The following is a 222,686-nucleotide window of genomic DNA, read 5'->3' on the forward strand; positions in this document are numbered from 1 at the left end:
GTGTCAATGTCCTCGTCGTCATCGGTGCCGCCATCGACCTTGCCATCGCGCCCGGCGATGAAGGTGTCGTTGCCGGCGCCGCCGAAGAGCTTGTCATCGCCGCCCTTGCCGTCGATCCGGTCGTCACCGGCACCGCCAAAGATCGCGTCATCGCCCGTGCCGCCAAAGAGGGTGTCGTCACCCGGCGTTCCGTCGATTCGATTGCCCGCCATCCGTCGTCTCCTCAATCGCGGGCGAACGGCCCGCCTCTCAACCGACTGCCTGCCCGATCCCGCATTGCGTGGGTGGCGGCGCCCTTCGGCGCCGGCTCCGGCAGGGAGCCTTGCAAAATGCTGCTGTTGTCCCCCCAGGGCCACCGGCAGACGCTCATGGTCCGGTCGTCTCGTCCGAACCGCCCTCTTCGGGCTCGCCTCATAATTATCCCGGCGAGGACGGCTGACAAAGAAAAAAGTGTCCTAATGATGGTGGGATACGGGCCATCAGCGGGAAAGACGCCGCCCGATTGCGGCAAATGTGGCAAGGATTGTCAGGAATGCGGAAACGCCGGATCGGGAAACGCCCCGTAAATGACGTAAAACGCCCTATTTGACGGGATAACGCCGGACATTGCCCACGAAAGGAAGACAATACCGCCCATTACGGGCGGCAGGAACGGGGCACGACGATGCCCCATTCATGCCGCAATCTCCGTTGACGGGGCGCGATCAGTCGCGCCGATCCGGCCCGATTGTGCTGCGGGGCGCGCCTTTCAGAGAAGATCAGCCACCGAAGCCGCGCGCACCGCTGCCGGTGCGGGCGGCGCCGAAGCCGCCGGTGCGCGCCACGCTCGAGCGGGTCATCGGTGCCGCGGTCCGGGTCGAGGGTCCGGCGCTGAAGGCGTTGGGCGACAGCGTGGTGCTGCCGCGCGCGCGGTTGAGAAAGGTGCCGCCGGGCGTGGCGAAGCCGCCACCGGAGCGCCCGTAGAAGGGCTGCGCCCGCGTGCCCCGCCCGCCGAGCATGTTGCCCAAGAGATAGCCCGCCATCAGCGGCAGGAAGACCGAGCCGCCGCCGCCGGGGCGCTCCTCGACCATGCATTCGCCGCCATGCTCGGCCTCGCACAGCGCCTCGTCGTCATAGCGCGGCGCGGTCTCGACATGCGCCTCCAGCGCCTCGCCGAAGCCCTGCTCGCAGCTCTCCTCGGTGACCCATGTTCCCGGCCCGGCGGCGGCTTCGAGGCAGGCGTCGAGCGTCGGAAAGGCGGCCGAGGGCACCTCCTCGTCGCGGCAGGCGGCGAGGCTGAAGGCGGCGGCGCCCAGAAGCGCCAGGCGCACATGGCGCGAACGCTTGCGGGGGGCGGATGCGTGCGGGGTGGCGATGGTCATGTCGGTCTCCTCCTCGCGCGGTCAGGCGCGGATGAAATGCGGCTTGAAGCGGCTCAGGTCCCGGGTGATGAGGCCCTCATCCTCGCGCAGCCCCATGGCCACGCAGGCCTCGCCCACGATCCAGGCCCCGACCACCGGGCGCCTGCCCTCGAACACCGGCAGCGGGTGATAGGCCTGCACGATCGCGGGGTGGCCGTCATAGCCGCGATCGGCCGAAGCCTCGCGGTGCTCGGGCGTGGTGATGTCGATGCTCGCGCCCTCGCGCGAGAAGAGCGGCTTGCGCACCCGGCCCGCGGCCAGCACGGCGCGGGCGGCGGCGCTGTCGGCCTCCTCCTCGAAAAAGGCGGGCAGCAGGTTGGGATGGCCCTCATTGAGCCGCCACAATACCGGCAGGATGCCCTTGTTGGACAGGATCGCCTTCCATGGCGGCTCGAGGAAATGGCAGCGCGCGTTCGGCAGGGCCTCGGCGAAATCGTCGCGCAGCATGTCCTCCCAGGGGTAGAGCTTGAACATCGCGCCGATCACGCGGCCCTCGCCATCCGCGAACTGGCCGGTATCCGTCAGCCCGATCTCGGGGATCGGCACGAAATGCGCCCCGAGCCCCGCCTCGCGCGCGACCCAGGCCATGTATTCGGTGGTGGCGTAATCCTCCGGGTCGTCGGGAAAGCAGGCGAAATGCAGGTCGGTGTCGGGCGCGAAGATCTCCGTGAGCCGCGCCACCAGCGCCTCGTGCAGCCCGTTGAACTGGTCGCTCCCCTCTGGCAGCCGGCCCGCGGCCACCATGTCCTCGAGCCATTGCCACTGGAAGGCGGCGCTCTCGTAGAGCGCGGTGGGCGTGTCGGCGTTGTATTCAAGAAGCTTGGCCGGCCCCTCGCCGTCATGGGCAAGGTCGAACCGCCCGTAAAGCTCGGGCTCGCCCGCCTCCCATGAGGCCGCGATCATGGCGCGCGCCTCCTTCGGGATGGCGAGGCGGTCCATCAGATCCTCGGAGCGCAGCACGTGATCCACCGCCGCGCGGCACATCGCGTGCAGCTCGGTCGCGGGGTCCTCGATCATCCCCTCGACCTCGTCGAGATCGAAGGCGTAGACCGTCTCCTCGTCCCAATAGGGCTCGCCATGCATGTGGTGAAAGGTGAAGCCGGCCTCGCGGGCCTTGTCCTCGAGATCCGGGCGGGCGCCCGTGGCGATGCGCTGCATGGTCTGTCCTCCTGCGCGCGAAGCGGCGCGCGGGTTGGACCTAGCGCGCGCGGCCCGCGCGGGCCAGCCCCGATGCGCGGCGCTCGGGCGATCGTGAGGAAAGCTGGTGCCGGTGGGGGGACTCGAACCCCCACGCCTTGTGGGCGGCGGATTTTGAATCCGCTGCGTCTACCGTTCCGCCACACCGGCCAGCGCCAACCGCATAGACCGCGGCCGCTGTCTCGTCAACGCGCCTCAGATGCGATCCGCGGCAAAGGTGTCGCAGGCGGCGATGCTGGCCTCCCGGTAGCCGGTGGCGAACCAGCGCTGGCGCTGTTCGGAGGTGCCGTGGGTGAAGCTGTCGGGCCGCACGGTGCGCCCCGCCTCGCGCTGCAGCGTGTCGTCGCCGATCCGGGCGGCGGCGTTCATCGCCTCCTCGATGTCGCCGGGCTCGAGCGAGCCGAACATCGCCTCGGCGCTGCGCGCCCAGATGCCCGAGAAGCAGTCGGCCTGAAGCTCGATGCGCACCGACAGCGCGTTCGAGGTCGCTTCGTCGCTTTGCCGGCGCACGGCGTTGATCTCGCCCAGCACGCCCAGCTCGTTCTGGACGTGATGCGCGACCTCGTGGGCCACGACATAGGCGGCGGCGAAATCGCCGCGCGCGCCGAGCTGCCGCTCCAGCGTGGTGAAGAAGCCGGTGTCGAGGAAGATGCGCTCCTCGGGCGGGCAGTAGAACGGCCCCGTCGCCGCCGAAGCGCCGCCGCAGGCCGATTGCGTGGCCCCCTTGAACAGCACAAGCTCGGCGGGGTCGTAGCTTTGGCCCAGCTCGTTTGCGAAGATGTCGGCCCAGATCTCTTCCGTGTCGGCAAGGGTGACGGAGACGAACTGCGCCGCCTCCTCGTCGGCGGCGGTGATCTCGCCGCCCCCGCCGCCGGCCTGCATTTGCCCGTCATCGAGCAGCGGCGTCAGGTCGACGCCGAGAAAATAGCCGACGACCACGATGGCGAGAAGCCCGAAGCCGCCCGCGCCGCCCACCGCGACGCCGCGGCCCCGGCCGCGTCCGCCCGCGCGCCGCCTGTCGATGATATTGCCGCTGCCACGGCGTCCGCGCCACTTCATCCCCGCCGTTCTCCCCTTCACGCGAATGCCCGGTTGACCCCGCGACGGGGTCGTGTTCCTGAACAGGTGACGTTTCACAGGTGATGCGGGTTCCATGCTGCGCCGTTTCTACGACATGACGATCTCCCTCGCGGCGCACCGCCACGCGGTCCCCGCGCTCGGTGCGGTGAGCTTTGCCGAATCCTCGGTCTTCCCGATTCCGCCCGACGCGCTGATGATCCCGATGATCCTCGCGCGGCCGCGCAAGGCATGGATGATCGCGCTGGTCTGCACGCTGGCCTCGGTGGCGGGCGCGCTCCTGGGCTACTGGATCGGTGCCGCCTTCTTCGACAGCATCGGGCAATGGGTGTTCGATCTCTACGGCAAGGCCGAGAAGTTCGAGACCTTCAAGCTGACCTACAACGCATGGGGCGCCTGGGCGGTGCTCATCGCCGGTGTCACGCCCTTTCCCTTCAAGGTGATCACCATCGCCTCCGGCGTGACGGGGCTGTCGCTGCCGGTGTTCATCGTCTCGTCGCTGGTGGCGCGCGCGGCGCGGTTCTTTCTCGTGGCGGCGATCCTGCGCCGCTTCGGCGATCCGGCGCGCGACTTCATCGAACGGCGGCTCGGGCTGGTCTTTTCCGCCTTCTGCGCCATGCTCTTCGCCGGTTTCTACGCGATGAGGTACATGTGAGCCGACAGCTGACCATCTTTCTCGCCACGCTCGGCTCGGCCGCGCTTCTGGGCGGAGCCTTCATCTTCCAGGCCTTCGGCTATCCGCCCTGCGCGATGTGCATCTGGCAGCGCTGGCCGCATGGCGTGGCCATCGCGATCGGCCTGATCGCGCTGATGCTGCCGGGGCGCGCCCTGCCCGCGCTCGGCGCGCTGGCCGCCGCGACCACCGCCGCGATCGGCGTGTTTCACACCGGGGTCGAGCGCGGCTGGTGGGAAGGCCCGTCGAGCTGCACCGGCGCGGGGCCGGGGCTCGGCTCGCTCTCGGGCGGCGACCTGCTGGCGACCGACGGGCCGCGGCTCGTGATGTGCGACGTGGTGAGCTGGGAGATGCTCGGCCTTTCCATGGCGAGCTGGAACGCGCTGTTTTCGGCGCTGCTGGTGCTGCTCTGGATCGCGGCGCTGCGCCGCAGCTGAGACCCTTCGGGCGGGCGACCCGAGGAAACCCCTTGCCCGCGCCCTCGACCTCGCGCCATGATCGCGCGCATGACAGATTGCATCCTCATCGGCGCCCCGGTGGACTGCGGCAAGAAGCGCCGCGGCTGCCTCATGGGCCCGGACGCCTACCGCACCGCCGGACTGGCCGAGGCGCTCGCCTCGCTCGGTCACGGCGTCACCGATATCGGCAACGTCGCCCCCGACAAGGTCGAGGTCGCGCCACCGCGCAACGGCGTGGTGCATGAGCTGGCGCTCAATGTCGGCTGGACCGCCGCCTTGATGCGCGCCGCCCGCGAGCAGGCCCCGAACGGCTTTCCGATCTTCATGGGCGGCGATCACGCGCTGTCGCTCGGCAGCGTCGCCGGCATGGCTGCGCATGCCGAAGCGCTGGGCCGCCCGCTCTTCGTGCTCTGGCTCGACGCGCATAGCGATTTCCACACCCCCGACACCACCACCACCGGCAACCTGCACGGCACGCCGCTGGGCTATGTGACGGGGCGCGAGGGGTTCGACGCCTTTCCCGCCCTGCCCGCCACCGTGCCGGTGAGCCAGGTCGGCATGATCGGGCTCAGAAGCGTCGACCCCGAGGAGCGCGCGGCCCTCGAGGATGGCGACGCGACGCTGGTCGACATGCGGATGATCGACGAGATCGGCATCGCCAAGCCCCTGTCGGAGTTTCTCGCCAAGGTCGAGGCGGCGAACGGCATCCTGCATGTCTCGCTCGACGTCGATTTCCTCGACCCCGCCGCCGCCCCCGCCGTGGGCACCACCGTGCCGGGCGGCGCCACGGTGCGCGAGGCGCATCTGGCGATGGAGATGCTGTCGGATTCGGGCCTCGTCGGCTCGCTCGACCTGGTGGAGCTGAACCCCTCGCTCGACGAGCGTGGCCGCACCGCGGCGCTGATGGTCGAGCTGACCGCCTCGCTGATGGGCCGCCGTGTCTTCGACAGGCCGACGCCGCGCGGCCACTGAGCTTGCACCATCTCGCGGCGGGGCCCGCCCCCGCCGCGTCTCAATGGTAGTGGAACTCGCCGGTCACGTTGCGCCATTCGCCCGGCGAGATCAGCTTGCGATGGGTGAAGCGCACCGAATGCAGCGGCCCCTCGATCTCCTCGTGCCAGAACTCGATGAATTCGAACAGTTTCGGATGGTCGGGAGCGAGGTCGTATTCCTGCCAGACGAAGCTGTTGAGCACGTTCCGGTAGTCGGGAATCCGGTAGAAGATTTCGGCGGTGGTGAGGCCGTAGCCCCTCAGCATCAGCTCGGTTTCGGACGGCGATTGCGCCATGGAATGCCTCCTGCGTGACGCGCGGTCTTGACCGCGCCATCCGATTCCAGCACAAGCCCGTGAAAAGTCAATTATCCCAATTTGTTAGCCGACCCGCCCGCTGGCTGCCAGCGGCGCGGGGCATCCTCTGTTGCGCCCCATATGGCGCGGGTGCTATAGGTTTGGCTCACAAGATATAGCAGTCACAAGACAGCAGGCTTCCCCCCGTGAGCGACATTCCCGACACACCCGAGACCGACGATTCCACGCCCGAGCGCCCCGTGCCGACCGGCCCCACGGTCTCCATCGTCGAGGAGATGAAGACCTCCTATCTCGATTACGCGATGAGCGTGATCGTCAGCCGCGCGATCCCCGATCTGCGCGACGGGCTCAAGCCCGTGCACCGGCGCATCCTCTATGCCATGCACGAAACCGGCAACAGCCACGACAAGCCTTACCGCAAATCGGCCCGCCCCGTGGGCGACGTGATGGGCAAGTATCACCCGCATGGCGACAGCGCGATCTATGACGCGCTGGTCCGCATGGCGCAGGACTTCTCGATGTCGCTGCCGCTGCTGGACGGTCAGGGCAATTTCGGCTCCATGGATGGCGACAACGCCGCGGCCATGCGCTACACCGAGGTCCGCATGGACCGCCCGGCGGCGTTCCTCCTGGCGGATATCGACAAGGACACGGTCGATTTCCAGGACAATTACGACGGCAAGGACCGCGAGCCCACCGTCCTGCCCGCGCGCTTTCCCAACATGCTGGTCAACGGCGCGGGCGGCATCGCCGTCGGCATGGCGACCAACATCCCGCCGCACAACTTGGGCGAGGTCATCGACGCCTGCCTCGCGCTGATCGACGACCCGGATCTCTCCTCCGAAGGGCTGATGGAATACGTCCCCGGCCCCGATTTTCCGACCGGCGGGCTGATGCTCGGCCGCTCGGGCGCGCGCAAGGCCTATCTCGAAGGCCGCGGCTCGGTGATCATCCGCGCCAAGACCCATGTGGAGGAGCTGCGCAAGGATCGCTACGCCATCGTCGTCGACGAGATCCCCTATCAGGTCAACAAGGCGGCGATGATCGACCGGATCGCCGAGGCCGCGCGCGACAAGCGGATCGAGGGCATCGCCCATGTGCAGGACGAGAGCGACCGCAACGGCGTGCGCGTCGTGGTCGAACTCCGGCGCGACGCGACCCCCGATGTCGTCCTGAACCAGCTGTTCCGCTTCACGCCGATGCAGACCTCGTTCGGCTGCAACATGCTGGCGCTCAATGGCGGCCGCCCCGAGACGCTGAGCCTGCGCGGCTTTCTCACCGCCTTTCTCGATTTCCGCGAGGACGCGATCGCCCGGCGCACGGCGTTCCTTCTCAGGAAGGCGCGCGAGCGCAGCCACATCCTGTGCGGCCTCGCCGTCGCCGTCTCCAATGTCGACGAGGTGGTGGCGACGATCCGCGCCTCGGCCGACGCGGCCGACGCGCGCGAGAAGCTGATGACCCGCAACTGGCCCGCGCATGAGATCATCGAATACATCAAGCTGATCGACGATCCGCTGCATCCGGTGAACGAGGACGGCACCTACAACCTGTCCGAGGCGCAGGCCCGCGCCATCCTCGAGCTGCGCCTGCAGCGACTGACCCAGATCGGCGTGCAGGAGGTCACCGACGAGCTGCAGGAGCTGGCCGCGAAGATCCGCGACTATCTCGACATCCTGTCCTCGCGCGAGCGCATCCTGACGATCATCCGCGAGGAACTGCGCGAGGTGCGCGATCTCTTCGCCGTGCCGCGCCGCACCGAGATCGTCGACTGGGCCGGCGACATGGAGGACGAGGACCTCATCGAGCGCGAGGACATGGTCGTCACCGTGACCCAGGGCGGCTACATCAAGCGCACGCCCTTGGCCGAATTCCGCTCCCAGCGGCGCGGCGGCAAGGGGCTGGGCTCCATGCAGACCAAGGAGGACGACGTCGTCACCTCGCTCTTCGTGGCGAACACGCATGACCAGATGCTGTTCTTCACCACCGAAGGCATGGTCTACAAGCTGAAATGCTGGCGGCTTCCGCTCGGCAGCCGCACCGCGCGCGGCAAGGCGATCGTCAACATCCTGCCCATCCCCACGGGCGTCTCGATCGCGGCGATCATGCCGGTGGACCGGCCCGAGGAGGAATGGTCCGACCTGCAGATCGTCTTTGCCACCTCCGCGGGCGACGTGCGGCGCAACGCGCTGTCGGACTTCACCAACGTCATGCGCAACGGCAAGATCGCGATGAAGCTGCCCGAGGGCGTGAGCCTCGTGAATGCGCGGATCGCATCCGAGGATGACGACGTGATGCTGGTCACGGATTCGGGCCGCGCGATCCGCTTCCGCACCACCGATGTGCGGGTATTCCAGGGCCGCTCCTCGACCGGCGTGCGCGGCATCCGCCTTGCGGGCGACGATCACGTCGTCTCCATGGCCGTGATCCCGCATTTCGAGGCCGAGGCCTCCGAGCGCGCTGCCTATCTCAAGATGCGCCGCGCCATGGCGGGCCTTCCCGATGATGCCGAGACGGAAGAGGACGAGGACAATGTCGCGGCGGGCGCGCTCAGCCCCGAGCGCTATGCCGAGATGTCGGCCTCCGAGACGCTGATCCTGACGATCTCCGCGCGCGGCACCGGCAAGCTTTCGTCGAGCCACGACTATCCCGTGCGCGGGCGCGGCGGCATGGGCGTGGGCGCGACCGACAAGGCGATGCGCGGCGGCCCGATCGTCTCGGCCTTCCCGGTCGAGACCGGCGACCAGATCATGCTGGTCACCTCCGCCGGGCAGTCGATCCGGGTGCCGGTCGACGGCATCTCCTTCCGCTCGCGTTCGGCGGGCGGCGTGAAGGTGTTCAACACCGGGCGCGGCGAAGAGGTCGTCTCGGTGGCGCGGATCGCCGATCAGGGCGACGCGGTCGAGGCGGCCGCGCCCGACACGCCCGAAGCCCCCGAGGGCGACGCGGAATGAGACGATGCCCCGTCCGGACCACCGGACGGGGCTTTTCTTTGCCCGCCGCTGCGCCTATCTGGGCGCCATGACAGAACCCCTTCATATCGTCGGCGGCGGCATGGCCGGCTCCGAAGCCGCATGGCAGGCCGCGAATGCCGGCATCCCCGTGATCCTGCACGAGATGCGCCCCAAGGTCGAAACCTTCGCGCATCGCACCGGCGACCTCGCCGAGATGGTCTGCTCCAACTCGTTCCGCTCGGATGATGACGAGCAGAATGCCGTGGGCCTTCTTCATTGGGAAATGCGCGCAGCGAACGGTCTCATCATGCAGACCGCCGACAGGCACCGCCTGCCCGCCGGCGGTGCGCTCGCGGTCGACCGCGATCCCTTCGCCGCCGATGTCACGGCGCAGCTCAAGGCGCATCCGAACGTCACCGTGAGCTACGAGGAGATCGCCGAGTTGCCCGAGACGGGCCACTGGATCTTTGCCACCGGCCCGCTGACCTCGCCCTCCCTGGCCGAGGCGATCGCGGCCGTGACCGGCACCGGCGCGCTTGCCTTCTTCGACGCCATCGCCCCCATCGTCTATGCCGAGAGCATCGACATGTCGAAGGCGTGGCTGCAATCGCGCTATGACAAGGGCGAGACGGAAGAGGAGCGCACCGCCTATATCAACTGCCCGATGACCAAGGAGCAGCACGAGGCCTTCATCGACGCGCTCTTGGCTTCCGACAAGGCCGAGTTCCACGAGGGCGAGACGGCGGGCTATTTCGATGGCTGCCTGCCGATCGAGGTGATGGCCGAGCGCGGGCGCGAGACACTGCGCCACGGGCCGATGAAGCCGGTGGGCCTGACCAACCCGCATGACCCCGAAAACAAGCCCTATGCCGTGGTGCAGCTGCGCCGTGACAACAAGCTCGGCACGCTCTACAACATCGTCGGCTTTCAGACCAAGATGAAGTACGGCGCGCAAACCAATGTTTTCCGTATGATTCCCGGGCTTGAGGAAGCCCGCTTCGCGCGGCTCGGCGGCATTCATCGCAACACCTTCCTCAACAGCCCGACGCTGCTTGACGGCGAGATGCGGCTCAAGGCCCGGCCCAACATCCGCTTCGCCGGGCAGATCACCGGTGTCGAAGGATATGTCGAAAGCGCGGCGATGGGGCTTCTGGCCGGTCGCCTCGCCGTGGCCGAGATCATGGGCGGCCATGTCCCGGCCGTGCCGCAGACCACCGCCATGGGCGCGCTCGTCACCCACATCACCGGCGGGGCCGAGGCCAAGACCTTCCAGCCGATGAACGTCAATTTCGGGCTGTTCCCGCCGCTCGAAGGCATGCGCGGCGGGCGGCGTGGCCGCAAGGACCGCTACAAGGGCTATACCGACCGCGCCAAGGCCGATTGGCAGGGCTGGCTCGACGCGCAGGAGGCGGTGATCGCCTGAGCCCTTGCCCTGCGGCCCCCGGGACCACATCTCGGGGGCAACCCCAAGCGGAACGGATTTCACATGCTCTACATTCTCGCGCTTCTTCTGCCGCCCGTCGCCATCATGATGACGGGCCGCATCATCCTCGGCATGGTCGTGCTGGTGATCTGGTTTCCGGCGATCCTCATCTCCGGCGGCCTTGGCCATCCGATCTTCATCCTGCTGGCCTGGCTCATCATCCATCAAAGCGCGGTCAAGCGCGGCTGAATGCGCGTCACCCGCTTCGCCCCGTCGCCCACCGGGCCGCTGCATCTCGGCCATGCGTTTTCCGCGCTGACCGCGGCGGCGCGGGCCGAAGACGGGGCCTTCCTGCTGCGGATCGAGGATATCGACAGGCAGCGGTCGAAGCCCGAATGGGAACAGCGGATATATGACGATCTGCGCTGGCTCGGGCTCGACTGGCCCGCGCCGGTGCTGCGCCAGTCCGAGCGCCTGCCCGCCTATCGCGCGGCGCTGGAACGGCTCTGGGCCGAGGGGCTGCTTTATCCCTGCGGCTGCAACCGGCGCGACATTCTCGAAGCGGCCAGCGCGCCGCAGGAGGGCGGCCCGCGCTTCGGGCCGGACGGGATGATCTATCCCGGAACCTGCCGGACCGGCGACCGCGCCGGGCCGATGCCCGAAGATACGCCGCTTCGCCTCGACCTTGCCCGCGCGGTGGAGCGGATCGACGGTCCGCTGCGCTGGATCGAGACGGGCGAAGAGCCCGGTCCGCGCGAGGTGGCACCCGAGGCGCTGATCGAGACCATCGGCGATCCGGTGCTGGCGCGGCGCGAGATGGGCACCTCCTACCACCTCGCCGTGGTGATCGACGATGCGCATCAGAACGTCACCGAGGTGGTGCGCGGCCGCGATCTGGCCGAGGCGACGCCGCTGCATGTTCTGTTGCAGCGGCTGATGCGGTTGCCCGTGCCCGATTATCACCACCACCGGCTGATCCGCGACGAGACGGGCCGCCGCCTCGCCAAGCGCGACGACGCGCGCGCCATCGGGCTTTACCGCGACGAGGGTGCCAGTCCCGCCGAGATCCGGCGCATGGTCGGGCTCGGGGCCGGGCGGTAGCCGCCCCTTACCCCATCGGCTCGGTCAGTTCGACCTCATCGCCCTCCCGCACCGCCGTATAAAAGCAGCTGCGCCGCCCGGTGTGGCAGGCGGGGCCCGATTGCTCGACCTGAAGCAGCAGACAGTCGCGGTCGCAATCGAGGCGCATCTCGACCAGCACCTGCTGGTTGCCCGAGGTCGCGCCCTTTTCCCAGAATTCCTGCCGCGAGCGCGACCAGTAGGTGACGCGGCCCGAAGCCAGCGTCTTCTCGATCGAGGCCGCGTTCATCCAGGCCATCATCAGCACCTCGCCGGTCGCGGCCTCCTGCGCGATGGCGGGGATGAGGCCATTGGCGTCATAGCGAAGCGTCTTTGGGTCGAACATCGGCACAAACCTTTTGCATCCCGGGGCGTCGCGCCTATCTAGAGGGGCGATATCGAAGAGGCAAACATGACCGAGCGCGCCAGCGGCGAAACCGACCTGATCAAGCTCTATTCGCAGCGCATCCTCGCGCTGACGACGGAGATGCCGCTGACCGAGCGGCTCGCGGCCCCCGATGCCACCGTGCGCCGCCGCGCGCCGCTTTGCGGCTCGACCGTGACGGTGGACGTGACGCTCGATGAGGGCCGGGTCACCGGGTATGGGCAGGATGTGAAGGCCTGCGCCCTGGGACAGGCGGCGGCGGCGATCGTCGGCGGTGCGGTGATCGGGCGCGATCATGAAGAACTGGTGCAGGCCCGCGATCAGCTGCGCGCCATGCTGGCGCAGGACGGCCCCGTGCCCGAAGCGCCGTTCGAGGGCTTCGAGGTGCTTCGGCCCGCGCGCGAATATCGCAACCGCCACGCCTCGATCCTGCTGGCGATCGAGGCGGTGACGCAAGCGGTCGAGGAGGCCGAGGCGCAGCGCAGCGCCGCTGGCTGACATCTGAAAAAAAACCGCCGCGCATCCCGGCAGGGGATGGCGGCGGCGCAGGCGGGATCTTCCGGGGCTCCGATCGACCGGCGGAGCATGGCTCCGGGCGATGGACGGGCAATCCACCGCGATGACCCGCGGGACCGGGCAGCGGCGATCGGAAGAAGATCCGGGCAGATCAGATCAGGCCGGGCAGCCACAATCCGACGAACAACAGAACCATGAGAGACGCCGCGCCCAGCGCGTCGGCAACAAGCGTGTCGCGAGAGCGGTTCACGACCAGTTTGAGTTCCTGTGCCATGCCGCGTCTCCTCTCACCATGCTTCCGTTGCCTGTTTGTTCCCATATGAGGCGCGCCCTGTAAAGAACTTTATGAGAACACTTTGTTCCCATACGCCCAGCGCCTTGATGCAAAAGCAGAAATTCCTAGCCGACCGAGATGAGCCGGATCGCCCGATCCTGCTCCATCAGCCAGAGGAGAACACGCGCGGACCGCCCGCGTTCTCCCTCCAATGCCGGGTCGATGGTCAGCAGCGTGCGCGCATCGCTCTGCGCCAGCGCCATCAGCCCGGCATGGCGTTCGAGATCGGCAATGCGAAAGCGCGGCAGCCCGGATTGCGCGGTGCCGATCACGTCGCCCGCGCCGCGCATCGACAGATCCTCTTCAGAGATGCGAAAGCCGTCCTCGGTCTCGCGCATGATCTCCAGCCTCCGCCGCGCGGTCTCGCCCAGGGGCGGCTGGTACATCAGCAGGCAGGTGGATTTGGCGCTGCCCCGCCCGACACGGCCCCGCAACTGGTGCAGCTGCGCCAGCCCGAAATTCTCGGCCCGCTCGATCACCATGATCGAGGCGGCGGGCACGTTGACGCCCACCTCGATGACGGTGGTGGCGACGAGCACCTTGGTCTCGCCGGCGACAAAGCGCGCCATGGCGGCGTCCTTCTCGGCGGGCGGCAGCTGCCCATGCACGAGACCCACCGCATCCTCGCCCAAGCTCGCGCGAAGCCGCTTGAACCGCTCCTCGGCGGCGGTCATGTCGGAGACCTCGCTCTCCTCGACCAGGGGGCAGACCCAATAGGCCTGCCGCCCCTCGGCCACGGCGGCGCGCAGCTTCTCGACCACCTCGCCCAGCCGTTCGGTGGAGACGAGCGCGGTGGTGACGGGCGTGCGTCCGGGCGGCTTTTCGTCGAGCACGCTCACATCCATGTCGCCATATTGCGTGAGCGCGAGGCTGCGCGGAATCGGCGTGGCGGTCATCACCAGCACATCGACGCCGCGCCCCTTGGCGCCAAGCTCCATCCGCTGCGCGACGCCGAAGCGGTGCTGCTCGTCGATCACGGCAAGCCGCAGGTCGCGAAACACCACGTCCTTCTGGAACACCGCATGGGTGCCGACGAGGATCTGGATGCGCCCTTCGGCCAAGGCTTCGAGCTTGCGGCGTCTCTCGCCCCCCTTGTCGCGTCCCGTGAGCAGCTCGATCACCACGCCCGCGCTTTCGGCCAAAGGCTGCAGCCCTTCGAGATGCTGACGCGCGAGGATCTCGGTCGGGGCCATCATCACCCCCTGCCCGCCTGCCTCCACGGCCACGAGAAGCGCCATCAGCGCCACCAGCGTCTTGCCCGAACCGACATCGCCCTGCAGCAGCCGGTTCATCCGGGCCTTGCCCCCCATGTCACGGGCGATCTCGTCCACCGCGCGGGCCTGCGCCCCGGTGGGCGCATAGGGCAACGCGGCGAGAACGCGGCTGCGATGCCGCCTGTCCCCGAGGCTCGGTCGTCCGGGGCTACGGCGCGCGGTGGCACGGGCGAGCGCGAGGGTGATCTGATGCGCGAAAAGCTCGTCATAGGCCAGCCGCAGCCGCGCCGGATGGGTGGGCGAAAGGTCGTCGAAGCCCTGCGGCCCATGCGCCAGCCTCAGCGCCTCCTGCCAGCTTGGCCATCCCTCGCGCTGTTTGAGCCCCGGATCGATCCATTCGTCGAGATCGGGCGCGAGGCCCAGCGCGGAGCGGGCGGCGCCGGTCATCTGCCTTTGGGTGATGCCGTTCGACAGCGGATAGACCGGCTCGAAGGCGAGGATCTCGCCCTCCTTCTCGATCGGCAGCACATGGTCGGGATGCACCATCTGCGCCAGCCCGTCGAACAGCTCCACCTTGCCCGAAACGATGCGCCGCTCGCCCATGGGCAGGAGCCTCGGGACATAATCGCCGCGCGCATGGAAGAAGACGAGCTGGAACGCCGTCTCGGCATCCTCGACCGTGACGCGCCAGGGCTTGCCCTTGGCGGGCGCGGGCTGGTGTCGCACCACCTCCACCTCGACCGTCACCACCGCGGGCGGCACCACGTCGCGGATGGAGCGCTTGCGGGCGCGGTCGATGCCCGATTGCGGCAGGGTGAGCAGCACGTCGCGCGGCCGGGCCAGACCCGCCGCCTCGAAGGCGGGCACGGTCTTCGGCCCGATCCCCTTGAGCTTCTGGATCTCCCCGAACAGCGGGAACAGGATCTCGGGGCGTCCCTTCACGCTCATGCGTCGCCGATCAGCGCGAGCCAGCCGTCCTCATCGAGCACTTCGACGCCCAGGCTTTCGGCCTTGGCCGCCTTGGAGCCCGCACCGGGCCCGGCGACGAGCAGGTCGGTCTTGCCCGAGACCGAGCCCGCCACCTTGGCACCGAGCTGCTCGGCGCGGGCCTTGGCCTCGGCGCGGGTCATCCGCTCCAGCGTGCCGGTGAAGACCACCGTCTTGCCCGCCACCGGGCTTCCCTCGCTCCTGGGCTGCTCGGCGGGCTGGATGTCGAGCTGGGCCACGAGCCGGTCGATGGAGCCCCGCTCGCGCTCCTGGCTCATCGCGGTGACGAGGCTCACCGCGACGGTGAAGCCGATGCCGTCGATGCCGGTGATCTCGGCCCAGTGCGGGCTTTCGCCCAGCGCCTTCTTGCGGGTCTTGTCATCCTCGGCCTGCGCCGCGGGCTCTCGTGCCGCGGCATCCACGGCGGCGATCAGCGCCTCCCACGTGCCGAAATGCCGTGCCAGCACCTGCGCCGCCACCTCGCCCACATGCGCGATGCCAAGACCGAAGAGCATGCGCCCCAGCGGCACGCGCCGGGCGGTGTCGATGGCGTCGAACAGGGCGGCGGCCGATTTCTCGCCCCAGCCCTCGCGGTTCTTGAGCTGCTGCATCCCCTCCCCGTAGCGCGCGCGCAGGGTGAAGATGTCGGCGGGCTCCCTGATCCAGCCATCGCGGTAGAACTGCTCGACCTGCTTGGCGCCCAGCCCGTCGATGTCGAAGGCGGCGCGACCCACGAGGTGACGCAGCTTCTCGACCGCCTGCGCCGGGCAGATCAGCCCGCCGCTGCAACGACGGATGGCGTCGCCCTCCTCGCGCGGGGCGGCGGAGCCGCATTCGGGGCAATGGTCGGGGAACACATAGGGAACGCTGTCCTTCGGACGCCGTCCCGTATCGACATCGGCGATCTTGGGGATCACGTCGCCCGCGCGGTAGACCTGCACCCGGTCGCCCTCGCGGATGTCGCGCCCCTCGCGGATCTCCATCCCCTTGGAATCGCGGCCCCGGATATAGTCCTCATTGTGCAGCGTGGCGTTGGAGACGACGACGCCGCCCACCGTCACCGGCTTCAGCCGCGCCACGGGAGAGAGCGCGCCGGTGCGGCCCACCTGGATCTCGATCTTTTCCAGCGTAGTCCAGGCCAGCTCGGCGGGAAACTTGTGCGCCAGCGCCCAGCGCGGCGTGGTCGAGCGCATGCCGAGCCGGCGCTGGAAGGACAGGTCATCGACCTTGTAGACCACGCCGTCGATGTCATAGCCCAGATCGGCGCGCCTCGCTTCGATCTCGCGGTAGGCATCGAGTATCGCCTGCGGCGTAGCGCAACGCCGGGTCAGCGGGTTGGTGCAAAAGCCCAGCTCCCGCAGCCGGGCGATGGCGTCGTATTGATGGGTGGCCAGCGGTGCCGACAGCTCGCCCCAGGCATAGGCGAAGAAGCGCAGCGGCCTCATCCGCGTGATCTCCGGGTCGAGCTGGCGCAGCGACCCGGCGGCGGCGTTGCGCGGATTGGCGAATGTCTTGGAGCCGCGCTCGGCATGGCGAGCGTTGAGCGCGGCGAAATCGGCGTGGCTCATATAGACCTCGCCGCGCACCTCCAGCACCTCGGGCGCGCCGTCGAGCGTCTCGGGGATATCGTCGATGGTGCGGGCATTGGCGGTCACGTCCTCGCCCACCGCGCCGTCGCCGCGCGTGGCCGCGCGCACGAGCTGGCCCTTCTCGTAGCGCAGCGAGAGCGACAACCCGTCGATCTTGGGCTCGGCGGTGAAATCGAGCGGCGCATCCTCCTCCAGCCCGAGAAACCGGCGGACCCGCATGGCGAACTCGGTCACCTCCTCGTCGGTGAAGGCATTGCCCAAAGACAGCATCCGCACCCTATGCGGCACCTTGCCGAAGCCTTCGGCGGGCGCGGCGCCCACCTGCTCGGAGGGGCTGTCGGCGCGCTTGAGATGCGGAAACCGCGCTTCGATCTCGGCATTGCGGCGGCGCAGCGCGTCATAGGCGGCGTCGCTGATCTCGGGCGCGTCCTTGGCGTGATAGGCGGTGTTGGCCGCGCCGATCTCGGCGGCGAGGCGCTCGATCTCCTCGCGCGCCTGCGCCTCGCTGAGTGCCGCGACCTCGATCGCCGCCAGGTCCATCTCCGCCGTCAAAGCCGTCTCCCGCTCGTCATCGCGGGACGCTCCGCCCGCGCGGCGAACTTAGAAGCCCGGCGGGGAAGCGTCCAGATGCCGGAGCGGCTCAGGCACCGATGGCGATGGGCGAGCTGTGCGGCACCGGCTCCGGGTCGCGCAGCACGTAGCCGCGCCCCCAGACCGTCTCGATGTAGTGCTCTCCCCCGGTGGCTTGGGCGAGCTTCTTGCGCAGCTTGCAGATGAACACGTCGATGATCTTCAGCTCCGGCTCGTCCATGCCGCCATAGAGATGGTTGAGAAACATCTCCTTGGTCAGCGTCGTTCCCTTGCGCAGGCTCAGAAGCTCCAGCATCTGGTATTCCTTGCCGGTCAGATGCACCGTCTGCCCGCCCGCCTCGACCGTCTTGGCATCGAGATTGACCGAGACCTCCCCGGTGGTGATCACCGATTGCGCATGGCCCTTGGAGCGGCGGATGATCGCATGGATGCGCGCCACCAGCTCGTCGCGGTGGAACGGCTTGGTCAGGTAGTCGTCGGCGCCGAAGCCGAAGCCCTTGAGCTTGCTTTCGGTGCCATCATCCCCCGAGAGGATCAGGATCGGCGTGTCGATCCGGTTCAGCCGCAGCTGGCGCAGCACCTCATGCCCGTTCATGTCCGGCAGGTTCAGGTCGAGCAGGATCAGGTCATAGTCGTAGAGCTTGGCCAGATCGATCCCCTCCTCGCCCATATCCGTTGCATAGACGTTCAGATTGGCATGGGTCAGCATCAGTTCGATGCTCTTGGACGTGGTCGGGTCGTCCTCGACAAGCAAGACACGCATTCCTATCCCTCCGTGATCGGGTTCGCCGCTACCGGTACTTAGCCACCAGACGGTTAATTCCGTGTTACCCTAAGGCAACTTTGGCAGCTCGCCTTCCAGCTGTCTATACTTTTGTATAGACCTCGCCTGCAGCCCCGCCGCGCCATGGCGCGCAGCAAGGCGTTCCCAGCTTTGCAGCTCCTCCTCGGAAAGATCGTAGGTCTCGATCGCATAGTCGCGGGAGATCAACCCCGAGGCGATGGCCAGCAACAGCCGCGCCTTGCGCGAGGCGACCCAGCGCCCGGTCTCGGGCGCGGGCAGATCGGCACGCGTCATGACGCGGCCGTCGGGCAGCGTCACCGCCCGCGGCCCCTCGATTTTCTTCAGATACATCTCACCCTCCATTCGCCCCGGACCGAACCTGACCGACCGAGGCTAAGGAGCGGTGAAGCCGGGGGGTTGAGAATGGGTGCCATTTTCATATATTGCGGCGCGATCACCCGCCCCGCGCGCCCTCCTCCCTCCCGCGCCAAGGATCGTCCCATGCCGCTCGACACCGCTCTCAACTCGCTGGGCTTCGCCAAGCCCGCCTCCGAAACCCGCGTCGTCGTCGCGATGTCGGGGGGCGTGGACAGCTCGGTCGTGGCCGCCCAGCTCAAGGAAGAGGGCTACGACGTGGTCGGCGTGACGCTGCAGCTCTACGACCACGGCGCCGCGCTGGCCAAGAAGGGTGCCTGCTGCGCGGGCCGCGACATCCACGACGCGCGCCGCGTGGCCGAGAGCATGGGCTTTCCGCATTACGTGCTCGATTACGAGAACACCTTCCGCGAGGCGGTGATCGACGAGTTCGCCGACAGCTACCTCGCGGGCGCGACACCGGTGCCCTGCATCCGCTGCAACGAGCGGGTGAAGTTCAAGGACCTGCTGGCCACCGCGAAGGATCTCGACGCCGACTGCATGGCGACCGGCCACTACATCCGCCGCGAGATGGGGCCGACGCGCGCCGAGCTGCATTCGGCCGCCGACGCCAACCGCGACCAGAGCTATTTCCTGTTCTCGACCACGCAGGAGCAGCTCGACTACCTGCGCTTTCCGCTGGGCGGGCTGGCCTCGAAGGACGAGACGCGGGCGCTGGCCGCGCGTTACGGCCTGTCGGTCGCCGACAAGCCCGACAGCCAGGACATCTGCTTCGTGCCCAACGGCAACTACGCCGCCGTGATCGAGAAGCTGCGCCCCGGCGCGGCCGAGCCGGGCGAGATCGTCCATGCCGATGGGCGCGTGCTGGGCGCGCATCGCGGGCTGATCCATTACACGGTAGGCCAGCGGCGCGGCCTTGGCATCGGCGGGCTCGACGAGCCGCTCTACGTGGTCAAGCTCGACGTCGACGCGCGCCGCGTCGTGGTCGGCCCCAAGGAGATGCTGGCCACGCGCCGCGTGCCGCTCAGGGAGATCAACTGGCTCGGCGAGGGCGGCTTTGCCGATCAGGCCGAGCGCGAGGTGCTGGTGCGCGTGCGCTCGACGCGCCCGCCCGCCCCGGCGGTGATCCGCCCGATCAACGCGACCAAGGCCGAGGTCGAGCTTCTGTCACCCGAGCAGGGCGTCTCGCCCGGTCAGGCCTGCGTGTTCTACGAAACCGAAGGCACCCGGGTGCTGGGCGGCGGCTGGATCTGGAAGGGGCACTGACGCCGGGACCGGAACCCTTCGAAGAGTTCTGCCGGTTTCTTCGAAGAAACCGGTTCTAGCCCGCGCGGCTCAGGATCGCGCGGGCGGCGCGCAGCCCCGGGGCCTCGCCTTCGGCCCCGAGCCGCATCATCGTCTCGCGCAGCGCCGCGCGCTGGGCCTCGGGACGCTCCAGCACCCGCAACAGCCCCCGCCCGATCGCCTCGGGCTGGCACCGCTTGCCGATGAACTCGGGCACGCTGCGGGTTTCGCTCACGAGGTTCACCAGCGTCACCGTGTCGGTGAGCAGCATCCGCCCGATGATCTGCCGCGAGATCCAGCCCATGTCATAGGCGATCACCATCGGCGTCTCCGCCGCCGCCAGTTCGAGCGAGACGGTGCCCGAAGCGGCGAGCGCCACGTCGGCGGCGCGGAAAGCGGCGCGCTTCTCGGCGCCGTCAGGGTCCTCCGCCGGGTCGATCAGCAGCGGCGCGACCGTCCAGTGCCGCGTCTCGGCGCGGACCAGATCGACCACAGGCGCGGCACAGGGCAGCACGACGCGCGCCTGCGGCAGCGCCGCCTGCACCCGGGCCAGCGCGCCGCCGAAGGTCTCCGACAGGCGCTGCACCTCGCCCCGGCGCGAGCCGGGCAGCGCGAGGAGGAGGGGCGCATCGCCGATGCCGTGGCGGTCGCGGAACGCGCGGGCCTCCTTTTCGCTCGCCTGCGGATCGGTGACGACGGGGTGGCCGACGAAATCGCATTCCATCCCGGCGGCTTCCATGTAGGGCGGCTCGAAGGGCAGAAGCGCCAGCACCTGGTCGATGCTGCGCGCCATTCTGGCCGCGCGCCCCGGACGCCAGGCCCAGACGCTGGGGGCCACGTAATGCACGCAGCGCACCGGTGCGCCCGCCGCCTTCACCCGCCGCGCCACGCGCAGGCAGAAATCGGGGCTGTCGATGGTCAGCAGGATGTCGGGCTTCGTTTCGATCACGGCGCGCGCCGTCTCGTCGAGCCGACGCATGAGATGCCGGTAGCGGGGCAGCACCTCGGCGATGCCCATGACCGACAGCTCCTCCATCGGAAAGCGGCTCACGAGCCCTTCACCGGTCATGAGCGGGCCGCCGATGCCATCGAAGCTTACGCCGGGGTCGAGACTCTTCAGCCCCGCCATCACCGCCCGGCCAAGCCGGTCACCCGAAGGCTCGCCCGCGATCACGAAGACCTTCATGGCCGGACCACCAGCGCGATGTTGTGCCGGTCGGCGGCGGCGATGGTGGCGGCGCGGTCGAGCAGCATCACGCCGCCCGCCTCGATCACGATGGCCGAAAGACCGGCCCGCGCCGCGCCCTCGACCGTGTGCGGCCCGATCACCGGAAGATCGGCGCGGCGGTCCTGACCGGGCTTGGGTGCCTTGTAGAGAAGGCCGCCCCTGGCCTCGCCGCCCGCGAGGCTTTCCAGCATCCAGTCGGTGCCCGGCAGCGCCTCGACGGCGATGCAGAGCCCGCCGCGCGTGACGCAGGCCTGGCCGATATCGGCGGCGGCCAGATGGCGATGCACCGCGGCGGCGCGGATCGCGTCGGGCTCCAGCCTGTCGGGGAATGCGGTCGCGCCGAGCGGCCCGGCCTCGGGCAACAGCTCGGGCGCGATCTCGTGGGCGGCGCGCAGGGCGAAGCCCTGCTCTTCGAGCAGCATCATGACGGCGCGCAGCGTCGCATCGTCGCCCTGCCCCATGGCCGCCGCAAGGCGCGGCACCAGCGGCGCGGTGGCGGCGTCGATGGCGGCGGGGTCGATCTCGGGGCGGGCCATCGCGCCGGCAAGGCAGATCTCGGTGATGCCGCGCGCGCGCAGATCGGACAGGAGCGTGCCCAGCGTCTCGATCCGGTAGCCGATCCGCGCGCAGCCTTCGGGGGCCTCGACCGGCACGCCCGCCATTTCGCAGACCAGCGCCTCGGGCCGATGCGCGAGGATGGCGGCGGGCAGCGCGCCGGTCCCGGCGAGAAGCGCCAGCATCGTCTCAGCCCTGCGGCGTCAGGAACTGGCGGTCGCTCTGGGCGGAGACGAACTCCGACAGCTCGCGCACGAGGTCGCTCTGGGTCGCCTTGAGCCCCTCGGCGCGCTCGTGGAACGTGCCCTCGCCCTCCTTGAGGGTGCGGAAGGCGGCGCGCAGCGCCGAGATCTCTTCGCGCCCGGTGCCGCGCCGCTTCAGCCCGACGAGGTTCAGCCCGTCGAGCCGCCCGCGCGGGCCCTGCACGAGGCCGAAGGGGATGACGTCGTTGGTCACCATGGTCACCGCGCCGATGATCGCGCCGCGGCCGATGCGCACGAACTGGTGGATGCCGCAGAGCCCGCCGACGATCACGTCGTCGCCGATCACGCAATGGCCCGCGACGCTGGCATGGTTGACGAGGATCACCCGGTCGCCGACCTGCACGTCATGCGCCACGTGGCAGCCCGCCATCAGCAGGCAATCATCACCCACCCGCGTCTCGCCGCCGCCGCCCTGCGTGCCGGTGTTGATCGTCACGTGTTCGCGGATGCGGTTGCGCGCGCCGATCCTGAGCCGCGTGCGCTCGCCGTCGAACTTCAGATCCTGCGGGATCTCGCCGATCACCGAAAAGGAGAAGACCACGCTCTGCGCGCCGATCTCGGTATCGCCGGTGACGACGACATGGCTCTTCAGCTCCACGCCGTCTTGCAGCACCACCTGCGCGCCGACATGGCAGAAGGGGCCGATGCGGCAGCCTTCGCCGATCCGCGCGCCCTCCTCGATCACCGCCGATGGGTGGATCTCGCTCATCAGCCCTGCAGGTCCATCATCGCGGTGAACTCGGCCTCGGCGGCCATCTCGCCATCGACGGTGGCCACGCCCTTGAACTTCCAGACCTTGCCGCCCGGCTTGCCGCGCGTGGTCTCGACCTTCATCAAAAGCTGGTCGCCGGGGACGACCTTGCGGCGGAACTTGGTCGCGTCGATGCCCATGAAGTAGATCAGCATGTTGCCGTCCACGAGGTTCATCGTCGTGCCGACCATGACGGCGGCGGTCTGCGCCATCGCCTCGATGATGGTGACGCCGGGCATGATCGGGTTGCCGGGGAAATGCCCCTGGAAATGCGGCTCGTTCATCGTGACGTTCTTGATGCCCGTCGCACTGGTGGTGCCGTCGATGTCGACCACGCGGTCGACGAGCAGGAACGGGTAGCGATGCGGCAGGATGCGCTGGATCAGCTGGATGTCGGCGCTGGTCGGCGTGCCGGTCTCGGGGGTGTCGGTCATGTCTGGGGTCCTTCCCGGCTGGGGCGCGTGTTCCGGCCTGAGTAGCAAGCGTGGCCCGAGGCGGCAAGCCGTGCGGCCCGGCGCTATTGCTCCGGCGCGGCAGGGGCCGGGGCCGGGATTGGGGAGGTTTCGGGCGCCTCGCCCTCGGGGGGCAGCTCCGACCCGTCGCCGATCGCCGCATCGACCGCCGCGATCGCGGCTTCGGTCACATCGACCGCGCCGGTCGACAGGAACACCGCCCGCCGGTCGAGGATCACCGTCGCGCCGCGCTCCATCATCACCTCGCCCAGCGTCGGGCCGATGGCGGCGAGGAAGCGCTCGCGCCCGGCGGAGGCCTCCTGCTGGAGCGCCCGCTCCTCGGCGTCGCGCTCGCGGCGGATCTGCTGCACCTTCGCGTCGAAAGCATCCGCCTCCTCGCGGAACGCCGCCGGGTCCATGCCGGGGCGGCGGCGGGTCAGCGCCTGCTCCTCTGCGGTCAGCTCCGCCTCGATCCGGCGGTTTTCCTCGATCAGCGCCTCGGTTTCGGCCTGCAGCATCTCGGCGAGATGCAGGCCGAACTGGCTTTCGGCAAAGAGCCTCTCGGTGTCGAGAACGACGACGCCGCCCCTGGCCGCGGCCATGGGCTGCGCCGGATCGGCGACGCCCGGCACCCCCGCCTGCGCCCCGCCCTGCGTCACCGTCTGCGCCATGGCCGGGGCCGCAAGACAGACCAGAAGGGCGCAGGCCGCCCGCCGGACCGCGCGCCCGCGCATCAAAAGCGCGAGGAGATGGTCAGGTCGAAGTTGCGCGTCTCGTCCTTCTCCTCGGCCTGCAGCGCCTCGGTGAAGTTGAAGCGCAGCGGCCCGAGCGGCGTGTCCCAGAACACCGAGGCGCCGATCACCGCGCGCGGGGTGAACTCGTCATAGAGCACGAGGTCGGGACGGCCTTCGCGTGCGCGCAGATCGCCCACATCCCAGACCGAGCCGTAATCGACGAAGGCGCCGCCCGAGATGCCGTAATCCTCGGGCAGGCCGAGCGGGAACTCGGCCTCGAGCCGGGTCACGGCGTATTTGTTGCCCCCCAGCGCGTCCTCGGTCACGTCGTCGCGCGGGCCGATGCCGCCGGGCTCGAAGCCGCGCATGATCCGGCTGCCCATGAAGAAGCGGTCGGTGACGCGGGTGCTGCCGTCGGAATGGTTGAGCATGCCGCCCTCGACCGTGGCGCGCAGCAGCACCTCGTCGCCCCAGACGCGGGTTTCGGCGGTGGCGAGCGCGGTCGTCTTGATGAAGGATTCGTCACCGATGCCGAACTCCTGCCCGAAGCGCAGCAGCACGCCGGTGGTCGGATCGAGCCCCGAGCGGCGGGTGTCGTAGCTGTAGGCATAGCCCAGCGAATTGGTCCAGACGCCGGCCTCCTCCCGCTCATCGATGATGATCGGGCTGGCCTCGTCCAGATCGACATCGGTGATGTCGGTGTATTCGGCGGCATAATAGGTCTGCAGCCGGCCATTCGCGCTCACCGGGAAGGTGAAGGAGGGCGAGATGCGGAAGGTGTCGGTGTCGTAGAGCGCCGAATCATTGTCGGTCGAGCGGTAATCGACACCGAAGCCGAAGCGCAGATCGCGGCCCAGAAAGGCGGGCTCGGCGAAATCGAAGGAGATGACGCGGTTGCTCTGGCTGGTCGACAGGTCGAGGCTGAAGAGCTGGCCGCGGCCGAGGAAATTGCGCTCCTTGAACCCCGCGACGAGGCCGAAGCCATTGTCGGTCGAGTAGTTGGCGCCGAAGGAGAGCGAGCCGGTGGGCTGCTCCTCGACGTCGACGTCGATCACCACCGAGCCGGGGGTGGTGCCGGGCCGGGCATTGACCTGCGCATCGGAGAAATAGCCCAGGGCGCGGATGCGCTCGGCGCTTTCGCGGATGGCGCGCGGGTTGAAGGGGTCGCCCTCGACGGTGTTGAACTGCTGGCGCACCACGCGGTCGAGCGTGGTCGAGTTGCCCTCGATGTCGATCCGCTCGACGAAGATGCGCTCGCCGCGGGTCAGCACATAGGTGACGTCGAGCGACAGGTCGCGCGGGTTGCGCTCGATCTTCGGCTCCACCCGCAGGAAATCGACGCCGTCGCGGATCGCGATGCGCTCCATGCGGGTGATGTCGTTCTCCAGATCGGTGGGCGAGAAGTAATCGCCCTCGTCGATGCGGACCGCCTCGTCGAAGCGGCTTGGGTCGAGGCCGGGGATCTCGCTGGCCACCCTGACCTCGCCGATCGAGAAGCGCTGCCCCTCGCGGATGTTGAAGGTCAGAAGATAGGCGTCGCGCGCGCGGGTCAGCTCGGCATCGACGTCGAGGATCTCGAAATCGACATAGCCGCGCGAGCGGTAGAAATCGGTGAGCATCTGCCGGTCGAGCGCGATGCGGTCGGCGACGAAGGTGTCGCTCTTGATGATCTGGCGCAGCAGCCCGGCCTGCCGCGTGCCGAGCACGCCGCGCAGCCGCCGGTCCGAAAAGGCGCGGTTGCCCGCAAAGGAGATCCGCTCGATCTCGGTCACGCCGCCCTCGGCGATCTGGTAGACGAGATCGACCCGGTTGTCGGAGCGCTCGATCAGCGCCGGGCGGACGCTGGCGCTGATCCGGCCGCGCGCGGCATAGGCCGCGGCGATGGCATTGGCGTCGGCCTGCGCCTCGCTCGGGTTGTAGACGCGCCGCTCGGTCGCGGAGATCAGCGCGGCAAGCTCGCTGTCATCGACCTTGGCGTTGCCTTCGAAACCGATGCGGTTGATCGTCGGGTATTCGGTCACGGCGATGGTCAGCCGCCCGCCCTCGGGCCGGATCTCGACCTCCTGGAACAGGCCGGATTCGCGGATCCTCTGGCCCGCGTCGTTGAGTGCGGCGGCGCTCAGCGTCTCGCCGCGCGAGATGCCGGCATAGGTCAGGATGGTGCCGGTCTCGATCCGGCGGTTGCCCTCGACCGCCACCTCGTCAAAGCGGAAATCCTGCGCCAGCGCCGGCGCCACGGCGCTGATCGCGGCGACAAGCGCGGCCACGCTCGCGGCGCCAGTCAACTTGCGCGCCAAGGCGCCCCTGCTTCGAGCCGTCATCGTCACCATCCCTGCCACGCGTCGTTTCTTGGTCTAGGGAAGTATCGGGACACGGCGGGCTTGTCAAAAGCTACGACCCGGCGAGATAGGCCGAGATCGCCAATGCGCAGATGATGGCCGAGGGGATCAGCGCCCAGTCGAGGGACTGCATCAGCACCAGCCGCAATTCGACCCCGGGCTTCGATGACGACATGACGGCGCTCCTTTTCGCGGCATTCGGATGCCCGGCATCGTGGCACCCGATTCTGGCGCAAATCCGGCATCGCGAAGACGCCGGAGCGGCTTCAGGGGCACAGGAACAGGTCGTTGAGCACGGCAAAGACCGTCATCGTCAGGATCAGCGACAGCCCCAGCGCCATCAGCACGCGCAGCGCCTTGTCGCTCGGCTGGCGCCCGGTGATCGCCTCGTAGCCGAAGAACACCAGATGCCCGCCATCGAGCACCGGGATCGGAAAGAGGTTGAGCAGGCCCACCGCCGTCGAGAGCACCGCGACGAACCAGATGAAGCTGGCGGCGCCCTGCTCGGCCATCGCGCCCGAGGTCTGGGCGATGCCCACCGGGCCCGACAGGTTGCACGAGGAAATCGCGCCGGTGATCATCGCGCCCAGCCCCGAGATCGAGGAGGTGATGATCCGCCAGACCTGCCCCCCCGCATCCGCGAGCGCCGTGCCGAGCCCCGGCGTTTCGGTCGCCGCCTCGAAAAACAGCCCCGAGGAGATGCCCAGGAGCCAGCGCGTCTCGAAGCCGCCACCCTCGCGCGGCAAATCCACCCGGCGCGGCGTAAGCGTGAGATCGCGGCTGGCGCCGTCGCGCCAGATCGTCAGGTCGAGCGGGCGGCCATCCGAGGCGGTGACGGTCTCGATCAGCTGCGCGAAGGCGAAGACCTCGCGCCCGTCGAGCGTGGTGATCACGTCGCCCGCCCGCAGCCCCGCCGCCGCCGCCGCCGAGCGCGGCGAGACGGCGCCGATGATGGGCGGCTGCGGATAGGGGCCGCGCAGCAGCATTTCGCGCCCGTCGCGGCGGATGCGGTAATCGAGCACCGGCTCGGCCGGGTAGCCCTCGGCCACGCGGCCCAGACCGCCCTCGCCGGGCAGCTCGGCGCCGCCGATGGCAAGGATCTCGTCGCCCGCGCGCAGCTCGTTAACGTAGCCCGGCGGCAAAGGCAGCATGCGCTCCACGGTGAGCGGATCGGCCGGGCGTCCCTGGGTCAGGATCACCGCCGTGAAGATCAGCATCGACAGCACGAAATTGAAGATCGGCCCCGCCGCCACCGTCGCCGCCCGCGCCCAGAGCGGCGCGCCGAGCATGGTGTGGCGCAGCTGCGAGGGGTCGGTGCCCGCCGCCTGACCGACCGAAGCCGGATTGGCGTCGCCCATGAACTTCACGTAGCCGCCGAACGGCAGCGCCGCGATCTGCCACAGCGTGCCATGCCTGTCGCGGCGCGAAATCAGCACCGGGCCGAAGCCGAGGCTGAACACCTCCGCCTTGATGCCCGACCAGCGCCCGACGATGTAATGGCCGTATTCGTGGATCGCCACGATCACCGAAAGCGCCACCACGAAGGCGGCGAGGGTGAAGGCGACATTGCCGAACTGCGGCAGGATCTGGGTCGGGTCCAAGGGGGCGTCCTATGCGGTCAGGTGATCGGTCCGGGCGATGGAAGCGGCGCGCGCGCGCGCCTGCGCATCGGCTTCAAGGACCGCGTCGAGGCCGGGGCTGTCAACCCGCAGCGCGCCCTCCCGCGACATCATGTCCAGCACCCGCTCGACCACCTGCGCCATCTGCATGAAGCCGATGCGCCGGTCGAGAAAGGCGTCGAGCGCGGCCTCCTTGGCGGCGTTGAAGGCCGCGCCCGCGAGCCCGCCCTCCTCCATCACCCGCCGCGCCAGCCGCAGCGCCGGGTAGCGCGCATCGTCGGGGGCGCGGAAGGTCATGGCGCCTTGCGCCGCGAGATCGAGCCGCGCCACGGGCAGCGCCCGCCGCTCGGGCCAGTTGAGCGCGTAGCCGATGGCGTGGCGCATGTCGGGCGCGCCCATATGCGCCATCAGCGCGCCGTCGTTGAAGCCGACCAGCGCGTGAATGAGGCTCTCGGGGTGGATCACCACCTCGACCTGATCGGGGGCGAGGTCGAACAGCTCTTTGGCCTCGATGACCTCCAGCGCCTTGTTGAACATCGAGGCGCTGTCGATGGTGATGCGCTGGCCCATGGCCCAGTTGGGATGGGTCGCGGCCTCTTCGGGCGTGGCCTGCGCCAGCCGCTCCAGCGGCCAGTCGCGGAAGGCGCCGCCAGAGGCGGTGAGGATCACCCGCTCCACCGCGCCGCGGTCCTCGCCCACCAGCGCCTGGAACACCGCCGAATGTTCGCTGTCGACCGGCAGCAGCGTCGCGCCATGGGCGCGCGCCTCGGCCAGGACCAGCGGTCCGGCGGCCACCATCGTCTCCTTGTTGGCGAGCGCCAGCGTCGCCCCCTGCCGGATCCCGGCGAGGCCCGGCACGAGCCCGGCGGCGCCGACGATGGCCGACATCACCAGATCGGCGGGCATGGCCGCGGCCTCGGCGATGGCGGCATCGCCCGAGGCGGTGGCGATGCCGCTCCCGGCCAGCCGCTCGGCCAGCTCGGCCCGGCAATCATCATGGCAGGTGACGGCGATCTTCGCGCCCAGACGCCGCGCCTGATCGGCCAGCAGGGCGACATTGCGCCCGCCGGTCAGCGCCACGGTCTCGAAGCGGTCGGGCGCGGCCTCGATCAGCTCGACGGTCTGGCAGCCGATAGATCCGGTGGCGCCCAGAATGGTGACGCGTTTCAAAAATGCACTCCGGGAATGAAGCCGAGCACCGAGGCCAGCAGCATGAAGAGCGACGCGCCGAGCATCGCGTCGAACCGGTCGAACAGCCCGCCATGGCCGGGGATCAGCGTCGAGCTGTCCTTGACCTTCATGCGCCGCTTGAGCGCGCTCTCGGCGATGTCGCCCATCTGGCTGGCAAAGCTCAGCAGCATGGAGATCCAGACCAGATGCCAGGGGCTGACGGTGAGCCAGACGAAGACGAGACCGACGAGACCGGCGGCGATCCAGCCGCCGGCGGTGCCCGACCATGTCTTCTTGGGGCTGACCTTGGGCCAGAATTTCGGCCCGCCCAGCGTCCGGCCGACGAGATAGCCGAAGACATCCGTGGCCACGACCACGAGGATCAGCCACAAGAGCCACTGAAAGCCGTATTCGGCGCGGAAGGAGACAAGGCCCCACCCCGCGATCTCGATGCCCAGCGCGAAGGCGAGAAAGGTCCCCCGCTCGCGCCGCAGCATCAGGGCCCCGGCGATGGGCGGGACGAGAAACAGCAGCAAGGCCCAGTTTTCCGGGCTCGACATCTGCCCCGACAGCACGCTCGCGCAGAGGGCGGCCAGAAGCATGCCCGGCGTCGGCTTGCCGGGCTCGATCATCATCCACAGCTCCCAGATCATCACGGCGGTGACGAACACCGCCAGCATCTGGAACCACAGCCCGCCCATCATCACCGCCGCGGCGCCCAGAACGGCCATCGCGGCGCCGGAGGCCATCCGCACGCCCAGATCGCTCCACCGGCCCGGATCGGCCAGCGCCGCGGCCCCGGCGACGACCCCCTCGTCCTGCGCTTGGGCGTTCGCGCTCTCCTCCCGCTCCGCCATCAGGTCTTCACCGCTCCGAAGCGGCGGTCGCGGCTGGCGTAGCTTGCGCAGACGCGGGCGAATTCGGCGGGCGTGAAATCGGGCCAGAGCGTGTCGACGAACTCGTATTCGGCATAGGCCGACTGCCACAGCAGGAAATTGGAGATCCGCGCCTCGCCGCTCGTGCGGATGACGAGATCGGGGTCGGGCAGAACATGGGTGTCGAGAAAGCGCGACAGCGTCTCGGCATCCACGTCCTTGTGGGTGAGCCGCCCCTGCTCGATCTCGTAGGCAAGCCGCTTGGCCGCGCGGGTCACCTCGTCGCGCCCGCCGTAATTCAGCGCCACGGTGAGATGCACGAGGTCGTTGTGGCTGGTCAGAAGCTCCAGCTCGTCCATCATCGCCACCAGCTTCTCGTCGAGCCGGATCCGGTCGCCGATGAAGCGCACGCGCACGCCCTTGCTCAGAAGCGCGCGGGCCTCGCGCACGATGTAGCGGCGGAACAGCGCCATCAGACCCGAGACCTCGGTCTGGGTGCGCTTCCAGTTTTCGGTCGAGAAGGCGAAGATCGTCAGGTACTTGACGCCCTGACCGGGGCAGGCCTCGACGATGTCGCGCACGCGCTGGGCTCCGGCCTGATGGCCGAAGAGCCGCGGCCGCCCGCGCTTTTGCGCCCAGCGGCCATTGCCGTCCATGATGATGGCGACATGCTTCGGACCGCCATCGAGTGTCGTCTCTTTCGCGTCGGCAGCCATTGAGGCCTCCCTTGCAATCGTCGAGGCGCCAGCCTCAGACCTGCATGATTTCGGCCTGCTTCGTTTCGAGCTGCTGGTCGATCTGCTTGATGTAGCGGTCGGTCAGCTCCTGCACCTCCTGCTCCCAGAACTTCTGGTCGTCCTCGGAGAGGCCGTCGGCCTTGGCCTTCTTGATCTGGTCCATGCCGTCGCGGCGCAGGTTGCGGATCGCGACGCGGGCGTGCTCGGCATATTGGCCGGCCACCTTGGTGAGCTGGGTGCGGCGCTCCTCGTTCAGCTCGGGGATCGGCAGCATGATGATGGTGCCGTTGAGCTGCGGGTTGATGCCGAGGCCGCTTTCGCGGATCGCCTTCTCGACCTTGCCGACCATCGACTTGTCCCAGACATTGATGGTCACCATGCGCGGCTCGGGCACGTTGACGGTGCCGACCTGGTTGATCGGGGTCGGGCTGCCGTAAGCCTCGACCATCACCGGCTCGAGCATCGAGGCCGAGGCACGGCCGGTGCGAAGCGAGGCGAATTCGGTGCGCAGGGCGGCGATCGCCCCGTCCATGCGGCGCTGAAGGTCGTCGGTATCGAGTTCGAAATCGTCTGCCATCGGTCTCTTCTTGTCATATGAGGGCGGGCTGTCGGCGCCGGTGATAGCGGCAACGGCCTGCGCATTCCAGAACACTTTGCCCCCGCGCTATCGCCACCTCGTGTCACCCAAGCGACGAGAGCGGGGAAAGTTTCGTTCAGCCGTGAACCCGCGTCGAGGTCCCCTCGCCCGCGAGGATGCCGCGGAAGCCGCCCGGCTCGTCGAGCGAAAAGACGATGATCGGCAGGTCGTTGTCGCGCGCCAGCGCGATGGCGCTCGCATCCATCACGCCCAGATGCTTCTGCAGCACCTCGTCATAGGTGACGGTCGAATAGCGCTTGGCGTCCTCGAACTTCTTGGGGTCCTTGTCATAGACCCCGTCGACCTTGGTGCCCTTGAAGATCGCCTCGCAGCTCATCTCGTTGGCGCGCAGCGTCGCGGCGGTGTCGGTGGTGAAATAGGGGTTGCCGGTGCCGGCGGCGAAGATGCAGACGCGCTTCTTCTCCAGATGACGCACCGCCCGGCGGCGGATATAGGGCTCGCAGACCTGGTCCATCGGAATGGCCGAGATCACGCGGGTATAGACGCCGAGCTCCTCGAGCGCCGACTGCATCGCCAGCGCGTTCATCACCGTGGCGAGCATGCCCATGTAATCGGCGGTGGTCCGCTCCATCCCCTGCGCCGAGCCCGACAGCCCGCGAAAGATGTTGCCGCCGCCGATCACCATGCAGATCTCGACGCCGAGATCATGCACCGACTTGACCTCGCGCGCGATGCGTTCGACGGTCGGCGGATGCAGACCGAACGCCGTGTTCCCCATCAAGGCCTCCCCGGAGATCTTCAGCATAACCCTGCGGAAAGCGGGCTTGTGGGTATCGGTCATGGGGGCTCCGTGCGTGTCTCGGGGGGTCTTGGGTCGTCGCGCAAGATGGACGAAACCGCGCCGGTGTTCAATGCCGCGCGGGCCGGTCCGGCGGGCTTCGGCCGGGGATGATCGCGCTGCCCCAGATCGCGCGCGGACTCGACCCCGCGCGCCCGGTGCTGATCGCCGGGCCGACCGCTTCGGGCAAGTCGGCGCTGGCGCTCGCGGTGGCCGAAGCGGGCGGCGGCGTGGTGGTCAATGCCGATGCGCTGCAGGTCTATGCCGATTGGCGGGTGCTGACCGCCCGCCCCTCGCCCGAGGAAGAGGCGCGCGCCCCGCACGCGCTCTACGGTCATGTCGCGCGGGAGGCGGAGTGGTCGGTCGGCCATTGGCTGCGCGCGGTAGCGCCGCTTCTGGGCGGCGCGCGGCCGATCATCACCGGCGGCACGGGGCTCTACTTCGCGGCGCTGACCGACGGGCTGGCCGAGATCCCCGCCACCCCGCCCGCCATCCGCGCCGAGGCCGACGCCATCCCCCTGCCCGATCTGGTGGAGGGGCTCGACGCCGCGAGCGCCGCGCGCATCGACCTCAACAACCGTGCGCGGGTGCAGCGCGCCTGGGAGGTGCTGCGCGCCACCGGGCGCGGCATCGCCGATTGGCAGGCCGACACACCCGCCCCGCTATTGCCGCTGGCCCACGCCCAGCCCATCGTGCTGCGCCCCGATCCGGCCTGGCTCAACGCCCGCATCGCCCGGCGCTTCGACGCGATGCTGAAGGAGGGCGCGCTCGAGGAGGCGCGCGCGGCGCTGCCCCATTGGCAGCCCAGCGCCCCCTGGGCCCGCGCCATCGGCGCGCCCGAGCTCGTGGCGCATCTGCGCGGCGAGATGGATCTGCCGACCGCGCGCGAGGCCGCGATCATCGCCTCGCGCCAATATGCCAAGCGCCAGCGCAGCTGGTTTCGCAGCCGCATGGGCGGCTGGCGCGACGTCGACCCGGCGGAGCTGACCGGCTGAGTGGCGTTGCACGCAAGCCACGCCGGCCGCGCGCCGCGTGATCGCCGCGTGACCGGTGGAACCGGGAGGATGCGGACCCGCTTGTGAGCGCATGACACAGCAAAATCTCCAATGGGCGGTCCCGGTCATGCGCGCGGGCTATGCCGGGCGCGGCCTCATCTACCTCGTGGTGGCGATCCTGTCGCTCCTCGCGATCTGGCGCGGCTCGACGCCAGGCGGCACCGGCGAGGCGATGGCCTCGCTCGAACGCGCGTGGTGGGGCATCGCGCTTCTGGCTCTGATCGCGCTTGGCCTCGCGGCTTACGGCATCTGGCGGCTCGTCGCGGCGTTTTGGGATCTCGAGGCCCATGGCAGCGAGGCCAAGGGCCTCGTGGCGCGGATCGGCCAGGTCGTCACCGGGCTCATCCATCTCGGCCTCGCGGCGACGGCGGCGGCGATCCTGATGCCCTCCTCCTCGGGCTCGGGCGGCGGCTCCAGCATCGACAACTGGACGGCCAGGATCATGCAGGCCCCCTTCGGCCAATGGATCGTCGGCATCGCCGGGGCGATCGGGCTGGGCGCCGGGGCCTATTACGTCTGGAAGGGCGTGTCGCACAAATACATGGATGATCTGCGCGCCAAGCCGCTGACGCTGAAGCTGCGCCCGGCGCTCACTCTCGGGCTCGTGGCCAATGGCGCGGTGATCGCCATTCTTGGCTTCCTGCTGATCTATGCCGCCTGGACGCTCAATCCCAGCGAGGCGGGCGGTCTGGCCGAGGCCTTCGACTGGCTGCGCGACAAGCCCTATGGCACGGTGCTGGTCACGGCGCTGGCGATCGGTCTTCTGGGCTTCTCGCTGTTTTGCTTCGTCAACGCGGCCTACCGGCTGATCCCCAAGCTCAAGACCGACGACGTCGAGACCATGGCGCGGCGTCTGGCCAACTGAGCCGGACCAGCGGGACCGGCGCACAGGCGCCGGTTCAATTCCCCAGGATCACCTTCACGTAATGCCGGGTTTCGGCATAGGGCGGAATGCCACCATATTTTGTCACCGCCCCCGGCCCAGCATTGTAGGCCGCCAGCGCCAGCCGCCAATCCTTGAAGCGGTCGAACTGCATCCGCAGGTAGCGCGCGCCGCCATCGAGGTTCTGGACCGGATCGCGCGGATCGACGCGCAGCTGCCGCGCCGTGCCCGGCATCAGCTGCGCGAGACCGAGCGCGCCGACCTTGCTGACGGCGCGGGCATTCCAGCCGCTCTCCTGCTGCACGAGGCGCAGGAACAGGTCTTCGGGAATGCGGTTCTTGCGGGCCGCCTGCCGCGCCAGATCGAGATAGGGGCCGGCATAACGCCCGCGAAAGGCCGGGGCGGGCGCGGCGGCGGCGCGCAGGGCCTCCGGCACTTCGGCGCGCGGCGGCTGCAACCGGTCGGAGCCCGCATATTGCGAAGCCGCGCGGCCATCGAGCACGCGCAGCTGCGAGCTGAACAGGCTCGGTGCCGAACTGCTCGACACCCGGTCGGCCAGCGCCGGTGCGCCGCAGGCAAGGCAGAGCGCCGCCGCGACGGCCCCTCGAAATCGTAGTGTCATTGCGTCCCTCCGTTCCGCCGCCTTGTGTGCCGCGCGGTGCGTTCGCTGATGCGACGCTAGCCGGGATCGTCGCGGAAAGGAATGCCGCGACGCGCCAATTCCGCTGTCATCGGACGGCCGCGCGGCATAGGGTCGGCACCTGAACACATGCGAGATTCGACAAGGCAGGAGGCGTTATGGCCGGTTCCGTTAACAAGGTGATCCTCATCGGCAATCTGGGTCGCGACCCCGAGGTCCGCACCTTCCAGAACGGCGGCAAGGTGGTGAACCTGCGCGTCGCCACCTCCGAAAACTGGAAGGACAAGAACACCGGAGAGCGCCGCGAGCGCACCGAGTGGCACTCGGTCGCGATCTTCAACGAGCCGCTGGGCCGGATCGCCGAGCAATATCTCAAGAAGGGCTCGACCGTCTATCTCGAGGGCCAGCTCGAGACCCGCAAATGGCAGGACCAGTCGGGCAATGACCGCTACTCCACCGAAGTCGTGCTGCGCCCCTTCACCGGCAATCTGACGCTGCTCGGCGGGCGTGGTGACGGCGGCGGTGGCGGCTATGGCGGCGACGACCGGGGCGGCTATGGCGGCGGTTCGGGCGGTTATGACGACCGCGGCGGCTATGGCGGCGGCAACCAGGGCGGTGGCGGCGGCAGCCGCGACATCGACGACGAGATCCCGTTCTGAGATCGCGCGCGCCGCCCCCCCGGGGCGGCGCGCTTCGTTTCAGCCCAGCGCCACGGCAAGCTCTCCGGGGCGGCTGAGCGTGCCGCCGCCCACCGCCGCGCGCACGCCCGTCGTGCCGGGCGCGGAGGTCGGCAGGCCGCGCGCGACGCGCACCGCCAGATGCGCGAAGGCCTGCGCCTCCATCATGTCGCCGTCGAGCCCCGCCTCCTCGACCGGCGCGACCGGGCAATCGACGCCCGCCGCGATCATCGCCATCAGCACCGGGTTGTGCCGCCCGCCCCCGGTCGCCAGCAGCCGCGCGGGCGGCGCGGGGCAGTGCTCCATTCCCCGCATCACCGCCGCCGCGGCGCAGGCGGTCAGCGTCGCCGCCGCATCGGCATCCGGCAAGGCCTCGACCTCGCGCGCCAGCGCGGCAAAGGCGTCGCGGTCGAGCGATTTGGGCGCCATGCGGTAGAAATGCGGATGTTCGAGAAAGCGCGCGACGACCGCGTCGTCGACCTCGCCCATGGCGGCCAGCGCGCCGCCCTCGTCGAGCGCCCGGCCAAGACGGCGCTGCACGAGGTCGTTGATCGGCGCATTGGCGGGCCCGGTGTCGAAGGCCAGCAGAGCGCCCTCGGCCTCGGGCTGGGCAAAGCCGGGATCGGCGAAGGTCAGGTTGCCCACCCCGCCGAGATTGAGAAAGGCGAGCGGCTCCGTGGCGGCAATGAACTTCGCCAGAGCGAAATGGTAGAACGGCGCCAGCGGCGCGCCCTCGCCGCCGAAGCGCACGTCGGAGCTTCGGAAATCCCAGACCACCGGCACGCCCAGCGCCTCGGCGAGGATCGCGCCCGACCCGGCCTGATGCGTGCCGCGCCCGCGCGGTTCATGCGCCAATGTCTGGCCGTGAAAGCCGATCAGCTCGACATCCTCGAAGCCCGACAGGATCTCGGCATGGGCGGTCTCGATCACCTCTGCCGCCGCCTCGACCGCCTCGCCCTCCCACAGGCCCAGCGCCGCGCGCAGCACCGCGCGCTCGGCCTCCGAATAGGGCCTGTAGGCGCTCTCGCCGAAGCCGAACACCGTCTCGCCATCGGTCTCGATCACCGCCGCGTCCACCCCGTCGAGCGAGGTGCCCGACATCGCGCCCAAGGCCCTGATCCTGTCGCCCGTCCCGATCCGCCGCATCGCGCTTTCCTTCGCCCCGGTTGAGGCCTATAGAGTGGCGCGACCAAGAGAGGGGCACAAGACATGACCTACCACCCCAAGAGCGACTTCATGTCCGTGATGATCGAGCGTGGCTATCTGGCCGACTGCACCGATTATCAGGGCCTGGACGAGGCGCTGTCGAAGGGGGTCGTGTCCGCCTATATCGGCTATGACGCCACCGCGGCGTCGCTGCATGTGGGCCATTTGCTCAACGTGATGATGCTGCGCTGGCTGCAGAAGACCGGCCACAAGCCGATCACCCTGATGGGCGGCGGCACCACCAAGGTGGGCGATCCCTCGTTCCGTTCGGACGAGCGCCCGCTTCTGGGGCCCGATCAGATCGCCTCGAACATCGACGGCATGCGGAAGGTCTTCGCGCGCTACCTCTCCTATGACGAGAGCGCGACCGGGGCGATGATGCTCGACAACGCCGAATGGCTCGACAATCTCAACTACCTCGAATTCCTGCGCGACATCGGGCGGCATTTCTCGGTCAACCGGATGCTGTCCTTCGAAAGCGTGAAATCGCGGATCGACCGCGAGCAGTCGCTCTCCTTCCTCGAATTCAACTACATGATCCTGCAGGCCTACGACTTCCTCGAGCTGAACCGCCGCTATGGCTGCGTGCTGCAGATGGGCGGCTCGGACCAGTGGGGCAACATCGTCAACGGCATCGATCTCACGCGCCGGGTGCTCGACCACGAGATCTTCGGCCTGACCTCGCCGCTCTTGACCACCTCGGATGGCCGCAAGATGGGCAAGTCGGCGGGTGGTGCCGTCTGGCTCAACGAGGAGATGCTGAGCCCGTACGAGTTCTGGCAGTTCTGGCGCAACACCACCGACGCCGACGTGGGCCGCTTCCTCAAGCTCTATACCGAGCTGCCCGTGGCGGAATGCGAGCGGCTGGGCGCGCTGTCGGGCTCGGAGATCAACGAGGGCAAGATCGTCCTTGCCGACGAGGTCACCGCGCTTCTGCACGGGCGCGAGGCCGCCGAGGCGGCCAAGGCCACGGCGCGCGAGGTGTTCGAGAAGGGCGGCGTGGGCGATGATCTGCCCAGCGTGACGCTTTCGGAGGACGAGATCGGCGGCGGCATCTCGGTGGTGCAGCTGATCGTGCGCGCCGGGCTGGCGGGTTCGGGCAAGGAAGCCAAGCGGCTGATCTCCGACAATGGCGCGAAGCTCAACGACGTGCCGCTGACCGATGCGGGGCTGGTGATCGACCGCGCCGCGCTGGCCGCGCCGATCAAGCTTTCGGCCGGCAAGAAGCGCCACGCGCTGGTGCGCCTGGGCTGAAAGCCCATAAGGGGGCGGCGCGGCTGCCCCCTGCCCGTTCCGTCGCGGCGTCACGCGGCTCCTGCCGGAACCCGCGCAATGTCCTGTCGTTGCCTCCCCATTCGTGAGGAGACATGCGATGAAGGATGCCGTCGGACAGCCCGTCGATGCGGAACGACCCTACCTGCTCCTGCTGCTCGCCGGGATCGGCGTCTTGGGCTGCCTGTCGATGATCGGCGGCACCATTGCCGCGCAGATCGTCGTGCCCGGCCATGACTGGATCGCCGACACGATCAGCGATCTGGGCGCAGGCGAATGGGAGATCATCATGGATGTGGCGCTCTACGGCTTTGCCGCGGGGCTCTTTGCCATGGCGCTGGCGGCGTCGCACGCGCATCTGGGCGGCATCGGCTGGTCGGCGGGGGTGATCTCGCTCGCCATCCTCGCGGCGCTGGTCGTCATGGTGGGAGCGCGCAACGAATACGGCGATGCCGACAGCGACGGCGTGGTGATCCACATCTACCTCGTCTACGGGCTGGGCCTTCTGTTCCTCGTCGCCCCCCTGGCCATGGCGGCGGGCTTCGGGCGGCATCATCCGGGCGCGCGCCGCGCGCTGATCGGGCTGGCCGTCGCATGGGCGGTCATGGCGCCCCTGTTCCTCATGGCCCCCACCACGATCGACGGCCTGGCCGAGCGGGTGCTCGGGCTGATCGCCATCGGCATGGTCGCGGTGATGACTTGGGTGTTCTGGCAGCGGGGCCGCGACGCGCGCCGCTTCTAGCCGCCGAGCATCCATTCCCCCTCGGGCCAGAAGGCGTGGAAGGCAAAGGCGAAGAGCACGTCATGCGGCACGTCGCGCCCCTCCGCGTCGCGCACCCGGACATTGCCCACATCGCGCCCCTCGGCCACGCGGCGCGCATCGAGCGCGCTGGCCTGCCCCGCCTCCCACGAGATCGTCACCCCCGCCTCGGTGACGCTCTCCTCTTCGCGCAGCCGCGAAAAGGGCCAGGCCCGCTCACCCACGCGCACCACCCGCATCAGGGGCGCGATGCCGTGCGGCGGCATCTCGCCCGAATAGAGGAAGGGCTTGGCCGAGCGGTCGTAGCTGACGTAAGGGTTGCGCCCGTAATCGCGGCTCCAGTCGGGCTCGTCCATGACGAGGCCGTCCGGGTAGGCCGCGCGGAACCTCTCCCAGCTGTCCATCCAGGCGGGCAGCAGATCGAGCTCCGCGCCCGTCATCTCTCCGACGATGCCGGTACCGGTGGCCTGCTGCCACCAGCTTTCGGTCTGCCGGTCATACATCACCATGTCGGAGGCGCGCAGCAGCCCCGAGACGCCGAAGGAGAGCGTGGCACCCGCCACCCTCCGGTCGAACACCATGCCCGAATTGCACAAGGGGCAATAGGTCACCGCCACCGGCACGCCGCCCGCCATGTCGTTGACGATCTCGTGCCACAGCAGGTAGCGGATCGGATAGGCCCGCGCCGCACCATCCGGCACGGGCCAGACCATCACCGGCTCCTGCGCTTCGAGCCGCGTCTCGGAGGCCGCCGGGATCATGCGCGGCGCGTCGATCGCGGGGATGCCGTCCTTGGGCGGGCCGCCCGACATGATCTCGGACCAGTCGGCGATGCTGGTCCGATCGAAATCGGTCTCGGGCCATTGCCCCTGCCAGCGCGCGGGCTGGGCCTGTGCCGCCCCCGCGACCGCTCCCGCGATCGCCATGGCGGCGAAGATGGCGGCGATGTTCGTGATGATGCGCATGTCGCGTCCTCCCTCCGCCCAGCCTGACCGCTCGGCCCGGCCCTGTCATCCGGCCTCACCGCAGTGTGACGCACAGCGAGCAGGCGTGTGCCGGACGGGTGGCGCCGGCGCACCGAACCGGCTAGACGAAGCGCAGCACAAGACACGGACCCGCCCATGCCCAAGACCATCCTGTCGCGCTGCGAGCAGAACGGCCTGCGCCTGACCGAGCAGCGCCGCGTGATCGCGCAGGTGCTGGAGGCGGCCGACGACCACCCCGACGTGGAGGAGCTGCACGCCCGCGCCGCCGCCGAGGATGCGCGCATCTCGCTCGCCACCGTCTACCGCACGGTGAAGCTGTTCGAGGAGGCGGGCATCCTTGAGAAGCACGAGTTCGGCGACGGGCGCGCGCGCTACGAGACCACCGACCGCGAGCATCACGACCACCTGATCGACATGCATTCGGGCCAGGTGATCGAGTTCGTCGACGCCGAGATCGAGGCGCTGCAGGAGCGGATCGCCGAGCGTCTGGGCTACAGGCTGATCGGGCATAGGCTGGAGCTTTACGGCGTGCCCACCAAGAAGGACGGCTGAGATGGAAAACCTGCGCGGCAGCCTGCTGATGGTGGCGGCGATGCTCGGCTTTGCGCTCGAGGACATGTTCATCAAGCTGCTGGCGGGGGCCTTGCCCGTCGGGCAGATCCTGATGCTGCTGGGCCTTGGCGGCGGGCTTGTCTTCACGCTGATGGCCCGCGCGCGGGGCGAGACGCTGTGGTCGCCCGACTTCCTGCAGCCCGCCGTGATCGCCCGCAACCTGGGCGAGGTGGTCGGAACGGGCGGCTTCATCATCGCCGTGGCGCTTTCGCCGCTCGCCACCGCCACCGCGATCGCGCAGTCGATCCCGCTTCTGGTGACCCTGGGTGCTGCGCTCTTCTTTGCCGAGCCGGTGGGCTGGCGCCGCTGGAGCGCGATCTGCGCGGGCCTCGTCGGCGTGCTGCTGGTGATCCGCCCGGGCGCCGAGGGTTTCACGCCGATGTCGCTCTTTGCGCTGGTAGGCGCGATCGGGCTCGCCGGGCGCGATCTCGCCTCGCGCCGGGTGCCGCGCGCGATCTCCTCGACCAAGCTGTCGGTCTATGCCTTTCTGGTCCTCGTGCCGGTGGGCTACGCCATGGTTCTCGTGGCGGGCGACAGCCTGGTCCGGCCCGGCCCGCCCCAGATGGCGATGCTGGCGGGCGGCGTGACGATCGGCGTCACCGCCTATTACATGCTCACCGCCGCGACCCGGATGGGCGAGGTGTCGGTGATCGCCCCCTACCGCTATACCCGGCTCATCTTCGCGCTGGTAATCGCCGTCTCGGTCTTCGGCGAGCGGCCCGACGCCCTCACCTATCTGGGCGCCACGATCATCGTCGGATCGGGCATCTACACGCTTTGGCGCGAAGCCCGGCTCAGGCGCGCTTCACGCCGGGTCACGCCCGCGTTATAGACCCTGCAAACCTTCCCATCAGGAGATTTCCATGAGCACGATCATCGACATTCACGCCCGCGAAATTCTCGACAGCCGGGGCAACCCGACGATCGAGGTGGACGTGATCCTCGAAGACGGCACGATGGGCCGCGCCGCCGTGCCCTCGGGCGCCTCGACCGGCGCCTATGAGGCGGTCGAAAAGCGCGACGGCGACAAGACCCGCTACATGGGTAAGGGCGTGCTCGAAGCGGTCGCCGCGGTGAACGGCGAGATCGCCGAGGCCATCCTCGGCATGGACGCGACCGAGCAGGTCGAGATCGACCAGACCATGATCGAGCTCGACGGCACCGACAACAAGGGCCGCTTGGGCGCCAACGCCATCCTCGGCGTCTCCATGGCCGTCGCCAAGGCCGCCTCCGAGGCCACCACGCAGCCGCTCTTCCGCTATGTCGGCGGCATGTCGGCCCGCGTCCTGCCCGTGCCGATGATGAACATCATCAATGGCGGCGAGCATGCCGACAACCCGATCGACATCCAGGAATTCATGATCATGCCGGTCTCCGCGACCAGCATCCGCGAAGCGGTGCGCATGGGCGCGGAGGTGTTCCATACCCTCAAGAAGGAGCTGTCGGCGGCGGGCATGTCCACCGGCTTGGGCGATGAGGGCGGCTTCGCGCCCGAACTGGGCGGCACCCGCGAGGCGCTCGACTTCATCCTGAAGTCGATCGAGAAGGCCGGCTACACCCCGGGCGAGGACATCTACCTCGCGCTCGATTGCGCCGCGACCGAGTATTACAAGGGCGGCAAGTACGAGATGAAGGGCGAGGGCAAGTCGCTCACCTCGGCCGAGAACGTCGCCTATCTGCAGGCGCTGGTGAACGACTACCCGATCATCTCGATCGAGGACGGCATGTCCGAGGATGACTGGGACGGCTGGAAGATGCTGACCGACGCCATCGGCGACCGCGTGCAGCTCGTGGGCGACGATCTCTTCGTCACCAACCCCGCCCGTCTCAAGGACGGGATCGAGAAGGGCTCGGCCAACTCGCTTCTGGTGAAGGTCAACCAGATCGGCACGCTGACCGAGACGATGCAGGCCGTGGAGATGGCGCAGCGCGCGCGCTTCACCTGCGTCATGTCGCACCGTTCGGGCGAGACCGAGGACGCGACCATCGCCGATCTCGCCGTCGCCACGAATTGCGGCCAGATCAAGACCGGCAGCCTCGCCCGCTCCGACCGGCTCGCCAAGTACAACCAGCTGATCCGCATCGAGGAAATGCTGGGCGAGACCGCGATCTATGCGGGCCGCTCGATCCTGCGCGGCTGAGATCACGCCCCGAACACGCGAAAGGCCGCGGCGCATGCCGCGGCCTTTTTACCTGGTCCGCTTTTTACCTGGTCCGAAGGCGTGGATCAGTCCCAGTAGCCGGTATCGGCCTCGGGCATCTGCTCCAGCATCTCTTGGCTCATGCGGGTCACGACCTCGTAATTGTCGATGCCGTAATCGCCGACGATGCGGACATCCTTGAAGTCGACGATCACCTCTTCGTCGCCGATATCGAGCCAGCCGCCGGTCTCGACCACGAGGCCGATCAGGCTGCCGTCGCGCGAGATGACGATATCCTCGATCTCGCCGATCTCTTCCCATTCGGTGTCGAATTCGCCATAGCCGTTCGGGTCGATCCAGGTGGCTTCATCGTATTCGGTGCCGATGCTATAGAGATCCTGGCCGATCAGGTTCTCGGCGCGCAGCGCGGTCTGGTAGCTTTCGGCGCTCAGCACGCCGCTGGTCGTCTCGAAGCTCTGCATATGCGTCTCGGCGCTCGCGGCACCGGCGGAAATGGCGAGTCCGAGGGTCAGGGCGGTGGAGGTCATCAGACGGGTCATGAAGGTCTCCTTGTCGTTTCATGTTGCGGACTCAACACCGCCTGCCCCGTACCGTTCCAAGCCCGGTAGTTTTTCCTGCCTCACATCTGTTTGAGAGCCGTTCCTCACCCTGTCTCACCCCATGGGAGCCCGATGGCATGACCACAAGATACGACGCGCGCGGCCTGATCTGCCCGCTGCCCGTGCTCAGGGCGCGCAAGCTGCTCGGCGCGATGGCGCCCGGCGAGCTGCTCGAAATCGAGACCGACGATCCGGTGGCGCGGATCGATCTTCCGCATTTCTGCCTGGAGGCCGGTCATGCCCATCTCGGGATCGTCGAGGAGGGCGAAACGCAGCTGCACCGCATCCGGCGCGGCTGACGGAAAGAAACATAGGGTTTCGTTCCGTCCCCTCCCGCTTCCCCTGACATGAAGAAGGCCGGGCAGGTTTCCCTGCCCGGCCTTTCATCCTTGCATGAGCGCGGCGTCAGCGACCGACCGACCACCAGCCGCGGCGGCGCGGCTTCTTGTCGGCTTCATCGGCCTCTTCGCCATCGGCGGCCACCGTCTCGCGCGGGGTGTCCTCCGGCGCGGGCGACTGGCGCGTTTCGGCGACGGTCTCGGCCACCTGCTCGGCCACCTGCGGCATCACCTCGGGCGTCTCGGCCGCCGGGCTCTCCTCCGGCTTGTCACCCGCCTGCGCCTCGGCGGCACCGGCCGCGGCGGTCTCGGCCTCGGCCGGGACCGGGGCGGTCGCGGCGACCTCCTCGGGCTTGGGCTCGGCCTTCTTGCGCCGGGTGCGCTTGGGCTTGGGCGCGGCTTCGGCCTCGCCTTCGGGCGCGGGCGTCTCGGCCTTCTTGCGACGGGTGCGCTTGGGCTTGGGCGCTTCCTCGGCCACCGGCTCGGCGGCTTGCGTCGTCTCGGCGGCGGCCTCCTTCGCCGGTTCCGCCGCGGGCGCTTCGGCCGTCTCGGCAGGCGTCTCGGCCTTCTTGCGGGTCCGGGTGCGGGTCCGCTTGGGCTTGGCCTCGGCCTCGGGCGCGGCCTCTGCCGCCGCCTCCTGCGGCACGGCTTCGGCCTGAACCGCGCCGCTCTGCGCCGCTTCGGGCTGGGCCGTCTCGGCCTGCGCCTCCACGGGCTCGGCTGCGGGTGTCGCTTCGGGCTGAGCCTGCGGCGCGGTCTCGGCGCCGGACTCGTCGCTCTCGCCCTCGTCGTCGCGGCTCTCATCGCCCTGCGCCTCATGGCCTTCGCCATTGCCGCCCCGACGCCGCCGACGCCGACGCCGCTTCTTGCGCGGACGCTCGTCATCCTCGCCGCCTTCGGAGGTCTCGGCATGGCCGGTGGCGGCGGTCTCCGTCGCCTCTTCCGCGCTGTCGTCCTCGTCTTCTTCGATCTCGGCATCGGCCGCGAAGTCGTATTCCGCGTCGAGCGCCTCCATCAGCTCGGCCGAGGAGACGACCGGCGCGGCCTCGGGCACGGCGCGGGTTGCGGTCTTGAACTTCTCGACCACGAAATCGGGCGAGACCAGCGCCGCATCCCCCTCGACCCGCACCGCCATGCCGTAGCGCTGCTCGATCGCGGCGACATGCTCGCGCTTGAAGTTCATCAGGAAGTTCATGATCGCATGCGGCACGCGGACCAGAACCTCCTTGGTGCGGCCGCGCACGCCCTCTTCCTCGAGCTGGCGCAGGATCGCCAGCGCCACGTTCTCGTCCGAGCGCAGAAGGCCGGTGCCGTGGCAGTGCGGGCAAGGCTGGGTCGTCGCCTCGATCATGCCGGGGCGCAGGCGCTGGCGGCTCATCTCCATCAGGCCGAAGCCCGAGATGCGGCCGACCTGGATCCGGGCGCGGTCGGTCTTGAGCTTGTCCTTGAAGCGCTTTTCGACGGCGGTGTTGTTGCGCCGCTCATCCATGTCGATGAAGTCGATCACGATCAGACCGGCCAGATCGCGCAGGCGCAGCTGGCGCGCCACCTCGTCGGCGGCTTCGAGATTGGTCTTGAGCGCGGTCTGCTCGATCGAGCCTTCCTTGGTGGCGCGGCCCGAGTTCACGTCGATGGCGACCAGCGCCTCGGTCACGCCGATCACGATGTAGCCGCCCGAGGGCAGCTGCACGGTCGGGTTGAACATGCCGGCGAGGTAGCTCTCGACCTGGTAGCGCGCGAAGAGCGGCAGGCTGTCGGTGTAGGGCTTCACGTTGCGGGCATGCGACGGCATGATCATCTTCATGAAGTCGCGCGCGGTGCGGAAGCCGTCGACGCCCTCGACGATCACCTCGTCGATCTCCTTGGAATAGAGATCGCGGATCGACCGCTTGATGAGGTCGCCCTCCTCGTAGATCTTGGCGGGCGCGATGGATTTCAGCGTCAGCTCGCGGATCTGCTCCCACATGCGCTGCAGGTATTCGTAGTCGCGCTTGATCTCGGACTTGGTGCGCTGCGAGCCCGCGGTGCGGATGATCAGCCCCGCGCCCTCGGGCACGTCCATCTCGGAGGCGATCTCCTTGAGCTTCTTGCGATCGGCGGCGTTGGTGATCTTGCGGGAGATGCCGCCACCGCGCGCGGTGTTGGGCATCAGCACGCAGTAGCGCCCGGCGAGCGAGAGATAGGTGGTCAGCGCAGCCCCCTTGTTGCCGCGCTCTTCCTTGACGACCTGAACCAGCATGATCTGCCGGACCTTGATCACCTCCTGGATCTTGTAGCGCTTGGGCCGCGGCTTGCGGGCCGGGCGCACGTCTTCGCTGTCGTCCTCGTCGGCGACGCTTTCGATGCTCTCGTCCTTGGCGCTGGCGTCGTCGCCCTCGTCCTCGGTTTCGCCGTCGGCCTCGCCGTCATCGGTGGCCACGGCGTCGGTGTTGGCCTCCGACGCGCTGCGGCGCGAACGGCTGCGGCGGCGGCGCGGGCGGTCGCCCTCCTCGCCATCCTCCTCGTCCTCCGCCTCGTCGCTTCTGGAGGAGGCGGCCTCGGCCTCGGCCTTCAGGCTCTCGGCATAGGCCTTTTCCTCGGCCAGCAGCGCCTCGCGGTCGGCGACGGGGATCTGGTAGTAATCCGGGTGGATCTCGGAAAAGGCGAGAAAGCCGTGCCGGTTGCCGCCGTAATCGACGAAGGCCGCCTGCAGCGACGGCTCTACCCGCGTGACCTTGGCGAGGTAGATGTTGCCGGCGAGCTGACGGCGGCTCTGGCTTTCGAAGTCGAATTCCTCGACCTTGTTTCCGTCACAGACCACGACGCGGGTTTCCTCCGCATGCGTGGCGTCGATAAGCATTTTCTTTGCCATAATATCCATTCGCATGGCACGCCGGGCGGCGCCCCCGTGGGGGCGTGGCCTGCGCGCTCATGTCCGATTGTGGCGATGACGCGGGCATCGGCCTGCCTGCGGCCCCTCGGGGCCGTCACTGGCTCGCCTGCATGCTGCGCGCGTTGCATCGCGGTTCTTCCTTGGCCCCCGGGGGGCCCGTTCATGCCCGGCGGCCATCCGAGGAGCGGGCCGGTCGGGGTCAGGTCAACGGCCCCTCTCGGAGCCGGTCTCGTCCGCCGCCGGTGCCGGGCAAACCCGTCGCAAAGGTGGCGGAAAATCCGTCCGGGCCACCGCGCGATGCGCAGGCCCGTTCCGACCTTCATAGCGGCACTTGTCCACATGACACAATGACGAATGTGAAAGGCCGCCCCGAGGGGCGGCCCGTCATGCGTCCAATGCCATGAAAATCAGAGATAATCGGAGCGCTGCAGCCCGTATTTGGCCATCTTCTCGTTGAGCGTCCGGCGCGGCAGGCACAGCTCGTCCATCACCGCCACGATCGAGCCCTTGTGGCGGCGCATGGTGTTGTCGATCAGCATCCGCTCGAAGGCCTCGACGAACTCCTTGAGCGGCTTGCCCTCGGTGGTCATCGCCTGATCGCTCTGCTCGTCGCCATCGGTCATCAGGAGCGAGGCGATCGAGCCCGAGCCGCGCCGGTTCTGCAAGACCGCGCGCTCGGCCACGTTGATCAGCTGGCGCACATTGCCGGGCCAAGGCGCCTGCAGAAGCTGCGCCGCCTCCTGGGCGCTGACCTCGGGCGCATCGCAGCCATATTCGTCGGCGAACTGCTCGGAGAGCCGGGTGAAGAGCGACAGGATGTCCTCGCCGCGCTGGCGCAGCGGCGGCACGACGATCCTGAGCGCCGCGAGCCGGTAGTAGAGATCGGGGCGCAGCACGCCCTCGCAGGTCTTGCCCTCGTCCTGCAGGTTGCAGATCGCGGTGATGCGGGTCTCGGACGGCATGCCCTGGTCGTTGATCGCCGTCAGCAGCCGCGCCTGCAGCGCGCTCGACAGCGCCTCGATGTCCTCGAGCACCAGCGTGCCGCCGCGCGCCTCCTCCAGCGCCGGGATCGGCTCGTCCTCGCCCGCGGGGCCAAAGAGCCGCGCGGCGAGCCGCTCCTCGTCATAGGCCGAGCAGGAGACCAGCACGAACTTCTTCGAGGCGCGCGCCCCCACCGCGTGCAGCGCATGGGCCACCAGCGTCTTGCCGGTGCCGGTCTCGCCCTCGATCAGCACATGGCCATCGGCCTGGCCGAGATCGAGGATGTCCTCCTTGAGGCGCTCCATCACCGGCGAGGAGCCGATCAGCTTGTTCATCAGCGCCGAGCCGTCCGACAGCTCGCGCCTGAGCGCGCGGTTGTCGAGCACGAGGCGGCGCGCATTGCTGGCCTTCTTGGCCAGATCGGTCATGCGGTCCGGGTTGAACGGCTTTTCGAGAAAGTCGAAGGCGCCGATCCGCATCGCCTCCACCGCCATCGGCACGTCGCCATGGCCGGTGATCATGATGACGGGCAGCGAGCTGTCGACGCTCTTGAGCTTGCGCAGAAGCTGCATCCCGTCCATGCCGGGCATGCGGATGTCGCTCACCACGATGCCCGGATAATCGGCCGTGAGCCCCTTGAGCGCCTCCTCGGCGCTGGCGAAGCTCTCGGTGTCGAACCCCGACAGCGCCAGCCACTGGCTGATCGACTGGCGCATGTCCTTTTCGTCATCGACGATGGCGACCTTCATGGTCTTGCTCATGTGAGCCCCCTATTCCGCCGCAGCCATACCTTCTTCCAAGATAGGCAGTTGCACTTCGAAAACAGCCCCACCGCCGGATGCGTTCCGTGCGGTCAGCCGTCCGCCGAGATCGTTGACGATCCCCGAGGAGATCGCGAGCCCGAGGCCGACGCCGTCGCCGGGCTGCTTGGTGGTGTAGAACGGTTCGAACAGCGCATCGAGATCCTCGATGCCCGGGCCGTTGTCATGCACGGTGAGCACCACGGCCTCGTCGACCGTGAGCGTGATGTCGATCCGCGGATCGCGCACGCCCTTGGTGGCGTCGAGCGCGTTGCGCAGAAGGTTGATGATCACCTGCTCGAAGCGCAGCCTGTCGCCCAGGATCATCGCCGGGCCGGGCGGCAGCGTGCGGTTGATCGCGACCGAGCGGGTCTTGAGCTGCGGCTCCATCATGGCGAGCGCCGAGGAGAGGGCCGCGCGCGCATCCACCGGCTCGAAGGCCTGATTGCCCTTGCGCGCATAGGATTTGAGCTGGCGGGTGATCGCGCCCATCCGGTCGATCAGGTCGTCGATCCGCTGAAACGACGACAGCGCCTCCTCGGCGCGGCGGCGCTGCAGCAGGAGCCGCGCGCCCGCCAGATAGGTCTTCATCGCCGCCAAAGGCTGGTTCAGCTCGTGGCTGACGGAGGCCGACATCTCGCCCAGAACCGCGAGCTTGGAGCTTTGCGCGATGGTCTGCTCGGCGCTCTCCAGGTTGCGCTCGACCTGCTGGCGCTGCGCGATCTCGCGCTGCAGCCGCATGTTGAGCCGCCGGAGCTGATCGCTTTCGCGGCGCACCAGCAAGAGCCGCGAGGCGGATTTGCGCGAGCTGATCCAGAAGGTCAGCGCCAGCAGCATGGCAAAGCCCATGATCTCGAGCGCCAGAACGCCGTTCACCCGCTCGCGCACCGAGGAATAGGCGGTGAAGGTGACCATCTTCCAGCCCTGGAACGGCACCCGCATCTCGCGCCGCATCACCGCCTCGCCGCGCAGATAGGCGTCGATCGGCAGCGCGGTCCAGTCGGTGGCGAGAAAGGCCCGCTCGATCGCCGAGGGCGCGCTTTGCCGCTCCAGCGCCTCGCTCTCGGGCAGGCCGCGCCAGCGCGGCTCGGTCGACAGGATGATCTCGCCTTCGCTGTTGGTGACCAGCACCGCGTCCGAGGTGCCGGCCCAGCTGCGTTCCAGCTTGGCCAGATCGACCTCGACCGAGATCACCCCCAGCCCGGCCCCGTTGGCGTCGATCTTGCGCGAATAGAGAAAGGAATAGCCGCCCGTGGGCTGCTGGAAGATGGTGAAGACGGTGGAATTGGCGCGCATCGCATCGACGAAATAGGGCGCGCCGCGATGGGTCTCGCCCAGCCGGTTGCGATCGGTCGCCGCCACGATGCGCCCGTCGCGGTCGTAAAGCACGAGGCTCGCCGCGCCGATCTCGTCGACGAAGGAGAGCAGCCGCTGGGTCGAGCGCGAGAAATCCGAAGAAGAGAGCGCGCCGATCAGCTCGGGGTCGCGCGCCAGAAGCTGCGGCACGATGGAGTTGCGCTGCAGCTCGGAGATCAGGTTGCCGACATAAAGCGTCAGCCGGACCTCGGCGCGGTTGCGCGTGGCCTCGGTGAAGCGCTCGGTCAGAAGCACGTTGGTGACCCAGATCACCGCGATCGCGGCAAGGCAGAACAGGGCCAGCGCGATGCGCGGGCCCCAGCTGCGCCGCGGGCGGGGCGGTCTGGAGGCGTGGGTCGACATGCGCAGGGTTTACGCGCCCCCGCCCGGCACGGCAAGCCGGAGGCCGATCACGCCGCGATCACGCGAAGGCGCAGCCAGGCTCAGGCCGCGACCAGCGCGCCCACCAGCCCGTCGAACAGCCCGCGCCCGTCGGTGCCGCCATGGCCCGCATCCACCGCCCGCTCGGGATGCGGCATCATGCCGAGCACGCGGCGGTTCTCGGACAGCACGCCCGCGATGTCGCCGGTCGAGCCGTTGGGGTTGTCGCCATAGGTGAAGGCGATCCGGTCCTCGGCGCGCAGCCGCTCCAGCGTCGGGGCGTCGACGAAGTAATTGCCATCATGATGCGCCACCGGGATCTGCAACTCGGCGCCCTTGGCGTAGCCGCGGGTGAAATCGCTCTCGGCGGTGGCGACGGTGAGCGGCACGGTCCTGCACACGAAGCGGATGCCGGCATTGCGCATCAGCGCGCCGGGCAGCAGCCCGGTTTCGGTCAGCACCTGAAAGCCGTTGCACACGCCGAGCGCGTAGCCGCCCTTGTGGACGTGGTCGATCACCGCGCGGCAGACCGGCGATTGCGCGGCGATGGCGCCGCAGCGCAGGTAATCGCCGAAGGAGAACCCGCCCGGCACGGCGACGAGATCGACCCCGCGCGGCAGGCCGGCATCCTTGTGCCAGACCATTTCGACATCCGCGCCCGCCGCGCGCAGGGCGACGGCCATGTCGCGGTCGCAGTTGGAACCGGGAAAGACGATGACGGCTGCCTTCATGGCGAACCTCCTTCAGGATCAGCGGCCGCGCCGCGAAAGGGGTATTCCGGGCCGGGGCACGGGCTGCCCCGCCGGGGGGAACAGGTCGGCGGTGGCGCCCTCCCCTGCAACCACCGCCGCATCGCTCCCGGTGCTCAAGACCCTCGTGAAAGGACCGAGCGGCGCCCGAAAGCGAAACCTGCGCCAAAGATGCGAACGCCGCCCCGAGAGGCGGCGCACGACCTCAGCTCAGGTCGATCTTGTAGCTTTCGATCACCGTGTTGGCGAGAAGTTTCTCGCACATCTCGGTCACTTGCGCCTCGGCGGCGGCCGCATCCTCGCCCGCGAGGTCGAGTTCGATCACCTTGCCCTGGCGGACACCCTCGACACCGTCGAAGCCCAGCGCGCCCAGCGCGTGGCGGATCGCCTCGCCCTGCGGGTCGAGGACTCCGGTCTTCAGCATCACCTGCACGCGAGCCTTCATGCGCGCCGCTCCTTCTACTTTCGGTCTGTCTCGTCGCTCCGGCCCTGGCCGGCGCGGTCAGTTGATCAGCGTCGGCCGGGGCCGGTGAGTCACGTTGGAGGGCAGGACGCCAAGGCGGCGGGCCACCTCGGTATAGGCATCCGTGAGGCTGCCCAGATCCTTGCGGAACACGTCCTTGTCGAGCTTCTGGCCGGTCTCGATGTCCCACAGCCGGCAGCTGTCGGGCGAGATCTCGTCGGCCACGACGAGGCGCTGGAAGTCATTGTCCCAGACCCGGCCGATCTCGATCTTGAAATCGATGAGCTTGATGCCGACGCCGTGCATGACGCCAGACATGAAGTCGTTGACCCGCAGCGCCAGCGCCACGATGTCGTCGAGATCCTGCTGGGAGGCCCAGCCGAAGGCGATGATGTATTCCTCGGGCACCAGCGGATCGCCGAGCTTGTCGTCCTTGTAGGAGAACTCGATGATCGGGCGCGGCAGCGGCGCGCCCTCCTCCATGCCGAGCCGGCGGGCCATGGAGCCGGCGGCGAAATTGCGCACGATCACCTCGAGCGGAATGATTTCCACCTGGCGAATCAACTGCTCGCGCATGTTGAGCCGCTTGATGAAATGCGTCGGCACGCCGATCGCCTGCAGCCCGGTCATGAAGAACTCGGACAGGCGGTTGTTGAGCACGCCCTTGCCCTCGATCACCGCGCGCTTCTCGGCGTTGTTGGCGGTCGCGTCATCCTTGAAATATTGCACGAGCGTGCCGGGCTCGGGGCCTTCATACAGGATCTTCGCCTTGCCCTCGTAAATCTTCTTGCGACGTGCCATGCGGTCTCCAAGGGGTTCATGCGCCCAACCCCCCGGATGTCGGGGCGACGCAACGTTTCCGTGACGGGAAAGCTGCGCGGCGCGGCCTCGGGGGCCTCATAGTCCAAGGCCCCCTTGCGGGCAAGGTGCAGCAGGACGTATCCTGCAAGCCCTAGGACGAGAGCGTGGAAAGGCAAGTCACATGACCACCTTCGATGAGAGAGAGCGCGCTTTCGAGGCAAAGTTCGCGCATGACGCGGAAATGAAATTCCGCGCCGAGGCCCGGCGCAACCGGATGCTCGGCTTCTGGGCCGCGGGACTCTTGGGCAAGGAAGGCGACGAGGCCGCCGCCTATACCCGCGAGGTCATCAAGGCCGAGTTCCAGGAGGCGGGCGAGGACGACGTGTTCCGCAAGCTGCGCCGCGACACCGGCCACCTGCTCAGCGACGAGGAGATCCGCGACAAGATGGCCGAGTTCACCGCGCTGGCCAAGGCCGAGCTGGTCGAAGAGAACTGACCGGGCCGCCTGCCTTGCCCCCGGCGCGCCTCCCGGGGCGCGGGCCTTGCCGTCATACCGCATCGTAAACCCGTTTTTCATCCCCCTGCCCGAAACTGCCCGTCGCATCGCCGCGGCAGAACCCCGGCCCTCTGACCTGGAGCCGTCGCCATGCCCGCACCCTCGCCCGAGCCCGCCGCGCGCGGCGCCCGGACACTGCCCTTCACCCTCGGCCAGACCGTGCTTCGGCTGCTGCCGCTGCTGGCGCTCGGGCTCGGGGCGCTGCTGCTGGCCCGGCGCTGCGAAAGCATCGATTTCGGCGCGGTCTGGCCCGCGCTGCTGGCGCTGCCGCCGCTGCAATGGATCGGCGCGCTGGCCTGCACCGGGCTGAGCCTCTGGGCGCTGGGGCAATACGACGTGGTGCTGCACCGCGCCATGGGCACCGGCATCGCGCCGGGCCGGGCGCGGGCCGCGGGGATGCGCGCCATGGCCATCGCCCAGACCGTGGGCTTCGGCAGCATCACCGGCGCGCTGGTGCGCTGGCGCTGCCTGCCCGAATGCGACCTGTGGACCGCGACGCGGCTGTCGCTGTGGGTTTCGGCCTCCTTCATGGGGGCGCTCGCCATGCTGGCGGGGCTGTCGCTCCTGCTGCTCGACGGGCACAGCGCGCTGGCCGCCCTGCTGGCGATCGCGCTCATCGCCGGGGTGTCGCGGATCACCCGCCTGCCGGGCCTGCCGCAGATGCGCGCCGGCACCCTGCCACGGCTGATGCTCTGGACCGCGATCGACACCATCGCCGCTGGCGCGGTGCTGTGGCTGCTGCTGCCCGCCGGGGTCGAGGTTCCGGCGACCACGGTGATCTTTGCCTATCTCGCGGCGCTGGGCGCGGGGCTGGCGAGCCAGAGCCCCGGCGGCGTCGGGGCCTTCGAGCTGTGCCTGCTGGCGCTGCTGCCGCAGCTGCCCGAGGCCGAGCTGCTCGCGGCGATCATCGGCTACCGCGTCGTCTACCACGCAGGACCGGCGCTCATCGCGCTGCTGGCGCTGATCCGCCCCATGGCGCCCGAGGCCCGGCCCGGTCTCGTCGTCGCCGAGGGCGCGGCGCGGCACCGGGCGCTGGCGCAGGCGCCGCAGGCCGAATGGGGCCTCGTCTGGCAGGGCGCGCGGATCCTGCTCACCCCCGACCATGAAAGCGGCTGGCTGGTGCGCCGCGCCGGCGGCACGCTGGCGGCGATCGGCACGCCGCTGGGCCGCCCCGATTTCGGCGCGCTGCGCGCCCATGCCAGCCGGCTCGGCCTGACGCCCGCGCTCTACAAATGCGGCCCGCGCGAGGCGCTGCGCGCCCGCGCCGCGGGCTGGGCGGTGGAGCGCATCGCCACCGAAGCCGTGATCGACACCGCCCGCTGGAGCCTCGACCGCCCCGCCTGCCGCAGCCTGCGCCGCAAGCTGAAATCCGCGGCCAAGGCCGGGGTGACGATCGAGTGCGCGCCGCAGATCCTGCCGCTCGACGAGATGGCGCGGATCCATGCCGACTGGGCGGCGCGTTCGGGCGGCGAGCGCGGCTTTTCGATGGGCCGCTACTGCCCCGAGCTGCTGATGCACCAGCACGTGGTGCTGGCGCGGCGCGAGGGCGAGCTCGTCGCCTTCGCGAGCTTTCACCAGGGCCGGGGCGACTGGACGCTCGATCTCATGCGCCAGACCGCCGCCGCCCCCGACGGCACGATGATGGCGCTCGTGCTTTCGGCGATCGAGGCGGCGCGCGCGGCGCAGGTGCCGGTGGTGTCGCTCGCGGCGCTGCCGAAGCTGCCCGGCTGGATGCCCGCCGCTTTGCGCGCCCGGATCGCCGCGCGGCCGGGCTGCGCCGGGCTCGAACAGTTCAAGCGCGGCTTCGGCCCCGGCTGGCGGCCGCTCTACGCCGCGGCACCCGGGCGCGCAGGCCTGACGCGCGCCGCGATCGAGATCGCGCGCGCCGTGCATGATCCCGCGCCGCTCGGCGCCGAGCCGCCCATCCCCGACATTGAACTCGGGGCCGCTCTTGTGCAGAAGGGCGGCGCTACCGCCCGGCGGCCGCTCCGGCTTCCGGTCCTTCGCGGCGCCGCGCCGCGCCTCACCGAGCAGACAGGCCCCGCCAATGACAGATGCACTCTCCCGACTTCTCGAAACCCGTGACTGGCTTCTTGCCGACGGTGCGACGGGGACCAACCTGTTCAACATGGGGCTGAGCTCGGGCGATGCGCCCGAACTTTGGAACGTCACCGAGCAGGACAAGATCCGCGCGCTCTATGCCGGGGCCGTCGATGCGGGCTCGGACCTGTTTCTGACCAACAGCTTTGGCGGCAACGCCTCGCGGCTCAAGCTGCACCAGGCGCAGGACCGGGTGTTCGAGCTCAACAAGGCCGCCGCCGAGCTGGGCCGGGAGATCGCCGACAAGGCGGATCGCCCGGTGATCGTCGCGGGTTCGGTCGGGCCGACGGGCGACATCATGGCGCCGATGGGCGAGCTCACCCACGAAGTCGCGGTCGAGATGTTCCACGAGCAGGCCGAGGGGCTCAAGGCCGGTGGCGCCGACGTGCTCTGGGTCGAGACGATCTCGGCCGCGGAGGAATTCCGCGCCGCCGCCGAGGCCTTCGGCAAGGCGGGGATGCCGTGGTGCGGCACGATGAGCTTCGACACGGCGGGCCGCACCATGATGGGGCTGACCTCGGCCGACATGGTCAAGATGGTCGGCAAGCTCGACCACGCGCCGCTCGCCTTCGGCGCCAATTGCGGCACCGGGGCCTCGGACCTGTTGCGCACCGTGCTGGGCTTTACCGCCGCGGGCACCGAGGCGCCGGTCATCGCCAAGGGCAATGCCGGCATCCCGAAATACCAGGACGGGCATATCCACTATGACGGCACGCCCGCGCTGATGGCCGATTACGCCTGCCTCGCCCGCGATGCGGGCGCGACGATCATCGGCGGCTGCTGCGGCACCATGCCCGAACATCTGCGCGCCATGCGCGAGGCTCTGGAGACGCGGGCCCCGGGCGAGCGCCCGACGCTGGAGCAGATCGTCGAGGCGCTGGGCGGGTTTTCCTCGGCCTCCGACGGCACCGACGGCGCGGGGCCGACGCGCGCCGCGCGGCGCGGACGCCGCCGGGGCTGAGCCTCTTTCCGAAACGAAAAAGCCCCGCGACCGAAAGGACGCGGGGCTTTTTCATGCATGGCTGACCGATCAGAGATCGTAAAGCGTGCCGAACTTGGCTTCGAGATAGTCGAGCAGCGGCGCCTCGGAGGGGGCAAAGCCGCAAGCGGCCTGAACCGTTTCGCGCGGGCCGCGCAGCGCGCCGTGGCGCTGGACATTCTCGCGCAGCCAGCCGGTCGCGCCCGACAGATCGCCGCGCGCCAACTCGTCGTCGAGCCCGGGCCGCGCCTTGCGCAGCGCCTCGTGCAGGCAGCCCGCATAGACATTGCCGAGGCTGTAGGTCGGAAAATAGCCCATCAGCCCCACCGACCAATGCACGTCCTGCAGGCAGCCATTCGAGGGCCGGTCGACGGCAAAGCCGAAATCGGCGGCGAAGCGGTCGTTCCACGCCGCTTCCAGATCCTCCACGGCCAGATCGCCCGAGATCAGCGCGCGTTCGAGATCGAAGCGCATCAGCACATGCAGGTTGTACTGCACCTCGTCCGATTCGGTGCGGATGTAGCCGTCGCTGACGCGGTTGACGGCGCGCGCGAACTCCATGGGATCGGTGATGCCGATATCGCCGAAAGCATCGCGCATCCGGCCCAGCAGCCAACCCGCGAAGGCCGGGCTGCGGGCGAGCTGGTTCTCGTAGATCCGGCTTTGGCTTTCATGCACGCCCATCGACACGCCGCGCCCGATCGGGGTCAGCAGGTAATCGGGATCGACGTTCTGCTCGTAGCTCGCATGGCCGACCTCGTGGATGGTCGAATAGAGGCAGTTGAACGGATCGGCGGGATCGGTGCGGGTGGTCACGCGCACATCGTTGCCCGAGCCCGAGCAGAAGGGATGCACGGCCTTGTCGATCCGCCCGCGCGCCATGTCGTAGCCGAAGATTTCGGCCAGTTCGCGCGTCAGCGCCAGCTGCGCGGCCTCGTCGAACTTGCCCGATAGCGCCTCGGGCTGCGGCCTTTCGCGGATCGCCTCGCGCAAGGAGACGAGCCGCGGGCGCAGCGCGCCGAACATCGCGTCGAGCTCGGCGGCCTTGGCGCCCGGCTCGTAATCATCGAGCAGCGCGTCATAGACGTCGCCGCCCCCGGCCAGCGCCTGCCCCTCCTCCTGCCTGAGCGCCACGACGCGCGCCAGCGTCGGCAGGAAGGCCGCGACATCCTCGTCGGCGCGGGCCTGCGCCCATGTGCCCTGCGCCACGGAGGTCACGCGCGCGATCTCGGCGGCGAGGCTGGCGGGCACCTTGTTCGCGCGCGCGTAGGCGCGGCGGATTTCGCGCAGATTGGCGGCGGCGACGTCATCCGGGGCCTCCGCCCGCTCCAGCCAGTCGCCGATGCGCGGATCGGTGCGGCGGGCATGCAGCACGCCCTCCATCGCAGCACTTTCCTCGCCACGCTGGGCCGCCGCGCCGCGCGGCATCATCGTCTCCTGATCCCAGCCGAGACGGCCCGCCACCTGCGCCAGCGCCTCGGTTTCGCGCGCATGCGCCATCAGATCGTCGTAAGCGGTCATCAGCGGATCTTCCTGAGCGATTGGATGTAGGGGTAGCGGGCGAGGAAGCGGGCGCGCAGGATCAGCACCCACAACAGCACCGCGCCGAGCTGGTGGGTGATCGCGGCGTGCCAGGGCGCGGCGTAGAGCGCGGTGACGATGCCCAGGCCCATCTGCACCACGAGCATCGCCAGCACGGCGTTGACCGCGAAGCGGGTCGAGGGATGCGGCGAGCGGCTGCCGCGCAGCCAGACGACCACGCCGAGGATCAGGAGCAGGTAGCCGGCCATGCGGTGGATGAACTGCACCAGCCCCGCATCCTCGAAGAAGTTGCGCCAGAGCGGTTCGAGCTGGAACGGGTCGGGCGGAAAGAAGCCGTCGCCCATCAGAGGCCAGGTCGGAAAGGCCCTTCCTGCGTCGATGCCGGCGACCAGCGCGCCGAGGATGATCTGCAAGAAGCCCAGATGCATGAGCCCGGTCATGCCGCCCCAGAGCTTGCGCTCGGCCGAGCGGCGGGCCTGCAACAGGTCCACCTCGCGGCGCTTCAGCCGCAGGATGTACCACGTGATCAGCCCGAGGATCGCGAAGGCGAGGCCGAGATGGGTGGCAAGGCGGTAGGAGGCGACGGTGCTCATCCCCTCCTGCAGACCGCTATGGACCATCCACCAGCCGACCGCACCCTGCAGCCCGATCAGCGCGCCGAGGCCGAGGAACCGGCTCGACCAGCCCGGCGGCACGCGGCGCGCGATGGCAAAGCCCGCGAAGCCCAGCGCCCAGACGAGACCGATGGTCCGCCCGAGCTGCCGATGCCCCCATTCCCACCAGAAGATCGGCTTGAACTCGGCAAGCGTCATGCCCTTGTTCAACAGCTCGTATTGCGGGCTGGCCTTGTAATTGGCGAATTCGACATCCCAATCCTCGGCCGAAAGCGGCGGCACCGCGCCCGAGACCGGGTTCCACTCGGTGATCGACAGCCCGCTGTCGGTCAGCCGGGTCATGCCGCCGACGACGACGATGGCCACGACCAGCGCAAAGAGGATGCCGAGCCAGATCCGCAGGCCGCGCCGCGCATCGGCGCGGCCGCGGTCGATGCCGCCGGGCGTGGCGACGGATCTCTGGCTCGTGCCCACCTCCTCGAAGATGGAGCGGGGCTTCTTTTCCGCCTGTTTCGCCATGTCTGGGCCTCCGGTCTGATCGGCGCGCAGCCTAGGCGTGCGGCCTGCGGGCGACAACACCCGCCAATGCAAGGGCTTGGAACCTGTGAAGGGCTAGGCCTTCAACCGCGCTCCTTCCAGCGGACCATCTGTCGCATCACCCCGTGCAGCGTCTGCACGTCCGAACGGGTGAGCGGCATCCGGCTCCACAGGTTGCGCATGGTCTGCTTCATGTGGGCGGCCTTGTGCTCGGGGAAATAGAACCCCGCCTCGTCGAGCCGCTCCTCGTAATGCTCGGCCAGCTTCTCGACCTCATGCGCCTGCGCCCATTCGGCCCCCGCCATCTCGATCCGGCGGTCCTCGACCGCGCCGCTGGCGCGGCGCCATTCATAGGCCATGAGCAGCACGCATTGCCCGAGGTTGAGCGAGGCGAAGTCCGGGTTCACCGGCACCGAGACGATGGCATTGGCGCGCGCGATGTCGTCATTCTCCATGCCCGCGCGCTCGGGCCCGAACATCACGGCGACCTTCTGGCCCTGGCTGATCCGCTCGGCGGCGTCGCGCATCGCGGCCTCGGGCGTCATCACCTCCTTGGTGAGTCCGCGCGGCCGCGCCGTGGTGGCGTAGACGAAGGTGCAGTCGGAGACGGCTTCGGCCGTGCCTTCGGCCAGCACCGCCTCGTCCAGAAGCCGCCCCGCGCCCGAGGCCAGCGCCACGGCGCGCTCTTGCGGCCAGCCATCGCGCGGGGCGACGACGCGCATCCGATCGAGGCCGAAATTCCACATCGCGCGCGCGGCCGCGCCGATGTTCTCGCCCATCTGCGGGCGGATCAGGACGAAGGCGGGTTGCGGCGTGTGCTCGGTCATGGGGGTCCCGGGGGCTGGTCGGAAGGATGCGCGGCGGTGTAGCCCCCGGGGGCCGCGATAACAAGAAGCCGCGCGCATCCGCGACGATGGCGCGGCGGGGGCGCGGCGGGGGCGCGGCCCGCCGAATCCCCCGCCTGCGACGTAGCCAAGCGCGAGGAAGCCGGATATAGGGCGGCCTCGAAGTGCAGGAGGCCCTCATGAGCGACCAAGACGACGCGCCGCAGATCTATCTCGTCACCCCGCCCGAATTCGAATTGTCGGAGTTTCCCGACCGGCTCGCCGCCTGCCTCGACGCGACCGAGGTGGCCTGCGTGCGGCTCGGCCTCGCCACCCGCGACGAGGACCGCATCTCCCGCGCCGCCGACGCGCTGCGCGAGGTCACCATCGCGCGCGACGTGGCACTGGTGGTCGACAGCCATGCCCGGCTCGTCACGCGGCTCGGGCTCGACGGCGTGCATCTGACCGACGGCGCGCGCTCGGTGCGCGCCACGCGCAAGGATCTCGGCGAGGACGCGATCGTCGGCGCGTTTTGCGGCAATTCGCGCCATGACGGCATGACCGCGGGCGAGCTTGGCGCCGATTACGTCTCCTTCGGCCCTGCCGGGGCCACCGATCTGGGCACCACGCCGCAGGCCGAGGCCGAATTGTTCGAATGGTGGTCGATGATGATCGAGGTGCCGGTGGTGGCCGAGGGCGCGCTCGATCTCGACGTCGTGCGACGCCTTGCGCCGCATGCCGATTTCTTCGGGATCGGCGAGGAGATCTGGCGCGAGGCGGACGCCGCCGAGACGCTGCGCCGCTACGCTTCGGCCATGGCGGGCTGAGCCGCCTCTTCCAGCGCGCCGGCACGTTCCAGCCCGGCGCGCACCTGCCCCTCGAGCCTGCGCGCCAGCGCCTTGCGATCGGGGTGATCGGCGACCCTGAGCGCCGGATGATAGACAAGCTCGATCCGCCCGTGCCGCCGTACCGACAGCATGCGCAGCATGTGCGGGCCGAACTCCATGTCGCCCCACCAGCCATAGAATCGTGGCTCCATGCCGTCGGGCGCGTGGTAGGCGACGCTGACGGGCTGGATCTCCAGATCCGGCTGGTCGGGCGTGAGAAAGGCCGCGAAGAGCGTCGGCTTGAAGGGCAGCACCCGGCGCCCGTCGGTCGAGGTGCCTTCGGGAAAGAACACCAGCCTGTGGCCATGCGCCAGCCGCTCGCGCATGAGCCGCACCTGCGCTGCCGCCTCGCGCCGCTCGCGGCGGATGAAGACCGTGCCCGTGGCGCGCGCCAGCCAGCCGATGCCGGGCCAGCCCGCCACCTCGGCCTTGGAGACGAAATAGACCGAGGCGCGCGCGTTCAGCGCGAAGATGTCGAGCCACGAGGCATGATTGGCGACCATCGCGCCATGCGCCTGCATCGGCTGGCCGGTGACGCGCAGCCGCAGCCCGAGGATCGCCAGCGCCGCGCGGCAGGCCCCTTGGGTGATGCGCGAGGTCAGCGGCCGGCTCAGCCCCCAGATCCGCCGCTCCAGAGGCCGCAGCGCCAAAGACAGCGCCAGCGCGCCGAGCATGACCGCCACCAGAAGCGGCCCGCGCCGCGCCACGCGCAGCCAGCCGCGCAGGCCGGGGCCGGTCCACTCGGCCGGGGTGGCGCCGTGCCAGGTCTGCGAAGCGGAGGCGTCGCTCATATGCGCGCACCAAAGCGGGCGCGCTGCGCGGCATGGGCGGTGGCAATGTCGAGGATCATGCAGACATCCGTGGTGTTGAAGGCGGCATCCGAGAACACGCCCTGCCCGACCTTTCCGCCGATCCGCAGATAGGCCTTGATCAGCGGCGGGATCACCCGCATCGCCGCCGCCCTGTCGAATTCGGCCGGGCCGGGCAGCGCGATGTCATGCGCCTGGCGGCTCGTGACGCGCAGCGCGGCGGGGGCGAGATGCTCGCGCTGCAGCAGCGCCAGCGGCGCGGCATGGGCCTTTGGGTCGGCCCCGCGAAAGGAGGCGGTGCCGAACAGGATCTCGATGCCGCGCGCCTCGATATGCGCGGCCAGCCCCTGCCACAGCCGGAACATCGCCGTGCCGCCGCGGTAGTCGCGATGCAGGCAGGAGCGCCCCAACTCCAGCAGCTTTCGCCCCGAGGCCCTGAGCGGCGCGAGGTCGAACTCGTCCTCGGTATAGAACTGTCCCATCCGGGCCGCGCCGGCCTCGTCGAGCAGCCTGTAGAGGCCGACGACGCGCGCGCCCTCGGGACGCGCCTCGTCGATCAGCAGGAGCTGCTCGGTGACCGCGTCGAAACGGTCGCGCTCGCGCCCTTGCGCGTGATCCACAAGTTCGCCGTCGCCGCCAAGCTCGCGGATGAAGACGTCGTAGCGCAGCCGCTCGGCCTCGGCGCGATCGGCCGCGTCGCGGGCGAGCCGCACGGACAGGATGGGAGAGGCAGCGATCATCGGCGTCGGATCGAGCTCGGCATCGGCGCCATTCGGATGGTCTCCGGATCGGATGTTGCTTCGGGGTTCTAGGCGCGGCGCGCCCGCTTGGCAACAGATCCCGCCCGGGCTGTGTCCTGAGTTGACAGGACAAGCGAACTCGCTACCGTGAGTTGCATTCAATCGCTGGCGGAAACGAGGACGAGCGCCACCCGGGAGCCATCGAGCACCACCTTGCCCGCTTCGCGGAAATTGACCGTGATGCGACCGGCGATGTTCGACTGGATCTGACCATCGCCCCAATCGGGATGGTCTGGATGACGCACGATCATGCCCGGCGTGAGAATGGAGTTCAAATCGGCCATCGCGGCCTCCTGCTGTCTTGGGACCATGTCATGACCGACGATCCGGATTTCGGCGCGCTGATCGCCTCACGCATCTGCCACGACCTTATCAGCCCGCTGAGCGCGATCGGCAACGGGGTCGAGCTTCTGGCGATGAGCACGCCGCCCGGCCCCGAATTGTCGCTCATTTCCGAAAGCGTCGAAAGCGCGCTGGCTCGCATCCGTTTCTTCCGCCTCGCCTTCGGCGCGGCCTCCTCGGAGCACCCTGTCGGGCGCGGCGAGATCGTCTCTCTGCTCGATGCGCTGTCGCGCGGTGGCCGGCTGCGCTTCGATTGGGAGGTCTCCGAAGAGCTCACCCGCGACCGGGTGAAGCTGGTTCTGCTGCTGGCCGCCTGTCTCGAAGCGGCGCTGCCCCATGGCGGGCGGATCGTCATCGACGGCGCCGCGGGCCGGCTGCAGCTGCGCGGTCACGGGCCGAGGCTGCGGATCGAGAAAGAGGCCTGGTCCCGGCTGCATGGCGAGACGGGGCCGGCCCTGATGCCGTCCGCCGCGCAGTTCGCCGTGGCGGCGGAAATGCTGCGCGACGCGGCCCGCCCGGTCTCGATCGAGATGGGCGAGCACGAGATCGCGATCCGGCTCTGATCAGCCGCGCACCGCGCCGTCACCGACGACGAGATACTTGAAGCTGGTCAGCTGCTCGGCGCCCACGGGGCCGCGGGCGTGCATCTTGCCGGTGGCGATGCCGATCTCCGCGCCCATGCCGAATTCGCCGCCATCGGCGAACTGGGTCGAGGCGTTGTGCACGAGGATGGCGCTGTCCACGCGCTCGAAGAAGCGCTCGGCGGTGGCCTTGTCCTCGGTCAGGATGCCGTCGGTGTGGTTCGAGGAATAGGCGCGGATATGCTCGATCGCGCCATCGACGTCGCGCACGGTCCTGGCGGCGATGTCCATGTCGAGATATTCGCGGCCCCAATCCTCGTCGGTCGCGGGCGTGGTGCCCTCGACACCCTGGAATTCGGGCGCGGCGTGAACGTTGACGCCCGCCTTGACCAGAGCGGCGACGATCTCGCGGCCGAGGCCGTCCTTCAGATCCTCATGCACCAGCAGGCATTCGGCGGCACCGCAGATGCCGGTGCGGCGGGTCTTGGCGTTGAGCACGACCTCCATCGCCTTCTTGGGGTCGGCGTCCTTGTCGACATAGATATGCACGATGCCTTCGAGATGGGCGAAGACCGGCACGCGGGCCTCGCGCTGCACGAGGCCGACGAGCCCCTTGCCGCCGCGCGGCACGATCACGTCGATATGGTCGGTCGCCTTCAGCATTTCCGAGACGGCGGCGCGGTCGCGGGTCGGCACCAGCTGGATCGCGTCCTTGGGCAGGCCCGCCTTCTCGAGGCCCGCCTTCAGGCATTCGGTCAGGATGGTCGAGGAATTGAGCCCCTCCGAGCCGCCGCGCAGGATCACCGCATTGCCCGATTTCAGGCACAGCGCCCCGGCATCGGCGGTCACGTTGGGACGGCTTTCATAGATCACGCCGACCACGCCGAGCGGCGTGCGCACGCGGCGGATGTTGAGGCCCGAGGGCATGTCCCATTCGGTCAGGGTCGCGCCGACCGGATCGTCCTGCGCCGCGATGGCGCGCAGGCCCTCGACGATGGCATTGATGCGGTCGTCATCGAGCTTGAGCCGGTCCATCATCGCCGGGCTGATGCCCTTTTCGGTGGCGAACTCCTGGTCCTTGGCGTTGGCGGCCTTGATCTCCTCGGCGCGCGCGAGAACGGTCTCGGCGGCGGCTTCGAGCGCGGCCTTCTTGGCCTCGGGCTTGGCAAAGGCCAACTCGGCGGCGGCGGCGCGGGCGCGCTCGCCGATGTCCTTCATCAGGGCGGGAATGTCGGTCTGGTCGGTCATGCGGGGCTCCTTTCGGAAGCGGGTTTCGGTTGCGGGAGGCGGGCCGGGCTCAGACGACCATGTCGTCGCGATGCACCAGCGAGGCGCGGCCCTTGTAGCCGAGCACCTTCTCGATCTCGTCGCTCTGATGGCCGCGCAGCTTGCGGGTCTCCTCGGCGGTGTAGCGCGTCAGGCCAAAGCCGACGCGCGCGCCGTCGGGCCCCGAGATCGCCACCGGATCGCCGCGGCCAAAGCGGCCCGAGACGCCGATGACACCGGCGGGCAGCAGCGAATTGCCCTCGGCCAGGGCGCGTGCCGCGCCCTCGTCGATGCGGATCTCGCCCTTGGGCTTCATCGCGGAGATCCAGTTCTTGCGCGCCGAATGCGGATCGGTCTGCGCCTTGAACCATGTAGAGTTGCACCCCTCCATGAGCTGTTTCAAGGGGTTGAGCGGCGAACCCAATGTGATCGCCATGTCGCAGCCCGCCTCGGACGCGACCTTGGCCGCCAGAAGCTTGGTGATCATGCCGCCCTTCGAGAGGCCCGACACGCCGAGCCCGGCCATGGCCTGGATCTCGGGCGTGATCTCCTCGACCACCTCGAACCGCTTGGCCGAAGGATCGACATGCGGGTTGCCGTTGTAGAAACCATCCACGTCCGAGAGCAGGATCAGCTGGTCGGCACCCACCGTCACGGCGACCTGCGCGGCGAGGCGGTCGTTGTCGCCATAGCGGATCTCGTCCGTGGCGATGGTGTCGTTCTCGTTCACGATCGGGATCGCGCCGAGCGACAGCAGCGTGTCGAGCGTCGCGCGGCTGTTGAGATAGCGGCGACGGTTCGTGGAATCGTCAAGCGTGACAAGGACTTGCGCCGTGATCTTGCCATGCGGGGTGAAGACATCCTCGTAAGCCCTTGCCAGACGGATCGCACCCACGGCGGCGGCGGCCTGGCTCTGCTCGACCGGCAATTCGCCCTCGGGCAGATGCAGCACGCGGCGGCCGAGCGCGATCGAGCCCGAGGAGACCAGCGTCACCTCGGTGCCGTTGTCGCGCAGCATCGCCACGTCCTCGGCCAGGCTGCGCAGCCAGTCCGATTTGAGCTGTCCGGTTTCCCGGTCCACCAACAGGGCAGAGCCGATCTTCACGACCAGCCGCTTGGCGTCCGTCAGGGTTGCCATGTCTTGTCATCCTCTTCCGGTAATTTCTTGTGGCGCAGGCGGTCCGCATCGATGCGCTCGCGCAGCGCGCGCAGCACCTCGGTCACGCCCTCGCCGGTGACGCCGGACATCAGCATGACCTCGCCGCCCGTTTCGGCCGCGAGCTCATCGGCCAGAAAGGCCCGCTCTTCCTCGTCCAACGCATCGATCTTGTTCAGCACCGTGATCCTCGGCTTTTCAGCCAAACCCCCGCCATAGGCATCGAGTTCACCGATGATGGTGCGATAATCGGCCATCGGGTCGCCGGAGGTGCCATCGATGAGATGCAGCAACACCGCGCAGCGCTCGACATGACCGAGGAACATGTCGCCAAGGCCCCGCCCCTCGGAGGCCCCTTCGATCAGGCCGGGAATGTCGGCCACCACGAATTCGACATTGTCGACGCCGACCACGCCGAGATTCGGCGCCAGCGTGGTGAAGGGATAATCGGCGATCTTGGGGCGCGCGTTCGAAGTCGCGGCGAGGAAGGTCGACTTGCCCGCATTGGGCAGGCCCAGAAGCCCCGCATCGGCGATGAGCTTGAGCCGCAGCCAGATCATCCGCTCCACGCCGGGCTGGCCCGGATTGGCGCGGCGCGGCGATTGGTTGGTCGCCGATTTGAAATGCAGGTTGCCCCAGCCGCCATTGCCGCCGCGCGCCAGAACCACGCGCTGGCCCACCTCGGTCAGATCGGCGATCACCGTCTCTTCGTCCTCGTCGAGGATCTCGGTGCCGACGGGCAGGCGCAGCACGATGTCGTCGCCATCGGCGCCGGTCTTCTGGCTGCCCTGGCCCGCCCGGCCGTTCTGCGCGAAGAAATGCTGCTGGTAGCGGAAATCGATCAGCGTGTTGAGCCCGTCGACCGCCTCGGCGATGACATCGCCGCCGGCACCGCCATCGCCGCCATTGGGGCCGCCATACTCGATGAACTTCTCGCGGCGAAACGAGACACAGCCATTTCCGCCCGAACCGGAGCGGATGGTGACCTTTGCGAGATCGAGAAATTTCATGGGTCGACGCCTCTTGCGGATAAGCGCTTGAGGTAGCCGATCAGGCCGCCCTTCTCAAGGGCGGGCATCCGGCGCGGGCCTGTGCCCCGCGCCGGACGATGGATCAGGAGGCGCGGCGGGCCTCTTCGCGGCGCGCTTCCCAGCGCGCGCGGGTGAGCCGCACCTTCTGGCCCGGCACGTCATGGCCCAGCACCGGCGAGGGCAGCATCTGCGGCCCCACCGGCTCGAAGCCGAGCTTTTCGAGCACCCGGCCCGAGCCGGGGTTCTCGTCGTAATAGCCCGCCTCGACCAGCTCCACGCTCGGATCGGCGAAATGCGCGGTCAGGAGCGCCCGCCCGGCTTCGGTGGCATAGCCCCGGCCCCAGCGGTCGCGCGCGAACCAGTAGCCCAGCGTCGGGTCGATCGCGATCACGCCGGCAAAGCCCGCATCGTCGAGCACGGCATAGGCCGGGATGCGGCCCGCCTCGACCTCGCCCGCGAACCATTCGGCATCGCCGGGGCCATAGGGGTAAGGCACGCGGCTGAGCCAGCGCGCGATCTCGATGTCCTGCAGCGTGGCGTGGATCACGCCCGCATCCTCCATGCGCACCGGCCGAAGATGCAGGCGTTCGGTCTTCAGTTCTGCTGTCATCACTCGATCTTCAGGGCATAGGTCCAGGTCGGCGCGGTGGCCCCGCGCGCGACCGAATAGGCCTCGGCATCGCCGAGATACTCGAAGCCGCAATTGGTCAGCACGCGGGCCGAGACGGCGTTGTCCTGAAACACCTCGGCAAAGATCTGCGCCGCGCCATGCGGGTTGGCCGCGATCAGCGCGCGCAGCGCCTCGGAGGCGAAGCCGGTGTTCCAGAAGGCCGGCGCGACCCAGTAATGCACCTCGGACTGGCCGCGATCCATGCGGGTCAGCGTGACGAGGCCGAGCACCTCGGCGAGCTGGTTCTCGGAGCCGTCGATGGCCCAGACATCCTCGGTCCGGTCGGGGCGCTGCGCCCGCTCGATCAGCTGCGTCACCGTGCCCGGCGGCAGCGGATGCGGGATCGAACGGGTGCCACGCGCGACCCGCGGATCGGCGCCGTAATGCGCGATCAGCCCCTCGTCGGAGCGGCGCAAGGGCCGAAGCTTGAAACGCTCTGCCGTGATGACGGGCTGTCCTTCGCTGACCTGGATATCGTTGCTCTTCATGGGCCGCCTCCTCCGCTTCCCTGCTGCTCGGGCCCCGGTTCTGCGCCGGGGCTCTTCGGTCGCCATGCTAGGCGAAACTTGTGTCCATAATGCGAACGGGGGACCGGTGTGTCACCGATCCCCCGCGCTTTGGTCTTCAGCTGAAGGGCCGGCGGTTACTCCGCGGCCTCGGCAACCGGGAGCACCGAGATGAAGGTGCGGCCCTTGAGACCCTTGTGGAAGGTCACGCGGCCCTCTTCGGTCGCGAAGATGGTGTGGTCGCGGCCCATGCCGACGCCCTGGCCCGGCCACATCTTGGTGCCGCGCTGGCGCATGATGATGTTGCCCGGGATCACGGCCTCGCCGCCGAACTTCTTGACGCCGAGACGGCGTCCGGCGCTGTCGCGCCCGTTGCGGGAGGAGCCGCCTGCTTTTTTATGTGCCATGTGTCTCTCTCCTTAGGCCTTGAGGTCCTGGGACTGGGCGACCCAGCCCTCTTTCTCGATCTTGCCCTTGAGGCCAAGCTCTTCGTCGTAGCGGGCGATGTCCGCCTCCGACCAGCCGGCGATCTGGGCGAAGCTGGTGATGCCGGCGGCATTGAGCTTCTTCTCGAGCGCCGGGCCGACGCCCGACAGCTTCTTGAGGTCGTCGCCCGAAGCGGCAGCGGGAGCGGCTTTCGCGGCCGGGGCGGCCTCGGCCGAGCGCGGCGCGGAAGCGGCACCCAGGGCGGCCTTCACGCCCGACTTGTCGGCGCCTTCGGCCAGCAGCTCGGTGACGCGGATCAGCGTCAGCTGCTGACGGTGGCCCTTGGTGCGCTTGGACGAGTGCTTCCGGCGGCGGCGCACGAAGTTGATGACCTTCTCGCCCTTGATCTGGTCGATCACCTCGGCCTGCACGCCGGCACCTTCGACGAGGGGCGCGCCGATGGCGTCGCCGATCATCAGGATATCGTTGAACTGGACGGTGTCACCCGCCTCGGCGGCCAGCTTTTCGACCCGGAGCACATCGCCCGAGGCCACTTTGTACTGCTTGCCGCCGGTCTTGAGAACCGCAAACATCTGTCGTTCCTTCGTATACCGCGTCGCTTGGGTCCCCCTTGCGGGGCGTTGCGGGGCGGATGCCCCACCGTCGGACGGCGCGCCCCGATCGGGGCAATCGTTGAAAATCCGCGGCCGCCTTGCGGATAGCCGCTCATCCCGAGACAAGGGGTCTTGCCGGGATGCGGGCTTATCGGCGAGGCGATGGCCCAAGTCAACCCCCGCGAAAGGAGCCCCATGCGCCCGCTGATCCTCGCCCTGCTCGCCGCCCTGCCCGCCACGCTGTCCGCCTGCGCGCCCGGCACGTCTCCCAATGCGCTGCCCGGGCTTCGCCCGACGCTCCTGCCCGCCCAGGCGCAGGACAATGCCCGCCGCGGCGCGGTCGAGCTTGCCGTCAAGGGGGCCTTCGAGCCGGTGATGTCCGACATCGCCGCCGGTGGCGGCCCCGCGCTCGAACGGGCCTTCGACGCGGCGGGCGTTCCGGCCGCGGACCGCCCGGCCCGGCGGCTGCAGCTTTCGGGCGATCTCGAGCTCTACGAGGCCAATCCGGGCGCGCTGGTCACCTCGCTGCTGCTCTGGGGGCGCTGATCAGATGCGCTGGCCCGCCATCAACCGCGCAGCACTCAGCCCCAGTTCGCGCGAGATGCCGATCAGCATCTCGTCATAGGCCGAAAACAGGGCCCGGTTGAGCGCGCGCCCGGCCGGCTCCTCGGAAAAGGCGATATAGGCCTGCAGGTCCTCGGCCGGGGCCGGGCCGTAGGCGAGGTTGAGGAAGGCATAGAGCCACTCGGTCGTGTCGCGCCGGATCTGCGGCTCCTGGGCCCAGACATCGCCGAGCAGCGCCGCCTCGTCCACCGCGCCGCCAAAGGCGCCGCCATCGAGCAGCCCCTGCGAGAAGGCGAAGCTGGAGTTCAGCGCCCCGGCCACATTGGCCTCGATCAGGTCATTGGCCTCGACGAAGCCGTCGATGAGCGCGAAACGCGCGGTCTCGTCATGCATCGCCCGCGCCGCCATCCGCTCGGCATCCGCTTCGACATGCGGATCGAGCATGGCGCGCCGGGCCGACGCCTCGAGCCGCGCCAGCCGCGCGCCGGGCCCCTCCTCGAAGAATTCGAGAATCGGGCCGATCGGCTGGTCCACCAGCCCCTCGGCGAGCCCCTGCGCCAGCGCGTCGCGCATCGCATCGGCATCGTAGATCCGCGCGACCTGCGCCGCCCAGCCGGTTTCGTCGCCATCGAACAGCTCGGCGCCCAGCTCGGCACCATAGGCCACCCCCTCCTCGCGCATCACCTCGGTGACCTCATCGAGCGCCAACGCCTCGACCAGCCTGTCGAGCTGCTGCGCCGGCAGGGCCGCGGCGGGCAAGGCGGCGATCGCGGCCACGGTGGCAAGGACGGTCAGAAGGCTTGCGCGGACAGGCATGGCTTTGGTCTCCCGGTGACATCACCCGGTGATAGGCGCATGGCCGCGCCATTCCAACAGATCCGTGCGGCTTGACGCGACGGTCGCGCGAAGTTTGCGAAATTTCCGCCATCCGGGACTTGCGCCCGCCCGCGCCACTGGCTAAACGCCCCACAGACCGCGGAGAGGTGCCGGAGTGGTCGAACGGGGCGGTCTCGAAAACCGTTGAGCCTTCACGGGTTCCCAGGGTTCGAATCCCTGTCTCTCCGCCAAATGGTCTAAAATCAATGACTTAAGACTTCGGGCAGCAAGTGCGACACCAAGTGGAGCACTAGCCCATGAAGTTGTCAGCCTACCTTTCCCCATCAAGACACGGCATCTACTATTTTCGCTGGCCTTTGCCCGTTGCTGAGGGTCAAGCCCGCAGAACCGTAAGGCTTTCGTTAAGAACTAAATGCCCTGATAGGGCTGGCGACCTGGCCCGCTATCTTGCATCCTGTGGCCGATTGGTTCGGGACGACGAGACTTTGACAAGGCTCAGACAAAACGAGATACGCCAGAAGGTCACAGACTACTTCAAGGCGCAATTGGACCAGTATCTGGACTGGCTAGATAAGCGTGGCCTGTCCAAGAACGCTTTGGCCGATGCCCGCGAGGAAATGCTAGACCATGATTGCTTGGTCGACCTTCAATCGGTGCATCCGCAGTATCTACCTATCGCCCGGTTCAAGCGCCGTATGGAAGTTTCCGACGCGTCATGGGACGCCAGCCTTCCCCAGATAGCGGTTGAACTGAGGAAGGGCCGCCGGGACATGCTCCGAGACGTTCTGAGCGCCGCTGAGAGTCTTGAGGGCTATTCTTTCACCGAACCCGCCCAGACCGCGCCGAAGCCACCACAGGCCCGCTCTGCGTCTCTGAGCGCAACCATCGCGGATTTCAAAGCCGAACATGGGCCGCAATGGTCGCAGGAGATGCGGAACAAGGCGGATGCCTACCTTGCCCTGCTGGTGGAGCATTTTGGACCGGATCGCCCGATGGACCAGATCAGCCGCCAAGACGCCGCTGACATGAAAAAGCTGGTGCAGGCCCTACCCGCCAACCGCAAGACCAAGCCCGAAACCCGCGACCTGAGTTTGCAGGACGCCATCGCCGTTCCCGGCCTGCCCAAGATGGGCGTGAAGACCGTGAATAGTTACATCGACATGTTCCGCCGTTTCTGGGACTGGGCGGAACGGCATGGGCGCGCGCCTCACAAGTTGTTCGTCGGCATGAAGGTAGCGAAGGCCAAGCAAGCCGCCGAGAAGCGCAAGGCGTACAGCAAGGAACAGTTTTCGAGCCTCTACGCCGAGTTGACTGAAAATCGTTCCGGGTTGGTCAAGAAAGACGATCACAGGTGGGGAACGCTTCTCGCCATGTTTACCGGGGCACGCTTGCGGGAAGTTGCGCAACTGGTGCCGTCTGATGTACAGAAGGAGGGCGGTATCTGGTATATTGACATCAACGCGGATGGTGAGAAGAAAAGCCTGAAATCGCCTGCCGCCAAACGCCGGGTGCCCGTCCATTCGGAGTTGATCCGGCTTGGCTTTCTCGAATGGGTCGAAGGCTGCGCCAAGCAATCCCGCTTGTTCATCTCGTTCACACACAACACCAAGGAAGGCTATGGCCGCAATCTGGGTCGCTGGTTTGGCACCTTCCTTACCAAGATCGGCATGAAGGAAGACGGTCTTGTCTTCCACAGCCTGCGCCACACTGCCATTACCCGGATGCGACAAGCCAGTATTGAGTTGTCACTTGTGCAAGAGATCGTCGGGCACGAGCGCGACACCGTCACAGACGGGTACTTTGGCGAGGGCTACACGCTGGCCCAGAAGAAAGACGCCATAGAGAAAATCACCGCGCGTTAGGCTTACAGCACCAATCGTCTGCCGAAGGCCAGAATGACGGAGTGGGGCCATCCCGCATGGCCCCTTCCACCATGTAGGCAAAGCGATCAGCTACATCTGACGCGCAAGGCTATTCTACTACGGCCATGCAATCATTGAACATTGCAACGTCTTTGTGCTGTTCAAAGCGGGCAAAGCAATGGTCGAAAATAGGCGTGCAAGAAAGGTGGTTCGCGGGCGTACATCTGCTCATACCGCTTATCGCTACGGCGGCTCTTAACTCATGCCATGCCTGATCCTCGGGTGACACGGCAGCCGTGATTTGTATGGCATCCTCAACGGCATTGTGCAGCCCGGACAAATCCCAGCAAGTATCTTGCTGGCCACTGAATGTGAAAAACCTAGCGCAAAGCGTCTTACTATTCAGAATGTCACGAAACGTCCCTGCATACGCTGTCGGACCGTCGCCGTGCCAAATACTGCCAGTGACAGTTCGGCCGTCCGTGAAGCCCGTTTCCTTCGGGTTCAGCGTATCAGGCAGTTTGATGTCTGAGCCGCGACCTTCATTGCCACGATACAGAGCTACCAAACCCGAACTTATCAAGCGTTCCGGGTTTTCTTCGGGAAGAGCTAAGTAGATACGAACCCGGCGGTCAACGTCACGATAAAACCCAGCGACAAAGCCGTCCGGATTTTGACTGATAGCGATGGTTGTACGGTGGTCGGAAGGTGGCACAGGCCAGTTGTGAACGGACAGCCATTCATCTGCGACAGCACTCGCAGCAGGAACAGCCACAAGGAATGCTGACAAAAGCCAGCGGGCCAAACCGCGTGGCCTTCGGCTGGCGTCTTGGGATGTCATTGAACGTGTCCTTGTTTGCATCTGAATTTTAGATATCCAGTTTTGAGAAATAGTCAACGCGCCCAGTGCAACAGCATGGGGCATTCATGCCTAAAACTCTTGAAGATCAAAGGCATGATGCTTTTATCCACTATCTTGCCGAGAAGCGGGCCGAGGCAGGCTTGAAACAGGTGGAACTTGCGGAGAGGATGAAGGTCTATCAGTCCTTCATCGCGCGGCTGGAAAGCGGTCAACGGCGCGTGGATGTGGTGGAACTGGTCAAGCTGGGCGAGGTTCTGGGCTTCGATCCGACCGAGATCGTGGGCAGGCTGGCGAAGATGTCGGACTGAGCCTGCACCGACCCCGGCTTATTTGCCCCAGTAATCTTATTTGCCCCAGTAATGGGGAACCATTCCTTAGACCATCAGTCCCGCACACATAGGCAGGTCCAGACATATAGACAGGCAAGATCAGACTATACGTCCAGCGCCTCAGTCTCGAATGCGGCTTTGAAGTCGGTATTGGTCTGCCCCGTCTCATTGAAGAAGGGCAGTCCAAGAACGGTATAGTCACGGCCTTGGAAAACCGTTTCAAGTCGGGCCTTGGTTTTCACTTGCTCAAGAAAGCCCTGCTTCCAGTCGTCTTGCGGGCGCAACTGGTCGCCCTTCGGCTCGATGAATAGCTGCAAGATCGTGCTGGCTTCCTCGTCCTTCTTCCTCAAAAACAGAACGAAGTCGGGTTCAAAGGCGCGTCCGGTGTCGAAGTCGTACAGCTTCACCGCCTTCTCGTTCCGCAGCAGGTAGAAGTCATCATAAACGCCGCGCAACCAGGCTTCTTGATCGTGAATGTATTTGATGAAGTGCTTTTCCTGATCGGTCCCGTAGCTGTCGTCATAGGCGTGCCAGTCTTTGCCGCTCAGGTCGATCTGGTCCAGCCCTGGAACGTTGCTTTCGGTCCAGCTTTGCCCGGTCTCGCCTTCGATCCGCAGTTTCAGCACCTTGTCGGTGAAGCGGTCCTTGATGGGATAGGGCTTGAAGTCCTTGGTGCCGATATACTCGACACTTTCGCGTTTCACGCCGCTTTCGATCTGGTGCAGAACGTATTGCGCGATGTCCAGCTTTTGCCGCGCAGTCAGGTTGTCTAAGTCATCGGGCAAGCCGCGTACGCTCACTATCACGCCGCCCAGATAGGTGACAGAGGTAACAAACTGTGAGGAGCTGGCAAGTTGCGGGAAGTAGTCGCGCAGGTTGGCGAAGTGGAAGAAGTCGTTGGCGTCCATCGCAAAGCCTAGAATGGCCCTGCCGAAATCGGCCAGCTTGAAGTCGCGGGACACAGGTTCCTTGCTCGACGGTTTCAGCGTCAACTGTCCACCGCCAAAGGCAGAGGCTTCCGTCACCCGGCCTGTCATTAGGTTGGGATATGTGAACGGGCCTTCGATCTTGTAGGCGTCCAGCCCGGCCACACCGTCGCGCGGGTTGCGCACCCGATCATTCGTCCAGACGTATTCCCTCACATATAGGGAGGTTTGCTTGAAGCTGTCCTTAAGCCGTAGCCGCACCGTCCGGGCCGTGTCGTCCAGCATCCCGGTTTCACGCAGAGCGTTGCGGATGTCTTGGATGTACTTGGGATTGTGCGAGCAATGGTAATGCAGTTCCTCCAAGATGCGCAGGGGCGTGTCCACCGCACTGTCGTACTTGCGCTTTTCCCGTGCCGCGTCGGGCTGGTCTGGGGCTATGAAGGGAAAGTACCGCGCCCCGCGCCCGATCAACTGCGCCTCGGCCATCGTGGTCTTGCCCACCTTATTGGCCTTGCCGTCACGGGTATCGTACAGGCGCACGATGTCGAACAGGTTCAGCACGTCCCAGCCTTCGTTCAGCTTATCGACGGCAAAGATCACCCGTATCTCGTTGCCTCGGTCCTCCAAGGCGTTCAACTCGATCTGTCTGTTTTCCAAATCCTTGGGGTTGTTGACGTTCACCACCTTCTCGGGCGCAAAATCCCCCTGTAGCTCACGGGCGAAATCCGCGCCGCTCATGGCCCTTTCGTCCATGATGAAGGTAAAGGCCCGCGAAAGCGTTTCATCGCCCTCAGAGGCCGCCCTGAGCGCGTCCAGCGCCTCGCCCGTCAGCCCGGCCACCATCGCCGTAAACGCGGCCTCGTTATCGCCGCTGTCCTTGATCGTCTTCGACTTCATCAGGATCACCGGCTTGCAATGCAGCCCGTGCGACTCGGCCACCTTGCGGCGGTACTGGCTCAGAACCATCGCCTGCATCATCCGGGCCTCCGGCGGCAAATCGGCCTGCCGCAACTCGATGTCCTTGGAATAGCCGTCTTCCCGAAACTGCCGCAGCGAATAGTCGTACAGTATCTTGTCGGCATACTTCGCCCGGATCGCGTCATTGCTCAGGTCCACGGTCGCGGTAAACTCCAACAGCATGTTCTCGGGATGCTGGCGGAAAATCTCGGATACCGTGCCTTCCCAACTGGCCTTTTCCTTCGCTTCGTCCTTGGTCAGCTTGTCCTTGCTCTTGGTCTCGGCGTTCAGGTGGTGCGCTTCGTCCGAGATCATCACCACCTTGTAGTCGCGGAAGTCCTCGATGGTGACTGCGTTCTCTTTCGGGGCCTGCATCCGGGTGTGCAGCCCTTGAATGGTGGTGAAGTGGATGTTGATCGCGTTCGTGTTCACCGCGTCGAAAGTGTCCACCGCGCGGATGTCCACGGGCTTGTCATCAATCCGCACAGAGGGCGCGAACAGGTGCTTGGCCGATGCGGGGTTGAGGAAGTTTTCCTTCGTTTTCTCGATGATCTGGGCAGAGTTCACGAAGAACAAGAAGTTGCGGTAGCCGCGCCGGTAAAGGTCTAGGATCAGCGCCGCCATCAGCACCGTCTTGCCGCTGCCCGTGGCCATGTGGAACAGCAGGTGCGGCGCCTTGGGGCGTGCCTTGTATTTGTCCATGTAGATCAGCCAGCGCTCTAATGCCGTTCGCTGGTAGGGCCTTAGAGAGATATTGCTCGCCAGATTGTCTGTGATTGCATCCGGGATAGCAGACTCAAGATCTGCAAACTCAATAGCGGCGTCGATGCGTTCGGTAAGGGTCTGACTCATGCGTCCAGCCCATAGAAAGAGCGTGTAGCTCGGGCGTCTTCGTCGGAGATGTCAAAGTCCGCATCGCCAAGGGAGCCGAGATTGACATAAAGGTGGTTGGCATCAAGGCAGTCCATCAACACACGCTTAGCCTCGTCCAGCGGAAGTGCTGCGAAGTCATCGGTATCGAAGGCGCTCAGGTCCACGTCATAGCGTAGATAGCCGGTGGCCTGCATGTCGGCATGGATGGTTTGCAGCGCGGCCATATCCGGGGCTGCTTCGATCCGGTCGGCAAAGGCAGAGTTTGAAGCCGCGAGTTCGGCATAAACAAACGATCCGCCGCCCTGCCACTCGATGGCTTTGGAAATGCCGCCCTGTTCGCCTTCGATGACTTTCTTAAGGCGTTCTGCGGTCAACTTGCGAACATAGTCCATTTGCTCAATAGCGAGCCATCGACGCTGCATCTTTGCCGCGACAGCGGCGAAAGTCCCGGAACCAACAAAGAAGTCAAGCACAAGGTCGCCCGGCGATGTAGTAACCTCAATAATCCGCTGCATGAGTTTTTCAGGCTTGGGTGTCGGAAATGTGTCCCCTAACCCAAATGCCATTGCCTCACGCTTCGCATCTTGATTGTCGCCAGCAAAACTTCGAAGCCAAAGCGTCTCAGGTACAATACCACTCTTTACTTCAGACAAGAACGACTTCTTCCTGGGCTTTTCCATCTCGTGATTTGGCCCCCACCACAACCGCCCATCTTCAATGTTTTTCATTGTAGTTTCACGTTCGCTAGCCCACACTCTCGATCTTTCCGGCCAGACTTCTTTGCCAGTGCGAGGATGGGTGATCGGATAGAAAAGATTGGGGCGCTCATCGGCGGTCTTGTTGCATGTGTAGACCACAGATTGCCAAGGTCCGCGCGGGTCGTTGTCAGGATTCTTGTAGTTCGAGAGTTGCCCCTCATCTCGCTCGACAGGGTTAAACCCCACTGACTGGATGTCTTTCACGAATACTAAGAGGTGATCGTGGCTTTGACTAAAACCAGTCGCATCATTTTGCTTTGCATATTTCTTCTGCCAGATAACATTCCCTATGAAGTTATCCCGGCCAAACAGCTCATCCATCAACACTTTAGCATAGTGTGCTTCGCCATCGTCCAAGTTGACGAATACTGTGCCATCGCGACTTAGCAACTCCTTCGCCACTTCCAGCCGGTTTCGCATGAAGGTCAGCCACGCTGAATGGTTGAAGCGATCATTATATCGGAAGCCGTCATTGCCGGTGTTATAGGGTGGGTCGATATAGATCAGCTTCACCTCACCCGAATACCGCTTCTTCAGCGAGTGCAGCGCCAGCAGGTTGTTGCCCTTGATAAGCAGGTTGTCATCCTGAGACACGTCCCCTACGGGCTTGGCCTTGCCCTCCGCCACGGCCTCGGCATCCCAGCGTTGCCACCCTGTCAGCACCTTGGGTTCGAACAGCCGCGTGATGTCGTCCGGGGCCAGCGTCGTGTTCCAGAACACTTCGTTGCGGCCCCGGTCCTCTTTCGTCATGCCGCCTTCCAGCACGCAATCCTTGTAGGGCCACGCCAGCACCACGTCACGCGACTGGCTCAGGTAGTCGCCGCGCCCGTCCGTCAGGCCGATGCGGTTCTTGAAGGCGGTGTAGCTGTCGGGAAGGAACGCCTTGTTGGACACGAAATCCTGAAACTTCACCTTGTCGAAGACCAGCGCGTCCGCCACCTCGGTGAAGAAATGCGCCTTGATCGTGTCGGACTGCATCAGCAGTTCCAGCAACCGTGCGTCCATGTTCAGCGCCGCCTCGATCACAGCATTCTTGAGGATCGCCCCGTCCGAGATGAACGCCTGTTCGGCTTGGAGAAGCTCCGTGAGGTCATCGAGAAGGTTCTGCATGGATGGTTGCCCCCGTGTTCGTTTTTTCGCACTTTGTGCCTGACGGGACAGGGAAAATCCAGACGCGACGAACCACGAGCCTTATTTGCCCCAGTAATGGGAACATTGGGTTTACAGGGGCAGGTCAGCGCAGGGCATAGGACCGGGTGACTTTAACTGGGGGAACCTGCCCTAGCCTTGCCTTGAAGGTGTCCTTCATCACCTGCACCAGTTCCCCTTCCAGATGGGCCTGCACAATGAAGGCGTCATGTATGGGCAGGATCGCATGGCCCTGCCTGACAAAGTGCAGCATGATCTCTTCCGCCAAATCGCTTTCCAGCCGTTGCAGCGTCATGCCCTTGTCGGTGCCCAGCATGGCGGACACCATCGGAAAGGCGTCCAGTACCTTGTTACGGAAGTCCTCTGCCGTCATTCCCCATCGAGTGCTGTTGAAGTCGCGGGGTTCTTCTGTCGAGCCCGACTTGGAGTTGAGAAGGGCGGCAAGCGTAGCCTTGGCATGGTCCCGCAGCTCCTTGGGTGCATTCGCCCCCACGATGGGAGAATAAGGGTCTTCCGGTATAGACTGGCCCGCCTCAGCTAACAGCACCGCCGGGTTGAAGCCCCGGAAGTCTGCTTCGATGGTGTGCTGTCCGTCTATAGTGATCTTGGCCCGTGCATTGCTTTTGACGTTCTGCCACCACCCGCCGTAGAACCTGCCACCGTGGTCGAAGTTGCCCCGATTGAATACACGGTGCAGGCGAACCTTGCGGCCTTGGTATTCGGATTTTCGGTCATGGATAGTAAGGGGGCGGGTCGTTGCTATGTCGATCGTATCCAACTTCGCGTTGATTTCGTCCAGTCTCGCCCGAAGGTCGTCAATCTCGGGTGTGTCGTCATAGCCGCACAGACGGTCATTATGATCTTTCAATCGAACGGCTTCCCTCCCCCGGTACACTTTGAAATCGTCAAAGGTCCAGTCTTTGACTTCCAGTTCCTTTGCGCCTGCCTCCGTCAAGGCAAAGCGGCTTGTCTGACTGTCGCCCGGAAGATTATAACCTTTTTTGACCAATTCGATATGGCCACATTTGACAAGCCAGTCTTGCACGGTCCTGAACCGGTCAGCGGTCATATACATGGGCCGGTATCGCCTTTCCCGGTCCAATGCCCCCTTGCTACGGTACATACCTATTGTAGTGGGCCATTTGTTGCACTTGGCCCGCATCAGGTTCGCAAGAATTGCACTACCACAGTCCCAAAACTTCTGTTGCGTGTCGGTGCTTGGTTTGCGCACGGAAAAAGTCGCCATCCACGCTGCGCATACGTCATCCATCAGTAGGTCTATGAGGTTTTGCGCATCCGGGTTTGATGCAGACAGATACGGTTCAAACGCCCATGAGTTGTCCCCAATTTGGTTGGGCAACTTTGCGGCCAATGCCTGGGCTTTCAAAGCAAGTGCAGACTTAGGTTCATCAGTCATCGTAAAATTTTGACACAGTTTTTCGTGGCCCGATACATATAATAGCACGCGTTAACTTCCCCCATACCCCGCCCGCGCGGCAGGGGTACGCCCCGCCTTGCAACCCGGCAACACTATAGGACAGAAGAAGCGCCAAGTGGGTCGGCATCCGGGCCACGCATAAAGGCAAAGACGCGCTGAGGCGCGACCCGCCCCCCACTATAGGACGAATGGATAACCAAGGCGGCATCCGTCCCACCTATAGGCGGATAGAGAGCCACCCGATACGACACCCGCCGGTTGACAGAAACAGTACTTGCGATCAATAAGTGGGGCGTCATGTGAGACACCAAAGCAACCTTCGCGCTTGGATGTCCAGTTAAGTCAACGACTTAGAAAAATGGTGGATTGTCCCTGTCTCTCCGCCACTACCCCCCTGAATATCCTCACGGCTTTGGAGATGCTCGGGTGTGGTGCGCCTGCTTGGACACTCCGATAGATGCCTGAAAAGCGTCATGCCATGACCCCTTTCAGGCCTCCGGATGGCCTGGCCCCGATCCCATCCTCGTGATGGTCAGCCTGCGACCGCCACCCCGATCTTGCCCATGTGCGACTTTTCCAGGAATGCCGTCTGCGCCGCGTGCAAGTCGCGCAATGGATAGGTTTCGGCGATCACGGGCTTGATCTCGCCCGCCTCAATGTAGCTGATCAGATCAGTGAACACGCGCGGGTCCTGCCGAGTGCTGCCAATCAGTGTCAGATCTTTGAGGTAGAGCGTCCGCAGATCAAGCTCGACAATCGGCCCTGCAATAGCGCCCGATGTCACGTAGCGACCGCGTGGGACCAACGTATCGAGCAGTTCGGGCCAGCGCGGCCCACCCACCAGGTCGAGCACCACGTCGAAGGTTTCATCCGGATAAGCGTCGTCGCGGTCCATCACCGCATCGGCGCCGAGCGTTTTCAGCGCTTCCATCTTGGCCGGGCTGGTCGAAGCCGTGACATGCGCGCCTCGCCGCTTGGCGAGTTGCACCGCCGCCGAGCCGACGCCGCCAGATGCCCCGGTGATCAGCACATGCTCGGCGCCCAGTCCGGCGCGCTGGATCATGCCTTCGGCAGTGGAGAACGCACAAGGAAATGACGCAAGTTCGATGTCCGTGAGCGGGCTGTCGATCCGCAGCGCGTGTTCGTCGTCCATGGTGGCATATTCGGCAAAGCCGCCATCGCGCTCCGAGCCGAAGGTGACAAGCGCATCCGGTCCTGCGCCGGTTGGACGATGCATAGGCCGTACCAGCACGCGCTGGCCAATCCGCGCAGCCTCCACACCGTCACCAACCGCAACGATCTCACCGCAGCAGTCCGCGCCCTGGATGCGCGGAAAGCTGAGCGCACCGGACCATGCGCCGTCGGCATCGGAGGCGCCCGCATAGCCCTCCGCGGCGGCCGAACCGGTGTCGCCCCGCACCGCTTTCGAATACCAGCCCGTTCGGGTGTTGACGTCGGTGTTGTTCACCGCCGACGCGCCCACACGGATCAGTACCTCGCCAGCTTCCGGTCGCGGAACCGGCACGTCCTCGCGCCATTCGAGCTTGTCCAACCCGCCATGGCCCGTGAGGATGACGGCTTTCATCGTTTCAGGCAGTGTCACTTGGGGATGCTCCAATGTAGAATGATTGCTCTACTTGCGTAGGTAGAGAGGTCATTCTACATCGTCAAGCATGAGTGATATGATGAGCAAGATAGCCGCGGGGCTTGAGCGCGCCTTTGCCAGCCGAGGCTTCGCCGAGCCCAGCGTCGAAGACCTGCGGGATGCTGCGGATGTAAGCCTCCGCACGCTCTACAAATACACGCCTTCCCGGGCGGAGATGGTGCTGGCGGCGCTGGAGAACCGGCACCAGCGCTATCTCGCCCGTGTCTTCGATGACCTGCCAAAGGAGCCAGGAGAGGCGCTCGATACGATCCTGACCCGCATCGGCAACTGGATGGCGACCGAGGCTTCGCATGGCTGCCTCTTTCATGCCGCCGTGGCCGCCGAACCCGGAAGTCAGCCTCTCCGCGCTCTTCTCGAGCGCCACAAGGCAGAAGTCGCGGCAAGAGCCGCAGCAGCGACCGATCTGCACGGGGCCGATACCGCGCTCTTGGTGATCATCGAAGGACTGACGCAAGCATGGCCGCTGCGCGGCGAGGCCGCGCTCGATGCGGCCAAGCGGTTAGGTGTTGCGCTGCGGCCACCGGACAATTGACGGAGGCAAAGCCGGATCTCGCAGCTTGATCCGCTTCCCGACCGAAGCGCCCTTCAAACCCGCGGGGAAAGAACGTCAGCTCCCCGCTGCCCCGAGGCTGCGTCCTGAAACGCGTTCCGGCATAGGTCTTCGGCATTCGATCCCTGATCGAGCGGCCCCATGCCGCTTGTTCCCGTTTCCCTTTTCGCCCGCCTGATCCTGCTGGCCGCCCCGGCCTGGTTCGCCCGCAGGCATGACCCGTCCCAGAAGGCCCATCAGCTGTTCTTCGCGGTGATCGCGCTCCATGCCATGCAATCGCTGCTGCTGACGCTGCGATGGGGCCATGGGATCGAGCCTGCCGGGCGCTTCGCCGGGTTCACGGCGCCGGTCCTGCCGGTCATTGCCTACATGTCCTGCAGGGCCCTCTCCGCTCCACTCCGCTGCGCGGCGGGCGCCTTTGGCCGCTCGCGGTCATTTTGGTGAACTGGATGGCCGTGGCCACGGTGCCGGAGGCCGGAAGTGCCTTCATTCCCGTCACCTATCCCGGCTTCGGCGGGTTGCCGATCGGGCTCGCCCGGCGGGGACCGGACCGGCTCGCTCTCTCGCCGCGACATCATCTTCGATTTCATCAGGCATGAGGGGCGGAATGTCGGGCTGATCGTCGGCGTGCTCCAATCCGCCCTCGTGCTGATCATCGGCCTTTGCGCGGCGTTCGGCCCCGACCAGGGCGATACAGGTTGCCCCCCGTCAGCACCCGTGGGGTGTTGGCCGGGGGCCGTGTTCAGCTGTGGTGATCCATCCCGTGCTGGTCCGGGCTGTAGGGGTTTCCCGCCTTCGGATGGAGATAGACCTTCGTGCCCATGGGGACCTTCTCGTAGAGCTCGATGATGTGGTCGTTCACCAGCCGCGCGCAGCCATTCGACACCGCCTGACCGATCGTCGAGGGCTGGTTGGTGCCGTGGATGCGCAGATATGTGTCCCGACCATCGACGAAGAGATAGAGCGCCCGCGCCCCGAGCGGGTTGTCGAGACCGCCGGGCATGCCGTCCTCGGCGTATTTCTCGTATTTCTCGGGCGCCCGCCGCACCATGGCCGGGGTCGGCTTCCAGCTTGGCCATTCCCTCTTCATCTGCACGACGAAACTGCCCGCGTGATAGAGGTCGTCGCGTCCGACGCCGACGCTGTAGCGGATCGCCCGGCCTTCGGGCAGCGTCCAGTAGAGCGCGAACTCGTCCGGCATGACGTGGATCTCCCCGGCGGGGATGCCCGGCGCGATGTCGACTTCGCGCGGCAGGAACCGCTCCGGCAGTTCGCCTCCCGCATGCGCCCGCACCAGACCGGGGGCCCATGCCCCGGCCGCACCGAACCCCGCCAGTCGTGTCAGAAACCGTCTTCTCTGCATGTCATTCGCCTCATGATTGACCGGTTACAATGACCCAAGCAGTCTTTGGCTCTTTCGGTTCACACCGGGGCTGCCAAGACGGAGGGCCCGCCCCCGGGCCGGGCAGGACCGGGTCAGCCGTCATCGGAGAGGGGCGCCTTGCCGCCCATCACCTGAAGCATGAAGGAGCCCGAAGCGGTGATCATCAGGAAGCCATGGAACGCCTCGATCCCGGTGATGAAGCGCAGATGACCGTCAGGGTTCAGATCGCCGCGGCCCAGCGTGGTGAAATTGACCAGCGAGAAATAGAAGTAGTCCATGAGGGTCGGGTCCGGTGCGCCGGAGGCAGCCGGCCTCAGATCGCCGATCTGCAATCCCCGCACCGCCCAGACGAAGGCGAAGGTGTAGATCAGCGCCTCGATCACATGCGCCACGGTGATCGCGCCGATCGTCATGGAAAGATGACGCCCCCGGGCATTGGCCGGGCCGGACGCGATCGCATCAGAAACCCGTTTCAGCATGAAATAATGGATGGCGCTGCACAGCGCCACGACGACGGCTGATATGAGGATGGCCGGGATCATGCGGCCCCGACGACATGAGCCACCGGATCGTTTCGCGGATCAGTCACGCGCCTTCTCCAGCAGCGCGACCATCTCGCGGAACTTGGTGCGCTGCTCGTTCGGATCGCCCGAGAGGATCGCCGCTTCGAGGCAGTGATTGGTGTGATCCTCGATCAGGAGCCGCTCGACCGCCTTCAGCGCCGAGCGCACGGCCGCGGTCTGGGCCAGCATGTCGACGCAGTAGCGGTCGTCCTCGACCATGCGCGAGATCCCCCGGATCTGCCCCTCGAGCCGCGCCAGCCGCTTCTGGATCGCCGCCTTGTTCTGCTTTTCCTGCATGTCATTCGCCTCCGACTTCGGAACCCTACGCTTGAACGGTGGTTCCCGCCATACCGGGTGAGGGTATTTCGCCCCCTGCCCCACGGGGCCGTGATCGGGCAGCGCGGCATGCGAGACCGTTTCCGGCACCGCCACCTGCCGGCCCCAGGCCGCCCCTGAATGGCCCGGAGGGTCGACCGCCGGCCCTGATACGAAAAGGAGAGTATCCATGTCCTACTGGCGCTTCGCCGCGATGATCGCGACCTCGACGGTGGTGATGTTCGGGCTGATGTACATCAACACCTATGCCTTCGAGCACGTCTTCTTCAGCGAGACGCGAACCTACATGGCGCTCTTGATGGGTGCCGCGATGGCGGTGATCATGCTCAGCTTCATGCTGTCGATGTATGCCAGCAAGGCGATCAACATCGCGATCTACGCGGGCGCCGTCGTGGTGTTCGGCCTGACGCTGTGGCTCATTCGCAGCCAGGAGACGGTGGACGACACCAGCTACATGGCGGCGATGATCCCGCACCATTCGATCGCCATCATGACCTCCGAGCGCGCGCAGATCGACGACCCGCGCGTGCGCAAGCTCGCCGACGAGATCATCGCCGCGCAGCGCAAGGAGATCGGCGAGATGCGCCACCTGATCGCCGATATCGAGGAAAACGGCATCGCCACCGATCCGGCTCTGGGCGAATCCGAAGCGCCAGCCGAGACGGGCACCATCGAGGAGGCGCTGGGCTCGGCGCAGCTGGCCGGGCTCGACGTGGCGGGGCTGAAACCCGGGGAGATCGAGACCGCTCTGGGAAACAACGCGACCTGCGAGTTTCGCCGCACCAATGAAGGCGAGCCGGTGCTGGCCATGGCCGGCGAGAGCGGTGCGATCAAGCTGTCGGGCGTGCTGATCCCGCTCGCTGCCGGTTCGCCTGTCGCCGCAGGGGCGCTGGATGACGGCGCGCGGTTCGCAGCCGAAGGCGTCGACATCTCCGTCATGCCCGACCCCGGCGCCGACTGGACCGACACAGACGACAGCCTGCGCCGCGCCGAGGCCGAGATGGTGTTTCACCTCGAAGAAGGCCTGCGCGTCGGCTATCGCGGCTTTCTCGACTGCGCCGCCTGAGCTCGGCGCGCCCCTGCCGCCCCGCGTTCTGCCCCTGCCGGCAGGCCGCCCGCGCGGGGCAGCATGGGCCTCGCGAAGGGCAGGATCGACGCCGAGGACCGCGCTTTCCGCCGGACACTGCCGGGCCACGGCCGCCCCCTGAAGGGCGGCCGTTACACGCTCACCCTGCGGTGACCGCGAACTCGGTCATCATCCCCGAGGCCAGATGCGGCATCTGGTGGCAATGCAGCATCCAGCGCGCCGCCTCGCCCGCGTCGAGCGCGACCGTGACGGAGGCCATCGGCGGGACGTAGACCGTGTCGCGCACCGCGCCCGAAAAGCGCTGGCCAGCCGCCTCCACCACCTGGAACACATGCCCGTGCAGGTGCATCGGGTGGCCCATGGGTGACATGTTGTGGAAGGTCAGCTCGACCCTTTCGCCCGAGATGGCCGGGACCGGCTGGTGCTCGCTCCAGAGCTTGCCATCAATGGTCCAGACATAGGGCTGCATCTGCCCGCCCAGCATCACCATCTGCCGCCGATCCACGGCTCGCTCCGGCAACGGCTCGACGGCGCAGAGCGACCGCTCCTGCGCCATGTCGAGATCGAAAGCCGGCGCCGCGGTGGGGGCGATGCCGGGTATCTTGTCGATCACCGCACCAAAGCTCGCCAACACGATCCCGGTGCGCTCGCGCGCGCCCTCGCGCAGCGCGAGGATCGGGAAGGCTCCGCCCGAGGGCAGATCGACCTCGATGTCGAGCCGCTGCGCCATCGCCGCACCGAAGCGACGCCCGGCAACCGGCTGCACGGCATGGCCGTCGACCGCCACCAGCCGCGCCTCGACCGCGCCGGTCTCGATCCAGAAACTCGTCGCGGCGGCGGCGTTGATCACCCGCAGGAGGATCCGCCCGCCCGGTTCGACCTGCACCACCTCGGGGTCCGACAGCGTGCGGTCGTTCGCGAGGTAGGCGTCGAAGTCGTAATCATTGAGATCGGCAGTCATCGCCATGCCACCGTGGTCCATGCCGCCATGGCCCATGCCGCCATGATCCATCCCTTGCATGGCCGTGCCGGAGACGATCCGTTCCATCACCTCCTCGGGCGAGGTGAAGGAGAAGTCCTGCAGGAACAGCACCACCTCCTGCCGGTCGGCGGCGAGATCCTCGGCGCGCCGCACGATCAGCGGCGCGGCAAGCATGCCGAGTTCCTGAGTCGGAATGTGGCTATGCATCCAATGCGTGCCGGCAAGCGGTGCGAAGTCGTAGCCGCGGCTCTCGCCCGGTGCGAGCGGCGGCATCGGCAGGTGCGGAATGCCGTCCTGCGCGTTGGGCGGGATCTGCCCGTGCCAGTGGATCAGCGTCTCGACATCGAGCTGGTTTTCGAGCCGGACCGCAAAGCGCTGGCCGGGATCGAGGGTCAGGCCGGGACGGCCATCGGGGCCGAGAAGCCCCATGACGGTGGCGGCGCGCCCGTCGATGTCGAGCGTGCGGCTCGCGGCGCGCAGGGCAAGCGGCGCGTTCTGGGCGCGCACGGCCCCGGGCATGGAAAGGGTCGCGGCCATGGCCGCGCTGGCGGCAAGAAAGCCGCGGCGTGAAATCTGGGTCATCTGTCTGTCATCCTTGCGGCGTGGCGCGCCGCGCTTGAAAGGTCCCGGCAGGCCGGGGGGAACAAGGGCGTCAGACGAAGTTGGGTGGCCTCTGGGGCGGCGCAGGCGCGCAGCCGCCAAGCAGGAGACAGGCGGTGATCGACGGGCTGTCGGCGACGCGCGCCAGCTTGCGGTAGCCCTCGGGGCCACCGAAGACCGGGCGTTGCGCCAGACACATCAGGGCACAGGCCGCGTCGGTGGAGGTGTCGTGGGGAATCATTGGTTCGGCATGTTCGGCGTGGTGCGCCGTGACCGGCGTCCGGCCTGTCATGTCACCGTCGAGGCCCCAGCCCGCAAGCAGCAGCAGCACCACCCCGATCAGGGCAGGCAAGGCAGAGAGAGGGTGGATTCGAGGGCTCATGTCGCCGCCACAGATGGCATGTCCCGCGCCCGGCGCAAGTGGCTGCGCGCAGGACCTCGATCGCATCGGCGCCAAACCGCGCCCCGATCGTGGCGCGACCTCAGTCGATGCCGTTCTCGCGTTGCAGCGCGCGAACATAGGCCACGATGTTGGTGACATCGGCATCCGTCAGCCCGGTGACCGGGGGCATGTCGCCGAAGTCCCAGTGATGCGACCGCACGCCGTTCCGCACGGCAGCGAGAAAGGCGTAATCGCCGTGATGGCCCGGCTCGTAGGTCTTGTGCACCAGCGGCGGCGCCACGCCGTTCTTTCCGGCCGCGTTCGCCCCGTGACAATCGGCGCAGACCGCCTCGAAGGCGCGCTTGCCCATCTGCGCCTGCTCGTCGAGCCCGGTGGGCAGCGCCACCTGCACGATCGCCGCGCCCTGCGGGATCTCGCTGGTGTCGGGTGGGGTCATGGAGTGGCCCGCCATGCCGCCTTCATCGGGCGTCGAGGCGACCCAGAGCAGGCCGCCCGCAAGAAGAAGGCCAGTGACCCCCGAGAATGATCGTCTTGTTCATATGTCCGTCTTTCCAATGGATTGACCCCGGCGCAGCAGGAGCGGCGCCGGGACGTTCGTCAGAAGCGATCAGCGGAGCTGCGCCAGCGCGTCGATTTCGGAGAGTTCCGTTTCGGGATCGAGCAGATAGGCCGCGATGGCCCGCCTGTCGGCCTCGTCGAGAAAGCTCGTCCCCTGCTCCACCACCTCGGTCATGGAGCCACCGAAGACGTCGCCCGCGGGCGTGATCCCGGTCTCCAGCGCATAGGCCAGCGCATTCGCGGTCCAGCCGGCGTCCTTCAGGGCGGCGGCGCGGATCGATGGCGCGACGGACCCGCCCGGCAGATCGTCATTGCCACCGAAGCTCGTGGCGTCGAGCCCGCCCAGCAATCCGCGCCCGGTATGGCAGGCGCCGCAATGCGCCGCCCCCTCCACCAGCTCGCGCCCCCTGTTCCATTCCTTCGAGCGGCCGAGCACAGGCGCGCTCTCGGCCTCGAGGAGCGCCGTCGCGCGCCAGAGCTTCAGGCCGGAACGCATGCTGAACGGAAAGCGCATGTCGGTCTCGCCGCGCGTCTCGGCCACCGGCGGCACCGTCGCCAGCGCCGCCCAGAGATCGGCGATGTCCTGGTCCGAGAACCCGGCATAGAACTCGAAGGGAAAGGCCGGGTAATAGGGTTCGCCATCGGGCGAAATGCCTTCCCGCAATGCCCGGCCGAGGTCCTCCGGGGTCCAGCTGCCGATACCATGCTCGAAATCGGGTGTGATGTTCGGCGGCACGAAGCTGCCGAATGGCGTGTCTAGCGCCGCGCCGCCCGCCAGCGCCGGGCCTTCGGCCGCCGTGTCGGTGTGGCAGGCCACGCAGCCCGCGGCCCGCGCCAGATAGGCCCCGCGCCGGGCATCGCCATCGAGCGTGATCCTCGCACCCTCCTTGCCGATCGGCCAGGCGCGCAGCCCGGCATAGCCGCCTCCGGCCAGGGCGGCCACCAGCAGGACGCCTCTGAGCAAACCACGCATGCTCAGCTCCCCGCCCGGTAGCGGCCATGGCAGGCCGCGCAGGTTTCGCCGATCCGCCGGAAGACCTGTGGCGCGGCGAGCGTCGCGTAGCCGGGCGCGGTGGCACTCCCGTCCGCCGCGGATGTGGAGGCCATCCCCGCCTGCTCCGCTCTTCGCCGCGGCTCGACGCCGAGGAGCTGCGCCACCGAGAACCCGGCGCCGGGGCCGGACCGGGCCGGAGCGTCACCCGGCATCGTCATGCCCTCGTGCCCCTCCATGGAACCGCCCGTGGAACCGCCCGTCGCCATTCCGGCATGAGGATCTGGCGCCGCAAGCCCGTTCGGGGCGGCTTTCACGAGGCCTTCGGCATGGCGGCGCAACTCTTCGGCCAGGGCGTCGAACGTCTCACGCTCCTGCCAGATCGCCTCTTTTGCATAGGAGACCCCGCCCGCGCTGCCCTCCGGGAAAAGCCCGGTCATCTCGCTTCCGGCATGCGCCGCGATCGCGCGACCGGCCTCGGCCACGCGGGCCGCGTCATAGGGCATCTCGCCCCGCATCATCGGGGTCACGTCGCGCAGGGCGTCGCGCATCGCGACCATCCCCTCCATGCGTTCGCGCACCACGCCCGTCGCGCCACTATGCGCGACCACGGTCCCCGCGGCGATCCAGATCGCCAGCGTGGCCACCGCCATCTTCTTGCTTGTCATACTGCCCTCGTCGACTGAGTCCGATTGTTCAGATCAGACCCTTCGACGGGGGGGCGGCAGGGCGATGTCAGGCTGCCGGGACGCCGGTTCCGCCCCCCCGGCGCTGATGGTCATCCGGTCCGACAGCCGCAGCGGCGGCCTGAGAAACGCGCCCTCATCCACCGGAACGATGATGCACCGCACGCTGGGATGGCAGGCCGCGGACGGGGGCACCGGGCCGGAGACCACGGAAGGGACGACGGATGCGTGTTCCGCATGGCCGTCCGCCGCATGCGCATGCTCCGGGCCGGCAACGTCCCACAGGCTTCCGAGAAGCAGAAGCCAGCACAGGGACAACCCGACGATTTGCCTCAGCAGCATGGGAGACGATGCCTTCCGCACATCCAACTTGTGGCCACCCTATGGCACCCGCCCCCCGGGGGGAAGCTGGCCCCCTGCCAAACGCGAGAAAGGGCGGAAGCGTGCCGAACCGACACGGTCGGCCAGACCCGAAGGCCGCTCGCCCTCCCCGAAAACAGGAACCGGACCAATGGTATCCTGCGTTCCCTGCCCAAAGGAGGACCAGCCATGACCCTGCGCTTCGAACAGATCCTGGCCGACGGTGTCGCCGAATGCTCCTACCTACTGGGCGACGACGCCGCGCATGTCTGCGCCATCGTCGATCCGCGCCCCGACGTCGAGATCTATCTCGCGGCGGCGCGGCGCTTCGGCCTCGCCATCACCCATGTCTTCGAGACCCACATCCACGCCGATTTCATGAGCGGCGCGCGCGAGCTGGTCGACCGGCTCGGCGGTCAGGCCAAACTCTGCGTCAGCACCGAGGGCGGCGCCGAATACGGCTTCGAGCACGCGCCGGTCCGCGATGGCGATGAGTTCGTCTTCGGCGGGCTGCGGATGAAGGCGCGCTTCACCCCCGGCCACACGCCCGAGCACATGTCCTACTTCCTCCATGACGGCGACACCGAGACGCCCTGGGGCGTGCTTTCGGGCGATGCCTTCTTCGTCGACAGCGTCGGCCGCCCCGACCTGATGGGCGACGACCGGACCGAGGAGCTCACCGAAAAGCTGTTCCACACCGTGCGCGACGTGTTCATGGCGCTGCCCGACGACGTGATCATCTATCCCTGCCACGGCGCGGGATCGGCCTGCGGGCCGGATATCGGCGACCGCATGTCGAGCACGATCGGCTATGAGCGGCGCTTCAACGACTACGCCAGGATCGAGAGCCTCGAGGAGTTCAAGAAGGTGATGCAGGCGGATGCCCCGCCGGTGCCGACGCATTATCCGCGGCTGAAGAAGGTGAACGCCAAGGGCCCCGAGGTGCTGCGCAACCTGCCGCGCGTGCCGCCGCTGACGGTCGAGCAGTTTGCCGAAGCTGCCGAGAACGGCGCGCAGATCCTCGACGTGCGCGACATGATGGGCTTCGGCGCGGGCCATGTGAAGGGCGCGCTCAACATCGGCGCGCGGCCCGAACTGTCGGTCTGGGCCGGCTGGCTGCTCGACCCGGAACGCCCGATCCACCTCGTGCTGAACGAGGATGCCGAGCTGCCCGAGGTGGTCAGGCTGCTGTGGCGCACCGGCTTCGACCGGTTCGGCGGCTATCTCGCCGGCGGCATGAGCGCGTGGCGCGAGGCGGGGCGGGAGTTCGCGCAGATCCCGCAGATCTCGGTGCATGAGCTGAAGGAGGCGCGCGGCATCACCCCGCTCGACGTGCGCAAGCCCGAGGAATGGGAGGGCGGCCACGTGCCGGGCGCGACGCATGCCTTCCTCGGCGAGCTGCGCGAGAAGCTGCACGATCTTGACCGCACAAGGACCTACGCCACCTATTGCGCCAGCGGCTTTCGCGCCAGCATCGCGTCGAGCCTGCTTGCTGCCAATGGCTTCGAGACCATCCGCAACGTGCCGGGCAGCTGGAAGGCATGGAGCGCCGCCGGCTACCCGGTCGAAACCCCCGAGAAGACATGAGGACCCCTATGGACAACACCGTTACCATCGACCGCAATTACAGCATCGCCCGCTTCGCCCCCGACGAGGCCGGATTGCGGCAGGCCGCCGAAGAGGGCTTTCGCAGCGTGGTGAACTTCCGCACCTCCGAGGAGAAGCAGGAGGTCACACCCGAGGAGGAGCGGCGCATCGCCGAGGAGGCCGGGCTCGCCTACCTGCATCACCCGGTCTCGCCCGACGCGCTCGATGACGCGCTGGTCGATGATTTCCGCCGGAAGATGCCGGAGCTGCCGCAGCCCGTCCTGCTGCACTGCGCTTCGGGCAAGCGCGCCGGCGCGATGACGCTGATGGCGCTGGCGGCCGATCGGGGCCTCGATGGCGAGGCCGCCCTTGCGATGGGCCGCGAGAACGGCCTCGACCTCACCCAAGAACAGATCGGCCGGTTCGTGAAAGACTATGCCGACCGCAAATCCGGGGCCTGACCCCCGCCCCGCGCCCGGACGCCCCGGGCGCGGGCGCTCACTGCGCGTCGCGCGCGCAATAGAGCTTGTGCAGCGTCTCCAGCACGGCGGCGACCTCGTCGCCCATCACGCTGTAATAGATCGTCTGCCCGTCGCGGCGGCCTTCGACGAGGCCCGCCTCCTTCAGCCTTTTCAGCTGCTGCGACATGGTGGGCTGCGACATGCCGCAGATCCGCGCCAGATCGCCGACCGAGCGCTCGCCCTCGACCAGACGGCACAGGATCCGCAGCCGCGCCTCCGAGGCCAGCATTCCCATCAGCGCCGCGGCGCCCGCGATGTCGCCGTCGAGAAAGTCATCGGTGATCTTCATATGCGACCTATTGAATATGCCATGTGAGTAATATATAGATGTCCTGAAACAAGGCAAGCGCGTCAGCGCCCGCCGTCGTATCACGGAGTCGAGAGATGGAAACAGAGTTCACCCCATGGCTGTCGCTCGGAGGCGGCATGATGATCGGGGCTTCGGCGGTGCTGCTGATGGCCACCAATGGTCGCATCGCCGGGATCAGCGGCCTCACCTCGCGGATCTTCGCGCGCTCCACCGATGGCGAGGCGCGCGGCGTCTCGGCGCTGTTCGTGCTCGGCCTGCTCATGGCCGCGCCGATCTGGATGCTGGTGTCCGGCGACTGGCCGCAGCAATGGGTGCCGTCGAGCCCGGCGCTGATGGCGGTGGCGGGCCTTCTGGTGGGCTTCGGCGCGACCTATGGCAATGGCTGCACCTCGGGCCATGGCGTCTGCGGCATCAGTCGCGGCTCGATGCGCTCGATCGTCGCCACCCTCACCTTCATGGCCGCGGCCTTCGTCACGGTCTTCGTCACCCGCCATCTGATCGGAGGCTGAGATGAAACAGATCTTCGCGCTGCTCTCCGGCCTGGTCTTCGGCCTCGGCCTGATCGTCTCGGGCATGGCCGACCCGGCCAAGGTGCTCAATTTCCTCGACGTCTTCGGCACCTGGGACCCGAGCCTCGCCTTCGTCATGGGCGGTGCCATCGCGGTGACCGCACCGGGCTTCGCGCTTCTCACCCGCCGCCGGTCGCGTCCCTTCTTCGACAGCCAGTTCCGCATCCCGACCCGGACCGACCTCGACCCCAGGCTTCTGACCGGCGCGGTTCTGTTCGGCATCGGCTGGGGGCTTGGCGGCTTCTGCCCCGGCCCGGCGCTCACCGCGCTGCCGATCGCGACGACCGGCGCGCTGATCTTCGTGCCCTTCATGCTGGGCGGCATGTGGCTTGCCCGGCACACCCCCGACCTCTCCCTGCCCATTCGCAAAGGAGCCCCCCAATGACCGATCCCCTGAAGAGCCGCGTCGTGCGCCATTCGCCTTCGACCGGCGCGAACAGCCCCGATGTCTGGGGCATCTACGAGCCCGATACCGGGTCGATCCAGTATATCTGTGCCGATCCCAAGACCCGTCAGGCGGCGCTGATCGACGTGGTGTGGAACTTCGACCCGAAGAATTACCGCTTTTCCACCGAGAGCATGGACCAGGTGCTCGATATCGTGCGCGAGAACGACCTGAAGGTGCAGTGGGTGCTCGACACCCACCCCCATGCCGACCACGTCATGGCCTCGGCGCATCTCAAGGAGCGCACCGGCGCGCCCAACGCCATCGGCGCGCTGGTGCCCGAGATCGCGAAGATCTGGGCCGATCTCTACAACCTGCCCGATGCCTTCGATGCCAATCGCGATTTCGACCACCTGTTCGAGGAGGGCGAGAGCTTCAAGATCGGCGATCTGGAGGCGAAGGTGATGCTGTCGCCCGGCCACACGCTGGGCTCGATCACCTATGTCTGCGGCGATGCGGCCTTCGTGCATGACACGCTGATGCAGCCCGATGCCGGCACCTCGCGCTCGGACTTTCCGGGCGGCAGGACCGCCGAGCTGTGGGACTCGATCCAGGACATCCTCGCCCTGCCCGGCAACACCCGCCTCAATGTCGGCCACGACTACGGCACCAAGGAGCGGAAGGAGCCTGCGTGGGAGGCGACGGTGGACGAACACCGCGCCAACAACATCCACGTCAAGGACGGCACCAAGCGCGAGGATTTCATCGAACGCCGCCAGAGCCGCGACGCGACGCTGGCGCTGCCCAACCGCATCCTCGCCGCATTGCAGATCAACCTGCGCGGCGGGCGGCTGCCCCCGGCCGAGGATGACGGCCACCACTATCTGAAACTGCCGGTGAACCGCTTCGACTGATCGCCCGGGCGGCCCGTCCTCCCGACTAGGGCCGCCCTTTTCCCTTCCTTCTCATGCCGGACAAACCGAGATGACCATGCCCTCGCTGTCGCGCTACCTGCCGATCCTCGACTGGGGGCGGCGCTACGACCGCTCCGCCTTCACCGGCGACGCGGTCGCGGCGGTGATCGTCACGATCATGCTGATCCCGCAATCCCTGGCCTATGCGCTGCTCGCGGGCCTGCCGCCCGAGGCCGGGATCTATGCCTCGATCGCGCCGATCCTGCTCTATGCGATCTTCGGCACCAGCCGCACGCTGGCGGTGGGCCCGGTCGCGGTGGTGTCGCTGATGACGGCCGCCGCGGTGGGCGAGGTCGCCGCAAGCGGCACGGCGGGCTATGTCGCCGCGGCGCTGACGCTCGCCTTCCTGTCGGGCGCGATGCTGCTGGCGCTGGGGCTGCTGCGGCTCGGCTTTCTCGCCAATTTCCTGTCGCACCCGGTGATCGCGGGCTTCATCACCGCGAGCGGCATCCTGATCGCGGCGAGCCAGTTGAGCCACATCCTCGGCATCGAGGGCGAGGGCCACACGCTGATCGAGATCGGCGCCGGCCTCGTCGCGCAACTGGACGAGATCAACCCGATCACCGTCGCTTTGGGCGTCTCGGCCACCGCCTTCCTGTTCTGGGTGCGCGGCGGGCTGAAGCCGCTCTTGCGCCGAATGGGCCTTGGCCCGCGCATGGCCGATATCGGCGCCAAGACCGGCCCGGTGCTGGCCATCCTCGCCACCACGCTTGCCGTCTGGGCCTTCGATCTGGGCGCGCGCGGCGTCGCCATCGTCGGCGAGGTGCCGCAAAGCCTGCCGCCGCTGACCCTGCCCTCATTCTCGCCCGAACTGCTGTCGCAGCTCTTCGTGCCCGCCCTGCTCATCTCGATCATCGGCTTCGTCGAAAGCATCTCGGTCGCGCAGACGCTGGCCGCAAAGAAGCGCCAGCGCATCGACCCCGACCAGGAGCTGATCGGCCTCGGCGCCGCCAACATGAGTGCGGCCTTCTCGGGCGGCTTTCCGGTCACGGGCGGCTTTTCGCGCTCGGTGGTGAACTACGACGCCGGCGCCGAGACCCCCGCCGCAGGCGCCTTCACCGCCCTCGGCCTCGCGCTGGCCGCGCTGTTCCTGACGCCGCTGATCCACTACCTGCCGAAAGCCACGCTGGCGGCCACGATCATCGTCGCGGTCCTCAGCCTCGTCGATTTCTCGATCCTCAAGCGCGCCTGGCGCTTCAGCCGCGCCGATTTCGCCGCCGTCTCGGCGACGATCCTGCTGACGCTCCTTTTCGGCGTCGAGACCGGCGTGACGGCGGGCGTGGTCACCTCGATCCTCGTGCATCTCTACAAGACCTCGCGCCCGCACATGGCGGTGGTGGGCCGGGTGCCCGGCACCGAGCATTTCCGCAACGTGCTGCGCCACGAGGTCGAGACCCAGCCGCATGTGCTGTCGTTGCGGGTCGACGAAAGCCTCTACTTTCCCAACGCCCGTTATCTCGAGGACCGGCTCTCGGCCTATGCCGCCGAGAAGCCCGAGCTCACGGACGTGGTGCTGATGTTCCCGGCGGTGAACGAGATCGACCTTTCGGCGCTGGAGTCGCTCGAAGCGATCAACACAAGGCTCAAGGATGCCGGCATCCGGCTGCATTTGAGCGAGGTGAAGGGCCCGGTGATGGACCGGCTGAAGCGCAGCCATCTCCTCGAAGAGCTGACCGGCGAGGTCTTCCTAAGCCAGCACGAGGCGGCGTGCAGGCTGGGGAGCCCTGCAAACCTCGAAGGAACGGCTTGATGCGACGCAGGAGTTTTCTGAGTGGGGCGCTGGCCAGCCTTGCGGTTCCGGCGCTCGTCGGTCGTGCGTCGGCGCAGGCCGTGGCAGGGCAACCGCTGCCCATTCCGGCCTTGATCGATATCGGCGAAGAAGCCGGAAACCGGATCGATGCGATCGCCGGGCGAAAGGCCTTTCTCGATGGCGCTGAGACACAGGTGCTGGGCTGGTCGCAGGATTATCTCGGCCCGACATTGAGGATGCGGCGGGGACGAGGCGCCCGGATCACGGTCGGCAACAGGCTGGAGCAAGGTATCACGGCGCATTGGCATGGGCTGCATGTGCCCGGCTGGCAGGATGGCGGGCCACATTCCGTGATCGCGCCGGGGCGGGAACTCGAACAGACGCTCGAGATCGACCAGCCTGCGGGCACCTACTGGTATCACTCGCATGTCCATGGACGCACCGGAGAGCAGGTCTATCACGGGCTGGCAGGTCTGCTGCTCATCGATGACTCCGAAGCGGCGGATGCGGGACTGCCTTCGGATTACGGCGTGGACGATATTCCCATGATCGTTCAGGATCGCAGTTTCTCGCGCCGCGGCGAACTGCGCTACGACGATGACGGCATGGCGCTCATGCAAGGATTCCGGGGCGACAGGGTCCTCGTGAACGGGGCGCCGACCCCGGTCGCCGGGGTTCCCGCGGGGATGGTCCGCCTGCGCCTGCTCAACGGTTCGAACTCGCGGGTCTACCGCTTCCGCTTCGCGGATGGCCGCGCGTTCCATCATGTCGCCGGCGATGCCGGGCTTCTGCCGGCGCCGCTACGGCGGACCGAAATCCAACTGGCCCCCGCCGAGCGGGCCGAGATCGTCGTTGATTTCGCGAACGGACACCCCGCCCGGCTCGTCTCGGCCGATGTGCCGATGCCGATGATGGGCGGCGGCATGATGGGCCGCGGTGGCATGATGGGCGGCATGATGAGCGGTAACTCCGAGGCCTCCGATGGCAGCGATGTCTTCGAGGTGGCGCGGTTCGAGGTCGACCCTGGCCGCGCGGCCAGGGTCGCGACCTTGCCTGCCACTTTGGCAGGCGCGCCGCGCCCCGATTTCGGGGAACCCTTGCGCCGCCGAAGCTTCCGGCTCGACATGATGATGGGCATGGGGATGATGGGCGCGATGTTCGGCGGCAAGCCGGATCTCGGCATCAACGGCAAGTCCTACGAGATGGACCGGATCGACCAGCAGCTGCGCCTGGGCGAGACCGAGATCTGGGAAATTTCGGCCGACATGATGGCCCACCCGTTCCACGTCCACGGCACCTCGTTCCAGGTGATGAGCCGCAATGGCCGCGCGGTAGATCATGCCGAAACCGGGCTGAAGGACGTGGTCTGGGTCGATGGCACCGCCGAAATCCTGATCCGTTTTGACCAGCCCGCCCGCCCCGACGCGCCCTACATGTATCACTGTCATATCCTCGAACACGAGGACGCAGGCATGATGGGCCAGTTTACCGTTTCCTGAGCGAAACTTGGAGGCTTCAGCCCTCTGTTCGGGAGGGTCCGACCATGGTGGGGCGGAACGGCGGCCTCTTGAGTTGCTCCTCCCGAAGGCAGACCGACCCCTTTCCCCCCTGCTCGACAAGCGCGAATGGCCGAAGGGCTTTACCTCGACATCTGCCTCATCAGCTGCCTGCGCAAGCACCGGCACTGCATCATGATCCCGCAAGGAGCCGGTGCCGGTGACTTCACGCCCTTGCTCGATCTCGACGAGGTGGAGACGGTCGTGGTCACCGTCGTCGCGGCCACGGCAGCGCGGAGGGCTCTCGTCGGGATCAGCGGCAGTTCGCGCTGGAATGCGATGGCAAGGATCGCTCACGGCGCGCCCGAGCCGAGCATCAATCGAAGCACCCTGCCCGTCGACACCAGCTTGAACAGATGCCTCCGGCGTCACCCCTGCGCGGACGGACATCTGGCCCCGACATGACCGCCTCCCTGCCTTCGGCCATGAGGTCGAAACCGATCCGCCATGGCGCGGGCCATGGTCCCGTAGCCGTCGCGGCGAGGCTTCTCACGGCGATCCAGTCGGGAATCGCAAAGAGCCGCGGCGACGGCGCCGCCGATGGCCCTGGGCGCCCCCTGCGCCGAGATCCGCGGCCGAGCGGAATGCTGGTCCTCGCAAGACCCGTCGCGGCCGACAATTTTCCACGTCCGTCCTCGCCTGCCGAACATTCGCCCTTATCTGGTCTGACACGTTGAACCTGGCCCGCTCAGGCGGCACGTCGGGTGTCCAGGACAAAGGAGCTGCATCATGCTGAAAACCTTCATCACCGCCGCGATCGCGACGGCCGGGCTGTCGACCGCCGCCGTGGCGCAGGAAAACGATACGCTGGTCGTCGGCATGTCGGGCGGCTATTTCCCCTTCACCTTCGTGCGCCAGGACGAGCTGCAGGGCTTCGAGGTCGACGTGATGAACGCCGTCGGCGAAGAGGCCGGGCTCGACATCGAGTTCCAGACCATGAGCTTTTCGGGCCTGATCGGCGCGCTCGAAGCCGGGCGGATCGACACGATCGCCAACCAGATCACCATCACCCCCGAGCGCGAGGCGGCCTTCGTCTTCACCCAGCCCTATGTCATCGACGGCGCGCAGGTGGTGACGCAGGAGGGCAATGACGAGATCGGAAGCGTCGAGGATCTGCGCGGCCGGACCGTCGCGGTCAATCTCGGCTCGAACTTCGAGCAGCTGCTGCGCGAGCTGCCCTTTGCCGACGAGATCGACATCCGCACCTATGAATCGAACATCGAGCAGGACACCGCTTTGGGCCGCGTCGATGCCTTCGTGATGGACCGCGTCTCCTCGGCGCAGGTGATCAAGGAAAGCCCGCTGCCGCTGCAGCTCGCCGGGCAGCCCTTTTCCGAAATCCGCAACGCCCTGCCCTTCCGCGACACCGAGGAAGACCGCGCCATGCGCGACCGCGTCGATGCGGCGCTGAGCGCGCTCAAGGAAGACGGCAGGCTGGCCGAGATCTCGCAGGAATGGTTCGACAGCGACATCACCTCCGTTGCCGCCGAAACCGAAACCGAGTGAGCTGAACCATGCGGGCGCTCGACCTCGATTACATGCTGGGGCTGGTGCCCGTCATTCTCGGTTACGTGCCGCTGACGCTCTTCATGGCGGCGGTGGCGATGCTCTGCGCGCTGGTGCTGGCTTCGCTGCTCGCGGTGGAGCGCGTGATCCGCGTGCCGGGGCTCGACTGGCTGGTGGTGCTGTTCATCAGCTTCTTTCGCGGCACGCCGCTGCTGGTGCAGCTGTTCCTCTTTTATTACGGCCTGCCGCAGGTGCTGTCCTTCCTGACGCAGATCAACGGCGTGACCGCCGCGATCATGGGGCTGACGCTGCATTTCTCGGCCTACATGGCCGAGGCGATCCGCGCCGCGATCACCGGCGTCGATCGCAGCCAGTGGGAGGCGGCGCAGTCGATCGGCATGACGCAGGCCCAGATGATGCGGCGGATCGTGCTGCCGCAGGCGGGCCGGATCGCGGCGCCGACGCTGGTCAACTACTTCATCGACATGATCAAGGGCACCTCACTGGCCTTCACGCTCGGGGTGACCGAGATGATGGGCGCCACGCAGAAGGAGGCGTCTGGCAGCTTTCTCTACTTCGAGGCCTTCCTCGTGGTGGCGATCCTCTACTGGATCATCGTGGAGGTGCTGAGCCAGGGGCAGAAGCAGCTCGAAACCCATCTCAACAAGGCCTATGCGCGATGATCTCGATACGTGGACTGACCAAGCGGTTCGGCAGCACGGCGGTGCTCGACGGCATCGACCTCGACATCGCCGAGGGCGAGCGGGTCGTGGTGATCGGCCCTTCGGGGACCGGCAAGTCGACGCTGCTGCGCTGCCTCAACTTCCTCGACCGGCCCGATGCCGGGACGATCGCGATTGGCGATGTCTCGGTCGATGTCGCCCGGGCCACGAAGCGCGACATCCTGGCGCTGCGCCGGGCCACGGCCTTCGTGTTCCAGAACTACGCGCTTTTCGCCAACAAGACGGCGAAGGAGAACATCATGGAGGCGCTGGTCACCGTGCAGGGCCGCCCGCGCGAGGAGGCAGAGCGCCGCGCGCGCGAGGTGCTGGCCGAGACCGGGCTTGCCGAAAAGGCCGACAGCTACCCCGCGGCCCTGTCCGGCGGCCAGCAGCAGCGCGTCGGGATCGGCCGGGCGATGGCGATCGGCGCGGAGCTGATGCTTTTCGACGAGCCGACCTCGGCGCTCGACCCCGAATGGGTGGGCGAGGTGCTCGACCTGATGCGCCGCGTCGCCGCCCAGCGCCAGACGATGCTGATCGTCACCCACGAAATGCAGTTCGCCCGCGAGATCGCCGACCGCGTGATCTTCATGGAGGGCGGGCGCATCGTCGAGCAGGGCCCGCCGGGCCAGGTGCTCGAAGCGCCGCATGACGCGCGGCTGCGCCGCTTCCTGCGCCGCGTCGCCTGATCGGGCGCGGCACCGGCGGTCAGCCATGCAAGAGCGCCCCCTTGCGGGAAAAATTCGCGCATGATGCGACCCATTCTGGGCATGGGGGGTTGGACCGCGGTAAGCCTTGGCAACGCGCAACAAACCAACCCAGTATCGGCAGGCCCATGAGTTCCGGATTATTCGCACTTCTCGACGACGTCGCCCTGATCGCCAGAACCGCCGCGGCATCGCTCGATGACGTGGCCGCGGCCACCATGAAGGCGGGCTCGAAATCCATGGGCATCATCATCGACGATGCCGCCGTCACGCCGAAATACGTGCTGGGCTTCATGGCCGACCGCGAGCTGCCGATCATCCGCAAGATCGGCATCGGCTCGCTGCGCAACAAGATCCTGGTCCTGCTGCCGGCGGCGCTGGCGCTGAGCTTTCTCGCGCCATGGGCGATCACGCCGCTCCTGATGCTGGGCGGGCTCTATCTCGCCTATGAGGGGGCGGAAAAGATCGTCGAGGTGGTGCTGGGCCATGGGCACGAGGCCAAGAAGAAGGTCGTGCTCGATGAGGAAAGCACGGTCAGGGGCGCGATCCGCACCGATTTCATCCTCTCGGCCGAGATCATGGCGCTGACCCTGTCGAGCGTGTCCGAGCTGCCCTTCGTCACACAGGCCGCCGTGCTCGGCGTGGTGGGCGTGTTCATAACCTTCATCGTCTATGGCGCGGTGGCGATCATCGTGAAGGCCGATGATTTCGGCGCGGCGCTGGCCGCGCGCGGGCCGGACGGCTTCGTTCCCGGCTTCGGGCGGGCGCTGGTCAAGGGCATGCCCTATGTGCTCAAGCTGCTCTCCATCGTCGGCACGGCGGCGATGCTGTGGGTGAGCGGCGGCATTCTCGTGCACGGGCTGGAGAACTACCACATCTCCCGGCCCGAGCATGTGGTGGAGGAGGCGCGACATTGGGTTCTCGCCCATGCGCCGGTTCTGCAAGACGCGCTGGGCTGGCTGACGGGGGCCACGATCATGGGGGTGATCGGACTCGCCGTGGGGGTCATTCTCGTCGCGATACTCTCGGTCCTGCCGCTGAAATCGCGCGCCCATTGAGCGCAGATGGCCGGGCGGCACCGCCCGGCCACGGGACGCGCGCGGCCCCTGTTGCGCCACGCCCCGGCGGAGGCGCAAAAAGAACGGGCCGAGCCGATGCGCAGCGCGAATCCCGGAACCCCGGCGCAGGGTTGCGGTTGTGGCGCCATGGGCAGAGCTAAGACAGCCGGGCGCGCGACGCCGCCAGAGAGGGACACGGGCGCGAAAGCGGCGCGGTCCCTTCCCCGATGCGGGCACCGCGCATGATCTTCAGGCGGCGCGATGCCCCCCGGCCTTCGACCGATGGCGCTTTCCTGCGCGCCGCCGATGGCGCGCTCTCGACCACGGCCGCGCGGATCATGTCGGGCGCTTCGCGGCTGGCCGTCATCGTCGCGCGCGCGGGCGACGAGACGCTGTGCTGCGGCGCGCTGATCCATGCGGCGGCGCGCGGCGGCGCACGGGTCGACGTCATCTGCCTGACCCAAGGCGAAGAGACCATGCGAGCCCGCCATGACGAGACGGCGGACGCGCTGGCCTGCCTTGCCCCCGATGCGACACTGCACTGGATCGGCGAGCCCGAGAAGACGCTGCCCGCGCGGGGGCGGCATTTCGACATGCTGGCACGGCGGTTGCAGCCGCTCATCGCCCCCGAAGCGACGGTGCTGCTGCCATGGCCGGGCGAGCCCTGCGTCGATCTTGCGCGCGGCCATGCGCTGGGGCGCGCGGCGATGGCCGCTGACCGGGCGGCGCTATGCTACCTGGCCGAGGCGCGCTTTCTCCCCAAGGCGCAGGTGCCGCATGGCCTGCGGCTTCTGACCGCGCCGCCCGCCTCGATCGCGGCCAAGCGGCGTGCGATGAGCCAACATTCCGGGCGATGCGGAGAATTGGCCGCATCGGGCCGGACACCACCCGCGATGCTGGAGCATTTCCTGCAACACCCGGAGCTTTACCTGCCCGGCTAGGCCTGTCCCTGTGGCGCGACGCCGATGACGAGATGCACCGAGACATAGCTCAGCCCCAGCCGGCCATCGGCAAGCCCATGCTCCGCACGCCAGCGCCGCTCGGCCTCGCGCATCGCGCCTCGGCCCCAACCGGCGCGCGCATTGCCGGTGACGCCGGTGGCCCGCAGATGGCGCAGCAGCTGCGGAAGATCGTCGAATCCCAGCACCTCGCGTCGCCGCTCCGCCGCGCGCAGCACGAGCCCCGGCGGCAGCAGCGCGGGCCAGTCGGCGGGATCGGCATAGAAAAGCGGCGCGGGCGCAGCCAACGCCGCCAGCTCCGCGAAATGCCCCCGCCCGAAGCCGCCGATCAGCAGCCGCCCCCCCGGCGCGAGATGGCGCGACAGCCGCGCCAGCAGCGCCGCCGGATCGGCGATCCATTGGATCGTCGCGCCGGAGGCGATGAGATCGTAGGCGCCGTGCAGCGGCAACCCCTCGATCGGGCCGGAGCGGAAGGCGGGCCGCAGGTCGCCGGGCAGGTGATCGCGCGCCTCGTCGAGCAGGTCATTGCTCTCGAAAGCCCCGAAGTCGAAGCGGCGATGCAGCGCCCGGGTCAGCAGACCGGTGCCGCAGCCGAACTCCAGCGCCCGGCCGATCCGCGGCCCGGCCCCGTCCACCGCCAGCATCTCGGCCAGGCGCTGCGCGCTCATGGCCTGCACCCGCGCCGCGTCGTGATAGCTCGGCAGGCCACGGCGAAAGGCACGGGCGACGCGCGCATGAGGCAGGCTCATCGCAGCACCTCGTCCCAGTCGCGCCAGAGACCGAACGGCGCATGCGGCGCATCGACCATGCGCGTCGGCGTTTGCGCAAAGACGCGTTGCAGGTTGGCGGCGGGAAAGACATGGTCGCCCGCCGCGATCACCGCGGCATCCCAATCGCAGGACGGCGCGGCCCCCCGCGCGGCCACGGCGTCGAGTTCCGCGCGCAAGGCCGCGATGTCGGGCGCATCGATCGGCGGCACCCCGGCCCGGTCGAGAAACGCCGCGAGCACCGCTTGGCTCAGCCTGTCGCGGGTCCGGGCGAAGACGGCGGGCGGAATGCCGAGGCGGCGATCGACCGGCGCCGGGCTGCCGCAGATCGCCACGCGGCGGTCGAAGCCGAGCGCGCGCCCCTCCTGCCAATGCGCATAAGCGGCGACGCCGAAGGACCAGGCGACGAGGTGGCGCCTGCGGTAGCCCGACAGCGGCGGCAGATCGGCATCGAGATCGCGCCAATCCCAGACGAAAAGCACGTCGCGACCCCCGCAAAGATGCGCCAATGGCGCGGCGCCCGCGGCCCAGCCGCCGAACACCACCACGACCTCCCCGGCCCCGCCCGGCCCGGCCAGCCAGCGCCACCGCATGATCCTAGAGCTCGCGCGCGAGGCGCAGCATCGCGGCGCAGACCCGGTCGATCTCGTGGGGCGCGAGGATGAAGGGCGGCATGGCGTAGATGTTGCATCCGAAGGGCCGCAGCCAGACGCCCGTCTCGCGCGAGATCGGGTGCGCGGCATCGGCGCTGACCACGTGATCCATCTCGATCACCGCGATCGCGCCGAGCACGCGGACATCGGCCACGCCGGGCATCTCGCGCGCGGGCGCGAGCCCCGCCTCCATTCGCTGCGCAATCGCGCCCACCCGGTCGCGCCAAGTGCCATCGGCGAGCAGGTCAAGGCTGGCGCAGGCCGCGGCGCAGGCCAGCGGGTTGCCCATGAAGGTCGGCCCGTGCATGAAGAGCCCCGGCTCGCCGCCGCCGATGGTGCGCGCGACATGCCCCGAGGCCATGACGGCGGCGAAGGAGAGATGCCCGCCGGTCAGCGCCTTGCCCAGGCACATGATGTCGGGCGTCACGCCCGCGAGATCGGCGGCGAACATCTCGCCGGTGCGGCCAAAGCCGGTTGCGATCTCGTCGAAGATCATCAGGATGCCGAGCTCGTCGCAGAGCTTGCGCGCCCGGCGCAGGTATTCGGGGTGATAAAAGCGCATGCCCCCCGCGCCCTGCACCATCGGCTCGAGGATCAGGCCCGCGATCTGGTCGCCATGCTCGTGCAGGAGCCGCGACAGCGCGGCGATGCCGTTCTCCTCGTCGTCTTCGGGCCAGTCCTCGTCCAGAGTGATCGGCGGGCGCGGCGCGAAATACTGGATGTTGAGCGCGCCCTCGAACAGGTGATGCATGCCGTTGACCGGGTCGCAGACGCTCATCGCCTTCCATGTGTCGCCGTGATAGCCGCCGCGCGGCGTGGCAAAGCGGGTGCGGCCCGGGTTGCCGGCGGCGATCTGGTGCTGCACCGCCATCTTCATCGCCACTTCGACCGCGACCGAGCCGCTGTCGCAGTAGAACACGTGGTCGAGCCCCTCGGGCGTCATCGCCACGAGGCGGCGGCCCAGCTCGACCGCCGGGCGATGCGTGAGCCCGCCGAACATGACATGCGGCAGCCTGTCGATCTGGGCATGCATCGCCGCGGTGATCGCCGGGTGGCGGTGGCCGTGGATCATGCACCACCAGGACGACATCGCGTCGATCATCTCCGTCCCGTCCTGAAGCGTGATCCACGCGCCCTCGGCCCGCTCGACCAGGAAGGTCGGCCCCGGCGCCATGACGTTGGTATAGGGGTGCCAGAGGTGATCCCGGTCGAACGCGGCGTCGGTCATGCGGCCTCCATCGCGGCGCGGATCGCGGCCATGTCGATGCTTTCGAAGCCCGAACGCAGGGTCTCGGGCGTCAGCGGATCGAGGCGGCCGAGCCGCCCCAGATGCGCCACGTCGCCCATCTCGGCGATGGTGCGCTCGACACGCGGCGCGGCCTCGCCCGAAAAGATCACGCCCGCCACCGGCACGCCCCGCGCGCGCAGCGCCGAGAGCGACAGCAGCGAATGGTTGATCGTCCCCAGCGCGGTCCGCGCCACGAGCACCACCGGCGCGCCCCAGCGGGCGAAGAGGTCGAGGAAGGTGGTCTCGTCATCGAGCGGCACCATCAGCCCGCCCGCCCCCTCGACCACCAGCGGCCGGGGGCTTTCGGGCAGGTCGAGGGCGGCGAGGTCGATCCGCACGCCCTCGGCCTCGGCCGAGATATGCGGGCTGGCGGGCAGCTCGAGGCGCACCGCCTCGGGCAGCACCGGGCTGCCCGCGAGGCGCGCCACGATCTCGCTGTCGGTTTCCTCCTCCAGCCCCGACTGCACCGGCTTCCAGTAGCTTGCGCCGAGGGCTTGGGCGAGGCCCGCCGAAACGATGGTCTTGCCGATGCCGGTATCGGTGCCGGTGACGATGATGGGCTTCATGCGGCCACCTTTCGGATATCGCCGAGATCCGCGAAAAGCGCGTCGATCTCGGCCGTGGAAACATTGGGGGTGATCGAAACGCGCAGCCGCGCCGTGCCGCGTGGCACGGTGGGCGGGCGGATGGCGCGCACGTCGTGGCCGCGCGCCTGAAGCGCCGAGGCCAGCGCCAGCGCCTCGGCGTCCTCGCCGATGAGGATGGGCAGGATCTGCGTCTCGAAATCGCCGAAGCCCGCCCGCCGCGCCGCCTCATGGGCGTGGCGAATGGCGTCCCACGCCGCATCGCGCAGGCCGGGCCGCTCGGCCAGAAGCCGCAGGCTCGCCCGCGTGATCGCCGCATCGAGCGGCGAGGGCGCGGTGGAGAAGACGAAGTTGCGCGCGCGGTTGACCAGCGTGTCGATCAGCACCGGGTCGGCGCAGACCAGACCGCCCGCGGAGCCCAGCGCCTTGCCGCAGGTGTGCAGGGTGACGAGATCGACGGAAGCATCGAGCCCATGCGCCCGGCCCTGCCCGCGGTCGCCGTAAAGCCCGGTGGCATGCGCCTCGTCGACCACCAGCACCGCGCCGTCCTCCGCCGCGACGGCGGCAAGGTCGGTCAGCGGCGCGAGGTCGCCCTCCATGGAATAGAGGCTTTCGCAGGCGATCCAGACGCGGCCCATGCCGCCTTTCGCGCGCCAGCCCTTCAGCGCATCGCGCGCGGCACCGGCATCGTTATGGGCGAAGGACGCGGTATCGGCCCGCCCGAGCCGCATGCCGTCATGCGCGCTGGCATGGACGAGCACGTCGAACAGCACGAGGTCGCCCTGCATCGGCAGGCCTGAGAAGATCGCGACATTGCCGGGAAAGCCCGCGCCCATGTAGAGCGCGGCGGGTGCCTCGAAGAAGGCCGCCGCCTCGGCCTCCAGCGCCTCGTGCTCGGCATCGTTGCCGCGCAGCAGTCGCGAGCCGCCCGAGCCCGTGGCCACGCCGCGGTCGAGTGCTTCGCGCGCGGCGTCGCGCAGCCATTCCGACGCCGCCAGCCCGAGATAATCATTCGATGCGAAATCCCGCCCCGCGCGCGGGCTCAGCGCCCGCCTGCGGCCACGCGCGCCGAGCGCGTCGAGCGCCTCGGCGTGGCGCGCAAATCCGGGGCGGCCCTGTCCGGCCGCCGGGCTCATCGCGCCCCGGTCTCGCCAAGCTCCATCGACTCCAGCCCGAGCCGCCCGAACAGCACGGAATCGCGGTCCTCGCCGGGGTTCTCGGCGGTGAGCAGCACGTCGCCCGAGAAGATCGAGTTCGCGCCCGCGAAGAAGCACAGCGCCTGCGTCTCCTCGCTCATCGAGGTGCGGCCCGCCGAAAGCCGCAGATGCGCCTTGGGCATCAGGATGCGCGCCAGCGCGATCACGCGGACGAAGTCGATCCCGTCGACCGGTTCCGCATCGGCGAGCGGCGTGTCGGGCATCGGCATCAGCTGGTTGATCGGCACGCTGTCGGGATGCTCTTCGAGATTGGCAAGCGCGAGCAGCATGTCGATCCGGTCCATCTCGGTCTCGCCCATGCCCAGGATGCCGCCCGAGCAGACCTTGATCCCGGCCTCGCGCACGCGGTTGAGCGTGTCGATCCGGTCGGCAAAGGTGCGGGTGGTGATCACTTCGGGGTAGTAGCGCTCCGAGGTGTCGATGTTGTGGTTGTAATAGTCGAGCCCCGCGCCCTTGAGCCGGATCACCTGGTCGTCCTCGAGCATGCCCAGCGTCATGCAGGTCTCCATGCCGAGCGCGCGCACACCCTCGACCATGGCGACGAGCTGATCCATGTCGCGCTCCTTGGGCGAGCGCCAGGCGGCACCCATGCAAAAGCGGGTCGAGCCCTGCTCCTTGGCGCGGCGCGCCTCCGAAAGCACGCGCTCGACCTCGATCAGCTTGGAGGCCGGGAGATGCGAGCCGTTGCGCGCCGACTGGCTGCAATAGGCGCAATCCTCGGCGCAGCCGCCGGTCTTGATGTTCGACAGCCGGCTGCGCTGGACCTTGTTGGGGTCGAAGTTCTGCCGGTGCACGGTCTGCGCCTGGAACAGCAGGTCGTTGAACGGCTGATCGAAAAGCGCCTGCGCCTCGGCGCGGGTCCAGTCGTGGCGGATGATGCTTGCGTCGGTCAAGGCGTGTCCCGCTGTCTCGGAAATGTTGCCGACTTCTAAGCCGCCGACGCCGAGGGGTCAAACGGCTTCGCTCGCCCGCCCCATCCGCCCGCCCCTCCATGCGCCCCTTGCACGGCAGGCATGGGCAATCCCGCGATGCCGCGATAGCACTTGGCGCACAACGTGGGGAGGAGCGGCATGGGCGCACGGATCGAGACGGAAACAGGATCGGAGGCGATCCGGGCCGCGGGCTGGATGATGGGCGCCGTCGCCGCGCTGACCTCCATGGCGGTGGCCGGGCGCGAGGTGTCCTTCGCGCTCGATACCTTCGAGATCATGGCCTATCGCTCGATCGCCGGGGTTGCCCTGCTCGCCGTCATATTGCGCGCGCGCGGCGCGCCCGCCTGGCCCCGCCTGCGCCGGCCGGGGCTGCACCTGTCGCGCAACCTCGCGCATTTCACCGCGCAGAACCTGTGGTTCTACGCCATCATCTCGCTGCCGCTGGCGCAGGTCTTCGCGCTGGAATTCACCGCGCCGCTCTGGGTGCTGGTGCTGTCGCCGCTGATCCTGGGCGAAAGGCTGACCCGGCCCCGCGCGCTCGCCGCTCTCCTGGGCTTTGCGGGCATCCTCCTGGTGGCGCAACCCGGCGCGGCGCCGCTGTCGCCCGCGCTTCTGGCGGCGGCGGGCTGCGCGCTGGGCTTCGCCTTCACCTACATCTTCACCAAGCGGCTCACGGCACAGGTCGATACCATCGAAATCCTGTGGTGGATGACCGTGAGCCAGACGGTCTTCGGCCTCGTCTGCGCGCTGATCGACGGCGAGATGGCCCTGCCCTCGGCCCAAAGCCTGCCCTGGATCGCGGTGATCGCGGCGGCGGGGCTTTCGGCGCATTACTGCATCACCAACGCGCTGCGCCGCGCTTCGGCGATGGTGGTCATGCCCTTCGATTTCCTGCGCCTGCCGCTGATCGCCCTCATTGGCTATCTCGCCTATGACGAGCCCGTGGGGCTCGCCGTCGTCGTCGGGGCGGCGCTGATCCTCGGGGGCAACTACATCAGCCTGCGCGCCGATGCGCGCCGGTCGCCCCGCGCTTGAGGCGGATCACGCCTCGGGGCGCGCCTCCTCGTCCCGGCCCTTGTAGCCGGTGGCGACCACGAATTTCTCCGAGCTGTCGGAGCGCGAGGCGGGCGGCTTGACGTTCTGCACCTTCTCGAACTTCTGCTTGAGCAGCTGCTGCAGGCTGCCCTCGGCCCCGCCCGCGAGCACCTTGGCCACGAAGGTGCCGCCCGGCTCCAGCACGTCGAAGGCGAAATACGCCGCCGCCTCGCACAGCGCGATGATGCGCAGGTGGTCGGTCTGCTTGTGGCCCGAGGCCGAGGCGGCCATGTCCGACATCACCACCTCCGCGCCGCCGCCGAGCCAGTCCTTGACCTTGAGATCGGCGTCGTCCTCCATGAAATCGAGCTGGTGGATCTCGGCACCGGCGATGGGCTCGACCTCCTGCAGGTCGACGCCGAGCACCGAGCCCTGCGCCTTGCCCGATTTCGCGCCGAGCGCGTTGACCCGCGCCACCGCGACCTGGCACCAGCCGCCGGGCGCGCAGCCCAGATCGACCACCCGCGCCCCGGGCACGAGAAAGCGGAACTTGTCATCGAGCTCGATGATCTTGTAGGCGGCGCGGCCGCGATAGCCCTCGGCCTTGGCGCGCTTCACGTAAGGGTCGTTGAGCTGGCGCTCCAGCCAGAGCTTGGAGCTCATCTTGCGGCCCCGCGCGGTCTTGACCTTGACGGTCAGGTCGCGCTGCCCGCGCCCCGAGGTGTTGCCGCTGCCCGCGCCGGGCTTCTTGGGTGTCTTGGCCATGCCGGGCTCTCCTGATCCGAAGACCCCGACTATGCCAAGCGGGGGTGACGGGGCAAGCCCCGCCGCCCATCTCGCGTCACGATCGTTCGACCGCCGCGCGCCGCGGCTCAGGCCCGGCGCCGCCGACGCCCGCCATCGCGCCCGCCGCGCCCCTCGCCGGGCACGCCGGGGGGACGGTTGAAGCGGATCCATTCGCCGCCCGAGGGGTCGTTGTCGGTCAGGAAGTTCGCCGCGCGGATCGCGCTCATCTCCCCGCCCGGGCGCGCCTCGCGGCTGCCCAGCCCCATCAGCCGGCAGAAGGTCTCGTCATCCATGCCCTCGGGGATCACGATGCCCGCGGCCTCAAGCTCGGCCTTCTTCTCGGCGATCTTCGACAAGGGCGTCGGCAGGGCACAGGGATTCATGATCGCGCTGGTCATGCCCGAGGCGATCGCCATCGGCAAAAAGGCGTTGTTGATGCCGTGCCGGTTGGGCAGGCCGAAGGAGATGTTCGACGCGCCGCAGGTGGTGTTGACGCCCAGCTCGTCGCGCAGGCGGCGGACGAGCGAAAAGACCTGCAGGCCGGCCGTCGCCATCGCGCCGATCGGCATCACCAGCGGGTCGACCACGATGTCATGCGCGGGGATGCCGAAATCGGCGGCGCGCTCGACGATCTTCTTGGCGACGGCAAAGCGCACGTCGGGGTCTTCGGAGATGCCGGTGTCGTCATTCGAGATCGCCACCACCGGCACGTTGTATTTCTTGACCAGCGGCAGGACGAGTTCGAGCCGGTCCTCCTCACCCGTCACGGAGTTCAGCAGCGGGCGGCCTTCGGCCGCGGCGAGACCCGCTTCGAGCGCGGCGGGCACCGAGCTGTCGATGCACAAGGGCACGTCGACGAGGCCCTGCACCAGCTCGATCATCCTGGTCATGAGCGGCGGCTCGGTCTCGTTGGGGTTGGGGTTGGAGTTGTAGACCACGCCCGCATTGACATCGAGCATGGTCGCGCCGCAGGCGACCTGCGCGATGGCGTCCTTTTCCACGGTCGAGAAATCGCCCGCCTCCAGCTCGGCGGCGAGCTTCTTGCGGCCCGTGGGGTTGATCCGCTCACCGATCACGCAGAACGGCTGGTCAAAGCCGATGATCGCGGTTTTCGTTTTCGATTCGACGATCGTACGGGTCATTCTTCATCCTTGTCATTGGCCTTGGGAGGCCGGAAATCTCAGTTGGCGGCGGCGCGCTGCGAGAGGTGCCGCGCGGCCAGCCATTCGGCGCTGGCCTTGATGCCGCCCAGCGGGAAGAGATGCGCCTGCTCCAGCCCGAGCGCGGGCTCGGCCAGGCGGGCGCGCTCAAGTTCGGCGGCGACCTCGTCGGGCGCATAGGGCACGAGAAGCTTGCTGACGTCCATCGCCCGCTTCTGCAAGACCTTGAGCGAAGGCCCGACGCCGCAGGCCATCGCGTATTTGATCAGCGTCTGCAGCTTGGCGGGCCCCGCAAGGCCGACATGCACCGGCAGCTCGATCCCCGCCGCGCGGATCGTGCGCGCCCAGTCGATCACCGGCGCGGCGTCGAAGACGAACTGCGTGACCAGCGCCATCTGCGCATCCGAGCGGTTGGCGAAATCCTGTTTCCAGCGCAGCGCGTCGCGCACCACCGCATCGCCGCCATCGGGGTCGATGTCGCGATTGCCTTCGGGGTGGCCCGCCACGTGCAGCCGGGTGAAGCCCGCGGCATCGAAGAGCCCCGTCTTTAGAAGCTGCATGGAGGAGTGGAATTCGCCGCGCGGTTGCGCGATGCCGCCCGCCAGCACCAGCGCCTCGCGCACGCCCGCCTCGCCCTGGTAGCGCGCGATCCAGTCGGAAAGCTGCGCGCGGCTCTCGATGCTGCGGGCCGGGAAATGCGGCATGACCGTAAAGCCCTCGGCGGCGATGCGCGCCGCCGTCGCCACCATCTCCTCGATCGGCGTGCCGTCGATATGGGCGATGTAGACGCGGGTGCCCGCGGGCAGGATCGCGGCGAAACTGTCGACCTTGGCCGCGGTGCGCGGCATCACCTCGATCGAGGCTCGGGCGGTGAGCGCACCGCCCAGGACAGGCGCGGGGGCCGCGCGGCGGAAGGTCAACAGGGACATCAGCACCTCCTTGAGGGCGCGGTTCATTCGCGCCCGTGATTGTCGATCAGCGCCATCAGGCGCGCCTTGTCGTATTCGGCCTCGATCCGCTCTGCGGCAAGGCGCGCGGCCTCTTCCGGCGCGCCCTCGATCTCGCCCCATGGCTGCTTGCGCCATTCGGCGAGGTAGTCATCCGTGCCCGCCGCGCCCGATTTCATCGCCGCACGGTCGATCGCCTGCTCGAACCGCTCGGAGAGCTGCAGCTTGGTGCCGCGCCGACCGCGGCCGACGATCACCTGCGCCGGCATGTCGCGCCAGAGAACGAGCGTGATTTCGGGCATTGCGGATCCTTTCCTCGACATCGCTGATAGCGCGCCGCACCACGGGCGCAGGGTCGAAATTCGACATATTGTCCGCGTGGCGCGACGCCAGCCCTTTTCGCAGCCGCGTGGCCGGGCGACCAGTGCCGCGAATCCTCAAAATAACCAAGATCGTGATGAGTTGCGTAAAGATACGGTACGTCGCGATGCTTGCGCCGCATCCGCGCAACCCCTACCCTGAGAGCAACTCGATATTGGAGGGCGTATTCATGGCGCCCATGCGTCCCGACGGTGCGGGCGCGTTCCCCAAAGCGGTGAGATCCCCCGCGCCAGGCCCGGATCAAGCGACGCTCTATGCCGCGCTTGATCTCGGTACAAACAGCTGTCGAATGCTGATTGCCCAGCCCAAGGGCAGCCAGTTTCACGTGGTCGACAGCTTTTCCAAGACGGTCCAGCTGGGCCACGGGCTCGAACAATCGGGCCGGCTTTCGCGTGCCTCGATGAATCGCACCATCGGCGCGATCCGCATCTGCCGCCAGAAGCTGCAGAAACATGGCGTCAGCCGGATGCGGCTGGTCGCGACCGAGGCCTGCAGGCGGGCCAAGAACGGCCGCGCCTTTCTCGCGCAGGTGCAGCGCGACACCGGGCTGAGGCTCGACGTGATCCGCCCCGAGGAAGAGGCGCGGCTCGCGGTGATCTCCTGCGCGCCGCTGGTCTCCACGAGGACCGAGCAGCTGCTCGTCGTCGATATCGGCGGCGGCTCGACCGAGCTGGTCTGGATCGACCTGACCAACGTGCCCCGGCGCGAGCGCCCGCGCGCGATCATGCGGCTGCATTCGGGCTTCCAGCAGGACCCCGGCCCCTTCGCCGCCGCCAAGGTGGTCGACTGGATCTCGGTGCCGCTCGGCGTGGCGACGCTGCGCGACCAATTCCACGACGTGGAAGACGACGCGGCCCGCTTCGCGCTGATGAGCTGGTTCTTCGAGGAGAACCTCTCGGGCTTCGCCCCTTCGGCCGCCGAGCAGGCGCGCGAGGGCTTCCAGATCATCGGCACCTCGGGCACGGTCACCACCGTCGCGGCGAGCCATCTGGGGCTCAGGCGCTACGACCGCAACAAGGTCGACGGGCTGCGCATGACCTCCGACCAGATCGACGCGGTGATCCGCGACTACCTCGCGCTCGGCCCCGAAGGGCGGCGCGAGGACCCGCGCATCGGCCGCGACCGGCAGGCGCTGATCATGTCGGGCTCGGCGATCCTGCAGGCGCTGATGCGGCTGTGGCCGACCGACCGGCTCTCGGTCGCCGACCGGGGCCTGCGCGAGGGGCTGCTCTACGCGCAGATGAGCGCCGACGGCGTGCTGGAGGACGGGCCCTACTGAGGCCCGCCCCGCTTGGCTCAGCGGTAGTAGAGCGAGCGCCCGTCGAGGAAGACCTGCACCTTTTCGGGCGCGGCCGAGAGGCGGACATTGCGGCCGCGCAGATCCGAATGGATGCCCGGCAGCTTGGCGATCACCGGATCGGCGCCGCCCACCTTCTCGAAATAGAGGATCGTCACCTCGCCGAGCGACTCGGTGAAATCGACCTTGCCCTCGAAGATGTAGGCGTCGCCCTCGCTCGTCGTCTCCAGCAGATCCTCGGGACGCGCGCCGAGCTTGACCGCGCGGCCCATGTCGGCCTCGGTCGAGGGCGCGTTCGAGACCGCCACGCCGCCGCCGTCGAGCGTCACGGTGGTCTGCGCGCCGGTGCCGGTGATCTTGCCGGGCAGCAGGTTCATCGCCGGAGAGCCGATGAACTGCGCCACGAACTCGTTCTCGGGGCGCTCGTAAAGTTCGAGCGGCGTGCCGACCTGCGCGATGCCCTTGTTGGCCAGCACCACGATCCGGGTCGCCAGCGTCATCGCCTCGACCTGGTCATGGGTGACGTAGATCATCGTCGAATCGGGCATCGATTCCTTGAGCTGCGCGATCTCGATCCGGGTGGCGACGCGCAGCGCCGCGTCGAGATTCGAGAGCGGCTCGTCGAAGAGATAGACCTTGGGATCGCGCACGATCGAGCGGCCGATCGCCACACGCTGCCGCTGCCCGCCCGAAAGCGCCTTGGGCAGGCGGTCGAGATAGGGTTCGAGCTGCAGGATGCGCGCCGCCTTGGTGATCGCGGCGTCGATCTCCTCCTTCGACTTCTTGGCGAGCTTCAGCGCGAAGGCCATGTTGTCGCGCACCGTCATGTGCGGGTAGAGCGCGTAGGACTGGAACACCATGGCAATGCCACGCTGCGCGGGCGGCACGTCGTTGACCACCTGCCCGTCGATCTCGAGCGTGCCGCCCGAGATCTCCTCGAGCCCCGCGATCATGCGCAGAAGCGTGGACTTGCCGCAGCCCGAGGGGCCGACAAAGACGACGAGCTCGCCCTTGCCGATCTCCAGATCGATGTTCTTGAGAACCTCGACCGACCCGCCATAGGTCTTGGCCACATCCTTGAGTTTCAGCTCTGCCATGGGGGTCCCTTCCCTGCTCCGTCTCAGTCCGTCGGTCGCTTCAGCACCAGGCAGCATTGCCATGGCTCGAGACGGACCAGCCCGTTCTCGGCCTTCGTCACCGAGCCCAGATCGGTGCCGATCGGGGCCCAGGCGCCCTGGGGCAGCGGCACCTCGGCCGGCTCCTCCCCCAGATTGAAGGCGCAGAAGATCGTCTCGTTCTCGTCGTGGCGCACGAAATGCACCACGTCGCCGCGCGAATGCACGCCGTGATCCGCGCCGGTGGCCAGCACCGGATGCGCGTGGCGCAGCGCGATGGCGCGGCGGTAATGATGCAGCATCGCCTCCGGGTCGGCCTCCTGCTCGGCCACCGCCAGCGGCAGATGCGCAGGCGAGACCGGCAGCCAGGGGCGGCCCTCTGAAAAGCCGCCATTGGGCGCGGAGCCATTCCACGCGATCGGCGTGCGGCAGCCGTCGCGGCCCTTGTATTCGGGCCAGAACTCGATCCCGTAGGGGTCCTGCAGATCCTCGAAGGCGACCTCGGCCTCCGGCAGGCCCAGCTCCTCGCCCTGATAGATGCAGACCGAGCCGCGCAGGCACATCAGCATCGTGGTATAGGCCCGCGCCGCCGCGTCGGAGAGCTTCCAGCGGGTGACGTGGCGCTCCACGTCGTGGTTGGAATAGGACCAGCAGGGCCAGGCGTCGGGGGCGGCGTGGCTCAGCCGGTAGAAGGTGTCGGCAGCGGCGGCGGCGGTGAGGCGCGGCGGCTGCAGCATCTCGAACGGGTAGCACATCTGCACCTTGTCGCCGCCCGAGGTGTATTCGGCCATGATCTCGAGCCCGCGCTGCGCATCGCCCACCTCGCCCACGGCGGCGGCGCCGTAGGGTTCGAGCTCGGCGCGGAACCGGCGCAGGAATTCGAGGTTCTCGGGCTGGTTCTTGGAGTAGAGATGCTCCTGCCAGTTATAGGGGTTCACGCCGGGCGCGATGGAATCGTTGCGCCGCTCGGGCGGCAGCGCCGGGTTGTCGCGCAGCTGAGCGTCGGCGAAGTAGAAATTGATCGTGTCGAGGCGGAAGCCGTCGACCCCGCGCTTGAGCCAGAACCGCTCCACGTCGAGCAGCGCCTCCTGGACCTCGGCGTTGTGAAAGTTCAGGTCCGGCTGGCTGGTCAGGAAGTTGTGCAGGTAATACTGCATCCGCCGCCCGTCCCACTGCCAGGCCGAGCCGCCGAAGATCGACAGCCAGTTGTTGGGCGGGGTGCCGTCGGGCTTGGCGTTGGCCCAGACATACCAGTCGGCCTTGGGATTGTCGCGGTTCGACCGGCTCTCGACGAACCAGGGATGCGCCTCGGCGGTGTGCGACAGCACCAGGTCGATCATCACCCGAATGCCCAGACCATGCGCCGTCTCGATCACCGCGTCGAAATCCGCCAGCGTGCCGAACATCGGATCGACATCGCAGTAATCCGAGACGTCGTAGCCGAAATCCTTCATCGGCGAGGTGAAGAAGGGTGAGATCCAGATCGCGTCCACGCCCAAGGAGGCGATATGCGGCAGCCGCTTCACGATGCCCTTGAGGTCACCGATCCCGTCTCCGTCCATGTCCTGGTAGCTGCGCGGATAGATCTGGTAGATCACCGCGCCGCGCCACCAGTCGGGGTTTTTCGGCATGCGGGTCCTGTCGGCCGAAGCCGGGGCGGAGACGGGTCGTATCATCGCAAAGCAGTCCTCATTTCACGGAGCCCGCAAGCAGGCCGCGCACGAGGTATTTCTGCATGGCGAAAAACACAACAAGCGGAACCGCGATCGAGACGAAAGCTGCCGTCGCGAGAATTTCCCAATTGCCGCCGCGCGTGCCCAGAAGCTCGATGATCTGCTTGGTCATCACCGTGGTCTCGCCCGAGCTGTCGATCAGGAAGACGATCGCCACCAGCAGGTCGTTCCAGGTCCACAGGAACTGGAAGATCGCGAAGGAGGCCAGCGCCGGAAAGCTCAGCGGCAGGATGATCTTGGTGAAGATCTGGAAATCGGTCGCGCCATCGACCTTGGCGTTCTCGATGATGTCGCGCGGCAGGCCGACCATGTAGTTGCGCAGAATGTAGATCGCGAGTGGCAGGCCGAAGCCGGTATGCGCCAGCCAGACCCCGAGATAGCCCTTGCCGATGCCGATCTCGTTATGCAGCTTCAGCAGCGGGATCAGCGCCAGCTGCAACGGCACCACGAGCAGGCCGACGATCGCCGCGATCAGCAGCGCCCGGCCCGGAAAATCCATCCATGCCAGCGCATAGGCGGCGAAGGCCGCCACCAGGATCGGGATGATCGTCGCCGGGATCGACACCGTCAGCGTGTTGAAGAAGGCCTTCGACATGCCCTCGATGTTGTTGGGGTCGAACAGCATGTTGTCGTAGTTTTCGAGCGTGAACTCGGGCGCCACCTCGGCTGTGACGAAGACCCGCTGGCCGCGCCCCGACATCTCGGCTTCGGAGGTGTAGACGTAATCGCCATCGGCCTCGACGGCGATGATCTCGCCATCGCCCATATCGACCGTCTCGCCGGGGGCGTAGGCGCCGACATCGCGCGAGGAGGTGCCATAGGCGGAAATGTCGAGTTGCTCGATGCCCTCATGCGCAAAGAGGTTGCCCGAAACGGTGTAGAGCCCGTCGATCAGCTCGGCCTCGTCGCCGCCCGCGGTCCGAAGCGTCAGGTTCTGCTCGGTGGGCAGCATGGATTTCCACCAGCCCGACGAGGCGATCTGGTCGCCGGTGCGGAAGGAGGAGACCAGCAGGCCCACGGTCGGGAACACCCAAAGCGCCACCAGCGCCAGGACCGCGATGTTGACCGCCCAGCTCAGCGCGGATTTCTTGCCGGCGATGTTGTCCATCAGCGCATCTCCTTGCGGGCGTTGTAGACGTTCCAGATCAGGATCGGCGTGACCATCAGCATGATGACCATCGCGCCCGCCGAGCCCACGCCCCAGTCATTGGCGCGAAACAGCTTGTCATACATGTAGTTGGCCAGCACCTGCGTCTCCCACTGGCCGTTGGTCATGGCAAAGACGATGTCGAAGACCTTGAGCACGATGATGGTGATGGTGGTCCAGACCACGACGATGGTGCCGACGATCTGCGGCATCTTGATCTTGAAGAAGATCTGGAACGGGTTGGCGCCGTCGACGATGGCGGCCTCGACCGTCTCCTCGGGGATGCCCCTGAGCGCCGCCGAGAGCAGCACCATGGCAAAGCCGGTCTGGATCCAGATCAGCACGATCATCAGGAAGAAGTTGTTCCAGAAGGGGATGGTGAGCCAGGTCTGCGGCTGGCCATAGGGAAACTCGGCGGTGAAGACCGCGAGCGTCTGGCGCAGCATCAGGAAAACGACCGCCGCCATCAGCACCGCGCCCAGGATGCGCAGCGCGCCGAAGATCACGCCGGGGCTGCGCCCCTCGCGGCCCAGGACCGGCTTGATCAGCGACCAGGCGAGCGCGCCCGCGCCCGCGGCCAGCGCCAGAAGCAGCAGCCCCGGCACGAGGCGCAGCCAGATGAAGGAGCCCACGCCCCCGTCGAAGCCGAGCCAGACGGCGTTGAGCACGCCGATCTGCTCCTGGCCCGCGGGGCGGGTGTCGTAGATCAGCTTGAAGATCACCGCCGCGCCGACGAAGGAGATCGCCATCGGCATGAAGATCAGCGACTTGGCGATGGAGCCCCATTTTATGCGATCGGTGAGCTGCGCGGCCAGAAGGCCGAAGGCGGTCGAGGCGGCGGGCACCACGATCAGCCACAGGATATTGTTGGAAAAGCCTTCCCAGAATTTCGGCTCGCGCAGCATCTGCTGGTAATTGGCGAGCCCGACGAATTCGTAGCCGCCGCCACGCACCCTTTGGGTCAGCGACAGGCGCAGCGTCTCGAACACCGGGTAGGCGAGATAGAGGCCCAGCGCGAGAAGCGCGGGCAGCAGGAAAAGCCAGGGCCGGATCATGTTGGCGCGGTTGATGTTGCGCCCGGCATTGGGCCCGCGCGGCGGAAACAGCACCTTGTCGAGGACGATGTTGGAAAAATAGAAATAGGCGACGCAGCCGCCGACGCCGATCACGATGGTCAGCAAGCCCTGTAGTGCCGGATTCATTGCGCCCTCCCCGATCCTCGATGCAAAGAAGCGGCCGCGAGCCGAGTCGCGACCGCTTGGTCTTATGGTTACACGCTTATTTCAGGGCGTCCCAAGAATCTTGGATCTCGGAGGCGACGCTCTGGGCGTCTTCGCCGCCGGCATAATCGACCATGCCGGTCCAGAACGAGCCCGCGCCGACGCCGCCGGGCATCAGGTCCGAGCCGTCGAAGCGGAAGGTGGTCGCCTCGAGCAGGATGTCGTTCATCTTCTTGAGCGTCGGATCGCCGAACACCTCGGTGTTGACCGTGGTCAGCGGCGTCAGGAAGCCGCGCTGCGCCATCCAGACCTCGTGGGCGATCGGCGTCTGCAGCCACTGCATGAAGACGTCGGCCGCCTCCGAGGCCTCGGTGATGCCGAACATCGTGCCAGCGCCGAGCACCGGCTGGCCGAGATCCTTTTCCTCATAGGCGGGGAAATAGAAGAAGTCGGCATCGAGGCCCACTTCGGTGCCTTCGGGGAAAAAGCTCGGGATGAAGGAGGCCTGGCGGTGCATGTAGCACTGCGGCGGGCTGTCGAAGAGGCCCTTGGGGCTGTCGCGGAAATCGGTCGAGGCCACCGCCTCGCGGCCACCGGCGACGCGGTCGCCCTCGATGAAATAGCCGAACTCCTCGATCGCCGCGACCACCTCGGGCGCGTCGAAGGGCATCTCGTTGCTGACCCACTGGTCATAGACCTCGGGCGGCTGGGTGCGCAGCATCAGGTCCTCGACCCAGTCGGTGGCGGGCCAGCCGGTCGCGCCGCCCGAACCGAGGCCGATGCACCAGGGCGTCTCGCCCTCCTCGACCATCTGCTCGGTGAGCGCCTTCAGCTCCTCCATCGTCTCGGGCACCTCGTAGCCCGCATCCTCGAAGTTCTCGGGCACGTACCACACGAGGCTCTTCACGTCGGCCTTGTAGAAGAAGCCGTAGAGATCCTCTTCGCCCTCGGGGCCCTCGAAGGTCGCCAGATCGACCCAGGACTGGCCCGCGGCGTAGTTCTCGGCGACCCAGTCGCCGGTGCCCTCGGGCATCGGTTCGAGATAGCCCAGAGCGGCGAGATCGCGCGCGAGGCCCGGCTGCGGGAAGACGGCGATGTTGGGGGCCGAGCCCGCCTCGGTGTCGATGCGGATCTGCGTCTCGAAGCCGTCCGAGCCGGTATATTGCACGTCGGCGCCGGTCGCTTCCTCGAAATAGGCGAGCATCGATTCAAACAGCTCCTGGTCGGCGCTGAGCCAGGGGCCGAAGACGGTCAGCGTCTCGCCCGACAGGTCATGCGCCTCGGCGAACTGGTTGTAGCTGTCCCAGTCGAATCCGCCTTCGCCCACGGGGAATTTCAGATCCTGCGCTGCAGCCGCCGATGCCAGCGCAATGCCTGCGACGCCCGCGAGAAAGATGGTCTTCATGCGTTACCCTCCCGTAACCGCGCCCCCACGCGCGGGAGGCGCTTATGAATGGCCAGTGCCCCGGACGCGACAATGCACGCCAAAGCGCTTTGGACATGGTCAACCTGTCTGAGCCCTCGGGCGCTGTCAATGGGCTCTTCCATTCCTCCACCGATGAATCCCAAGGCATTTCCGGCTCGGTCCGTCTTGAAACTGCGCTTTGACGCGCGCCGGATCGTGGCCTAGGGTAACGCCAGTTTCAAAAGCGCTTTGGAAAGCTCTCGGAATGAATCTCAAGCAGCTTTCGGCCCTGCTCGGCTTGAGCCAGACGACGGTCAGCCGGGCGTTGAACGGCTATGCGGATGTCAGCGCGGCGACGCGCGCGCGCGTTCTGGCCGCGGCCGAGGCGCATGACTACCGCCCCAACACGCGGGCGCGGGCGCTGGCCACCGGGCGCAGCGGCGTGATCGGCCATGTCATTCCGCGAATCAACACCCACGCCATGGTCAACCCGATCTTCGCCGATTTCATCGCCGGGGCGGGCGAGACCTATTCCCAGGCGGGCTACGAGATGCTGATCTCGGTGGTCGATGACGGCGAGGAAGAAAAGGCCTACCGGTCGATGAAGCGGCGCGGACTGGTCGACGGGCTGGTCGTCTCGGCGCCGCGGATGAACGATCCGCGCATCGCGCTGCTCGACGAGATCGGCCTGCCCTATGCCGTGCATGGAAGGGCGACCGGCGCCGACCGGCCCTATTGCTGGGTCGACGTCAACAACCGCCGCGCCTTTGCCCGCGCCACCGATTTCCTGATCGATCTCGGTCACAGGCGGATCGGTTTGATCAACGGCATGGAGACGATGGATTTCGCCCACCGCCGGCGCAGGGGCTACGAGGAGGCGCTGCGCGCGCGCGGGCTGGCGGTGGATGCGGCGCTGACCCGGCAGGACGAGATGACCGAGGGCTATGGCTGGCGCGCCGCGCGCGAGCTGCTCGCCCTGCCCGATCCGCCGACCGCCTTTCTCGTCTCCTCGGTGATCTGCATGCTCGGCGTGCGCCGCGCGATCGAGGAGGCCGGGCTGATGCTCGGGCGCGACGTCTCCGCGATCACCCATGACGACCAGCTCTCCTACCTGCGCGATGACGGCCCCGTGCCCACCTTCACCGCGACCCGGTCTTCGGTGCGCGAGGCTGGACAGCGGCTTGCCCGGATGGTCATAGACCGCATCGACACACCGCAGGTTCCGCATGCCCACGAATTGCTCGAGGCCGAACTGATCATCGGCCGCTCGACCGGACCGGCTCCAAGATAAGGCGATGAAGATGCATCCGACCCGCAAGGATTTCCCGCAAGGCTTCGTGTTCGGAGCGGCAACGGCCGCCTACCAGATCGAGGGGCACCGTTTCGGCGGCGCAGGCCCCACCCATTGGGACAGCTTCGCCAAGGGCCCCGGCAACGTGGTGCGGGCCGAGGACGGCGCGACCGCCTGCGACCATTACCATCGCTACGAGGCGGATCTCGACCTGCTGCGCGAGGGCGGCTTCGACGCCTATCGCTTCTCGACCTCCTGGGCGCGGGTCATGCCCGATGGCCGGACGGTGAACCCCGAGGGGCTCGATTTCTACGACCGGCTGGTCGACGCGGTGCTGGAGCGCGGGCTGAAGCCCTTCCAGACGCTCTATCATTGGGAGCTGCCCTCCGCGCTCGCCGATCGCGGCGGCTGGGCCAACCGCGACACGGCGCTCGCCTTCGCCGATTTTTCCGAAACCATCAGCGCCCGCATCGGCGACCGCGTCGCCTCGACCGCGACCATCAACGAGCCCTGGTGCGTCGCCTGGCTGTCGCATTACCTCGGCCATCACGCGCCGGGGCTGCGCGACATCCGCGCCGCGGCGCGGGCCATGCACCACATCCTGCTGGCGCATGGCCTCGCGGTCGAGCGGCTGCGCGGCATGGGGCGCGAGGAGCTGGGCATCGTGCTCAATTTCGAGCGCGCGATGCCCGCCACGGAAGCACCCGCCGATGCCGCCGCCGCCGACATACAGGACCAGATCTACAATCGCTGGTTCCTCGAGGCGATCGCGCATGGCCGCTATCCCGAGGGCGCGCTGGCGGGCCTTGCGCCGCACATGCCCGAGGGCTGGCAAGAGGACATGGCCCTGATCTCGCAGCCGCTCGACTGGCTCGGCGTGAATTACTACACCCGCGCGATGATGCAGGCCGCCCCCGATCAGCCCTGGCCGTCGGTCACGGCGGTCGAAGGCCCCCTGCCCAAGACGCAGATGGGATGGGAGATCCACCCCGAGGGCCTGCATCATTTCCTGCTGCGCGCGCGCGACGCGTTGGGCGCGGTGCCGGTCTATGTCACCGAAAACGGCATGGCCCGCGCCGACACGCTCGAAGACGGCGCCGTCAAGGACCCCGAGCGCACGGCCTTCATCTTCGACCATCTCGACGCCATGCGCCGCGCCATCGCCGATGGCGTCGATCTGCGCGGCTTCTTCTACTGGTCGCTGCTCGACAATTACGAATGGGCCTTCGGCTATGAGAAGCGCTTCGGCCTCGTCCATGTCGATTTCGAAACCCAGGCGCGCACGCCGAAGTCCTCGTTTCACGCCCTCTGCGCCGCGCTCGCCCGCTAAGTCCGAAGGAAACCGCATGTCCCACCCCGACAACGCCTATTCCCTGGTCGCCGATATCGGCGGCACCAACACGCGCGTCGCGCTCGCCCGCGGGCTCGAGATCCTCGAAACCAGCATCCGCCGCTATTCGAACGCCGATTACGCCGGGCTCGAGACGGTGCTGAAACGCTATGTCGCCGAAGAAGGCGGGGTCGATTGCATCGGCGCCTGCGTCGCCGTGGCCGGCCCGGTGCGCGACGGGCGCGCGACGATGACCAATCTCGACTGGACCATCGACAAGACCACGCTGAGCCGGGCCACCGGCGCCGAAACGGTGGCGATCCTCAACGACCTGCAGGCGCAGGGCCACGCGCTGGGCCATGTGCCGGCCGACAATCTGCGCGAAATCATCCCCTTCCCGGAGGCGTCGCCCCATGCGGCAAAGCTGGTGATCGGCGTCGGCACCGGCTTCAACGCGACGCCGGTCTTCGACACCGAGGATGGCCGCTACGTCACCCCTTCGGAATCGGGGCATGTCAACCTGCCGGTCAACAGCGAAGAGGAGCTGCGCCTGGCGCAGTTCGTCTCGACGGCGCATGGCTTTCCGGCGGTCGAGGACGTGCTGTCGGGCCGCGGGCTCGAACGGATCTATGCCTGGCTCGGCGTCGAGGCGGGCGATCCGGCCGAGAAGACGGCGGCCGAGATCATGACCGGCTGCGCCGAGAAGAGCGATCCACGCGCGATCGAGGCCGCCCGCGTCTTCACCCGCTTTCTCGGCACGACGGCGGGCAATCTCGCGCTGATCCAGCTTCCCTTCGGCGGGGTCTACCTCGTGGGCGGCGTCTCGCGCGCCATCGCGCCCTATCTGCGCGAATTCGGCTTTGCCGATGCCTTCCGCGACAAGGGGCGCTTTGCCGGCTTCATGGGCAATTTCGGCGTCTCGGTGATCGAGGATGATTACGCCGCCCTGACCGGCTGCGCAGCGCATCTCAACGGGCTGCTCCTGCCCGGCACCGCGAGCTGACGCCCCGCGGCCCCGCGATGCCTGCGCGTCGCGAGGCCGCGCATCGCCCTATGGTTCAGCAGGCGATCCGCGATTGCACCGTGGTCGCGAGATCGGTCAGCGAGAAGGGCTTGGGCAGGAAGACCGAATTCGGGATGCCCGCCTGCTGCTCGGCGAAGGCATCCTCGGCATAGCCCGACACGAAGACGACCTGCGTCTGCGGCCGGTCGACCAGGGCCTCGCGCACCCAGGTCGGCCCGTCCTTGCCCGGCATGATGACATCGGTCACGAAAATGTCGACCTTCAGCTCCGGGTCCGCCAGCAGCGCCAGAGCCGCCTCCGCATCCTCGGCCTCGAGAACCGTGAGCCCCCGCAGCCGCAGGGCTCGCGCGGCAAAGGCCCGCACCGGAGCCTCGTCCTCCACCAGCAGCACGACGCCCTCGGCATGACGGGCCAGCGGCCCGGGCTCCGCCGGCCGGGCGGGGCGTTCGGGCTCGGCCAGGGGGGCGCGATGCGGCAGCATGAGCGTGAAGCAGCTGCCTTCCCCAGGCGCACTGTCGACGAAGACATAGCCTCCGCTCTGCTTGACGATGCCATAGACGGTGGAGAGGCCCAGCCCGGTGCCCTCTCCGGGCCGCTTCGTCGTGTAGAAGGGTTCGAATATCTTGTGCAGCTTCTCGGGCGGTATGCCGCAGCCGTGATCCATGACCCGGATCCTGACCCATTCGCCCGCGGGCACGATGGCGCGGTCGCGATGCATCGGGGCGTCGAGCCAGAGATTGTCGGTTTCGACCACGATCTCCCCGCCCTGGGCCATGGCGTCGCGGGCATTGACCACGAGGTTCATCAGCACCTGTTCGAGCTGGCGGCGATCGGCGCGGACCTGTTTGAGGTCGGGGTCGTGGTTGAGCGTGAGCCTGACCTTCTCGCCGACGAGCCGGTTGAGCAGATGGGTGAGGTCGGACAGCGTGTCGCGCAGATCGAGCTGTTCGAGCCTGAGGTTCTGCTTGCGCGAATAGGCCAGGAGCTGGCCGACGAGGCTGGCGGCGCGGTTCGCGTTCTGGTGGATCTGCGTCAGGTCGCCGAAATCCTGATCGTCCTTGTCGTGCCGCAGCAGCAAGAGGTCGCAATGGCCGGAAATGGCCGTGAGCAGGTTGTTGAAATCATGGGCGATGCCGCCTGCGAGCTGGCCGATCGCCTGCATCTTCTGGGCCTGCACGAACTGCGCTTCGAGCGATTTGTGCTCCGTCGCGTCATAGAGCACGGCGACGAGGCAGCCCGACGCGTCGGCCTTGCCGAGCGTGACCTGCAGCACCGTGTCCCGCCCCGGCCCGCGCAGCTTGAGAAACTGCGGCCCCGGCACGGCCCGGCCCTCGGCCGCCTCGGCGAGCCAGTCGCCCAGCGGCCGGCCGAGCCCCTCGAGCAGGTCCGACAGCCGGGCGCCCGGCCCCGGCGGCTCCGGCAGCAGGGTCTGGGCCGCCTGGTTCGCATCGAGGATGATCCCGGCCCGGTCCAGCCGCAAGAGCGGCACAGGAAACCCGTCGATCCCGGTGCTTTCGGGGTCGCGCGGCACGCTGTCGGGCGGCAGTAGGTAGATCTCGCGCCGCCCCGCGGCGGCGGGGATCTCGGCCATGATGGCTTCGGTCGGCTCGGGCGTTCCATGCAGGAGCTGCACCTGCCCCGGCCGGGGCGGCTCGGGCCCGAATATGGCTTCGAGCGTGCTTGCGCGCCCGCCGGTCAGGGCGCGGCAGGCCTCGTTCATGTAAAGGATCGTCCCCGTCGGGCCGGCGGTCAGCATCGGCAGGCCGAGCGCATCGGCGGCCCTGCCGGTGCCGGTCCGCTCCGTCAGATCGTCGATGCGCCACAGCAGCGCCCCCGCCCCCAGCCGGGTCACGGTCAGGCGCAGATGGCCGCGCCGGGTCGCGATCATGTCCTGGGCCGAGCCTTCGATGGCGGCGCGCTGGCGCAGGCGCGACAGGGTGGCGGAGGGCGTCGCGAAATGGCGCGAAAGCGCGGCAGCGAGCGTGCCGCAGCGCGCACCGAACCGCTGGGACGCGGCCAGGTTGCAATCCAGTATCGTGCCCTGCATGTCGCTGAGCAGACCGGGCACGGTATCGCGCTCGATGATCCGCGCGCCGAGCCGCACGAGATCGCGGCGCAGCCGCGCCCGGCGCAGGCGGCGTATCCCGAACAGCCCGGCCACGCAGGCCAGCGTCGAGCCGAGCAGCAGCAGCGCGAGCGCCGCGTGGCCATCGGGCGACAGGGCCGCCGCCGCCAGCGCCATCGAGGCCATGCCGAGAATGGCCGCCAGATGCGCAGCGCCCGGGAGAGCATCTCCGTCGTCGGCCGCCATGGCCGGCAGATCGAGTTCGACCACCTCTGCCTCCTTCGATGTCCTCTCAGACAAGGAAGGCCAAAAACACTAACACCGGGTTAAGGAATACGGCTCAGCCCTGCTCGAACCTTGCCAGAAAGAAGCCGTCGCCCGCCTCGTCGGGCCATCTCTGCATCCGGTCGCACAGGCGCCAATGGGGGTGGCGCTCCAGAAAACCGGTGACGATCGCGTCGTTTTCCTCGTGCAGCACCGAGCAGGTCGCATAGCTCAGGCTGCCGCCCGGCGCGACATGCGCGAGCGCTTCATCGAGCAGCCGCGCCTGCAGCTGCGCGAGATCGCGCAGCGCCTCCGGGGTCAGCCGCCACTTGCCATCCGGGTCGCGGCGCCATGTGCCGCTGCCCGAGCATGGCGCATCGACGAGCACATGGTCGTAGCGCGCCGCCCCGGGATCTTCGGCCAGCTCGATCCGCACGCCTGCGCGCGCCGCGCGGGCGGGGATGTCGCGCATGCGCGCGGCGCTGATGTCATGCGCCGTCACCGCGACCTCTGCCCGCCCGGCCAGCGCCAGCGCCTTGCCGCCGCCACCGGCGCAATAGTCAAGCACACTCTGGCCATCGCGCAGCGGCAGGCGCAGCATCGCGGCCTGCGACGAGGCGTCCTGCAGCTCGACAGGGCCATCGGTGAAGGCGCGGCTGCGCGACAGCGCCCTTTCGCCCGAGATCACCCGCAGGGCGCCCTCGACCGTCTCATGCGCGGCGGCAGCAATGCCCTCCTGCGCAAGGGCCTCGATCGCGGTGGCGGCATCGGCGCGGCGCGGATTGACGCGCAGATAGACCGGCGCCCGTCTGCGCAGCGCAAGGGCGGCAGGCCCGGCCCGGGGGCCGAGATCGGCCTCGAAGCGCTGCCAGAGCCAATCGGGCAGGTCATGCGCCACCGCCGCCGGGGGCGGATCGGTGGGGGCCGCCTCTTCCGCCGATGACAGCGCGGCGGGCGCGTGCCCCTGCCCGGTGAAGACGAGATCGAGATCCGCGCCATCCTCGCGCAGCAACCCGATCATGATCCCCCGGCCCGTCTGCGCTCCGCCGGCATGGGCGGCCGACCGCCTGCGCCGCCAGCCGTCGAAGACGTGATCGCGCACCGCGGCCCGATCCTTGGAGCCCGCGTAGCGGCTGCCGCGCGACCAGCGCAGCAACGCCTTTTCGACCGGCATCCCGGCAAGGCAATCATCGATAACCCCGATCGCGGCGGCGACGCGCGCGGCCGGGGTCACCGGTCCACCCCCAAGATCGGCCCGAACGATGCCATCCTGCCCCCCGGTGCCATCTGCATTCCGTCCTGCCGCATCATCTCATGCCCATCCGCCGTTTCGGGCCATGCTCTATACCCACGGAGGCCGGGAATGAAGGCCGCAGCTCATCGGCGGGGCGGTATGAAAAGACTACCGATCGCCAGGCTTCGGATATCTGTGCGGCGGAGAGAGCTCGCGGCGACCCTCGCATGGCCCGGATCCGAATGCCCGACGCGAACGCGACTGGCGACCGGGACGGGCAAAAGAATACGGGGTGCCGACCGGAGCAGCCTCCGGCCGGCACCCGAAAACAAGGCTCAGCCGATCCGGTAGTTCGGGCTTTCGCGGGTGATCTGCACGTCGTGCACGTGGCTTTCCTTGAGCCCGGCGCCGGTGATCTTGACGAAATTGCAGTTGCCCCGCATCGCCGCGACCGTCGGGTGGCCGGTATAGCCCATCGCGGCGCGCAGGCCGCCCACCAGCTGGTGCACCACCGCATTGGCCGTGCCCTTGTAGGGCACCTGCCCCTCGATCCCTTCGGGCACGAGCTTGTCGGAAGCGGCGTCCTTCTGGAAGTAGCGGTCGGCCGAGCCGCGCGCCATGGCGCCGAGACTGCCCATGCCGCGATAGGATTTGAAGGTCCGGCCCTGGTAGAGGATCACCTCGCCCGGGCTCTCATCGGTGCCCGCGATCATCGAGCCGACCATGGCGCAGGAGGCCCCCGCCGCGATCGCCTTGGCGAAATCGCCCGAGAACTTGATGCCGCCATCGGCGATCACCGGCACGTCGCCCGCGGCCTGCGCGCAATCCATGATCGCGGTGAGCTGCGGCACGCCGACGCCCGCCACCATCCGCGTTGTGCAGATCGAGCCCGGCCCGATGCCGACCTTGACCGCATCCGCGCCCGCGTCGATCAGCGCGCGCGTCGCCTCGGCGGTGGCGACGTTGCCGGCCATGATCTGCACCTCGCCCGCCTCGCGCTTGAGCCGGCGCACCGCCTCGGCCACGCCCTCGGAATGGCCATGCGCGGTGTCGATCACCACGATGTCGACGCCCGCCTCGACCAGCGCCATCGAGCGCTCGAAGCCCGCATCGCCCACGGTGGAGGCGGCGGCGGCGCGCAGGCGGCCCAGCCGGTCCTTGCAGGCCGAGGGGTTCAGGACGGCCTGCTCGCTGTCCTTCAGCGTCAGGAGGCCGGTCAGACGGCCCTCCTCGTCGGTGACGAGCAGCTTCTCGATCCGGCGCGCCTTCATCAGGCTGCGCGCCTCGTCGAGATCGGCGGGCTCGCGCAGGAGGGCCAGATCCTCGGAGGTCATCATCGCCTTGACCGGCGTCGCGTCATCGGCGGCAAAGCGCATGTCGCGGTTGGTGACGATGCCGACCACGCGGCCCTCCGCATCCACCACCGGAAAGCCGGTGACGGAATACTGCTCCATCAGCTTGCGCGCATCGGCGAGCGTCTGGTCGGGGGTGAGCGTGATCGGGTTGTATACGGTGCCCGAAACGAAGCGCTTCACCTGCCGGATCTGGTCGGCCTGCTCGGCCACGCTCAGGTTGCGGTGCACCACGCCGATGCCGCCGGCCTGGGCCATGCAGATCGCCATGCGCGCCTCGGTCACCGTGTCCATCGCGCTCGACAAGAGCGGGATGTTCATGGCGATGTCGCGCGTCACCTGTGTGCGGGTGTCGGCCGTGGACGGCAGGACGCTCGATGCGGCGGGAACCAGAAGAACGTCATCGAAGGTCAGTGCCTCGCGAATCTCCATCGGGACCACTCCTTTGGGATGCTTCGTTTGGCACGTCCCTATCGCACCGTTCTTCCCGGGGGGAAAGGGCGAAAGCGGCCTGTCGCATCCGCGCGCCGCCCCGCCGCCTTCGTGCCCTTTCCCTCCCGGCGCAATCGCCTATGGTCCGCCCCGAGACCACGCCGCGCGAAAGGCCCGCCATGACCCAGGATCCGCTCGTCATCTTCACCCCCTCGGGCAAGCGCGGCCGGGTGCCCGCCGGCACCACCGTGCTGACCGCCGCGCGCCGTCTCGGCGTCGATCTCGACAGCGTCTGCGGCGGGCGCGGCATCTGCTCGAAATGCCAGGTCAGCCCCGGCCGCGGGCAGTTCTCCAAGCACGGCGTCACCGTGGCCGAGGATGCGCTGAGCGAGGTCAACGCCGTCGAGGAGCGCTATGACCGCATCCGCGGGCTCAAGCCCGGCCGCCGCCTCGGCTGCCAGGCGCAGATCAATTCCGACATCGTGCTCGACGTGCCGCCTGAAAGCCAGGTGCATCGGCAGGTGGTGCGCAAGGCCGCCGATGCGCGGCCCATCGTCATGGACCCGGCGACGCGCAAATACTTCGTCACCGTCTCCGAGCCCGACATGCACGAGCCGCGCGGCGATCTCGAACGGCTGACGGAGGCGCTGCGCCACCAGTGGCGGATCGACAGGATCGACGTCGCGCCGCCGGTGCTGGCCAAGCTGCAGCAGGCGCTGCGCAAGGGCAATTGGGAGGTGACCGTCGCGCTGCATCACGACGCCGAGGACGGCGCGCAGAGCATCATCGATCTGTGGCCCGGCTTTCGGTCCGAGCCGCTCTGGGGGCTCGCCATCGACCTCGGCTCGACCACCGTCGCCGCGCATCTGACCTCGCTCGAAGACGGCCATGTCGCGGCCTCGGCGGGGGTGATGAACCCGCAGATCCGCTTTGGCGAAGACCTGATGAGCCGCGTCAGCTACGCGATGATGAACGAGGGCGGCGCGGCGGAGATGACCGCCGCCGTGCGCGCGGCGATCGACGATCTCGCCCGCGAACTGGCCACCGAGGCCGGGATCGACATGCGCGACATCGTCGAGGCGGTCTTCGTCTGCAACCCGGTGATGCACCACCTGCTGCTCGGCGTCGATCCGGTGGAGCTGGGCCAGGCGCCCTTCGCGCTCGCCACATCGGATGCCATGAGCCTGCCCGCCCGCGATCTCGATCTCGGCGCGATCAATTCGGGCGCGCAGGTCTATGTGCTGCCCTGCATCGCGGGGCATGTGGGCGCGGATGCCGCGGCCGTGGCGCTCTCCGAGCGGCCCGACCAGTCCGACGATCTGGTGCTGGTGGTCGATGTCGGCACCAATGCCGAGATCCTGCTCGGCGACCGGGCGCGGGTGCTGGCCTGCTCCTCGCCCACCGGCCCGGCCTTCGAGGGCGCGCAGATCAGTTCCGGCCAGCGCGCCGCCCCCGGCGCGATCGAGGCGATCAGGATCGACCCCGAGACCAAGACGCCGCGCTTTCGCGTCATCGGCTGCGACACATGGTCCGACGAGCCGGGCTTCTGGGAGGAGGTCGGCCCCGGCGGGGTCACCGGGATCTGCGGCTCGGGCATCATCGAGGCGGTGGCCGAGATGCGCATCGCGGGGCTACTGGACGCGCGCGGGCTGATCGGCTCGGCCGAGCAGACCGGCACGGAACGGATGATCGCCGAAGGCCGCACCCATGCCTACCTGATCCATGACGGCACGGAGGCGGGCGGGCCGCGCATCACCGTCACGCAAGGCGACATCCGCGCGATCCAGCTCGCCAAGTCGGCGCTCTACGCCGGGGCGCGGCTCCTGATGGATGAGCGCGGGGTCGAGGCGGTCGACCGGGTGGTGCTGGCGGGCGCCTTCGGCGCGCATATCAGCCCCAAGCACGCGCTGGTTCTGGGCATGATTCCCGACGTGGCGGTCGAAAAGGTCACCAGCGCGGGCAACGCCGCCGGCACCGGCGCGCGGATCGCTCTGTGCTCGATCGCCGCGCGGCGCGAGGTCGAGACGCTGGTGCGCGAGATCACCAAGGTCGAAACCGCGATCGAGCCGCGTTTTCAGGAGCATTTCGTCGCCGCCAACGCCATCCCCCACGCCACGGCCGGCTTCGAGGGCCTGCGCGCCGCGCAGCCCCTGCCCGAGCCGAGCTTCAACGCGGGCAGCGGCGGCGAGGGCGGCGGGCGGCGGCGCAGGCGCGCCAGACCCTGACCCAAGGCCCCGGGGCGCGAAACCCGCTTGACGAGAGCGGGCGGCGCGGCTACCTCGGGGCCAGAGCGCGCGGGTATGGTGAAAAGGTATCACGAAAGCTTCCCAAGCTTCAGTTACGGGTTCGATTCCCGTTACCCGCTCCATCTTCTCCCGCCGGTCACCACCACAGGGAGCCCTCCATGACAGACATCATCCGCCACGAGACCGACGCCCGCATGAGCCAGGTCGTCGTCCATAACGGCATCGCCTATCTCGCGGGCCAGATCGAAGGCCCGGCCAATGACGCGGGCGCGCAGACGCGCGAGACCCTGGCCGAGATCGACCGCCTGCTGGCGCTGGCGGGAACCGACAGGACCCGGCTGCTGACGGCACAGATCTGGCTCGCCGACATGACGGATTTCGAGGCGATGAACGCGGCTTGGGACGAATGGGTGCCCGAGGGCCACGCCCCCGCCCGCTACACCGGCGAATCGAAGCTCGCCGCGCCGGAATACCGCGTCGAGATCATCGTCACCGCGGCGGTCTGAACCGCACCTTTGTAGCGCGCGCCATCCCTTTCATCTTTCTCCAAATACGCATGTCGCCCGGCCCGCCGCCGGGCGCGCGGGTGGCAGATGGGGGGATTTGCGTATTTGAAGAAAGATGAAAGGGGGCGGCGCGCATGGCGACCGCCCCCTGTTCTCATCGAAAGCGGACGGTCGCCCCGTCAGGTGCCGTTGGCGCGCAGGAAGCCCACGAGCTGCGCGGTGGAGCCATCCTTGCCATCGGCGCTCTCTTCTCCGTCGACGATCGGCTGCAGCGCCGTGGCCAGCTCCTTGCCCAGCTCCACGCCCCACTGATCGTAGGAGTTGATGCCCAGAACTGCGCCCTCGACGAAGACCCGGTGCTCGTAGAGCGCGATGATCTTGCCCAGCGTCTCGGGATCGAGCTTCGGATAGGCCAGCGTGGTCGAGGGGCGGTTGCCGGGGAAGACGCGGTGCCTGGCCTGCCGCTCCAGCTCGTCGCCCTCGAACTTGCCCGCGACCTTCTCGCGCGCCTCGTCGAGATCGCGGCCCTTCATCAGCGCCTCGGACTGCGCGAGGCAGTTGGCGATGAGCAGCCGGTGCTGGTGCTCCAGCCCCTCCTCGTGGCCCTCGGCCGCAACGAGGAACTCGCACGGCACGACCCGCGTGCCCTGGTGGATCAGCTGGTAGAAGGCGTGCTGGCCATTGGTGCCCGGCTCGCCCCAGACCACGGGGCCGCTCTCATAGGGCAGCTCTTCGCCATCCATCGAGACGCGCTTGCCGTTGCTCTCCATCTCCAGCTGCTGGAGATAGGCGGGCAGCCGCGCGAGGCGGTTGTCATAGGGCAGCACCGCACGGGTGGCGTGGCCCAGAACCTGATTGTGCCACATGCCCACCAGCGCCAGCATGGCGGGCATGTTCTGCTGCCAGGGTGCTGCGCGGAAATGCCGGTCCATCGCCTCGCCGCCGCGCAGGAAGGCGCGGAACGCCTCCGGCCCGATCGCGATCATCAGCGACAGGCCGATCGGCCCCCACATCGAGTAGCGCCCGCCGACCCAATCCTCGAAGCCGAAGACCCGCTCGGGCGCGATGCCGAAATCGGCGGTCTTGTCTGCGGCGGTCGAGAGCGCGGCGAACTGCGCGCCGGTATCCGAGACCGCCTGCCCCATCCACGCCTTGGCGGTGCGGGCATTGGTCATCGTCTCGATGGTGGTGAAGGTCTTGGAGGCGACGATCACCAGCGTCGTCTCGGGGTCGCAGGAGGCCAGCACATCGGCGATGTCGGCCGGATCGACGTTGGAGACGAAATGGCAGCGCGGCCCGTCGTGATAGGGGGCAAGCGCCGTCGCGGCCATGGCCGGGCCGAGATCGGAGCCGCCGATGCCGATATTGACCACATCGGTGATCGCGCCGCCCTGCCCGGTGAATGCGCCCGAGCGCACCTTGCGGGCGAAATCTTCCATGCGCCCCAGCGTGTCGAGCACGCCGGGCATGACATCCTGCCTCTCGACCGTCACCGCCCCGCCATCGAGATTGCGCAGCGCGGTGTGCAGCACGGCGCGGCCCTCGGTCTCGTTGATCGGCGCGCCGGAGAACATCGCCTCCCGGCGGCCTGCCACATCGGCCTTGTCGAGCAGCGCGATCAGCGCGTCGCGCGTCGGCGCGTCGATATTGGTCTTGGCATAGTCGAACAGCATGCCCAGCGCGCTGACCGAGAAATCGCGCGCGCGGCCGGCATCCTCGAACAGCGTCTCGATGCGGCGCTCGGCCACGGAATCGGCCCGGCTCTTCAGATCATCCCACATGTCTCAGCTCTCCGCCCAATGCACCGTCGCCCCCTTGAGAACCGCCGCCACAGGCGCCTCCTCGGGGCTCAGGCTCTGGGCCTTTTCCAATGCGGCGCGCTTTTCGGCGCCGATGATGACGATATGACGGCGCATCGAATCCTGAAGCACCTTGGCCGACAGGGTGATGCGCGGCTCGGGCGCGCCCGGCGCGCGCATGGCCACCAGCGTTTCGTCGCCGTTGAGCGCCGCATCGAGGCGATCGGCGCCCGGAAAGATCGAGGCGGTGTGCATGTCCGCGCCCATGCCCAAAAGCACCACCGATAGCGGCAGATGCGGCGCGAGTTGCGCCTGCAACTCGTCGAGCTTCTCCTCGGGGCACTCGGCCTCGGCATAGAGCGGCAGGTAATGCGCACGCGCCGCCTCGCCGGTGAACAGCCGCCGCTTGAGCAGGCCGGTGTTCGAACGCTCGGAGCTTTCGGGCACCCAGCGCTCGTCGGTGAGCATCACATGCACCTTGTCCCAGTCGAGCGAGATGGCCGAGAGCGTGTCGAAGACCGGCCCCGGCGTGGTGCCGCCGGGCACCGCGAGGCTGGCGCGGCCATCCGCGGCGATCGCCGCGCGCAGCTCGCTCGCCAGCCGGTCGGCGAGATCGATCATCATCATCTCGGAGTCGGCGTATTCGACGAATTCCATGCCGTCGGTTCCTTTCGGTTTCGTGTTCCGGTCGCGCCGCGGGGGGCGGGCGCGATCTCAGCCCTTGATCTCGCGCCAGCGCCGCCCGTCGCGGTGCATCAGCATCATCGCATCCTCCGGCCCCGCGGTTCCGGCCTCGTAGAGCTTGGGCACGTCGTTGCGCGCCTCCCAGCCCTCGATGATCGGGTCGGTCCAGGCCCAGGCCGCCTCGACCTCGTCGCCGCGCATGAACAGCGTCTGGTTGCCGCGGATCACGTCCATGATCAGCCGCTCATAGGCGTCGGGCGCCTCCTGGTCGGGGCCGAGCGCATCGGCAAAGGTCATGTCGAGCGGCACATCCACGAGCCGCATGCCCCCCGGCCCCGGCTCCTTTATCGTCACCTGCAGATCCATCCCCTCGTTCGGCTGCAGCTGGATCGACAGGATGTTGCGGTGCCGGGCGGTGTCGCCCTCGAAGATCGAATGGCCGAGATCCTTGAACACCACCGCGATCTCGGAAGAGCGCGCCTTCATGCGCTTGCCGGTGCGGATGTAGAACGGCACCTTGGCCCAGCGCCAATTGGCGATGTGGCATTTGAGCGCGAGAAAGCTCTCGGTGAAGCTGCGCGGATTCTCGGCATCCTCGCGGTAGCTCGGCCCGTCCTGCGAGGCCTCGTATTGCCCGCGCACGACCTGGTGCGGCTCCACCGGCTGCAACGCGCGGATCACCTTGAGCTTCTCGTCGCGCACCGTGTCGGCGTCATAGGTCGAGGGCGGCTCCATCGCGATCAGGCACAAAAGCTGCATCAGGTGGTTCTGCACCATGTCGCGCATCGCGCCCGACTTGTCGTAGTAGCTGCCGCGCCCGGTGACACCGACGGTCTCGGCCACGGTGATCTGGATGTGATCGATGTAATGCGAATTCCACAGCGGCTCGAACAGCACGTTGCCGAAGCGGGTGGCCATCAGGTTCTGGACCGTTTCCTTGCCGAGGTAATGATCGATCCGGTAGATCTGGCTCTCGTCGAAATGCTCGGCCAGCGTCGCGTTGAGCGCCTTGGCGGAGGCAAGGTCGCGGCCGAAGGGCTTTTCCACCACGATCCGGCTTTCGCCGTCGGCGATGCGATGCTCGTGCAGCCGCTCGGCCAGCGCGCCGAAGAGCGAGGGCGCGACCGAGAAGTAGAAGGCGCGCACGACGCCGTCGCGCATCAGGTCGCGCAGCTGCTTCCAGCCGCCCTCGCCCATGGCGTCGATGGCGACGTAATGCAGCCGTTCGAGGAAGGCGTCGATGCCGTCGGCATCCTCCTTTTCCTCGGAGCCGAACTCGGCGATCGCCTCGCGGATCATCTGCCGGTAGCCCGCATCGTCCATCTCCGAGCGCGCGGCGCCGATGACGCGGGCCTCGGCGGGCAGCTGGCCCGAGCGGAAGCGGCGGAACAGGCCCGGCAGGATCTTGCGTCGCGCAAGATCGCCGGTACCGCCGAAGATGACGAGGTCGAAATTGTCGACCGGAATGACGCGCGATACCATGGCTGTCTCCGTCTGGGCGGCCCCAAAAGCCGCCAGTTAGCGCTAACGCCGCCCTCATAACGACGTGTTTCGCCGCAGTCTAGGCATCGCCAGCCGAGCCGCAACCCGATCCCCGAGGCCGCGCAACCAACGCGCGATCAGGCTTCGAGTTCGGCGTCCCAATAGAGGAAATCGACCCAGCTGTCATGCAGGTGGTTGGGCGGAAAGCTGCGCCCGCGGTCGCGCAATTCTTCGGCGCCGGGGCGGCGCGGCGCGCGGCGCAGGCTCAGCCCCGAGCGGCGCAGGCTCTTGGAGCCTTTGCGCAGATTGCACGGTGCGCAAGCCGCGACGACATTCTCCCAGCTCGTCACCCCGCCACGGGCGCGCGGGATCACGTGGTCGAAGGTCAGATCGCCCTTCGAGCCGCAATACTGGCAGCGGAAACCATCCCTCAGAAAAAGATTGAAGCGCGTGAAAGCCACGCGCTTCTGAGGTCTTACATAATCTCTGAGAACCACCACCGAGGGTATTCGGATCACCGTGGAGGGCGAATGCACCTCCGCCTCGTATTCGGCGACGATGTCGACCCGGTCGAGAAACACCGCCTTCACCGCCTCCTGCCAGGGCCAGAGCGACAGCGGATAATAGGACAAGGGGCGGTAATCGGCGTTGAGCACCAGCGCGGGATGCTGCCTGAGCCCCACCGGATCGCGTACGAATTCGGTTCTGAAGTCGCCTTGCATTGTTGAGTCCGTCCTCGCTCTCGCAGCCCTATCCGGACGACCAGAGCGGGAGCCCCGCTCCTGCCGTACATCGACTATATCTGGCGGCGAGAAGCTGGCAAGTGCCAAGGTCGTGTCCCCGCCACGTCGAAGATGACAGCGGCGGATGACACCGGGATGACGGCTGCGGCGGGCGGTGCGCTCAGCGGGTGATGCCGAGGCGCTCGCGCATGAAGGCCAGCGCCACTTCGAGCCCGTCGGGTGCGATGCCATGCGCGGTGCCCTTCATCACATGGGCATAAAGATCGGTCCAGCCCGCCTCCTGCAGCGCCTGCGCCGCCTCGGGGAGCGATTGCGGCGGCACCACCTCGTCCATGTCGCCATGCACCAGCAGGATCGGCAGGCGGTTCTGCACCTCGTCGGCCAGAAGCTCGGGCTCCAAAAGCCGCCCCGAAAAGGCCACGAGCCCCGCGACCGGGTCCTCGCGGCGCGGCAGCACGTGCAGCGCCATCATCGTGCCTTGGGAAAAGCCCACCACCATCACCTGCTCGGGCAGCAGGTCCTCGTCGACCATGACGCCGTCGAGAAAGGCGTTGAGATCGTCGGCGGCGCGCTGGAGCCCCTGACGGCTCTCCTCCTCGCTCGACCCGTCGATCCAGGGAATCGGAAACCACTGAAAGCCCATCGGCGCGCCGATGCAGGCCTCGGGCGCGTCGGGGGCGAGAAACAGCGTGTCGGGCATGTGCTCGGCCAAGGGCTCGGCGAGGCTCAGCAGATCGGCACCATTGGCGCCATAGCCATGCAGGAAGATCACCGCCGAGCGCAACTCGCCGCTCTGCGGCTCCACCCGGCCCGATTGCAATGCGCGCGTCATAGGATTCCTTCCCTGCCCTTCACGTGGTGGTAGTATTCCCACAAGCCGCGTGCCGCAACCGCGCGCCAGGGCGACCATTGCCGCGCGATCTCGCGCAAGGCCCGCTCCTTGGGCCGCTCCTCCAGCCCCAGCAGATGCCGCGCCCCTTCCTGCAAGGCCAGATCACCGGGGGCGAAGACATCCGCCCGGCCCAGCGCGAACATGGCGTATATCTCGGCCGTCCAGACGCCGATGCCGGTCACGGCGGTCAGGGTCGAGACGACCTCGTCGGTGGGGGCGTCGCGCAGGCGCTCGAAATCGATGCCGGAGGCCGCGAGCGCGCGCAGGTAGCGCATCTTCTGACGGCTGAGCCCGCAGGCGCGCAAGGCCTCGTCATCGGCGCTTGCGATGGTTTCGGCGCGCATCAGGTCGGCCGCCTCCAGCCGCCCGCGGATCGCGCGGGCCGAGGCGGTGGAGACCTGCTGGCTGACGATGGCCGAGCAAAGCTGGCCGAAGCCGTCGGGCGTGCGGCGCAGCGGCAGCGGGCCGGTGATCTCCAGCAGCCGCGCGAAATGGTCGGTGTTCTGTGCCAGCCACGCCGCGCCTTCGGCGACGTGGTCCTCATGGGTGATGATGCGTTCGCTCACAAATTCTCCGCCCAGTTCAATGCCGCCTCCACCGTTTCGACCATGCGCGCGCCTTCGGGCAGCGGCGGCCGGTCGAGCAGCACGACCTTCAGCCCCAGCGCGCGCGCCGCGTCGAGCTTGGCGCGCCCGTCCTCACCACCCGAATCCTTGGTCGCCAGCACGTCGACGCCCAGAAGCGAGAACAGCGCCGTTTCGTCATCCACCGAAAAGGGCGGGCGCGAGACGACCCAATCGCCGTTCTCATGGGGAAACGGCCCCGGCGCCGGATCGATCCGGCGGCACAGCACGCGGCGGCCCTCCAGCCCGGTGAAGGCCTCGAGCCGCTGCGGTCCCGTGGCCAGGAACACGGTAGCGCCGCGCGGCACGTGATCCGCGAGATCGGCCTCGCGCGCGATCCGCGTCCAATCATCCCCCGGGCCGGGCTGCCAGCCGCGGCGGCGGAGGATCACATGCGGCAGGCCGTCCTCGGCGCAGATCCGGGCGGTGCGCTCCGTGATGGCCTCCGCAAAGGGATGCGTGGCGTCGATCACCGCCTCGATGCCCTGCGCCGCCACTGTCTCGCGGAACCCTTGCGCGCCGCCGAAGCCGCCCGTGTGCAGCGGCACGCCTGCCTCCAGCGGCCGCCGCGTGCGCCCGGCGAGCGAGGCCAGCACCGGGATGGCGCGCGCCGCCAGACCGGCGGCGATCTCGCGCCCCTCGCGCGTGCCGGCGAGCACCAGCACCGTCACGAGGCGCGCCCCAGTATCGCGCCCGCCCGGTCAATCACCACCACGTCGAAAGCGATGGGGCTGCCATCCTGCGCCGTGCCGAAGCGTTCAGCCAGCCGCGCCAGCGCCGCTCGGGCCACGCGCTGCCCCAGATCGGGGGCCATGCGGGACGCTTCCAGCGCCGTGTTGGCCCCTGCGATGCCGGGCAGGCCCGCGAGATCGGCCAATGCCTCGAAATCGATCTGTGAGCGCGCCGAATGCAGATCCACCGCGCCCTGCGCCAGCTTGGTGATCTTGCCGATGCCGCCGCCGATGGTGACGCGCGGCACCGGGTGCTTGGCGAGGTATTTCAGCATCCCGCCCGCGAAATCGCCCATGTCGAGCATCGCGTGATCGGGCAGGCCGTAGAGCCCCTGCACAACCCTCTCCGACGTCGCCCCGGTGCAGCCCGCGACATGGCCCAGCCCCGCTGCGCGCGCCACGTCGACGCCGCGATGGATCGAGGCGATCCAGGCGGCGCAGGAAAAGGGGCGCACGATGCCGGTGGTGCCGAGGATGGAGATGCCTCCCGTTATCCCCAGCCGGGGGTTCCATGTCTTTCCCGCCAGCGCCGCGCCGCCTGGCACGGAGATGGTGATCTCCACATCCGGCGCGCGGGCGAGATCGGCGGCGATCTCGGCCACCACCTCCTCCATCATGGCGCGCGGCACCGGGTTGATCGCGGGCTCGCCCGCCGGGATCGGCAGGCCGGGTTTGGTCACCATGCCCACGCCCTCGCCCGCGCGAAAGGTCACGCCGCCCGCGCCCGCCCGCACTCGCGCCACGATCAGCGCGCCATGCGTCACGTCCGGGTCGTCGCCCGCATCCTTGACGATCCCCGCCTCGGCCCAGCCCGGTCCTTCGTCGCGATGGGTTACCGCGAAGACCGGCGTCTCACCGCGCGGCAGGGTGATCGAGACCTCGCTTGGCCAGTCGCCCCCCCACAGCCGCAGAAGCGCCGCCCGCGTCGCGGCGGCGGCGCAGGCGCCGGTGGTCCAGCCGCGGCGAAGGGGGGCGGAATTGCTCATGGGGCGACATTAGGCGCGCTGTGCGCGGGTGGAAAGCGCATCCGGGGTTTCCTCGCGCCCGGCGCGCGGCAATAACGAGGCCATGACCGACTCGATCTCCCTTCCCGCCCATCATTGGCCCGCTCTCGAACCCGGCTGGGTCTGGCTGTGCGGCGCGGGGCCCGGCGATCCGGGCCTGCTCACGCTGCACGCGCTCAACGCGCTCAGGCAGGCCGACGTGATCGTCTATGACGCGCTGGTCGACGAGCGCATACTCGACTGGGCGCCCGAGGCCGAGAAGATCTATGCCGGCAAGCGCGGCGGCAAGCCTTCGGCCAAGCAGCGCGACATCTCGCTCAGGCTCGTGGATCTCGCCCGCGCCGGGCGGCGCGTGCTGCGGCTCAAGGGCGGCGATCCCTTCGTCTTCGGGCGCGGCGGCGAGGAGGCGCAGACGCTGGTGCAGCATGGGGTGCGGGTGCGGATCATCCCCGGCATCAGCGCCGGGATCGGCGGGCTGGCCTATGCGGGCATCCCCGTGACGCATCGCGACGTGAACCAGTCGGTGACCTTCGTCACCGGCCACGACCAGTCGGGCGAGACGCCCGCCTCGCTCGATTGGGCCGCGATCTCGCGCGGCAGCCAGGTGATCGTGATCTACATGGGGATGAAGCACGCCGCCGCCATCGCCAAGGCGCTGCTGGCCGCGGGTCGGCCCGGGGCGGAGCCGGTGGCCGTGGTGGCGGGCGCGACGACGCCCACGCAGCAGGTGCTGGAAACCCGGCTCGACCGGATGGCCGAGGACATCGCCGCGAGCCGGCTCGAGCCGCCCGCGATCATCTGCATCGGCCGCGCGGCCTTGATGCGGCAGGTGCTCGACTGGCAGGGGCAACTCGCGGGCGAGCCCCCGCGCGATCTCGACCCGCTGGGACGCGGACGGCCCGCCGAGCAGGGCTGATGCCCGGCCTGCTGATCGCCGCCCCCTCCTCGGGCTCGGGCAAGACGACGGTGACGCTCGGGCTCTTGCGCGCATGGGCGCGGCGCGGGGTGGCGGTCAGGGGCGCGAAATCGGGCCCCGACTACATCGATCCGCGCTTTCACGAGGCCGCCTGCGGCGCGCCCTGCTTCAACCTCGACGCCTGGGCCATGGGCCCTGACCGGATCGTCGCGCTGGCGGGTGGCTCTGACACATTGGTGGTCGAGGGGGCCATGGGCCTGTTCGACGGCGCGCCGCCCGAGGGGCGCGGCGCAAGCGCCGATCTGGCGCGGATGCTCGGCCTGCCGGTGGTGCTCGTGATCGATGCGGCGCGCATGGCGCAGTCCGTGGCGCCGCTGGTCGCGGGTTTTGCCGGGTTCGATCCGGCGGTGAGCATCGGTGGCGTGATCCTCAACCGCGTCGGCTCGCCCCGGCACGAGGCGATGCTGCGGCGCGCCCTGTCGGGCATCGGCGTGAAGGTGCTTGGCGCCGTGCCGCGCGATGCGCAGCTGGCGCATCCTTCGCGGCATCTGGGGCTGGTGCAGGCGCATGAGCGCCCCGATCTCGATGCCTTTCTCGACTGTGCCGCCGATCTCGTGGAGGGGCATCTCGACCTCGACGGGCTGGCGGCGCTGGCCTCGACCGCTGCGGCCATGCCCTCTTGCGAGGGGCCGCGTCTGTCCCCCCCGGCGCAGCGGATCGCCCTGGCGCAGGACCGCGCCTTCGCCTTCGCCTATCCGCATCTCCTGGCCGATTGGCGCAGCCGCGGCGCCGAGATCCTGCCATTTTCGCCATTGGCCGACGAGGCCGTCCCGAAGGCCGATCTCGTGCTGCTGCCGGGCGGATACCCTGAGCTTCATGCAGGGCGGCTGGCGGCAGCCGATACCTTCATGCAAAGCCTGCGAAACGCACCTGAAGCAAATGATATATATGGAGAATGCGGCGGCTACATGGTCTTGGGCGAATGCCTGACCGATGCCGAAGGCAGGCCGCATCGCATGGCCGGGCTGCTGCGCCTCTCCACCTCCTTTGCAACGCGGAAACTGCACTTGGGCTATCGGCAGGTAAAGACGGCGCAGGGGCCTTTCGCGGGCGCGTGGGCGGCGCATGAGTTTCACTACGCCACAACGGTATCGGCCGAAGGCGATGCGCTGTTCGAAGCGCGCGATGCCGAGGGCATGGAACTGCCGCCGATGGGGCTTCGCGAAGGCCGAGTCTTCGGCTCCTTCGCGCATCTGATCGATCGGGCGTGACAGGCGCGCCAATGGGCGCTACCGGTAAAGCATGACATCAGCACTTATCTCCGACGATCACCGCGCGAAGCGCAACACCGCCTTTCTGGTCGCGGCTCAAGCGATCCTGGGTGCGCAGATGCCGATCCTCTTCGTGATCGGCGGTCTGGTCGGGGCGGAGTTGTCGCCCAATGCCTGCCTTGCGACGCTGCCGATCTCGCTCATCGTGTTCGGCTCCATGACCACCGCGCCATGGCTGTCGCCGCTGATGCAGCGGCGCGGACGGCGCTTTGGCTTCGTGATCGGCGGCCTGGCGGGGGCGCTCGGGGCGGCGCTGGCGGCGCTGGGCCTTGTCATGGGGTCTTTCGCGCTGGTGCTGGCGGGCTCCTACGTGACCGGCATCTACATGTCGGCGCAGGGCTTCTATCGCTTCGCCGCTGCCGACAGCGCTTCGGACAGCTTCCGCCCCAAGGCGATTTCCTGGGTGATGGCGGGCGGTCTTGGCGCGGCGATCATCGGGCCGCAGCTCAACAAGGCGGTGCTCGATGCCTTTGCCGTGCCGTTTCTCGGCAGCTACCTCGCGGTTATGGCGCTCAATCTCGGGGGGCTGTTCCTGTTTCTCGGGCTCGACCTGCCCGCGGGCACGCGGGCCGATCCGCAGGTCGCGCCGCGGCCCGCGCGGTCGCGCCGCGCGCTGCTGCGCGAGCCGGGCATCCTGGTGGCGATCCTGTGCGCCATGGTGGCCTACGGGCTGATGAACCTCGTGATGACCTCGACCCCGCTGGCGGTGGTCGGCATGGGGCATGGGCGCGATCACGCCAATGACATCGTCTCGGCCCATGTGCTGGCGATGTTCGTGCCGTCCTTCTTCACCGGCCACCTGATCGCGCGGTTCGGCGCGCCGAAGGTGGTCGGCGCGGGGCTGGCCTGCCTTGGCCTTGCGGGTCTGACCGGTCTCATGGGCACGGCGCTGCCGCTGTTTTATGGCGACCTGATCCTGCTGGGCCTTGGCTGGAATTTCGGCTTCATCGGCGCCACCGCGATGCTGACGGCAGAGCATCGCCCCGACGAGCGCGGCGTGGTTCAGGGGCTCAACGACACGGTGGTGTTCGGCTTCGTGACGCTGGCCTCGCTCGCCTCGGGCGGGTTGATGAACTGCTCGGGCGGTTTGCCCGCGCAGGGCTGGTTCTCGGTCAACGCGGCGATGTTCCCGGCGCTGGCGCTGGCGGGCGGCGCGCTGGTCTGGCTTCGGCTGCGCCGGGCGCGGGTTACCAGCGCCCCGTGAGCGCCTTGAGCGCGAGGCTGCCGCTCGCGCCCGCGGGACCGGCGCCAAGCGCCCCTTCGGCCACGCGGCGCGGATCGGCGATCGCGCGCTTCAGCACCCCTTCGGCCTGCCAGCCCGCGCGCAGGGCGGGCACGGCCTGCTTCGAGATCCGGGCCTTTCGCGCCTCGCGCAGCGCCGCGAGGCCGCGCCGGGCCAGTTCGCGCACCGCCTCGGGCCGCCCGTCGACCAAGGGCCGCTTGCCCCGCTCCTCGAAGCCGGGGATCGCCATGAGCCACAGCGCCACGCCATGCCCGAACCCGGCCCGCCGGATCGCGGCCTCCTCGTCGTCACTCGCGCCCAGCGCCTTGGCCGAAAGCCACATCAGCCCGCCCGCCGTCGCGTCGAGATGCGCGTCGAGCGCGGCCTGATCCGCGAAGGGATCGGCATAGATGTCCCAACGCCGCGCGGCGACCAGCGCGTCGAGCGCGGCCTCGGGCAGCTCCGCTTCGCGCACGACCCGGCTCAGCGGTGCCGCCACCTCATGCGCGCGCGCGGGCGCACCTGAGACGATCTCCTCGATCACGTCGCGCCACCATTGCAGGCGCATCTCCGCGATCATGGCCTCCTTGGTCACGAAGGGCGCGCGCGCCACTTCGAGATTGAAGGCATAGAGCGGAAACAGCTTTTCGCGCGCAGCCACGGGGGCCGCCATCGCCGCGCGAAAGCGGTCGGGATCGCCGCGCTCGACCAGCCCGGCACAGGCTTCGATGCTCATGCGCGCCCCCCGTTCATCTTTCCGAAAATACGCAAACCCGGCCTCAGACCCGCGCGACCGGCTCGGCATTGTCGCGCACCAGCTTCCAGCGGATGGCGTCGACCAATGCGTCGAAGCTCGCATCGACGATGTTGGCCGAAACGCCGACGGTGGACCAGCGGTTGCCCTGCCCGTCCTCGCTGTCGATGATGACTCGGGTGACGGCGTCGGTGCCGCCATCGGTGATGCGCACCTTGAAGTCCACGAGATGCACGTCGTCGATGATCGACTGGTAGGGGCCGAGATCCTTGCCCAGCGCGCGGCTGAGCGCGTTGACCGGGCCGCGGTCCGAGCCGTCGGGTCCCGCGCTTTCGGAGACGCTCATCACCTTTTCGCCGCCGATCTTCACCACGACGACCGCTTCGGAGAGCGACACCATGCGCCCGCGCTTGTTGCGGCGGCGCTCGACGGTGACACGGTAGCGCTTCACTTCGAAGAAGTCCGGCAGGCGGCCCAGCTCGTCGAGCGCGAGAAGCTCGAAGCTCGCCTGCGCCGTGTCGTAGGAATAGCCGCGCGATTCCTGGTCCTTGATCCGGTCGAGGATGCGCGCCAGCGCCGGGTCGCCCTTTTCGACCTTGATGCCCGCGCGCAGCAATCGCTCGCGCAGGTTCGATTGCCCGGCCTGGTTCGACATCGGCACGATGCGGCTGTTGCCGACCAGCGAAGGCTCGATGTGTTCGTAGGTCGAGGGGTCCTTGGCGATGGCGCTGGCATGCAGCCCGGCCTTGTGCGCGAAGGCCGAGGCGCCGACATAGGGGGCCTGTTTCGAAGGCACGCGGTTGAGGATGTCGTCCAGAAGCCGCGACGCATGACGCAACCCGCGGAGCGCCTCGAAGGTCACGCCGGTGTGCAGCGTCGACACATAGGGCTCTTTCAGCAGCAGCGTCGGGATCAGCGTGGTGAGGTTGGCGTTGCCGCAGCGCTCGCCCAGCCCGTTCAGCGTGCCCTGGATCTGCCGCGCGCCCGCCTCCACGGCGGCGAGCGAGCAGGCCACGGCCTGGCCCGTGTCGTCATGGCAGTGGATGCCGAGCCGGTCACCCGGGATGCCCGCCTCGACCACCGCGCGGGTGATGGCCGCGACCTCGTCGGGCATGGTGCCGCCATTGGTGTCGCACAGCACGATCCAGCGCGCGCCGGCGTCATAGGCGGCGCGGATGGCCGAGAGGGTGTAATCGGGGTTGGCCTTCCAGCCGTCGAAGAAATGCTCGGCATCGAACAGCGCCTCGCGCCCCTGCGCCACGATATGGGCGATGGAGTCGCGGATATTGGCGAGGTTTTCCTCGAGCGTGATGCCCAGCGCCGTGGTGACGTGGAAATCATGCGTCTTGCCGACGATGCAGACCGAGCGGGTGTCGGCGTTGAGCACCGCGGCCAGCACGTCGTCGTTCTCCGCCGAGCGCCCGGCCCGCTTGGTCATGCCGAAGGCGGTGATGGTGGCGCGCGTCTCGGGGCGGCTCTCGAAGAACTCGCTGTCGGTCGGGTTGGCGCCGGGCCAGCCGCCCTCGATGTGATCGACGCCGAGCGCGTCGAGCGCCTCGGCGATCTGGATCTTCTCGCGGGTGGAGAACTGGACCCCTTGGGTCTGCTGCCCGTCGCGCAGCGTGGTGTCGTAGAGATAGAGCCTGTCGGTCATGCCTGCCCCTCCAGCTTGGCCGCGTCGAAGCCGGGGCCGGGCACAAGCTCTACACCCGCCTTCGACATTCGAACCTCGACGCCAGCTTCCTTGAGCACAGCTTTCAGCCGATCTACTTCGGCGAAATCCTTATTTTCCATGGCTTTCGAACGCGCAGTCGTAACCTTGGACACCCAACTGGACAAATCGACCTCCGGTGTCGTGGCCCAAGCGGGTATGCGGTCTTCCATGAAGCCCATGAATTGCAAACTGGCCCGGAGGGTGGATGCATCTTCAGCCAATGCCAGTTGATGAATTTCTGCGATAGCGCCTGCGGAGTTTAAATCGTCACCGAGAGCGTTCAGAACGCCTACGTACACATTTCCACCATTCTGTGCCGTAGCAGCAATCCTATACCAACGACGCAATGTCGCCTCGGCCTCGGCCCGCTTCTCCTCGGTCCAGTCCATCGGCTTGCGGTAATGCGTGCCGAGCATGACGAGGCGGATCACTTCGCCAGGCACGCCGCGCTCCAGCAGGTCGCGCACGGTGAAGAAGTTGCCCAGCGACTTGGACATCTTCCGGCCCTCGACCTGCAGCATCTCGTTGTGCATCCAGATATTGGCGAAATCGCCCTCCGGGTGGGCGCAGGCGCTTTGCGCGATCTCGTTCTCGTGGTGCGGGAATTGCAGATCGATGCCGCCGCCATGGATGTCGAAGCTCGCCCCGAAGAGCTGATAGGACATGGCAGAGCATTCGATGTGCCAGCCGGGGCGGCCATGGCCCACGCTCTCGCCCTCGATCACCGGGCCGTCCCAGCCGGGCTCGCCCTCGCCCGAGGGCTTCCACAGCACGAAATCCATCGGGTCGCGCTTGTAGGGCGCGACCTCGACCCGGGCGCCGGCGATCATGTCCTCGACATCGCGGCCCGAGAGCGCGCCGTATTGCTCGTAGCTCGCGACAGAGAACATCACGTGGCCTTCGGCGGCATAGGCATGGCCCGCCAGCGCCAGCCGCTCGATCATCGCGACCATCTGGCCCACGTAATCGGTGGCGCGCGGCTCGTGATCGGGGCGCAGCGCGCCAAGCGCGTCCATGTCCTGATGGTACCACAGGATCGTCTCGTCGGTGATCTCGCGGATCGGGCGGCCGGTCTGGGCCGCGCGGGCGTTGATCTTGTCATCGACGTCGGTGAAGTTGCGCGCATAGGTGACGTGATCGGGCCCGTAAACCTCGCGCAGCAGCCGGTAGAGCAGGTCGAAGACCAGCACGGGGCGGGCATTGCCCAGATGCGCCCGGTCATAGACCGTCGGCCCGCAGACATAGAGCCGGACGTCCTTGGGGTCGATCGGCGCGAACTCCACCTTGCGGCGGGTCTTGGTGTCGTGCAGGCGGATCGTCGTCATGTGGGCCTCGCAGGCGGTGACGCCGGCGGGCTGATCCTGTGTTCCATCTGGAAAACGTGAGAGCGGCCCGCGTGACGCAAGTCAGCAGGAAATGATGCAGCCGATAATGATGCTCGTGCTCGTCATGGGATGCGATCTAGCAGCCGCATCCCCCCGCGTCCAGCGTCTCGGGCGTTGACAGCCGCGCGCGGGCGCGCCCTTTTGCATGCCATGGAACTTTCGCATCGCATCACGCGCATCAATGACGGCGGCTCGGACGGGTGGGACCTGTTTCGCAAGGCGCGCCGGATGATCGCCTCCGGCGTGCCCGTGGTCGAGCTGACCATCGGCGAGCACGACATCCGCACCGACCCGCGCATTCTCGACGCGATGGACCGCGCCGCGCGCGGCGGCCATACCGGATACGCCGCCGTGGCCGGGACCGATGCGCTGCGGGCCGAGATCGCCCACCGCGTGGCCGCGCAAAGCGGTGTCGCCACCACGCCCGAGAACGTGCTGGTGGTGCCCGGCGGTCAGGCCGGGCTGTTCATGGCCCATATGGCGGCCTGCGAGCCGGGCGACGCCGCGCTCTATGTCGATCCCTATTACGCGACCTATCCCGGCACGCTGCGCGCGGCCGGCGCAAGGGCGATCGCGGTGGCGGCGCGGCCCGAGCACGGCTTCGTGCCGCAAGCCGGGGATATCGAGGCGGCGATCGACGCGGCGGGCGGCCCGGTGCGCTCCTTGCTGATCAACAGCCCCAACAACCCCACGGGCGCGGTCTATGACCGCGCGGCGCTGGAGCGGATCGGCGCGGTCTGCGAGCGGCGCGACCTGTGGCTGATTTCCGACGAGGTCTATGAGGGGCAGGTCTGGGAAGGCGCGCATCTGAGCCCGCGCGCCCTGCCCGGCCTCGCCCAACGCAGCTTGGTCGTGGGCTCGATGTCCAAGGGCCATGCCATGACCGGCAGCCGCGTCGGCTGGATCATCGGCCCGGCGGAGGCGATCGTGGCGCTCGAGGATCTCGCCACCAACATGACCTATGGCCTTCCGGGTTTCATACAGGATGCGGCGCTGCACGCGTTGCGGCTCGGGCCTGTCTTCGAGGCCGAGATCGCCGCCCCCTTCCGGCGCAGGCGCGAGATCGCGCGGCGGCTTGTCGCGGCGCAGGAGGTGGTGCGCGCCGTGCCGATGCAGGGCGCGATGTATGCGCTGCTCGACATCCGCGCGACGGGGCTGTCGGGCGAAGCCTTTGCCGAGGCGCTGCTGGAGCGCGAGCGGATCGCCGTCATGCCCGGCGAAAGCTTCGGCCAGGCGGCGCGGGGGCATGTGAGGGTGGCGCTGACGGTCGAGGACGCGCGGCTCGAGGCGGCGCTGGCCCGGCTGCTCGCGCTGGCGGGCGAGCTGGCGGAAAAAAGGGGGCCGTGACCGGCCCCCTTTTTCCTCGTGCGGTTCTTCGAGCGGCCCGGCGGTTGGCCGGGCCGTTCGATCAGAAGCGGTAGGAGATGCGCGCGGCGGCGGTGGTCGCGTCGAGATCGGTGTCACCGAGGTCTTCGAACTCGTGCTTGAGCACTTCGGCACCGACGGTGACGTTCTCGGTGACCTTGTAGTCGACACCGGCACCGTAGACATAGCCGTCGAACTGGTCCTCACCGTCGATCTCGTCGGCGGTGTAGGCGCTGGCGTAGCCCGCGGTCACGTAGGGCAGGAAGGCGCCCGCGTCATAGCCCGCGCGCAGCTTGGCGGCGGCGATGCCGTCGATCTCGTTGCCGGTGGCCTCGTCTTCGATCTCGGCGCCGGCATAGGAGATTTCGCCACCGAGGACGAGCTTGCCGAAGTCGTAGTCGTAGCCGAGCTGGGCACCATAGACCGAGCCGTCATCGTCGAAGCTGTCGTCATCGGCTTCGGTCTCGCCATAGCCGAGCTGACCACCGGCATAGAAACCGGTCCAATCGCTCACGGCGACCGGAGCGGGGGCGACGGCGACGGGCGCGGTCGGGGCCACCGGGTCGGCGACGGGCATGGCCAGGCCACCGGCAAAGGCGGGGGCGGAGAGCAGGCCGAGGGCCAGCGCGGAGGTGAGGGTCTTGGTCATCATCTGTAGCTCCTGTTCGTACATTGCCCGGCCGCCCAAGTTCGGGGAGGAAGCGACCGCGGCAGACGCCCGGCTTTACCGGTGCGCCCATGACGAACACATGGCGCAGTTAAGTGTTCAATACGATTGCACAAAAATGCGCAGCCCCGACGCCGTGCACGCGCAGAATCCTGCCCGCCTTTCGGCGGCACTCTGCCGATTACCCGGCGGCACTCGCGCGCAGAACCTCGATCACGGCCTCGCGCGGCACATCGGAGGTCACGAATGCGTGACCGATGCCGCGCGCCAGCACGAAACGCAGCACGCCTTCCTTCACCTTCTTGTCCTGCCCCATCAGTTCGAGCAGCGACTCGGGCCCCGGCAGATCGCCCGGAATGTCGCGCAGCTCGGCGCGCATGCCCATTTCGGCGAGATGCGCGCGCAGGCGGCTCGGCTCTTCTTGCGAACACAGGCCCAGCCGGGCCGAAAGATCGAAGGCAAGCGCGCAGCCGATCGCCACCCCCTCGCCATGCCTGAGCCGGTCCGAATAGCCCGTCGCCGCCTCCAGCGCGTGGCAGAAGGTATGGCCGAGATTGAGCAGCGCCCGGTCGCCCTGCTCGGTCTCGTCGCGCATCACGATCTCGGCCTTCATCTCGCAGGAGCGGCGCACCGCTTCGAGCCGCGCCGCTGCGTCGCCGTCGCGCAGGCGCGGGCCATGGGTCTCCAGCCATGCAAAGAATTCGGCATCACCCAGCAGCCCGTATTTCACCACCTCGCCATAGCCCGACAGGAATTCGCGCTCGGGCAGCGTGTCGAGAAGCGCGATATCGGCGAGCACGAGCGCGGGCTGGTGGAACGCCCCGGCGAGGTTCTTGCCCTGCGCGGTGTTGATGCCGGTCTTGCCGCCGACCGAGCTGTCGACCTGCGCGAGCAGCGTGGTCGGGATCTGCACGAAGCGGACGCCGCGCCGCATGATCGCGGCGGCAAAGCCCGCGAGATCGCCGATCACGCCACCGCCGAAAGCGACCACGAGATCGCCGCGCTCGACCCGGTTCTCGATCATCCATTCGGTGGCGCGCGCCAGCCCGTCCCAAGACTTGGTCGCCTCGCCTTCGGGCAGGGCAAGGCTCACCGCCTCGATGCCATCGGCGGCCAGCCCCTCGATCAGCGTGGCCAGATGCGCCCGCGCCACCGTCTCATCGGTCACGATGGCGACGCGGCTGCGCCGCAGCAGCGGCGCGATGTGCCGCCCGGCCTGCGCCGTAAGCCCGGCGCCGACATGAATGTCATAGGCGCGCCCCGGCAGGTCGACCCGGACGGTGGCGGTCTGTGGTGCGGTCATCGGCGGGTCTCCAGTATATCGGGGCGGGTGGCGAGAAGCTCGATCACGCGGTCGGTGGTGCGGTCGATCGAATCCCCGGCCTGCGCGGTGAGCCGCAGCTCGGCCTGCGCGTAGATGTCGCGCCGCTCATCGAGCAGCCGCGCCAGCGTTGCGCGCGGATCGGCGGTGCGCAGCAAAGGCCGGGTCGATTTGTGGCGGACGCGCTCCCACAGAAGATCGAGATCCGCATCGAGCCAGAGCGCCGCGCCGCGCTCCGCGATGAGCGCGCGGTTCTGCGGCGCGAGATAGGCGCCGCCGCCGGTCGAGATGACGCGCGGCCCGGCCGCGAGCAGCCGCGACAGCACCTCGCTTTCGCGCGCGCGAAAGAAGGCCTCGCCGTCGCGCGCGAAGATCTCGGCGATGGTGCGGCCCGCGGCCTCCTCGATCGCGGCGTCGCTGTCCACGAAACCGCATCCCAGGCGGGTCGACAGGGCGCGGCCGATCGCGGTCTTGCCCGAGCCCATCATGCCCACCAGCACCACGGGTCGGAGCAGCCCGCCGCCGCCCATGGCCTTCGCGCCGTCCTTCGCCGTCATCCGCGCCTTTTCGCCTCCGTCGAGCTTCCGTCGCGCCCCGCCGGGCGGGGCTGGCAATTTCTCGCCCTGAATGACGTGATATCCGCCGAAAGACCAGTTATGAATCGCTCGAAAGAGGCGGCGCAGGTCCGCCCGCGGACCGGGGCAAGGGAACGAGTAAGATGCTGAGACGACTGATCTGGGCGCTGGTGAAGGCGGCGCTGATCCTTGTGGTGCTGGCGGCGCTGGGCGTGCTGGCCTATGCCTATGTGGGGCCCATGCTGTTCCCCGCCGATTTCGCCGCCCCCGCGACGGAGGTGGTCAAACCCGTCACCCTCGAGATCGGCCAGTGATCAAGACGTCGCGTCTTCTGCTCGCGGCGGGCGCGATGGCGGCCTTGGCCTCCGGCGGCGCGGCCCAGACCGAGGCGAGCGGCGGAGAACCGCTCTCGGCGATCGACTGGCTGTCACGGTCGGTGACGCCGCCCCCCGTGGCCGATATCGGCCCGCCCGAAGCGCCGGTGGCCGACAGCGCCGCCGCGCCGCGGATCTCGGTGCAGCCGCTCGATTCCGCCTCGCCCGACTCGGTGGGCCTTGTCGCGCCGCGGCTGTCGGGCCTGCCGCGCGGGCTGTGGTCGGCCAGCGCGCAGGACAAGCTGATCGCGCTGATCGAGGCGCAGCCGATCGAAACGCTGCCCGCGGTCGAGGGGCTGTTGCGCCTGCTCATGCTGGCCGCGGCCGATCCGCCGGCCGGCGCCGACGCGCGCGGCAAGCTGTTTCTGGCCCGGATCGACCGGCTGCTCGAAACCGCGGCGCTGGAGCCCGCGGCGGAGCTTCTGCAGGAGGCCGGACCCGACGATCCCGAGCGGTTTCGCCGCTGGTTCGACATCGCCCTGCTGACGGGAACGGAGAACACCGCCTGCCGGGCCATGCGCGACAAGCCCGCCATCGCGCCGACCTGGCCGGCGCGCATCTTCTGCCTCGCGCGCGAGGGCGATTGGCAGGCGGCGGCGCTGACGCTCAATTCGGCCCGCGCGCTGGGCGAGGTGACGGATGCCGAGGACGCGATGCTGTCGCGTTTCCTCGACCCCGATTACTACGAGGGCGAACCGCCGCTGGAGGCGCCCGAACGGGTGACGCCGCTGGTCTACCGGCTGCGCGAGGCGGTGGGCGAGACCATGCCCGCCGCCGGCCTGCCCCGCGCCTTCAGCCATGCCGATCTGCGCCCGACCAAGGCCTGGCGCGCGCAGCTCGAAGCGGCCGAACGCCTCGCGCGTCACGGCGCGATCGAGCCCGCGCGCCTGTTCGGCATCTATACCGCGCGCACCCCCGCCGCCTCGGGCGGCATCTGGGACCGGGCCGCCGCGGTCCAGGCCTTCGACACCGCGCTGCGGGCCGAGGACCGGCGGGCCGTGGCCGAGACCCTGCCCGCGGCGTGGACGGCGATGCGCGCGGCCCGGCTGCGCGCCGCCTTCGCGCAGCACTACGCCACCGATCTCGCCGCGCTGGAGCTGCCCGACACGGTCGCCGGCATCGCGCTGGAGGTGGCGCTGCTCGGCCCCGATTACGAGGCCGCCGCCTTGGCGCCGGACGCGCCGATCGACAATGCGGGCCTTGCGGCGGCGCTGGCGCGCGGGCTGAGCGCGCCGCCCTTCGGCCCGCCGCCCGAAGAGCCGATGGCGCTGGCGCTGCTCGACGGCTTTTCGGACCGCGCGCCGCCCGAGGCGCTTGCGCGGATGATCGAGGAGGATCGGCTGGGCGAGGCCATCCTGCGGGCGACGCTGCTCATCGATCAGGGCCGCGCCGGCGACACGGGCGCGCTGTCCGACGGGCTGGCCACGCTGCGCGCGGTCGGGATGGAGGAGGTGGCGCGCCGCATCGCGTTGCAGGTGCTCTTGCTGGACAGACCCGCATGAGCCGGTCGCAGGCCGCGACGATGCCGATGCCGCACTGGATCTCGGCCTTTCTAGAGGCGCAGGCCGCCGAGCTCGACGCGGCCCGCAACACCCTGCTCGCCTATGGGCGCGACCTGAACGCCTTTGCGGGGTGGCTGGCCTATCGAAACCGCCATTTCGCCGATGCGACGCAGAACGATGTCGAGAGTTACCTCGTCTCCTGCGAGGCCGAGGGGCTCTCCAGCGCCACCCGCGCGCGGCGGCTCTCCTCGATCCGGCAGCTCTACCGCTTCGCCTTCGAGGAGGGCTGGCGCGAGGACAACCCGGCGATCCGGCTCAAGGGCCCGGGCCGCGCGCGCCGCCTGCCCGGCACGCTTTCGCGCGAGGAGGTCGAGGCGCTGCTTGCGGCGGCGCGCGAGCATCCGCGCGACCCGTTGCGCGCCACCTGCCTGATGGAGCTGCTCTACGCCACGGGGCTGCGCGTCTCGGAGCTGGTCAGCCTGCCGGTCGCGGCGCTGCGCGGCGACCCCGAGATGCTGCTGGTGCGCGGCAAGGGCGGGCGCGAGCGCATGGTGCCCTTGTCGCGCCCGGCCCGCGTCGCGGCCGCCGCATGGCTGGCCCGGCGCGATGCCATGCAGGCGGCGCAGACCGCCGCCGGCAAGCCCGAATCGCGCTTTCTCTTTCCCGCGCGCGGGCGGGACGGCCACCTGACCCGCCAGAGCTTCTTCGTCATGGTCAAGGAGCTGGCCGCGCGCGCCGGCATCGCGCCCGACCAGGTGACGCCGCATGTGCTGCGCCACGCCTTCGCGAGCCACCTTCTCGCCGGCGGCGCGGATCTCAGGGCGATCCAGGCGCTGCTCGGCCATGCCGATCTTTCGACCACCGAGATCTATACCCACGTGCAAGGCGAGCGCCTCAGCGCGCTCGTGCATGCGCACCACCCCCTTGCCCGCGCCGGGACGCGCGACGACAAGGCTTGATCGACACCGCCCCGCCCCATACCTCGGCAGGGCCAAACTTGCGAAGGACCCCATGGAAACCGCCCTCGACGCCGCCTTCTGGATCACCAGCATCGCGATCCTCCTTCTTCTGGTGGCTTCGGCCTTCTTCTCGGGCTCCGAGACGGCGCTGACCGCCGCCTCGCGCGGCAAGCTGCGCGCCGCGGCCGATCGCGGCTCCAAGGGAGCCGAGCAGGCGTTGCATGTCACCGAAGACAACGAGCGGCTGATCGGCTCGGTGCTGCTGGGCAACAACGTCGTCAACATCCTCGCTACCTCGCTCGCCACCGCGCTTCTGACCCGCGTCTTCGGCGACAGCGGCGTTGCCGCGGCGACTCTGGTGATGACGCTCCTGGTGCTGATCTTCGCCGAGGTGCTGCCCAAGACCTATGCCATCACCAATGCCGAGACCTTCGCCAGCGCCGTCGCGCGGCCCATCGGCTGGGTGATCCTGATCTTCGCGCCGGTCGTCTCGGCGGTGCAGGTGCTGGTGCGGGCGCTCTTGCGGATGGTCGGCGTGCGCACCGACCCCGACACCAACGTGCTGGCGGTGCGCGAGGAGATCGCCGGCGCGCTCAGCCTCGGCCACGAGGAGGGCGTGGTCGACCGCGAGGACCGCAACCGCATCCTCGGCGCGCTCGATCTGGGCGACCGCACGGTCGAGGAGGTGATGCTGCACCGCTCCAACATCGCGATGATCGACGCCGGCCGCCCGGCGACCGAAATCCTGACGCTCTGCCTCGAAAGCCCGCATACCCGGCTGCCGCTCTACCGCGACGAGCCCGAGAACATCGTCGGCATCCTCCATGCCAAGGACCTGCTGCGCGCCATGCACAGGATGATGATGGGCGACGGCGCCGTCGACACGGCGGAGCTGGAAAGCTTCGACATCATGGATGTCGCGATGACGCCCTATTTCATCCCCGAGACCACGACGCTCGACGACCAGATGCGGCAGTTTCTCAAGCGGCACACGCATTTCGCGCTGGTGGTCGATGAATACGGCGCGCTGCGCGGGCTGATCACGCTCGAGGACATCCTCGAAGAGATCGTCGGCGAGATCTCGGACGAGTTCGACGCCGAGCGCGAGGAGCCGATCGCGATGACCGAGGATGGCGCCTATGTGATCGACGGCTCGATGACGATCCGCGATCTCAACCGGCGGCAGGACTGGAACCTGCCCGACGAGGAGGCCAACACCATCGCGGGCCTCGTCATCCACGAAGCGCAGATGATCCCGACCGAGGGGCAGGTGTTCAGCTTCCACGGCTTCCGCTTCGAGGTCATCGCCAAGGAAGAGAACCGGATCGCGACGCTGAAGATCCGCCCGCTCGACGCGGCCTGATCGCAAGCCCTGTCACCGGCCTTGCCCTGCAAGGCCAAGGGGCCGGCCTTTCTCGCGAAAGGCCGGCCCCTTTTTCCCCTTGAACTTGCGGCTTCAGGCGGCGCCGAGCTGCGAGGCCGGGCGCGGCTTGCGCCGCAGCATCCTGACCTGTTCCCCGGCCTCGTCGCCATCGCGCACGTCGCGTTCATGCGACAGACGGTACCACGTGCCGTCATCCGACAGGTAGGTCGAGGCGCAGCGGGCGCGCAGCGGTGTCGAGCAGCAATCGCGCCATGCCACGATGGAGTAGCTCAGAAGGACGGTGTCGTCCTCCTGCTGCAGGGTCTGGTCGGTCATCTCGACCGCCTCCCATTGCCGCGCCGGGCGCAACCCGCGCAAGGCGGCGTCGCGATCCTGAATGTCGGCCGGATACGGAATCACCAACTCACCTCCTGAATCGAGGCGGCGCTGATAGAATTCCCCGCCATCGAACCAATGTCTTTTCTCGAGCGTCCAGAGCGTTTCGGCCAGCGGCGCCATTCGGTTCCTCCCATGCGTCATTATCTGTTCTCCCGTGGCACAAACGTTACAGGATTGTTTCCGTTCCGTCAGCAGATCAGTCCTCATGGTTTTGTATCGAATCGTACGTATTACTTGGGCGTGAATCGTCCAGCCCGGCGGGGCGGTCTGGCGACAAAGCGGGCGAAATCTTGCTGCGCGCTGCGAAACGGCAGGGATCCATAAAGGGTTTGATGGCATGATGGGGCTGTCGGGCGATGGGCCCGGCGACCTCCCTGTCAGACTTGCCGCGCCTTCGGGCGCGGTTTTTTTGCGGGTTATCCTTGCAGTTTCGGGGGTTACCGGTTGACGTCGGGGCCGCCCTCGCCTAGCTTCCGGTCAATTAGTCGGCCAAGTCCGACAGGGAGACACGGGAAAGGGGGCCGCCACGCGGCCCCCTTTCTCCGTCTCGACAGCCCGCGCTTTCGCGCCTGACAGCTTGCGCGGGCCATGATAGATCCGCGCCGACACTGAAAAACGGGATGCCAAATGCCGACACGACTGACCCTTCTGGCCAGCGCCGCCCTGCTGGCCCTCGCCACCCCTCTCGCCGCGCAGGAGACCGCCGCGCCGGACGAGCCCGCGGAAACCGCCGCTCCTGCCGAGCCCGCCGCGCCCGAGGCACCGGCCGACTCCGCGGCCGAGGCTCCGACGGATACCGCCCCCGCCCCCGCCGAGACCCCTGATGCCGCCGAGCGCCCGGGCCAGCCCTATATCGCCGAAACCCACGATGATTGGGCGCTGCGCTGCATGCGCGCGCCCGAGGGCGAGACCGATCCCTGCCAGCTCTACCAGCTGCTCGAGGATGGCGAGGGCAACGCGGTGGCCGAGGTCAGCCTGCTGCCGCTCGGCGATGCGGCGCAGGCCGCCGCCGGCGTGACCGTGGTGGTGCCGCTCGAGACCCTGCTGACCGAGGCGCTGTCGCTGTCGATCGACGGCGGCGAGACCGCGCGCTACCCGTTCAGCTTCTGCAACCCCGCCGGTTGCGTCGCCCGCTTCGGTCTGTCCGACCCGCAGCTGGCCGCCTTCAAGCGGGGCCGCGCGGGCGAGCTGCGCATCGTTCCGGCCGCGGCACCCGACCGCGAGGTGACGCTCGAGATGTCGCTCACCGGCTTCACCGCCGGCTTCGATGCGGTCAGCGCCGCCGTCGAATAAGCCCTTTGCCGCATGAAACAGGGGCGCGGCCGCACATGGCCGCGCCCCTTTCCTTTGTTCCGGCGTCGCCTCAGGCCGCGCGCAGCGCCAGCACCGCGTTGAGCCCGCCAAAGGCAAAGGCGTTCGACAGAACCGCCTCGACGCGGGCCTCGCGCGCCACGTTCGGCACCACGTCGAGCGCGCATTCCGGGTCGGGCAGCTCGAAGCCGATGGTCGGGGCGATCACCCCCTCGCGCAGCGCCATGATGCAGGCCAGAAGCTCCACCGCGCCGGTGCCGCCGATCAGATGGCCATGCATCGACTTGGTCGAGGAGATCATCAGGTCGTCGGCAGCCGCGCCGAAGACATGCGCCACCGCGGCGCATTCGCTCTTGTCATTGGCCGCCGTGCCGGTGCCATGGGCGTTGATGTAGCCCACCTGCTCGGGCACGAGCCCCGCATCGCGCATCGCGATGCGCATCGCCCGCTCGCCCCCCTCCCGCGAGGGCATCACGATATCGGCCGCATCCGACGTCATGCCGAAGCCCGCCACCTCCGCGAGGATCTCGGCCCCGCGCGCGCGCGCGTGCTCGTACTCCTCGAACACGAAGACCGCGGCGCCCTCGCCCTGCACCATGCCGTTGCGATTGGCCGAGAACGGGCGGCAGGCGTCCTTGGACATGACCCGCAGGCCCTCCCACGCCTTCACCCCGCCAAAGCAGAGCATTGCCTCCGCGCCACCCGTCAGCATGGCGCGGCACATGCCAGAGCGGATCATCTGGAAGGCCAGCCCCATCGCGTGGTTCGAGCTGGAGCAGGCGGTGGCGACGGTGAAGCTCGGGCCGCGCAGGTTGTATTCCATGCTGACATGGCTGGCGGCAGCATTGTTCATCAGCTTCGGGACCACGAAGGGGTGAACGCGGTTCTTCCCCTCCTCGTAGACGTTGCGGTAATTCTCGTCCCAGGTGTTCACGCCGCCGCCCGCGGTGCCGAGCACCACGCCCGACATCTCGCTCTCCTCATCCGAGAATGAGATGCCCGATTGCGCCATCGCCTGCCGCGCGGCGAGCAGGGTGAACTGGGTGAAGCGGTCATAGAGGGCGATCTGCTGGCGATTGAAATGCGCCTGCTCGTCATAGCCCTTCACCTGCGCGCCGATCTGCACCGACAGGCGCTCCACGTCGCGCAGCTCCAAAGGCCCGATGCCGCAGCGCCCCTCGCGCATCGCCGCAAGGGTCGAGCCGACGTCATGGCCGAGGCTGTTGATCGTGCCCGCGCCGGTGATGACGACGCGGCGAGGCCCGCCGCTCATGCGCTTGCGTGCTGCTCTTGGACCAGCCGCTCAACGGCATCCGTGATGGCCGCGACCGACGAGATGTCGAAATCGCTTTCCTCGGGGGCGTTGGCATTGAACGGCACCGAGATGTCGAAGGCCTCTTCTATGGCGAAGATGCTCTCCACCAGCCCGAGGCTGTCGATGCCGAGATCGGCCGGGCTGTGCTCGGGCTTCACCTCGCCCGGCTCCAGCATCGCCTGCTCGGCGATGATGGCGGTCACCTTGTCGCGCAAATCCATGTGTCCAGCTTCCCCTCGCCGATCCATGTCCCGCGCCCGAGATAGTCGCTCGGACGCAAGTTTGAAACCGTAAAGGCGGGCCTCAGCCCTTCTGCTTCGCCAGGTCGCGCAGGATGCGCGGCAGGCGGCGCAGCGCCTTGTAGCTTTCGACCTGGCTGTCGATCTTGGTCGCGGGATAGCCCATCATCACCCGCCCTGCCGGCACGTTCGACAGCACGATCGAGCCGCCGGTGAGCACCACGTCGGCGCCGATGGTCAGGTTGTCCGAGACGCCGACCTTGCCGCCGAGCACCGAGCGGTCGCCGATCGTCACCGAGCCCGCGAGACCGACATGGCCGCACAGCAGGCAGTGATCGCCGATCACGCAGTTGTGGCCGACCTGCACGAGATTATCGATCTTGGAGCCATTGCCGACCCGCGTGGGCCGGATCGTGCCCGCATCTACCGTGGCGCAGGCGCCGATCTCCACGTCGTCGCCCAGGATCACCGAACCGAGGCTGTGGATGCGGTGCCAGGTCGGGTCGCTCTCCTCGGACACCGTGCCCTGCCCCAGCTCGGCGCGCGCGGTCTCGACATGGCTCGCATCCTCGGTGACGAAGGAAAAGCCGTCGCCGCCGATCACGGCGTTGGGCTGCACGATCAGCCGCGTGCCGGCGACGACATTGCGCCCCAGCCGCGCGCCCGAATGGATCAGCGCCCCCTCGCCCAGCCGCACGCCCGGCCCGATCGAGGCCTGCGCCATGATCCGCGCGCCCGCGCCGATCACCGCGCCCGCGCCGATCACCGCCAGCGGGCCGATGAAAGCATCCGCACCGATCTCGGCGGAAGGGTCGATGACGGCCGAGGGATGAATGCCGGGCGCGACATCGGCGGCATCGAGAAGCTGGGTGAGACGGGCCATGGCGAGCCGGCCGCGCGGCGCGATCACCGCGCCTTCGAGCCCCATCGCCTGCCAGTCGGCCTCGGGCCAGACCAGCGCCGCGCGCGCGCGCCCCTGCCCCAGCGCCTCGGCGTAGCGCGGCGACATGGCGAGCGCGAGATCCATCGGCCCCGCCTGCGCCGGCTCGGCGGCGCCGGTCACGCGCACCGCGCCGTCACCGACCAGCTCGGCGCCGAGTGCCTTGGCGATATCGCTCAGTGTGTAATCCATCACGCTTCCCCTTGTATCGGGGCCGATCTAGCTTGCGGGGCGCGAGATCGCCACCCCTTCGCGCTCCAGCGCCGACCAGATCGTCGCGTCGCGCCCATAGATATCGCGCCGGAACTGCAGCCCGCCCTCGGCATCGGTGAAGGCGGTGCGGTAGATCAGATGCACCGGCACTGGCGTCTCGAGATTCACCCGCGTCTCGCGCCCCGTGGCCAGACGCGACCGGAAGAAGCCCTCCGGGTCCTCCTCCTGCGCGGCCAGCAGCGCATGGGCGAAGTCGAACGGATCGCTGAGCCGCACGCAGCCATGGCTGAAGGCGCGGGTCTCGCGGCCGAACAGCGACTTGGCGGGCGTGTCGTGCAGGTAGATGTTGTAGCGGTTGGGGAACATGAATTTCACCAGCCCCAGCGCGTTGGAGTTCGAGGGCGGCTGGCGCATCGAATAGGGAAAGCTGCTTGCGTCGTAGCGGGAGAAGTCGATCGCGCCGTGGCTCACCTCGCGCCCCGACCGGTCGGTGATCAGGATCTGGCTCGCGGCGTTGCGGTTGCGCTTGAGCTGCGGGAGGTACTCGTTCACCACGATCGAGCGCGGCACGTACCAGCTCGGATTGATGACCATGTGTTCCATGACGTCCGAGAATTCGGGCGTCTGCCGGTCGTCCGAGGTCGCGCCGATCACCGAGCGGGTGCGAAAGGTCTCGCGCTCGTCATCGATGATGGTGGCGCTGTAATCGGTGAGGTTGACGAGAACATGCCGTTCGCCGCGGTCCATGTTGGTCCAGCGCTCGCGCTCCATCGCGACGAGCACGGATTGCAGCCGTTCCTCGACCGAGCGGTTCAGCTCGGCCAGCGTGCCCGGTCCGACGACGCCGTCGACCGCGAGACCGTGGCGGCGCTGGAATTCGCGCACCGCCACGACCATGCCTGGATCCATGACCGCCACCGAGACCGGCTCGAGCAGCCCCATGGCGACGAGCCGGTCGCGCAGCGCCACCACCGCCGGGCCGCTGTCGCCCGCCACGATCTTGCCGCCCGGAACGCGCGGCCCCCAGCCACCGGCGTCGAGCGCGCGTTGCAGCTCGGCGCGGGCGCGCATCAGCCGGCCATATTCGGGCGCGGTCGGCGCAAGACCGCGCAGGAAGGCCACCGGTTCGGCATCAAGAAAGCCCGCGAGCGTCTCGGCCGGATCGCGCAAGGGCACCTCGCGGCGAATGAGCGGCACCACCCGGCCCGGTTCGAGCATCCCCGTCTGAAGGTCGCGCGCGTAGCGCAGAAAGACGCGGGTCATCTCGACATCCATCGCCGCGCGTTCCTCGGCGCTGCGCGCGGCGCGCAGCCGCGCCGCCAGCCCCTCGGGGTCGTAGCGCGCGACGGGCAGGCCATGCGCATCCGCGCTCGACAGGGCCGAAAGCAGCGCGTTGCGCCGCGCCACGGCGGCGGCCTGCGTGCCGGTCCAGATCCCCGCGAAGCCACGGGCGCGGTAATTCTCCGCCAGCCCCGCCTGACCGGCGACGGTCTCCGCGACCGCCTGCCGGAACGGGGTGATCTGCGCCAGCGGCTCGGCGCCGAGGGGGGAGGACAGCGACAGGGCGATTCCCGCGCTCAGCACGAGGGACCCGAGGGAAGGAAGGCGGCGGCGGGGGACGAGCAGCATGGGGGCACCGTGAAGGTCAGAAGGATCCGGCGGGATCTCGTGGCGGTGATAGACGCCGGCATTCTGCACGGCCAAGAAAGGATCGACGCCCGGAGAGCGAAACCATTTGCAGCGCGGCAAATGCGCCACGAAACCCGGGGCTTGAGATACAATGCGCCGACCGTTGCGCAAGTTCCCGCCGATTTTCCCTTTCTTCACCCGGTTATCCGATAACCGGCCTTGGTCGAGTCGTCCTCCCATGCGATAGAGAGGCTGCATCTGGGGATGGATGGCAAAAATGCCCGTGAAACTGCGGGCCCACAGGTAAGCGACGGGACAGGCGCTCACATGATGAAAAATCTTCGCACGGCGGGCATGACCCGCCGCGGTCTCCTTGGCGCGTTCGCGGCCACGGCAGTCACCGCAGCTCCGACCTATTCGAATGCGGCCGGTTTCCTGAGGCGTGCGGGCGATGTCCGCAGGATCTCGATGTATTCCGAGCGGACCGGCGAAAAGATCGACACGATCTACTGGATCGAAGGCGAGTACATCGCCGAGGCGATCCGCGAGATCAACGTCTTCATGCGCGACTGGCGCAATGACGAGCTGATGGACATCGACACCCGCACCGTCGACATCATGTCCGCCTCGCATGGCCTGCTCGAAGCAAGCGAACCCTACATGCTGCTGTCGGGCTACCGCTCGCCGGCCACCAACGCGATGCTGCGCCGCCGCTCCTCGGGCGTGGCCAAGAACTCGCTGCACCTCAAGGGCCAGGCCGCCGATCTGCGGCTCGCCAGCCGCAGCGTGAACCAGATGGCGCGCGCCGCCGCGGCCTGCAAGGCCGGTGGCGTCGGCAAGTATTCGGGCTCGAACTTCGTCCACATGGATTGCGGCGCGGTCCGCAGCTGGGGCAGCTGAGCCAAGAGAATTTCCGAGACCTGCTGCACAGGTTGGAAGGGGCGTCCCATGTAGGGGCGCCCTTTCTCGTTGCGGCACCCCTGAACTCGCACCGGCCTTCGAAGCCTTCGCGAAGAGACTTCCGAAACGCGAAAGGCCGCCCCGAAGGGCGGCCCTTGCATCATTCGATCGGTGGCGAGAGGCTCAGGCCTCGTCGTCGAGCGCCTCGACGGCCTTCTGGAGATCTTCCTTGGAGACCTCCTTTTCCTCGACCTTGGCCTGCTCGAGGATGTGGTCGATGACCTTGTCCTCGAAGATCGGGGCCTGGATCTGCTGGCGCATCTGCGGGTTCTGCTGAACGAATTCAAAGAACTGCCGCTCCTGGCCGCGATACTGGCGCGCCTGATTGAGAATCGCCTGGGTCAGCTCCTGGTCGGTGACCTGGATCTCGGCCTTCTGACCGATCTCGGCCAGGAGCAGGCCGAGCTTCACGCGGCGCTCGGCGAGCTTGTTGTGCTCGTCGGTGGGCTCGATCTCGCCGTGGTCGTGGCCGTGATCCTCGGGGTGCTCCTCGTGGTAGAGCTGGTGCGCGATCTGCTTGGCCTCGGCCTCGACGAGGCTCGGCGGCAGGTCGAACGAGACCTTCTCGTCGAGGATGTCCAGAAGCTTGCGCTTGGCGACCGCGCGCGACGCGCCCGAATACTCGGCCTCGAGACGCTCGGCGATCTGCGACTTCAGAGAAGCGAGATCCTCGGCGCCGAACTTCTTGGCGAGCTCATCGTCGATCTCGGCCTTCTGCGGGGCCTTCACCGCCTTGACCTTGCACTCGAACACCGCCGATTTGCCGGCGAGGTTCTGGGCCTGGTAGTCCTCGGGGAAGTTGACCTCGACGTTCTTTTCTTCGCCGGCCTTCACGCCCTTCAGCCCGTCTTCGAAGCCGGGGATGAAGGAGTTGGAGCCGAGCACCAGCGGGTAATCCTCGGCGGCGCCGCCTTCGAAGGCCTCGCCGTCGATCTTGCCGAGGAAGTCGATGACGACCTGGTCGCCCTCTTCGGCCGCGCCGTCCTTGTCCTCGAAGTTCTGCGCGGTCTCGGCGAGGTTGCCCAGCGCCTCGTCGATCGCGGCGTCGTCGGCCACGACCTTCAGACGCTCGATCTCGACATCGGAGAAATCGGCCTCGGGGATCTCGGGCAGCTTCTCGTAGGAGACGGTGACCTCGACGTCGTCGCCTTCTTTCCAGTCGTCATTGGCCATCTTCACCTCGGGCTGCATCGCCGGGCGATCGCCGCTTTCCTCGAGGTGGTTCGACAGCGCGCCGTCGATGCTTTCCTGCATGGCTTCGCCGAGCACGCGCGGGCCGAACTGCTTCTTGAGCAGCGACAGCGGCACCTTGCCCTTGCGGAAGCCCTTCATGGCGACCTCGGGCTGGGCTTCGACCAGCTTTTCCTGCACCTTGGCGTCCAGTTCGGCGGCGGGCAGCGTGATCGTGTAGCCGCGCTTGAGGCCGTCGTTGAGGGTCTCGGTGACCTGCATCTGTCGTCCTTTTCTCAGTCGTGTTTCCTGGTGCGGGTGAAGGGACTCGAACCCCCACGCCTTGCGGCGCCAGAACCTAAATCTGGTGCGTCTACCAGTTCCGCCACACCCGCATGTCTCTTTGGGGAGGCTTGAACGGCCCCCCCGGAATTCTCGGCGCTGTCTAGCAAAGCCCGAAGCGGTGCGCCACGGGAAAAAAGCGGGCTGCCGTGGCGGCCCGCAGAGCCCCTCAGAGCCCCATCTCGCGCATCAGCCCCGGCAGCTGGTCGGGAATATCCTCGGCGATCAGCCCGGGCCCGAAGCGGCGCGCGGCGGCGACATGCAGCCACGCCGCGTCGCGGCCCGCCTCGAATCCCGGCCAGCCGCGCGCCATCAGCCCCGCCGCCATCCCGGCCAGCACGTCGCCCGCCCCGGCGGTGGCAAGCCATGGCGCGGCGCGCTCGAAAACCCCGGCATTGACGCGCGCCCGCCCGTCCGGTGCGGCGATCACCGTGTCGGGCCCCTTGAGCAGCACGGCACAGCCCGCCCTTGCCGCCGCCTCGCGCGCGGCGTCGAGGCGCGAAAAGGCCGGACCGGCATCGGGATCGCCTTCGAGCCGATCCGACAGATCGGGAAAGAGCCGCGCGAACTCCCCGTCATGCGGGGTGAGCAGGCAGTTCTCGTGCAGCGCCGCGCGCAATTCCGTGTCGCCTGCGACGAGGCTCAGCGCATCCGCATCGAGCACGGTGGCGCGGCGCGCGGCGAGAGCGCCCGCGACAAGGTCCCGCTCGCGCGCCCGCACCCCCAGCCCCGGGCCGAGCAGCAGCGCGTTGAGCCGGTCGTCTTCGAGCATTTCGTCGAGCGCCGCGCGGTCGCGCAATCGCCGCAGCATGACCGCATCGAGCCGGGCCGCGTTCTCCTGCAGCGCGGCGGGCGGGCAGGCCATCGTCGCCAGCCCCGCGCCGATCCGAAGCGCCGCGCGCGCGGCCATGCGCGCCGCGCCGCCGCGCCCCACCCCGCCCGACAGGACCAGCGCGTGGCCATACCCGTATTTGTGCCCCGACCGCTTGGCGAGGTGTTCGGGCGGCTGGGTCAGCCTGACGGGGGCTTCCGTCCCTTCGAGCCCGATGTCGCGGTTGTCGAGGGCGCCGCAGCGCGCCGGGCCCTCGGCCAGCACATGGCCGCGCTTGGGCGCGTGAAAGCTCACCGTGAGATCCGCGTCGATGCAGCGCCCGCCAAGCGCCCGGCCGCTGTCCGAGCACAGCCCCGAGGGCAGGTCGACCGCCAGCATCCGCCGCGCCCCCGCGCCGAGCACCGGCTTCAGCCGGGCATCAAGGGGCCGGGTCAGGCCGAGGCCGAACAGCGCGTCGATGACGAGATCGGCGCGCCGCACCGCCCCCGCCGCCTCGTCCCAATCCTTGATCGCGCCCATGCCGGCCCAGAGCGCCGCCTGCGCCGCCGCATCCGCTTGGCGTGCAGGCGCAAGCGCGCAAAGCTCCACCGTCCAGCCGCGCGCCGCGAGCAGGCGAGCCACGGCGTAGCCATCGCCGCCATTGCCCCCCGGCCCGCAGAGCACGCAGGCGCGCGCCCCCGCGCCGAGCATGGGCCATTGCGCCTGCAAGGCGGCAAGCACCGCCTCCGCCGCCCGCTCCATCAGCACGAGACCGGGCGTGCCGCGTTCGATCGCGCGGGCTTCGGCCGCGCGCATTTCGGCGGCGCTCAGCAGCGGCGCTCCGTCGAAAATGCCCATGGATGCGGCGGTCTCCTGCGGCGATCGGGGGCTTTCATTCTCGGATTGCATCATTCGGAGCCATCCTGCACAAATTTTAATCACGCTCGTGGATTTTCGAGGCCTTGGCCGGGCTCGGTCCGGGCGGATGATTGAGGTGGTCGGGCCGACATGGTTTCACGCCACAGAACGCGGACGCAAGGGATGCGCGACATGAAGAAGATCGAGGCGATCATCAAGCCGTTCAAGCTCGACGAGGTGAAGGAGGCGCTGCAGGAAGCCGGGGTGCAGGGTCTTTCGGTCGTCGAGGTCAAGGGCTTCGGACGCCAGAAGGGCCACACGGAGCTCTATCGCGGCGCCGAATACGTGGTCGATTTCCTGCCCAAGGTGAAGGTCGAGGTGGTCCTGCCCGACGATCAGGTCGAGCGCGCGATCGCCGCCATCGTCGATGCCGCCAAGACCGACAAGATCGGCGACGGCAAGATCTTCGTCTCGCCCGTCGAACAGGCGATCCGCATCCGCACCGGAGAATTCGGCGACGACGCGATCTGATCCGCGCGTCGCGAGGGGGCGCCGCCCCCTTTTCACGAACACGAGACAACAAGGAAGGCAGTCAGATGGACAGCGCCACGATTCTGAAGATGATCAAGGACGAGGAAGTCGAATATGTCGACATCCGCTTCACCGATCCCAAGGGCAAGCTGCAGCACGTCACCGTGGTCAACGATCTCGTCGACGAGGACTTCCTCGAGGAAGGCTTCATGTTCGACGGCTCCTCGATCGCCGGGTGGAAGTCGATCGAGCAGTCCGACATGAAGCTGATGCCGGCCTTCGACAGCGCCTATATCGATCCGTTCTACGCCGAGAAGACGCTGTGCATCCATTGCACCGTGGTCGAGCCCGACACCGGCGAGCCCTATGACCGCGACCCGCGCGGCACCGCGCTGAAGGCCGAGGCCTACCTCAAGTCCTCGGGCATCGGCGACACCGCCTTCATGGGCCCCGAGGCCGAGTTCTTCATCTTCGACGACGTGCGCTTCGCCGTCACCTCGAACAAGGTCTCCTTCCATGTCGACGCCGTCGACGGCGCCTGGAACACCGACACCGAATACGAGGTCGGCAACACCGGCCACCGTCCGGGCGTCAAGGGCGGCTACTTCCCCGCCAACCCGATCGACGATGCGCAGGACATGCGCGGCGAGATGCTCTCGACCATGAAGCGCATGGGCATGAAGGTCGACAAGCACCACCATGAGGTCGCCTCGTGCCAGCACGAGCTGGGCCTGATCTTCGGCACGCTGACCCACCAGGCCGACGAGATCCAGAAGTACAAATACGTGATCCACAACGTGGCCCAGGCCTACGGCAAGTCGGCGACCTTCATGCCCAAGCCGATCTCGGGCGACAACGGCTCTGGCATGCATGTGAACATGTCGATCTGGAAGGACGGCAAGCCGCTGTTCGCCGGCGACAAATATGCCGATCTCAGCCAGGAGGCGCTCTACTTCATCGGCGGCATCCTCAAGCACGCCAAGGCGCTCAACGCGATCACCAACCCGACCACCAACAGCTACAAGCGGCTGATCCCGGGCTTCGAGGCGCCGGTGCTGCGCGCCTATTCGGCCCGCAACCGCTCGGGCTGCGTGCGCATCCCGTGGTCCGAAAGCCCGAAGGCCAAGCGCGTCGAGGCCCGCTTCCCCGATCCGGCCGCCAACCCCTATCTGTGCTTTTCGGCGCTGCTGATGGCCGGCCTCGACGGCATCCGCAACAAGATCGACCCGGGCCCGGCCTCGGACAAGGATCTCTACGACCTGCCGCCCGAGGAGCTGGCCGAGATCCCGACCGTCTGCGGCAGCTTGCGCGAGGCGCTCGAGGCGCTCGAGGCCGATCACGAGTTCCTGCTCGCGGGCGACGTGTTCACCAAGAGCCAGCTCGAAGGCTACATGGCGCTCAGGTGGGAAGAGGTCTACGCCTACGAGCACACGCCGCACCCGGTCGAGTACAAGCTGTACTATTCCTGCTGATCGCGGCAGCGACGACGGATCACGCGGGGCGCCTTCGGGCGCCCCGTTTGCCTTTCGCCATGGCGATGCGCGCGCCATGCCATGGGGGCATCGGGGGCGGCCGCCGGGGCGACCGGGGTGGCAGGATGGCCGAAATGCGGCAGCAGGGAGGCCCATCTCGCCAAACGACCATGCTAATTCCCCGGTTCGCGCTCAAGGCGAACACAATCATTAACCTAATTGAAAGGACCACTCACCGGCCAACGAGCCGACTCATCTTGGAGACCGGTCCATGTCCGACCCGATCACCAGTACCATTGCCCAGTTGCTGTTTCGCGGCGTCCCCTCGCTCGATTTTCCCAATCTCGTCGACGATCTGCGCACCTCGCTCATGGAAGGTCCCACCGGGACCTGCCGACTGGACTGGGATCATGAAGACGTCGCCATCTTCGATCTCGACAATGCCCGGATCATCCTCGGCTGGTCCCAGCCCCTGCCCGGCCGCTACGCCGCCTGCCTGACGATCGGCGTCGGCGCCGATGAGAGCGGTGATTGCCAGATCGGCATCGCCAGCCACCAAGGCACGATCACCCGCCTGCTCGCCGACCGGATCAACGCCCGCTACATGTCCGACCGGATGCTGTGGAAGACCAGCACCCAAAGCCCGACCGCCGCGATGATCGACGGCATGGTCGACGAACTGCCGGGCTTCGATCCGGCCTGGCCCGGCGGCCACCCCGACTCCTGCGAATTCGACCGCATGCTCGCCCGCTACGACGCGGAGACCGCCGAGCAGGTCTCCGAGCTGGCCCCCGAGGTGCCGAAGCGCCGGCCGCGCCCCAAGCGGCCGCAGCCGCCGACCTACCGCACCGAGCGGCCCAAGCCGCGGCCCCGGCCGGATACCGCGACCCCGGCCAATGACATCTCCGCCGCCCTCCACCCCTCGGCCCTGGAGATGCAGCGGATCCGCGCCGCGCTTGCCGAGACCGAGCAGGAGGCGGAGGCCGCCCGCGCGCCGCGCCGGGTGTTCGGTCTGCCCCTGTGGCGCGGGCGCGGCTCGGCCTTCGTCGCCGCCGGTTTCGCGATGACGCTGGGATCGCAGCTGCTGCAGCCGGCGCTCGGCGCCGCGGGCTATTGAGGCCCCGCCGGGCCGCGACCGGCCCGGCACCCCCGTTCCGCGGCGTCATCCCGCGACCTTGTGCGGGCGACGCCCAGCCCCTATGACCCCGGCGAACCCTCCCCATACGAGAGAGCGCCGATGATCCCCCGCTATTCCCGCCCCGAGATGACCGCCATCTGGGAGCCCGCCACCAAGTTCCGCATCTGGTACGAGATCGAGGCCCATGCGGGCGACGCGATGGCCGATCTGGGCGTCATCCCGCGCGAGAACGCCGATGCCGTGTGGAAGGCGAAGGATGTCGAGTTCGACGTCGCGCGCATCGACGAGATCGAGGCCGTCACCAAGCATGACGTCATCGCCTTCCTCACCCATCTGGCCGAGCATGTCGGTTCGGACCAGGCGCGTTTCGTGCATCAGGGCATGACCTCCTCTGACGTGCTCGACACCACCTTCAACGTGCAGCTCACCCGCGCCGCCGATCTGCTGATCGCCGACATGGAGCGGGTTCTCGCCGCCCTGAAGGCACGCGCGATCGAGCACAAGGACACGGTGCGGATCGGTCGCAGCCACGGCATTCATGCCGAGCCGACCACCATGGGGCTGACCTTCGCGCGCTTCTACGCCGAGATGGATCGCGGCCTCGCCCGCCTGCGCAACGCGCGCGAAGAGATCGCCACGGGCGCGATCTCGGGCGCGGTCGGCACCTTCGCCAATGTCGATCCCCGCGTGGAAGAGCATGTCTGCGCCAGGATGGGGCTCAGCCCCGAGCCGATCTCGACCCAGGTGATCCCGCGCGACCGGCATGCGATGTTCTTCGCCACGCTGGGCGTGATCGCCTCCTCGATGGAGAACATCGCCACCGAGATCCGCCACATGCAGCGCACCGAGGTGCTGGAGGCCGAAGAATTCTTCTCCAAGGGGCAGAAGGGCTCCTCGGCGATGCCGCACAAGCGCAACCCGGTGCTGACCGAGAACCTCACCGGCCTCGCGCGTCTGGTGCGCATGTCGGTGGTCCCGGCGATGGAGAACGTCACGCTCTGGCACGAGCGCGACATCTCGCATTCCTCGGTCGAGCGGGCGATCGGCCCCGACACCACGGTGACGCTCGACTTCGCGCTCAACCGGCTCGCCGGCGTGATCGAGAAGCTGGTGATCTACCCGCAGCACATGCTCGACAACATGAACAAGTTCCGCGGGCTGGTGATGAGCCAGCGCGTGCTGCTGGCGCTGACGCAGGCCGGCGTGAGCCGCGAGGACGCCTACCGCCTCGTGCAGCGCAACGCGATGCGGGTCTGGGAGCAGGGCGCGGATTTCAAGACCGAGCTTCTGGCCGACGAGGAAGTGACGGCGGCGCTCAGCCCCGAAGAGATCGAGGAGAAGTTCGATCTGGGCTACCACACCAAGCATGTCGAGACGATCTTCGCGCGCGTCTTCGGCTGAGCCGACCGCGGCGGGCCTTCGGGCCCGCCCCCCCTTCTCTCAGATGAGCCCGAACCCTGCCGCCAGCGTCGCCGCCTGCGTCGCGGTATTGGCGCCGAGCTTGGTGCGGGCGTTCTTCAGCCGCTGCTTGATCGCGCCCTCGGTCACGCCCAGCGCATGGGCGATCTGCTTGAGCCTGTAGCCGTTCTTGACCATCCGCAGCACCTCGATCTCGGCTTGCGTCAGGTTGCTCGGCGGCGCGGCGGCGGCGTGCAGCCGGCCGATCATCTGCTCGAGCGTGACCAGCTCGCGGTCGCTGAATTCGCGGTCCTCGCGGACATATACCCCGTAGGAGCGCGCCCCGTCCGCATCCGCGACCGACGTCACCGCGCCATGGCGCAGGCCCATCCGGCGCGCCCGGACGAAGAGGCCGAAGGGGTCCTCGATCGCGCTCCAGCGCGCCGCGCCCTCGTTCGAATAGGCCCAGCGGATCGCCGGATCATCGAGGATAAGTCGCTCTGTAGTATAAATTTTGACCCATGATGCAGGCAAGAGGTTGTATTCCTCGAGCGGGGATGCAAATCCCACTCGCAGTGCGATGTAGTACCCGACCGGGGCGAGCCGGTTCAGCAGTTCGGTCTCGTCATCGATCGTCACGTGCTGGATCCGGATCGGAGGGGTTGGATATGCGAAGAGATGATCATTGCGCCAACGCTGATTTCCGCCCCCTCGTGACGCTGTGCTCGTGGAGGCCGCGAACACCGAGGTGACCCCCGAGATGACCCCGCCCAATGCAGACAGTATCGGCGATAGCCTGTCGCATCTCAAGCAGATTGCGCCCGGCGGCTTCGCCATCGGTCTGCATGTCCGCTTCGCGGCCCCCAAGCTGATGTTCAACTGCTACCCGGCCGAGTGGATCACCAGCTATGCCAGGCAGGGCCTGTTGATGAGCGATCCGACCGTGCGCTGGGCGATGTCCAGCGAGGGCGTCCTGCGCTGGAGCGATGTCGATCCCGGCGACGATCCGCGCCGCGTCATGCCGCAGGCCGCCGAATACGGCCTGCGATACGGCGTCACGCTCTCGATGGCATCGGGGGCGCGCAGCTTCGGCGGGCTGGCCCATACCGAGCGGCCCTTCGAGGATGCGGAGATCGAGACGATGCGCGCCGAGCTGGCGCGATTGCACGCGCTGACCCGCGACATCGACGAGCTGGACCCGGCCACGCGCGCGCGGCTCGCCAAGCTGTCGATCGCCGTCGTCACCCTCTGAGCGGGGCGCATCATCGCGCTCTTGCGAACAGCTTGTTTACCTTGATCCCCTAATCCTCGGACTGAGAGAGCATGCCGAGGAGCGCGGGATCCGTGTCAGCACCACAATCCATCGACCATGCCGCCGGTAAGCCCGTCGGCGCAGACCATGTGAGCCCGCGCCGCAAGGCGGCCATGGTGGTGCAGCTGATGATCGCCGAAGGGCGCAAGCTCGACCTCGCCTCCCTGCCGGAGGCGGTGCAGATCAGCCTGACGCGCGAGTTGGGCGCGCTTCGGCTGGTGGACCGCGCCACGCTGGCCGCAGTGGCCGCGGAATGCGCCGACCGGATCGAGGGGCTGGGCCTTGCCGCGCCGGGCGGCATGGACCAGGCGCTGCAGGCGCTCGACGGGCGGATCAGCCCGGCCACGGCGGCGCGGCTGCGCGCCGAGGCCGGCCCGCCGCGCGGCGATGACCCCTGGGCCCGGCTGACCGCGCTGCCCTGCCCCGCGCTGGTGCCGCTGATGACCACCGAATGCGCCGAGATCGCGGCCGTGACCCTGTCGAAGCTGCCGGTGGCCAAGGCGGCGGAGCTTCTGGGGCTGTTGTCGGGGGAACGGGCGCGCCGGATCACCCATGCGATGTCGCAGACCCGCGCCATCGCGCCCGACGCGGTGGAGCGGATCGGCGCGGCGCTCGCGGCGGAGCATTGCCAGGAGGTGCCCAAGGCCTTCGCCCACCCGGCCCCCGACCGGCTCGGCGAGATCCTCAATTCCAGCGGCAGCGCCACGCGCGACGCGGTGCTCGACGGGCTCGAGGCCGAAGACCCCGATTTCGCCGCCGATGTGCGCCGCGCGATCTTCACCTTCGCCGACATCCCGCAGCGCCTTGCCCCGGGCGATGCGCCTGCCGTGCTGCGCCGGATCGAACAGCCGGTGCTGATCACCGCGCTCGCGGCGGCGCAGGCCACGGGCGGCGGCGATGCCGCGGCGGCGAACCATCTGCTCGACAACATCTCGCAGCGCATGGCGCAGGGCCTGCGCGAGGAGATCGCCGAGCGGGGCGCGGTGCGCCGGGTGGAGGGCGAAACCGCCATGAGCGAGGTGGTCGGCGCGATCCGCGCCGCCGCCGATGAGGGCGACATCGCCCTCGTCTCGCCGCAGGAGGAGGATGAGAGCTAGGCCGGCTCCGCCCGGCTTGGCTTGGCTTTCGGTGCCGCGCGACTTATGGCCGGGCCGGAACGGACGGGAACAGACCATGGCAGATGACCACGTCGCCGCCGGGCGCGGCACGACGGACCGGATGGTGGACCTCGCCCTGCGCGGCGCGATCGGTGCCGCGCGGCGGCTGCCCTATGAGCGGCGGGTCGCGGCGATGGGCAGGCTGACCACCCATGCGCTCGGCCCGGCTGCCGGCTATCGCCGCCGGGCCGAGCGCAATCTCGGCCTGATCTGGCCCGAGATGGCGGCGCAGCGCCGCGCCGCCCTGTCCCGCGCGGTGTGCGACAATCTCGGGCGCACCCTGATCGAGAATTATTCGGGCGAGGAGTTCGCCCGCATCCTGCCCGACGCGCCCGTGGAGGATGCGGGGCTCGACACCATCGCCCGCGCCCGCGCGGACCGCCGGCCGGTCCTCTTCGTGACGGGCCATTTCGGCAATCACGAGGCGCCGCGCCGGGTTCTGTCGCGCATGGGCTACGAGATCGGCGGGCTTTACCGTCCGATGTCCAACGGCTTCGTCAATGATCACTACGCCGCCACGATGCAGGGCGTCTCGGGTCCGGTCTTCGCCAAGGGGCGGCGCGGCCTGACCGGCTTCCTGCGGCACCTGAAATCGGGCGGCATGGCGACGATCCTGTTCGACCTGCACGACCAGGGCGGCAGCATGATCGACTTTCTGGGGCGTCCGGCGCGCACCGCGCTCACCGCCGCCGAGCTGGCCTTGCGCTTCGACGCGCCGCTCGTGCCCTATTTCGGCATCCGTCGCCCCGACGGCATCGGCTTCGACATCGCGGTCGAGGCACCGATCCCACATGACGAGCCGCTCGCGATGATGCGCGAGGCGACGCGGCGGCTGGAGGCGCGCATCCTGCGCGATCCGGGGCAATGGTTCTGGGTACACAACCGCTGGAAGGCCGACCGGCCCCGGCCCGCGGCCTAGGGCATCCGCGCCGCCGCGAGAATCGCGCCCGGACCTTCCTCCTGCACGATCACCGCCCCCGGCAGCGCGCCCTCGACCGGCGCGGTCACCTCCAGCTCCTCGGACCCGTTCCAGCGCAGGAGCAGGTTCCACGAGGTGACGATATTGGCGTAGTGCAGCTCGTGGCCGGCGTTTTCGCCATGCTCGATCGCCACGCTGGCCTCGGGCCTGTAGCGCACGAGCTGCACCAGCAGCGGCTCGGGCCGCCCGTCGAGCCGCCGCGCGGCGATTCGCAGCACCTCGCCCTCGCGCGCGACCGAAAGCTCGACCCGCGCGGGCGCCTCGGCCCGGTCGAGCACGGCATCCATCACCTTCATCGGCTTGGCGCCGACGATGCGCTCGACCCCGCCCACGACGAATTGCGGCGTGTAGACCATGCGCTCGCCCGCCGCGGCGGCATAGCTCTTCTGCCGCCTGGTGAATTCGGGCCGCGCGAAGATGTCGGCCCAGCCGATGTAATCCCAGTAATCGACATGCAACCCCAGCGCGATCACCTCCTCGCGCGTGGCCAGATCGCGCACCATCTCGTCGGCGGGCGGGCAGCTGGAACAGCCCTGCGAGGTGAAGAGTTCGACCACCACCGGAGAGTCGGCCAGCGCCGGGCCGGAGGCGAGCCAGCCCGCCATGCTCAGTGCCGCCATCAATTTGCGCATTCGATCTCTCCGCCGGACATATCCCACCGGTCTAAGCTGATCGGTGCCGCAACGCCAATCAACCCGCCGCGAGAGCGCCGTGCGCAACCGGGGGGCCAACGGCATCTGGACATTTGTGTGCCGTTGTATACATAGCAGGCAACGGCCTTGATCGCCTGCTGCCCTTGCGGCAGAACCGGGGCCAGACCCACAGCTCGCAGCCAGAAGGGACACTTCATGCCGATCAAAGTTGGCCAGGACAGCGCCAAGACCCGCCGGAAGCTCACGGTCGGGTCGCAGAGCCTGTCGTATTACTCGATTCCCGCCGCCACCGAAGCCGGACTCGGCGATTTCGGCCGCCTGCCCGCCGCGCTCAAGGTGGTTCTGGAGAACCTGCTGCGCTTCGAGGATGGCGGCTTCTCCGTCTCCACGGACGACATCAAGGCCTTTGCCGAATGGGGTGCCAATGGCGGCAAGAACCCCCGCGAGATCGCCTATCGCCCCGCCCGCGTGCTGATGCAGGACTTCACCGGCGTGCCGGCGGTGGTGGACCTCGCCGCGATGCGCGACGGCATCAAGGCGCTGGGCGGCGACGCGCAGCTGATCAACCCGCTCAACCCCGTGGATCTCGTGATCGACCATTCGGTGATGATCGACGAGTTCGGCAACCCGCGCGCGTTCCAGATGAACGTCGACCGCGAATACGAGCGCAACATCGAGCGCTACCAGTTCCTGAAATGGGGCCAGAAGGCGTTCCAGAACTTCCGCGTCGTGCCGCCGGGCACCGGCATCTGCCACCAGGTGAACCTCGAATACCTCGCGCAGGTCGTCTGGTCGGACACCGATCAGAACGGTGAGGAAGTGGCCTATCCCGACACGCTGGTCGGCACCGACAGCCACACCACCATGGTCAACGGCGCCGCCGTGCTCGGCTGGGGCGTGGGCGGCATCGAGGCCGAAGCCGCGATGCTGGGCCAGCCGATCTCGATGCTGATCCCCGAGGTCGTGGGCTTCAAGCTGACCGGCAAGATGGTCGAGGGCACCACCGCCACCGACCTCGTGCTGCGCGTCGTGCAGATGCTGCGCGAGAAGGGCGTCGTGGGCAAGTTCGTCGAGTTCTACGGCGACGGTCTCGACAACGTGCCGCTCGCGGACCGCGCGACGATCGGCAACATGGCCCCCGAATACGGCGCCACCTGCGGCTTCTTCCCGATCGACGCCGAAACGCTGCGCTACATGGAGCAGACCGGCCGCGACAAGGACCGCATCGCGCTGGTCGAGGCCTATGCCAAGGAAAACGGCATGTGGCGCGATCCGGGCTACGAGCCGGTCTATACCGACACGCTCGAGCTCGACATGGGCACCGTCGTTCCCGCCATTTCCGGCCCCAAGCGCCCGCAGGACCACATCGCGCTCGACGTGGCCGGCAAGGCCTTCGGCGAGTACGTCAAGGGCCAGCGCGAAGGCAAGGACACCTCGGCCAATTCCGAGATCCGTTGGGAAGGCGAAGGCGGCCAGCCCGAGCCGGTCGACATCCCCGGTGACGAGGGCCACCACAAGCGCGGCTTCGTCGAGACCGAGAACGGCCATTACCAGCTGCATGACGGCTCGATCGTGATCGCCTCGATCACGTCCTGCACCAACACCTCGAACCCCTATGTGATGATCGGCGCCGGTCTCGTCGCCCGCAAGGCGCGCGAGCTGGGCCTCGACCGCAAGCCCTGGGTCAAGACCTCGCTGGCGCCGGGCTCCCAGGTCGTCTCGCACTACCTCGAAGCCGCCGGGCTGCAGGAAGACCTCGATGCGATCGGCTTCAACCTCGTGGGCTATGGCTGCACCACCTGCATCGGCAACTCGGGCCCGCTCGATGCCGAGATCTCGAAGGCGATCAACGACAACGACCTGATCGCGACCTCGGTGCTCTCGGGCAACCGCAACTTCGAGGGCCGGATCAGCCCGGACGTGCGCGCCAACTACCTCGCCTCGCCGCCGCTCGTCGTGGCCTATGCGCTGGTGGGCGACATGAATGTCGACATCACGAGCGAGCCGCTGGGTCAGGACAAGAACGGCAAGGATGTCTACCTGAAGGACATCTGGCCGAGCCAGGCCGAGATCGCGGATCTGGTGCAGAAGACCGTCACCCGCGAGGCGTTCCAGGAGAAATACGCCGACGTCTTCAAGGGCGACGAGAAGTGGCAGTCGGTCGAGACCCCCGACAGCGAGACCTATGACTGGCCCGCGACCTCGACCTACGTCCAGAACCCGCCCTACTTCCAGAACATGTCCAAGGAGCCGGGCGAGATCCACGACATCGAGGATGCCCGCGTTCTGGCGATCCTCGGCGACATGGTGACGACCGACCACATCTCGCCCGCCGGCTCCTTCAAGGAGACCACCCCGGCCGGCAAGTACCTGGTCGAGCGTCAGGTGCCGGTGCGGGAGTTCAACTCCTATGGCTCGCGCCGCGGCAACCACGAGGTGATGATGCGCGGCACCTTCGCCAATATCCGCATCCGCAACGAGATGCTGGACGGGGTCGAGGGCGGCTACACCAAGGGCCCCGATGGCAGCCAGATGGCGATCTACGACGCCGCCATGGCCTGGCAGGAGCAGGGCAAGCCGCTCGTCGTGTTCGGCGGCGAGCAGTATGGCGCGGGCTCCTCGCGCGACTGGGCCGCGAAGGGCACCGCGCTTCTGGGCGTGAAGGCGGTCATCGCCGAGAACTTCGAGCGCATCCACCGCTCGAACCTCGTCGGCATGGGCGTGATCCCGTTCGAGTTCACCGGAGGCGACACCCGCAAGTCGCTGGGTCTGACCGGCGAGGAGAGCGTCTCGATCAAGGGCCTGAGCGACGTCAAGCCGCTGCAGGAGGTCACCGCGACGATCACCATGGCCGACGGTTCGACCAAGGAGATCACGCTGCGCTGCCGGATCGATACGGCGGTGGAGATCGACTACATCAAGAATGGCGGCGTGCTGCATTACGTGCTGCGCAACCTCGCCCAATCGGCCGCCTGATCCACGGATCGGCCTGTCGAAACGGAAACCGCCCCGGAGGATCTCCGGGGCGGTTTTTCTTTGGCCACCCGCCCGAACGGAACGAACAGGCCGCTTTCCTTCCGTCGGTCAGTCCGCCCCGGCCCAGTCGGGCAATGGCGGCAGCTCGCGCATATAGGCAATGACCGCGTCGAGATCCTCGGCCGTCATCCTCGCGAAGTTCGCATAGGGCATGGGCGGCGACATGGCCTCCCCGTCGGGGCGCTGCCCCCTGGTGATCATCGCCTTCAGCTCCTCGTCGGAATAGCCCGCGATCCCGTCCTCGCCCGAGGTGATGTTGGGCGAGATCACCGTGCCCCAGGGCCCGTGGAACTCGAAGCCCCCGGCCCCGGCATGGGTGTCGCTCATCGGGCCTTGCGGGCCCATCGGCGAGTGACACTCTATGCAATGCGCCACCGGACCGGCGAGATAGGCGCCGTATTCCGCCGTCGACCCGCGCTCGGGCGCGTCGACGCTTTCGACCGGCGGGCCGTAAGCGGGCGGCAGGGGGATGTTGTAGACGCTTTCGCCGGGATCGTTCTCCACAGCGGGGATCTGGCGCAGGTAGATCACCATGCTCATGACATCGTCATCCGACAGCCCGCGATAGAGCGGGATCGGCATGGGCGGCCCGATCAGGCTGCCATCGGGCCGCAGCCCCTCGCGGATCGAGCGCGCAAGCTCCGCATCGGACCAGTCGGCGATGCGGGCGGCGGGGGTGATGTTGGGGGCTATGGCCGTGAAGGCCTGCGATTTCTCGACCAGCCGGCCCGCGAGATGCATGTCGGGCAGCGGCCCCTCCGGGCCCATGGGGCTGTGGCAATTGCCGCAGGCGGCAGGCCCCTCGACCAGATAGGTACCGCGTTCGAGCGAAGGTTCGCTCTGGACCGCGGTGGCCCCCAGGACGAAGACGGACCCGATCAGAACCAGATACTTCATGACACTCTCCCGCATCAATGGCGAAGAGACTATCACGCTGGCGTTACTTTACCTAGAGGAAGCTTCCTTGAGGGCCGGACGCAACCGTGCCGCAATGGAGCGCTGGGTCACCGGGCCGGCCATGCGCTCGACGATGCGCCCCTCGCCATCCACCACGAAGGTCTCGGGCACGCCGTAGACCCCCCAGTCGCGCGCGACGCGCCCGTCATCGGTGCCGATGGCGGTATAGGGATCGCCCAGTTCGACGAGGAAATCCTCGGCGTTGTCCGGGTTGTCCTTGTAGTTGATGCCATAGATCGTCAGCCCCTCCTCGGCGAGGGCCTCGAAGTTCGGATGCTCGACCCGGCAGGGCGCGCACCAGCTGGCCCAGAAATTGACGAGCTTCACCTCGCCATCGGCGAGCATGGCGGGATCGAAGGGCGCGCGCCCCGGCAGGGTGCCGGTTTCGGTCAGCGGCGCTTTGCGCCCGATCAGCGCCGAGGGCAGCTCGTCGGGGTTTTCGCGCAGCATGCCGGCGGCGAAGAGCCCGGCCAGCGCCGCGAAGATCGCGGGCGGCAGGATGATGAGAGGCGAGATCCTAGCCATGATCGCGTTCGGTCCTTTCCAGCTCGGCCCTGACGCGGCGATCGCGCCGGACGCTCCACCACACCAGCGCCGCCAGCAGCGCCAGGCTCACCCCCCAGGCCGAGATCACCTCGGCCGCGTATCTGCCCAGATCCATCATGCCCGCACCGGCTCCGAGCGCCGCGCACGGGCGCGCAGCGCGCCGATGCGGCGGGCCCGGATTTCGGTCCCGGTGCGCAGCAGCACGAGGGCGAGAAACAGCAGCACGAAGCCCGCCATGCAGACCAAAAGCGGCACCCAGAACACGTCGGCCACGTTCTCCTGCTTGTCGAGCGAGAGCGACGCGCCCTGATGCAGCCCCTGGTTCCAGAAGTTCACGGCATAGCGCGACAGGACGGCGAAGACCGAGCCCACGAGGCAGAGCACCGAGGTCAGGTCGGCGGCGCTGTCGGGATCGGGGATCGCGGCCCAGAGGGCGATATAGCCCAGATAAAACAGGAACAGGATCAGGAAGGAGGTCAGCCGCGGGTCCCAGGCCCACCAGGTGCCCCACATCGGCTGGCCCCAGATCGCCCCGGTGACGAGCGCGATCAGCGTCATCACCAGTCCCACCGGCGCGGCGGCGCGGGCCGCGAGCGCGCTGACATGGTGGCGGCGGATCAGCCAGATCAGCGAGGCGACGAGCATCATCAGCCAGGCATTGATCGCCATCAGCGCCGAGGGGACATGCAGGTAGATGATCTTCACGCTCGATCCGAAACGCTCGGCTTCGGGCGTGAAGAAGAACCCCCAGACGAGCCCGACCGCCAGCACGGCGGCGGACAGCCACATGAGCCACGGCACCCATGGCTCGGTCGTGTCGAGGAATTTCCTCGGATTGGCGTAGGACCAGATCGACATGGCTTTTCCTATCCCGTGCCGCGCGGCGGCTCAATGCCCGGCGGCGTCACCGCAGCGTGACCCGAAGCGCCGCGGCCGTGGCAAATGGCAGCAGCGCGGCGCAGCCCAGCCCGATCCCGGCGAGCAGCAGCAGCGGCGTCTGCGCGGGCAGCCCCTCGGCCCCGCGCCTTGCGGCCTCCGCCCCGAAGATCAGCACCGGCACGTAGAGCGGCAGCACGATGAGCGACAAAAGCAGCCCGCCGCGCCGCAGCCCGACGGTGAGCGCGGCGCCGAAGGTCCCGATCAGCGACAGCGCCGGCGTGCCGAGCGCGAGCGAGACGAGCAGCCAGGGCATCGCCTGCCCCGGCAGGTGCAAGAGCACTCCGAGGAGTGGCGCCGCAACGACGAGCGGCAGGCCGGTGGTGACCCAATGCGCCGCCGCCTTGGCCAGCGCCAGCATCTCCAAGGGCAGCGGCGCGGTGGCCAGAAGCGGCAGAGAGCCGTCCTCGTGATCGAGTGCGAAGATGCGGTCGAGCGAGAGAAGCGCCGCCAACAGCGCCGCCACCCACAGGATGCCCGGCGCGATCCGCGCGAGGATGTCGGCCTCCGGCCCCACGCCGAAGGGCACCAGCACGACGACGATGAGAAAGAAGGCCAGACCCAGCCCGAAGCCGCCGCCCGCGCGCACGGCGAGGCGCAGGTCGCGCGTCAGCAGGGCTCTCACAAAAACGCCTCGTCCGATCCGCCCGCCGCGTCATGCGCGGCCCGGTAGGGGGTGAGATCGAGCGTGGGCAGATCGAGCCCGAGATCGATATGCGTGGCGATCACCGCGATGCCGCCGCGCGCGAGGTGACGCTCGCGCAGAAAGCTCGCGAAGCGCTTCACCGAAAAGGCATCGAGCGAAACGGTCGGCTCGTCGAGCAGCAGCACCTCGCGCCCGATCACCGCGAGCCGGGCGAGGCCGAGCCTGCGCCCCTGCCCGGCCGAAAGCGTGCCGGCGGAGCGATCGCGCAGATCGGCAAGATCGAACAGCTCGAACACATCCTCGGGCAGCTCGGCCCGATAGAGATCGGCCCAGAATTGCAGGGTTTCGGCGACGGTCAGCGCGGGCTTGATGCCATCGGCATGGGAGGCATAGCCCGCCCGTTCGCCCGCGCCCTCGATCGTGCCCGACAGCGGCGGCTGCAGCCCCGCCACGGTGCGCAAAAGCGTCGTCTTGCCGATGCCGTTGGCCCCGCGCAGCACCAGCCCCTCTCCCGGCGCGAGGCGAAACGACACGCCGGTCAACACCGGCATGCCGCCGCGTTCGACGCCGAGATCGCTGACGACGAGGTCGGTCAGACCGGCAACAGCGCGACCGCGACGCGCCGCCCTTCCGACAGGAGCACATTATAGGTGCGGCAGGCGGCGGGGGTCGCCATGGCCTCCACGCCGATGCCTTCGGCCTCCAGCCGCTCGCGGAAGGCGCGCGGGGCGTGGGCGATCTCGGCCCCGGTGCCGACGAAGAGCACGTCGATCCGCCCTGCGAGCGCGAGGACGGCGTCGAGATCCTCGAAGCCGCCCCAGCTTCTGAGCCCGGTGGGCGCGAGCGTCACCGCCCCCTCGATCACCTCGCCGCCGATCCGGAAGAAACCCGGGCCGTAGCCATCGATCGGCTTGGAGTCGTCATAGTCGATCTCGGTCAGCCGCATGGGTGCGCCCCCCTGTTCATCTTTCCTCAAATACGCAAATCCGACGCCGCCGCCGGGTCAGGCGTCGATATTGGCGAACTGCGTCCCCGCCTTGGGGTCGTCCTTCTTGTCCCAGTCGCGCTTCACGCCGAGCATCAGCACGATGTTCTTGGCGACGTAGATCGAGGAATAGGTGCCGACGATCACACCCCAGAAGATCGCGAAGACGAAGCCGCGGATCACGTCGCCGCCCAGAACCAGGAGCGCCAGCAGCGCCAGCAGCGTCGTGCCCGAGGTCATCACGGTCCGGCTCAGCGTTTCGTTGGCCGAGAGGTTCAGAAGATCGCGCAGCGGCATGGTCTTGTACTTGCGCAGGTTCTCGCGCGCCCGGTCGAAGACGACGACGGTGTCGTTGATCGAGTAGCCGACGATGGTCAGCAGCGCGGCGATGATCGCGAGATCGAACTTGATCTGGAAGGCGGCGAAGATGCCGATGGTCAGCGTCACGTCATGCACCAGCGCCGCGATGGCGCCGACGGCGAATTGCCATTCGAAGCGCAGCCAGATGTAGAACAGGATCGCGACGAGCGAGCCCAGCACCGCGAAGAGGGCCGACTGGATCAGCTCCCCCGAGACCTTGGGCCCGACGCTCTCCACGCTCGGAAAGGTCAGCGTCGGATCGACGGTCTGCAGCGCGGCCTCGACCTCGGCGATGGTCTCGGCGGTGACGCTCTCGACCCCCTCCTGCGCCTGGATGCGCACCGAGGCCACGTTGCGGTCGTCTCCGAAGGAGGGATCGAAGACCTCGGTGATCACCACGTCACCAAGCTCCAGCGGCGCGATCGCATCGCGGTAGGCGGCGACGTCGATGGCGTTTTCGCTTTCGGTGCGGATCGTGGTGCCGCCCTTGAAGTCGATGCCGAAGTTCAGCCCCATGGCGAAGAACAGCACAATGCTGACCAGCATGGCGATGATCGAGGCGCCGAAGGTGATCTTCGCGGCGCGGAAGAAATCGAAATTGGTGTTTTCGGGAACGATGCGCAGCCGCATGTCAGACCTCGATGGTTTTGGGGCGGCGGCGCTCGAACCACATCACGATCAACAGGCGCGTCACGAAGATCGCGGTGAAGACCGAGGTGAGGATGCCGAGGCCGAGGGTGATGGCGAAGCCACGCACCGGACCGGAGCCCACGAGAAACAGGATGAGCGCGGTGATCAGCGTTGTCACGTTGCCGTCGAGGATGGCCGAAAGCGCCTTTTCATAGCCCAGATCGATGGCGCGGGCCGGGCCGCGTGCGGTCTTGAGCTCTTCGCGGATGCGCTCATAGACCAGCACGTTGGCGTCCACCGCCATGCCGACGGTGAGCACGATGCCCGCGATGCCCGGCAGCGTCAGCGTGGCGCCGAGGATCGACAGCACCGCGAAGATCAGCACCATGTTGAAGGTCAGCGCCACGGTGGCGAAGACGCCGAACAGCCCGTAGGACATGATCATGAAGACCACCACGGCAAGCGCGCCGACGGTGGCGGCGAGCTTGCCCGCCTCGATGCTGTCGGCCCCCAGCTCCGGCCCGATGGTCCGCTCTTCGAGAAAGGTCAGCCCGGCGGGCAGCGCGCCCGCGCGCAAGAGCACGGCAAGCTGGGTCGATTCCTCGACCGTGAAGTTGCCGGTGATGATGCCCGAGCCGCCGGGAATGTGGCTCTGGATCACGGGGGCGGAGATCACCTCCTCGTCGAGCACGATGGCGAAGGGCGAGCCGATGTTCTCGGCGGTGTAGTCGCCGAAGGCGCGCGCGCCGGTCGGGTTGAAGCGGAAGTTCACCGCCGGGCGGCCGTTCTGGTCGAAGGCGGGCTGCGCGTCGACCAGCTCCTCGCCAGTGACGACGGGGTTGCGCTCGAGGATGTAGAACACCCCCTGCTCGTCGAGCGAGGGCAGGATCTCGTTGTTGGGACCGGCGCTCTCATTGGCATCGGAGGTGCGCGACACGACCGGCTGGAAGGTCAGCTGCGCGGTGGTGCCGATGATCTCCTTGACCTCCTCGGCCGAGCCGACGCCCGGCACCTCGATCAGGATGCGATCCTCGCCCTGGCGCTGGATGGTCGGCTCTCGCGTGCCGACCTCGTCGATCCGGCGGCGCACGATCTCGAGCGCCTGTCGGATGGTGCGGTCGTCGGTGGCCGCGCGCTCGGCCTCGCTCAGCGTGACGACGATCTCGGCCCCTTCGGCGCGCACGTCGATGTCGTTGGCGCCGCCGCCGGTGAGGCTCGTCACCGGGGTGGCGAGGCCGCGCACGATTTCGAGCGCGGTCGCGGCCTGCGCCGCCTCGGAGATGCGCACCCGCAGCTCGGAGGGGTCGCCCCCCTCCTCGCGGGTGACGAAGCCGACCGTGTCGCGCTGCGCGGCGAGCGCGTCGCGCACCTCGGGCCAGAAGGCCTCCATGCGCGCGGCATAGACCTCCTCGACCTGCACCTCGGCCAGCAGATGCGCGCCGCCGCGCAGGTCGAGCCCGAGATTGACGAGGCCCGAGGGCATCCATTCGGGCCAGAGCCCGGCATCGGCCTGCAATTCGGCATTGGTCTGGCCGGTCTCGATCACGGCGCGGGCGTCGTTCGCGGTCTCGACCCTGTCATAGAACAGGTTCGGCAATGCGAAGACCAGCCCGCCCAGGCAGATGAGCCAGATCAGGACCCGGCGCCAGGTGGGGATGTGCATCATGTCGTTCGTCCTCTGGCGCGGGGCCTCGATCGGGGGATCAGGCCTTGGCCGGTTCGGTCTTGGTGGTCACGGTGGCGATGGTCGAACGGACCACGCGCACGTTAACGCCCTGCGCGATCTCGACCTCGATCTCGTTGCTGTCGTCGCGGACCTTGACGACCTTGCCGATCACGCCGCCCTGGGTGATCACCTGATCGCCGCGGCGCAGCGCCGCCACCATCTTCTGGTGTTCCTTCAGCTTCTTCTGCTGCGGGCGGATCAGGAAGAACCACATGATCGCGAAGATCAGGATCAGCGGAATGAGGGATTCGATGCCTTGCATGGCGGTCCTTTATGTCGGCCGGGGGCGCGGATTTCGCGCCTTTGAAAAAGTCGCGGCACCCTACTGCCGGGTCCGGTGATTGGCAACCGCGCCGCCGGGGGCTGCGACGCGCCGGTTTGGCGGTTCACAAGCGGGCGCGTTTCGGTCCATATGGGCGCGGCCCCCGGGCCGTGAAACCCCCTATGACGGACGAGACAATGCACGACATCCGCGCCATCCGCGACAACCCCGACGCCTTCGACGCCGCCCTGGCCCGCCGCGGGATGTCTGGCGTGTCGTCGCGTATCCTGGCGCTCGATGACGCGCGCCGGGCCAAGATCCACGCCGCCGAGACCGCCAAGGCCGAGCAGAACCGCGCCTCGAAAGAGGTCGGCGCGGCGAAGGGCCGCGGCGACGAGGCCGAATTCGAGCGGCTGCGCGCGCTGGTGGCCGAGAAGAAGGCCGAGATTGCCCGGCTGAACGAGGAGGCGCAGGCCGAGGACGAGGCGCTGCGCCAGCTGCTGCTGACCATCCCCAACCTGCCTTACGACGACGTGCCCGCGGGCGCCGACGAGGACGACAATGTCGAACTGAAGCGCCACGGCACGCCGCGCCAGTTCAACTATGCCCCCAAGGAGCATTACGAGCTTCCGGCGGTGAAAGACGGCATGGATTTCGAGGTCGCGGCCAAGCTCTCGGGCTCGCGGTTCGTGGTGCTGTCGGGCGGCGTTGCCCGCCTGCACAGAGCGCTGGCGCAGTTCATGCTCGACACCCATGTCGAGGAGCACGGGCTGACCGAAACCATGACCCCGGTGCTGGTGCGCGAGGACGCGATGATCGGCACCGGCCAGCTGCCCAAGTTCGGCGAGGACAGCTACCAGACCACGACCGGCTGGTGGCTCATCCCCACGGCGGAGGTGACGCTGACCAACCTCGTGGCCGACAGCATGGTCGAAGAAAGCTACCTGCCGCGCCGCTACGTGGCCGACACGCAGTGCTTCCGCTCCGAGGCGGGCAGCGCCGGGCGCGACACATCGGGCATGCTGCGCCAGCACCAGTTCGAGAAGGTCGAGATGGTGTCGGTGGTGCATCCCGACCAGTCCGAGGCCGAGCACGAGCGCATGCTGGGCTGCGCCGAAGCGATCCTCGAAAAGCTGGGCCTGCCCTATCGCACCATGCTTTTGTGCGCGGGCGACATGGGCGCGGGCGCGCGGCGGACCTATGATATCGAGGTCTGGCTGCCCGGGCAGGACCGCTACCGGGAGATCAGCTCGATCTCGACCTGCGGCGATTATCAGGCGCGGCGCATGAACGCCCGCTTCCGCCCCGAGGGCGGCGGCAAGCCCGAATTCCTGCACACGCTCAACGGCTCCGGCCTCGCCGTGGGCCGAACGCTGATCGCCGTGCTGGAGAACGGGCAGGAAGAGGACGGCTCGGTGACGCTGCCCGAGGTGCTGCACCCCTATCTGGGCGGCCGGACGAAGCTTTCGGCGTCGGGCGAACTGGTCCGCGACTGAACGCCGCGCCTTATCGATTTTGCGCCGTCCGGTTGAACCACCGGGCGGCGCAATGCGTAATGGAGGCATGAGAACCTTCATCGCATGGGCCATCCTCGCCCTTTCCATCAGCTTCGCGGTCGCGCCGCTGCTGTCCTCGCCCTTTTCCGGCTTCACCGCCGACCAGCTGCCCAACCCGCAGATCGACCCGCCGGTGCAGCCCGCGGGCTGGGCCTTTTCGATCTGGGGGCTGATCTACCTGTGGCTGATCGTCTCCGCCGCCCATGGCGTCTGGAAGCGCTCGGATGCCGAGGATTGGCACCGCGCCCGGCTGCCGCTGCTCGTGGCGCTCGGCGTCGGCACGCCGTGGCTTGCCATCGCCAATGCCAGCGCGATCTGGGCGACGATCACGATATTCGTGATGGCGGCGGGGGCGATCGGCGCGTTTCTCGCGGCGCCCGCGCGCGATATCTGGTGGTTCCGCGTGCCGGTGGGCATCTTTGCGGGCTGGCTCTCGGCGGCGAGCTTCGTGAGCCTCGGCTCGACGGCGGCGGGCTACGGCCTCGTCATGGGGCAGACCGGCTGGGCGATCCTGTGCGTGTTTCTGGCCACCCTGCTGGCGCTGGCGGTGCAGTCGCGCCGCCCGCGCGCGGCGTCCTACGGGCTGGCGGTGGCCTGGGCACTCATCGCCATCGTGGTGGCCAACGGGCTGACCCTGCCGGGCCTCGTCGCGCTGGCGAGCCTCGTGGCCATTCTCGGCGCGCTGGCGCTGGCGCGCCGGGTCTCTTCCTGATCCATGAATGAAAAGAGCGCCTTGCGGCGCTCTCTTCAGTTCAGTCCTTGAGATGCTTGCGAAGCCGCGAGGGCTGCGCCTTCTTGCGGTCCTTGTAGGGGTTCTTCTTGCCCTGATCGCGCAGGAACAGCCGGATCGGCGTGCCCGGCATGTCAAAGTCGTTGCGCAAGCCATTGACGAGATAGCGCGAATAGCTTTCGGGCACCGCATCGGGATAGGAGGTCATCACCACGAAGGCGGGAGGCCGCGTCTTCACCTGCGTGGCGTAACGCATCTTGATCCGGCGGCCGCCGGGCGCGGGCGGCGGGTGCTGCTCCAGCATGCCGACGAGCCAGCGGTTGAGCTGCGCGGTCGAGATGCGGGTGTTCCAGACGGCGTGGGCGCGCAGGATCGCGTCATGCAGCCGGTCGAGGCCGCGCCCGGTCTTGGCCGAGACGGTGACCAGCGGCGCGCCGCGCAGCTGCGGCAGGAGCCGCTCGAAGCTCTCCTTCAGGGATTTCAGCTTCTCCTGCTTCTCATCCTCGAGATCCCACTTGTTGACCGCGATGACCACCGCCCGGCCCTCGCGCTCGGCCAAATCGGCGATGCGCAGATCCTGCTGCTCGAAGGGAATGTCCACGTCGAGCAGGACGACCACGACCTCGGCGAACTTCACTGCGCGCAGCCCGTCGGAGACCGACATCTTCTCCAGCTTTTCCTGCACTTTGGCGCGCTTGCGCATGCCGGCGGTGTCGAAGATGCGGAACGGCGTGCCGTTCCAGTCGATGGCGAGCGAGATGGCGTCGCGGGTGATCCCGGCCTCGGGGCCGGTCAATAGCCGCTCCTCGCCGAGGATCTTGTTGATCAGCGTCGATTTCCCGGCATTGGGCCGCCCGACCACGGCGACCTGAAGGGGCCGCTCTTTCGTCGGGGCAAAGGGCGCGTCCTCGTCGGTCTCGCCTTCTTCGTCGACATCGACATCCATCACCGGCGCGTCTTCCTCGGCGCGGGCCTCGAATTCGCCCGCGAGCGGCTCCAGCATCGCCAGAAGCTCGCTCATCCCCTCGCCATGCTCGGCCGAAAGCCCCAGCGGCTCTCCGAGACCCAGCGCATAGGCCTCGATCAACCCGCCCGCGCCCGCGCGGCCCTCGGCCTTGTTGGCGGCGAGGATCACGTGCTTGGCGCGCTTGCGCAGGATGTCGGCAAAGATCTCGTCGGCGGGCAGCACGCCCGCGCGCGCGTCGATCATGAACAGGCAGACATCGGCCATGTCGACCGCCCGCTCGGTCAGCCGCCGCATCCGGCCCTGAAGGCTTTCATCGGTGGCGACTTCGAGACCGGCGGTGTCGATCACGGTGAATCGCAACGGACCCAGCTTGGCCGGGCCCTCGCGCAGGTCGCGGGTGACGCCGGGCTGGTCGTCCACCAACGCCAGCTTGCGCCCGACAAGGCGGTTGAACAGCGTGGACTTGCCCACATTGGGCCGTCCGACGATGGCAAGGGTGAAACTCATCTCAGGGTCTTTCGCGTGCGGAAGCAGGCCCCATACACCGATTGCGCGTCAACGGAAAGCGGCAAGCGCACCATCGGCGGTCACGACGTAAAGGACACCGCCCGCGACGATCGGCGCGCTCGCGGCACCGCCTTCGAGCGGCAACTCGGCCAAGAGCCCGCCGCTGCGCGGATCATATTGCCGGATCACGCCGTCGGAGGAGGCCACGATCAGCCGGCCACCGGCGAGGACGGGGCCGTAATGCGCGGTCGGACGCGCCCGGCGCAGGAAGCCGCCGGCCTCGCCTTGGGGCAGGTCGCGCCGCCAGACGGTCGCGCCCGTGGCGGCCTCGATGCGCTGCAGCTGGCCGATATCATTGAGCAGGAACAGCGCATCCCCCGCGGGCACCACGGACCCGAGCGGGCCGTCGGCCACGCTCCACAAGGGTTCGCCGGTGAAATCATCGAGCGCGGAAAGACGCCCGGAGGCGTTGCCGACATAGACCCGGCCATCCTCGATCACCGGATCGGCGGTGATGCCGGTCGCGGTCAGCGCCGCGGCCTCGCCGGGCCGCCGCCCGGCGACCACCGAGGACCAGCGCGGCCGGCCGCCCTGCGCGAAGACGCCCGTCACCTCGCCGGAGGCGAAGGCGAACACCGCGAGATCGCCGCTGACCGCCGGGCCCGCGCCGCCATCGAAGCGCGAGACGTCCTCGACGCCCGAGACGCGCCAGCGCACGCGGCCGGTGCGCGCATCCACGGCAAGGCCGCTTCCGTCGCGCGCGGTGACATAGACCAGATCCCCGACCACCGCCGGCGCACCGGCCCTCGGCGCGCCGAGATCTTGGGTCCACAGCCGCGCGCCGCTTGCGGCGTCGAAGGCGACAAGCTCGCCGAAGCCGGTCACCGCGAAGAGCCGGGCGCCATCGGTCGCGAGCCCGCCGCCCGAGGCATCGCCGGCCGGCTCACCGGCGGGAACGAGGCTCTGGCGCCACAGCGGCGCGCCGCCGGTGGTGAAGGCCGACACGCCCGACAGGGCGTTCATGGCAAAGATGCGTCCGGCGGCGACCACCGGCTCGGCGGTGATGCGCAGCTTGCGGGTTTCGCCCGCGCCCAGATCGGCGCGAAACAGCGGCGCCAGATCCGCGCCCAGCGCCGGGTGGGCGATGTCGCGGTCTGCGCCGCCGCCGCGCTGCGGCCAATCGGCATTGGTGACGGGCGCCACGAGTGCGAGCGGCCGCGCCGCCCCGCCTTGCGCGGCCGCGCTGCCGGGCAGCGCCACGCCGATGCGGCTGCCCGGCAGCCGCTCCTCGGGCTCGCTGCAGGCCGCGAGAAGGGCCAGGGCCCCCGCTCCGATCACTCCGATGCGCCGCATGACTGCCCCTCGCCTCTGTTGTCTTGTCGCGCGCCCTTTATCGGCCGCTTGTCCGTCATTGCGTGGCCGGTGCCCCGGCCACGGTTTCGGGCGTCTCGCCCAGAGCGACCATCAGGCTTGCCGCCCGGTCGCGCAAGTCCGCGGAGGATTCGGCGTCTTCGAGGATCGCGCGCAATTGTTCGAGCGCGGGCTCGCGGTCGCCCATGGAAAGCCGGATCAGGGCGATCTGTTCGAGCGCCAGCATGCGGAAGGGCGCGCCGGGCACCGACAGCGCCTCAAGCGCGAGAAGCCGGTCCTGCGGCGTCCGATCCGCCTCGATCAGCACGGATTTCAGTGCTGCGAGATCGCGGTAGATCTCGGGCACGTCGCCATTCGCGGCCAGCGCGTCGAGCGTGGCCACCGCCGCCGTCCCCTCGCCCAAAGCCGCCTGCTCGGCGGCGAGGAAGAGCGCAGGCACGACCGCGCCGGGCTGCGCCTGCACCAGCTCGCGCAGTTCGGCGATGCGCGTCTCCGCCTCGGGTTCGGCCTGTGCCGCGAGAAGCGCGTCGCCGCGCGCCTGGGCCGCGGCGGTGATCCGCGACTGGCGCCATTCATAGGCCGCCGCGCCGCCGACGATCAGCAGCACGAGGACGATCCCGATCCAGCCATAGCGCCGCAAAAGGACATAAAGCCGCTCGCGGCGGACCTCTTCGCTCACTTCGTCGATGAAGCTGTCGGGATTGCTCACGCCCTGGTCCCCCTTGGGTTGCGCCTTGGTGCCGTGTTCGGCCGCGCCGGTCCGGGCGCCGTCTCGGATCGCGCCCGTCTTATCGTGAAGCCGGGCGCGGGAACAAGACCCGCTCGACACACGCGCCGCCGCGGCGCAGCGCCCTGTCGAGCAATGTTCGGAACGCTTGAGGCGTGGCGGCCTGCGGCGTAGTCTGAACCGAACGGTTCAGGCCAGCCGCGCGAAAGGGTCGCCCCCGGCACAGGCCCGCGTTCATCCAAGGAGCGCCCGGCCGCCCTGTCGGTGGCGGGGCCCGTTGCCCGGAGAGGACGCGCCATGAAACCGATCCCCGTCGTCACCGCGATACTGGTGGCCGCCTTTCTTTACCTGCTGGTGATCGACCGCGACAGGCTCAGGGCGATCGCGCAGATCGGCCCCGATGACGAAAGCGCGGCGTTGCAGGACGCGGACGCGCCCGCCCCCGGCATCGGCGTGGTGGCGCTGCGCAGCACGGCGCGCGAGGTCGACGACGCGGTGGTGCTGCGCGGGCGCACCGAGGCCGCGCGCGAGGTCGAGGTGCGCGCCGAGACGGCGGGCCGGGTGATCTCCGAGCCGCTGCGCCGGGGGGCCTTCGTCGAGACCGGCGATCTGCTCTGCGTGCTCGACCCCGGCACCCGCGAGGTCGAGCTGGCCGAAGCCGAGGCCCGGCTCGGCGAGGCCGAAAGCCGCCTGCCCACCGCGCAGGCCGCGCAGGCCGAGGCGCAGGCCCGGCTGCGCGAGGCGGAGATCAATCTCAGCAATGCCAAGCGGCTCAGTGAAGGCGGCTACCAGAGCGAAACCTCGGTGATCAGCGCCGAGGCCGCGATGGAGGCGGCGGCGGCGCAGGTCCAGAGCGCGGCTTCCGGCCTCGTCTCGGCCCGCGCGGGCATCGACGCCGCCCGCGCCGCCGTCGCCGCCGCCGAGCGCGAGATCGACAAGCTGTCGATCCGCGCACCCTTTCACGGGGTGCTCGAAACCGACACCGCCGAGCTGGGCCTCTTGATGCAGACCGGCGCGCCCTGCGCCACCATCCTCCAGCTCGATCCGATCCGGCTCGTGGGCTTCGTGCCCGAGGTCGATGTCGACAAGATCCGCGTCGGCGCGCCGGCGCGCGGTCGACTCGCCAGCGGCCGGGCGCTCGCGGGCGAGGTGCGCTTCGTGTCGCGCTCGGCCGACGAGACCACGCGGACCTTCCGCATCGAGGCGGTGGTGCCCAACCCCGACCTTGCGATCCGCGACGGCCAGACCGCCGAGATCCTGATCGACACCAATGGCACGCAGGCCCATCTGCTGCCGCAATCGGCGCTGACGCTCGACGATGCGGGCCGGCTCGGCGTGCGGCTGGTCGAGGAGACGGCGCAGGCGGCGGTGGCGCGTTTCGCCCCCGTGGCGCTGCTGCGCGACACCGCCGAGGGCGTGCTGGTGGCCGGGCTGGAGCCGCGGGCGGACGTCATCGTGGTCGGGCAGGAATACGTGACCGACGGGGTGCGCGTTTCGCCGAGCTTCCGGGACGCGGCGCCATGACCGGCATCGTCGACTGGGCCGCCGCGCGGGCGCGGATGATTGTCGCCTTCATCGTGCTGAGCCTCGTGGCGGGGGGCGCGGCCTATATCGGCCTGCCCAAGGAGGGCGAGCCCGATATCGAGATCCCGGCGCTCTTCGTCTCCGTCCCCTTCCCCGGCATCTCGGCCGAGGACAGCGAACAGCTGCTGGTCAAGCCGATGGAGACCCGCCTGTCGGATCTCGACGGGCTCAAGACCATGACCTCCACCGCCTCCGAAGGCTATGGCGGTGTCGCGCTGGAGTTCGAGTTCGGCTGGGACAAGACCAAGATCATGGCCGATGTGCGCGACGCGATGAACGCCGCCGAGGCCGAGTTTCCCGATGGGGCCGACGCCTGGTCGGTCAACGAGATCAACTTTTCCGAATTCCCGATCATCATCGTCAACCTGACTGGTGCCCTGCCCGAGCGCACGCTGATCCGCGTCGCCAAGGATCTGCAGGACCGGCTGGAGGGGCTCGACGCGGTGCTCTCGGCCGGTCTGGTGGGCCAGCGCGACGAAATGCTCGAGGTCGAGATCGACCCGCTCAGGCTCGAGGCCTACAACGTCACCGCCGCCGAGCTTCTGCAGATCGTCACCAACAACAACCTGCTGATCGCCGCCGGAGAGGTCGAGACGGCGCAGGGGGCCTTCGCGGTCAAGATCCCGTCGAGCTTCGACGAGCCGCGCGACATCTACGAGCTGCCGATCAAGACCAATGGCGACCGGGTGGTGACGCTGGGCGATCTCTCGACCATCCGGCTCACCTTCGAGGACCGCACCTCCACCGCGCGCTACAATGGCGAGACGACCGTGGCGCTGCAGGTGGTCAAGCGGCGCGGCTTCAACCTGATCGACACCGCGGCGCTGGTGCGCGAGACGGTCGCGGCCGAGCAGGAGAACTGGCCCGAGGAGCTCTCCATGGCGATCGAGGTCGGCACCTCGAACGACCAGAGCCGACAGGTCGGCTCGATGGTGAGCCAGCTCGAAGGCTCGGTGCTGACCGCGATCGCGCTGGTGATGATCGTGGTGCTGGCGGCCCTCGGGCCGCGGCCCGCGCTGCTGGTGGGCTTCGCGATCCCGACCTCGTTCCTGTTGTGCTTCGCGCTCCTCGCGGTGATGGACATCACCATTTCCAACATCGTGATGTTCGGGCTGATCCTCGCGGTGGGGATGCTGGTGGACGGCGCCATCGTGGTGGTGGAATACGCCGACAAGCGCATCTCCGACGGCGTCGGCCCGATGCATGCCTATGTGGAGGCGGCCAAGCGGATGTTCTGGCCGGTGGTCTCCTCGACCGCGACGACGCTCTGCGCCTTTCTGCCGATGCTGTTCTGGCCCGGCGTGGCGGGGCAGTTCATGGGCATGCTGCCGGTGACGCTGATCTTCGTGCTGTCGGCCTCTCTGGTCGTGGCGCTGATCTACCTGCCGGTGATGGGCGGCGTACTGGGCCGGGTGAGCCGCAGCTTCGGCCATGCCTCCGACGCGCTGCGCCGCCGCCTGCCCTGGGCGCTGCGCGCGGCGCTGGTGCCGCCCGCCGCCGCGCTGATCTTCGTCGGGCTGATGCTGGCGCTCAACCCGGGCTATCTCTCGGGCGAGGCGCGCCCCGCGACCGGGCTGGCCGAGGCAGCGCCCGGTCTGGCGCTGGCGTTTCTGGGCGCGGTCGCCACCACCGTGACCGGCGGCGCGGCCAAGATCCGCCGTGCGCCCAAGCGGGTGCGCGCGGGCTATCGCCGCTCGATCTTCGGGCGCGTCATCGCGCTGATCGCGGGCAACCCGGTGATGCCGCTGGTCACCATCGCCGCCGTCGGCGGCTTCGTCTTCTGGACCTTCACCTATTTCGGCACCCACAACAACGGCGTGGAGTTCTTCGTCGAGACCGAGCCCGAACAGGCGATCATCTACGTGCAGGCGCGCGGCAATCTGAGCCTTGCCGAAAAGGACGCGCTGGTGGCCGAGGCCGAGGCGCGCGTCGTGGGCTTTCCCGGCATCGGCTCGGTCTTCGCCTTTGCCGGCGAGGGCGGGCTCAATTCCAACACCGCGGGCGCCGGCGGCCCCGCCGATGCGGTGGGGCAGCTTCAGATCGAGCTCGTGCCATGGGAGGAGCGCGCCGCCTATGCCCGCGCGACCGGCTTCGATCCGGCCCTTCTCGACGGCAAGGTGGTGTTCGAGCGGCTGCAGGCGGAGCTGGAGGACATTCCCGGCATAAGAATCGAGATCCTCGACCTCGCGCAGGGGCCCGGCGCCTCGAAGCCCGTGAACCTGCGGCTCACGGGCGATGATTTCGAGGCGCTGCGCGATGCCACCGCGCAGGCGCGCGCGCGGTTCGAGCAGACGACCGGGCTGACGCTGATCGAGGACACGCTGCCGCTGCCGGGCATCGACTGGCAGATCGACGTCGATGTCGAGAAGGCCGGGCGCTTCGGGGCCGACGTGGCGACGGTGGGCGCGATGGTGCAGCTCGTCACCCGCGGCATCGTGCTCGACACCATGCGGGTCGACAGCTCGGACGAGGAGATCGATATCCGGCTGCGCCTGCCCGAGGAGGACCGCGTGCTCTCGACGCTCGACAGCCTGCGGGTGCGCACGCCCACCGGGCTGGTGCCGCTGTCGAACTTCGTGACCCGCACCCCCGTGGCCAAGCTCGCCGAGATCACCCGCGTCGACCAGCAGCGCTATTTCGAGATCAAGGCCGATGTCGCGCCGGGGCTGGTCAGGCTCACCGAGGATGGCGAAAGCCGGATCGTGGCGCAGGAGGAGATCGGGCCCGCGCTGCAGACGCGCATCGACGCGGGCGAGGTGAGCCGTGCGACGGTCAACGCCAATGAGCGGATCGAGGCGCTGACCGGCTGGCTGGAGACCGATCCGCTGCCGGGCGGCATCGCATGGGAATGGACCGGCGACCAGCAGGACCAGGCCGAGAGCCAGGCCTTCCTGCAATCGGCCTTCGCGGGGGCGCTGGGGCTGATGTTCATCATCCTGCTGGCGCAGTTCAACAGCTTCTACAACGCCATGCTGGTGCTTCTGGCGGTGGTGATGTCCACCGCCGGGGTGCTGATCGGCATGCTGGTCATGGATCAGACCTTCTCGATCATCATGACCGGCACCGGCATCGTGGCGCTGGCCGGGATCGTGGTGAACAACAACATCGTGCTGATCGACACCTACCAGGATTACGAACGTTACATGCCGCGCACCGAGGCGGTGATCCGCACCGCCGAGGACCGCATCCGCCCGGTCTTTCTCACCACCGTGACCACCATGGCGGGTCTCGCGCCGATGATGTTCGGCCTCAGCCTCGATTTCTTCGGCGGCGGCTACACGATCGACAGCCCCACCGCGCTGTGGTGGAAGCAGCTCGCCACGGCGGTGGTCTTCGGGCTCGGCATCGCCACGGTGCTGACGCTGGTCTTCACGCCCGCGATGCTGGCGCTCAGGATCTGGGCCGCGCGCTATGCGCATTGGATGGCGCGTCTGATGGCGCGGCTTTCGATGGGCCGCGGCAGCCGGGCGGCGCGCGACTGGGCGCTGCGTCGCGAGGCGCGGCGGATCAAGGCGCCCGAGATCATCTGGGAGGACGAGGACGGCCCCCTGACCCCCGCCGCGCCGACGCTGCGCGCGGCCGAATAGCAAAGAAAAAGGCCGCCCCGCGTGGGGCGGCCTTCGAAAGCCTCGCGACAGCCGGGCCTCAGGCCGCCTGCACCGCCCGCTCGCCCCGGCCCAGCGCCAGCAGCGCGAGGCTCAGCGCCATCACCGCGCAGCCCGCGATCACCGCGACCATCGGCAGCGCCGTGCCGTTGAAGAACGGCCCCGTCACCGCGACCATCACGCCGCCGGTCATCATCTGCAGCGTGCCGCCCATCGAGGAGGCAAGCCCCGCGATCTCGCCATGCGGATCGAGCGCCATGACCTGGCTCGTCGGAATGACGAGGCCGAGGCAGGCATTGCCGCACAGCAAAAGCCCCATCAGCACCGGCAGCGTGGCGTAGCCCGCCGCCGTGATCGCCAGCAGCGTCAGGCTGAACGCCGCGAAGCCCGACAGCGCCAGCCGCAGCATCCGCAGCAGCCCGATACGGCGGCCCAGCGTCGCGGCGAACTGGCTCGCGCCGAAGAAGCCCACGGCGTTGGTCGCGAAGGCGAGCGAGAACTGCAGCGGCGTCAGCCCGTATTGCTGGGTGTAGACGAAGCTGGCGCTCGCGATGAAGACGAAGAAGCTCGCCATGCCGAAACCCGACACGAAGGTCAGCGCCATGAAGGTCGGATCGCGGAACAGCCGCTTGGCCGAGAGCGCGAGGATGCGCGGGCGCACCGGGCGGCGGCGATCCTCGGGCAGGGTTTCCTTGAGCGCGAAGACGGTGAGCAGCAAGGCCAGCGCCGCCACCACCGCGAGCGCCCAGAAGATGCCGCGCCAGCCGGTGAACTGCATCATGATCGCGCCCGAAAGCGGCGCCAGCATCGGCGAGACCGAAATGACCAGCATGATCATCGCCACCAGCCGCGTCGCCTCGTGGCCGGTATACATGTCGCGCACCATGGCGCGCGGCACCACCATCAGGGCCGCGCAGCCAAAGCCCTGCAGCGCCCGGAACGCCACCAGCCAGGGCAGCGAGGGTGCCAGCGCGCAGCCGATCGTGGCCCCGAGGAAGATCGTCACACCGAGATAGACCGGGCGCTTGCGGCCCAGCGCATCGGCCATCGGGCCGTAGAGCAGCTGCGCAAGGCCGAAGGCGAGGAAATAGGCGCTGATCGTCGCCTGCGCCGCGGCCTCGTCCACGTTCAGATCGGCGGCAAGGCCGGGAAGGCCGGGGAGATACATGTCGATGGTGAAGGGGCCCACAGCGGAGAGCAGGCCCAGCACCACGGCGGTGCGGAACATCGGGGATAACATGGTGCTGTCCTTGAACTCCGGACACGATCGGCCCGGAACGTCGATTGGCCCACACGCGGCAGGCGACTCGCGCGCAGACTAGACCGATCGGTTCAGTGGCGCAATCAGGCGGCCTCCGCCTCCTCGGCCTGCTGGCGCGACCAGAGCTGCGCATAGCGGCCCTCCTGCGCCAGAAGGTGCTCGTGAGAGCCGGATTCGACCACTTTTCCCGCTTCCAGCACGATAATGCGGCTGGCATCTGCAATTGTGCTCAGCCGATGTGCGATGGTGATCACCGAGCGCCCCTGCCCCATGGCGCGCAGCTGGCCCTGGATCTCGCGTTCGGTATCGGTGTCGAGCGCGCTTGTCGCCTCGTCGAGAAGCAGGATCGGCGGGTCCTTGAGCAGCGTGCGGGCGATGCCGACGCGCTGCTTCTCGCCGCCCGAAAGCTTCAGGCCCCGTTCGCCCACGGTGGTGTCGTAGCCCTCGGGAAGGGACATGATGAAATCATGGATCTGGGCCGCGCGCGCCACCGCCTCGATCTCCTCGCGGCTGGCGCCCTCGCGGCCATAGGCGATGTTGTAGAGGATGGTGTCGTTGAACAGCACCGTGTCCTGCGGCACCACGCCGATATGGGCGTGCAGGCTGTCCTGGGTCACATCGCGCAGATCCTGCCCGTCGATGCGGATCGCGCCGCCGGTCACGTCGTAGAACCGAAACAGCAGCCGCCCGATGGTCGATTTGCCCGCGCCCGAGGAGCCGACGATGGCGACCGTCTCGCCCGGTGCCACGGTAAAGGAGACCCCCTTCAGGATGCCGCGCGCCGCCTCGTAGCCGAAGGTGACCTCGTCGAAGACGATCTCGCCGCGCGTCACTTCGAGCGGCCTTGCTCCGGGCCTGTCCGTGACCTCGGGCGGCTGGTTGAGAAGCTCGAACATCTCGCCCATGTCGATCAGCGCCTGCCGGATCTCGCGGTAGACCGTGCCGAGGAAGTTGAGCGGCATGGTGATCTGGATCATGTAGGCGTTGACCATGACGAAATCGCCCACGGTCAGCGCGCCGTTCTGCACGCCGATGGCGGCCATCACCATGACGATGACGAGGCCGCCGGTGATGATCAGCGACTGGCCGAAGTTCAGGAAGGCGAGCGAGTGGTTGGTGCGCACGGCGGCGGCGGCGTATTTCTCCATCGCGCCGTCATAGCGCGCGGCCTCGCGCTCGGCGGCGCCGAAATACTTGACCGTCTCGAAGTTGAGCAGGCTGTCGATCGCCTTTTGGTTGGCGTCGGTGTCCTGATCGTTCATCTGCTTGCGGATCTTCACCCGCCATTCCGTCACCTTGAAGGTGAAGGCGACGTAGAGGACGATCGTGCCCAGCACCACGACGAGATACCACACGTCGAACATGAAGAAGAGCACCACCGCGACGAGCAAAAGCTCGAGGATCAGGGGCCCGATCGAGAACAGCAGGAAGCGCAGCAGGAACTCGACGCCTTTCACCCCGCGCTCGATGATCCGGCTGAGACCCCCGGTCTTGCGCCCGATATGGTAGCGCAGGCTCATCGCGTGGATGTGCCGGAAGGTGCGCAGCGCCAGCTTTCTCAGCGCCCTTTGCCCGACCGGCGTGAACACCACGTCGCGCAGCTGCTGAAAGCCGACATTGGCGAGCCGGGCCAGACCGTAGATCAGTGTCAGCCCCGCCGCGCCGATTGCGAGCAACATCGCGGCGCTTTCCCCTTCGCCCGCCAGCGCATCGACCGCGGCCTTGTAGAACAGCGGCGTGGCGACCGCGATCAGCTTGGCCAGCACCAGCAGCGCCACCGCGAGCACGACGCGCCGCTTCACCCAGCCCTGCCCTTCGGGCCAGAGATAGGGGATCACCTGCCGGATCGTGTCCCAGCCCTTCACCGGCTGGCCCGAGAGGTTGGCATCGGTCTTGGGCAGGCGTCGCATCGGCTGGCTCCGGGGCTGGCGGCAGAGCGCGCAGGGTAGGATGCGGGGCCGAGGATGGCCAGAGCGCGGCTGGCGCTTGAGCGCGCGCGACTTGCGCCTTACGAGGTGGGCGTCACATCGAACCGGAGTTTTCAACATGCCCCTTCCCGCCTTTACCGCTTCCGTCTGCGTCTTTTGCGGATCGCGTCCGGGGCTGCGCCCCGCCTATGAAACCGCGGCGCAGGAGACGGGCGAGATGCTGGCCCGGCGCGGCTGGCGGCTGGTGTACGGCGCTGGCGATGTCGGGCTGATGGGCACGGTCGCGCGGTCGGCGCAGCAGACGGGCGGATCGAGCTTCGGGGTGATCCCGCGCCATCTCGTCGATGTCGAGGTCGGCAAGACCGATCTCGACACCTATGTCGTCACCGAGACGATGCATGAGCGCAAGAAGGTAATGTTCATGAACGCCGATGCGATCGTGGTGCTGCCCGGCGGCGCGGGCTCGCTCGACGAGTTCTTCGAGGTGCTGACATGGCGCCAGCTCGGCCTGCATGGCAAGCCGATCCTGCTGCTCGACACCGAAGGCTACTGGCAGCCGCTGCGCCAGCTGATCAACCACGTGATCGACGAGGGCTTCGCCGATGACAGCCTCAAGGGCTTCGTCAGCTACGTGTCGAGCGTGAAAGCCCTCGAAAAGACGCTGGACGAGACGCTCACGGCATAAAGGACCGCCCGGAGGCGGCCCTTTGCGCCGTCGATCGGCCAATCGTCAAACGGCCTGTCGTCAAACGGCCTGTCGTCAGCCTGCGATCTCGGCGGCGACGGCCTGCTCGATCTCGGCGATGGGGTGGTTGGTCAGGGTCTTGGGCACCTCGACCACCACCGTATCGGCCACTTCCTTGTGCAGCTCGGGGCGCAGCGCCCCCAGAACCTGCGGGCTGGCGACGATCACCAGCTTTTCGAAGCGGCCCTTGTGGACCTGCCGGTAGAGGATGTCCGCCAGATCGGCGGCGAAGCGGTCCTTGGCGAGCTGATGAAAATCGGTCTCGGCGAGCGCGGTGCGCTGGCCGGGGCCGTCATCGGCCTGGCGGCCCGCCTTGTCGGTGGCCTGCTCGCGGTCGGGCGGGTTGTCCTGCTCCTCCTTGCGCACGACGCGCAGGTTCGGGTGCTGATCGTCGGTGACGTTCTCGAGGATCAGCGCCTTTTCCCCATCGGCGACGAGAACCCAGGTGCCGTTGTCGATCTTGGCCATCACTCGGGATCCTTCTCGTCGCTCTTGCGGACGCGGGTCGCGCCCGCCTCGTCCTGCTCGGCGCGCTTGAGGTCGTCGCGCGTGCCGACCTTGCGTGTCAGGTCGCCGCCCTCGCGGCCCGGCTGGTTGCCGGCACCCGCCTTGTCCTCTTCGGTCACATAGGCGTCGGTTTCCTTCACACCGTCCTTGGATCGTGCCCTGTCGGCCATGGGAGCCTCCTATCTTGCGTTCGCAGGACCAACGATTCATGCCCCTCGGGGTTCCGGGGGCCGCTCGGGCGAGCGGGCACGAAAAAGGCCCCCGCGCCGCAGCGCGAGGGCCTCATGAGGCGTCCCCGGAGGGCCGCCGCCACGCTTACATGCGCGAGGCGACGTTCTCCCAGTTCACGAGGTTGTCGAGGAAGTTCGAGATGTAGGCCGGGCGCTTGTTGCGGAAGTCGATGTAGTAGGAGTGCTCCCACACATCGAGGCCCAGAAGCGCGGTCTGGCCGAAGCAGAGCGGGTTCACGCCGTTCTCGGTCTTGGTGACCTTGAGGCCGCCATCGCTGTCCTTGACGAGCCAGGCCCAGCCCGAGCCGAACTGGCCCGCGCCCGCGGCGGCGAACTCTTCCTTGAACTTGTCGACCGAGCCGAAGCTGTCGGTGATCGCCTTTTCCAGCTCGCCCGGCATCTTGCTGTCGTTCGGGGTCATCATTTCCCAGAACTGGTTGTGGTTCCACAGCTGGGAGATGTTGTTGAAGATGCCGTTCTGGGCAACGGCGTTCTTGTCATAGGTGCCGCGGATGATCTCTTCCATCGGCTTGCCGTCCCACTCGGTGCCGGCGATCAGCTTGTTGCCGTTGTCGACATAGGCCTTGTGGTGCAGGTCGTGGTGATATTCGAGCGTCTCCTTCGACATGCCCTTGGAGGCGAGCGCGTCGTGGGCGTAGGGAAGGTCGGGAAGTTCGAAAGCCATGTCGGTCTCGCTTTGCTGCCAGTGGTGGATTTGCGCCACATAACAGAACCCCTGCGCTGCAAAGGTCAATGGGAGAGGCCGGAAAATCCGGCGCCCCCGCGCCCGATCAGAGCCAGTCGAGCCGCTCGCGGAAAGCTTCGCGCTCGGGGAAGTCGCGCGCGTGGCGATCGCACAGGGCGCGCGCCTCCTCGTGCCTCTTGAGCGGGCGGCACAGGGTGATCAGCCGCTCGACCGGATCGGGGCGGGTGGGTGCCAGCTCGGCCGCGCGCAGCAGCACCTCATGCGCGCCGTCGAGATCGCCCAGCCGCCGCGCCGCCGTCGCCTCGAGCATCAGCGCGTCGATGCTGGCCTCGACGAGGTCGCGCTGCTGCCGGGCCAGGTCGCGCAGCGCCGCGTGGTCGTCGAGCCGGGCCAGCATCCGCATCGAGGACAAGAGCGCATCGAGGCTCATTACGGCCGGAGCCTCCGCCCCCCGCGGCCCGGCGACATAGCGGTCGAGCACGTTCGACATGATCCGGTTCACCAGATCGGGCGAGACGTGACGATAATCGTTCCGCGACCAGGCGACGGCGGGGTTCGACAATGTGACGAACTCGAAGGAGGGGAAGTAGTCCACGCCCTCGCGCGTGGCGACGAACTCCTCGATTGCGGCGCGCTGCACGGATTTGGAATAGGCGTTGGCCACCAGCACGTCCATCTCCCGAAAGGTCGCCAGAAGCGGCACGGGCGAGACGGTCACCAGCATCTTCAGCGGCTTGGCGCGGTGGCGCAGCAGCAAGGCGTGCAGCCGCTCCAGCCCGTCGAGCACGTCGGCATAGCTCAGCACCCGGAACTCGAATCGCTCGGGCTCGGCCTTCACCGCCGCCTGCGGCGGCGCGACGTTGAGATAGAGCCGCAGCTTGCGGTCATACCATGTCTCGACATAGCCGAGCGTCACGATCACCACGTCGGCCTCGGCCACGCGGGCCATCGCGTCGAGATAGCGATGCCGGAAATCGAGAATCGTCTCGACCGGAAAATCGAGCCGCGCCATGCCGAGCTGCGCATCGCTGAACCGGCCGCCGCCGGTATCGTAGAGGATGTCCGCACCGGGAAAGCTGTCGCGATCGAGCGCCCAGCCCAGCTCGTTCAGGACCGAGTGGATCGAGTACTTGTTGAAGAAGTTGGCCGCCTCGCCCAGGCTCTCGCCGATCTCGCCCAGCTCGAACTCGCGGCTGACGACCCGCCGCCCGGCGGCATCGAGCGCGCGCTCGACATTGCGCGCAAAGCACGAGCCGATGGCGAAGATCGTGTCGCCATCCTCGATCGCGAAGCTCGGGCTCGCCGTGGGTGCGGCCAGCGGATAGAGGCGGTCTCCGTCGCGCTCGGGCGAGGGGTAGCGACGAAGCCGGTTGCCGCGCGCCCGTCCGAAGGCTTCGATGGCCGGGACGGCTTCTATGTTGCGATCCATGGCGCGGGCTCTCCTTGCTTCTATCCGAGCCTAGCCACGGCTCCGGGGCCAGACAACATCACCCGCGGGGCAAAAATGCGGCCCTTGCCGAGGATGGCCCTGCCCGCGCCGCAAATCGGGCGTAAGACGGGGCGGACGCCCGGCCGGGCGCATCCACCGCGAAGGACCGCCCATGCCAGACGACACGACACGCCCCCCCGATCTCTCCGCTTCGATCGCCCACAGGATCCGCCGGCTCGACCGCGCCCTCGTGGTGCCGCCGCCCGAGGGCGGGCCGAACCGCTCGGTGCAAAGATCCGGCGTGCTCGACGAAGCGGGGCTGCCGGTCGAGGAGGCCGTGACCTGGCGCGGCGACAGCCCGGTCACCGTGCCGCCCGCCCTGCCCGACGGCCCGGTCGATGCGCTGGCCGGGCGCTGGCTCTTTCTCGGGCCGCTCTTCGGGCATTTCGGTCATTTCCTGGCCGAGAGCATCTCGCGGCTCTGGGCGCTCGACGCGCTGCGCGGCGAGATCGACGGGGTGCTCTACGTGCCCAAGTTCCAGCACAGGGTGCAGCATGTCGCCGAGACCTACCGCCCCTTTCTCAAGGCGCTCGGTGTCGACGTGCCGATGCGCAGTCTCGAGCGGCCGACGCGGGTGGAGCGGCTGCACGTGCCGGTGCAGGGCTTCGGCATGTTCGGCATGATCGAGGGCGCGCCTGAGTTTCGCGCCTACATGCGCCGCCATGCGGGCCGCGACATCGCGCCTAAGGGCGCGCGCAAGATCTACATCTCGCGCAGCGCGCTGCCGCCGGGGCGTGGCTCGATCCTGGGCGAGGCGCGGCTCGAAGCCTGGCTCGAGGCCGAGGGCTACGAGGTGTTTCACCCGCAAAAGCACGATCACGCCACCCAGATCGCGGCCTACAAGGCCGCCACGCATGTGATCGCCGTCGATTGCTCGCCGCTGCACCTGCTGGCGCTGGTCGGCAATGCCGATCAGCGCGTCGGCATCATCGCCCGGCGCCCCGGTGGTCTCGGGGCGCTGTTTGCCCGGCAGATCCGCGCCTTCACCGGCGCGCAGGCCGTCGCCGTGGACGCGCTGCGCCGCAACTGGATCGAACAGACCGCGAAACGACCCGACAGGATGAGCTGGGGCGAGGTCGACTTCGCGCAGATCGGTGCCGCGCTGGGCGAAGCGGGGCTGGTCGAGAACGGGCGCGGCTGGACCGCGCTCGACGCCGCGCAGGTCGAGGCGGAAATCGCCCGGCTGACCCCCTCGACCCGCAGCGGGCTCAGGCCCTACGAGGGCTGATTCCGCCCAGGCGCGTCCAGGCGCGCGCCAATGCGCCCTGACGTGCTTCGGACGCAATTCATGCGAAAAGGGCGGCGGCCCGCATGGCCACCGCCCCTTTCAATCCACACCCGCAAGGCGCATGCCTGGCGTGCTTACTGCACCACCTCGGCGTCGCCTTCGACTTCGATGACCTCGGTGTCGTCGGTCTCGGCTTCGGTCTCGTCGATCTCGGTGCCGATCTCGGTCGCGGTTTCGTCGATCTCGGTGCCGATTTCGGTCGCCGTCTCGTCGATCTCGGTCTCGATGGCCGTGCCCGTCTCCTCGACGCTTTCGACCACGGGCTCCTCGGTCTCGAGCAGGGATTCCTCGGCCGCTTCGGATTCGACGCTGATATTGGTCTCGTCACCGATCACGTCGGTGTTCTCGACATCGGTGCCGCCTGCGAACAGCCAGTAAAGGACGATGACCGCGACGACGAGGCCGCCGACGATGAGCGCGATCGACGAGCCGCCCTTCTTCTTCGGCGGCGGGTTGGTGTTGTTGTGGTTGATGTTCGGGTCGGACATGCGAGATGCTCCGTTCATGTGTCATTTGACGGGGCAACGTCACCCTGATCGGACCGGTTCCTCGGAGGATCAAATTATTGTTGGGGCAGGATCCGGTGCCATGCCGGGGTTCTCCATGCTTCGCAAAGGTTTGGCCGCAGGGCTTCATGCGGCGTATCGGCACGGGGGGGTTTCTCGGAGCGGCACCGCACGCTAGGAGAACCGCGAATGAGAGGTCACCATGCTGTTCTGGATCATTGCTGCCGGCCTGTCGGCCATCGTACTGGCCGCGCTTCTGGCCCCCTTGCGGCGACGCGACGAAAACGAGGCCCCGGCCCCGGACGTCGCCTTCTACAAGGGCCAGATGTCGGAGATCGAGAACGAGCATGAGCGCGGGCTGCTTTCGGAAGAGGAAACCGAGCGCGCCCGCACCGAGATCGCCCGCAGGCTGCTCGCGGCCGACAGGTCGGGCCGGCGCGAGGCCCTGGGCCGCGGCCCGGCATGGCCCGCCGCCGCGCTCGGCGCGGTGGTGCTGATCGGCGGCGCTTTTCTCGTCTATGCCGATCTCGGCGCTCCCGGCCTGCCCGACCAGCCGCTCCAGGCGCGCCTTGCCGCGGCGCAGGAGCTGCGCGCGGCGCGGCCGTCGCAACAGCAGGCCGAGTCCCGCACCCCCGCCACACCGGTTCAGGCCCCGCAGGAGTATCTCGACATGGTCGCCGAGCTGCGCGCCGCCGTGCCCGAGCGCCCGGAGGATCTCACCGGCTGGACGCTTCTGTCGCGCCACGAAGCCGCCTTGGGCAATTACGCCGCCGCCGCGCGCGCGCAGGAACGGGTGATCGCGCTCAAGGGCGCGGCGGCGAGCTTCGAGGACCGGCTGGCGCTGATCGACCGGATGGTGGCAGCGGCGGGCGGCCTCGTCTCGGCCGATGTCGAAGAGCGGCTGACACGGCTGCTGGCGGAGCGCGACGACGCGGCCGGACCGCTCTATTACATGGGCCTGCTGCACGCCCAGACCGAGCGCCCCGACCTGGCCTTCCGCTACTGGAAGCGCGCCATCGAACAGGGCGACCCGGCGGCCCCGCATGTCGCGCTGGCGCGCGCGCAGATCCCCCGCGCCGCCGCCCTGGCCGGCGTCGATTACAGCCTGCCGCCCCTGCCCGGCCCCTCGGCCGCCGATATCGAGGCGGCGGGCGAGATGACGGCCGAGGACCGCGAGGGGATGATCCGCGGCATGGTCGAGGGGCTGGCGAGCCGTCTGGCCGAAACCGGCGGATCGGCCGAGGAATGGGCGCGGCTGATCGGCGCGCTCGGGGTCCTGGGCGAGCGCGAGCGCGCCGCGGCGATCTGGGCCGAAGCGCAACAGGTCTTCGCGGGCACGCCCGATCTCGACAAGATCCGCGCCGCGGCGCGCGAAGCGGGAGTCGAAGGATGATCCACGAGACGGTAGAGGAATTCGCCGCCGCCCTGCCGCGCGCGGGCGCGCTGGCAGGGCTCGATCTGGGCACCAAGACCATCGGCGTCGCCGTCTCCGACGGGCTGCGCTCGGTCTCCACGCCGCTCGAGACGGTGAAGCGCAGGAAGTTCACGCAGGATGCCGGGCGGCTTCTGGAAATCGCGCAGGGGCGCGATCTGGCGGGCTTCGTGCTCGGCTTGCCGCGCAACATGGACGGCTCGGAAGGCCCGCGCGCGCAATCGACCCGCGCCTTCGCCCGCAACCTGTCGCGGCTTACCGAGGTGCCGATCGTCTATTGGGACGAGCGGCTTTCGACCGTCGCGGCCGAACGGGCGCTGATCGAAGCGGATCATTCGCGCAAGCGGCGCGGCGAGATCATCGACGCGGTGGCGGCGGGCTACATCCTGCAAGGTCTGCTCGACCGGCTGTCCTACATGGCGCGCCCATGAGCGACGAGCCCTGGCGCCGCGACGAGATCGAGAGCCCCTGCGTCAAGCTCTGCACGATCCACCCCGAAACGCGGCTCTGCCTGGGCTGCGCGCGTTCGATGGACGAGATCGCCCGCTGGGGCCGGATGGAGGCCGAAGAGCGGGCGCGCATCATGGCCGAGCTGCCCGAGCGCAGCCCCGCCCCCAAGGGGCGGCGCGGCGGCCGAAAGGCGCGGCTCGAGCGTTAGATCAGCGCCTTGCGCAGCATGTTGAGCGCGACGAGGATCAGGAAGGCGCCGAACACCCGCTTGAGCCGCGCGGGCTTGGTCCGATGCGCCAGCGCCGCCCCGATCGGGGCGGTCAGAAGCGTCATCGCGATGACGATGAGAAAGGCCGGCAGGTTCACCGAGCCCAGCGTCATCGGCGGCGCCACCCCGACGGGCAGCGGCGTCAGCAGGAACCCCATGACCGAGGGCAGCGCGATCAGCAGCCCGAAACCCGCCGCCGTCGCCACGGCGCGGTGGATCGGCACGCCGTGCAGCGTCATGATCGGCACCCCGAAGCTGCCGCCGCCGATGCCCATCAGCACCGACAAAAACCCCACCACCGAAGACGCGGCCCCCCGCACGATCCCGCCCGGCATCGTCTCGCCCAGCCGCCAGTCGCTGCGCCCCAGCACCATGTAGAGCGAGACGCCGAGCGCGAGGAAGCCGAAGATCAGCTGCAGCGTCACCGTGCGCAGCTGCGCCACCACCAGCACGCCTAAGATCGCGCCCAGCGCGATCCCCGGCGCCCAGCCGCGCAGCACCGCCCAGTCCACCGCGCCCTTGCGGTTGTGGCTCAGGACCGAGCGGGCGGAGGTGACGATGATGGTGGCAAGCGAGGTGGCAAGGCAGATCTGCATGAGCTGCGGCGTCTCGTAGCCCAGCGCCGCGAAAGCATAGAAAAAGGCCGGCACGAGCACGATCCCGCCGCCGACGCCGAGCAGCCCCGCGAGCACGCCCGCGAAGGCGCCGATCCCCATCAGCATGGCGCCCATGGCAAGCAGCAATGTGGTGTCGGTCATCTGGCGCTCCGGCTCGTTGCCTTCTGGCCGATGCCCGCTTGCTGCCCCGATCGCAAGGGGCGGCGCGGTGCTCCGGCCCCGCTTCACGCCGCCTGTTGCAGATCCTCGATGCGGGAAAGCGCCTCGCGCACCAGCTCCGGCCCCGCGCCTGCGCGCGATGCGCCTTCGGACAGCACCCGCCGCCAGCCCCGCGCGCCCGGCCGCCCCGCGAACAACCCCAGCATGTGGCGGGTCACCTGGTGCAGCCGCCCGCCCGCGGCGAGATGCGCCTCGATATAGGGCAGCATTTCCTGCACCACTGCCTCGGCGCTGCTGTCCCGGGAAGCCCCCCAGATGCGGCGATCGGCCTCGCACAGCATGTCGGCGGGCGTATGATAGGCCGCGCGCCCGACCATCACCCCGTCGAGCCCGGCGGCGAGAAAGGCCTCGGCCTGCTGCAGTGAAGTGATGCCGCCATTGATTGAGAGATGCAGCTGCGGGAAGTCGCGCTTCATCCGCCTCACCAGATCGTAGTCGAGCGGTGGAATGTCGCGGTTTTCCTTGGGGCTGAGCCCCTGCAGCCAAGCCTTGCGGGCATGGATGGTGAAGCGGTTCACCCCGGCGGCGGCGACCGTTTCGAGAAAGCGCGGCAGCACCTCTTCGGGTGCCTGCTCATCGACGCCGATGCGGCACTTGACCGTGACCTCGACGGGGCTCGCCGCGATCATCGCCGAGCAGCAGTCGGCGACAAGCTCGGGCCGGGTCATCAGCACCGCGCCGAACGCGCCGGACTGCACCCTGTCGGAGGGGCAGCCGCAGTTGAGGTTGATCTCGTCATAGCCCTGATCCGCCCCGATCCGGGCCGCCTCGCGCAGCTCCGAAGGCGCCGAGCCGCCCAGTTGCAGCGCCACCGGATGCTCCGGCGCACCAAAGCCCAAGAGCCTGTCGCGGTCGCCATGCAGCACCGCCGGGGCGGTGACCATCTCGGTATAAAGCAGGGTCCGGCGCGACAGCAGCCGGTGCAGATGACGGCAATGACGGTCGGTCCAGTCCATCATCGGAGCCACGCTCAGCCGCGCGGCTTGGCGAATGTCGGTGCTCTGCGATGTCGGTTGGCTTTGCATGTCGACTGCTCTCGATGTCTTGCGGGGGCCGCGCCGAGCCCGGCCGGTTGCCTGCGCATGTGCCGCGCGATGCGGCACCGGAAATGGCCTGTAGCACTTTTCCCAAGGCGAATGCCAGCCGCCGGAAAGCACCGTTCCGGGGCCGCGCCGCCGCTAAAGCGCCAGCATTGCCACGCCGCTGGCCGAGCAGAGCGCCAGGGTCAGCGGCACGCCCCGGTGCCAGCGCAGCAGCAGGAGAGCGGCGAGGAGCGAGATGGCGGCGCTGCGCCAGTCGAAGCTCGCAAGCTCCGGCACGGCGATCCGCAAGGGGCCGGCCTCGAGCGCGCCGACCGTGCCGAAGAGCACATGCAGCCCGAACCACACAGACAGGTTGGCGATCACCCCGACCACCGCCGCCGTCACCCCCGCCAGCGCCGCCCGCAAGGCGGGCCGCGCCGCGATCCGGTCGATCCAGGGCGCGCCCGCGAAGATCCACAAGAAGCAGGGCGCGAATGTGGCCCAGAGCGTGACCAGCGCGCCGCCCAGCCCCCAGATCAGCGCCGCGCGCCCCTCGGGTGCCGCGCCGTGGCCCGCGAGAAAGCCCACGAACTCGGTGACGAGGATCAACGGGCCGGGCGTGGTTTCGGCCAGCCCCAGCGCGTCGAGCATCTCCCCGGTGGTCAGCCAGCCATGGGTCGCGACGGCCTCCTGCGTCATGTAGGCTAGGACCGCATAGGCCCCGCCGAAGGTGACGGTGGCCAGAACGGAGAAGAACCGCGCCATTTCCGCAAAGACCGGCGGCGCGAGCAGCCCCACCACCGCCAGCGGCACGATCCACCAGCCGAGCCAAATTGCGGCGGTCCGCAGCGTGGCGATGATCGGCCGGGCTGGCATCATCTCCTTGCCGGCGTCATGCGGCGCGTCGCTTCGAAAGCGCAGCGCCCCCCAGCCGGCGGCCGCCGCGACGACCAGCGGATAGGGCACCGCGAAGACGAAGAGCGCGAGAAAGGCCAGCGCCGCGAGCATCAGCGCCTCGGGGCCGCGCAGCGCCCGGCGGGCGACCCGCAGCAGCGCCTCGATCACGATCACCAGCACCGCGGCCTTCACGCCGAGAAACAGCGCCCCGGTGACCGCGAGATCGCCGAACTGCACGTAGAGCGCCGCGAGACAGGCGATGACCACCGCCCCCGGCCCGACGAAGAGCCCGCCCGCGACCAACCCGCCGCGCACGCCGTGCATCCGCCAGCCCGCATAGGTCGCAAGCTGCATCGCCTCGGGCCCCGGCAGCAGCATGCAAAACGACAGCGCGTCGAGATATTGCCGCTCGCTGAGCCAGCCGCGTTCCTCGACCACCATCCGGTGCATCAGCGCGATCTGCGCCGCCGGACCGCCGAAGGACATGAGCCCGATCCGCCACCAGACGTGCGCCGCCTGCCCCAGCGTCGGCGGGGTCGCCGGGGCCGAGGGGCCGCGTGCAGAGGGCATGCCGCTGGTCACGGGGGATGGCATGATGCGTCCTTTCGAAGCCTCGGGAGGGCGAAACCCGCCCCGCGCCGCCTACTGGATCTCGCGGATCGCGGGATAGGCCCGCCGGAATTGCGCATGGGCCGCATCGAAGGCCTCCGTGAGCTTTTCGTCCGGCGCGATTTGCTCGCCGATCTCGGGGGCGGTCATGACCTCTTCGGGCCGGGCGCCGGTGGCGGCGACGAGGCCGAGCCGCGCCGCGCCCAGTGCCGCGCCGAATTCGCCATCCTTGGGCAGGTCGAGCGGCACGCCGAGCACCGTCGCGATGAGCCGCAGCCAGTAGCGCGACCGCGCGCCGCCGCCGATCGCCATCAGCCGCTCGATCCGCGCGCCCGTGGCCTTCAGCGCCTCGTGCGAATCGCGCAGGCCGAAGGCCACGCCTTCGAGCACGGCGCGGGTCATGTCGTCGCGCGTGGTGTCGGTGCCGAGCCCGGTGAAGCTGCCGCGGATCGCCGCGTCGTTATGCGGGGTGCGCTCGCCGGACAGGTAGGGCAGAAAACGGACCCGCCCGGGCGCGAGGATCTCCTCGCCCAGCCCGGCGGTCAGCTCGGCGGGCCGCACCCCGGCGATCGAGGACAGCCAGTTCAGGCTGTCGGTGGCCGAAAGCATGACCCCCATCTGGTACCAGCGCCCCGGCACCGCGTGGCAGAAGGTGTGCAGCGCGGTCTCTGGCGCGGGGCTGTAGCCGTCGCGCGCCGCCAGCAACACGCCAGAGGTGCCGAGCGAGACGAAGCCCTGCCCCTCGCCCAGCGCGCCCATGCCGCAGGCGGCGGCGGCGTTGTCGCCCGCCCCACCGGCGACGACGACCCGCCCCGACAGCCCCCAGCGCGCAGCCAGCTCGGCGCGCAGCGTGCCGGCGGGCGCGCAGCCCTCGACAAGGCGGGGCATCTGGTCGCGGCGCATGTTGCCCGCGTCGAGCAGCCGCCCGGACCAGTCGCGCGCGCCGACATCGAGCCATGAGGTTCCGGCGCTGTCGGACATGTCGGCGACATGCTCGCCGGTCAGGTGCAGGTTGAGATAGGCGGCGGGCAGGAGTACCTTGGCCACGCGCGCATGGTTTTCCGGCTCATGGGCGCACAGCCATTCCAGCTTGGGCGCGGTGAAGCCCGGAAACACGATATTGCCCGACAGCGCGCGCATGCCTTCCACCGCGTCGAGCCGGGCGGCCTCCTCATGCGCGCGGCTGTCGTTCCACAGGATGCAGGGGCGGATCACCCGGTCCTCCGCGTCGAGCAGCGTCGCGCCATGCATGTGCCCGGCGACGCCGATGCCCGCGAGCTCGGCGAAGGCGGGATGCGCGTGGCGCAGCTCCTCGACCGCGCCATCGAGCGCCGCGATCCAGTCCGCCGGGTCCTGCTCGCTCCAGCCCGGCCGGGGATGCGCCGCCGCATAGGCGCGCTCGGCCGAGCCGATCGGACGGCCCGCCTCATCGACGAGAAGCGCGCGCAGCCCGGAGGTGCCGAGGTCGATCCCGAGATAGCTCATGATGTGGTAGCCCCCCTTTGAGAATTTTGCCCAAGCCATAGCCCGCGCGACAGGCGGCTGCCAACAGCGCAGGGCACAGGAGAAGGCCGGCGATTCGATGCCGCAGGGTCACCAAAGGGCCATCGCGCGGCCCGATACCGCCACCTGCGCCCGGAATGGCCCGCCCGAAGCGGGCCAGAGCGGACCGGAGCGCGCCAAAGGCCCGATGCGGCAGAATGAAGCAGCCCGCGGCGAACGAAATTTTCGCGCATGTCTGGTCGCCGCCTTCCGTCTCCGCGATAGTGCGCGCCATGTCGCTTTTCATCATCGTCCTCCTCCCGTTCCTCGGCGCGCTGCTGCCCGGCCTGATGATCCGGGCCGGCCGGCAAGCCTGCTTCACCGCCACCTTTCTCGTGACGGCCAGCGCCGTGGTCGGGCTGCTCACGCATCTGCCCGCCGTGCTGCGCGGCGAGACGATCTCCGCCCGGCTCGACTGGATGCCGGGGCTGGGGCTCAACGTGAACCTGTTCCTCGATCCGCTGGGTTTCATGTTCGCGGGGCTGATCCTCGGGATTGGCCTTTTGATCATCGCCTATGCGCGCCACTATCTGTCGCGCGACGACAACATGGGGGAGTTCTTCAGCTACCTCCTGCTGTTTCAGGGCGCGATGGTGGGCATCGTCCTGTCGGACAACATCCTGCTTCTGCTGATCTTCTGGGAGCTGACCTCGCTCGCTTCCTTCCTGCTGATCGGCTTCTGGAAGCACCTGCCCGAGGGGCGGCAAGGCGCGCGCATGGCGCTTGCCGTGACCGGCATGGGCGGCCTCGCGCTTATCGGCGGCATGCTGATGCTGGGAAGCATCGTCGGCAGCTATGACCTGAGCGTCATCCTCGAGAACCGCGATCTGGTGCAGGCCTCGCCGCTCTATGTCCCGGCGCTGCTGCTGATCCTGCTGGGCTGCTTCACCAAGTCGGCGCAGTTCCCGTTCCACTTCTGGCTGCCGCACGCCATGGCCGCGCCCACCCCGGTCTCGGCCTATCTGCATTCGGCGACGATGGTGAAGGCGGGGCTGTTCCTGATGGCGCGGCTCTGGCCGGTGCTGTCGGGCACGCCCGAATGGGTGGTGATCGTCTCCTCGGCGGGGCTCGTCACCATGGTGCTCGGCGCGCTCATCGCGATCTTCAAGCACGACCTGAAGGCGCTCCTCGCCTTTTCGACCGTCTCGCATCTGGGCCTGATCACCTTCCTTCTGGGCACCGGCACCGGCTTCGGCGCCATGGCGGCGGTGTTCCACATCCTCAACCATGCGAGCTTCAAGGCCGCGCTCTTCATGAGCGCGGGCATCGTCGATCACGAGGCGCATACCCGCGACATGCGGCGGCTGGGCGGTCTGCGCAGGCTGATGCCGGTGACCTTCGTCATCATGCTGCTGGCGGGGCTGTCGATGGCGGGCATCCCGCTCCTGAACGGCTTCATCTCCAAGGAGATGATGCTCGAAGAGGCCACCCATACCACGCTGTTCGGCTCGCCCCTGCTGGTCACGGTGGTCGCCACGCTGGGCGCGCTGTTCTCGGCGGCCTATTCCTTCCGGCTGATCGCGCATACCTTCTTCGGGCCCGAGCGCGACGATTACCCGGCGCATCCGCACGACCCCAATGCCGGCATGTGGCTGCCGCCTGCCCTGCTGATCATCCCGGTGGTGGCGCTCGGCCTGTTCCCGGCGCTGGCCGAGCCCTTCGTCAAGCTCGTCACCGGTGCGGTGATCGGCGGCGCGGTCGAGTTGCCCGACGCGCATCTCAAGATCTGGCACGGGTTGAACCTGCCGCTCGCCCTGTCGGCCCTCGCCGTGGTCGGCGGCCTGGTGGTGCTGGTGCTCTTCGCCCCGCTGTCGCGCATCTGGGAGGCGGCACCCCGGCCCGAGGCCAAGCGGATCTTCGACCGGCTGATCGCGGCCTGCGCCGGCGGGGCGCAATGGCTGACCCTGCGGCTGCATGACGGCGCCTTCACCCGCTATGCCGCGATCTTCGTGGTGACGGTGGTGGGGCTCGGCGCGCATGCCTGGTTCAGCGGCACCACCGGCGCCGAGATCGCCCGCCCGCTGCTGCCCGTCACCCCGATCGCCATCGTCGCCTGGGCCATGCTGATCGCGGCCACGGGCTTTCTCGTCGCGGCGCATCGCAACCGGCTCGCCGTGCTGATGCTGATGGGGATCATCGGCCTCATGGTCTCGGTCGGCTTCAACCATTTCTCCGCCCCCGATCTCGCGCTCACGCAGATCTCGGTCGAGGTGGTGACGATCATCCTGCTGCTGCTGGCGCTCAACTTCCTGCCCAACCGCACGCCCGACGAATCGGGCGCGGCGCGGCGCATCCGCGACGCGGTCATCGCCGGTGCCGGCGGTCTCGCCGCCGCCGGGCTGATCTGGACCATCCTGTCCACCGAAGTCCCGATCGCGCCGATCTCGGACTACCACCTCGCCAATTCCTACAAGGGCGGCGGCGGCGACAACGTGGTCAACGTCATCCTCGTGGATTTCCGGGGCTTCGACACCTTCGGCGAGATCATCGTGCTCGGCATCGCGGCGCTCGTCATCTACGCGCTGACCGAGACGCTGCTTTCGGGCCCGGTGCGCCGCCGCCTGCTCAACCGCGGCCATGAGGAGCGCCGCGCGGGCGACGCGCATCCGCTGATGATGGTGGTGCTGACGCGGGTGATGATGCCGCTGATCCTTATGGTCGGCGTCTACATCTTCCTGCGCGGCCACAACGATCCGGGCGGCGGTTTCGTCTCGGGCCTCGTCGTCGCCATCGCGGTGGTGACGCAATACATGGCCTCGGGCTTCGCCTGGGCCGCGCGGCGCCAGCGCTACCCCTATCACGGCATCATCGGCGCGGGCGTCTTCGTCGCCGGCCTCACCGGCATCGGCGCCTGGTTCGTGGGCCAGCCCTTCCTGACCTCGGCCTTCGGCTATTTCCGCATCCCGCCGATGGAGGAATTCGAGCTGGCCACCGCCATGGGCTTCGACCTGGGCGTGTTCCTCGCCGTGGTCGGCGCGGTCATGCTGTCGCTCGAAAGTTTCTCGCGTCTGGGCTACAGGGCCGGCACGGAAACCTCCGATCACGCGATGGACATCGACCCCTCGCGCGACGCGGAGCTCACTCCGGACGACGCGGGCGCACAAGGCAAGGTTATCTGAGATGGAACTCCTGATCGCATCCGCCGTCGGCGCCCTGACCGCCGCCGGCATCTACCTGGTGCTGCGCCTGCGCACCTTTCCCGTCATCATCGGCACCTCGCTTCTGAGCTACGCCGTCAACGTCTTCCTCTTCGCCTCGGGGCGGCTGGCGCTCGATGCGCCGCCGGTGCTGCGCGACGGGGCGGAGCGTTACACCGATCCGCTGCCGCAGGCGCTGGTGCTGACCGCGATCGTGATCTCCTTCGGCATGACCGCCGTCGTCGTGATCATCGCGCTGGGCAGCTGGCTGTCCTCGGATGACGACCTCGTCGATCGCCCCGCCCTCCCGGATGGTGACGGCCACAGCCCCTCCCTGCCCGAAGGAGACGCGCGATGAGCCATTGGTTGATCACCCCCGTGGTGCTGCCGGCGATGCTGGCGGCGATCCTCGTGCTGATGGTGCGCGAACACATCGTGGTGCAGCGCGCGCTGTCGATGGCCGGTGCGCTGGCGCTTACCGCCATCTCGATCGGCCTGTTCTGGCAGGCCTCGGACGGCACGATCACGCTCTACCAGCTCGGCAACTGGCCCGCGCCCTTCGGCATCGTTCTGGTGGCCGACCGGCTTTCGACGCTGATGGTGCTGCTGACGACGCTGATGGCGCCGTTGGTGCTGCTTTACGTCATGGGCTCGGGCTGGGACACGCGGGGGCGGCATTTCCACCCGCTGTTCCAGTTCCAGCTGATGGGCATCATCGGCGCCTTCCTGACCGGAGACGCCTTCAACCTCTTCGTCTTCTTCGAAGTGCTGCTGATCGCCTCCTACGGGCTGATGATCCATGCGGGCGGCAAGGCGCGGCTGCGCGCGGGCACCCAATACGTGCTCTACAACCTGCTCGGCTCGACGCTCTTTCTCTTTGCCCTCGGCACCATCTACGCCAAGACCGGCACGCTCAACCTGGCCGATCTCGCGCTGCGCGTGGCCGAACTAGATCCGGGCGCCAGCGCGGGCATCCGCGTCGCCGCGGTGCTGCTGCTTCTGGTCTTCGCGATCAAGGCCGCGCTGTTGCCGCTGCATTTCTGGCTGCCCGACAGCTATGCCGAGGCTCCCGCTCCCGTCGCGGCGCTCTTCGCGATCATGACCAAGGTCGGCGCCTACGGCATCATCCGCGTCTACACGCTGGTCTTTCCGCCCGATCTCGAGATCACCCAAGGCCTGTTCGACACATGGCTTCTGCCCGCGGCGCTTCTGACGCTCGGGCTGGGCATGATCGGCGTGCTGGGCGCGGCGCGCATCGACCGGCTGGTGGCCTTTTCGGCGATCGGCTCGATGGGGCTCTTGCTCAGCGCCGTCGCGGTCTTCACCCCGGGCGGCATCGCCGCGGCGCTCTATTACGCGGTCCATTCGACCTTCGCCACCGCGGCGCTGTTCCTGCTCGTCGATCAGATCAAGAGCCGGCGCGGCGATACCGGGCCGTTGCTGGTGCATGGCCGGCCGATCGAGGGCGGCGCGCTGGTGGCGGGGATGTTCTTCGTCGCGGCCATCGCCATGACCGGCCTGCCGCCGCTTTCGGGCTTTCTGGGCAAGCTGCTGATCCTCGACGCCGCCACCGCGAGCCCGCTGGTCTGGTGGGTCTGGACGGTGGTGCTCCTGGGCTCGCTCGTCGCATTGGTCGGCTTTTCGCGCGCCGGCTCGCTGATCTTCTGGAAGGCGCATCAGCTGGAGCCCGATGGCCCCGGCGGCCCCGTCGATCCCGAGACCGCGCCCGAGGTCGAGGACACGACCGCGCAGCCCGAAACGACCGCCGCGCCGCTTGCGCCCCGGCCGGTGCTGCCGATGATCGCCATCGGCGGCTTGATCGCGCTGCTGATCGCGCTCACGGCCTTTGCCGGGCCGGTCAACCGGGCGCTCAATGCGACCGCGGCGCAGCTTTTCGCGCCCGCGCCCTATATCGAGCTGGTGCTGAACACGCCCGGCAAGGTGATCAAGAAGGACACCCATGCCGAAGAGGACGATCACGACGCCGCCGCAGAGGCGACCGGGGAGGAGCACTGAGATGTCGAGGCGACTGACCCGGAAACTCCTGCCCCACCCGATGCTGTCGACGCTGCTGGTGGTGGTCTGGTGCCTGCTGATCAACGACCTGACCTTGGGCACGGTGGTCTTCGGCGCGATCCTGGGGATCCTGATCCCGATCTCCACCGCCGCCTACTGGCCCGACCGGCCCAGGATCACGCACCCCTGGCGGCTGATTTCCTACGCGATGGTGGTGATCTGGGACATCCTGGTGGCCAATGTGCAGGTGGCGATGATCGTGCTGTTCAAGCCCAACGCCGCCATGTCCCCCAACTGGGTGGTGATCCCGCTCGACCTGCGCACGCCCGAGGCGATCACCCTGCTCGCCGGCACCATCACCCTCACCCCCGGCACCGTCAGCACCGACCTGTCGGCCGACGGGCGCGCGCTCTTGGTGCACGCGCTCGACGCGCCCGACCCCGAAGCGGTGCGCGACGAGATCAAAACCCGCTACGAGCGTCGGCTGAAGGAGATCTTCGAATGATCGACACCGTCCTTTATGGCGCCATCGGCGCGGTCGGGCTGGCCCAGCTGCTGGCCATGGCGCGGCTGGTGCGCGGCCCGCATACCGGCGACCGCATCCTCGCGCTCGACACCATGGTGATCAACGCCATCGGCCTGATCATCCTGCTCGGGATGATCCTGGGCACGCAGATCTACTTCGAAAGCGCGCTGATCTTCGCCATGCTCGGCTTCGTGTCGACCGTGGCGCTGGCCCGCTTCGTGCTGCGCGGAGACATCATCGAATGACCGATATCCTGTTTCTGGCCGAAATCCTCGTCGCCGTCCTGCTCGTCATCGGCGCGGTCTTCACGCTGGTCGGTTCCTACGGCCTTGTGAAGCTCGACCAGCCGATGAAGCGGCTGCACGCGCCGACCAAGGCCTCGACGCTGGGCGTGGGCTCGCTGCTGCTGGCCTCGATCGTTCACGCCTTCGCCTTCGGCGAGGGGTCGCTACACGAGCTTCTGGTGATGGCCTTCCTCTTCGTCACGGCGCCGATCTCTGGAAATTTCATCGCCAAGGTGCATCTGCATCTTCAGCGGGGCGGCAAGGAGCTGCCCCCGCCGCCCTCCGAAGAGCGTTGGGCGACCTATTCGGAACACTGACCCCCGGCCCCGCCGGGGCTGGGAGCGCGACGTGACCGAAACACCGGATGACCGCCATGTCGGGCCGATCCTGCATCTGCGCGGGCATGATGCGGAGGGTCTGCGCCTCGCCGCCATCGTGATCCGCCCCGAGGGCGCGCCCTGCGGCACGCTCCGTGCGGGCGACGCCACGCATGACCCCCGCGCCATCGCCCGGCTCGAAGGGCTGACGGTCTGGCGCTTCGACTTCACGCTGCGGACGCGCGATCGCGGCTATGTCTTCGAAGGCGAGAGCTACCCGGTCGAGACCGATCTCGCGGGCGATCTGCGGCTCGCCTTCCTGTCGTGCAACGGCGAGGAGATCGGCGACATGGACCGCGACCCCGCCGAGCGCGACGCGATGTGGGACAGGATGCGCGCCGAGCACGAGACACGGCCCTTCGCGGTGCTGATCCAGGGCGGCGACCAGATCTATGCCGACGAGGTCACGCAAGGCCACCCGCTCAGCGACGACTGGCCCGATGACGTCCCCTCCACCGCCTCTCGCGCCGATCTCGACGATCTGGCCCGGCATCTGCGTGCGGGCTTCGTGCGGCGCTACATGCGCAGCCTCGCCTCGCCCGGCATCGGCGGAATCATGGCGCGTGTGCCGACGCTGGCGGTGTGGGACGATCACGACATCTGCGATGGCTGGGGCTCGCTGCCCGAGGCCGCGACCGACAGCGCGGTGGGCCGGACGCTCTTTGCCGTGGCGCGCGAGATGTATCTGCTGTTCCAGCATGGCGCGGTCGAGGCCGACATCCCCGAGATCTTCGCCGATCCCTCGGGCGCGCAGCTCGGCTGGCAGCGCATCCTGCCGGGCCTGACGCTCACCACCCCCGACCTGCGCTCCGAGCGCCGCCGCAGGCGGGTCATGGGCGAGGCGGGCTGGGCGCTTCTGGAGGCCCCTTCGCCCGAGCCCGCCCAGACCTTCGTCGTCTCTTCCGTGCCGCTCCTGGGCCCGCGGCTGTCGCTGGTCGAGGCGGTGATGTGGCTCTGGCCCGGCATGCAGAAATACGAGGACGACCTGCGCGACCAGTGGCAGAGCCGGGCGCATCGGGCCGATTGGCGCCGGGCGCTGCGCGCGATGCTGCGGCTGCGCGCGCGCGGCCCCGTCACGGTGCTCTCGGGCGAGATCCACCTTGCCACCCGCGCCGAGATGGCGGCCGATCCCGGCCCGGTGCATCAGCTTGTGGCCTCGGGCATCGCGCATCGCGCGCCGCCCGGGGCCTATGCGCGCGGGCTGGGCTGGCTCGGCAGCCTCGGCGAGGGGCCGCTTGGCGGCCATCCGATCCGCATCCTGCCGCCGCCGGGGCTGCGCCGCCGCTACGTCGCGGAGCGCAATTTCCTGGTGCTGGAGCGCGATGCCGGGGCATGGGCCGCTGTGTGGCATCTCGAAGAGACCGGCCCGACCGCGCCTCTGCCGCTCTAGCCCGAAGCCAACGCCACCCGGGCTTCGAGCTTGGCTTGCCGCGGTCGCGCCCGCGGCAAGCCGGAGGCGGGAGCTTCGCTTCTGCAGATATCGCCCCGATGGCGCCCGAATGCCGCGCATGCCCTCGGCGGGATCTGCCTCTCGGCGGTGTCGCCCCTGCTCTGCTCTTCGCCCGGGCCATCGCGGCAGTTTTGTTGCCATATCTGACGCTACGGGCCGCAACGCGCTTGCCAGCCCGGCGCGGTCTGGATACATCGGCCCCGGGGCCGGCTTAGCTCAGCTGGTAGAGCGTCTGATTTGTAATCAGGGGGTCGGGGGTTCGAGTCCCTCAGCCGGCACCATCATTTCCGAAAACTCAGCGGTTGGCGCGCGCCAGAAACCCGACTGCGACGAGACCCACGGCGGTGATCATCAGCGCCGCCGGCGCGGCCTCGGCGATGTTTTCGAGGCTGGCCTTGGCATGCACCCTCGTGGCCAGCGTGTCGTAGCCGAAGGGGCGCAGCAGCAGCGTCGCGGGCAGCTCCTTGACGCAATCGACGAAGACCAGAAGCAGCGCCGAGCCGACGCTGGCGCGGATCAGCGGCACATGCACGCGGCGCAGCGTGCCGCCCGCCGTCTGGCCCAGCGAGCGCGCGGCCATCGGCAGGCTGGGCGAGACCCGCCCCAGCGCCGCGTCCGAAGTGCCTTGGGCAATGGCGAAGAAGCGCACGCAATAGGCCAGCACGAGGGCCGCCGCCGTGCCGGTGAAGATGAGCCCCGGATCATGCCCGGTGAGCGCAAGGATCGCATCGGCTAGCGCGTTGTCGAAGAAGGCCAGCGGAATGAGGATGCCGATGCCCAGCACCGCGCCCGGCGCGGCATAGCCGATCGCCGTCACCGGCAGGAGCAGCACCGGCAGGCGGTGCCCCGAGAGCCGCGTGCCATAGACCATGAAGAGCCCCGCCACCACGGTGACCAGCGCCGCGACGCCGCCCGTGGTCAGGGTGTGAAACAGCGCCCGCGAAAGCCCCGGCGCGGCCCATTCGCCCGCATCGAGCGCATGGCTCGCCAGCACCATGACCGGCAGCACGAAGCCCGCGAGGAACGGCAGCAGGCAGGCGGCGAAGGCCAGAGCGCCGCGCCAGCCAGACAGCCGAACCGGCGTCACCGGCCGCGGCTGGCGGGCCGAGCCGAAAAAGCGCAGCCGGCGGCGGCTCAGCTTTTCTAGCGTGACGAGAAACACGATCATCGTCAGAACCAGCGTGGCGATCTGCGCCGCACCGCCCAGATTGCCCGCCTGCAGCCAGACGGTGAAGATGCCGGTGGTCAGCGTCTGCACGGCGAAATAGTCGACCACGCCGAAATCATTGACCGTCTCCATCATCACCACCGCGACGCCCGCCGCGATGGCCGGGCGGATCAACGGCAACCCGACGCGGAAAAAGCGGCCCCATGGCCCGACACCCAGCGCCCGCGCCACCTCGAAGCCCGCGCCAGACTGCTCGCGCAGCGCCGCGCGGGCCAGCAGGTAGACATAAGGATAAAGCGCCGCCGACAGCACGAGGATCGCCGCGCCGCGCGAGCGGATCTGCGGGAAGGCGTAGTCGCGCGCATCCTGCCAGCCCATCAGGCCGCGCAGCCCCGTCTGCACCGGCCCCGCATATTCGAGGAAATCGACGAGGGCGTAGGCGCCGACATAGGCCGGCACCGCGAGCGGCAGCAGAAGCGCCCATTGCAGCCAGCCATGCCCCGGAAAGCGGTACATCACCACCAGCCAGGCCGCGCCCGCTCCGATGGCGGCGGTCAGCGCGCCGACCGAGAGCATCAGCAGAACCGTGTTGCCCAGATAGCGCGGCAGCGTCGTCGACAGCAGGTGCGGCCAGATGTTGTCTTCGGGGTGAAAGGCGAACCAGATCACCGACACCACCGGCAAAAGCACCAGCGCGGCAATCGCCACCGCCCCCGCAGACCACGGGTCGAGACGGCGCTTCGCGCCCTCGCCCCCCTGCGACTGAATGGTTTCAACGGACATGGGCGTGCGGTAGCTCAAAGCGGTTTCGCTGTCCATATAAGTCATTATATTGGGGCCGGTGCGCGCGCATTGGCCCCGGCGGACCAAGGAGCGGCAGCAAGGCCGAAGGCAGACAGGGGCAAGAACACGCATGGATATCGCCTTTCATATCGGCGCGAACTGCACCGATGACGACCGGCTGCTCAAATCGGTGTCCAAGAACCTGCCGATGCTTGCCGGGCGCGGCACCCGCGTGCCCAACCCCGCGCGCTACCGCCGCCTGTTGCGCGAGACGATCCAGCACCTGCGCGGGGAGATGCCCGAACCCGGCACGCGCGACGTGCTGATCGACGCCATCCTCGATCATGGCGAGACGACCGAGCGGCTGGTCATGGGCAATCCGGCCTTCATCTGCACGCCTGCGCGGATCTGCGAGGCGGGCTGCTTTCACGAGATGGCGAGCTTCAAGGCCCGCTCCCTGCAGGCGCTTTTCCCCGAGGACCGGATCGAGCTGTTTCTGGGCATCCGCAACCCGGCGAGCTTCGTGCCCGCCTGCTGGGAACAGACGCGCGGGCGCGGCTTCGACGAGTTCATGGCCGGGCTCGATCCGCGCATGATCCTGTGGTCGGATGTGGTGGCGCGGCTGCGCCAGGCCGCCCCCGGCATCGCGCTGACCGTCTGGTGCGACGAGGACAGCGCCCTGCTCTGGCCCGAGCTGGTCCGGGCCATGGCCGGGATCGAAGCCGATGCCGCGATCGAGGGCGGTCATGATCTCGTGGAGGAGATCATGCGGCCCGAGGGGGCGGCGCGGCTGCGCGACTATCTCGCCAGCCATCCACCGGCCTCGGCCGCGCAGGAGCGGCGGATCGTCTCGGCCTTTCTCGACAAATACGCCCGCCCCGAGGCGGTCGAGATAGAGATCGACCTGCCCGGCTGGGATGCAGGGCTGATGGCCGATCTCACCGCGATCTACGAGGCCGATCTCGACCGGATCGCGAAGATGGAAGGCGTGCGCCTCCTCGCCGCCTAGGCGGCGAGGCCCTTGCCTCAGCTCATGCCGAGCGCGGCCTTGTACATGTCGAGCACAGCCTCTTCCTCGGCGATGTCGTCGGCGTCGCGCTTCCTGAGCGCGATCACCTTGCGCAGGATCTTGGTGTCGTAGCCGCGGCCCTTGGCCTCGGCCATCACTTCCTTGATCTGCTCGGCGATGTCCTTCTTCTCGGCTTCGAGATGCTCGACGCGCTCGATGAACTGGCGCAGCTCCTCGCCCGCGGCGTTGCTTTGCACGTCGATGACGGATGACTCGCTCATGGGCTTCTCCTGATGGGCCGATACCGGAGCCACTCCCTAGCGCCGGGGCCTGCGGGCTTCAAGCGCCCCGCGCGCGCTTTGGCAGGCTTGTGCCGCCCCGGCCGCCCCGTTAGGCCCTGATGCGCGAGGTCAGCGGGAGTGAGAGCATGGACATCATCATCTGGATCGGCGCGGCGCTCACGCTGGCGGGGTTCGGGGCCATCGTCTGGAGCCTCGTCGCGGTGATGCGGCTGCGGCGCATGGGGCTCGACGACGCGCAGCTGCGCGCCCGGCTGGCGCGTGTCGTGCCGCTCAACATCGGCGCGCTGATGCTGTCGATGCTCGGGCTGATGATGGTGGTCGTGGGTCTCATCCTGTCCTGACGGCGCCGGCCCGGCCGCGGCGCAATGCCGCGTCGATGTCGTCATCGTTTTCGAGCGCAGCGCGCAGCAGCGGCGGCACGTCGAAGACCGGATCCTCCCGGCTCCAGTGCTGCATCCGCTCGACCAGCGCGCCGAAACCGATTTGGCGGGCCTCGAAGAACGGGCCGCCCGACAGCCGCGACCAGCCGAGCCCATGCACCGCCAGCGCGTCGAGATCGGCGCTGCGCGCGACCCGTCCCGCCGCCAGCAGCCGCGCGCCCTGCGCGACGATGGCCGCGAGCCTGCGCCGGCCCTCGAGCCCGTCGCTGCCGCGCATCAGTGCCGCGAGCAGGCCCCGGCCCACCGCCGTCGGCACGGCGCGGCCCGCCTCGCGCGCAAGCAGCGCGGCGGGGATCCGGCGCTCCGCGAAATAGACGTATCGCAGCGCCCGAAACTGCGGATCGGCCAGCGCGTCGGCATGGGCCGTGCGCTCGAAACGCAGCGCCGCCGGGGCGGGCAGCAGCAGCGCTGCCTCGATGCTGTCGAGAATCCGGGCCGCGCTGCGCAGCGGCGCGTTCGCGATCATCTCGCGCCGTCGCCGCAGGCAGGCGAGCCACTCCGCCCCGTCGGCCATGCGCTCGCGCCGACCGGCCACGGGGCGGGGCCGGATCCCGGCGGCGGCGAGCTGCTCCACCAGCGCCTGCGCGCTCTCCAGCAGATCGGCCTCGACGATCCCGTCGATCAGCCCGGCCTCGCGCGCGGCAAAGGCCGTCACCGGGCGGCCGCGCAAGAGCAGATCGAGCGCCGTGTCTACGCCGCAGAGCGCCGCCAGCCGCTGGCCACCCCCGGCGCCGGGCGGCAGGCCGAGCATGACATCGGGCAGACCGATCCGCGCGGTGGGCGCTGCAAGGCGATAATGCGCCGCGAGCGCCAGCTCGGCCCCGCCGCCGATGGCGCTGCCCGAAAGCGCGGCCACCACCGGAATGGGCAGCAGCTCGATCCGGCGGCAGATCGTGGCGAGGTCGGGGCCCTCGACCGGGCGATCGAGCCCGCGCAGGTCGAGCCCCACCGAAAACAGGCCGTTGGCGCCGGTCAGCACCACGCCGCGGGGGGGCTGCGGGGTGTCGAGCGCGGCTTCGATCTCGTCCAGCGCCGCGGCGAGCGCCTGCCGCGTGGCGGCGTCGAGCGCGTTGCCCGGCTTCGAATCGAGCGTGATCCGCGCGATGCCGTCGACCGTCCGGGCCGAGATCGTCTCCCCCTGCATCGCCATGACCCTCGCTGCTGCCTGCCCTGCCACATGATCGGCGGCGCGCTCCCCCGGCGCAAGGCCCGCCATGCCACGCGGCTTCGGCGATGGCAGCGGCGCAACGCGTCTGGACGCGCGCCGGGCGACGCGGTATTCCTCGCCGCATGGATATTCGCCGCATCAGCCCCGACTACGCCGTCAGCCCGCAGATCGAGCCGGAGGACATTCCCGCCATCGCCGAGGCGGGCTTTGCCACGGTGCTGTGCAACCGCCCCGACGAGGAGGTGCCCGCCGAGCTGCAGGCCGAGACGCTGCGGATCGCGGCCGAGGCGGCGGGGCTGCGCTTTGCCGTCAACCCGGTGACGCATCAGGGGCTCAACCGCGAGGTCGTCGACCGGCAGATGCAGGTGCTCGATGGCTCCGACGGGCCGGTGCTGGCCTATTGCGCCTCGGGCACGCGGTCTTCGATCGTGTGGTCGCTGGGCCAGGTGGGGCGGTCCGAGACCGACGAGATCATCGCCGCCACCGCCAAGGCGGGCTACGATCTCGAGCGGCTGCGCCCCCAGCTCGACGCGCTGCGCGAAAGCGACGCGG

Annotated in this window: 216 protein-coding genes and 5 tRNA genes (2 of these 221 only partly in view); 89 read left to right on the top strand and 132 right to left on the bottom strand. The window is 68.3% G+C overall.

Annotated elements, in window-relative coordinates:
* From CJ301_RS00920 to ypfJ, 5 genes are all read right to left on the bottom strand, one after another.
* On the bottom strand, window positions 1-212 hold the 5' end (the start) of the coding sequence (locus CJ301_RS00920) for a Hint domain-containing protein (protein ID WP_099273293.1). 2,275 nt of this gene lie to the left of the window's left edge; 212 of the gene's 2,487 nt are visible here — the first part of the coding sequence; it begins with the start codon at window positions 210-212; its stop codon lies beyond the left edge, outside the window.
* 546 nt (window positions 213-758) lie between these two features.
* The gene (locus tag CJ301_RS00925) at window positions 759-1,361 is read right to left on the bottom strand and encodes a DUF1190 domain-containing protein (RefSeq protein ID WP_099273296.1); all 603 of its coding nucleotides are present in this window, start codon (window positions 1,359-1,361) and stop codon (window positions 759-761) included.
* Between the two features lie 21 nt (window positions 1,362-1,382).
* The gene (locus CJ301_RS00930; protein ID WP_099273298.1) at window positions 1,383-2,558 is read right to left on the bottom strand and encodes a glutathionylspermidine synthase family protein; all 1,176 of its coding nucleotides are present in this window, start codon (window positions 2,556-2,558) and stop codon (window positions 1,383-1,385) included.
* A gap of 104 nt (window positions 2,559-2,662) precedes the next feature.
* Window positions 2,663-2,747: transfer RNA gene (locus CJ301_RS00935), tRNA-Leu, on the bottom strand.
* A gap of 45 nt (window positions 2,748-2,792) precedes the next feature.
* Complete coding sequence (gene ypfJ, locus CJ301_RS00940) at window positions 2,793-3,656, bottom strand: KPN_02809 family neutral zinc metallopeptidase (protein ID WP_099273301.1); 864 nt, start codon at window positions 3,654-3,656, stop codon at window positions 2,793-2,795.
* A 94-nt stretch (window positions 3,657-3,750) separates the two neighbouring features.
* On the opposite strand from ypfJ, the gene CJ301_RS00945 reads away from it, so the two are divergent.
* From CJ301_RS00945 to rocF, 3 genes are all read left to right on the top strand, one after another.
* On the top strand, window positions 3,751-4,329 hold the full coding sequence (locus CJ301_RS00945; protein ID WP_099273303.1) for a YqaA family protein: 579 nt from the start codon (window positions 3,751-3,753) through the stop codon (window positions 4,327-4,329).
* Entirely contained in the window at window positions 4,326-4,784 is a 459-nt protein-coding gene (locus tag CJ301_RS00950; protein ID WP_099273305.1) for a disulfide bond formation protein B, read from the top strand. The genes CJ301_RS00945 and CJ301_RS00950 overlap by 4 nt, the downstream gene beginning before the upstream one ends.
* A 69-nt stretch (window positions 4,785-4,853) precedes the next feature.
* Window positions 4,854-5,777: an arginase gene (gene rocF, locus CJ301_RS00955; protein WP_099274129.1), complete on the top strand. Its 924-nt coding sequence runs from the start codon at window positions 4,854-4,856 to the stop codon at window positions 5,775-5,777.
* A 40-nt stretch (window positions 5,778-5,817) separates the two neighbouring features.
* On the opposite strand, the gene CJ301_RS00960 is transcribed toward rocF, so the two are convergent.
* Entirely contained in the window at window positions 5,818-6,093 is a 276-nt protein-coding gene (locus CJ301_RS00960) for an usg protein (protein WP_099273307.1), read from the bottom strand.
* A gap of 206 nt (window positions 6,094-6,299) precedes the next feature.
* Here CJ301_RS00960 and gyrA point away from each other — a divergent pair, with 206 nt between their 5' ends.
* The 4 genes from gyrA (at window position 6,300) to gluQRS (ending at window position 11,589) form a co-directional block, all read left to right on the top strand.
* Window positions 6,300-9,065 carry a DNA gyrase subunit A gene (gene gyrA / locus CJ301_RS00965; protein ID WP_099273309.1) on the top strand — a complete coding sequence of 922 codons (2,766 nt, stop codon included), beginning with the start codon at window positions 6,300-6,302 and terminating at the stop codon, window positions 9,063-9,065.
* Between the two features lie 67 nt (window positions 9,066-9,132).
* Window positions 9,133-10,488: a methylenetetrahydrofolate--tRNA-(uracil(54)-C(5))-methyltransferase (FADH(2)-oxidizing) TrmFO gene (gene trmFO, locus CJ301_RS00970; protein WP_099274131.1), complete on the top strand. Its 1,356-nt coding sequence runs from the start codon at window positions 9,133-9,135 to the stop codon at window positions 10,486-10,488.
* Window positions 10,489-10,551: 63 nt separating this feature from the next.
* The gene (locus CJ301_RS00975) at window positions 10,552-10,737 is read left to right on the top strand and encodes a hypothetical protein (protein ID WP_099273311.1); all 186 of its coding nucleotides are present in this window, start codon (window positions 10,552-10,554) and stop codon (window positions 10,735-10,737) included.
* Entirely contained in the window at window positions 10,738-11,589 is an 852-nt protein-coding gene (gene gluQRS / locus CJ301_RS00980; protein WP_099273313.1) for a tRNA glutamyl-Q(34) synthetase GluQRS, read from the top strand.
* 7 nt (window positions 11,590-11,596) lie between these two features.
* Here gluQRS and hisI read toward each other — a convergent pair whose 3' ends face one another.
* A complete protein-coding gene (hisI, locus tag CJ301_RS00985) occupies window positions 11,597-11,953 on the bottom strand; it encodes a phosphoribosyl-AMP cyclohydrolase (protein WP_099273315.1) in 357 nt (118 codons plus the stop codon).
* Window positions 11,954-12,019: 66 nt separating this feature from the next.
* Here hisI and CJ301_RS00990 point away from each other — a divergent pair, with 66 nt between their 5' ends.
* Window positions 12,020-12,490, top strand: coding sequence for an iron-sulfur cluster assembly scaffold protein (locus CJ301_RS00990; protein WP_099273316.1), 471 nt, complete (start codon window positions 12,020-12,022; stop codon window positions 12,488-12,490).
* Between the two features lie 169 nt (window positions 12,491-12,659).
* Here the strand turns inward: CJ301_RS00990 and CJ301_RS19230 are convergent, their stop codons facing one another.
* The 5 genes from CJ301_RS19230 to sciP form a co-directional block, all read right to left on the bottom strand.
* Window positions 12,660-12,782 carry a hypothetical protein gene (locus tag CJ301_RS19230; protein ID WP_256500140.1) on the bottom strand — a complete coding sequence of 41 codons (123 nt, stop codon included), beginning with the start codon at window positions 12,780-12,782 and terminating at the stop codon, window positions 12,660-12,662.
* Between the two features lie 125 nt (window positions 12,783-12,907).
* On the bottom strand, window positions 12,908-14,998 hold the full coding sequence (gene recG, locus CJ301_RS00995) for an ATP-dependent DNA helicase RecG (protein WP_173812310.1): 2,091 nt from the start codon (window positions 14,996-14,998) through the stop codon (window positions 12,908-12,910).
* 2 nt (window positions 14,999-15,000) lie between these two features.
* Window positions 15,001-17,172, bottom strand: a complete 2,172-nt coding sequence (gene ligA, locus CJ301_RS01000; RefSeq protein ID WP_099274133.1) for an NAD-dependent DNA ligase LigA — start codon at window positions 17,170-17,172, stop codon at window positions 15,001-15,003.
* A 100-nt stretch (window positions 17,173-17,272) separates the two neighbouring features.
* Window positions 17,273-17,986: a response regulator transcription factor CtrA gene (gene ctrA / locus CJ301_RS01005; protein WP_099273320.1), complete on the bottom strand. Its 714-nt coding sequence runs from the start codon at window positions 17,984-17,986 to the stop codon at window positions 17,273-17,275.
* Between the two features lie 69 nt (window positions 17,987-18,055).
* Window positions 18,056-18,358, bottom strand: coding sequence for a CtrA inhibitor SciP (gene sciP, locus CJ301_RS01010; protein WP_099273322.1), 303 nt, complete (start codon window positions 18,356-18,358; stop codon window positions 18,056-18,058).
* A gap of 150 nt (window positions 18,359-18,508) precedes the next feature.
* On the opposite strand from sciP, the gene mnmA reads away from it, so the two are divergent.
* The gene (mnmA, locus tag CJ301_RS01015) at window positions 18,509-19,648 is read left to right on the top strand and encodes a tRNA 2-thiouridine(34) synthase MnmA (RefSeq protein WP_099273324.1); all 1,140 of its coding nucleotides are present in this window, start codon (window positions 18,509-18,511) and stop codon (window positions 19,646-19,648) included.
* Between the two features lie 55 nt (window positions 19,649-19,703).
* Here mnmA and lpxB read toward each other — a convergent pair whose 3' ends face one another.
* The 13 genes from lpxB to pyrH form a co-directional block, all read right to left on the bottom strand.
* Window positions 19,704-20,852, bottom strand: coding sequence for a lipid-A-disaccharide synthase (gene lpxB / locus CJ301_RS01020; RefSeq protein ID WP_099273326.1), 1,149 nt, complete (start codon window positions 20,850-20,852; stop codon window positions 19,704-19,706).
* Window positions 20,849-21,634, bottom strand: a complete 786-nt coding sequence (locus CJ301_RS01025) for an LpxI family protein (protein WP_099273328.1) — start codon at window positions 21,632-21,634, stop codon at window positions 20,849-20,851. The genes lpxB and CJ301_RS01025 overlap by 4 nt, the downstream gene beginning before the upstream one ends.
* Window positions 21,635-21,638: 4 nt before the next feature.
* Window positions 21,639-22,421: an acyl-ACP--UDP-N-acetylglucosamine O-acyltransferase gene (gene lpxA / locus CJ301_RS01030; RefSeq protein ID WP_099273330.1), complete on the bottom strand. Its 783-nt coding sequence runs from the start codon at window positions 22,419-22,421 to the stop codon at window positions 21,639-21,641.
* Complete coding sequence (fabZ, locus tag CJ301_RS01035; RefSeq protein WP_099273332.1) at window positions 22,421-22,897, bottom strand: 3-hydroxyacyl-ACP dehydratase FabZ; 477 nt, start codon at window positions 22,895-22,897, stop codon at window positions 22,421-22,423. Before fabZ ends, lpxA begins: the two co-directional genes overlap by 1 nt.
* Before the next feature lie 83 nt (window positions 22,898-22,980).
* Window positions 22,981-23,649, bottom strand: coding sequence for an OmpH family outer membrane protein (locus CJ301_RS01040; RefSeq protein WP_099273334.1), 669 nt, complete (start codon window positions 23,647-23,649; stop codon window positions 22,981-22,983).
* Window positions 23,649-25,970, bottom strand: a complete 2,322-nt coding sequence (gene bamA / locus CJ301_RS01045) for an outer membrane protein assembly factor BamA (RefSeq protein ID WP_254050022.1) — start codon at window positions 25,968-25,970, stop codon at window positions 23,649-23,651. The genes CJ301_RS01040 and bamA overlap by 1 nt, the downstream gene beginning before the upstream one ends.
* 70 nt (window positions 25,971-26,040) lie before the next feature.
* Window positions 26,041-26,163 carry a hypothetical protein gene (locus CJ301_RS19235; protein ID WP_301553808.1) on the bottom strand — a complete coding sequence of 41 codons (123 nt, stop codon included), beginning with the start codon at window positions 26,161-26,163 and terminating at the stop codon, window positions 26,041-26,043.
* Window positions 26,164-26,254: 91 nt separating this feature from the next.
* Entirely contained in the window at window positions 26,255-27,589 is a 1,335-nt protein-coding gene (rseP, locus tag CJ301_RS01050; RefSeq protein WP_099273336.1) for an RIP metalloprotease RseP, read from the bottom strand.
* A 9-nt stretch (window positions 27,590-27,598) separates the two neighbouring features.
* Window positions 27,599-28,777 carry a 1-deoxy-D-xylulose-5-phosphate reductoisomerase gene (dxr, locus tag CJ301_RS01055; protein ID WP_099273338.1) on the bottom strand — a complete coding sequence of 393 codons (1,179 nt, stop codon included), beginning with the start codon at window positions 28,775-28,777 and terminating at the stop codon, window positions 27,599-27,601.
* Window positions 28,774-29,526 (bottom strand): phosphatidate cytidylyltransferase, encoded by a 753-nt coding sequence (locus CJ301_RS01060; RefSeq protein WP_432644168.1) that lies wholly within the window; start codon window positions 29,524-29,526, stop codon window positions 28,774-28,776. Before CJ301_RS01060 ends, dxr begins: the two co-directional genes overlap by 4 nt.
* Before the next feature lie 107 nt (window positions 29,527-29,633).
* The gene (uppS, locus tag CJ301_RS01065) at window positions 29,634-30,368 is read right to left on the bottom strand and encodes a polyprenyl diphosphate synthase (protein WP_099273342.1); all 735 of its coding nucleotides are present in this window, start codon (window positions 30,366-30,368) and stop codon (window positions 29,634-29,636) included.
* Between the two features lie 34 nt (window positions 30,369-30,402).
* Window positions 30,403-30,966: a ribosome recycling factor gene (gene frr / locus CJ301_RS01070; protein ID WP_099273344.1), complete on the bottom strand. Its 564-nt coding sequence runs from the start codon at window positions 30,964-30,966 to the stop codon at window positions 30,403-30,405.
* A 136-nt stretch (window positions 30,967-31,102) separates the two neighbouring features.
* On the bottom strand, window positions 31,103-31,828 hold the full coding sequence (pyrH, locus tag CJ301_RS01075; RefSeq protein WP_099273346.1) for a UMP kinase: 726 nt from the start codon (window positions 31,826-31,828) through the stop codon (window positions 31,103-31,105).
* A 107-nt stretch (window positions 31,829-31,935) separates the two neighbouring features.
* On the opposite strand from pyrH, the gene miaA reads away from it, so the two are divergent.
* Window positions 31,936-32,820 carry a tRNA (adenosine(37)-N6)-dimethylallyltransferase MiaA gene (gene miaA, locus CJ301_RS01080; protein ID WP_099273348.1) on the top strand — a complete coding sequence of 295 codons (885 nt, stop codon included), beginning with the start codon at window positions 31,936-31,938 and terminating at the stop codon, window positions 32,818-32,820.
* A gap of 91 nt (window positions 32,821-32,911) precedes the next feature.
* The gene (locus CJ301_RS01085; protein ID WP_254050023.1) at window positions 32,912-33,745 is read left to right on the top strand and encodes a DUF1206 domain-containing protein; all 834 of its coding nucleotides are present in this window, start codon (window positions 32,912-32,914) and stop codon (window positions 33,743-33,745) included.
* Window positions 33,746-33,779: 34 nt separating this feature from the next.
* Here CJ301_RS01085 and CJ301_RS01090 read toward each other — a convergent pair whose 3' ends face one another.
* A complete protein-coding gene (locus tag CJ301_RS01090) occupies window positions 33,780-34,385 on the bottom strand; it encodes a lytic transglycosylase domain-containing protein (RefSeq protein ID WP_099273350.1) in 606 nt (201 codons plus the stop codon).
* Between the two features lie 176 nt (window positions 34,386-34,561).
* Between CJ301_RS01090 and ssb the strand changes: the two genes are divergently transcribed.
* Window positions 34,562-35,062 carry a single-stranded DNA-binding protein gene (ssb, locus tag CJ301_RS01095; RefSeq protein ID WP_099273352.1) on the top strand — a complete coding sequence of 167 codons (501 nt, stop codon included), beginning with the start codon at window positions 34,562-34,564 and terminating at the stop codon, window positions 35,060-35,062.
* A gap of 39 nt (window positions 35,063-35,101) precedes the next feature.
* Here the strand turns inward: ssb and CJ301_RS01100 are convergent, their stop codons facing one another.
* On the bottom strand, window positions 35,102-36,226 hold the full coding sequence (locus CJ301_RS01100; RefSeq protein ID WP_099273354.1) for an anhydro-N-acetylmuramic acid kinase: 1,125 nt from the start codon (window positions 36,224-36,226) through the stop codon (window positions 35,102-35,104).
* 63 nt (window positions 36,227-36,289) lie between these two features.
* On the opposite strand from CJ301_RS01100, the gene tyrS reads away from it, so the two are divergent.
* The gene (tyrS, locus tag CJ301_RS01105) at window positions 36,290-37,540 is read left to right on the top strand and encodes a tyrosine--tRNA ligase (protein WP_099273356.1); all 1,251 of its coding nucleotides are present in this window, start codon (window positions 36,290-36,292) and stop codon (window positions 37,538-37,540) included.
* Between the two features lie 118 nt (window positions 37,541-37,658).
* Window positions 37,659-38,300 carry a DUF998 domain-containing protein gene (locus CJ301_RS01110; RefSeq protein ID WP_099273358.1) on the top strand — a complete coding sequence of 214 codons (642 nt, stop codon included), beginning with the start codon at window positions 37,659-37,661 and terminating at the stop codon, window positions 38,298-38,300.
* On the opposite strand, the gene CJ301_RS01115 is transcribed toward CJ301_RS01110, so the two are convergent.
* Complete coding sequence (locus tag CJ301_RS01115) at window positions 38,297-39,283, bottom strand: DUF3179 domain-containing protein (RefSeq protein ID WP_099273360.1); 987 nt, start codon at window positions 39,281-39,283, stop codon at window positions 38,297-38,299. The genes CJ301_RS01110 and CJ301_RS01115 overlap by 4 nt on opposite strands.
* A gap of 156 nt (window positions 39,284-39,439) precedes the next feature.
* Between CJ301_RS01115 and CJ301_RS01120 the strand changes: the two genes are divergently transcribed.
* From CJ301_RS01120 to eno, 3 genes are read left to right on the top strand one after another with little or no spacing between them, the layout of a single operon-like run.
* On the top strand, window positions 39,440-39,856 hold the full coding sequence (locus CJ301_RS01120) for a Fur family transcriptional regulator (protein ID WP_099273362.1): 417 nt from the start codon (window positions 39,440-39,442) through the stop codon (window positions 39,854-39,856).
* Window position 39,857: 1 nt separating this feature from the next.
* Entirely contained in the window at window positions 39,858-40,748 is an 891-nt protein-coding gene (locus CJ301_RS01125) for a DMT family transporter (protein ID WP_099273364.1), read from the top strand.
* A gap of 31 nt (window positions 40,749-40,779) precedes the next feature.
* Window positions 40,780-42,057 (top strand): phosphopyruvate hydratase, encoded by a 1,278-nt coding sequence (gene eno, locus CJ301_RS01130; RefSeq protein WP_099273366.1) that lies wholly within the window; start codon window positions 40,780-40,782, stop codon window positions 42,055-42,057.
* Between the two features lie 86 nt (window positions 42,058-42,143).
* Here eno and CJ301_RS01135 read toward each other — a convergent pair whose 3' ends face one another.
* Window positions 42,144-42,617, bottom strand: coding sequence for a PRC-barrel domain-containing protein (locus tag CJ301_RS01135; protein WP_099273368.1), 474 nt, complete (start codon window positions 42,615-42,617; stop codon window positions 42,144-42,146).
* A 137-nt stretch (window positions 42,618-42,754) separates the two neighbouring features.
* Here CJ301_RS01135 and CJ301_RS01140 point away from each other — a divergent pair, with 137 nt between their 5' ends.
* Window positions 42,755-42,976 carry a sulfurtransferase TusA family protein gene (locus CJ301_RS01140; RefSeq protein ID WP_099273370.1) on the top strand — a complete coding sequence of 74 codons (222 nt, stop codon included), beginning with the start codon at window positions 42,755-42,757 and terminating at the stop codon, window positions 42,974-42,976.
* 106 nt (window positions 42,977-43,082) lie between these two features.
* On the opposite strand, the gene CJ301_RS01145 is transcribed toward CJ301_RS01140, so the two are convergent.
* The 6 genes from CJ301_RS01145 to purC form a co-directional block, all read right to left on the bottom strand.
* Complete coding sequence (locus CJ301_RS01145) at window positions 43,083-45,866, bottom strand: Rne/Rng family ribonuclease (RefSeq protein ID WP_099273372.1); 2,784 nt, start codon at window positions 45,864-45,866, stop codon at window positions 43,083-43,085.
* A gap of 428 nt (window positions 45,867-46,294) precedes the next feature.
* A complete protein-coding gene (locus CJ301_RS01150) occupies window positions 46,295-47,629 on the bottom strand; it encodes a sigma-54-dependent transcriptional regulator (protein WP_099273374.1) in 1,335 nt (444 codons plus the stop codon).
* A gap of 9 nt (window positions 47,630-47,638) precedes the next feature.
* Window positions 47,639-49,387 carry a sensor histidine kinase gene (locus tag CJ301_RS01155; RefSeq protein ID WP_099273376.1) on the bottom strand — a complete coding sequence of 583 codons (1,749 nt, stop codon included), beginning with the start codon at window positions 49,385-49,387 and terminating at the stop codon, window positions 47,639-47,641.
* Window positions 49,388-49,467: 80 nt separating this feature from the next.
* A complete protein-coding gene (gene purQ / locus CJ301_RS01160) occupies window positions 49,468-50,136 on the bottom strand; it encodes a phosphoribosylformylglycinamidine synthase subunit PurQ (RefSeq protein WP_099273378.1) in 669 nt (222 codons plus the stop codon).
* A 223-nt stretch (window positions 50,137-50,359) separates the two neighbouring features.
* Window positions 50,360-50,599, bottom strand: a complete 240-nt coding sequence (gene purS, locus CJ301_RS01165; RefSeq protein WP_099273380.1) for a phosphoribosylformylglycinamidine synthase subunit PurS — start codon at window positions 50,597-50,599, stop codon at window positions 50,360-50,362.
* 57 nt (window positions 50,600-50,656) lie between these two features.
* Window positions 50,657-51,418 carry a phosphoribosylaminoimidazolesuccinocarboxamide synthase gene (gene purC, locus CJ301_RS01170; RefSeq protein ID WP_099273382.1) on the bottom strand — a complete coding sequence of 254 codons (762 nt, stop codon included), beginning with the start codon at window positions 51,416-51,418 and terminating at the stop codon, window positions 50,657-50,659.
* Between the two features lie 181 nt (window positions 51,419-51,599).
* On the opposite strand from purC, the gene CJ301_RS01175 reads away from it, so the two are divergent.
* The 3 genes from CJ301_RS01175 (at window position 51,600) to bmt (ending at window position 55,035) form a co-directional block, all read left to right on the top strand.
* Window positions 51,600-51,914, top strand: a complete 315-nt coding sequence (locus tag CJ301_RS01175; protein ID WP_099273384.1) for a DUF1476 domain-containing protein — start codon at window positions 51,600-51,602, stop codon at window positions 51,912-51,914.
* 150 nt (window positions 51,915-52,064) lie between these two features.
* Window positions 52,065-54,059, top strand: coding sequence for a phosphatidylglycerol lysyltransferase domain-containing protein (locus CJ301_RS01180; protein WP_099273386.1), 1,995 nt, complete (start codon window positions 52,065-52,067; stop codon window positions 54,057-54,059).
* A complete protein-coding gene (gene bmt / locus CJ301_RS01185) occupies window positions 54,022-55,035 on the top strand; it encodes a betaine--homocysteine S-methyltransferase (RefSeq protein WP_099273388.1) in 1,014 nt (337 codons plus the stop codon). The genes CJ301_RS01180 and bmt overlap by 38 nt, the downstream gene beginning before the upstream one ends.
* Window positions 55,036-55,104: 69 nt before the next feature.
* Here bmt and CJ301_RS01190 read toward each other — a convergent pair whose 3' ends face one another.
* From CJ301_RS01190 to CJ301_RS01200, 3 genes are all read right to left on the bottom strand, one after another.
* Window positions 55,105-56,574 (bottom strand): carboxypeptidase M32, encoded by a 1,470-nt coding sequence (locus tag CJ301_RS01190; protein WP_099273390.1) that lies wholly within the window; start codon window positions 56,572-56,574, stop codon window positions 55,105-55,107.
* Window positions 56,574-57,728 carry a heme A synthase gene (ctaA, locus tag CJ301_RS01195; RefSeq protein WP_099273393.1) on the bottom strand — a complete coding sequence of 385 codons (1,155 nt, stop codon included), beginning with the start codon at window positions 57,726-57,728 and terminating at the stop codon, window positions 56,574-56,576. The genes CJ301_RS01190 and ctaA overlap by 1 nt, the downstream gene beginning before the upstream one ends.
* Window positions 57,729-57,829: 101 nt before the next feature.
* Window positions 57,830-58,573, bottom strand: a complete 744-nt coding sequence (locus CJ301_RS01200) for an RNA methyltransferase (protein WP_099273395.1) — start codon at window positions 58,571-58,573, stop codon at window positions 57,830-57,832.
* 197 nt (window positions 58,574-58,770) lie between these two features.
* Here CJ301_RS01200 and CJ301_RS01205 point away from each other — a divergent pair, with 197 nt between their 5' ends.
* Window positions 58,771-59,397, top strand: a complete 627-nt coding sequence (locus CJ301_RS01205; protein ID WP_099273397.1) for a thiamine phosphate synthase — start codon at window positions 58,771-58,773, stop codon at window positions 59,395-59,397.
* On the opposite strand, the gene CJ301_RS01210 is transcribed toward CJ301_RS01205, so the two are convergent.
* The 3 genes from CJ301_RS01210 to CJ301_RS01220 form a co-directional block, all read right to left on the bottom strand.
* Entirely contained in the window at window positions 59,373-60,248 is an 876-nt protein-coding gene (locus CJ301_RS01210) for a lysophospholipid acyltransferase family protein (protein WP_099273399.1), read from the bottom strand. The two genes, CJ301_RS01205 and CJ301_RS01210, sit on opposite strands and share 25 nt — an antisense overlap.
* The gene (locus CJ301_RS01215; RefSeq protein ID WP_099273401.1) at window positions 60,245-61,006 is read right to left on the bottom strand and encodes a GNAT family N-acetyltransferase; all 762 of its coding nucleotides are present in this window, start codon (window positions 61,004-61,006) and stop codon (window positions 60,245-60,247) included. The genes CJ301_RS01210 and CJ301_RS01215 overlap by 4 nt, the downstream gene beginning before the upstream one ends.
* Window positions 61,007-61,164: 158 nt before the next feature.
* On the bottom strand, window positions 61,165-61,350 hold the full coding sequence (locus CJ301_RS01220) for a DUF3553 domain-containing protein (RefSeq protein ID WP_099273403.1): 186 nt from the start codon (window positions 61,348-61,350) through the stop codon (window positions 61,165-61,167).
* A 30-nt stretch (window positions 61,351-61,380) separates the two neighbouring features.
* Between CJ301_RS01220 and CJ301_RS01225 the strand changes: the two genes are divergently transcribed.
* Window positions 61,381-61,971 carry a histidine phosphotransferase family protein gene (locus CJ301_RS01225; protein ID WP_162620382.1) on the top strand — a complete coding sequence of 197 codons (591 nt, stop codon included), beginning with the start codon at window positions 61,381-61,383 and terminating at the stop codon, window positions 61,969-61,971.
* Here the strand turns inward: CJ301_RS01225 and CJ301_RS01230 are convergent, their stop codons facing one another.
* The 7 genes from CJ301_RS01230 to CJ301_RS01260 all read right to left on the bottom strand — a co-directional run bounded on the left by CJ301_RS01230 (window position 61,972) and on the right by CJ301_RS01260 (window position 67,637).
* Complete coding sequence (locus CJ301_RS01230) at window positions 61,972-63,237, bottom strand: glutamate-5-semialdehyde dehydrogenase (RefSeq protein WP_099273407.1); 1,266 nt, start codon at window positions 63,235-63,237, stop codon at window positions 61,972-61,974. It abuts the gene before it with no gap.
* Window positions 63,238-63,286: 49 nt separating this feature from the next.
* Complete coding sequence (gene proB, locus CJ301_RS01235; protein ID WP_099273409.1) at window positions 63,287-64,393, bottom strand: glutamate 5-kinase; 1,107 nt, start codon at window positions 64,391-64,393, stop codon at window positions 63,287-63,289.
* On the bottom strand, window positions 64,381-65,421 hold the full coding sequence (gene obgE / locus CJ301_RS01240; protein ID WP_099273411.1) for a GTPase ObgE: 1,041 nt from the start codon (window positions 65,419-65,421) through the stop codon (window positions 64,381-64,383). The genes proB and obgE overlap by 13 nt, the downstream gene beginning before the upstream one ends.
* Window positions 65,422-65,524: 103 nt before the next feature.
* On the bottom strand, window positions 65,525-66,052 hold the full coding sequence (locus CJ301_RS01245) for a GNAT family N-acetyltransferase (RefSeq protein ID WP_099273413.1): 528 nt from the start codon (window positions 66,050-66,052) through the stop codon (window positions 65,525-65,527).
* Window positions 66,052-66,600 (bottom strand): GNAT family N-acetyltransferase, encoded by a 549-nt coding sequence (locus CJ301_RS01250; protein ID WP_099273415.1) that lies wholly within the window; start codon window positions 66,598-66,600, stop codon window positions 66,052-66,054. Before CJ301_RS01250 ends, CJ301_RS01245 begins: the two co-directional genes overlap by 1 nt.
* A gap of 155 nt (window positions 66,601-66,755) precedes the next feature.
* Window positions 66,756-67,025, bottom strand: a complete 270-nt coding sequence (gene rpmA / locus CJ301_RS01255) for a 50S ribosomal protein L27 (protein ID WP_090109457.1) — start codon at window positions 67,023-67,025, stop codon at window positions 66,756-66,758.
* 12 nt (window positions 67,026-67,037) lie between these two features.
* On the bottom strand, window positions 67,038-67,637 hold the full coding sequence (locus tag CJ301_RS01260; RefSeq protein WP_099273418.1) for a 50S ribosomal protein L21: 600 nt from the start codon (window positions 67,635-67,637) through the stop codon (window positions 67,038-67,040).
* A gap of 216 nt (window positions 67,638-67,853) precedes the next feature.
* Here CJ301_RS01260 and CJ301_RS01265 point away from each other — a divergent pair, with 216 nt between their 5' ends.
* Complete coding sequence (locus CJ301_RS01265) at window positions 67,854-68,204, top strand: hypothetical protein (RefSeq protein ID WP_099273420.1); 351 nt, start codon at window positions 67,854-67,856, stop codon at window positions 68,202-68,204.
* Here CJ301_RS01265 and CJ301_RS01270 read toward each other — a convergent pair whose 3' ends face one another.
* A complete protein-coding gene (locus tag CJ301_RS01270; protein WP_099273422.1) occupies window positions 68,205-69,038 on the bottom strand; it encodes a hypothetical protein in 834 nt (277 codons plus the stop codon).
* 161 nt (window positions 69,039-69,199) lie between these two features.
* On the opposite strand from CJ301_RS01270, the gene CJ301_RS01275 reads away from it, so the two are divergent.
* Together CJ301_RS01275 and CJ301_RS01280 are read left to right on the top strand one after the other, a co-directional pair.
* Window positions 69,200-69,289 (top strand) — tRNA-Ser (locus CJ301_RS01275).
* 315 nt (window positions 69,290-69,604) lie between these two features.
* Complete coding sequence (locus CJ301_RS01280) at window positions 69,605-70,921, top strand: site-specific integrase (RefSeq protein ID WP_254050025.1); 1,317 nt, start codon at window positions 69,605-69,607, stop codon at window positions 70,919-70,921.
* A gap of 109 nt (window positions 70,922-71,030) precedes the next feature.
* Here the strand turns inward: CJ301_RS01280 and CJ301_RS18555 are convergent, their stop codons facing one another.
* Complete coding sequence (locus CJ301_RS18555; protein WP_162620383.1) at window positions 71,031-71,762, bottom strand: hypothetical protein; 732 nt, start codon at window positions 71,760-71,762, stop codon at window positions 71,031-71,033.
* Window positions 71,763-71,827: 65 nt separating this feature from the next.
* Between CJ301_RS18555 and CJ301_RS01285 the strand changes: the two genes are divergently transcribed.
* Window positions 71,828-72,091 carry a helix-turn-helix domain-containing protein gene (locus tag CJ301_RS01285; protein WP_254050026.1) on the top strand — a complete coding sequence of 88 codons (264 nt, stop codon included), beginning with the start codon at window positions 71,828-71,830 and terminating at the stop codon, window positions 72,089-72,091.
* Window positions 72,092-72,216: 125 nt separating this feature from the next.
* Here CJ301_RS01285 and CJ301_RS01290 read toward each other — a convergent pair whose 3' ends face one another.
* The 4 genes from CJ301_RS01290 to CJ301_RS01305 form a co-directional block, all read right to left on the bottom strand.
* The gene (locus CJ301_RS01290; RefSeq protein ID WP_099273428.1) at window positions 72,217-74,847 is read right to left on the bottom strand and encodes a DEAD/DEAH box helicase family protein; all 2,631 of its coding nucleotides are present in this window, start codon (window positions 74,845-74,847) and stop codon (window positions 72,217-72,219) included.
* Window positions 74,844-76,736, bottom strand: coding sequence for a DNA methyltransferase (locus CJ301_RS01295; RefSeq protein WP_099273430.1), 1,893 nt, complete (start codon window positions 76,734-76,736; stop codon window positions 74,844-74,846). Before CJ301_RS01295 ends, CJ301_RS01290 begins: the two co-directional genes overlap by 4 nt.
* Before the next feature lie 124 nt (window positions 76,737-76,860).
* Entirely contained in the window at window positions 76,861-78,192 is a 1,332-nt protein-coding gene (locus CJ301_RS01300; RefSeq protein WP_162620384.1) for a hypothetical protein, read from the bottom strand.
* Between the two features lie 553 nt (window positions 78,193-78,745).
* Complete coding sequence (locus CJ301_RS01305) at window positions 78,746-79,798, bottom strand: alcohol dehydrogenase family protein (RefSeq protein WP_099273434.1); 1,053 nt, start codon at window positions 79,796-79,798, stop codon at window positions 78,746-78,748.
* A 100-nt stretch (window positions 79,799-79,898) separates the two neighbouring features.
* Between CJ301_RS01305 and CJ301_RS01310 the strand changes: the two genes are divergently transcribed.
* Entirely contained in the window at window positions 79,899-80,411 is a 513-nt protein-coding gene (locus CJ301_RS01310) for a TetR/AcrR family transcriptional regulator (protein ID WP_254050027.1), read from the top strand.
* A gap of 159 nt (window positions 80,412-80,570) precedes the next feature.
* Complete coding sequence (locus CJ301_RS01315; protein ID WP_099273438.1) at window positions 80,571-80,873, top strand: hypothetical protein; 303 nt, start codon at window positions 80,571-80,573, stop codon at window positions 80,871-80,873.
* 298 nt (window positions 80,874-81,171) lie between these two features.
* Here the strand turns inward: CJ301_RS01315 and CJ301_RS01320 are convergent, their stop codons facing one another.
* From CJ301_RS01320 to CJ301_RS01330, 3 genes are all read right to left on the bottom strand, one after another.
* Complete coding sequence (locus CJ301_RS01320) at window positions 81,172-81,792, bottom strand: L,D-transpeptidase (protein WP_173812303.1); 621 nt, start codon at window positions 81,790-81,792, stop codon at window positions 81,172-81,174.
* A gap of 113 nt (window positions 81,793-81,905) precedes the next feature.
* Window positions 81,906-82,355 carry an ion channel gene (locus CJ301_RS01325; RefSeq protein WP_099273441.1) on the bottom strand — a complete coding sequence of 150 codons (450 nt, stop codon included), beginning with the start codon at window positions 82,353-82,355 and terminating at the stop codon, window positions 81,906-81,908.
* Window positions 82,356-82,394: 39 nt separating this feature from the next.
* On the bottom strand, window positions 82,395-82,673 hold the full coding sequence (locus CJ301_RS01330; protein WP_099273443.1) for a metal-sensitive transcriptional regulator: 279 nt from the start codon (window positions 82,671-82,673) through the stop codon (window positions 82,395-82,397).
* Between the two features lie 208 nt (window positions 82,674-82,881).
* Here CJ301_RS01330 and CJ301_RS01335 point away from each other — a divergent pair, with 208 nt between their 5' ends.
* The gene (locus CJ301_RS01335) at window positions 82,882-83,778 is read left to right on the top strand and encodes a DUF305 domain-containing protein (protein WP_099273444.1); all 897 of its coding nucleotides are present in this window, start codon (window positions 82,882-82,884) and stop codon (window positions 83,776-83,778) included.
* 160 nt (window positions 83,779-83,938) lie between these two features.
* On the opposite strand, the gene CJ301_RS01340 is transcribed toward CJ301_RS01335, so the two are convergent.
* From CJ301_RS01340 to CJ301_RS01360, 5 genes are all read right to left on the bottom strand, one after another.
* Window positions 83,939-85,363: a multicopper oxidase family protein gene (locus tag CJ301_RS01340; RefSeq protein WP_099273446.1), complete on the bottom strand. Its 1,425-nt coding sequence runs from the start codon at window positions 85,361-85,363 to the stop codon at window positions 83,939-83,941.
* Window positions 85,364-85,433: 70 nt separating this feature from the next.
* Window positions 85,434-85,712 carry a hypothetical protein gene (locus CJ301_RS01345; protein WP_162620385.1) on the bottom strand — a complete coding sequence of 93 codons (279 nt, stop codon included), beginning with the start codon at window positions 85,710-85,712 and terminating at the stop codon, window positions 85,434-85,436.
* Between the two features lie 151 nt (window positions 85,713-85,863).
* A complete protein-coding gene (locus CJ301_RS01350) occupies window positions 85,864-86,220 on the bottom strand; it encodes a c-type cytochrome (RefSeq protein WP_437438402.1) in 357 nt (118 codons plus the stop codon).
* Window positions 86,221-86,391: 171 nt separating this feature from the next.
* Complete coding sequence (locus tag CJ301_RS01355; protein WP_254050028.1) at window positions 86,392-87,315, bottom strand: c-type cytochrome; 924 nt, start codon at window positions 87,313-87,315, stop codon at window positions 86,392-86,394.
* A gap of 2 nt (window positions 87,316-87,317) precedes the next feature.
* Complete coding sequence (locus tag CJ301_RS01360) at window positions 87,318-88,001, bottom strand: c-type cytochrome (RefSeq protein WP_099273452.1); 684 nt, start codon at window positions 87,999-88,001, stop codon at window positions 87,318-87,320.
* A gap of 567 nt (window positions 88,002-88,568) precedes the next feature.
* On the opposite strand from CJ301_RS01360, the gene CJ301_RS01370 reads away from it, so the two are divergent.
* Window positions 88,569-89,966, top strand: a complete 1,398-nt coding sequence (locus tag CJ301_RS01370) for an MBL fold metallo-hydrolase (RefSeq protein WP_099273456.1) — start codon at window positions 88,569-88,571, stop codon at window positions 89,964-89,966.
* An 8-nt stretch (window positions 89,967-89,974) separates the two neighbouring features.
* Complete coding sequence (locus CJ301_RS01375; RefSeq protein ID WP_099273458.1) at window positions 89,975-90,427, top strand: beta-lactamase hydrolase domain-containing protein; 453 nt, start codon at window positions 89,975-89,977, stop codon at window positions 90,425-90,427.
* Between the two features lie 37 nt (window positions 90,428-90,464).
* Here the strand turns inward: CJ301_RS01375 and CJ301_RS01380 are convergent, their stop codons facing one another.
* Window positions 90,465-90,776, bottom strand: a complete 312-nt coding sequence (locus CJ301_RS01380; RefSeq protein ID WP_099273460.1) for an ArsR/SmtB family transcription factor — start codon at window positions 90,774-90,776, stop codon at window positions 90,465-90,467.
* 95 nt (window positions 90,777-90,871) lie between these two features.
* Here CJ301_RS01380 and CJ301_RS01385 point away from each other — a divergent pair, with 95 nt between their 5' ends.
* The 11 genes from CJ301_RS01385 (at window position 90,872) to CJ301_RS01435 (ending at window position 100,965) form a co-directional block, all read left to right on the top strand.
* Window positions 90,872-91,306 (top strand): YeeE/YedE family protein, encoded by a 435-nt coding sequence (locus CJ301_RS01385; RefSeq protein WP_099273462.1) that lies wholly within the window; start codon window positions 90,872-90,874, stop codon window positions 91,304-91,306.
* Between the two features lies 1 nt (window position 91,307).
* Complete coding sequence (locus CJ301_RS01390) at window positions 91,308-91,751, top strand: YeeE/YedE family protein (RefSeq protein WP_099273464.1); 444 nt, start codon at window positions 91,308-91,310, stop codon at window positions 91,749-91,751.
* Complete coding sequence (locus tag CJ301_RS01395) at window positions 91,748-92,665, top strand: MBL fold metallo-hydrolase (RefSeq protein WP_099273466.1); 918 nt, start codon at window positions 91,748-91,750, stop codon at window positions 92,663-92,665. The genes CJ301_RS01390 and CJ301_RS01395 overlap by 4 nt, the downstream gene beginning before the upstream one ends.
* Before the next feature lie 76 nt (window positions 92,666-92,741).
* Entirely contained in the window at window positions 92,742-94,475 is a 1,734-nt protein-coding gene (locus tag CJ301_RS01400; RefSeq protein WP_099274145.1) for a SulP family inorganic anion transporter, read from the top strand.
* Window positions 94,475-95,974 (top strand): multicopper oxidase family protein, encoded by a 1,500-nt coding sequence (locus tag CJ301_RS01405; protein ID WP_162620399.1) that lies wholly within the window; start codon window positions 94,475-94,477, stop codon window positions 95,972-95,974. The genes CJ301_RS01400 and CJ301_RS01405 overlap by 1 nt, the downstream gene beginning before the upstream one ends.
* Window positions 95,975-96,100: 126 nt before the next feature.
* Window positions 96,101-96,436 (top strand): hypothetical protein, encoded by a 336-nt coding sequence (locus tag CJ301_RS01410; RefSeq protein WP_099273468.1) that lies wholly within the window; start codon window positions 96,101-96,103, stop codon window positions 96,434-96,436.
* Between the two features lie 324 nt (window positions 96,437-96,760).
* Window positions 96,761-97,537: an amino acid ABC transporter substrate-binding protein gene (locus CJ301_RS01415; RefSeq protein WP_099273470.1), complete on the top strand. Its 777-nt coding sequence runs from the start codon at window positions 96,761-96,763 to the stop codon at window positions 97,535-97,537.
* Window positions 97,538-97,545: 8 nt separating this feature from the next.
* Window positions 97,546-98,220 carry an amino acid ABC transporter permease gene (locus tag CJ301_RS01420; RefSeq protein WP_099273472.1) on the top strand — a complete coding sequence of 225 codons (675 nt, stop codon included), beginning with the start codon at window positions 97,546-97,548 and terminating at the stop codon, window positions 98,218-98,220.
* Window positions 98,217-98,948, top strand: a complete 732-nt coding sequence (locus tag CJ301_RS01425; protein WP_099273474.1) for an amino acid ABC transporter ATP-binding protein — start codon at window positions 98,217-98,219, stop codon at window positions 98,946-98,948. The genes CJ301_RS01420 and CJ301_RS01425 overlap by 4 nt, the downstream gene beginning before the upstream one ends.
* 146 nt (window positions 98,949-99,094) lie before the next feature.
* Window positions 99,095-100,024 (top strand): DUF808 domain-containing protein, encoded by a 930-nt coding sequence (locus tag CJ301_RS01430; protein ID WP_099273476.1) that lies wholly within the window; start codon window positions 99,095-99,097, stop codon window positions 100,022-100,024.
* 242 nt (window positions 100,025-100,266) lie between these two features.
* The gene (locus CJ301_RS01435) at window positions 100,267-100,965 is read left to right on the top strand and encodes a PIG-L deacetylase family protein (protein WP_162620386.1); all 699 of its coding nucleotides are present in this window, start codon (window positions 100,267-100,269) and stop codon (window positions 100,963-100,965) included.
* Here CJ301_RS01435 and CJ301_RS01440 read toward each other — a convergent pair.
* The 6 genes from CJ301_RS01440 to bioB are packed head-to-tail and all read right to left on the bottom strand — an operon-like array spanning window position 100,962 to window position 106,370.
* Window positions 100,962-101,732 (bottom strand): methyltransferase domain-containing protein, encoded by a 771-nt coding sequence (locus tag CJ301_RS01440; RefSeq protein ID WP_099273480.1) that lies wholly within the window; start codon window positions 101,730-101,732, stop codon window positions 100,962-100,964. The two genes, CJ301_RS01435 and CJ301_RS01440, sit on opposite strands and share 4 nt — an antisense overlap.
* A complete protein-coding gene (locus CJ301_RS01445) occupies window positions 101,729-102,343 on the bottom strand; it encodes a pimeloyl-ACP methyl esterase BioG family protein (RefSeq protein ID WP_099273482.1) in 615 nt (204 codons plus the stop codon). The genes CJ301_RS01440 and CJ301_RS01445 overlap by 4 nt, the downstream gene beginning before the upstream one ends.
* Window positions 102,344-102,347: 4 nt before the next feature.
* Entirely contained in the window at window positions 102,348-103,631 is a 1,284-nt protein-coding gene (bioA, locus tag CJ301_RS01450) for an adenosylmethionine--8-amino-7-oxononanoate transaminase (RefSeq protein WP_099273484.1), read from the bottom strand.
* The gene (gene bioD / locus CJ301_RS01455) at window positions 103,628-104,257 is read right to left on the bottom strand and encodes a dethiobiotin synthase (protein ID WP_099273486.1); all 630 of its coding nucleotides are present in this window, start codon (window positions 104,255-104,257) and stop codon (window positions 103,628-103,630) included. Before bioD ends, bioA begins: the two co-directional genes overlap by 4 nt.
* On the bottom strand, window positions 104,254-105,411 hold the full coding sequence (locus tag CJ301_RS01460; protein WP_099273488.1) for an 8-amino-7-oxononanoate synthase: 1,158 nt from the start codon (window positions 105,409-105,411) through the stop codon (window positions 104,254-104,256). Before CJ301_RS01460 ends, bioD begins: the two co-directional genes overlap by 4 nt.
* Window positions 105,408-106,370: a biotin synthase BioB gene (gene bioB / locus CJ301_RS01465; protein WP_254050050.1), complete on the bottom strand. Its 963-nt coding sequence runs from the start codon at window positions 106,368-106,370 to the stop codon at window positions 105,408-105,410. Before bioB ends, CJ301_RS01460 begins: the two co-directional genes overlap by 4 nt.
* Before the next feature lie 192 nt (window positions 106,371-106,562).
* Here bioB and CJ301_RS01470 point away from each other — a divergent pair, with 192 nt between their 5' ends.
* The gene (locus CJ301_RS01470) at window positions 106,563-107,459 is read left to right on the top strand and encodes a DMT family transporter (RefSeq protein WP_254050029.1); all 897 of its coding nucleotides are present in this window, start codon (window positions 106,563-106,565) and stop codon (window positions 107,457-107,459) included.
* A 6-nt stretch (window positions 107,460-107,465) separates the two neighbouring features.
* Here CJ301_RS01470 and CJ301_RS01475 read toward each other — a convergent pair whose 3' ends face one another.
* The 4 genes from CJ301_RS01475 to CJ301_RS01490 form a co-directional block, all read right to left on the bottom strand.
* Window positions 107,466-108,224 carry an RlmE family RNA methyltransferase gene (locus tag CJ301_RS01475; protein WP_099273492.1) on the bottom strand — a complete coding sequence of 253 codons (759 nt, stop codon included), beginning with the start codon at window positions 108,222-108,224 and terminating at the stop codon, window positions 107,466-107,468.
* A 107-nt stretch (window positions 108,225-108,331) separates the two neighbouring features.
* Window positions 108,332-109,387, bottom strand: coding sequence for a dihydropteroate synthase (locus CJ301_RS01480; protein WP_099273494.1), 1,056 nt, complete (start codon window positions 109,385-109,387; stop codon window positions 108,332-108,334).
* Between the two features lie 38 nt (window positions 109,388-109,425).
* On the bottom strand, window positions 109,426-110,334 hold the full coding sequence (locus CJ301_RS01485; RefSeq protein WP_173812304.1) for a methylenetetrahydrofolate reductase: 909 nt from the start codon (window positions 110,332-110,334) through the stop codon (window positions 109,426-109,428).
* Between the two features lie 23 nt (window positions 110,335-110,357).
* Window positions 110,358-110,654: a virulence factor gene (locus CJ301_RS01490; RefSeq protein ID WP_099273498.1), complete on the bottom strand. Its 297-nt coding sequence runs from the start codon at window positions 110,652-110,654 to the stop codon at window positions 110,358-110,360.
* Window positions 110,655-110,902: 248 nt separating this feature from the next.
* On the opposite strand from CJ301_RS01490, the gene CJ301_RS01495 reads away from it, so the two are divergent.
* The gene (locus CJ301_RS01495; protein ID WP_099274152.1) at window positions 110,903-112,012 is read left to right on the top strand and encodes a Ppx/GppA phosphatase family protein; all 1,110 of its coding nucleotides are present in this window, start codon (window positions 110,903-110,905) and stop codon (window positions 112,010-112,012) included.
* Window positions 112,013-112,029: 17 nt separating this feature from the next.
* Here the strand turns inward: CJ301_RS01495 and CJ301_RS01500 are convergent, their stop codons facing one another.
* From CJ301_RS01500 to CJ301_RS01520, 5 genes are all read right to left on the bottom strand, one after another.
* Window positions 112,030-113,127: an ABC transporter ATP-binding protein gene (locus CJ301_RS01500; protein WP_099273500.1), complete on the bottom strand. Its 1,098-nt coding sequence runs from the start codon at window positions 113,125-113,127 to the stop codon at window positions 112,030-112,032.
* A 23-nt stretch (window positions 113,128-113,150) separates the two neighbouring features.
* Complete coding sequence (locus CJ301_RS01505; protein ID WP_099273501.1) at window positions 113,151-114,776, bottom strand: alpha-amylase family glycosyl hydrolase; 1,626 nt, start codon at window positions 114,774-114,776, stop codon at window positions 113,151-113,153.
* Window positions 114,777-114,834: 58 nt separating this feature from the next.
* The gene (locus CJ301_RS01510; RefSeq protein ID WP_099273503.1) at window positions 114,835-115,986 is read right to left on the bottom strand and encodes a carbohydrate ABC transporter permease; all 1,152 of its coding nucleotides are present in this window, start codon (window positions 115,984-115,986) and stop codon (window positions 114,835-114,837) included.
* Window positions 115,986-117,227 (bottom strand): carbohydrate ABC transporter permease, encoded by a 1,242-nt coding sequence (locus tag CJ301_RS01515; protein ID WP_099273505.1) that lies wholly within the window; start codon window positions 117,225-117,227, stop codon window positions 115,986-115,988. The genes CJ301_RS01510 and CJ301_RS01515 overlap by 1 nt, the downstream gene beginning before the upstream one ends.
* Window positions 117,228-117,303: 76 nt before the next feature.
* Window positions 117,304-118,650 carry an ABC transporter substrate-binding protein gene (locus CJ301_RS01520; protein ID WP_099273507.1) on the bottom strand — a complete coding sequence of 449 codons (1,347 nt, stop codon included), beginning with the start codon at window positions 118,648-118,650 and terminating at the stop codon, window positions 117,304-117,306.
* 265 nt (window positions 118,651-118,915) lie between these two features.
* Between CJ301_RS01520 and CJ301_RS01525 the strand changes: the two genes are divergently transcribed.
* Genes CJ301_RS01525 through CJ301_RS01535 form a run of 3 tightly spaced genes read left to right on the top strand, consistent with a single transcriptional unit; the run spans window position 118,916 to window position 122,274 of the window.
* The gene (locus tag CJ301_RS01525) at window positions 118,916-119,941 is read left to right on the top strand and encodes a LacI family DNA-binding transcriptional regulator (RefSeq protein ID WP_099273509.1); all 1,026 of its coding nucleotides are present in this window, start codon (window positions 118,916-118,918) and stop codon (window positions 119,939-119,941) included.
* 10 nt (window positions 119,942-119,951) lie between these two features.
* The gene (locus CJ301_RS01530; RefSeq protein ID WP_099274154.1) at window positions 119,952-121,271 is read left to right on the top strand and encodes a GH1 family beta-glucosidase; all 1,320 of its coding nucleotides are present in this window, start codon (window positions 119,952-119,954) and stop codon (window positions 121,269-121,271) included.
* A 16-nt stretch (window positions 121,272-121,287) separates the two neighbouring features.
* On the top strand, window positions 121,288-122,274 hold the full coding sequence (locus tag CJ301_RS01535) for a glucokinase (RefSeq protein WP_099273511.1): 987 nt from the start codon (window positions 121,288-121,290) through the stop codon (window positions 122,272-122,274).
* Window positions 122,275-122,329: 55 nt separating this feature from the next.
* Here CJ301_RS01535 and CJ301_RS01540 read toward each other — a convergent pair whose 3' ends face one another.
* The 3 genes from CJ301_RS01540 to guaB all read right to left on the bottom strand — a co-directional run bounded on the left by CJ301_RS01540 (window position 122,330) and on the right by guaB (window position 127,642).
* Window positions 122,330-124,606, bottom strand: a complete 2,277-nt coding sequence (locus tag CJ301_RS01540; protein WP_173812312.1) for an ATP-binding protein — start codon at window positions 124,604-124,606, stop codon at window positions 122,330-122,332.
* Between the two features lie 94 nt (window positions 124,607-124,700).
* A complete protein-coding gene (locus CJ301_RS01545; RefSeq protein ID WP_099273515.1) occupies window positions 124,701-125,858 on the bottom strand; it encodes an RsmB/NOP family class I SAM-dependent RNA methyltransferase in 1,158 nt (385 codons plus the stop codon).
* Window positions 125,859-126,193: 335 nt separating this feature from the next.
* On the bottom strand, window positions 126,194-127,642 hold the full coding sequence (gene guaB, locus CJ301_RS01550; RefSeq protein ID WP_099273517.1) for an IMP dehydrogenase: 1,449 nt from the start codon (window positions 127,640-127,642) through the stop codon (window positions 126,194-126,196).
* 179 nt (window positions 127,643-127,821) lie between these two features.
* On the opposite strand from guaB, the gene CJ301_RS01555 reads away from it, so the two are divergent.
* The 3 genes from CJ301_RS01555 to CJ301_RS01565 all read left to right on the top strand — a co-directional run bounded on the left by CJ301_RS01555 (window position 127,822) and on the right by CJ301_RS01565 (window position 130,394).
* Window positions 127,822-129,867: an ASKHA domain-containing protein gene (locus CJ301_RS01555; RefSeq protein WP_099274156.1), complete on the top strand. Its 2,046-nt coding sequence runs from the start codon at window positions 127,822-127,824 to the stop codon at window positions 129,865-129,867.
* A 69-nt stretch (window positions 129,868-129,936) separates the two neighbouring features.
* Window positions 129,937-130,010: transfer RNA gene (locus CJ301_RS01560), tRNA-Gly, on the top strand.
* A gap of 36 nt (window positions 130,011-130,046) precedes the next feature.
* Window positions 130,047-130,394: a RidA family protein gene (locus CJ301_RS01565; protein ID WP_099273519.1), complete on the top strand. Its 348-nt coding sequence runs from the start codon at window positions 130,047-130,049 to the stop codon at window positions 130,392-130,394.
* A 179-nt stretch (window positions 130,395-130,573) separates the two neighbouring features.
* On the opposite strand, the gene pgi is transcribed toward CJ301_RS01565, so the two are convergent.
* The 8 genes from pgi to CJ301_RS01605 all read right to left on the bottom strand — a co-directional run bounded on the left by pgi (window position 130,574) and on the right by CJ301_RS01605 (window position 138,334).
* Window positions 130,574-132,175, bottom strand: a complete 1,602-nt coding sequence (pgi, locus tag CJ301_RS01570) for a glucose-6-phosphate isomerase (RefSeq protein WP_099273521.1) — start codon at window positions 132,173-132,175, stop codon at window positions 130,574-130,576.
* 3 nt (window positions 132,176-132,178) lie between these two features.
* Window positions 132,179-132,850: a 6-phosphogluconolactonase gene (pgl, locus tag CJ301_RS01575; RefSeq protein ID WP_099273523.1), complete on the bottom strand. Its 672-nt coding sequence runs from the start codon at window positions 132,848-132,850 to the stop codon at window positions 132,179-132,181.
* Between the two features lie 57 nt (window positions 132,851-132,907).
* The gene (gene zwf / locus CJ301_RS01580) at window positions 132,908-134,359 is read right to left on the bottom strand and encodes a glucose-6-phosphate dehydrogenase (RefSeq protein WP_099273525.1); all 1,452 of its coding nucleotides are present in this window, start codon (window positions 134,357-134,359) and stop codon (window positions 132,908-132,910) included.
* Between the two features lie 137 nt (window positions 134,360-134,496).
* On the bottom strand, window positions 134,497-135,081 hold the full coding sequence (locus CJ301_RS01585) for an HNH endonuclease (protein WP_099273527.1): 585 nt from the start codon (window positions 135,079-135,081) through the stop codon (window positions 134,497-134,499).
* A gap of 181 nt (window positions 135,082-135,262) precedes the next feature.
* Window positions 135,263-135,934: an alpha/beta hydrolase gene (locus CJ301_RS01590; protein ID WP_099273529.1), complete on the bottom strand. Its 672-nt coding sequence runs from the start codon at window positions 135,932-135,934 to the stop codon at window positions 135,263-135,265.
* Window positions 135,931-136,560, bottom strand: coding sequence for a DNA-3-methyladenine glycosylase family protein (locus CJ301_RS01595; RefSeq protein ID WP_254050030.1), 630 nt, complete (start codon window positions 136,558-136,560; stop codon window positions 135,931-135,933). Before CJ301_RS01595 ends, CJ301_RS01590 begins: the two co-directional genes overlap by 4 nt.
* Window positions 136,557-137,288, bottom strand: coding sequence for a cobalt-precorrin-6A reductase (locus CJ301_RS01600; RefSeq protein ID WP_099273533.1), 732 nt, complete (start codon window positions 137,286-137,288; stop codon window positions 136,557-136,559). Before CJ301_RS01600 ends, CJ301_RS01595 begins: the two co-directional genes overlap by 4 nt.
* Window positions 137,285-138,334 (bottom strand): cobalt-precorrin-5B (C(1))-methyltransferase, encoded by a 1,050-nt coding sequence (locus CJ301_RS01605; protein ID WP_099273535.1) that lies wholly within the window; start codon window positions 138,332-138,334, stop codon window positions 137,285-137,287. Before CJ301_RS01605 ends, CJ301_RS01600 begins: the two co-directional genes overlap by 4 nt.
* Before the next feature lie 82 nt (window positions 138,335-138,416).
* Here CJ301_RS01605 and cobA point away from each other — a divergent pair, with 82 nt between their 5' ends.
* Genes cobA through CJ301_RS01620 form a run of 3 tightly spaced genes read left to right on the top strand, consistent with a single transcriptional unit; the run spans window position 138,417 to window position 141,803 of the window.
* On the top strand, window positions 138,417-139,268 hold the full coding sequence (gene cobA, locus CJ301_RS01610) for a uroporphyrinogen-III C-methyltransferase (protein WP_099273537.1): 852 nt from the start codon (window positions 138,417-138,419) through the stop codon (window positions 139,266-139,268).
* Window positions 139,268-140,539, top strand: coding sequence for a cobyrinate a,c-diamide synthase (locus CJ301_RS01615; protein WP_099273539.1), 1,272 nt, complete (start codon window positions 139,268-139,270; stop codon window positions 140,537-140,539). The genes cobA and CJ301_RS01615 overlap by 1 nt, the downstream gene beginning before the upstream one ends.
* 31 nt (window positions 140,540-140,570) lie before the next feature.
* Entirely contained in the window at window positions 140,571-141,803 is a 1,233-nt protein-coding gene (locus tag CJ301_RS01620) for an MFS transporter (protein ID WP_099273541.1), read from the top strand.
* Here the strand turns inward: CJ301_RS01620 and CJ301_RS01625 are convergent.
* Genes CJ301_RS01625 through cysS form a run of 3 tightly spaced genes read right to left on the bottom strand, consistent with a single transcriptional unit; the run spans window position 141,787 to window position 145,614 of the window.
* Window positions 141,787-142,557, bottom strand: coding sequence for a squalene/phytoene synthase family protein (locus CJ301_RS01625; protein WP_099273543.1), 771 nt, complete (start codon window positions 142,555-142,557; stop codon window positions 141,787-141,789). The two genes, CJ301_RS01620 and CJ301_RS01625, sit on opposite strands and share 17 nt — an antisense overlap.
* A 43-nt stretch (window positions 142,558-142,600) precedes the next feature.
* Complete coding sequence (gene cimA / locus CJ301_RS01630; RefSeq protein ID WP_099273545.1) at window positions 142,601-144,229, bottom strand: citramalate synthase; 1,629 nt, start codon at window positions 144,227-144,229, stop codon at window positions 142,601-142,603.
* Window positions 144,226-145,614 carry a cysteine--tRNA ligase gene (cysS, locus tag CJ301_RS01635; RefSeq protein WP_099273547.1) on the bottom strand — a complete coding sequence of 463 codons (1,389 nt, stop codon included), beginning with the start codon at window positions 145,612-145,614 and terminating at the stop codon, window positions 144,226-144,228. Before cysS ends, cimA begins: the two co-directional genes overlap by 4 nt.
* Window positions 145,615-145,824: 210 nt before the next feature.
* Between cysS and CJ301_RS01640 the strand changes: the two genes are divergently transcribed.
* Entirely contained in the window at window positions 145,825-147,021 is a 1,197-nt protein-coding gene (locus tag CJ301_RS01640; RefSeq protein WP_099273549.1) for a pyridoxal phosphate-dependent aminotransferase, read from the top strand.
* A gap of 61 nt (window positions 147,022-147,082) precedes the next feature.
* Here the strand turns inward: CJ301_RS01640 and CJ301_RS01645 are convergent, their stop codons facing one another.
* The 3 genes from CJ301_RS01645 to CJ301_RS01655 form a co-directional block, all read right to left on the bottom strand.
* Entirely contained in the window at window positions 147,083-147,691 is a 609-nt protein-coding gene (locus CJ301_RS01645) for an outer membrane protein (protein ID WP_254050031.1), read from the bottom strand.
* Between the two features lie 196 nt (window positions 147,692-147,887).
* On the bottom strand, window positions 147,888-149,009 hold the full coding sequence (gene aroB / locus CJ301_RS01650; protein ID WP_099273551.1) for a 3-dehydroquinate synthase: 1,122 nt from the start codon (window positions 149,007-149,009) through the stop codon (window positions 147,888-147,890).
* Window positions 149,006-149,584, bottom strand: coding sequence for a shikimate kinase (locus tag CJ301_RS01655; RefSeq protein ID WP_254050032.1), 579 nt, complete (start codon window positions 149,582-149,584; stop codon window positions 149,006-149,008). Before CJ301_RS01655 ends, aroB begins: the two co-directional genes overlap by 4 nt.
* Window positions 149,585-149,745: 161 nt before the next feature.
* Between CJ301_RS01655 and CJ301_RS18560 the strand changes: the two genes are divergently transcribed.
* The 4 genes from CJ301_RS18560 to CJ301_RS01675 are packed head-to-tail and all read left to right on the top strand — an operon-like array spanning window position 149,746 to window position 153,800.
* Window positions 149,746-149,916, top strand: coding sequence for a hypothetical protein (locus CJ301_RS18560; protein ID WP_162620367.1), 171 nt, complete (start codon window positions 149,746-149,748; stop codon window positions 149,914-149,916).
* Window positions 149,913-151,478 carry a hypothetical protein gene (locus CJ301_RS01665; protein ID WP_254050033.1) on the top strand — a complete coding sequence of 522 codons (1,566 nt, stop codon included), beginning with the start codon at window positions 149,913-149,915 and terminating at the stop codon, window positions 151,476-151,478. Before CJ301_RS18560 ends, CJ301_RS01665 begins: the two co-directional genes overlap by 4 nt.
* Window positions 151,475-152,437: a tyrosine recombinase gene (locus CJ301_RS01670; protein WP_254050034.1), complete on the top strand. Its 963-nt coding sequence runs from the start codon at window positions 151,475-151,477 to the stop codon at window positions 152,435-152,437. The genes CJ301_RS01665 and CJ301_RS01670 overlap by 4 nt, the downstream gene beginning before the upstream one ends.
* A gap of 52 nt (window positions 152,438-152,489) precedes the next feature.
* On the top strand, window positions 152,490-153,800 hold the full coding sequence (locus CJ301_RS01675; protein WP_099273553.1) for an HlyC/CorC family transporter: 1,311 nt from the start codon (window positions 152,490-152,492) through the stop codon (window positions 153,798-153,800).
* A gap of 93 nt (window positions 153,801-153,893) precedes the next feature.
* On the opposite strand, the gene CJ301_RS01680 is transcribed toward CJ301_RS01675, so the two are convergent.
* Entirely contained in the window at window positions 153,894-154,319 is a 426-nt protein-coding gene (locus CJ301_RS01680; RefSeq protein WP_099273555.1) for a hypothetical protein, read from the bottom strand.
* 507 nt (window positions 154,320-154,826) lie between these two features.
* Between CJ301_RS01680 and CJ301_RS01685 the strand changes: the two genes are divergently transcribed.
* Window positions 154,827-155,492, top strand: coding sequence for an invasion associated locus B family protein (locus CJ301_RS01685; protein ID WP_099273557.1), 666 nt, complete (start codon window positions 154,827-154,829; stop codon window positions 155,490-155,492).
* A 70-nt stretch (window positions 155,493-155,562) separates the two neighbouring features.
* On the opposite strand, the gene CJ301_RS01690 is transcribed toward CJ301_RS01685, so the two are convergent.
* The 4 genes from CJ301_RS01690 to CJ301_RS01705 all read right to left on the bottom strand — a co-directional run bounded on the left by CJ301_RS01690 (window position 155,563) and on the right by CJ301_RS01705 (window position 159,846).
* Window positions 155,563-156,783 carry a beta-ketoacyl-[acyl-carrier-protein] synthase family protein gene (locus CJ301_RS01690; protein WP_099273560.1) on the bottom strand — a complete coding sequence of 407 codons (1,221 nt, stop codon included), beginning with the start codon at window positions 156,781-156,783 and terminating at the stop codon, window positions 155,563-155,565.
* Window positions 156,780-157,046 (bottom strand): acyl carrier protein, encoded by a 267-nt coding sequence (locus CJ301_RS01695; RefSeq protein WP_099273562.1) that lies wholly within the window; start codon window positions 157,044-157,046, stop codon window positions 156,780-156,782. Before CJ301_RS01695 ends, CJ301_RS01690 begins: the two co-directional genes overlap by 4 nt.
* A gap of 82 nt (window positions 157,047-157,128) precedes the next feature.
* Window positions 157,129-158,196 carry a UDP-3-O-(3-hydroxymyristoyl)glucosamine N-acyltransferase gene (locus CJ301_RS01700; RefSeq protein WP_099273564.1) on the bottom strand — a complete coding sequence of 356 codons (1,068 nt, stop codon included), beginning with the start codon at window positions 158,194-158,196 and terminating at the stop codon, window positions 157,129-157,131.
* 27 nt (window positions 158,197-158,223) lie between these two features.
* Window positions 158,224-159,846, bottom strand: coding sequence for a L,D-transpeptidase family protein (locus CJ301_RS01705; RefSeq protein ID WP_099273566.1), 1,623 nt, complete (start codon window positions 159,844-159,846; stop codon window positions 158,224-158,226).
* A 327-nt stretch (window positions 159,847-160,173) separates the two neighbouring features.
* On the opposite strand from CJ301_RS01705, the gene CJ301_RS01710 reads away from it, so the two are divergent.
* Complete coding sequence (locus CJ301_RS01710; RefSeq protein WP_437438403.1) at window positions 160,174-160,746, top strand: YcbK family protein; 573 nt, start codon at window positions 160,174-160,176, stop codon at window positions 160,744-160,746.
* Window positions 160,747-160,929: 183 nt separating this feature from the next.
* Here CJ301_RS01710 and tig read toward each other — a convergent pair whose 3' ends face one another.
* The 3 genes from tig to CJ301_RS01725 form a co-directional block, all read right to left on the bottom strand.
* Window positions 160,930-162,258 carry a trigger factor gene (tig, locus tag CJ301_RS01715; RefSeq protein WP_099273568.1) on the bottom strand — a complete coding sequence of 443 codons (1,329 nt, stop codon included), beginning with the start codon at window positions 162,256-162,258 and terminating at the stop codon, window positions 160,930-160,932.
* 28 nt (window positions 162,259-162,286) lie between these two features.
* A tRNA-Leu gene (locus CJ301_RS01720) sits at window positions 162,287-162,371 on the bottom strand.
* Window positions 162,372-162,487: 116 nt separating this feature from the next.
* A complete protein-coding gene (locus CJ301_RS01725) occupies window positions 162,488-163,987 on the bottom strand; it encodes an NAD(P)H-hydrate dehydratase (protein WP_099274170.1) in 1,500 nt (499 codons plus the stop codon).
* A gap of 192 nt (window positions 163,988-164,179) precedes the next feature.
* On the opposite strand from CJ301_RS01725, the gene CJ301_RS01730 reads away from it, so the two are divergent.
* From CJ301_RS01730 to purB, 4 genes are all read left to right on the top strand, one after another.
* Complete coding sequence (locus CJ301_RS01730; RefSeq protein WP_017928800.1) at window positions 164,180-164,518, top strand: P-II family nitrogen regulator; 339 nt, start codon at window positions 164,180-164,182, stop codon at window positions 164,516-164,518.
* A 65-nt stretch (window positions 164,519-164,583) separates the two neighbouring features.
* Window positions 164,584-165,990, top strand: a complete 1,407-nt coding sequence (gene glnA / locus CJ301_RS01735) for a type I glutamate--ammonia ligase (protein WP_099273570.1) — start codon at window positions 164,584-164,586, stop codon at window positions 165,988-165,990.
* 271 nt (window positions 165,991-166,261) lie between these two features.
* On the top strand, window positions 166,262-167,107 hold the full coding sequence (locus CJ301_RS01740; RefSeq protein ID WP_099273573.1) for a hypothetical protein: 846 nt from the start codon (window positions 166,262-166,264) through the stop codon (window positions 167,105-167,107).
* Between the two features lie 120 nt (window positions 167,108-167,227).
* A complete protein-coding gene (gene purB, locus CJ301_RS01745; RefSeq protein WP_099273575.1) occupies window positions 167,228-168,529 on the top strand; it encodes an adenylosuccinate lyase in 1,302 nt (433 codons plus the stop codon).
* A gap of 39 nt (window positions 168,530-168,568) precedes the next feature.
* On the opposite strand, the gene CJ301_RS01750 is transcribed toward purB, so the two are convergent.
* Complete coding sequence (locus CJ301_RS01750) at window positions 168,569-169,165, bottom strand: helix-turn-helix transcriptional regulator (protein WP_099273577.1); 597 nt, start codon at window positions 169,163-169,165, stop codon at window positions 168,569-168,571.
* An 82-nt stretch (window positions 169,166-169,247) separates the two neighbouring features.
* Here CJ301_RS01750 and CJ301_RS01755 point away from each other — a divergent pair, with 82 nt between their 5' ends.
* The 3 genes from CJ301_RS01755 (at window position 169,248) to CJ301_RS01765 (ending at window position 171,914) form a co-directional block, all read left to right on the top strand.
* The gene (locus CJ301_RS01755) at window positions 169,248-169,778 is read left to right on the top strand and encodes an autoinducer binding domain-containing protein (protein ID WP_099273579.1); all 531 of its coding nucleotides are present in this window, start codon (window positions 169,248-169,250) and stop codon (window positions 169,776-169,778) included.
* A 92-nt stretch (window positions 169,779-169,870) separates the two neighbouring features.
* Window positions 169,871-170,935, top strand: a complete 1,065-nt coding sequence (locus CJ301_RS01760; protein WP_301553809.1) for a FliG C-terminal domain-containing protein — start codon at window positions 169,871-169,873, stop codon at window positions 170,933-170,935.
* A gap of 76 nt (window positions 170,936-171,011) precedes the next feature.
* On the top strand, window positions 171,012-171,914 hold the full coding sequence (locus CJ301_RS01765) for a lysophospholipid acyltransferase family protein (protein WP_099273583.1): 903 nt from the start codon (window positions 171,012-171,014) through the stop codon (window positions 171,912-171,914).
* Here CJ301_RS01765 and CJ301_RS01770 read toward each other — a convergent pair.
* The gene (locus CJ301_RS01770) at window positions 171,911-172,606 is read right to left on the bottom strand and encodes a DUF1223 domain-containing protein (protein ID WP_254050035.1); all 696 of its coding nucleotides are present in this window, start codon (window positions 172,604-172,606) and stop codon (window positions 171,911-171,913) included. The two genes, CJ301_RS01765 and CJ301_RS01770, sit on opposite strands and share 4 nt — an antisense overlap.
* Window positions 172,607-172,822: 216 nt before the next feature.
* Here CJ301_RS01770 and acnA point away from each other — a divergent pair, with 216 nt between their 5' ends.
* A complete protein-coding gene (acnA, locus tag CJ301_RS01775) occupies window positions 172,823-175,603 on the top strand; it encodes an aconitate hydratase AcnA (RefSeq protein WP_099273585.1) in 2,781 nt (926 codons plus the stop codon).
* 108 nt (window positions 175,604-175,711) lie between these two features.
* On the opposite strand, the gene CJ301_RS01780 is transcribed toward acnA, so the two are convergent.
* From CJ301_RS01780 to yajC, 10 genes are read right to left on the bottom strand one after another with little or no spacing between them, the layout of a single operon-like run.
* Complete coding sequence (locus tag CJ301_RS01780) at window positions 175,712-176,560, bottom strand: c-type cytochrome (protein WP_110522074.1); 849 nt, start codon at window positions 176,558-176,560, stop codon at window positions 175,712-175,714.
* A 48-nt stretch (window positions 176,561-176,608) separates the two neighbouring features.
* A complete protein-coding gene (locus CJ301_RS01785; protein WP_099273587.1) occupies window positions 176,609-177,145 on the bottom strand; it encodes a DsbE family thiol:disulfide interchange protein in 537 nt (178 codons plus the stop codon).
* Window positions 177,138-177,281 (bottom strand): heme exporter protein CcmD, encoded by a 144-nt coding sequence (gene ccmD / locus CJ301_RS01790; protein WP_099273589.1) that lies wholly within the window; start codon window positions 177,279-177,281, stop codon window positions 177,138-177,140. The genes CJ301_RS01785 and ccmD overlap by 8 nt, the downstream gene beginning before the upstream one ends.
* Window positions 177,281-178,024 (bottom strand): heme ABC transporter permease, encoded by a 744-nt coding sequence (locus CJ301_RS01795; RefSeq protein ID WP_099273591.1) that lies wholly within the window; start codon window positions 178,022-178,024, stop codon window positions 177,281-177,283. Before CJ301_RS01795 ends, ccmD begins: the two co-directional genes overlap by 1 nt.
* Window positions 178,025-178,070: 46 nt before the next feature.
* Window positions 178,071-178,727: a heme exporter protein CcmB gene (ccmB, locus tag CJ301_RS01800; protein ID WP_099273593.1), complete on the bottom strand. Its 657-nt coding sequence runs from the start codon at window positions 178,725-178,727 to the stop codon at window positions 178,071-178,073.
* Window positions 178,724-179,344: a heme ABC exporter ATP-binding protein CcmA gene (ccmA, locus tag CJ301_RS01805; protein WP_282024953.1), complete on the bottom strand. Its 621-nt coding sequence runs from the start codon at window positions 179,342-179,344 to the stop codon at window positions 178,724-178,726. The genes ccmB and ccmA overlap by 4 nt, the downstream gene beginning before the upstream one ends.
* The gene (locus CJ301_RS01810) at window positions 179,341-179,694 is read right to left on the bottom strand and encodes an Mth938-like domain-containing protein (protein WP_099273597.1); all 354 of its coding nucleotides are present in this window, start codon (window positions 179,692-179,694) and stop codon (window positions 179,341-179,343) included. The genes ccmA and CJ301_RS01810 overlap by 4 nt, the downstream gene beginning before the upstream one ends.
* Before the next feature lie 57 nt (window positions 179,695-179,751).
* A complete protein-coding gene (secF, locus tag CJ301_RS01815) occupies window positions 179,752-180,723 on the bottom strand; it encodes a protein translocase subunit SecF (protein ID WP_099273599.1) in 972 nt (323 codons plus the stop codon).
* 1 nt (window position 180,724) lies between these two features.
* Window positions 180,725-182,389: a protein translocase subunit SecD gene (secD, locus tag CJ301_RS01820; protein ID WP_099273601.1), complete on the bottom strand. Its 1,665-nt coding sequence runs from the start codon at window positions 182,387-182,389 to the stop codon at window positions 180,725-180,727.
* A 37-nt stretch (window positions 182,390-182,426) separates the two neighbouring features.
* On the bottom strand, window positions 182,427-182,711 hold the full coding sequence (yajC, locus tag CJ301_RS01825) for a preprotein translocase subunit YajC (protein ID WP_099273603.1): 285 nt from the start codon (window positions 182,709-182,711) through the stop codon (window positions 182,427-182,429).
* Between the two features lie 197 nt (window positions 182,712-182,908).
* Between yajC and serS the strand changes: the two genes are divergently transcribed.
* Together serS and CJ301_RS01835 are read left to right on the top strand one after the other, a co-directional pair.
* A complete protein-coding gene (serS, locus tag CJ301_RS01830; protein WP_099273605.1) occupies window positions 182,909-184,207 on the top strand; it encodes a serine--tRNA ligase in 1,299 nt (432 codons plus the stop codon).
* Between the two features lie 67 nt (window positions 184,208-184,274).
* The gene (locus CJ301_RS01835) at window positions 184,275-184,979 is read left to right on the top strand and encodes a hypothetical protein (RefSeq protein ID WP_099273607.1); all 705 of its coding nucleotides are present in this window, start codon (window positions 184,275-184,277) and stop codon (window positions 184,977-184,979) included.
* A 40-nt stretch (window positions 184,980-185,019) separates the two neighbouring features.
* On the opposite strand, the gene der is transcribed toward CJ301_RS01835, so the two are convergent.
* Genes der through CJ301_RS01850 form a run of 3 tightly spaced genes read right to left on the bottom strand, consistent with a single transcriptional unit; the run spans window position 185,020 to window position 188,551 of the window.
* Entirely contained in the window at window positions 185,020-186,471 is a 1,452-nt protein-coding gene (gene der / locus CJ301_RS01840) for a ribosome biogenesis GTPase Der (RefSeq protein WP_099273609.1), read from the bottom strand.
* 48 nt (window positions 186,472-186,519) lie between these two features.
* Window positions 186,520-187,824 (bottom strand): outer membrane protein assembly factor BamB family protein, encoded by a 1,305-nt coding sequence (locus tag CJ301_RS01845; RefSeq protein WP_099273611.1) that lies wholly within the window; start codon window positions 187,822-187,824, stop codon window positions 186,520-186,522.
* A gap of 55 nt (window positions 187,825-187,879) precedes the next feature.
* Window positions 187,880-188,551: a hypothetical protein gene (locus CJ301_RS01850; protein WP_099273613.1), complete on the bottom strand. Its 672-nt coding sequence runs from the start codon at window positions 188,549-188,551 to the stop codon at window positions 187,880-187,882.
* 315 nt (window positions 188,552-188,866) lie between these two features.
* Here CJ301_RS01850 and CJ301_RS01855 point away from each other — a divergent pair, with 315 nt between their 5' ends.
* The gene (locus CJ301_RS01855) at window positions 188,867-190,093 is read left to right on the top strand and encodes an efflux RND transporter periplasmic adaptor subunit (RefSeq protein ID WP_099273615.1); all 1,227 of its coding nucleotides are present in this window, start codon (window positions 188,867-188,869) and stop codon (window positions 190,091-190,093) included.
* Window positions 190,090-193,740 (top strand): efflux RND transporter permease subunit, encoded by a 3,651-nt coding sequence (locus CJ301_RS01860; protein ID WP_099273617.1) that lies wholly within the window; start codon window positions 190,090-190,092, stop codon window positions 193,738-193,740. The genes CJ301_RS01855 and CJ301_RS01860 overlap by 4 nt, the downstream gene beginning before the upstream one ends.
* Window positions 193,741-193,798: 58 nt before the next feature.
* On the opposite strand, the gene CJ301_RS01865 is transcribed toward CJ301_RS01860, so the two are convergent.
* Together CJ301_RS01865 and CJ301_RS01870 are read right to left on the bottom strand one after the other, a co-directional pair.
* Window positions 193,799-194,998: a multidrug effflux MFS transporter gene (locus CJ301_RS01865; RefSeq protein ID WP_254050036.1), complete on the bottom strand. Its 1,200-nt coding sequence runs from the start codon at window positions 194,996-194,998 to the stop codon at window positions 193,799-193,801.
* Window positions 194,999-195,102: 104 nt separating this feature from the next.
* The gene (locus CJ301_RS01870) at window positions 195,103-196,929 is read right to left on the bottom strand and encodes an ABCB family ABC transporter ATP-binding protein/permease (protein ID WP_099273621.1); all 1,827 of its coding nucleotides are present in this window, start codon (window positions 196,927-196,929) and stop codon (window positions 195,103-195,105) included.
* A gap of 136 nt (window positions 196,930-197,065) precedes the next feature.
* Between CJ301_RS01870 and CJ301_RS01875 the strand changes: the two genes are divergently transcribed.
* Window positions 197,066-197,632 (top strand): TIGR00730 family Rossman fold protein, encoded by a 567-nt coding sequence (locus tag CJ301_RS01875; RefSeq protein WP_099273623.1) that lies wholly within the window; start codon window positions 197,066-197,068, stop codon window positions 197,630-197,632.
* Between the two features lie 75 nt (window positions 197,633-197,707).
* Here the strand turns inward: CJ301_RS01875 and CJ301_RS01880 are convergent, their stop codons facing one another.
* The 4 genes from CJ301_RS01880 to CJ301_RS01895 all read right to left on the bottom strand — a co-directional run bounded on the left by CJ301_RS01880 (window position 197,708) and on the right by CJ301_RS01895 (window position 200,564).
* Window positions 197,708-198,160: a host attachment family protein gene (locus CJ301_RS01880; protein WP_099273625.1), complete on the bottom strand. Its 453-nt coding sequence runs from the start codon at window positions 198,158-198,160 to the stop codon at window positions 197,708-197,710.
* On the bottom strand, window positions 198,160-198,369 hold the full coding sequence (locus CJ301_RS01885) for a hypothetical protein (protein WP_099273627.1): 210 nt from the start codon (window positions 198,367-198,369) through the stop codon (window positions 198,160-198,162). Before CJ301_RS01885 ends, CJ301_RS01880 begins: the two co-directional genes overlap by 1 nt.
* Before the next feature lie 145 nt (window positions 198,370-198,514).
* Window positions 198,515-199,114, bottom strand: coding sequence for a superoxide dismutase (locus CJ301_RS01890; RefSeq protein ID WP_099274176.1), 600 nt, complete (start codon window positions 199,112-199,114; stop codon window positions 198,515-198,517).
* Between the two features lie 106 nt (window positions 199,115-199,220).
* Complete coding sequence (locus CJ301_RS01895; RefSeq protein WP_099273629.1) at window positions 199,221-200,564, bottom strand: GSCFA domain-containing protein; 1,344 nt, start codon at window positions 200,562-200,564, stop codon at window positions 199,221-199,223.
* Window positions 200,565-200,736: 172 nt separating this feature from the next.
* Between CJ301_RS01895 and CJ301_RS01900 the strand changes: the two genes are divergently transcribed.
* Window positions 200,737-201,852: a glycosyltransferase family 61 protein gene (locus CJ301_RS01900; RefSeq protein ID WP_099273631.1), complete on the top strand. Its 1,116-nt coding sequence runs from the start codon at window positions 200,737-200,739 to the stop codon at window positions 201,850-201,852.
* Window positions 201,853-201,986: 134 nt separating this feature from the next.
* On the opposite strand, the gene CJ301_RS01905 is transcribed toward CJ301_RS01900, so the two are convergent.
* Complete coding sequence (locus CJ301_RS01905) at window positions 201,987-202,400, bottom strand: hypothetical protein (protein ID WP_099273633.1); 414 nt, start codon at window positions 202,398-202,400, stop codon at window positions 201,987-201,989.
* Window positions 202,401-202,620: 220 nt separating this feature from the next.
* Between CJ301_RS01905 and ccmI the strand changes: the two genes are divergently transcribed.
* Genes ccmI through CJ301_RS01920 form a run of 3 tightly spaced genes read left to right on the top strand, consistent with a single transcriptional unit; the run spans window position 202,621 to window position 204,508 of the window.
* The gene (ccmI, locus tag CJ301_RS01910) at window positions 202,621-203,811 is read left to right on the top strand and encodes a c-type cytochrome biogenesis protein CcmI (protein WP_099273635.1); all 1,191 of its coding nucleotides are present in this window, start codon (window positions 202,621-202,623) and stop codon (window positions 203,809-203,811) included.
* Window positions 203,808-204,281 (top strand): Holliday junction resolvase RuvX, encoded by a 474-nt coding sequence (gene ruvX / locus CJ301_RS01915; protein WP_099273637.1) that lies wholly within the window; start codon window positions 203,808-203,810, stop codon window positions 204,279-204,281. The genes ccmI and ruvX overlap by 4 nt, the downstream gene beginning before the upstream one ends.
* Window positions 204,278-204,508: a DUF1289 domain-containing protein gene (locus CJ301_RS01920; RefSeq protein WP_099273639.1), complete on the top strand. Its 231-nt coding sequence runs from the start codon at window positions 204,278-204,280 to the stop codon at window positions 204,506-204,508. The genes ruvX and CJ301_RS01920 overlap by 4 nt, the downstream gene beginning before the upstream one ends.
* Here the strand turns inward: CJ301_RS01920 and CJ301_RS01925 are convergent.
* The 4 genes from CJ301_RS01925 to xylB form a co-directional block, all read right to left on the bottom strand.
* Window positions 204,505-205,326 (bottom strand): sulfite exporter TauE/SafE family protein, encoded by an 822-nt coding sequence (locus CJ301_RS01925; RefSeq protein ID WP_099273642.1) that lies wholly within the window; start codon window positions 205,324-205,326, stop codon window positions 204,505-204,507. The genes CJ301_RS01920 and CJ301_RS01925 overlap by 4 nt on opposite strands.
* A gap of 83 nt (window positions 205,327-205,409) precedes the next feature.
* Complete coding sequence (gene dusA / locus CJ301_RS01930; RefSeq protein WP_099273644.1) at window positions 205,410-206,429, bottom strand: tRNA dihydrouridine(20/20a) synthase DusA; 1,020 nt, start codon at window positions 206,427-206,429, stop codon at window positions 205,410-205,412.
* Between the two features lie 153 nt (window positions 206,430-206,582).
* Complete coding sequence (chrA, locus tag CJ301_RS01935) at window positions 206,583-207,917, bottom strand: chromate efflux transporter (protein ID WP_254050037.1); 1,335 nt, start codon at window positions 207,915-207,917, stop codon at window positions 206,583-206,585.
* Window positions 207,918-207,965: 48 nt separating this feature from the next.
* Window positions 207,966-209,417: a xylulokinase gene (xylB, locus tag CJ301_RS01940; protein ID WP_099273646.1), complete on the bottom strand. Its 1,452-nt coding sequence runs from the start codon at window positions 209,415-209,417 to the stop codon at window positions 207,966-207,968.
* A gap of 290 nt (window positions 209,418-209,707) precedes the next feature.
* Between xylB and CJ301_RS01945 the strand changes: the two genes are divergently transcribed.
* The 8 genes from CJ301_RS01945 (at window position 209,708) to CJ301_RS01980 (ending at window position 217,545) form a co-directional block, all read left to right on the top strand.
* Window positions 209,708-212,593 (top strand): monovalent cation/H+ antiporter subunit A, encoded by a 2,886-nt coding sequence (locus CJ301_RS01945; protein WP_099274180.1) that lies wholly within the window; start codon window positions 209,708-209,710, stop codon window positions 212,591-212,593.
* Between the two features lies 1 nt (window position 212,594).
* On the top strand, window positions 212,595-212,969 hold the full coding sequence (locus tag CJ301_RS01950; RefSeq protein ID WP_099273648.1) for a Na+/H+ antiporter subunit C: 375 nt from the start codon (window positions 212,595-212,597) through the stop codon (window positions 212,967-212,969).
* Window positions 212,966-214,627: a monovalent cation/H+ antiporter subunit D gene (locus CJ301_RS01955; protein ID WP_099273650.1), complete on the top strand. Its 1,662-nt coding sequence runs from the start codon at window positions 212,966-212,968 to the stop codon at window positions 214,625-214,627. Before CJ301_RS01950 ends, CJ301_RS01955 begins: the two co-directional genes overlap by 4 nt.
* Before the next feature lies 1 nt (window position 214,628).
* Window positions 214,629-215,132: a Na+/H+ antiporter subunit E gene (locus CJ301_RS01960; protein ID WP_173812307.1), complete on the top strand. Its 504-nt coding sequence runs from the start codon at window positions 214,629-214,631 to the stop codon at window positions 215,130-215,132.
* On the top strand, window positions 215,129-215,398 hold the full coding sequence (locus tag CJ301_RS01965) for a K+/H+ antiporter subunit F (protein ID WP_099273652.1): 270 nt from the start codon (window positions 215,129-215,131) through the stop codon (window positions 215,396-215,398). Before CJ301_RS01960 ends, CJ301_RS01965 begins: the two co-directional genes overlap by 4 nt.
* Window positions 215,395-215,754 carry a Na+/H+ antiporter subunit G gene (locus CJ301_RS01970; protein ID WP_099273654.1) on the top strand — a complete coding sequence of 120 codons (360 nt, stop codon included), beginning with the start codon at window positions 215,395-215,397 and terminating at the stop codon, window positions 215,752-215,754. Before CJ301_RS01965 ends, CJ301_RS01970 begins: the two co-directional genes overlap by 4 nt.
* Window positions 215,755-215,785: 31 nt before the next feature.
* Window positions 215,786-217,204: an alkaline phosphatase D family protein gene (locus CJ301_RS01975; RefSeq protein WP_099273656.1), complete on the top strand. Its 1,419-nt coding sequence runs from the start codon at window positions 215,786-215,788 to the stop codon at window positions 217,202-217,204.
* Between the two features lie 265 nt (window positions 217,205-217,469).
* Window positions 217,470-217,545 (top strand) — tRNA-Thr (locus CJ301_RS01980).
* 14 nt (window positions 217,546-217,559) lie between these two features.
* Here the strand turns inward: CJ301_RS01980 and CJ301_RS01985 are convergent.
* Window positions 217,560-219,215: an ABC transporter permease gene (locus tag CJ301_RS01985; protein ID WP_254050038.1), complete on the bottom strand. Its 1,656-nt coding sequence runs from the start codon at window positions 219,213-219,215 to the stop codon at window positions 217,560-217,562.
* Window positions 219,216-219,345: 130 nt separating this feature from the next.
* Here CJ301_RS01985 and CJ301_RS01990 point away from each other — a divergent pair, with 130 nt between their 5' ends.
* Window positions 219,346-220,224 (top strand): hypothetical protein, encoded by an 879-nt coding sequence (locus tag CJ301_RS01990; RefSeq protein WP_099273659.1) that lies wholly within the window; start codon window positions 219,346-219,348, stop codon window positions 220,222-220,224.
* A gap of 17 nt (window positions 220,225-220,241) precedes the next feature.
* Here CJ301_RS01990 and CJ301_RS01995 read toward each other — a convergent pair whose 3' ends face one another.
* A complete protein-coding gene (locus CJ301_RS01995; protein WP_099273661.1) occupies window positions 220,242-220,505 on the bottom strand; it encodes a DUF2312 domain-containing protein in 264 nt (87 codons plus the stop codon).
* Window positions 220,506-220,651: 146 nt separating this feature from the next.
* On the opposite strand from CJ301_RS01995, the gene CJ301_RS02000 reads away from it, so the two are divergent.
* Window positions 220,652-220,867 (top strand): hypothetical protein, encoded by a 216-nt coding sequence (locus tag CJ301_RS02000; protein WP_099273663.1) that lies wholly within the window; start codon window positions 220,652-220,654, stop codon window positions 220,865-220,867.
* On the opposite strand, the gene CJ301_RS02005 is transcribed toward CJ301_RS02000, so the two are convergent.
* Window positions 220,854-222,116, bottom strand: coding sequence for an enoyl-CoA hydratase/isomerase family protein (locus tag CJ301_RS02005; RefSeq protein ID WP_162620390.1), 1,263 nt, complete (start codon window positions 222,114-222,116; stop codon window positions 220,854-220,856). The two genes, CJ301_RS02000 and CJ301_RS02005, sit on opposite strands and share 14 nt — an antisense overlap.
* A gap of 140 nt (window positions 222,117-222,256) precedes the next feature.
* Between CJ301_RS02005 and CJ301_RS02010 the strand changes: the two genes are divergently transcribed.
* Window positions 222,257-222,686, top strand: partial view of a TIGR01244 family sulfur transferase gene (locus CJ301_RS02010; protein ID WP_099273667.1) — the 5' portion only. Its footprint extends 17 nt past the window's final position; 430 of the gene's 447 nt are visible here — the first part of the coding sequence; its start codon is at window positions 222,257-222,259; its stop codon lies off the right edge, out of view.

The organism is Limimaricola cinnabarinus, from assembly GCF_002723615.1.
Taxonomy (GTDB): Bacteria; Pseudomonadota; Alphaproteobacteria; order Rhodobacterales; family Rhodobacteraceae; genus Limimaricola; species Limimaricola cinnabarinus_B.

Coding starts and splice junctions, on each gene's coding strand:
- CJ301_RS01140 (WP_099273370.1), top strand. CDS start 42,755: ATGACCACAAGATACGACGCGCGCGGCCTGATCTGCCCGCTGCCCGTG.
- CJ301_RS01965 (WP_099273652.1), top strand. CDS start 215,129: ATGATCGACACCGTCCTTTATGGCGCCATCGGCGCGGTCGGGCTGGCC.
- hisI (WP_099273315.1), bottom strand. CDS start 11,953: ATGTTCGACCCAAAGACGCTTCGCTATGACGCCAATGGCCTCATCCCC.
- CJ301_RS01290 (WP_099273428.1), bottom strand. CDS start 74,847: ATGAGTCAGACCCTTACCGAACGCATCGACGCCGCTATTGAGTTTGCA.
- miaA (WP_099273348.1), top strand. CDS start 31,936: ATGATCGCGCTGCCCCAGATCGCGCGCGGACTCGACCCCGCGCGCCCG.
- CJ301_RS01350 (WP_437438402.1), bottom strand. CDS start 86,220: ATGACCCCACCCGACACCAGCGAGATCCCGCAGGGCGCGGCGATCGTG.
- CJ301_RS01945 (WP_099274180.1), top strand. CDS start 209,708: ATGTCGCTTTTCATCATCGTCCTCCTCCCGTTCCTCGGCGCGCTGCTG.
- CJ301_RS01430 (WP_099273476.1), top strand. CDS start 99,095: ATGAGTTCCGGATTATTCGCACTTCTCGACGACGTCGCCCTGATCGCC.
- CJ301_RS01215 (WP_099273401.1), bottom strand. CDS start 61,006: ATGATCGCTGCCTCTCCCATCCTGTCCGTGCGGCTCGCCCGCGACGCG.
- CJ301_RS01905 (WP_099273633.1), bottom strand. CDS start 202,400: ATGTCCGACCCGAACATCAACCACAACAACACCAACCCGCCGCCGAAG.
- CJ301_RS01920 (WP_099273639.1), top strand. CDS start 204,278: ATGAGCGACGAGCCCTGGCGCCGCGACGAGATCGAGAGCCCCTGCGTC.
- CJ301_RS01810 (WP_099273597.1), bottom strand. CDS start 179,694: ATGCGGCTGACCGAGATCGACTATGACGACTCCAAGCCGATCGATGGC.
- CJ301_RS01700 (WP_099273564.1), bottom strand. CDS start 158,196: ATGGATTACACACTGAGCGATATCGCCAAGGCACTCGGCGCCGAGCTG.
- CJ301_RS01900 (WP_099273631.1), top strand. CDS start 200,737: ATGCCAGACGACACGACACGCCCCCCCGATCTCTCCGCTTCGATCGCC.
- CJ301_RS01385 (WP_099273462.1), top strand. CDS start 90,872: ATGGAAACAGAGTTCACCCCATGGCTGTCGCTCGGAGGCGGCATGATG.
- CJ301_RS01885 (WP_099273627.1), bottom strand. CDS start 198,369: ATGGCCGACAGGGCACGATCCAAGGACGGTGTGAAGGAAACCGACGCC.
- frr (WP_099273344.1), bottom strand. CDS start 30,966: ATGGCAGACGATTTCGAACTCGATACCGACGACCTTCAGCGCCGCATG.
- ruvX (WP_099273637.1), top strand. CDS start 203,808: ATGATCCACGAGACGGTAGAGGAATTCGCCGCCGCCCTGCCGCGCGCG.
- CJ301_RS01190 (WP_099273390.1), bottom strand. CDS start 56,574: ATGACCGCTTACGACGATCTGATGGCGCATGCGCGCGAAACCGAGGCG.
- CJ301_RS01795 (WP_099273591.1), bottom strand. CDS start 178,024: ATGTCGATCTGGTCCTACGCCAATCCGAGGAAATTCCTCGACACGACC.
- CJ301_RS01120 (WP_099273362.1), top strand. CDS start 39,440: ATGCCCAAGACCATCCTGTCGCGCTGCGAGCAGAACGGCCTGCGCCTG.
- dusA (WP_099273644.1), bottom strand. CDS start 206,429: ATGCAAAGCCAACCGACATCGCAGAGCACCGACATTCGCCAAGCCGCG.
- CJ301_RS01675 (WP_099273553.1), top strand. CDS start 152,490: ATGGAAACCGCCCTCGACGCCGCCTTCTGGATCACCAGCATCGCGATC.
- CJ301_RS01895 (WP_099273629.1), bottom strand. CDS start 200,564: ATGGATCGCAACATAGAAGCCGTCCCGGCCATCGAAGCCTTCGGACGG.
- CJ301_RS01855 (WP_099273615.1), top strand. CDS start 188,867: ATGAAACCGATCCCCGTCGTCACCGCGATACTGGTGGCCGCCTTTCTT.
- CJ301_RS01205 (WP_099273397.1), top strand. CDS start 58,771: ATGAGCGACCAAGACGACGCGCCGCAGATCTATCTCGTCACCCCGCCC.
- CJ301_RS01985 (WP_254050038.1), bottom strand. CDS start 219,215: ATGTCCGTTGAAACCATTCAGTCGCAGGGGGGCGAGGGCGCGAAGCGC.
- CJ301_RS01475 (WP_099273492.1), bottom strand. CDS start 108,224: ATGGCCAAGACACCCAAGAAGCCCGGCGCGGGCAGCGGCAACACCTCG.
- cysS (WP_099273547.1), bottom strand. CDS start 145,614: ATGACGACGATCCGCCTGCACGACACCAAGACCCGCCGCAAGGTGGAG.
- CJ301_RS01670 (WP_254050034.1), top strand. CDS start 151,475: ATGAGCCGGTCGCAGGCCGCGACGATGCCGATGCCGCACTGGATCTCG.
- CJ301_RS01025 (WP_099273328.1), bottom strand. CDS start 21,634: ATGCTGGCGCTTCTCGCCGGGACCGGCGCGCTGCCCGCCGCCATCCTC.
- CJ301_RS01330 (WP_099273443.1), bottom strand. CDS start 82,673: ATGCAGGAAAAGCAGAACAAGGCGGCGATCCAGAAGCGGCTGGCGCGG.
- gluQRS (WP_099273313.1), top strand. CDS start 10,738: ATGCGCGTCACCCGCTTCGCCCCGTCGCCCACCGGGCCGCTGCATCTC.
- bmt (WP_099273388.1), top strand. CDS start 54,022: ATGACAGATGCACTCTCCCGACTTCTCGAAACCCGTGACTGGCTTCTT.
- CJ301_RS02000 (WP_099273663.1), top strand. CDS start 220,652: ATGGACATCATCATCTGGATCGGCGCGGCGCTCACGCTGGCGGGGTTC.
- CJ301_RS01725 (WP_099274170.1), bottom strand. CDS start 163,987: ATGGGCATTTTCGACGGAGCGCCGCTGCTGAGCGCCGCCGAAATGCGC.
- CJ301_RS01585 (WP_099273527.1), bottom strand. CDS start 135,081: ATGCAAGGCGACTTCAGAACCGAATTCGTACGCGATCCGGTGGGGCTC.
- CJ301_RS00925 (WP_099273296.1), bottom strand. CDS start 1,361: ATGACCATCGCCACCCCGCACGCATCCGCCCCCCGCAAGCGTTCGCGC.
- ssb (WP_099273352.1), top strand. CDS start 34,562: ATGGCCGGTTCCGTTAACAAGGTGATCCTCATCGGCAATCTGGGTCGC.
- CJ301_RS01620 (WP_099273541.1), top strand. CDS start 140,571: ATGACATCAGCACTTATCTCCGACGATCACCGCGCGAAGCGCAACACC.
- CJ301_RS01995 (WP_099273661.1), bottom strand. CDS start 220,505: ATGAGCGAGTCATCCGTCATCGACGTGCAAAGCAACGCCGCGGGCGAG.
- serS (WP_099273605.1), top strand. CDS start 182,909: ATGCACGACATCCGCGCCATCCGCGACAACCCCGACGCCTTCGACGCC.
- CJ301_RS00975 (WP_099273311.1), top strand. CDS start 10,552: ATGCTCTACATTCTCGCGCTTCTTCTGCCGCCCGTCGCCATCATGATG.
- CJ301_RS01640 (WP_099273549.1), top strand. CDS start 145,825: ATGGAACTTTCGCATCGCATCACGCGCATCAATGACGGCGGCTCGGAC.
- CJ301_RS01505 (WP_099273501.1), bottom strand. CDS start 114,776: ATGCCGAAAAACCCCGACTGGTGGCGCGGCGCGGTGATCTACCAGATC.
- CJ301_RS01220 (WP_099273403.1), bottom strand. CDS start 61,350: ATGGCCGATTTGAACTCCATTCTCACGCCGGGCATGATCGTGCGTCAT.
- CJ301_RS01780 (WP_110522074.1), bottom strand. CDS start 176,560: ATGAAGTATCTGGTTCTGATCGGGTCCGTCTTCGTCCTGGGGGCCACC.
- CJ301_RS01540 (WP_173812312.1), bottom strand. CDS start 124,606: ATGGCGGCCGACGACGGAGATGCTCTCCCGGGCGCTGCGCATCTGGCG.
- pyrH (WP_099273346.1), bottom strand. CDS start 31,828: ATGACCGATACCCACAAGCCCGCTTTCCGCAGGGTTATGCTGAAGATC.
- CJ301_RS01510 (WP_099273503.1), bottom strand. CDS start 115,986: ATGGACAACATCGCCGGCAAGAAATCCGCGCTGAGCTGGGCGGTCAAC.
- bioA (WP_099273484.1), bottom strand. CDS start 103,631: ATGACCGACGCCGCGTTCGACCGGGATCACCTCTGGCACCCCTATACC.
- CJ301_RS01310 (WP_254050027.1), top strand. CDS start 79,899: ATGAGCAAGATAGCCGCGGGGCTTGAGCGCGCCTTTGCCAGCCGAGGC.
- CJ301_RS01500 (WP_099273500.1), bottom strand. CDS start 113,127: ATGGCAGAGCTGAAACTCAAGGATGTGGCCAAGACCTATGGCGGGTCG.
- CJ301_RS01765 (WP_099273583.1), top strand. CDS start 171,012: ATGGCAGATGACCACGTCGCCGCCGGGCGCGGCACGACGGACCGGATG.
- CJ301_RS01875 (WP_099273623.1), top strand. CDS start 197,066: ATGCCCCTTCCCGCCTTTACCGCTTCCGTCTGCGTCTTTTGCGGATCG.
- obgE (WP_099273411.1), bottom strand. CDS start 65,421: ATGAAATTTCTCGATCTCGCAAAGGTCACCATCCGCTCCGGTTCGGGC.
- cobA (WP_099273537.1), top strand. CDS start 138,417: ATGACCGACTCGATCTCCCTTCCCGCCCATCATTGGCCCGCTCTCGAA.
- uppS (WP_099273342.1), bottom strand. CDS start 30,368: ATGGCTGCCGACGCGAAAGAGACGACACTCGATGGCGGTCCGAAGCAT.
- CJ301_RS00990 (WP_099273316.1), top strand. CDS start 12,020: ATGACCGAGCGCGCCAGCGGCGAAACCGACCTGATCAAGCTCTATTCG.
- CJ301_RS01250 (WP_099273415.1), bottom strand. CDS start 66,600: ATGAAGAGCAACGATATCCAGGTCAGCGAAGGACAGCCCGTCATCACG.
- CJ301_RS01770 (WP_254050035.1), bottom strand. CDS start 172,606: ATGCGCAAATTGATGGCGGCACTGAGCATGGCGGGCTGGCTCGCCTCC.
- cimA (WP_099273545.1), bottom strand. CDS start 144,229: ATGACCGACAGGCTCTATCTCTACGACACCACGCTGCGCGACGGGCAG.
- CJ301_RS01710 (WP_437438403.1), top strand. CDS start 160,174: ATGATGAAAAATCTTCGCACGGCGGGCATGACCCGCCGCGGTCTCCTT.
- rocF (WP_099274129.1), top strand. CDS start 4,854: ATGACAGATTGCATCCTCATCGGCGCCCCGGTGGACTGCGGCAAGAAG.
- CJ301_RS01340 (WP_099273446.1), bottom strand. CDS start 85,363: ATGACCCAGATTTCACGCCGCGGCTTTCTTGCCGCCAGCGCGGCCATG.
- lpxB (WP_099273326.1), bottom strand. CDS start 20,852: ATGAAGGTCTTCGTGATCGCGGGCGAGCCTTCGGGTGACCGGCTTGGC.
- chrA (WP_254050037.1), bottom strand. CDS start 207,917: ATGCCATCCCCCGTGACCAGCGGCATGCCCTCTGCACGCGGCCCCTCG.
- fabZ (WP_099273332.1), bottom strand. CDS start 22,897: ATGACCGACACCCCCGAGACCGGCACGCCGACCAGCGCCGACATCCAG.
- CJ301_RS01860 (WP_099273617.1), top strand. CDS start 190,090: ATGACCGGCATCGTCGACTGGGCCGCCGCGCGGGCGCGGATGATTGTC.
- CJ301_RS01480 (WP_099273494.1), bottom strand. CDS start 109,387: ATGACCCGTACGATCGTCGAATCGAAAACGAAAACCGCGATCATCGGC.
- tig (WP_099273568.1), bottom strand. CDS start 162,258: ATGCAGGTCACCGAGACCCTCAACGACGGCCTCAAGCGCGGCTACACG.
- CJ301_RS01115 (WP_099273360.1), bottom strand. CDS start 39,283: ATGCGCATCATCACGAACATCGCCGCCATCTTCGCCGCCATGGCGATC.
- CJ301_RS01645 (WP_254050031.1), bottom strand. CDS start 147,691: ATGATGACCAAGACCCTCACCTCCGCGCTGGCCCTCGGCCTGCTCTCC.
- CJ301_RS01615 (WP_099273539.1), top strand. CDS start 139,268: ATGCCCGGCCTGCTGATCGCCGCCCCCTCCTCGGGCTCGGGCAAGACG.
- CJ301_RS01325 (WP_099273441.1), bottom strand. CDS start 82,355: ATGATCCCGGCCATCCTCATATCAGCCGTCGTCGTGGCGCTGTGCAGC.
- CJ301_RS01085 (WP_254050023.1), top strand. CDS start 32,912: ATGACACAGCAAAATCTCCAATGGGCGGTCCCGGTCATGCGCGCGGGC.
- CJ301_RS01690 (WP_099273560.1), bottom strand. CDS start 156,783: ATGAGCGGCGGGCCTCGCCGCGTCGTCATCACCGGCGCGGGCACGATC.
- CJ301_RS01420 (WP_099273472.1), top strand. CDS start 97,546: ATGCGGGCGCTCGACCTCGATTACATGCTGGGGCTGGTGCCCGTCATT.
- CJ301_RS01625 (WP_099273543.1), bottom strand. CDS start 142,557: ATGAGCATCGAAGCCTGTGCCGGGCTGGTCGAGCGCGGCGATCCCGAC.
- CJ301_RS01040 (WP_099273334.1), bottom strand. CDS start 23,649: ATGCGCGGGCGCGCGGTCCGGCGGGCGGCCTGCGCCCTTCTGGTCTGT.
- CJ301_RS01445 (WP_099273482.1), bottom strand. CDS start 102,343: ATGCGGTGGCGCTGGCTGGCCGGGCCGGGCGGGGCCGGGGAGGTCGTG.
- CJ301_RS01950 (WP_099273648.1), top strand. CDS start 212,595: ATGGAACTCCTGATCGCATCCGCCGTCGGCGCCCTGACCGCCGCCGGC.
- CJ301_RS01390 (WP_099273464.1), top strand. CDS start 91,308: ATGAAACAGATCTTCGCGCTGCTCTCCGGCCTGGTCTTCGGCCTCGGC.
- CJ301_RS01110 (WP_099273358.1), top strand. CDS start 37,659: ATGAAGGATGCCGTCGGACAGCCCGTCGATGCGGAACGACCCTACCTG.
- secF (WP_099273599.1), bottom strand. CDS start 180,723: ATGCGGCTGCGCATCGTTCCCGAAAACACCAATTTCGATTTCTTCCGC.
- CJ301_RS01410 (WP_099273468.1), top strand. CDS start 96,101: ATGGCCGAAGGGCTTTACCTCGACATCTGCCTCATCAGCTGCCTGCGC.
- CJ301_RS01295 (WP_099273430.1), bottom strand. CDS start 76,736: ATGCAGAACCTTCTCGATGACCTCACGGAGCTTCTCCAAGCCGAACAG.
- CJ301_RS01380 (WP_099273460.1), bottom strand. CDS start 90,776: ATGAAGATCACCGATGACTTTCTCGACGGCGACATCGCGGGCGCCGCG.
- bioD (WP_099273486.1), bottom strand. CDS start 104,257: ATGAAGCCCATCATCGTCACCGGCACCGATACCGGCATCGGCAAGACC.
- mnmA (WP_099273324.1), top strand. CDS start 18,509: ATGCCGCTCGACACCGCTCTCAACTCGCTGGGCTTCGCCAAGCCCGCC.
- CJ301_RS01490 (WP_099273498.1), bottom strand. CDS start 110,654: ATGCCCGAAATCACGCTCGTTCTCTGGCGCGACATGCCGGCGCAGGTG.
- CJ301_RS01305 (WP_099273434.1), bottom strand. CDS start 79,798: ATGAAAGCCGTCATCCTCACGGGCCATGGCGGGTTGGACAAGCTCGAA.
- CJ301_RS01370 (WP_099273456.1), top strand. CDS start 88,569: ATGACCCTGCGCTTCGAACAGATCCTGGCCGACGGTGTCGCCGAATGC.
- CJ301_RS01400 (WP_099274145.1), top strand. CDS start 92,742: ATGCCCTCGCTGTCGCGCTACCTGCCGATCCTCGACTGGGGGCGGCGC.
- CJ301_RS01155 (WP_099273376.1), bottom strand. CDS start 49,387: ATGTCGACCCACGCCTCCAGACCGCCCCGCCCGCGGCGCAGCTGGGGC.
- aroB (WP_099273551.1), bottom strand. CDS start 149,009: ATGACCGCACCACAGACCGCCACCGTCCGGGTCGACCTGCCGGGGCGC.
- CJ301_RS00960 (WP_099273307.1), bottom strand. CDS start 6,093: ATGGCGCAATCGCCGTCCGAAACCGAGCTGATGCTGAGGGGCTACGGC.
- CJ301_RS01730 (WP_017928800.1), top strand. CDS start 164,180: ATGAAGAAGATCGAGGCGATCATCAAGCCGTTCAAGCTCGACGAGGTG.
- CJ301_RS01525 (WP_099273509.1), top strand. CDS start 118,916: ATGAATCTCAAGCAGCTTTCGGCCCTGCTCGGCTTGAGCCAGACGACG.
- CJ301_RS01360 (WP_099273452.1), bottom strand. CDS start 88,001: ATGACAAGCAAGAAGATGGCGGTGGCCACGCTGGCGATCTGGATCGCC.
- CJ301_RS01145 (WP_099273372.1), bottom strand. CDS start 45,866: ATGGCAAAGAAAATGCTTATCGACGCCACGCATGCGGAGGAAACCCGC.
- CJ301_RS01835 (WP_099273607.1), top strand. CDS start 184,275: ATGAGAACCTTCATCGCATGGGCCATCCTCGCCCTTTCCATCAGCTTC.
- CJ301_RS01265 (WP_099273420.1), top strand. CDS start 67,854: ATGCGCCCGCTGATCCTCGCCCTGCTCGCCGCCCTGCCCGCCACGCTG.
- CJ301_RS01705 (WP_099273566.1), bottom strand. CDS start 159,846: ATGCTGCTCGTCCCCCGCCGCCGCCTTCCTTCCCTCGGGTCCCTCGTG.
- CJ301_RS01375 (WP_099273458.1), top strand. CDS start 89,975: ATGGACAACACCGTTACCATCGACCGCAATTACAGCATCGCCCGCTTC.
- CJ301_RS01135 (WP_099273368.1), bottom strand. CDS start 42,617: ATGACCCGTCTGATGACCTCCACCGCCCTGACCCTCGGACTCGCCATT.
- lpxA (WP_099273330.1), bottom strand. CDS start 22,421: ATGAGCGAGATCCACCCATCGGCGGTGATCGAGGAGGGCGCGCGGATC.
- CJ301_RS01335 (WP_099273444.1), top strand. CDS start 82,882: ATGTCCTACTGGCGCTTCGCCGCGATGATCGCGACCTCGACGGTGGTG.
- purC (WP_099273382.1), bottom strand. CDS start 51,418: ATGGCACGTCGCAAGAAGATTTACGAGGGCAAGGCGAAGATCCTGTAT.
- CJ301_RS19235 (WP_301553808.1), bottom strand. CDS start 26,163: ATGTCGTCATCGAAGCCCGGGGTCGAATTGCGGCTGGTGCTGATGCAG.
- bamA (WP_254050022.1), bottom strand. CDS start 25,970: ATGACGGCTCGAAGCAGGGGCGCCTTGGCGCGCAAGTTGACTGGCGCC.
- CJ301_RS01320 (WP_173812303.1), bottom strand. CDS start 81,792: ATGCAGAGAAGACGGTTTCTGACACGACTGGCGGGGTTCGGTGCGGCC.
- CJ301_RS01150 (WP_099273374.1), bottom strand. CDS start 47,629: ATGAGCAAGACCATGAAGGTCGCCATCGTCGATGACGAAAAGGACATG.
- CJ301_RS01435 (WP_162620386.1), top strand. CDS start 100,267: ATGATCTTCAGGCGGCGCGATGCCCCCCGGCCTTCGACCGATGGCGCT.
- guaB (WP_099273517.1), bottom strand. CDS start 127,642: ATGGAGATTCGCGAGGCACTGACCTTCGATGACGTTCTTCTGGTTCCC.
- CJ301_RS01685 (WP_099273557.1), top strand. CDS start 154,827: ATGCCGACACGACTGACCCTTCTGGCCAGCGCCGCCCTGCTGGCCCTC.
- CJ301_RS02005 (WP_162620390.1), bottom strand. CDS start 222,116: ATGGCGATGCAGGGGGAGACGATCTCGGCCCGGACGGTCGACGGCATC.
- sciP (WP_099273322.1), bottom strand. CDS start 18,358: ATGTATCTGAAGAAAATCGAGGGGCCGCGGGCGGTGACGCTGCCCGAC.
- CJ301_RS01245 (WP_099273413.1), bottom strand. CDS start 66,052: ATGACAGCAGAACTGAAGACCGAACGCCTGCATCTTCGGCCGGTGCGC.
- der (WP_099273609.1), bottom strand. CDS start 186,471: ATGAGTTTCACCCTTGCCATCGTCGGACGGCCCAATGTGGGCAAGTCC.
- acnA (WP_099273585.1), top strand. CDS start 172,823: ATGCCGATCAAAGTTGGCCAGGACAGCGCCAAGACCCGCCGGAAGCTC.
- CJ301_RS01955 (WP_099273650.1), top strand. CDS start 212,966: ATGAGCCATTGGTTGATCACCCCCGTGGTGCTGCCGGCGATGCTGGCG.
- ctrA (WP_099273320.1), bottom strand. CDS start 17,986: ATGCGTGTCTTGCTTGTCGAGGACGACCCGACCACGTCCAAGAGCATC.
- CJ301_RS01865 (WP_254050036.1), bottom strand. CDS start 194,998: ATGTTATCCCCGATGTTCCGCACCGCCGTGGTGCTGGGCCTGCTCTCC.
- ccmD (WP_099273589.1), bottom strand. CDS start 177,281: ATGGATCTGGGCAGATACGCGGCCGAGGTGATCTCGGCCTGGGGGGTG.
- CJ301_RS01315 (WP_099273438.1), top strand. CDS start 80,571: ATGCCGCTTGTTCCCGTTTCCCTTTTCGCCCGCCTGATCCTGCTGGCC.
- CJ301_RS01485 (WP_173812304.1), bottom strand. CDS start 110,334: ATGTCCCTGTTGACCTTCCGCCGCGCGGCCCCCGCGCCTGTCCTGGGC.
- CJ301_RS01415 (WP_099273470.1), top strand. CDS start 96,761: ATGCTGAAAACCTTCATCACCGCCGCGATCGCGACGGCCGGGCTGTCG.
- CJ301_RS01845 (WP_099273611.1), bottom strand. CDS start 187,824: ATGCGGCGCATCGGAGTGATCGGAGCGGGGGCCCTGGCCCTTCTCGCG.
- secD (WP_099273601.1), bottom strand. CDS start 182,389: ATGATGCACATCCCCACCTGGCGCCGGGTCCTGATCTGGCTCATCTGC.
- glnA (WP_099273570.1), top strand. CDS start 164,584: ATGGACAGCGCCACGATTCTGAAGATGATCAAGGACGAGGAAGTCGAA.
- ctaA (WP_099273393.1), bottom strand. CDS start 57,728: ATGGCGAAACAGGCGGAAAAGAAGCCCCGCTCCATCTTCGAGGAGGTG.
- CJ301_RS01880 (WP_099273625.1), bottom strand. CDS start 198,160: ATGGCCAAGATCGACAACGGCACCTGGGTTCTCGTCGCCGATGGGGAA.
- CJ301_RS01470 (WP_254050029.1), top strand. CDS start 106,563: ATGGGCGCACGGATCGAGACGGAAACAGGATCGGAGGCGATCCGGGCC.
- CJ301_RS01970 (WP_099273654.1), top strand. CDS start 215,395: ATGACCGATATCCTGTTTCTGGCCGAAATCCTCGTCGCCGTCCTGCTC.
- CJ301_RS01060 (WP_432644168.1), bottom strand. CDS start 29,526: ATGGCCTCCGGCGCCGCGATGGCCGTTCTGGGCGCCGCGGCGGTGATG.
- CJ301_RS01870 (WP_099273621.1), bottom strand. CDS start 196,929: ATGCGACGCCTGCCCAAGACCGATGCCAACCTCTCGGGCCAGCCGGTG.
- CJ301_RS01270 (WP_099273422.1), bottom strand. CDS start 69,038: ATGCCTGTCCGCGCAAGCCTTCTGACCGTCCTTGCCACCGTGGCCGCG.
- proB (WP_099273409.1), bottom strand. CDS start 64,393: ATGGCAACCCTGACGGACGCCAAGCGGCTGGTCGTGAAGATCGGCTCT.
- ccmI (WP_099273635.1), top strand. CDS start 202,621: ATGCTGTTCTGGATCATTGCTGCCGGCCTGTCGGCCATCGTACTGGCC.
- CJ301_RS00930 (WP_099273298.1), bottom strand. CDS start 2,558: ATGCAGCGCATCGCCACGGGCGCCCGCCCGGATCTCGAGGACAAGGCC.
- CJ301_RS18560 (WP_162620367.1), top strand. CDS start 149,746: ATGCTGAGACGACTGATCTGGGCGCTGGTGAAGGCGGCGCTGATCCTT.
- CJ301_RS01990 (WP_099273659.1), top strand. CDS start 219,346: ATGGATATCGCCTTTCATATCGGCGCGAACTGCACCGATGACGACCGG.
- CJ301_RS01565 (WP_099273519.1), top strand. CDS start 130,047: ATGACAGACATCATCCGCCACGAGACCGACGCCCGCATGAGCCAGGTC.
- CJ301_RS00945 (WP_099273303.1), top strand. CDS start 3,751: ATGCTGCGCCGTTTCTACGACATGACGATCTCCCTCGCGGCGCACCGC.
- eno (WP_099273366.1), top strand. CDS start 40,780: ATGAGCACGATCATCGACATTCACGCCCGCGAAATTCTCGACAGCCGG.
- purB (WP_099273575.1), top strand. CDS start 167,228: ATGATCCCCCGCTATTCCCGCCCCGAGATGACCGCCATCTGGGAGCCC.
- CJ301_RS01960 (WP_173812307.1), top strand. CDS start 214,629: ATGTCGAGGCGACTGACCCGGAAACTCCTGCCCCACCCGATGCTGTCG.
- CJ301_RS01925 (WP_099273642.1), bottom strand. CDS start 205,326: ATGACCGACACCACATTGCTGCTTGCCATGGGCGCCATGCTGATGGGG.
- CJ301_RS01100 (WP_099273354.1), bottom strand. CDS start 36,226: ATGCGGCGGATCGGGACGGGCGACAGGATCAGGGCCTTGGGCGCGATG.
- CJ301_RS01680 (WP_099273555.1), bottom strand. CDS start 154,319: ATGGCGCCGCTGGCCGAAACGCTCTGGACGCTCGAGAAAAGACATTGG.
- CJ301_RS01300 (WP_162620384.1), bottom strand. CDS start 78,192: ATGACTGATGAACCTAAGTCTGCACTTGCTTTGAAAGCCCAGGCATTG.
- rpmA (WP_090109457.1), bottom strand. CDS start 67,025: ATGGCACATAAAAAAGCAGGCGGCTCCTCCCGCAACGGGCGCGACAGC.
- pgi (WP_099273521.1), bottom strand. CDS start 132,175: ATGTGGGATGATCTGAAGAGCCGGGCCGATTCCGTGGCCGAGCGCCGC.
- CJ301_RS01740 (WP_099273573.1), top strand. CDS start 166,262: ATGTCCGACCCGATCACCAGTACCATTGCCCAGTTGCTGTTTCGCGGC.
- yajC (WP_099273603.1), bottom strand. CDS start 182,711: ATGCAAGGCATCGAATCCCTCATTCCGCTGATCCTGATCTTCGCGATC.
- CJ301_RS01520 (WP_099273507.1), bottom strand. CDS start 118,650: ATGAAGACCATCTTTCTCGCGGGCGTCGCAGGCATTGCGCTGGCATCG.
- pgl (WP_099273523.1), bottom strand. CDS start 132,850: ATGGAATTCGTCGAATACGCCGACTCCGAGATGATGATGATCGATCTC.
- CJ301_RS01425 (WP_099273474.1), top strand. CDS start 98,217: ATGATCTCGATACGTGGACTGACCAAGCGGTTCGGCAGCACGGCGGTG.
- trmFO (WP_099274131.1), top strand. CDS start 9,133: ATGACAGAACCCCTTCATATCGTCGGCGGCGGCATGGCCGGCTCCGAA.
- CJ301_RS01225 (WP_162620382.1), top strand. CDS start 61,381: ATGACCGACGATCCGGATTTCGGCGCGCTGATCGCCTCACGCATCTGC.
- CJ301_RS01260 (WP_099273418.1), bottom strand. CDS start 67,637: ATGTTTGCGGTTCTCAAGACCGGCGGCAAGCAGTACAAAGTGGCCTCG.
- CJ301_RS01210 (WP_099273399.1), bottom strand. CDS start 60,248: ATGAGCGACGCCTCCGCTTCGCAGACCTGGCACGGCGCCACCCCGGCC.
- CJ301_RS01515 (WP_099273505.1), bottom strand. CDS start 117,227: ATGAATCCGGCACTACAGGGCTTGCTGACCATCGTGATCGGCGTCGGC.
- ypfJ (WP_099273301.1), bottom strand. CDS start 3,656: ATGAAGTGGCGCGGACGCCGTGGCAGCGGCAATATCATCGACAGGCGG.
- CJ301_RS01180 (WP_099273386.1), top strand. CDS start 52,065: ATGCCCGCACCCTCGCCCGAGCCCGCCGCGCGCGGCGCCCGGACACTG.
- zwf (WP_099273525.1), bottom strand. CDS start 134,359: ATGGTATCGCGCGTCATTCCGGTCGACAATTTCGACCTCGTCATCTTC.
- CJ301_RS01590 (WP_099273529.1), bottom strand. CDS start 135,934: ATGACGCGCGCATTGCAATCGGGCCGGGTGGAGCCGCAGAGCGGCGAG.
- CJ301_RS01695 (WP_099273562.1), bottom strand. CDS start 157,046: ATGGATTTGCGCGACAAGGTGACCGCCATCATCGCCGAGCAGGCGATG.
- CJ301_RS01395 (WP_099273466.1), top strand. CDS start 91,748: ATGACCGATCCCCTGAAGAGCCGCGTCGTGCGCCATTCGCCTTCGACC.
- CJ301_RS01785 (WP_099273587.1), bottom strand. CDS start 177,145: ATGGCTAGGATCTCGCCTCTCATCATCCTGCCGCCCGCGATCTTCGCG.
- CJ301_RS01655 (WP_254050032.1), bottom strand. CDS start 149,584: ATGACGGCGAAGGACGGCGCGAAGGCCATGGGCGGCGGCGGGCTGCTC.
- CJ301_RS01555 (WP_099274156.1), top strand. CDS start 127,822: ATGACCCAGGATCCGCTCGTCATCTTCACCCCCTCGGGCAAGCGCGGC.
- CJ301_RS01200 (WP_099273395.1), bottom strand. CDS start 58,573: ATGACCGAGCACACGCCGCAACCCGCCTTCGTCCTGATCCGCCCGCAG.
- purS (WP_099273380.1), bottom strand. CDS start 50,599: ATGAAGGCTCGCGTGCAGGTGATGCTGAAGACCGGAGTCCTCGACCCG.
- CJ301_RS01530 (WP_099274154.1), top strand. CDS start 119,952: ATGCATCCGACCCGCAAGGATTTCCCGCAAGGCTTCGTGTTCGGAGCG.
- ligA (WP_099274133.1), bottom strand. CDS start 17,172: ATGGACCTGGCGGCGATCGAGGTCGCGGCACTCAGCGAGGCGCAGGCG.
- CJ301_RS01535 (WP_099273511.1), top strand. CDS start 121,288: ATGTCCCACCCCGACAACGCCTATTCCCTGGTCGCCGATATCGGCGGC.
- xylB (WP_099273646.1), bottom strand. CDS start 209,417: ATGAGCTATCTCGGGATCGACCTCGGCACCTCCGGGCTGCGCGCGCTT.
- CJ301_RS01405 (WP_162620399.1), top strand. CDS start 94,475: ATGCGACGCAGGAGTTTTCTGAGTGGGGCGCTGGCCAGCCTTGCGGTT.
- CJ301_RS01440 (WP_099273480.1), bottom strand. CDS start 101,732: ATGAGCCTGCCTCATGCGCGCGTCGCCCGTGCCTTTCGCCGTGGCCTG.
- CJ301_RS01125 (WP_099273364.1), top strand. CDS start 39,858: ATGGAAAACCTGCGCGGCAGCCTGCTGATGGTGGCGGCGATGCTCGGC.
- CJ301_RS18555 (WP_162620383.1), bottom strand. CDS start 71,762: ATGACATCCCAAGACGCCAGCCGAAGGCCACGCGGTTTGGCCCGCTGG.
- CJ301_RS01355 (WP_254050028.1), bottom strand. CDS start 87,315: ATGCGTGGTTTGCTCAGAGGCGTCCTGCTGGTGGCCGCCCTGGCCGGA.
- CJ301_RS19230 (WP_256500140.1), bottom strand. CDS start 12,782: ATGGCACAGGAACTCAAACTGGTCGTGAACCGCTCTCGCGACACGCTT.
- CJ301_RS01175 (WP_099273384.1), top strand. CDS start 51,600: ATGACCACCTTCGATGAGAGAGAGCGCGCTTTCGAGGCAAAGTTCGCG.
- tyrS (WP_099273356.1), top strand. CDS start 36,290: ATGACCTACCACCCCAAGAGCGACTTCATGTCCGTGATGATCGAGCGT.
- CJ301_RS01090 (WP_099273350.1), bottom strand. CDS start 34,385: ATGACACTACGATTTCGAGGGGCCGTCGCGGCGGCGCTCTGCCTTGCC.
- CJ301_RS01495 (WP_099274152.1), top strand. CDS start 110,903: ATGGCGCCCATGCGTCCCGACGGTGCGGGCGCGTTCCCCAAAGCGGTG.
- CJ301_RS01605 (WP_099273535.1), bottom strand. CDS start 138,334: ATGAGCAATTCCGCCCCCCTTCGCCGCGGCTGGACCACCGGCGCCTGC.
- CJ301_RS01230 (WP_099273407.1), bottom strand. CDS start 63,237: ATGACCGACCAGACCGACATTCCCGCCCTGATGAAGGACATCGGCGAG.
- purQ (WP_099273378.1), bottom strand. CDS start 50,136: ATGAAGGCAGCCGTCATCGTCTTTCCCGGTTCCAACTGCGACCGCGAC.
- CJ301_RS01460 (WP_099273488.1), bottom strand. CDS start 105,411: ATGAGCCCGGCGGCCGGACAGGGCCGCCCCGGATTTGCGCGCCACGCC.
- CJ301_RS01890 (WP_099274176.1), bottom strand. CDS start 199,114: ATGGCTTTCGAACTTCCCGACCTTCCCTACGCCCACGACGCGCTCGCC.